Origin of the sequence: Carnobacterium sp., from assembly GCF_040274945.1 — a bacterium.
Classification (GTDB): Bacteria; Bacillota; Bacilli; order Lactobacillales; family Carnobacteriaceae; genus Carnobacterium_B.
Map to the genome: position 1 here is coordinate 346029 of NZ_JBEMAR010000001.1, position 164242 is coordinate 510270.

Here is a 164242-nt window from a genome sequence, read left to right on the forward strand (position 1 = left end):
CACGCATGGTATTTTGAACTACATTCGTCATAATATACGAAGATAAATACAAGGTAATTTGATAAATAGCTGCCATACCCAAGATAATGATGACAATGTTACGAATATAAGGAAAATTAACTCCAGCATTCGGTACATTGTTCAACATATCCGAAACATTTTTGCCTAACTCTGTCATAGCTAATCCAATAATGTAAGGCTGTAGAGCATTTACGATCATGCAGACAACGGTTAATGCGATAGCAGATAGAAAACCAAGTTTATAAGGTTTGATATACTGCCAAATTCGGCGTAATGAACCTTTCATATGACTCATTCTAACTCCTCCTTCGACAACTGTGATGAGGCAATATCATAATAGACATCAGATTTTTTCAATAATTCTGCATGCGTTCCTTGAGCAACTACCACACCTTTATTTAATACAATAATATTATCTGCATGCATAATGGTACCCACTCGTTGGGCAACAATCAAGACTGCAGCATTTTTAGTTTCCATTTTTAAACGTGCTCTTAATTTTGCATCTGTTTGATAGTCCAGTGCAGAAAAACTATCATCAAAAATATAAATATCCGGTTTTTTTATGATGGCACGTGCTATCGATAGTCGTTGTTTTTGCCCACCAGACATATTGCTTCCGCCTTCAGATAAAAACTCATCAAACTGATTCGGTTTTTTCAAAATAAAATCTTTTGATTGAGAAATATCTGAAGCTTCTTCAACTTCTTTATTGTCAGCATTCCATTTCCCATAACGCATATTGTCAGTAATTGTTCCGGTAAACAATAAAGCTTTTTGAGGAATGTAGCCTATTTTTTGGCGTAACGCACTTAATTTGTAGTCTCTAACATCTACTCCATCGACTAAAATACGGCCTTTCGTAACGTCGTAAAAACGAGGAATCAACTGAATCAAGCTCGATTTCCCACTACCTGTACTCCCAATAAATGCAGCAGTTTCACCAGGTCTCACTGTAAAACTCACATTTTCGATAACCGGTTCTTCGGTATTTCCAGGATAAGCGAATGTCACGTCTTCAAAAGTCAAGTAACCATGTGTTTCAGTTTCCGTTATGCCATTTTCATTTTCTGTAATAGACGGTAAAGTATTTAATATTTCTTCGATCCGTCTAGCAGAAACGGCTGCTCTTGGGTACATAGTAAAAATATTAGCAAACATCATAAATGAAAAGAGAGCATGAAAAATATATTCTATAAATGCAACTAAACTTCCTACTTGAAGATCCCCAGTATTTATTTCTATAGCCCCTAACCAAATAACAACCACAAAAATACAGTTAAAAATAATCGAAAAAGTTGGCATGGCTAAAGCCATCAGTTTAAATAATTTTTTAGAAACATTCATATAATTGTCATTAACTTGATAAAATCTGCTTTCTTGAAACTTTTCTTTTACAAAAGCACGAATCACTCTTAAGCCTGTTAAATTTTCGCGTAAATTTAAGTTGATTTCATCCAAATTAATTTGTTGTCTATTAGATAATGGCGCAGAATGCTTTCCAATGAAATAAACGATACCAATTAAAAAAGGGACTGCAATCAACACGACATATGACAATGATGGACTGGTTCGAATAATCATGATAAAACTTGAAATGAACATTAGCGGTGTCATCATTCCTACTCGTAAAACCATCTGCATGAAAACCATAATTTGAAATGCATCATTTGTTGTGCGTGTCACTAATGATGAGACGCCAAATTCGTTGTATTCTTTGTGGGAAAAAGATTGTACTTTTTCAAAAATATCATTACGAATATCACGAACGAGTCTAGTAGTGATTCTACTAACGGTATACGCTAGACCGATTAACCCAATCAATCCAATAATAGAAATGACAAACATCCATTTTCCATAATAGGCTACAACGTCAAAATCATTAAACATCAATCCTTTATTGATTAGCTGTGCCAACAAAGTGGGCAATCCTAGTTCAATCAAGATGAAGCCAAAAACGCACAAAAAATTTAACAAGACTAATTTTTTATACTTCATTGTATATCTCCACATTAAATTCATTTTCTCATCTCCCTTAAAAAATTAGTCTATCGCTGATGATTTTGTATTTTTTACCTTTAAAACCAAAAATATAATTTCAGTCTATTTATAGCCTGTATCGTCAAAAAACATCTATTACAATATAGCATATTTTCTTCTGAGTACGAATAGCCAATTTCTATTATTTTTCGTACCAACTAACTTTCTATACTTAATTAATGAATTATGGTAAAATAAATTTAGCTGTTGTGTACTTACCACAACCACTAGTTCGGGAAAAAACTAAACTGAATAAGAGAAGAATCAGAATTTTTTTCTAGTAGCTTTACATTCATGTTAAGGAATTAAACTGACGTGGTTTTCGTTTATCATCTTTGAATAAACTTCATAGATTGATTTTTTTGTAATGCAAAACACTTCACCAATTTTTTTATAAAAAAAGACTAACGTTCTACCTATTTAGAGAGAACGTATATAGAGGAGAGAAATAAATGATTTTTAAAGTCAATTATCAAGAAACAAAATTAAGAAATCCAAAAAGAGAAGACACTCAAACACTTTATTTAGAAGCAGGAAGTGTTGTTGAAGCACGTGAATTGGTTGAACAAAATACCCCCTACAATATTGAACTTGTTCAACAAATTGATGGAAAGTATCTTGAATACGAACAAAATAGTCCAGATTTCAAGTTAGTGGAGTTTAACTAATGAAACCTTCTATAAAAAATAATGAAGCTGCTGTCTTTGCCATTGGGGGTTTAGGGGAAATTGGTAAAAATACGTATGGTGTTCAATTTCAAGATGAAATCATCATTATTGACGCCGGTATTAAATTTCCTGAAGACGACTTATTAGGAATCGATTATGTTATTCCTGATTACAGTTACATCGTTCAAAATATCCATAAAGTTAAAGCTTTAGTTATCACACATGGACATGAGGATCATATTGGAGGCATTCCTTTCTTATTAAGACAAGCCAATATTCCAATTTATGCCGGTCCATTAGCTTCTGCTTTAATTCGTAACAAATTAACTGAACACGGTTTATTGCGTGATACAGTATTGCATGAAATTGGTGAAGATGACGTCATAAAATTCCGTAAAACAAGTGTTAGTTTTTTCAGAACGACACACAGTATTCCCGAAGCTTTTGGTATTGTCGTTAAGACACCACCCGGCAACATCGTTCTAACTGGAGATTACAAATTTGATTTTACTCCAGTGGGCAAACCAGCAAACTTGCACAGAATGGCTAAAATAGGCGATGAAGGTGTACTAGCTCTTTTATCTGATAGTACTAATGCTGAAATCCCTACTTTCACTAAATCTGAACAAGTCGTTGGAGAATCGATTACAAGTATCATGCAAAAAGTAGAAGGCCGTATCATTTTTGCGACTTTTGCTTCTAACATTTCTCGTCTGCAACAAGTTGCAAATGCAGCAATCAAAACAGGACGCAAAATAGCTGTTTTTGGTCGTAGTATGGAATCGTCTGTTACAACTGGTCGTCAATTAGGCTATATCACTGCTCCAGAAGAAACATTTATTGAACCTAGAGAAATTAATCGCCTTCCTGCAAAGGAAAGTATTATTTTATGTACAGGATCACAAGGTGAGCCTATGGCAGCCTTGAGTCGTATCGCTAACGGTACCCATCGTCAAATTTCTATTCAACCTGGTGATACAGTAATTTTTTCTAGCTCTCCTATCCCTGGGAATACTTCAAGTGTAAATCGTGTCATTAATTTACTCTCTGAAGCTGGTGCAGATGTTATTCATGGAAGAGTAAATAATGTTCATACTTCTGGACATGGTGGTCAACAAGAACAAAAATTGATGCTTCGTTTAATGAAACCTAAATACTTTATCCCTGTTCATGGTGAATACAGAATGCAAAAAATTCATGCGGGTCTTGCTGAATTAGTAGGAATTCCTAAAGAAAATTCTTTCATCTTAGATAATGGCGATGTTATAGCTTTAACGGCTGATTCAGCTAGAGAGGCTGGACACTTCGAAGCTGGAGATGTCTATGTAGATGGTAAAGGAATCGGAGACATCGGGAACGTCGTTTTACGTGACCGTAAGTTGCTATCTGAAGAAGGATTGGTTGTCGTCGTTGTAACGATCGATTACAAATCTAAAGAAGTATTAGCAGGTCCTGATATCTTGTCTCGCGGATTTATTTATATGCGCGAATCTGGAGAATTAATTAATGATGCACAACAAGTTATGACTAAAAGTTTAAATAAAAGTTTAGCAAACGATAAAGTTACCGAACAATCTTTAAAAAATACAATTATCGAAAGTTTAAAACCATTCTTATTTGAACGTACTGAAAGACATCCTATGATTTTACCGGTTATTATGCCAGTTTAATCCAAAAAAAAGTCTCACCTGACATTCTACAAAATGTCGGGTAAGACTTTTTTTTTAGTTTTCAATAAAATGGTAGATTGGTTCTTCGCGTTCTTTATCATAGTTAACTTGCAAGTCGTATCCGCTAAAAAACCATTCATCGTTTTTATCAATAAAGTAACTGACCCCATTAATAATGGTCTCAGCTAAGGCATTAGCTGGTTGAGTTACTTCCATTCCGACCGAGAATCCTTCATGAACTTCAGTGCTTCCATATACTTTTCCCAAAAATCGAACGCCATTTCCCTTTTCAAGACCTACCTCATTTTCAAACCATTCTTTAGCATTATCTGTTATTTCAATTTTCATAGTAAGTTCCACAGAAACGATTCTCTGTGATTCCTCCTCTCATACGAAAGTATTATCCTTATTAATAGTACCACAACTAAAGATGCAACTACATCTTTGGCTTTTTCTTGAACGTATCTCTATGGCATTTGATTTTCCAACCAATCAATTTCTTTAATACCGCCAACAATCATAAGTGTATCATTCACCTGAATAATGGCATCAGCTGCAGGAGAAATGATCATCTCTTGTCCTCGTCGAATTCCAATAACATTTAATCCATAACGTTGTCTAAAATTTAATTCTAAAAGTGTCTTATTAAAAAACTTTGGGTTGGTTACTTTTAATTCAACCAATGAATACTTATCTGATAATTCTAAATAATCCACTACATTTCTTGAAACTAAATGATGGCCAATTCGAATACCCATATCTCTTTCAGGATGGACAACATGATCGGCTCCTATTTTTTCTAACACTTTTCCATGGTATTCATTTTGAGCTTTAGCTGTGATATAAGGATTGCCCATTTCTTTGATCATAAGTGTGGTTAAAATACTTGCTTGAATATCCTCACCAATAGCTATAATGACATGATCAAAATTACGGATTCCCAATGAACGTAAGACACTTTCATCTTGAGCATTTGCAACAACTGCATGAGTGGCTATATTCATATATTCATTAACTCTATCTTCATTTGAATCGATCGCCAGTACATCATGCCCACTTTCTACAAGCGTACGACAAATACTGCTGCCAAAACGTCCTAAACCAATAATTGCAAAGTTTTTTTTCATCTCTTTACCAACTTTCATTTCCCTAATTCTATCCTAATTCCTATCGACTTCATTGTACTTGTTTACCTTGTTTTACTCAATAAGGTGATGTTTAAAAGCATAAATCGCTGCTTGCGTCCGATCTTCTACTTCTAACTTAGCTAATATATTTGAAACATGTGTTTTAACGGTTTTAAGGGTTATGAAAAGTGCATCAGCAATTTCTTGGTTAGAATTGCCTTGAGCAATCAACATAAGAATCTCTTGTTCACGATTCGTTAGGTCCTCATGCAATTGGTGAACCTGTTTTTTAGTTAGACGTTCCATCATTTTTCCGGTTACTTCCGGTTCCAGAATCGTTTCACCCTTATATGTAGAGCGAATCGCATTCGCAATTGTACTCGCTGTCGACGTTTTTAAGATATAGCTAGACGCTCCTGCTTCCAATGCAGGATAGACTTTTTCGTCATCAATAAAACTAGTTACAATAACGATTTTTGCTTCAGGCCATTCTTTCATAATAGCTTTTGTTGACTCGATGCCATCCATTATATCCATCACTAGATCCATCAAAATAACGTCTGGACGCAATTCCATTGCCTTTTCGAAGCCAATTTTCCCGTTCTCTGCTTCTCCTATAACCTCTATATCACTTTGGATGGATAAATAAGAAGAAACACCTAATCGAACCATTTCATGATCGTCCACTAATAATACTTTAATCATATCGTATCTGCCCCTTTTTCGATTTTAGTCATAAGTGGTATCTTTATCTCAACACTGGTCCCCTTATTTCTAAAGCTGATGATCTTACATGTCCCACCCATTCCAATTACTCGTTCATTAATGTTCTGCAACCCATAATTCCCAGCTTTATTTTCAGTAGTATTGAATCCAATTCCATCGTCAATGACTCTCAATAAAACAGATTGATCAATGACATGTAAGTAAACTTCTAGTTCTTTTGCTTTTGAATGGCGTAGTGTATTTGAAAGAAGCTCTTGAACGATACGAAAAAGATGATCTTCTATGCCATTTGGTAGTGAAACATCCTCAATATCCCATTTTAGTTCAATTTGAATTTTTGTACTGAGCTCATTTAATAGTTGCTCGATTCCTTTTTTCAAGGACTTTCCTTCTAAATTAACAGGTCTTAAATGAAGTAATAAAGCTCGCATTTCAGCCTGAGCTTCATTTACAATAGATTCTATCAATTTTACTTGTTTTTGTAAGGCTCCGCCTGATTCATTCATTTGCTCATTTAAAGCAGACAACATCATCATAGCTGCAAATAATTGTTGACTGACTGAATCGTGTAATTCACGTGCCAAACGACTCCGTTCAGATACCAGAATTTCTTCTTTCGTCTGACCATTAATAGAATTGGCTGAATTGCTGTTTATTTGTACTTCATTAGATAAAGTCACTAGTTTTTCACGAATATCTACGAGTGCTCTTTTCAATTCATCAGAAAAAAAATAATCCTCTTCATTTTTAGCAAGTAGTTGATCAAATGTCTCTTTTGAATAGTCTCCCTTTACAAGAGTGTGAAGAGTCTCCTCTATGTGCTGCCACTGACGTTTGTTCAGATAATAAACACCAAGTGTAACACCTAGACCAATCGCTGCTGAGACAGCCAGTAAATACCCAATAAAAGGAATATAAAAAAAGCGAGTTGTAAAAATATCTAAATACCAACTTTCAGGAGAATACACAAAGCTGTAACTAGCTATGATAACAAAAAACAACATAAATATAATGATACTACTGGAGAAAAAAAGCGACCGAATGACTTTTTGCTTCATATTGCGATCACCTCTAGATCTCCAACTAAAACGTTTGTGATGATCTTTAATGTTCTGGCTTGGTCTTCATAATGCTTACTATACATTTTAACGGATTCATTCTCCAAAATATACTGTTGTTCCTCAAATGCAATTTTTCCTTTAATAGCACTGTGTTCAATCATGATACCAATACCATTTGGAACCAAAATACGTGTTTTTCCAAATCCTTTTCGAATAACAATATAACTTTCATTTTTGGGTAAAATAGTGTTTCCTAGATCAATGATCGTGTCTCCCATAAAAATTGAAAAATTAATATCATCCCATTCATATATTGTGTTGCCGATTCTTTCATTTCCCAACCAATTTCGTTTAAGGCGTTTAGCATTCTTCGGCAAACTATCGGTTGTTTCAACAACTACAATGTCTTTTTCATTCCATGGAGCTTGCTGGAAATTAAAAGAGTCCATTTTCGAAAATACTTTCCCATAATTTAGATAAAGGAAGATAACAGCTACAATTAGCATATACCAAAAACCGGCTAACGACATTAATGCAAAAGCCGTTAAAAAGATTCCGATAACTAAAGGCATTCTTCTTTTTCCTTTTTGTTGATTACGGCTTAAAAAAATCAACCAGCAGCCAGCAGCAAAGAGTCCTAATATAAATAGATTATGAATCAGCTGGTATAAAGCTACTATCAATAAGAGTGATTCAATTAGTGAGAACCATTTCCAATTATTTTTCATACCCTTTAAGTCTCCTTCGCTATGTTTCTTTTATCTAGTATACCGTTTTTAACTCACTATGTAATGTTCTTTAGCATGAACTCTAACTAAGACTAAAGACGTATATTCCAAAAAAAATAAAAGCTGCTCAATGAGTAGCTTTTATTAAAAAAAACATTAGATTAACTAATTTTTACAATTCTAACGAACATATCTCCACCTGGAGTTCCAAAAGTAACTTCACTACCTACTTTTTTGCCCATTAAAGCTTTTGCAATAGGTGAGTCATTTGAAATCAATCCTTTGAAAGGATCAGCTTCTGCGCTACCAACAATTGTATATTCTTCTTCATCACCATCTGGTAATTCAATAAATGTTACTTTTCTACCTAATGAAACTTCATCTGATGCGGTATTTGAGTTATCAATAATCTCAGAAAAACGCAACATATTTTCAATAGTTGTTACTCTTCCCTCAACAAAAGCTTGTTCATCTTTCGCTGATTCATACTCAGAGTTTTCAGATAAATCTCCAAAACTACGAGCGATCTTGATTCTTTCTACAATATCTTTACGTTTAACCGTTTTAAGATATTCTAATTCTTCTTCTAACTTTTGTTTGCCATCTAATGTCATTGGATATACTTTTTCAATCATTTAATGCGATCTCCTTTATTAGAATCATCTCTGATTCTTGCTTTCACTATTTAGTTGAAAGCGTAATTATATTTTCAATATTGACAAGATACCATGTAGAATTCTATTTGTAAACCAAAAATTCTAATTTCTTCGAACTTTTAATTCAACTATCATATTTTTTAAGAACCTACTTTGACTTTTAAATTTTAGACTCTTCAACTAATATACTTCTAATTTTTGTCGTCATCAAGTCTATCGCTACTTGGTTGGTTCCACCTTCTGGAATAATAATATCTGCGTATTTTTTTGAAGGTTCCACAAATTGATGATGCATCGGTTTCACGACAGTCAAGTACTGTTCGATTACTGAATTAAGTGTACGGCCTCGTTCTTCTATATCCCGTTTGATTCGGCGAATAATACGTATATCGTCATCTGTATCTACGTATACTTTTATATCCATTAATTTTCTTAATCTCGGGTCTTCCAAAATCAAGATTCCTTCAAGGATGATAACCTCTTTAGGTTCTTGAATGATAATCTCTTTACTTCTAGTATGTGCAGCATAGTCATAGACTGGCTTTTCAATCGATTTGTAGTGAATCAAATCTTCTAAGTGCTGAATAAGTAAATCTGTATCAAACGCAAATGGGTGGTCATAATTTGTTTTTAAACGCTCTTCAAAGGATAAGTCATCTTGATTTTTATAATAAAAATCTTGTTCCAACATTAAAATGGAATGACCTGTAAACTGATTGTAGATTGCACGACTGACACTAGTTTTTCCGCTACCAGATCCTCCGGTTACTCCAATCACTATTGGTCTCTTGTTGTTCGTCATACTTATTCCTCTTCCCTTATGAAAAGCATTGGATCAAGTGATCCAATGCTTTTTTTAATTCTTTTTTTACAGTTCATTCAAGTTAATCAATCAACATATTCAGCTTTATATTCTAAATGCTGTTCATATGTCTCAGCGTAGTAGATTTTTCCAGTTTCCATATCAGCTAAAAAGTACATATACTCTGATTCAGTTGGCTGTAAAGTTGCTTTTATAGCGTCTGCACTTGGACTGTTAACAGGTCCGGGACCAAATCCAGGGTGCACATATAAATTATAGGGAGAATCTACTGAAACATCTTTATTTGATATATATTCCTTATGCTCATCTAATGCATACAAAACGGCAATATCCGTTTGTAGAGGCATATCGATTGCTAAGCGGTTATAAAAAACACCAGCAATCTTTTTCCGGTCTTCTAACGTAAATCCTTCACGTTCGACTAGAGAAGCAATCGTTAAAATATCTTGTACAGTTCTATTGGACTCTTTAATTTCAGGATAAAAACCTGTCATTTCTTCATCCATTCTACTAATCATGTTCTCAATCAGTTCTTCTAATGTCATGTCTTCCGGAAAATCATAGGTAGCAGGAAAAAGATATCCTTCTAATCGATACCGTGTATCCTCTGCTTCAAGAGCTGAAGTTAATAACTCAGGATATTTGGTTTGCATATCCGTTACAAATGACTCATTTTGAATAGCCGTTAAAAAATTTTCTTTAGTATACTCTGAATTTTCAGCAATAGTATCTCCGATTTGATCAATCGAAGTACCTTCTTTAACTAATATTTTTATTCCTTGATAACTTTCGGCTGTTCCGCCTTCTTGAAGTTGATCGATAATCGAATCAAGAGACATTGACGGAGAAAAGGCATAGTTTCCAGCTTGAAAGTCCGTTTCATTATTCATGCGGACATAGTAACTAAACACCATTGCACTTTTTATAATGCCATTATCTTGTAAAATTTGTGCGATATCTTTTGAACTCGAACCTGTAGGGATTTCTACCACTACTTCAGTTTTATTTTCTGTATCTAATGGTTCTAACGATGTCGTTACATACTGATAACCTATTAAACCAAAAAGAATCAACAAAATAATAAATGCTGCTAAAATGCTAAGTACAATTTTCTTAACCAATGATTTTTCTTTTTGTCTTTCACTTACATTACCAGTTAAATCGGTTTTTACTTCTTTAGTATTTTTTGTTTGGTTGTTCTTATTTCGTTTTGACAAAAAGTGACCCTCCTAAACTATAATAAGGTTTCCATTGATTTTTCACTTTGGCTATGACACTAACTTGTATCATTATACATGATATCTTACTTTATGAGAACAAAAAAAAGCTAACAAATCAAATTTGCCAGCTTTTTCACACATTTTACTCATAGTTGCATTAATAAAATTAACGAATTATTCTTCTTCGTCTGCTAAGAATGTGTTTAAGACTTCTTCAATCATATCCCATTCTTCTTCAGTTTCAATTGGTTTTAATTCGCCTTGTTCTCCAGTTTCTGTTTCAATGAATGAGTAAACTTCAAGTTCAACTTCTTCTCCTTCACTTGCTCCAGCAGGATATACAAAAACGTAAGATTTGCCATAATCATCTGAGTCAAATGTAAATAAAATTTCGTATAATTGTTCGTTACCTTGTTCATCTACTAAGGTAATATGTTCATGATCGTGGTCATGTTCATGGTCGTGATCGTGGTCATGTGACATTGGTCAACACTCCTTTAATTATGAGATAAGTTTCTTTTCTATTTTAGCGCACTATTGACTGAATTACTAGTTTTGATTTTGATTCAAATAATTCTGCAAAATCATTACTGCCGCTAGCTTATCAATAACTTTTTTTCTTTTTGCTCTAGAAGTATTTCCTTCTTCAATCAACATTCTTTCAGCCTGAACAGTCGTTAAACGTTCATCCTGTAAAATTACTGGTAAATTAAAGGTTTCTTTAATTAATTCAGCATATCGAAGAGAAGCTTCTGCTCGAGGACCGATAGAATTATTCATATTCTTTGGCAAACCGATCACTACTTTTGTGACTTCATGAATCTTAATCAATTCGCCAACACGCTCTATGCCATATTCTTCTTGTGCCTCATTAATTTTAATGATCTCAATTCCTTGTGCAGTCCAGCCGAATGGATCACTAACGGCTACACCAACAGTTTTGGAACCGACATCTAATCCCATTGTTCTCATTAAGCTTTAGGTCCACTCTCTTTCAAATAGGTTTTAACAATCTCTTCAACGATTTCATCACGTTCATGGCGTCTAATTAGATTTCGAGCATCATTGTGACGTGGAATATAAGCTGGATCTCCTGAAAGTAAATAGCCAACTATTTGGTTAATCGGATTGTATCCCTTTTCTTCTAATGCATCATGTACTAATTTTAAAGTTTCTTTGACACTTTTTTCGCTGTTGTCACCAACGTTAAAACGTACTGTTTCATCTGTTGAACTCATGGTCTACACCTCAATTTCTGTAACGTCTACTCTTATTTTACAAGAAAGCACTTCAAACTACAATGGTTATCAGAAAATGATTATCATAAAATTTGTTTATTTATTTTATAACCAAAAAGGAGTTGAAACTAAAGTCTCAACTCCTCTTAATAGTTAATTATTTATTCTAAAAATCATTCTGGATACCAGTTTCTTCATACCTTAGCATGCGTAACTTAAATAAATTTAGTCTTTATCTTTAACCCATTCTACTACCTTAGCTAAAGCATCTGATAAACCTGCTGGATTCTTTCCACCAGCTTGAGCCATATCCGGACGTCCACCACCGCCGCCGCCAACAAGTGGAGCGATTGTTTTGATTAAATCGCCTGCTTTAAAACCTTTTTTAATTGTTTCTGCATCAACAGCTGTTAACAAATTAACTTTTCCATCATTTGAAAAACCGAGTGCTAAAACATTAGATACAGCATTTTGTTTCCATTGATCAGCCAATTGACGGAGTTGATTCATATCTTTTACATCAACTTCTGCAGCTACGATCGTTACGCCATTCACTTCTTGGATATTTTTAAAAATATCGCCTGCTTGATCATTAGCTAATTTTGCTTGTAACGATTCATTTTCTTTTTGTGCTTCTTTTAATTCTGTTTGTAATTGTTGTACTTTAGTTTTCACATCTTGTGTTTGTTGAGCTTTTACTAAAGCAGCAACTTCAATTAGACGTTTTTGCTCTGTTTGCAATAATGTATAAGCTGCTTCGCTTGTTACAGCTTCAATTCTGCGAACACCAGCACCTATTCCTGATTCAGAAACGATTTTGAAGATACCAATTTCGCTCGTATTGCTGACGTGAACACCACCACATAGCTCAATAGAATAGTTTCCAACATTAACGACACGGACCAAATCGCCGTATTTTTCGCCAAATAATGCCATTGCTCCCATTTCTTTAGCACTAGCGATATCCGTTTCCACTGTAACTACAGAGATGGATTCCCATATTTTTTCATTTACAATTTGCTCCATTTGATCTAATTCATCTCGTGTAACTTGACCAAAATGAGTAAAGTCAAAACGCAAATGATTTGGTGTAACTAATGAACCAGCTTGGTTAGCGTGTTCACCCAAAATATCTTTTAAGGCTTGATGCAATAAATGAGTAGCCGTGTGGTTTCGAGTGATTTTATTTCTTAAGGATTTATCAACTTCTAATGCATAGGTTTCTCCCACAGTCAGAACTTCAAGCACTTCAACTATATGCAGTGGTTGTCCTGCTGGAGCTTTTTTAACCTCTACCACTTTAGCTATAAGTTTACCAGTCATATCTTTGACAACACCCTTATCGGCAACTTGTCCACCCATTTCAGCATAAAATGGTGTTTGATCAAAAATTAAGCGGACACGTTCTCCAGGTTGTGCTGAAGTCACAAGCTCTTCATCAGTTGCAATCACTTCTAAAGTACCCGTTTCAGTTGTTTTATCGTACCCTACAAAGATACTGTCTTCTTTTAGATCAGAGAATAATTTTGTTTGGACGCCCATCGATTTCTCACCACTTCGAGCAGCACGTGCACGATCTCTTTGAGCAGTCATTTCTTTTTCGAATCCTTCATGATCTACGTTAAAACCTTCATCTTGTGCATATTCTTCGGTCAATTCAACCGGAAATCCATACGTATCATACAATTTGAAAATATCAGATCCTGCGATGCTTGTTTCACCTTTTGCTTTTAATTCAGTGATTCGTTCATTTAAAATCGTTAAGCCATCATTAATGGTTTCGTGGAATCGCTCTTCTTCATTTTTGATCACTTTAACGATGAAATCTTCTTGTTCTAATATTTCAGGGTAAAAACTATCCATGATGCTTCCAACAATAGGAACTAATTTATACATAAATGCTTCATCAATACCTAATTTTTTTCCATGCATAACTGCTCGGCGTAATAAGCGACGTAATACATATCCGCGTCCTTCATTAGAGGGTAACGCACCATCTCCGATAGCAAAGCTTACTGCACGGACGTGATCTGCAATTACTTTAAATGAAATATCGTCCGTTGGATTTTTACCGTACTTTTTAGTTTTGCTCAAGGTTTCTACTTTTTTAATAATTGGCATAAATAGATCTGTTTCAAAATTTGTTGGCGCATCTTGTAAAATGGAAACGACCCGCTCTAACCCCATACCTGTATCAATGTTTTTATTTGGTAGCGGCTCATAGGTGCCATCTGGTTTATGATTGAATTCTGAGAATACTAAATTCCAAATTTCCAACCAACGTTCATTTTCGCCTCCTGGGTAGTTCTCAGGATCATTTTCAGCTAAATCATTGAAGGCTTCTCCTCGATCATAAAAGATTTCAGAGTCTGGACCGCTTGGACCAGCTCCAATATCCCAAAAATTATCAGCCACATCTACTATATGATCATCCGTTAATCCAATTTTTTCTTTCCAAATCTTTTTAGCTTCTGTATCTTCAGGGTACACCGTTACATACAGTTTTTCAGGATCTAATCCCAACCATTTATCTTCTGTTAAAAACTCCCATGCCCATTCAATAGCTTCTTCTTTAAAGTATTCCCCTATTGAAAAATTTCCGAGCATTTCAAATAATGTATGGTGACGAGCTGTTTTCCCAACATTTTCGATATCATTTGTACGAATACTTTTTTGTGCATTTGTAATTCTTGGATTTTCAGGTATCACTGAACCATCAAAATATTTCTTTAATGTTGCTACACCGGAATTGATCCACAATAACGTTGGGTCTTCAAAAGGAACGAGTGATGCACTAGGTTCCACTTTGTGTCCTTTTGATTCAAAAAAGTCTAAAAATAATTGACGAACTTCATTGCTTGATAATTTTTTCATCGTTTTCTTCCTTTCAAATTTAACTCGTGTATTTATAAAAGAGCACAAAAAAAGTCCAACAACAACATTGCCAGACAAGGACGAATGAATCGCGGTACCACCTTGTTTGCAATGAAGTCATTTGACTGTTCATTACCTCTTAAGTCTCGATAACGCGAGAAACGATAGTATTTCTACTATTTTAATAAGGGAGCATTGATTTAATATTGTTAGTTTCCTTTCAGCCATGGAAAACTTTTCTTTAAACAAGTGATTAAATAAATTTATCCTTAGTACGCTTTAAAGTATAGGAGAAGATGCGCAACTTGTCAATAAATAAAAGTATCTTTTTCACTAAATCCCTTTAGATAATAGGCTTTTCCTTAGCTAGAGTAAACCCACGTCCCCAAACTTCACTCGCACTCATTACCACTACAAAGGCATTTTCGTCTACATCTAAAACAGCGTCTTTTAAGAACGTAAATTCTTGTTCAGCCACAACACACATTAGCATTTGTTTATCTGAATTGCCATATCCGCCTTTAATACCCCAGTTCGTCACTCCACGATTAACCGTATTAAAGATTGCTTGTTTTACTTCTGATGGGTATTCAGAAATGATCATGACAGTCTTAGAATGATTAAACCCAACTTGTACAACGTCGATAGTACGACTAATAACAAATAGCGAGATAATGGAATACATGACAACTTCACCATCAAAAACAAGTAGGGCACATACAATCACTAATCCATCAATTAACGCAACACTCATACCTAAAGGCAATTTTATGTACTCATGAATCACTTGTGCGATAATACTTGTCCCACCGGTTGATGCTTTTGCTCTAAATACAATACCTAAACCAATACCAGTTAAAATACCTCCAAATAAAGCTGCTAATAAAGGTGTATCCGTCCATGGTTTGATAAAGTCTAGCATTCCAATGAATGCAGGTAATATTAAACTTCCTAAAATAGTTTTATATCCTGCTTCTTTTCCTAAAAATATAAAACAAATCAACAATAAGGGTATATTGAAAGCTAACTGTACGATTGAAGGATCCCAGCTAAATACGCTTTTCGTAATTGTACTGACCCCACTGATACCGCCCGAAATAATTAAATTTGGCAGTAAGAATGTATTAAATGATAAGGCTGCAATAAACGAACCCACCACAATGTAAAGAATGTCAATTACTCCTAGTGTATATTTGTTTGATAATAGTTTTTTCTTCATATTTGTCCATCCTTCCTAAACGTGAAACAAAATCCTTGTTTATTCTAACACTTTCAATTAGTTTGTAACTGTTTTTTTTTGATTTTCTCATAAATTTACTTCGAATTTAATTTTTATTTGTTTTATAATGTAAAGTGGCGCAATTATAAAAGCAAGTCAAAAGGAGTACTCATGTCAACAATTAAACATTATCATCTTATTATTAACGAGCTTTCAGGTTCTGGTAAAGGAAAAAAAGTCAGTCACCAAATAGGTAACTTGCTGATGGCTCAGCAGATAAGTTTTACTGTACATAAGTCTGCTTATCACGGACATACTGTGGAATTAACTAAAGTATTAGCTCATGAAATAGAAGAAGAACACAATCTGTCTCAATCAATTATCGTTATTGGTGGTGATGGCACCTTACACGAAGTTCTTACAGGTTTAGGTGAACAATATGCCCACATCCCAGTAGGGTATATCCCCGCAGGCTCTGGTAATGACTTTGCACGAGGAACAGGTATTTCAAAAGATCCAAAAAAAGCTCTAAAACAAATCCTTACTGCTCAACAAGCAACAAAATTAGATATCATTGAATATTACGACCACAATCAACAAAGTACGGGATTTGCTGTAAATAATGTGGGTATCGGTTTTGACGCGGCCGTCGTAAAAAGAGCAAACCATTCTCCATCTAAAGTCTTTTTAAACAAGTTAGGGTTGAGTTCTTTTGTTTATTTTGCCAGTCTAATTCAAGTCTTTTTTAAGCAAAGTGCTTTTCCTTTGACCATTACAACAAATGGCGACACAACTCAGTTTGACGATTCTTTTTTAGTTATTATCAATAGTCACCCTTATTTTGGCGGCGGCATCCCTGTTTCACCAAAAGCTTCTCAAATAGATGGAAAATTAGATTTGATTATTTTACCTAAACACTCATTTGCTAACTTATTGTATCTTTTTGTGTTAATGATCTTTGGAGGAAAACATTTAAATCATAAAAATGTGTATTACTATCAAGCACCTTCTATTTCTCTCAAAACAACTTCAAAAATAGATTCAAATGCCGATGGGGAAATATTGGTGGATCAACCAATTGATTTTCAACTCAAAACCAGCTCACGTTATTTTTGGATTTGAACCTAACGTCTTCCTTGTGCATAAAAAAAGTTCCAGAAGAAAAATCTTCTGAAACTTTTTTTTATACACTTGGTACTATGCCATCCATGCCAATCATCGGATCAATCGCATTGGATTGAATCATTTCGATTGTCAGACGATAATTCTTCGGTTCTTCTTTATTTATCGTTTCAGCTTTATTTTCTGTTTCTGATGATAGAGTAGAAATAGAATCGGAAAGTTCTGTTTCTTTTAGCTTATCTTTATTAGCAGGCATTTTCACAACAAGTTCAACATGTTGGTCTTCTCCTAATAGACGTTCCGTCAATGTCGTAAGTCTGGTTGCAGAAGATTTTGCTACACATTCCTCAAAGGCACTGGGTTCACCACACAAAATAAGCAATTCACTACTTCTTGTAATTCCTGTATACAATAGATCGCGTCTCAACATACGATGATAATTTTGCACCATTGGTAAGATAACCATTTTAAATTCTGAGCCTTGAGACTTATGAATCGAACAACAATAGGCCAGCGTAATTTTCATCCATTCATTTCGTTTGTAGACAACTTCATTAGCATCAAATTGAATGACAATTTCATCCACTTTATCTTCGGTTTCTTTAGCTAAGTTGATTCCGACAATCTCTCCCATATCTCCATTGAACACGTTCATTTCCGGATAGTTGACTAACTGCAATACCTTATCCCCGATACGGTAATTCTTATCGTTAAATTTAACTTCTTTTCGTCTGCCAGAAGGATTTGGATTAAAGATTTCTTGCATCATTTTATTCAATGCATCTATCCCAGCTGGACCTCTGTACATGGGTGCCAAAACTTGAATATCTTGGGCAGTGAATCCTTTTTCTTTAGCCTTTTCTACTACTTGACGAATGACCGGTTCAATCTGATAGGTAGTGCATTGAAAGAAAGATCGGTCTTTTTTATTTTTCGTGAAATCTGCAGGGAGTTGCCCTTCTTTAATAGCATGTGCTAATGAAATAATGGAAGACCCATCGTCTTGTCGGTAAATTTCAGTTAACTCTCTACTAGGAATCTGTTTTGCGCGAATGAGATCGTGCAAAACTTGACCAGGGCCCACAGAAGGCAATTGGTCTTTATCTCCTACAAAGATGACTTGCATATTTTGTGGGACTGCTCTTAACAATTGATTTGCTAGCCATGTATCCACCATAGACATTTCATCAACGATCAATAATCCACCTTCTAGTTCTCTATCGGAAAGCTCTGCACTTGGTTTTTCTTGACCATTTAACCCTAAAAGACGATGAATCGTACTGCTTGGCAATCCCGTAGATTCATTCATTCGTTTAGCTGCACGTCCTGTAGGTGCGGCCAAAAGAATCGGAAAGATCTTATCGTGGTAATCATCTATCTCTAAAGACAAGCCATTCAATTCAGCAAACAAGGTTACGATTCCATTTAATACCGTTGTTTTCCCGGTACCTGGACCCCCAGTCAGAATAAACAATGGTGAGACAACTGCTTCTTCAATTGCTTCGATTTGTGAATTCCCATACTGGATACCCAATCTTTTCTCCATTTTACGAATTTCTTTTTTGACATTATGCGCTGGATACTGAATTTTTTTACTGTTTTCCATTAACCGTTTTACAGAGTTTGCAATTCCCCACTCAGCAGCATATAGCGAGTTAATGTACAACTTGTGCTGATCTTCAATTAATTTGTTTTCTTCGATCAGGTTTAATAATTCTTTTGCTACTATATCTGGTTCAATAATGAATGAACGACTTTCTTCAAGTACTCTTATGGTTTCATTCAATAATGGTTCTGCTAACGTATACGTATTGCCTTCACTGATACACAACTCATTTAATGAAAATGAGATAGCCGCTTGAATACGTCTGGGAGAATCTGCAGCAAAACCTAAATTTTCAGCAATGGCATCTGCTTTTTTGAACCCGATATTTTCAATATCTTCTATTAATTGATAAGGATTCTCTTGAATGATCTCTAATGTTTCTGCTTGATAGGTTTGATAGATCGTGTATGCTAATCGACTTCCGAACCCAAAGTCATTTAATCCAATAATAATTTTTTCCATTCCGTTACTGGAACGTATCGTGTTAACGATGACTTCTTTCTTTTTTTCATTTAACCCGGGAACTTTAGCTAAAACAGTTTCATCTGCGTTAATTTGATCAATCGCATCTTCACCTAAAAGATCCACAATCGTTTCTGCAGTTTTTTTCCCTATTCCTGGAAACTTATCACTAGAGAGATAAGCGACGACCCCTTCGGCCGAAGTTGGTTTTTCTTGCCGATAACGCTCTGCATTAAATTGCATCCCAAATTTAGGATGCTCAGTTAATTGGCCAAAAAAACGATACGTTTCATCTTCTTGGATTTGTCCAAAATTTCCCGTGACGACGATTTCTTTTTCTTTGAACGAACTGTTAGTATCAACAACGCGTATTAATAATACTTTGTAAAAATTTGTCGGATTTTGATAGAAAACTGCAGCCACTTGTCCTACAAAATAGGGAGGCTCTCCTGCAAATAAATCTAAATTGTCTTGCATAACCACTTTACTGCCTCCACCCTTTCTATCTTAGCTAATTAACAGAATTAGCCTTTTTGATTTTTCATCATAACTTCTATGGCTTTTAACTGCTCGATACGTTCCTTATATTTTATAGGATCTAACTCTTTTGCTTTATTGAAGTACTCATCAACAGAATCCTGCTCTTCCTTTAATGCCATTCCTACTACTCCACGTTTGAACCAAGCTTCATCATTTTGAGGAGCTTGATCGATACTTATGTCAAAATACTGTTTGGCTTCTTTAAATGATCCTAATTGCATTAACGTATTCCCTATGAATAAAATAACTGTCATATCCAGTTTGTCTTCTTCATAAGCACTTAAAAAGTAAACCAATGCTTTTTTAGCTTGATCTAATGCTAAGAAGTTTTGTCCGATCATAACCATGGCATCTTTTTTCAAAGGTGTTTCACTAAATTGAATCACTTGATTAAAATACTCTAGCGATGTTTGATAATTTTCAATTTCATAATAGAGATTCCCAAATGCATAAACAAAAATAGGATCTTCAGGGTACTTTTCAATTGCTGTTTCTAAAATAACTTTTGCATCTTCATATTTTTTACCTAAAATAAACATGGTCGCTAAATTATAATAACTATCGCTATTTGCAGGATGATCGTTAATTTCTTCCATAAGTAATTGAATGGCTTTGTTAAATTCGCCTTTTTCCCATAGCTGAAATGCTTCATGGTTTCGATTCATACTTATTTCCTCCTTTTTGCAACTTTACTTATTTTACAACAAAATTCTATTGGATTCTACTGATGTCTCTATTTTCTAGTTATTTCAGGTTAACTTTTATAAGAAATTTTATTTTGGAGCATACACGCCATGTAAATTAGAATTTTAGGTAGAAAAGGATAAAAAAAAGCTAGGAGTTCCCCCCTAGCTTTTTTTACTGTATGAAGTTTTTAAACGTATTGTAATTCTTTTTTTTCATTATAAGCTGCGTCAATCGTACCGCCGCCTAAACATTCCAGACCATCATAAAAAACAACTGCTTGACCTGGTGTGATGGCACGTACAGGTTCGTCAAATTCAACTGTAGCTGTAGTTCCATCTTCATTCAATTGAACCGTCACACCTGTATCTGCTTGGCGGTAACGGAACTTCGCAGTACATTTAAATGTACGGGATTTTTCTTCATTTGTTGTAAAATGAAGGTCAGAAGCTTCTAAATGTGTAGCCAACAACCATTCATGATTAAACCCTTGTCCTACATATAGTGTATTTGTTTCTAAATCTTTTCCGACAACGAACCATGGATCACTTGATTTTCCGCCGCCACCAATTCCTAATCCTTGGCGTTGTCCAATCGTATAATACATTAATCCATCATGTTGCCCTTTTACTTCGCCGTCTACTGTCATCATATTTCCAGGTTGAGCTGGTAAATAAGTCATTAAGAATTTTTTGAAGTCGCGTTCTCCAATGAAACAAACCCCTGTAGAATCTTTCTTCTTAGCTGTTGCTAACCCAGCTTCTTCAGCAATTTTACGTACTTCAGATTTTTGCATTCCACCCAATGGGAATAACGTTTTAGCAAGTTGTTCTTGAGATAATTGATTCAAAAAGTAAGTTTGGTCTTTATTATTATCTAGTCCTCTTAGCATATGTGTAACGCCATTTTCATCACGTTCCACTTGAGCATAATGTCCAGTAGCTACATAATCTGCTCCTAGTTCAATAGCGTAGTCTAAAAAGGCTTTGAATTTGATTTCTTTATTACACATAACATCTGGGTTAGGTGTGCGTCCTTTTTTATATTCTTCTAAAAAGTAGGTAAATACTTTATCCCAATATTGTTTTTCAAAATTAATCGAATAATATGGAATTCCAATTTGGTTTGCTACTAACGCAACATCATTGTAATCCTCTGTCGCTGTGCAGACACCAAACTCATCTGTATCATCCCAGTTTTTCATAAAAATACCCACCACATCATAGCCTTGTTGTTTTAGAACTAAAGCTGTAACGGATGAGTCAACGCCTCCACTCATGCCAACTACGACGCGAGTCTTGCTATTGTCTTTCATTACATCACCATCATTTCAAATAGATTCTGAAAAATCTTTTTACGATTTGAAGGTCGCATTTTTTCAGTCTCTATCATTATACTAACTTTTAGTCAGAAATCAAGTTGCTTAATCTAAAAATAGGGAGATGCTCACCATAGTGAATATCTCCCTATAAATCTTGTAATTAAAATTTTATACTTTTTCTAACACTCCGCGTTCAACAAGGTCTGATAAAGTGAACGCTACTTTTTCACGAATTTCTTTATACGCATCGCCATTGTAGATGTTTACTGGACGCAATCCATTGCCAGTAGTTATTGAAATTTTTAATTGTTTTACCTCATCTGAGATCACAATTTTCAATTTTACTCCTTGTTTATTCAATAAATTAGTATCCATCGTACGCATCAATTGAAAATTCCCTTTTTTAGTTTCTTCAAATCCATTGTCTCTTAATGTATATTTTTTTGCGTTAGGATTTACTTTAAACGTTTCTTTGGATCCTAATAAAGTTGCTTCTTTTTCAAATGCCATGCTATTCCCTCACTTTTTCTCTTCACTTAGTCGTAACCCTTTTCATTTCTACTATACCATAGCTTTTATCTTTTTTTCTATAAAAATCAGTAGAAATACTAAAGAGCCTGAAAACATTCCAGGCTCTTTAGTATTTCTATCTCTGCCATTAAAGTTGTTTTTTCAATCTTAAACTAATGGTCGCCAGTTGTTCAGCTAGATAACTGATTTGTTTTGACGTTGTTCCTAAACCAAAACTGATTCGAATCGTTTCAGCCACAATCGGATTGTTCTCTCCATACATTGCTATTAAGACATGACTCGGATCAATATTGCCAGCAGTACAAGCTGAACCAGATGATACTGCTATGCCACTTAAATCTAAACTCATCAACAATTGTTCAGCTGATACATTTTTGAACCAGACACTTACGATATGATCTAATTGTTTAGCCGTATTTCCATTGACTTCAAATTCAATCTCTTTTTGAGTCAATTCTTCAATAAGTTGTTTACGCAATTCTAGATGTCTTTCTTTACGGTTCTCTCTTTGAGGTTGAATGATTTCAACTGCTTTTTGCAATCCTGCAATAGCAGGAATATTCTCTGTGCCAGCACGTCGTTTTTTTTCTTGTTCGCCGCCTAGCATAAAGCTTGGTAAAAAAATGGTTTCTTTCACATAAAGAAATCCAATACCTTTAGGACCGTTAATTTTATGACTTGAAATAGATAATAAATCGATATGGTCTCTTTTAACATCAATTTCCTCTGTTCCATAAGCTTGTACAGCATCGGTATGAAAATAGGCTGTAGATTCACTTGCTTCAATTAGGGTACCAATTTCTGCTATATCCATTACGGTACCAACTTCGTTATTTGCATACATGATTGATACCAGAATGGTATCTGGTCTCAAAGCTTCTTCAACCATTATAGGATCAACTTGACCTTTTTCATTTACTGGTAGATAAGTCACTTCAAATCCTAGTTTCTCTAAATACTCCATCGGTTTCAAAACAGCATGGTGCTCCACAACTGATGTAATAATGTGTTTTCCATCTTGTTGTCTCTTTAATGCCGTTTCAATAATTGCGGTATTGTCAGATTCTGTCCCACCACTAGTAATAATGATTTCACTCGGTTTGGCACCAATACTTTCAGCAAAAACTATTCGAGCATTGTCTACAATACGACGACTGTCTCTTCCGAAATTATGGATACTTGATGCATTGCCATAATGATTTTTCATTGCTTCATAAACAACTTCAATAACTTCTGGGTGTACAGGACTAGTTGCGGCATGATCAAAATACATTTTTTCCATCTAAGAAAGTCCTCCCTATTTTATCCAAACTTACAATTCTTAAAGTTTATCACTTTTCTCTATCTACAACAACCACTTATTTTGAGTAAGCTTATTTATTCGTTATCTGTTTCCTTTTCCCATAATTCTGGAAATAACATCTTTAGGATACCCATAGTTAATCGGCGACCTTTGCCTTTGTAAACAAAAGCATGCATATGCATAGCAGGATTAAAGTTAGCTTCTAATACTGTATAGCCTAAATGGTCTTTAGTACTACGTAAAGTTGTATCCGGAATAATCAAATCAATCCCACTAACTTTCGCACCAATAATCTCAGACATATCAATAGCAGCTTGTTTATAGCTGTCATCAATTTCATCTGTAACATCGATAGAGTCTCCTCCAGTACTGATATTTGAATTTTCTCTCAAATAAACAACAGTGTTCAATTCGGGGATACTTTCAATAGTATAACCTTGAGCTTTTAACATTAATTGTTCAAGTTCACCTAACTCGATTCTTTCAAGAGGCGAACGATGCTTTTCTTCCCCGCGTAAAGGATCTTCATTTTTTTCGGCAACCAATTCTTTAATTGATTTTTGACCATCTCCGACAACATTTGCAGGAGTCCGTAACAAAATGGCTGGTACCTTTCCATCTAGAACAAAAAAGCGGTATTCAGTTCCAGGAATGTATTCTTCAACTAGTACAGCAGTATCTTCCTTAAATGCTATCTCAAGTGCTCTTTCATAATCCATTTTTGTAGGTGCATGTTTAAAGACAGAGATACCTAACCCATAGTTAGTTGATTTAGGTTTTACAACGATTTGTTTTTGTTCATAACGCCAAAACGCTGTTTTTCCTTCTGCTAAAGTAGTGTACTCTTCACCCGCTGGAACACGAAATCCTGCTGAATCAAGAATTTTTTTCGTAACGGTCTTATTTTCCATAATCAATGGGGCAATATAAGAATCTTTTGATGTCATATTTCCATTTTTAACAAATTCACTATGTTGATCATAAGTTAACTTTAAAAATTGATCTTGTGCATCTAAAATCTCTACTTGAATGCCTTTTTGTAGCGCATCAAATAGCAATAGTTGGGTAGACATTTCTAGTTGTTCGAAACCTCTTAAATTATACGGTCTCATAGTCGCTTCATTTTTGTATCGTTTAGCTAGCTCTAGACTAAAATCAATATAAGACCCTTTTTCTTCTATGCCACGCACCATACGTGCAGCAACGGTTAATGTTGGGTCAATAAGAAGCTTCTTAGTTTCTTGAATACAGTTTAGAGCGGATTTAGTTCCATTTGTAGAGAGAAGCATTTCTTCCATTTGCTTAAATAAATGCAAACCTTCCTTTTGAAAGCTTGAAATTTTTTCTGGGTGTTCCATTGCTGTTAATCGACTCATTTCTTCCCCAACTGCAATTTCTTCCATAGTAACTGTTTCATCCATCCAGATCATGTATAAACAAAAAAGATGAACAAATTCCATTGTCTGTTTTGACATACCAAATGGGTCAAATGGGTTTAAATCAAAGCTTCGCAGTTCAAGATAAGAAATACCTTTTGTCAACAATTCTTCCGCTTTATTTGTACCTCTAAAACGAACGGCTGAGTAAAATTCTTTTTCTTCTGATAAAAATCCTTTTGCAACCATATCTTGTAAACTATGCACATAATCTTCAATTGAATGAAAAGATACAGCAACTTCTGACGGATTGACGTACCCGTACTGACTGCTTCGAATACTTCGAACATAATCTTGTGGAATTTCTTGATCCGCAAAAAATGACTCATCTACTATAGGAGAGGCTCCTAGTAAATAAGTTAACAACCAACGATAGCGAAGGAAATTTTTTGTCAATTTTAAATAGAGCATCGACTTGAAAGATTCCTTATTTGAGTAGTCCGTTTGACAGTCAAATAAACGTGCGATCAGTTGGTCGTCTAATTCAAAATTGTAATGCATACCACTAATCATTTGTTTTTTCTTGCCATATTTTTCTGTCAGTATCTCTCTATACGTTACATCATCTTTATTGTCTAACTTTGCAATCGGAATAACGGATTCATCCGGAAGAACCATCGGCATACTTATCGGCCAAATAGCTTCATCAGAAGGGATGGTTTGAAGGACAACATCATGTAGTGCTGCCAACCAATCGTAACTTTCTTTTATGGTTCTTAAAGGCGGCGTGATCAATTCCAATTGTGATTCACTATAGTCTGTTTGAATATAGGGATGAAAACTCCTATTGCCAAATTCCAGTGGGTGAGCTGTTAAAGCAAGCTCACCTGTTGAAGTTACCCTTAAACCTTCTTTTTCAATCCCGAAGGTTGCTTGATAAAAAGCTTCGCCTATATCTGTTTCTTGAATCATTTGTTTCACTGTTTTCATTTTACTATTCCCTCATCTACTTTAGTTATTTGTCGCTCAATTTCTGTTCGAATTTTTGGTTCAGGAGCGAACTCCTTTTCCCAGTTATCAGGTTTCATAACTTTTCCATCCGTTTTTCTGTAACGTGGTTTGCCATCAGCAAACAGTTTTCCCATATTTGCTTGATGGACGATTGAGAAAATCGGATCTGGATTAATACCCATTAATACAAAAGAACCATAGTTAAAATAATTTGCATCCGTTAGCGCATCTACTTGTCCAATTAAACGATTCGGGACCTCTTTGGATTGCTCTTTTATTTTGACAATAGATTCTTCAGCTGCTTGCTTCCATTCTGAAACCAAAGATTCAAATTGGTTGATGTCCCCTTCTACAGTTGCATAAAGGAATTCTAATAGTTCTTCTGTTGTAAAATTTGCCCGTGTAACAGCTTCTTCAGGAGTTAAAGCTTGCGGCTCTTTTTTTACTGGCTTATCGAATACTTCATGAAATTCTTTGACTTGCTCAAATGGTGACAATTTAGTCATACTTCGGTTCTCCTCCTGATATAAATAAGGTCTTAAGATGATCAGATTTTTTATTCGATTGCTTCCTCACTAATTAAATGCTTTCTCAATGCCGCATTCTCTGACTCTAAGATCCTTCTGTTAATTTCAGATTCTTTCAAATCAGCTTGCATAATTTTTAAAAATTCCATATTATCCTGCGATTGTCGTTTGGTCCTCTCAAGCTGGATTTTTTCATCACTCAATTGCTTGATATCTTTTTCGAGATCTTCTATTGTATCGGTTAATGCTTTATTTTTTTCAATTAATGAAGCATTTTGAAAACCAATTCCCTTTATTTTCTTTTCATTTTTACCATCTACTAAATTAATATAAACCACTACAAATGCTAAACAAGCAATAACAAAAGCTAAACAAGTAATAATAAACGTAAACAATGGTGTTGAATACCTAAGTCCAGCTAATAGCACACTCATTACGACTGTACAGCTAAAAATCACTAGTCCAATACGATAAGAATTTATTTTTCTTTTCGCATTCAATGCTTTTAAATAATCCACTTTATTTTGCAATGCAGCTTTTTCTAAGTGTTCTTGTTCTATTTTTTTTCGAGTTTCATAAAAAAGAACTTTTTCTTTTCTATCCATAGATTCTTGTACTTGTTCTTGATACTGTTCAAACCATTCTTTTTCTTTGACTAACCTTTCTAATTCTCTATCTATTTCCTGATGATAAGCTGCCTTTTTCAATGAGATTTCCTCTTCTACTTGTTCAGATTTAAACTGAGCTGAAGCAAGCATCTCTTGGGCATACAGTTCAGCTTTTCGAGTAATTTTATTTGCTTCCACTTTTTCTTTATCATACTGTTCAATGGATTGCTCTTTTTTTAATTTAATTTCTTCTTTAGCGGCCGCTATGTCTTGTTGAACTTCTTGATACATCTTTTCAGATTGATGAAAAGTCTCGGCCAAAATTTCCTCTGCTTCATTCTTTGCCTGCTGGAGAAGCTCTTTCTCATTTAAAAGGGCTGTTTTTGTCGTTCGTTTAGATGGTTTAAGCTGATTCGATCGCAATGATTCTTTTTCTTTTATTGCCCTTCCTAAAACAGAGTTAAAAACGACATTTGCTGTTTTTGAAAATAAACTGCGTTGCTGTTTATTTTCCGTTTTTAATAACCTGTTTAAAAAATTGGACTCGTGTTTTTCATCCATTACAAAGTTCCTTTCTTTCTCACTTTCATAATCCTCTGATTAATCGAACCTAATCAAAAAAATGACTTCTTACACATTATCGCAAATAATCATAGAAAAGCCAAACCAAAAATTCAATTTGCTTTATAAAAGTAAGCTAATTTTTAAAAATCAAACAAACGTTCTTTATTGTAGAATCCATTTTGGTAGAATGGTATACTAAGGATAATAATGTTGATAGGAGGATACGCTTTATGAATCAACCTTTAGCTTATCGGATGAGGCCTACTCATATTGATAATATTGTTGGACAGCAACACTTAGTAGGAAAAGGAAAAATCATTCGACGTATGGTAGAAGCTAAAATGCTTTCTTCGATGATTTTATACGGCCCTCCTGGGATCGGAAAAACCAGTATCGCTAGTGCGATTGCTGGGACAACAAAATACGCATTTCGCATTTTGAATGCTGCTAGTGACACAAAAAAAGATCTCCAAATTGTCGTGGAAGAAGCAAAAATGAGCGGTACTGTGATTTTACTTTTAGATGAGATCCATCGTCTAGATAAACCTAAGCAAGATTTTTTGCTACCCCATTTGGAAAATGGACGTATTATCTTAATTGGTGCAACAACTGAAAATCCATACATTACGATAAATCCTGCCATCCGAAGCAGAACACAAATATTTGAACTTAAGACACTTTCTAATGAAGATATACAACAAGCTATGTGGAATGCAGTAAAAGACCCAGAAAAAGGCTTTGGTAAAGAAAAAATAGCTATTACAGATCAAGCATTACTCCACTTTTCTAGAGCCACAAGCGGAGATTTGAGGAGTTCTTTGAATGGTTTAGAACTGGCGATTAAATCAACAGCTCCAGATGAACAAGGAACGATCAATATTACTTTAGAGATTGCTGAAGAGTGTGTTCAAAGAAAAGCTTTAACACATGATAAAGATGGTGATGCTCATTATGATGTTATTTCCGCTTTACAAAAATCCATTCGTGGAAGCGATGTTAATGCCGCTTTACATTATCTTGCTAGACTGATTGAAGCTGGCGATTTACCTATTATCTCAAGGCGGTTAATGGTTATCGCTTATGAAGATATCGGATTAGCTAATCCTTCTGCAGCTTCTAGGACTGTTACCGCTATTCAAGCATCTGAAAAATTGGGCTTTCCGGAAGCCCGAATACCTTTAGCTAATGTAGTAGTTGATTTATGTCTCTCTCCAAAATCAAATTCGTCTTACGCAGCGATTGATGCAGCCCTCCAAGATGTACGAGCTGGGAAAAGTGGGGATGTACCTGATCATTTAAAAGATTCTCATTATAGTGGAGCAAAGGAACTTGGTCGCGGTGTAGATTATCTCTATCCGCATAGTTATCCTGGTGCATGGGTAAATCAGCAATACTTACCTGACAAACTAAAAAATGCTTCTTACTATACACCAAATCACACAGGAAAATATGAAGATACTTTGGCAAAGCAGTATGATTCAATCAATTTAAAAAAAGGAAACAAGAGTATTCATTAACCGCTTTCTTTGTTGTTAAAACAATCTTTCAACAGAACGTTTACAGGCAAATAATTGACAACATCATATGCTTATGCTACTATAAGGATAAGATTTCTGAGATGCTCGTCTTGCTCAACATGTGTTGACCGAACAATTAATATTACCTTGGGATCCAACCTGATTCAATCGGATAACAAGCCTTTTCACTTGGTAGTTAGAAGATTGACGGCGGAGCCCACCTGCTTCTTGCGGGTTCAATACTAACTGAGCATATCAACGGCATCATCGGATTTCTCATTTAAAGTTTAAAACTTTTAAAGTCATTCTTAATTGAATGGCTTTTTTCTTTGTTATTAAAGCAAATTTACCCTTAACTTATTAGGAATATATGTTATTCTTATTTTGTAATTACCTATTGAAAGAAGGTCTTATCATGCTATTATCGATATTATTTTTTATTTTTTCAGCGTTGCTTCTTTATGCAGCATTCTTTTTTTACACTGGAAAAGCCTCTATTCTATTATCTCGTACGGATAAAACTAGCCCCTCAGAAACAGCACCATTTTTTAAATTCTATGGTGTTCTCTTTTTTATTGGTGGACTTAGCTCTCTTCTACTTGTTTTTTTTCATCCTGTTTGGCTGGCTTTTACCGTTTTACTCTTTGTTATGATCAGTATGCTTTTTTTTATTATGAGTTTAAACAAGCGGATGTGATTTTTCATTAACCTTTTAAATGACCTCCAATTTCTTATTTCTATGAAAATGGATACATTTAAGGTACAATAACCTTAAGAAGAAATAGTTCATATCGTTTATCATAAGGAATGGAGTGAATGTGTATGTTACAACAATATAATCGAATCTTAGTGGCTGTGGACGGTTCAGCAGAAGCTGAAATTGCTTTTAAAAAAGCTGTGCAAGTTGCTGTCCGAAATTCTGCTACGTTAGTTCTAGCACATGTTATTGACACCCGAGCATTTCAAAGTATTTCTACTTTTGATGGAGCTATGGCTGACAAAGCAAGTGAACAAGCCAAAAACACTCTAGAAGAATATGTACGTTATGCCAAAAATCACCGTGTTCAAGACATCACTTATTCTATTGAATACGGCTCTCCAAAAGTTTTGATTGCAAAACAAATTCCTGAAGATCAAAAAATTGACCTTATTCTATTAGGTGCAACAGGATTGAACGCTGTAGAACGTATCTTTATAGGTTCTGTTTCAGAATATGTTATTCGTCATGCAAATTGTGACGTGCTCATTGTTCGTACCGATTTAGAGAATAAAAAGAGTTAACATTATCTAAAATAAGAACAAAAAAAACAACCAATAATTAGTTGGTTGTTTTTTTGTATTACTATTTAAGCACGTAATCTTTCAACATCACGAGCAATCATGATTTCTTCATCTGTAGGAATCAAAAGTACTTTAACTTTTGATTCTGGAGTAGAGATGATTCGTTCTTTTCCACGGACATTGTTTGCTTCAGCATCAATTTCAGCGCCAAACCAGTTCATACCATCAATAATAATTTGACGTGTTTCGGGAGAATTTTCACCAATTCCAGCAGTGAAGACAATTGCATCTGCACCATTTAAGATTGCAAAATATTGGCCAATGTATTTTTGAACACGGTTATAGAAAATATCTAATGCTGTTTGAGCATCTTCATTTCCTTTTTCTGCTTCATCTTCAACATCACGCATATCGCTTGAAACATGTGAAAGACCTAGTAAACCAGATTTATTATTTAAAATATAAATCATGTCATTGATATCCGTAATGTTTAATTTATTCATTAGGAATGGCAATAAAGATGCATCGATATCACCGGTACGTGTACCCATCGTAATACCAGCTAAAGGAGTGAACCCCATTGAAGTATCAAGTGATTTTCCACCCTTAACAGCTGTAATAGATCCACCATTACCTAAATGACAAGTAATAATTTTTGTTTCTTCAAGTGGTTTGCCTAACATCTCAGCTGCACGTTCAGATACATATTTATGTGAAGTACCATGAGCACCATATTTACGTGCTGCAAAGTCTGTATAATATTCCATTGGAAGACTGTATAAATAGTTTTCTTTAGGCATTGTAGTATGGAAAGATGTGTCAAATACAGCTACGCTTGTAATCTCTGGTAACAATTTTTTGAATGCTTTGATTCCTGTTGCATTTGCTGGGTTATGCAATGGAGCAAATTCAGCTAAGCTTTCAATTTGTGCTAATACTTCGTCAGTAATTAGTGCTGAATCTTTAAATAATTCTCCACCAGCTACTACACGGTGTCCTACACCAGTAATTTCTTCGTAGTTTGCAATAACTTTTAGTTCAATTAATTTATCTAATACCATTTGAATAGCAATTTCATGGTTATTAATGTCTTCAACCACTTTGTATTTTTCGCCAGCATATTTTGTAGTAAAAATTGAATTATTCAAACCAATTCTTTCGATAATTCCTGAAGCGATTTCTGTCTCAGCTGGCATTTCATATAAGGTAAATTTTAAACTTGAACTACCTGCGTTAATTGCAATTGTTTTTGTCATATTTTTCCATCTCCTAATTCAAATTTTTTAAATATTTTCTTTTTTCCAGCTATCCACTTCTTGCATAAATTGAAGCATGGCTTTTTGATTTTTAAAATCTGGAATCTGTGCTAACAAAACTTGTTTAGCTTGTTTGGCATTGCTCCCCTTCTTTTGAATCAAAAGAATTGATTTCCGTGAGTTTTTGGTTTTAAATAACTCATTCGGCAGATTTAACATTCCTTGTAAGAACGCTTCTTCTTGAATCATTTTCAGTAATCCTGGGGCCTCATCCGTTTCAAATAATTGAGCTGGAACTAAAAATAGTCCAAATCCACCATCTTTTAGGTAATGCAAGCTTTGTTCAATAAATAGATGATGTGCATAAGAGTGACCTTGTTTTGCAGCCGTTTTGTATTTACTGGCTTTTTCATCCAAAGGGTAGTAGCCAACAGGTAAGTCGCTTACTACAACGTCCACAGGATCCATTAAAAGATCTTGTAGCGCATCTTGATGTGTCAAGGTGACGTTTTGCCTTTGCAAGGTTGTATTGACTGACGCAAGAGTTAAAAGCAAATCATCATTATCGATTCCTTCTGCCTCAACCAAAATATTCTTTGAAACTAATCCATTATAAACAGTTGATAATAGATTTCCCATTCCTACAGCAGGATCAAGCAAACGTATAGCCTGCTCTTTTCCACTAATTAATTTTTCAATTAAATAGTTTAAGATAAAGCCGATAGCATCTGGTGTCATTTGATGATTTGGTTGCAACGCATCCGTTTTCGAAGCTTTCAAAAGAGCTAATTGAACAGCTTTTCGAATATCTTCTGGTTCCATACTGTCTATTGAAACCTCTTTGTAAAGTTTCGTCAATTTTCCAACCGTTTCATCTGAAGGAAGACCATCAACTTGATGAGGAATTCTATTGGCTAAAATATTCTCTCCCGTTTCTGAAAGAGCCTCTAAATAAGAAATATCTAATTCCTTTTGCAAGAGTTGGACAGAACTATCCAATTTATTAAATAACTGTTCGATTTCTTTTTGAGACAATAATTTCAACCTCTTTCTATTTTTCTTACAGTACCTTTGCACCAGTCATGTAAGAAATGAAATGAGTCATCTATAAAAAAGCACTACTCTTCCATTTTAACGAATATATTGTAAGGTTTCAAGTATGAGCTTAACTTATTTTCAAAAGTAAATTATCTTTGCTTAACCTAAGTTAAATTAAGAAAACATACGTTACCATGGCAGTAAAAAAAGCTCTTCTAAGAATAGAAGAGCTTTTTTTATTTTAAATTATTGAGCTGCTGGATAAACAGAAACTTGTTTTTTGTCGCGGCCTTTGCGTTCGAAACGAACAACTCCGTCACATTTAGCAAACAAAGTATCGTCTCCACCGATTCCAACGTTAACACCTGGATAAATTTTAGTTCCGCGTTGACGGAATAAAATTGAACCACCTGAAACAGTTTGTCCATCTGCACGTTTAGCGCCTAAACGTTTAGAGTTTGAGTCACGTCCGTTAGTTGTAGAACCGCCACCCTTTTTATGGGCGAAGAATTGTAAATTCATTTTTAACATATGAGTTGCACCTCCTATTATAATTTTTTTACTGTGCAAGTTTGACATATTCTGGATACTCTTCAACTATTCCCGTTAAAGATAGAAGTAGACTCTCGAGAAGAATTTGTGAAATTTTCGACTGTTCTTCAGTCAATTCGCTTAGAAGTTCAACATATAAATAGCCGCCTTCGACTTCTTCATTTGTTTCTACTAAAGGAGAAACGCCTGATAAAGCAGAAATGCTATTTGTTGTTCCTATAACTAGTGCTGAAACAGCTGCACATACGATATCGCTGCCGTAGGGTCCAGACTCTGCATGTCCTGTAACTTCAAAGGAAACGATGTCTTCTTTGTTATTACGTTTAAAGAATGCTTGAATCATACTGGAACACCACTTTCTTATGCGTTGATTGCGTTGATAATAACTTTTGTATATGGTTGACGGTGACCTTGTTTACGGTGACTATGTTTTTTAGGTTTGTAGATAAAAGTCGTAACTTTCTTTTGAAGACCATGTTTTTCAACAGTACCTTCAACAGTAGCTCCTACAATAGTTGGAGCTCCAACTTTTGTTTCTTCTCCACCAATTAAGACAACTTCTTCAAAGACTACAGTTTCACCAGCTTCTACATTCAATTTTTCAATGTAGATTTCTTGGCCAACCTCAACTTTAATTTGTTTTCCACCTGTTTTGATAATTGCGTACATTCTTTCGCACCTCCTTATTAGACTTAGACTCGCCATCATGAGTGCCGTTATGGACTTAAACTCATTCCAGTGCGGTTGTAGTTGTGGTGCTACACATTTACAACATTAACATCATACCAAATTGTATTGCTTGCGTCAATAAATACTTGTGTAAACAAAAAAATACTAAAACAACCGTGCTTTAACTTTCAATTTTTTTAGCTTAAAAATTCATCTGAAGACACAACTCTTGTCCCAAAGGTTTCAGCAAACTCAATATCATGTGTGACGATTAAGATTCCTGTACCGGATAATGCTATTGATTGAATCATCTTGCCGACTTCATTTGAAGAGTCTCGGTCTAGGGCAGAAGTTGGCTCATCAAAACAAAGAATTTTAGGATTGAGCATCATGGATCGAGCAATGGCGGCACGTTGTTGTTGTCCACCTGATAATGTACTTGGGTAAACATCCTTTTTATCTAAAATTCCCATTTGTGTCAGAAGTTGCTCGGCTTTTTCGACCGCTTGCTCTTTTGTCATCAATTTTTGATCTAGCGGTGCTTCAATACAATTTTTCATAACGGTTAAGTTCGGAAATAATTGATAATCTTGAAATACCATACCTATTTGGTTGTTGTAGGTCATTCGTTCTTTTTTTGAAACGTATTCTGCTTTACCTTCCGGAGTTTCACGACACAAATAATGATCATCGATTGCTACTGTTCCATTATCAGCTTTTTCAAGTTGATTAAGAACTCTCATTAACGTTGTTTTTCCTGTACCTGATTTACCAACAAGCGTCACGATCTCTCCTGCTTCAATGGTGAAATCAAAGTTTCTTAAAACATCTATTCCGTTAAACTGCTTTGTTAGATTTGTTGCTTTCAATCCCATTTCCAACCATCTCCTTAGTAATTTGCCTTCTTCTCAATAGCATTTAATAGCAGCGTGACTAACCCAGTTACTACTAAATAGATTACTCCAACTGCTGCATAAGGAACTAAAGAAGCATACGTATTGGCTGCAATTTGCCCTGCTCGTAATAATTCGCCAATTCCTAAAATATAGATAAGAGACGTATCTTTAACTAGTGCGATTACTTCGTTTCCTACTGAAGGCAGTACGACACGCATAACTTGTGGAATAATAATTTTTCTAAATCCATTTATTTTTCCAATACCCAATACTCTGATGGCTTCAAATTGTCCTTTTGGAATGGATAAGATACCGCCACGAAATATTTCTGCATAATATGCTGCATAGTTTATCGTGAAGGTGAACACGGCTGCTGAAAAACGGTCAAAGGTTATTCCCACAAGAGGCAATCCGAAAAACACAACCATCAATTGTAACAATAATGGGGTTCCTCTCATAATATAAATGTAAACTTGTATGATCCAAGTTATCCATTTTGGAGCATACACTCTTATACAAGCAATCAAAAATCCTAATGGAATGGTTACAATAACGATAATTAAAAATAGTAATAAGGTCGTTTTTAGTCCATCTAACAAATTAGGGGTTATCTCAGCAATCAAATCCATTATTTATTCACTCTTTTCCTTATTTAATTTATTCTGTGATCCATTTACTTTTAATTTCACCCAATGTTCCGTCTTTCTCCATGTCAGTTAAGGTAGTATTCAACTTTTCTAAAAACTCAGTATCTGTTTTTCTAACACCCACTGCAGTATCCTCTTCAGCAAAACTTTGCTCTAAAACTCGGTATTTCCCACTACCTTTTTGTTTCATTGTATACCGAGCATATATTTCACTGACTGCGATAGCTTCGCTTCTCTTACTGTCTAGGTCATTAAAGACATCATTGTATGACGGATATTGAATAATTTCTCCATTTGCAAATGTATCCATAATTCCACTTTCATGATTTGCTAATAAGTCGACTGTGCTCGAAGATTGTTGTGCAGCTACTGTTTTCCCTTTTAGATCATCCCATGTTTCTATTGGGCTGTCTGCCAGAACTACAAATATTTGTCCTCCACCAGTATAAGGAATACTGAAATCAACTTTTTGTTTACGTTCTTCTGTAATAGAATAGCCATTCCAAATCACATCAATATTACCAGAGTTTAATTCGGTTTCTTTCATTGCCCAATCAATAGGCTGAAATTCAATATTCAACTCAAGCCGCTCCGCTACTTCTGTTGCTAAATCAATGTCTAGTCCCACTAAGTTCCCTTCACTATCGCGAAAACCCATTGGTACAAAAGTATCATCCAACCCTACTATCAAAGTGTCTCCAGGTTCACCTAAAAACACCTCAGCTTCTTCAGTCTTTGTATCAGTTGTACTCCCACAAGCCACTAACAGCAGGGAGAATACCCATAAACTCATTACCATACTTATTCTCTTCATCTCTTTGCCCCCTAGACTATACAGTACTTTACGTATCTTTCAAAAGAACATGCTTCCTTATTTTTTACTCAGCGAACCATTTAGCATAAATCTTATCATAGGTTCCATCTGCTTTCATATCTTCTAGAGCTTGATTGATTGCTTCTGTTAACTTGTCATCTTCTTTACGCATACCCACAGCATATTCTTCTTCTCCAAAATTATCTTCTAGTACACGGTAACTAATGTCTTCATTTTGCTTCATATAATAGCGACCAAGCGTTTCATCCACAACAATAGCGTCACTTCTTTCTGAAGCTAAATCATTAAATACGTCATTATTAGAAGGATATAAGACAACTTCTTCATCCGCAAATTCTTCAATAATATTTGATTCATCAGCATTGATGGCATCCACTGCACTTGAAGATTGTTGCGCAGCAACTACTTTTCCACTTAAATCTTCTTTTGTTTGAATCTCACTGTCTTCCAACACAATAATAATTTGGCTGTTTTCTAAATAAGGTGAACTAAAATCAACTTGTTTCTTTCTTTCATCCGTAATCGTATAGCCGTTCCATATCAAATCAATATTTCCATTAGTCAATTCTGTTTCTTTTAAAGCCCAGTCTATTGGCTGGAATTCAACATCTACATCTAATCTTTCACCAACTTCATTTGCTAAATCAATATCAAAACCTACAATTTCTCCGTTACTATCACGAAAACCCATTGGAGCAAATGTATCATCTAACCCTACTATAAGTTTACCTTCTTCAATAATTTGATCATATGAATCTGTTCTAGCTTCATTTGTACTACATCCGGCTACCAGTGCTGTAAATCCTAATCCTAAAATCATTGTTGCTAGTGTCTTTTTCATGTGTAACGCCCCTTTTATTTTTATTGTATTTGCTTTTAAGCTGCAGTTCTTAAAAACAAAAAAAGCCCTTTGATTTTCTATTATCAGAAAATCAAAGGACGATTGATATCATTTATCGTGGTTCCACCTTTATTCGCAACTCCTTCACAGAAAGCTGCCTCGTCGTGTTCAAAACTACTAAACACTAGTACTATAACGGGTACTCCCGAATCAATTTACTTGTAGAAAAATCTACGTTCAACAGTCAGCTCAGAGATGTGTTTTCAGTATAGTTCCTTAATTGCTCTCACCACCGCAATCTCTCTAAAAAGTTCCTAAACTTACTTTTTCTCTTCAAAGCTTTTAATCATTTTTTAATACTATAGCACACTTATTTCCGCTTGCCAAATAATTTCTGCCATAAAGTAGGTTTTTCTTTTGTCAACGTCATCAAAGGAACTGTTTCGCCTAAAATTCGACGAGCAATATTTCGATATCCTTGAGAAGCAGGATTCTTTGGATTTAAAACAATAGGATCTCCCTTATTAGAAGAGCGAACTACGTCATCATCATCAAAAACGATTCCTAATAAATCAATCGATAAATGTCTAGTGATTTCGTCAATGTCCATTACTTCTCCATCTTGCATCATCCGTTTACGAATACGGTTTATGATTAAGCGAGGCGGTTCAAGTTCTGTTTGCTCTAAGAGTCCGATGATTCGATCGGCATCACGAATAGCAGAGATTTCAGGGGTTGTCACTAGGATTGCTTGATCTGCTGCTGCAATCGAATTTTGGAAACCTTGTTCAATTCCAGCTGGGCAATCAATTAAAATATAATCGTATTCTTTTTTTAATTCAGAAACGATTTCAATCATTTGTTCGCCATTCACATCATTTTTATCTGCATTTTGAGCTGCAGGAAGCAAATACAAATTATCATTAAACCGTTTATCTTTTATAATCGCTTGATGCAATTTCGTGCGGCCTTCTACCACATCAACAATGTCATAAATAATGCGATTTTCTAAACCAAGAATAACATCTAAATTTCTTAGCCCAATATCCATATCTATCAAACAAACTCTCTTCCCTTGAAGGGCAAGAGCGGTACCTAAATTTGCAGTGGAGGTTGTTTTTCCTACACCGCCTTTTCCAGATGTAATAACGATTGCTATACCCATTCGTTTAATCCCCCGATCACTTTACCTAAATTTGGACGCATTTTTCTTAATTGTTCCAATGAATTAAAATCTAAAATATGTAGATCATTGATATAGGCAAATTCATTTTTTCTAATGCTGTCTTGATGATTGTTTTTCTTCTCTATGATCTGTATGCTGTCTGCAATTCTAACTTGAGCATCCGTATGAAAATCTGCAACAATTACTGCATTTGTATCTCCTTCAAATCCAGCATGTGCGATTCCCATCAATTCTCCAATGATAAAGATGCTTCCATTAGCTCGAAGCATGCCACCAGGATGGACCTTACCTACAAAAAGAAGATTGCCTGGGGCCGATAAAACCTGTCCACTTCTAACCGTTTGAACTTCCATTTGAAGGCTTACTGCCTCTTGCCATTCAATCGCTTTTTCATAGGTCACAACATTAGACGTGATTTTTTTAATTAAAAACGTACTTTTTGATTCAATTTCTTCAATCACTCGTTCTTGTTGTTCTTGAGATAATAGACGGTTTCCTGTTTTTATCTCTAAATAAATATCTTTTTGAACTTCTTTCGACCTTTTTTGTTCACCATGTAGATGTTCAAGCAATTCATTTAATTCTTTCATGATGGATACAAAAGAAGCTGCTTCATCCAAGCTTAACACAAAGCTGCCTTTAGTTCCTTTTAACGTCACACTTTGTTTCACTTTAACAACTCCCTCAGCCAAAATGTTGATTCTTACTGTCGGTTACTCTCCTTGAATACGTTCAGTTATCTTTTTTAACGGATAAAATACAATAATAAACAAGACTAAATTCAAGAGCAATGTCGGCCCTAATCGGTCCGCCAAAAATGTTGCCCAATTAATAGTTGTGTATCCTAGAACTTGATAAAACAGATAAAGATAAGTTTCTATTAAACTTAAATTGATAATAACCATCATACCAATAACAACAGGATTAGGATTGAGAATTTTTTTTAGTTTTTCTGTTAAGTAGATGATTAAAGGAAATAGAAGAATGTATACTCCTAGGATTCCCACATAATAACTATCATAAATTAAACCAAAAATAACTCCATAAACAAGCATTCTACTTCTTGGAATATAAAAAGACATTAAGATAAGCACTAATACGATCAGCCTTGGAGTCATAGTTTTTGTACCTTCAAGAAATTGCGCTGAAAAAATAGCAGTCAATAGTCCATCTAGTAAAAATAAAAAAGTGATCACTAGCGGGATTAATGTAGTTGTTTTCCAATTCGCTGCCATTTACTCACCACTTTCAGCGGATCGTTTAATAAAGGTTACATAACGAATATCATTCGTATCCGATGCTGGAACAATGTAGGCTTCTTGTGACAAGCCAAAAGAATCTAATTTAACTTCTTCAATCGTTCCTATCAGTAACGCACTAGGCGATACTCCACCTAAACCAGAGGTCATCACTTGATCACCTTCTTTTAATTCGGCATCCGTTGTAATTTGTTTCATAACTAATCGATTGGTTTCAGGATCATATCCATTCACAATCCCATGCACAACCCCTTCATCTGTACTAACAGATGCTGCAACTCGATTATTATTTTGATCCAGAGTTGTTACTAATTGAACCTTTGAACTAGTAGGATTGACTTCAACAACACGTCCAATCAGACCATTTCCTGACATAACGGACATATCTAATTCAATGCCATTTTGGCTTCCTTTATCTACAACGATTTGATCAACCCAACTATCAGGATTTCGACTAATGACTGCTCCATTGATTGATTCATAATCCGATAAGGTAGCTGTTAAATCCAATTGTTCTTTAAGCTTTTCGTTATTTTGTTTTAAATCTGCAATTTCTACTTCTGTTTCGTACAGTTTATCTATTTTTGATTTCAATAATTGATTTTCTTCATACGTATTTTTCAGACGGTCTACTGATTCTAAAAAATCAACAACTGCATTCGTCGGTTTTGCTACTACACGAGAAACAACTGCAGTAATATCATTAGTAAGTTGTTGCAGGATAGGAATGTTTCCAGTTCCTGTAATTGAAAAGGCTATCAGACCTAAAGAGACAATCATACTTACTAACAAAATGATTAGTTTTTTATTTGAAAAGAACTGATTCAAAACATCACCTCATTAATTTTACAGGCTTCCTTTATTTTAACATAAATTAACCTAAATAACTTGCCTAACTTGTTTCTTTTTTTACATGAAAATATGCGGGAAGAAAATAAACTTCCCGCACCTTTTCAACCTTATTTAGGCTTGCTTATCTATTTGCTCTTTTTTTATAGATATCAATGTGTTTTAATGACTCTCCTGTACCGAGTGCAACACAATCAAGTGGTTCATTTGCCACGAAAACTGGAACATCTGTTTCTTCTGCAATAACATCACCAATATTTTTCAATAAAGCTCCACCACCAGTTAAAACAATTCCATGATCAATGACATCTGCTGAAATTTCAGGAGATGTTTCTTCAAGAGTTTCTCTAACAGCAACAATGATACCTTCTACAACTTCTTGAATAGCTTCAGCAATATCAACCGCTGAAATTTCAATCGTTTGTGGCAGTCCTGTTAACAAGTCACGGCCTCGAATGTCCATAACCCCATATTCTGATGCTTTTTCAACAGAAGCACAACCAATTTGGATTTTGATTTGTTCAGCTGTACGTTCACCAATAAGCAAATTGAATTTTTTGCGTACATAGTGAATGATCACATCGTCCATGCGGTCTCCAGCCAAACGAATAGAACGGCTACTAACGATTCCGCCTAATGCGATCGTAGCTACATCCGTGGTTCCACCACCTATATCCACTACCATACTTCCTGTAGGATCCATCACTGGTAAACCGGCTCCAATTGCTGCTGCAAATGGTTCTTCAATAATGAAAGCATCTTTTGCTCCTGCCATTCTGGTAGCATCAACAACGGCTCTTTTTTCAACTTCTGTAACCCCACTTGGCACACAAATCATGACAAATGGTTTAGATGTTGATTTTCCAATTGCTTTCTCGATGTAATATTTCATCATAGCTGCTGTCGTATCGTAGTCCGCAATTACACCATTCTTCATAGGACGAATAGCAATAATTGTACCTGGTGTTCTCCCAATCATGTTTCTTGCATCTTCTCCAACTGCAACAATTTCTCCTGTTACAGTATCTTTTGCAACTACTGAAGGTTCTCTTAAGACAATCCCTTTTCCAGCTACAAATACATTTGTGTTTGCAGTACCTAAATCAATTCCTATATCTTTATTTCCAAATCTAAACAAATAATTTCATCCTCTCAAGTCTACCTGATCTTTAATATTTATAGTTCTTTTCAGATTGATTGCAATTGTACCTCTTTTATTTAATACTGAAAGGTAGACACTTAAACAGTATAGCAAAAAACAGAATAGAATGCTCTAACCGAAACCATCATACTGTATTTTTTTACTTATGACATCAGTATTTTTTATATTTTAACATAAATTTAAGCAATTCCATATATAAGTAAACAAAATGAAATAGTCCTTTGAAATAAGACTACTGTTCTTTTTGGAAGCACACCCTTGTGTTTAGAGGTTTTATTTCATAAAAAAAAAGAGCCTAGCGAAAAATCGCTAGGCTCTTAAAATTTTAAATTTTATGCTTACGCTTTGTTTACGTTAGCTGCTTGAGGTCCACGGTTTCCTTCTTCAACGTCGAAAGTTACTGCTTGTCCTTCTTCTAAAGATTTGAATCCTTCGCTTTGGATAGCTGAGAAATGTACGAATACATCGTCTGCTCCTTCACGTTCGATAAATCCAAAACCTTTTTCTGCGTTAAACCATTTTACTGTACCTTGTTCCATAATGAAATTCCTCCTCGTGCCTTATAGCACATATAGTGATATTCTTGCTAACGGTACGAATCAGACTGTATTAAAACAATTCTAAGTGCTCCCTAACAAAAACATTACAGTAATTGTAGCATTCATTTATTAAAAGTTCAAGAGAAACGCTAGTATTTTTATACAAAAAAAGAAGCTAGCTAAAGGCTAACTTCTTAAACAATTTTAATTTTGAATTAAGCTTTGTTTACGTTTGCTGCTTGAGGTCCACGGTTTCCTTCTTCAACGTCGAAAGTTACTGCTTGTCCTTCTTCTAAAGATTTGAATCCTTCGCTTTGGATAGCTGAGAAATGTACGAATACATCGTCTGCTCCTTCACGTTCGATAAATCCAAAACCTTTTTCTGCGTTAAACCATTTTACTGTACCTTGTTCCATAATGAAATTCCTCCTCGTGCCCTTAAGCACATATAGTGATATTCTTGCTTGCGGTGCGAATTGGAATGTTCTGAAACAATTCTATTTTCTACCTAACAAAAACTCTACCTTAGTATAGCATGTCTTTAATTATTACACAAGCGAATGCTTAAACAAAAAGAATTCTCTTCTCACTATGAGAGCTTATTTAACAATTACACTAGATCTATCTATTTCTTTACCACTAGTTATTCAGTAACAATTAAATTCTTCAAACAAAAAAGGAGCCAGTCCTAAGACTAACTCCTTAAACAATTTTAATTTTTAAATTAAGCTTTGTTTACGTTTGCTGCTTGAGGTCCACGGTTTCCTTCTTCAACGTCGAAAGTTACTGCTTGTCCTTCTTCTAAAGATTTGAATCCTTCGCTTTGGATAGCTGAGAAATGTACGAATACATCGTCTGCTCCTTCACGTTCGATAAATCCAAAACCTTTTTCTGCGTTAAACCATTTTACTGTACCTTGTTCCATAATAAAATTCCTCCTCGTGCCTTATAGCACATATAGTGAGATTCTTGCTTGCGGTGCGAATTGGAATGTTTGAAACAATTCTATTTCCTACCTAACAAAAACTCTACCTAAGTATAACATGTTATTAAATAATGTACAAGCGAATACTTATTAGGAAATTAAGAAACCCTTAACCTAAGGCGCTATATATTTAATGTTGGTAGAATAACAACGAAGCTAAGTTGAATTTACTGAAGAATTAGGTATCGACAGGTTCCTGTACAAACAAATCCTTCCATTCCAGAATTTTTTCCGAACCTTTAACATCAGTTGGCAGATAACCTAACTCAACTAATTGCTTCAAACAAAAAAGGAGTCAGCCCTAAGACTAACTCCTTAAACAATTTTAATTTTTAATTAAGCTTTGTTTACGTTTGCTGCTTGAGGTCCACGGTTTCCTTCTTCAACGTCGAAAGTTACTGCTTGTCCTTCTTCTAAAGATTTGAATCCTTCGCTTTGGATAGCTGAGAAATGTACGAATACATCGTCTGCTCCTTCACGTTCGATAAATCCAAAACCTTTTTCTGCGTTAAACCATTTTACTGTACCTTGTTCCATAATGAAATTCCTCCTCGTGCCCTTAAGCACATATAGTGATATTCTTGCTTGCGGTGCGAATTGGAATGTTCTGAAACAATTCTATTTTCTACCTAACAAAAACTCTACCTTAGTGTAGCATGGACATTTTAAATAAGCAACCTTTATAAACTTTTCTTTTAACAAACCCCTAATTCTTTTAAACTAATAAATTCTTGCTCTCCTATAATAATGTGATCCAGCAAATCGATTCCCATTAGTTCACCGCATTCAGACATCCTTCGCGTAAATTGGATATCCGCTTCAGAAGGTTCTGGATTACCAGATGGGTGATTGTGGCCAACGATCATCCGCGCAGCTGAGTACCTGACTGCCCCTCTAAAAATCTCACGTGGATGAGCGATACTAGAATTAAGACCTCCAATAAAAATAGTCTCTTTTTTAATAATTTCATTTTTTGTATTTAAGTAAAGAACGACTAAATGTTCTTGTTGCAGTCCACGCATTTCTAGAAGCAACATTTCTCCAGCTTTCGTACTGGAAGTAATTTGACCAATTTTGATTTGAGAGGCTTGCGAAATACGAACGCCCAATTCAATTGCTGCTTTTAATTCAATTGCTTTGATTCTCCCGATCCCAGCAACTGTCATCAGCTCTTGACAAGAGGCTGTCTTCAAATAATAGAAATCTTCAAATTGATTGAGCATGGATAACGCTAACGTAACAACATTTGTTCCTTTTGTTCCTGTTCTAAGCAAGATAGCAAGCAATTCATGGTTAGCAAGAGCTTTCTCACCATATTGCTCTAATCTTTCTCTAGGCCTTGATTGAATGGGAACTTCTTTTATAAGGTTCATACTTTTTATTGGCATAAAAATCCTCCTTTTTCACATTAATATTATCCGCGAAAAGGGAGGAAGCAATTTTTTATTTTCCTATTGATTTTGTTGTTCAATAAAAGTTTTCACTTGGTTTAAATCATCTAAAATCATGAGCGTTTTTTCTTTTGCTTCATTCGTTGGCAGTATTAAATCCGGTATCATAATAACTGGGATGTTAGCATCATAACTTGCTCGAATTCCATTAAGCGAATCCTCTAAAACAAGTGTATGCTCTTTTGGAACCTGCGTTTTCAACCATGCCTTTTCATAAATTTCCGGGCTTGGTTTTGCTCGCGTTACTTCATCTCCTCCAATAATGGCATCAAAATAGGGAGTGAGTTGTTCTTTTTCTAAAAATAGTGAAACAAGCGATTTGATACTGCTGGAAGCAACTATCTTCTTTATATTTTTACTTTCTAAATAGTCCAGTAATTCAATCAACCCTTTTTTCTTACGCAATCCGTTAACTTCTACATGTTCTAGCAAAGCTTGACCGCCTTCGTTGATAAGTGTCTCAGCGGCTTCTGTTTCAAATGTTAAATAAAGTTCCTTATGGAATTCTTCATCAGAAACTCCAATATATTTTTCATGAAACTCCCACGTATACGCCAAATCAATCCTTTTAGCAATCGTTCGATTCGCTTCATAATAAAGCACTTCTGTATCAAACATTAGCCCGTCCATATCAAAAATAACTGCTTCAATTTTAGTCATGATTTTTCCTCCAAAATTTTTATTCCTTATTTGCTGCTTTCACATATTCTCTCACTTCAGAAACAAAATACAAAGATCCTGTTACAATCACTACACCATTTTCATCCATTTCATTAAGAGACTCTACCAATGCCTCTTGCCAATATTCGATTACTGTCCCGTTCTTTAGCATTAGTTTGGTTAAGTCATCGATTCCAGCGGCTCTAGGATAGTTGAAACTCGTCAGAATCAACCGGCTATTGGGTATCGTTTGCAATTGATCTGTCATCCCTTGAATGTCTTTATCCCGCATAGCTGCCATAATAATAGAAATTTCTTGTTGAGCAAAGTTTTTTTTAATCGTTTCAACTAATGTCTTTATTGCGTGTTCGTTATGTGCCCCATCTAAAATCAGCAACGGTTGATCGTTTATTTTTTCCATTCTTCCAGGCCAAAAAGTATTTTTCAGACCACTCCGTACTTTTTCATGATTCACAGCTAAACCTGTTTCATGACTGTAAACTCTTAATGTTTCAATTGCTACAGCTGCATTTTCTACTTGATGTCGTCCCAACATTTCTATTTGAATAGGACTAAGTCGCATAAAATCATCTTCAAATACGAATTGCTCTCCCCAAGTAGGAAGAGTTTGCCATTTTGTAACAAAAAAGTCTTTATTGTATTTCATTACCGTACTATCTTGATCAGTTGCTTTCTGTTCGATTACTTCTAGGGCTTCTTGGCCAATTTTTCCAGTTACTACGGGAACAGCTGTCTTAATAATACCTGCCTTATTCATAGCAATTTCAGACAAAGTCTCTCCAAGTAAATTCATGTGATCCATTCCAATTGTCGTAATAACTGAGACTACTGGATTAATAACGTTCGTTGAGTCATACAACCCACCTATTCCTACTTCAACTAGCACTACATCAGCATGTCCTTCACCAAAATAAATCAACATCATCATTGTAATAATTTCAAATTCACTTGGTCCGCCTAGGTCTATCTTTTTTAATTCTTCTGTAAGAGGATAGACAGTATTTGCTAAACGCAAAATCTCATCATCAGACAGTGGTTCACCATTGACGCTCACTCGTTCGTTAAACATTTCGATATATGGTGAAGTGAACGTCCCAACTATTTGTCCATTTGCTTCCAACATATTCCTCAAGAAAGCCAATGTAGAGCCTTTACCATTTGTGCCTGCTATATGAATCGATTTAAATTTTTTTTCTGGATGACCTAGCTTACCTAACATCCATTCCATACGCTTTAATCCTGGCTTTTCACCAAAAGTTCTTGTTGCATGAATCCAGTTCAATGCTTCTCCATACGTAGTGAACATGACTTACCTCCACTTATTTATATTCCATACGTAGTTAATTATAAACTACGCTGTTCATTTCAACCATTAAAATATCACACTGTACATCCCATCATTTACTATAGGCTTTTCTCAAAGAACAATAAAACGAGTAAAAAGCTAAGAGAGATCCTAGTTTTTACTCGTTTTATTGTTAATAGGTTACTGATTAAAGTTGATTTTTCAGTACTTTTATACGTTCATTTACTGCAGCATGTTTTTCAAGGTAATCGCCTTGTTTTGCTTTTTCGGCTTCAACTACTGCATCAGGAGCATTATCTACGAATTTTTTATTCGCTAATTTTCCTTCTACACGTTTCACTTCTTTGTTCCATTTATCCAATTCTTTTTCTAAACGAGCGATTTCTTCTTCTAAATTGATCAATCCAGCTAGTGGCAAGTAAATTTCAGCACCTGTGATTACAGCTGACATAGCTGTTTCGGGAGCTTCTACATCACTTGAGATCGTCAATGTTTCAGGATTACAGAAGCGTTCAATATAAGAAGTATTATCTTTCAAGAATTGTTCAATTGTTTGATCGTTTGTTTTGATCAATAACTCAATTTTTTTAGATAATGGTGTATTTACCTCAGAACGAATATTACGAACCGAACGAATCAATTCCATCAATACATCCATCCCTTTAGTTGCTGCTTCATCAGAAAGTTCTGGATGAACAACTGGGTATTCTGCTACCACTAAGGATTCTCCTTCGTGAGGAATATTTTCCCAAATCTCTTCAGTAACAAATGGCATGATTGGGTGTAACAGACGTAACGTCTGATCCAATACATAAGCTAAAATACTTCTAGTCGTTTGTTTCGCTTTTTCATCTTCTCCAAATAATACTTCCTTACTCATTTCGATGTACCAGTCACAAAAATCATCCCAAATAAAGTGATACAAGTGGCGACCCGCTTCTCCAAATTCAAAACGCTCGAATAAGTCGGTTACTTTTTCAATGGTTTCATTTAATTTGGTTAAGATCCAACGGTCAGCAACCGTTTTTTCACCTGTTAAATCAATTTGATTGACAGTAAAGTTTTCCATATTCATCAATGCAAAGCGACTAGCATTCCATATTTTATTGATAAAGTTCCATGCAGCATCCATTTTGTCATAACTAAAACGAACATCTTGCCCTGGAGCAGAACCGTTTGACAAGAACCAACGTAATGCATCCGCTCCATATTTTTCAATCACATCCATCGGATCGATCCCGTTGCCTAGTGATTTACTCATTTTACGGCCATCCGTGTCACGGATAAGTCCATGAATCAATACGTTATTAAATGGTCGTTTTCCAGTAAATTCTAAACTTTGGAACATCATACGACTCACCCAGAAAAAGATAATGTCGTATCCTGTTACTAATGTATTGGTAGGGAAATAACGTTTAAAATCTTCAGATTCTTCATCAGGCCAGCCCATTGTAGAAAACGGCCATAAAGCTGAACTAAACCACGTATCCAAAACATCTGGATCTTGTACCCAATTTTCACTATCTTCAGGTGCTTCCATACCGACATACAACTCACCGCTTGTTTTATGGTACCAAGCAGGAATACGGTGGCCCCACCACAATTGACGTGAAATTACCCAATCGTGAACATTTTCCATCCAACGCATATACGTATTTTCGAAACGCTCTGGCACAAAATTAACTTTCTCTTCTGTTCCTTGGCTTTCGATTGCTTCTTTAGCTAGTGGTGCCATATTTACAAACCATTGCGTAGATAACCTTGGTTCTACTACAACTCCAGTGCGTTCTGAGTGACCAACACTGTGAACCACTTTTTCGATTTTGATCATTCGACCTTCAGCTTCTAAATCTTTTACCACAGCTTTACGAGCTTCAAAACGATCCATTGTTTCATACTTGCCAGCCAATTCATTCATTGAACCATCATCATTCATCACATTGATTTGTGGCAAATTGTGACGTTTCCCAACTTCAAAGTCATTAGGGTCATGAGCAGGAGTGATTTTTACAACACCTGTACCAAAATCCATTTCAACATAATCATCTGCTACAATTGGAATTTCACGATTCATTAATGGCAATAGAACTGTCTTACCAATTAATTGTTGGTAACGTTCGTCGTCTGGATGGACCGCAATCGCTGTGTCCCCTAGCATCGTCTCAGGTCGTGTTGTCGCAATTTCTACTACTCCGCTGCCGTCTGTTAACGGATAACTCATATGATAAAAGGCGCCTTCAACATCTTGGTGAATAACCTCGATATCTGATAAAGCTGTTTTAGCTTTTGGATCCCAGTTGATGATGTATTCTCCACGGTAAATCAGTTTTTTATCGTACATCGTTACAAATACTTTACGAACTGCTTCAGATAATCCTTCATCTAGTGTAAAACGTTCACGACTATAATCAACTGAAATACCAACTTTTGCCCATTGTTCACGGATCACACTGGCATACTCTTCTTTCCAATCCCATACAGTATCAATAAATTTTTCACGTCCTAAATCATAGCGTGAAATACCATCTTCAGCTAATTTAGCTTCTACTTTTGCTTGGGTTGCAATTCCTGCATGATCCATACCTGGCAACCATAGAGTATCAAAGCCTTGCATTCTTTTTTGTCTAACAATAATATCTTGCAAGGTTGTATCCCAAGCATGACCTAAATGCAATTTTCCTGTTACATTTGGAGGAGGAATAACGACAGAATAAGCCTCTTTCGTCTTATCTCCACTTGGCTTAAATAGTCCTTTTTCTACCCATTTTTCATAACGACCAGCTTCTACTTCATTTGGTTGATATTTAGTAGACATTTTCAATTCATCAGTCATTTTATCTCTCCTTTACAATTTTAATTAAAAGATTTATACAAACAAAAAAAGCATCCATCCCAATAATAAATTATTATTAGGACGAATGCTGTTCACTCGCGGTACCACCTATATTGCGTACTTTACTAATTTCAAAAGTACACCTCTTAGTTCCAATTTTAACGGATCGTTACTCCGAACAAAGTTACTGTATGTTCACCTTGTCAGCTCCCAAGCTACCTTCATTTTATCACGACTAAGAACTCCCAGCATTCGTTCTTTTCTCTATCAGTCAGCAAATAAAATTACTCTTCTTGTTCATTGCCTTTTATTTTTACATAGTAGCATTAAAAAAGTTATTTTTCAATACGTCTTAGGGATTTCCTCAACGTGCTGCTCTAGCTGCTTTGATCGCTTTATCATAGTCAGGTTCACTAGACATTTCAGGAACGATTTCTTGATACGTGATTTCACCTCTTGGATTAACAACAAATACTGAGCGTGCTAATCGCTCAAGATCTTCCATTACTAAACCATACGCGTTACCAAAATTTAATTCACTATCATGCAACAACTCCATTGAAATGTCTTTTCCAGCACACCATTCAGCTTGTTCTTCTTTAGTGTTATTCGAAATAGTAATCAATTGTACACCCTCTAATTCGCTGGCGATTTTATTGAATTCTTTTGCTTGTAAAGCACATACTCGTGTATCAATGTCTGGAATGACACTGATTATAACAACTTTCCCCGAAAATTCGTTTAATCCAACTGTTTCATCTGCTAAGTTTTTTATAGTAAATTCAGGCGCTTTATCTCCAACCTTTGTTTGAACCCCTCTTAATTTATGTGGTGTACCTTTTCTAGTAATTTCCATATTAAACACTCCTATTCTATGACTCATCTTAGAATAGTATACGAATAATCATTTTTTAAAGCAATATTTCCGTACGAGTAGTCAAATTCTATTATTACTCCACTTATCTGAAGGCTTATTTTATCTCATTTATTTTTTCAGATGGATTACCAGGATATAACGCTTCGTTTTGATAGACCATTGTAAAAATTTCACTGGAGAAATCAATATATTTCATTTGAATAGTATCCGGCACTTTTATTCTTCCAGGAGCAAAATTTAAAATGGAAGTGATACCAGCGTCTATTAGATCATCTACTACTTCTTGAGATACTTCACTAGGTACAGCACAAATAGCTGTGTGAATTTGTTCTTTCCTAACGAGTTCTTTCATTCGTTCCATAGGAAAAATTGGTACACCAGATATTTCTTTCCCTAAATAAGGCGATTGAATGTCAAAAGCACACTTGATTGTAATGTTTTTTTCTTTCTTGAAATTATTGGTTAAAATGGCTGTTCCTAAATTCCCTACGCCAATAAGTACTACATTAATGATATTATTCACATTTAATAATTCTCGAAATACTTCAGTTACATAAACGACCTCATACCCATATCCGCTTCTTCCTAATTCACCAAAATGAGAAAAATCTCGACGAATCGTTGCTGAAGGAATTTGTGTCAGTTGACTTAATTCTTTTGATTTTATGCGCTCTACCCCTGTTTCATTCAATTTTTTTAATGCACGATAATAGATAGGTAGCCTTTGAGCTGTTGCGTTTGGAATTTGATGTATTTTAGTCGTTATTTCCACTTATCCTGCCTCCTGTCCTTTAATTTCTTCATTATCATACCATCTTTCAATTATTAACTCAATATAATTGTGATTAACATCACAATTATATTGAACAAAAAAAGAAGACAGATGTTTCCATTTATCTTCTTTCTTTAAAGACCTCCTAACTATTAATCGTTTATCGAAAAAACGATGTTTCCACCAACAATGGTTTTCGAAACGACTAGGTCTTTCAATGCATCTTTTTCTATTAAAAACGGATTTTGCTTTAGAATTGTAAAATCACTACTATAACCAGGTTTTATTTTCCCTCTAGAATTCTCTTTATAACCTGCAATGGCACTTCCTTTTGTGTAAAGCGATAACGCTTCAAATACAGAAAGCTCTTCTTCCGGAAAATAACGATATTTACTTTTCCCATCTCTTTTCGTTCTAGTAACAGCTGCGTGTATACCAAAAAAAGGATTGGGTATTTCAACTGGAGCGTCACTACCTCCTGCAATTGGAAATCCAGCATCTTTTATAGTCTTCCATGCAAAGGCTAGAGGTGGATGATCTCTACCTAAAACATCTAGTGCCCACGGCAGATCGCTGCTCATAAATTGCGGCTGTAAATCAAAAATCAAAGGTAAGTTTTTAGCCTTTTTTAGTAATTCAACATTTAACCAAGGTGTATGGATCATTCGATCAAGTTGTCCAGGCAGCGGTGGAAATTGACGTAACGTTTCAATTACTTTTTCAAATGCTCTATCTCCTAAAATATGGATGGCTACTGGAAGTTTAGCTTTACGTGCAGCTTTGATAAGGGCTATAAAAACTTCATCTGTTTGAACTTGTAGGCCATAATTAGTAGTACCTGGATACGGGTAGCTCATTAAAGCTGTTCGAGATCCTACTGTTCCATCATAAAAGATTTTCATTGCTCCTAGTTCTACATAAGGATTGCCATCCAGGTACATTTCACTTGAATGATTGTAGGCACTCAATTCCTTATGGTGAATCAAGAGATGCACTCGAAAAGCTTTTCTTTTTTCTTCAATAACTGTATGAAACGTTTTCAGGGTTCCTTCGAAGCCGTTAAAGTAATGCAGATCCTCCGAATGTCCCCCAGTTATTCCTTTTGACCATAAATCTTCGATCGCTAAAGTTAAGTATTCTTCTTGTTCTGAAGGAGTCGTCTCAGGAAAAGCATTTATAGCTAAATTTGTTGCTTCATCTTTTAAAATACCTGTTAATTTCCCTTCTTTATCTAATTGAATTTCACCACCACCATCATACATCTGGCCATCTTTAAGCTGTATTTTATTGATTAATGGTGTGTTGATAACAACATTATGGTAATCGATTCTGCGAACCAATAAGGGATGTGATGTTGAAATAGCATCCAAGTCCATTTTTGTAAGAGGCGTTGGATCGTCTTCCCATTCATTTTCATTGTACCCCTCAACAAAAAGCCACTCATCTAGAGCTAATTGTTCAACTTTTTTTCGGATTTGTTCCAAACTTATTTTTTTACTTTTAAATTGGTTTAAATTTAAACGGGCTAAACTCATTCCATACCACAATAAATGCAAATGGCTATCTACAAACCCCGGAAATATCGTTTCTCCATTTAAATCAATTTCCTCGCTTATTTTATTGCCATACTTTTTTTTCAATTCATCTTCTTCGCCTACAGCCAAAATGGTTTCACCATCAGTAAGGACTGCAGAAACCGTTTCGTCTTCTTTTTCCATTGTAAAAAAAAGTCCATTTTTCCATAACTTCACTTTGACATCCTCCTATCGTATTCGCTATTTTTATTATACCTACTTAATTTTTATTTAGCAGTATTAAGTTACATAAGTAGAACGATAGAAAAAAGCTAAACACATACTTTGTGCCTAGCTTTTTTCGGATCTATAATCTTTAGTGCTGATAGATTAATCAAACTACTCACCAAGAATTTCTGGAGGAATAGGTTGGCTTGTAGCCCTATATAGGATTCAATGAGAATTATAAACCGTTAGAGCTTCAGCGATTACGGTTTATTTGAAGCTTGAAAGTCTGTAAGACTACAGGCTTACAGGCGGTCCCATGGCTCCACAAGCAAACCCGTCCAATTCCATAAGAAATTTTAGTTTGAAGCATCCACACCATTTGTCATACAACCTTTTTTCAAGACTGCATTTAATTATAATAAACTTGAAAAATCAGCTTCTTGTTGTGCTTCTAATGTGTCTCCAACAGTAATTTTAGTGATTACTAAACCGTTCATCGCTCTTTCTATTAGTCCTTCAACATCAAGTCGCTCTTCATATTTACGAGCTTTTTCTAGTTTAGGTTGTGTTTTAGGCGCTGGAGGAGCAAAAATTGTACAGCAATCTTCAAATGGTTGGATGGATAAATCAAATGTATCAATTTTTTGAGCAATCTCAATAATTTCATTTTTATCCATTGAAACAACTGGTCGTATGACCGGAGTCGCAGTTACATCATTGATTGCAATCATACTATGCAACGTTTGCGAAGCTACTTGTCCTAATGACTCACCATTGACGATTGCTAATCCTTTGCGTTCTTCGCGGATAAGGTCGGTCAATCTCATCATCATTCTTCGTGTAACAGTCATTAAATAACCTTCTGGAACAATTTTCTTTATTTCTTCTTGAATTTCGGTAAAAGGAACTTCAATAAATTGAACGCTGCCTGAGAAAGCAGCTAATTTAGCAGCTAAATCTTTCGCTTTTTGAAGAGCTCTTGGACTTGTGTATGGAGGGCTGTGGAAATGAACAGCTTCTACATTAACACCGCGTTTCATGGTTAAATAGCCCGCTACAGGTGAGTCGATTCCACCAGATAACATCAGCATACCTTTTCCACTTGCCCCTACAGGTAGACCACCTGCCCCCATAACCGTCTTGCTGGATAAAAAGAATCCTTCATTACGAATTTCAACTCGTAATGTAATGTCTGGTTTTTTCATTTGAACTTTTATGCCTTCAACTTTGCTGAAAATTTCTGCTCCCAACAATTGATTCATATCGTTCGTATCCAATTCATAATCATGATCAGAACGTCTAGTCATGACTTTAAAGGTTTTGCCATCTGTATACAGCTCTTCGATCATTTCGACTGCAACTTTTTTCAACAATTCAATATCTCGTTCCAAACGTCTAACCGGAGAATAATTTTGAATACCAAAGATAGATTCTAATCTCTTCAACACTGCATCACTATCTGCACCATTTAATTCTAGATGCATACGGTCACGCTCTCCATGTACTTTTAATTCTTCAAAATCTTGTAAAGCAAACTTTACATTTTGAGCCAATTTGCTAATAAAAATGCGTTTATTTTTACCTTTAGTTGATAGTTCACCATAACGGATCATTACTTCATCGTATTGCATGTGTTACTTACTTCCTCTCTTTATTCCCTTTAAGTTTATTTAATATCTTTAAATTGTTGATACAGTTGATCAAATTCGCCCATAAAAAGTTTTGCTTCTGCTAAATTATTGGTATCGGTCAAACTGATACGCACTGCACTTGTGGCTAATTTTTCAGGGACATGCATAGCTTCCAAAGTACTAGAACCCACACCACTACGGCTTGAACAAGCACTAGTGGTTGAAATATAAATGTCCTTTTTTTCAAAAGCATGAACCATTACTTCTCCACGAATGCCTTTTAAAGCAAAACATAATATATGAGGTGCTCCTTCTTTTTGAGAAAAAATCGAGACTTTTTTATATCCTTCTAATTGCTGTACCAAGTATTTTTTTATTTCTCTTTGATCCTTTTGCTTCTCTTCTGATTTTTCAAGTACGAGGCGTAACGCTTTAGCCATAGATGCTGCGCCAGCTACATTTTCTGTACCACTACGTTTGCCAGATTCCTGTCCACCACCATTTAAAAGCGGGGCAATTTTTTTCCCTTTTTTAATATACATAAATCCCATACCTTTAGGCCCATGAAATTTATGAGCAGAAAAAGTAGCTAAGTCAATTCTTGACTCTTTACCTAATAATAACGGTACCTTCCCAATCGCTTGTACTGCGTCCACATGAAAATGAACGGTTGGGTAATCTTTTAGCACTTCCCCAATCTCTACAATTGGCTGAATACTTCCCACTTCGTTATTTACAACCATTACCGACACTAGAATAGTATCCGATCTTAATGCTTCTTTTAAATCAGAAACAGAAACTCTTCCACTCTGATCAACGGGTAAAATAGTTACATCAAATCCCAACATCTTCAACTGACCAACGGATTCCTTGACTGCAGGATGTTCCACCGCTGTTGTAATCACGTGTTTGCCGAATTGTCTTTTTTCAATGGCTGTTCCTTTTATAGCCCAGTTATCTCCTTCTGTTCCACCACTAGTAAAGTAAACCTCTTCAGGCAAAACATGCATTAAATCAGCTATCTGTTTTCTAGATTGCTGAAGCAACCCATCCGCATAGTTGCCTAACAAGTGTAAACTGGAAGGATTTCCATTGATGGTTTGACTTACCTTTTCATAAGTTTGTAAAACATTTTTATCCATTCTTGTTGTTGCGCTATTATCAAAATAAATCATTTTATTGTCACACTTTCCTTTAAATTATTCCTCAAGTGAAAATTCTTTACTATTATAACAAAAACTTTTTCGAATACAAGACGTCTCTTTTTTAACAAAACAAAACAGAGCAGCGCTAATCACCACTCTGTTGACTCTTTCTTAATCGGTTCAGTTCTTTTATCTATTTAGCACTTTGGCTTTTTTCTTCATAATACTGGTTCTCAACTTTTTTGAATGCACCTGGTTCTACAACTTCTAGTGCTGTAGAGACAACTTCAAGCGCTTCTTTATATTGAAATTCTTTATTAAACAAATCATTGCTTTCCAAAATGGCTTCTCCAATTTCAGGATGTTCATTTCGGTACCGATTCGCATACTGCATCATATATTCTGTCAGTAATGCACTATCCACGATTTCTTCAGTTTTATCAATAAGTAATTCAACATCATCTTCACATAGGTCACACATTTTTTTTATTTCTGTCATATCGATTTTCAATTTATTTAATTCTTTGGCTAATTTTTCAATCCGCTCTGTTGTGACAAAAAATAAATCTAAATATTCTTCAGGTAACCCTGGTAAGTGCTGCTTTTCAATGTAGCGTTTTATGCCACGCATATTAAACTCAAAATCATCAATTTTTTCTTTTACTTCAGTTTCTTCTTTGCGTAAGTCAGCTAATTGAGTGATCAATTTTTCTTGCTCTTCTTCAATATGAGTTAACTTTTCTCCATCTGCAGCATAGGTTTCTTCAACCACTGTATAGACGGCTTGATTTTTCTCAATCCCACTTTTAAATGTTTCAAAATCAAGTTTAATTTCATCAATTTGTTCTTGCATTTTTTTTGTTTGCTCTAAAACAGCATCGTTTAATTTGTAACTTTGTGATACGCGGTCAATCTCAATCATTAGTTGTTGATTTCTCTTATTCACAAATCCAATAAATTCAGCCAAAATAGTCTGCTCTTTTTCGACTGTTTCTTTAGCATTTAATTCTGCTTCCATAACATCATAGATCTGGTTGATTTTTTCTTCAATTATCACATTCAGCTTTTGGGCCTCTTCAGGTTCACATTGCTTAAGTAATTTCTCACCTTGTTTGATATCATTTTCAATATCCGAAATGTCGGCGGCTATTGAATCTTCTAAAAAGACGAAGTGTTGCACATCCTTTAATTCATGGTATCCTTCTTTTAACTCTTGAACTTGAGCCGGAAATTCTGTACTAATTTCTTTAACTAAGCTAGGAATAGCCGTAACTGCATCATTTAACTCTTTTGTTTCATGGCTAAGCTTTTTCAATACTTCTTCAGCCTCAATGTGGTCTCCAGAAACCGTTAAGTCAGAAAAATTAGCAAAACTTAATTCTAAAAAAGTAAGTTTCTTTTCTAATCTATCCAGTGCTGGGCCAAAAGAAAAACTTTGTGTTAGTAATTTTTTCCGAATGCTTTGATACATTTCTTGGACTTTTTTTATAGCTTGATTATTTTTTTCTTCACTTTTTAATAGTTCGTTTAACGCTAATTGAATTTCTTTAATGTCCTGTTTCGTGCTATTCATCAGCTCGCTGCTTTTCTGTTCAGCTTTGCTAGCTTTGATCAATTGTAGACGGTCTGTTGCCTGCTCAGCATCAAACAAAAGATTTTCTATATCAGGAAATGCCGTCATCTCTAATTTCTTCCATTTTTCTTTCCATTGCTCAAAATTTTTCTTTGTCTGTCCTGTCAAAGAAAGATCCTTAACACTTTGAAGGGTTTCTGATATGGGTGTATCTATTAAATCAAATTTTTCTTGTTCCAGCTTGTTGATCGTTTGATAATGCTTTTTTTTCATAATATAACTGGTTATATAAGATACCAGAGCTAATACAATGATAACCATTAAAACTGTTTCTATTTTCATTTTAAAACCTCCGATTGGATTACTGCTAAGTTCATTTTGATTTCACAAAAATAGTTATTTCATTCTATGTAGGAATGTAATGGTATGTCTAATTTTTATAAAGGATTTACTTATAAAAACACCTATTGTATATTATAACATAGAAGAAAATATTCTCACACCTCAATCTAGGAAAATAATCATTTTTCTGATATGTTGCTGAGAGACTTTTAAGGAGTGCTTACATGACAAAAGAATCTGCTTATTCATTAACAAATAAACAACTTAGTGCTGTAATAGGTGATGAAACTAATTTCATTGCAAATTTAAGTAACGCAGCAGCTCTATTATTCGAGAACTTACCTACTATCAATTGGGCAGGATTTTATTTATATGAACCAGCTTCTGACGAATTGGTCTTAGGACCCTTCCAAGGTAAAGTAGCTTGTATAAGAATACAAAATGGTAAAGGGGTTTGCGGAACAGCATTTGCTAAAAAAGAGAGCATTTTCGTTGAAGATGTTAATCAATTCCCTGGACATATTGCTTGTGATGCAGCAAGCCAATCTGAAATTGTTGTGCCTTTAATCAAAGAAGGTCATGTGATTGGTGTTTTAGATATCGATGCTCCTATTACTAGCCGATTTGATGAAATCGATCAAAAATATTTAGAAGAATTTGTCCAAATTCTTTTAGATCCTTCAATTATATAATAGAATACCTTGACTTACTAATGATTTATAGCGTATAATTGCGTTTGTGTAAAATAATGCAGCGTGAGAGTGGTATTCACGTCAACAGTTCATTGCCAGTAACGGTGCAATTGCGTAACCTATGGCTGCAAAGGTGAAGATTGAAAAATGGACTGCACGAAATACTGAACTTCAACTTATTATTTTACTCCAAAAAAAAACATTTATTGGAGGAATTACATTATGTCACGTTATACAGGTCCAAGTTGGAAAGTTTCTCGTCGTCTAGGCATTTCACTTTCTGGCACAGGTAAAGAAATCGAACGCCGTCCTTACGCTCCAGGCCCTCATGGTCCAAACAGCCGTAAAAAATTAACAGAATACGGTCTTCAATTACAAGAAAAACAAAAATTGCGTCACATGTTTGGCATGAACGAACGTCAATTCAGTAACTTATTCTTAAAAGCTGGTAAAATCAAAGAAGGTAAACATGGTGAAAACTTCATGATCCTTTTAGAACAACGTTTAGATAATGTTGTTTACCGTTTAGGTTTAGCTACTACTCGTCGTCAAGCACGTCAATTAGTAAACCACGGCCACATTCTTGTTGATGGCAAACGCGTTGATATTCCATCATACAGCGTTTCAGTTGGACAAGTTATCACTGTACGTGAAAAATCTAAAAACATGGATATTATTAAATCAGCTGCTGAAGCATTATTCGGCCGTCCTGATTACGTAACTTTCGATGTTGAAAAATTAGAAGGTTCATACAACCGTTTACCATTAAGAGATGAATTATCTGCTGAAATTGATGAAACAATCATCGTTGAGTACTACTCTCGTTAATAACTAATTTTATTAAGAATCAAAGAAATGGCTCAAGCCGTTCCTTTGGTTCTTTTTTTGTTCTTTTATTAAAAAAATTAGGCAGATTTTTTTAATAGACAACCGTTTCCAATGGCTAAATACCAAGTTTTATATGAATTTGATGAGAATTTCAAAAAAGCAGTTCAAGTATATTTTAATTCCTATAATTTTATGGTAGACTTTATTGATTAATAAATAGCAATTATTCTTTTTATCCAAGTAAACTTTATTAAAAAAGTCATTTGCCCTCATTTCATTTAGCTAAAAAGGAGTGTACATTGTGTCTAACCATACAGTAGTTGAAGTTACTGGCCCTGCCGTCAAATTAAAGAGTAACAAGTCGAAAATAGTGATTCATTTTCAAGATGATTTTAATGCCCTTATAAACTATGAATTTATCGTCCGTAAATTTAATGAGAAAAAAGATAACGATAACAACGACAAACGCTGAGACTGACATTCAGCGTTTTTTTTTATTTTCTATCTTCTATGCTGAAAAATAATTATTTTTAGTCTGAAGCTAAAAGTGGTACACTAATGAATAGGAACTTAAATAGCGTTAGAAGCAAATAAGGAGTGTATTGTTTATGACAAACAAAATGAATGTGGAAAGTTTTAACTTAGATCATACAAAAGTTAAAGCACCTTATGTTAGATTAGCAGATAAAAAAATGGGATTAAATGGAGATAAAATTTTAAAATATGATGTTCGTTTCTCACAACCAAATAAAGAACATATGGATATGATGAGTGTCCATTCCCTAGAACATTTAACTGCTGAATTGATTCGTAACCATGCAGATTATATTATCGATTTTGGTCCTATGGGTTGCCAAACAGGTTTTTATCTAACCGTTATCAATCATGAAAACTATGATGAAATTTTAGAAGTTTTACAAAAAACAATGGAAGACGTTTTAGTAGCTACTGAAGTTCCAGCAAGTAACGAAACTCAATGTGGTTGGGCAGCTCATCATACTCTAGAAGGTGCACAACAATTAGCAAAAGATTTCTTAGCAAAACGGAATGAATGGCATATTGTATTTGCTTAATCTAAAAAAGGATTCAACGCGATAATTACCGTGTTGAATCCTTTTTTGTTTTAATTGCTGCTTTCTTGTAATTCATGTACGCTGTAAGCCTGTTTATACAATGGCAATAACTGCATAAATGTATCAAGTATATAGTTTTGGGTCTGATTTGGATTCATCAAAAGTGGATCATTGGCCCAAATCTGTCTTCCAATTAAAAATTCTCCCTTCTTGACCGTTTTCCATCGCATCAATCCACTGAGTAATTCGGCTTGATGAATTGGTATCACTTGTTCTTTTGTGTGATCCCATGAAACAACGTAATCATTAGGCATATCATATAATAGAGTTGGTTCCTCGATAATTTTCTGAGCCATTTTTTCTTCATATAGAGGGTTATCAATAAAAGCCAACCAAATAAAAAGATGCGTTCCATACAAGCCTAATTGAAAATGAGGGTATTTTTTGTATCCTCTTTTATTCCCACCAATCGCCATCCAAGTATCTTTTGGAGCGTTCTTTGTTCTTCTTATATGTTGGGCAATATGAACAGGCAGACTTTCTTTATTCAATTCAGCTGCTAACTCCTTCGCTAGCCTCTGTCCTAGTAGATGAAACTTTGGTTGAATTTGTTTTCGAATGGCTGACATTCTAGGTTCTAGCCCTTCAATAGTAAACACCGCAAAATCGTCTTTGGTAAATGTGACATTATCCATTCTTCCACTCCTTGAATTCGATTCCTGTCTCTATTTTACCAAATAAACAATCAAATTAGATTAAATTTTTAATAGAGACCTTTATTTTATAAAATCACGTCTTTAAACTATCAAGGTATGATTCATTCATAAGGCTGCTCGTATAGAATTTTTTGGTCAATTTTTTTTTAGCTTTTCTTTGTCAGCTTGATCAAATACAAAAAGTTTTATTTCATTGAGGTTCATGCTATACTATTTTTTAATCTAAGAGAATAGTGAAAATGTTAATTCATTAACAATGACTATAAAAGGAGGGTTTTAAAATGGCTGACAGAGAGACTCAAGACTATTTATCAAAAGGCATACATGGAAATAAAAAAACAAACCCTGATGAAAGAAATAAATATTTTGGCAGTCTTAGAGAACGTGTCTATCTATCAATGACCGTTGAACAACTTATTTCTGAAAATTATATAGATGCTTTAAAACAAGAAATTCAGCTTCATCCAAATCAACAATTGCTCTTGAATGGACAAATTGATATGAATAAATTAACCCCCTATATCAAGCTATGTCAAGAATACAATTGTTCTTTTCGGATCGTATCTGATGAAGGAGCTCTACGTAGTCCACTTGGATTGATTTATGTCTCATCGACTGCTGTTGATGAAACTGAAGTGGACGTAGCCGTTAAATACCCTTTGATGACTCCTCCAGAAGAAGAGGACAAGAAACCATCATTTTTCAAAAATTTATTTTCATAATGAATACGACAAAAAGCTAAATCGTTATCCTTTAGCTTTTTTGTCGTATTCATTACTGTTTATAGCTGTGATTGGATTGAATCGCCATTCATAATAGGCTACCCTGTCTCCTCCAGTAAATAGACCTTCGCCTGTTTTTACAAACCCCAATTTTTTTAAAATATGTTGCGATTTTTTATGATACAAATAAGTTTTAGCCTTTATACTTTTGATGTTCTCAGTTAAAAGCCAGTCTAAAAAAGCTTGTGCTCCCTCTGTGGCATATCCATTTCCCGCATAGGCCTCTACTATACCGTAACCCAACTCTGCTTCACCCGTCAGTTCAGGATTGCCTTGTGCACTGACTTCTCCAATTATTTTTTGTTCAGATTTAAGGATCACTAAATGGGTCCATTTTTCTTTTATTTTGTCTTGTTTTACTGTTTCAAGCACATAAGGTAGATAAAAGAAAAATTCTACACCCGGCCATTCTTGTGCAACACTATAACCAGACATTTCTTGTAATTTATCATCCCCAATTAGTGTAGCTTCAATAAAGGATAATTGATAAGGTACGAGTAGTAAACGCTCCGTTTCTAAAATAGTCACCACTTAAAGCCTCTTTCCTACTAATTTTGTCTTTCACCAATGAACGTGTTTAATATGATTAGGTATGATATCTTTATTTTAAAATGTTTGCGCTTTTATAGCAAACCTTATTTCATTTTTTATATGTGTATTCAGAAATCAACTATTTTTATTTTCTTCCTTCTCGTGATAAACTATTAAGGTGTGTTTAATTTAGAAAAATGAATATAAGTGAGGCTTTAATATGAAAGTTATCGAAACAAGAGATGCGCAATTAATGGCAAAATTGGGCTATGTCATGCAAGAAAAACATAAAGAAATGTATCCTGATTTTTTCAAACCATACGATGAAGGAGCAATCTTACACTATTTTCAAGAACAATTTAAAAATCCAAAACAACAAGTATTTCTTTGGATGGATGATCAGCAAGAATCTGAACAAATTGCTGCTTATCTTTGGTTAGAAGAAGAAGCAGTAGCAGAAACGGTTTATCGCTATGGATACACTCGATTATACTTGCACCATGTCTTAATCATGCCTGCTTACCAAGGGAAAGGACTAAGCAAAGAACTTTTAGCATTTGCTGATAACTTTGCAAAAGAACGTGGCATCTCCCAACTGGAACTGCATTATTGGTCTGATAATGTAAGAGCAAAAAAAGTATACCAGCAATTGGGATATGAAGTTTACACTGAAGTAGCATACAAACAACTCTAACGTTATCTTCTGCACTTCTTACACACATAAAAAACGAAGCGGCAAGGATGAAAACATCCTTGCCGCTTCGTTTTTTTATCAAGCTAAATTTTTTAACAATTCTAGTACCATTTCAGCGGATTTCTTACCTGCATCAATAATAAATTCATCAAAACTCATTCCAGCTTCTTCATCTGCTACATCTGACATAGCTCTTACAATAACAAAGGGTTTGTCAAATTGGTAACAAACTTGTGCAATAGCTGCACCTTCCATTTCAGAAGCCAAAGCATCTGGAAAGTGGTGTTTGATATGATTCACAATTTTTTTATCTGCAACAAAAGAATCACTTGTCAGGATTAACCCTTGAACCATTTGCAAACCTACTTGTTTAGCTGCTTGGCTAGTTTGTTCAACAAGAGAGCGGTCTGCTTGATAACGAGCTGGCATTTGAGGAACTTGTCCAATAACGTAATCAAATACAGTTGCATCAACATCATGATAAGCCATTTCAGTTGAAATAACCACATCTCCTACAGACAGTCCTTCTCCAATTCCTCCAGCAGACCCCGTGTTGATAATGGCATCTACTTCGTGTTTAGACAGCAAGAGCGTTGCAGCAATGGCCGAATTAACTTTTCCAATACCAGATTGCACTAAAATGACTTCAACTTGCTCAATTTTTCCAGATACAAACGAAGCATTCGCTTCTACCCACTCTTGTTTATTGCTCATACTATTTTTTAATACAGTTACTTCTTCTTGCATAGCACCGATAATCCCAATTTTCATACTTTAAATTCCTCTCTAGACTAAATAATAAATACAATTGCCAATACAATAACTAGTAATATCGCTACCACTAAAATAATTTTATCTAGCTTACGCCCTCTGTCACGAACTTTTTCATTTTCATTCTTACGGCTCTTCGTAACGATGCCTTCCTTTTCTAATTGCTTTTGGTATTCTCGCTCAACTTTTTCGCGTTCTTTATCTCTTTTCTTTTGCTCTTTTTCTTTTAATTCATTTTCTTTTCTAATTTCTGCTCTAGTTTTTGGATCCATCTAGTAAACTCACCCTTTCTATTTCGTTGTGGCTAATTTAAGTTTCCAAGCAATGAGAGCATATACTGTTTTTGCATCGTAAATCAAGTGTTTCTCATAAGCTTCCCAAGCCTCATCAAACGTTAAGTAAACTAATTCAATAAATTCATCTTCATCTTGAGCAAGAGGATTTTCAACTTTCTTAAGTCCCTTAGCAGAATAAACATAAATCAGTTCATTTGCAAATCCTGGAGAAGTATAAAAAGAGGTTTCCATTTCAAATGATTCTGCTTGGTAACCTGTTTCTTCTTCTAATTCTCTTTTTCCTGTTTCCAAGGGATTTTCATCTGTTAAATCAATTTTCCCAGCGGGTATCTCTAAAAGGACTTGCTCAACAGCTTTTCGGTATTGCTTAACAAAAATCATTTTGTTATCGTCTGTGAATGCCATAATAGCTACTGCACCAGGATGTTTAACCAACTCTCTAGTAGCTGTTTCTCCATTAGGCAATTCAATAGTATCCACTACAAAATCAATCAAATTTCCATTATATACAGTCTCAGTAGAGAGTGTTTTCTCTTCAAATATCATTTTATTTCCTCCATAAAAAAATTTCTTATGCCTTATCATACCTTTCCTTTTCATTTTTTTCAATCAAGTCTACATTTTATGCTTTTTTATAAAGAAATTATAGACTGTCTACACGCTACTCCACTTCATTAGTTGTAGCAAGAAATCATTCTTAGGTCTGATAGGAGATTTAGTCTTATTTATGCTAAAATAAGACTAAGAAAATAAAACTTAAAAACAATTCAAAAAATAAATTATTGGAGTGAAAAATATGAAAAAAAATATCAAAAGTTTAGGTGACATTTTCTATTACACCTTGACCAGTTTATCAACCATTTTAATTTTCGTTGTTGTTTACGTTCTGTTCGATTTTGATTTATTCTTGTCCTTAATCATCAGTATGGCTATAGGAGCATTCTTTATTTATAAGCAATCCGTCAATGAGGATTCTAAGTCATCAAAAAAACTAAATCGTTTATCCCCTGAAAAGGAAGCTTTTTACAAATCTAAAGGAATGTCTAAAGAAGAAATTCAATTCTTTAGAGAAACCATGCATACAGCCAAGCTAAAATTATTAAGCTTAGAAAAAAACCTTCACAGTGTCTCAAAACTAGAAGCAATTGAAAAGCGCAACAATACGATTCAATTATCTAAATCTTTATTTAAAGGAATCACTGAAGAACCCAATCGTTTACACGAAGTAGATAAATTTTTATATGTCCACCTCCCTTCTTTAACCGATTTAACGGATAAATATCTGGAAATTAGTCAACATGAAGTGAAAAATAAATCAACCTTTGATATTCTTGACGAAAGTGCCTCTACAATAGATGAAATGTGTCAATTGATCGCTGAAGATTATGTTCTGTTTAAATCTGATGATTTTGAAGATATGGCCATAGAGGTAGAGCTTGCAAAGAAAGCAATTGAACGCGATAATGGTCATACACAATCAATAGAATCAGAAGAATTATAATCTTTAAGGAGATGGTAAGATGGATAAAAAAAATGAAGAACTAGAACAATCTTCTACGGTTAAAGAAGTCGACTCTGAATTAGAAAGTTTATTAGCTAATCCTTTCGGAGATGTATCTGAAAACGCACCTGTCTTACAGAAACAAGAACAAATTGAAAAAGAAATGGTTCAGACAGAACAAGTGCCACGCTTAATTGACAGCTTGCCAAAAGAACGCCAAGAACAAGCTCGCTCATTAGCTGAACAAATTGATGTTACCAATGCCCAATCTGTCATGATGTATGGTTCAGCTGCTCAACAAAAACTTGGAGAGTTTTCTCATTCCATGTTAAATCATGTTCAAAACCAAGATACTGGTGAAATTGGTGATACATTAAATGATTTAATGTATCGCTTGAATGAAGCTAATCCAGAAGATTTGCGTGCTGAAGACAGCAATATGTTTAAAAAAATATTTGGCCGTGTAAAAAAATCGATTTATGAAATGACTGCAAAATATCAAAAAATTGGTGCTCAAATTGATAAAATTTCCGTGAAATTGGATAAGGAAAAAGCCGGTTTATTAAATGATAATTTAATGTTAGAACAGCTTTATACTAAGAATAAAGATTATTTTGATGCCTTAAACATTTACATTGCTGCTGGAGAAGTAAAAATTGACGACTTGCTTAATAACCTTATTCCAGAAGCTGTAAAAAAAGCAGAAACGAGTACAAATCAAATGGATGTACAAACGGTCAATGATTTAAATCAGTTTTTAGACCGTTTAGAAAAAAGAACCCATGACTTGAAACTTGCGCGTCAAATGACTATTCAACAAGCCCCTCAGATTCGCTTGATCCAAAATACGAACCAAGCCTTAGCTGAAAAAATTCAATCATCTATCAATATGGCCATCCCTCTTTGGAAAAACCAAATTGCGATTGCTCTTACGTTACTTCGTCAAAAAGATGCTGTTACAGCTCAACGACAAGTATCCGAAACAACTAATGATTTAATGAAGAAGAATTCTGAAATGTTAAAAATCTCTTCTATTGAAACAGCCAAAGAAAACGAACGCGGCATCATCGATATTGAGACTTTGCAAAAAACTCAAAATGATTTAATTGAAACTCTACAAGAAACATTGCAAATTCAACAAGATGGACGAATCAAACGAAAAGAAGCAGAACGGGAATTATCCGTTATGGAAACCTCTTTACGTGATAAATTATTGGAACTGACAACTGATAACAATTAACTAATTGCATTTAGATAGTCAATTGATAGACTTCGATTGATTGTCTTAATGCTTTTTTTGTCTATCAATTACTGCGAAGAGCATATTATTTGATATGTGAACAAAAGGTGACTATACTAATAAGAGTAATAAAGAATAACATTTTTTGAAGGAGGAAAAGAACATGGGATTTATTTGGTCATTAATTGTAGGTGGAATTTTAGGAGCTATCGCAGGTATGATAGTTGGTAAAGATGTACCAGGCGGAATTATCGGAAACATTATTGTTGGTTTTATCGGATCATGGATCGGTAGTTCATTACTAAGCGACTTCGGACCTATCATTGGCGGTTTCGCGATTATTCCAGCACTAATTGGAGCTATTATTTTAATTTTTATCTTCTCACTTATTGTTGGAAGACGCAAAGGTTAAGAGAATTAATTAAAAAGCAGTCCAAGAAAGAAATTTCTTGGACTGCTTTTTTTGTATCTAGTGGTTGAATATCATAGGCTCTTTTTAATGTAGAATAACGCCATTTTAAACATCTTTATAAGTAACACCAATAAAATGTCCAACCGCACTCCTAAAGACCTTAAAACACACTAAATTTAATAAATAACTTCTTAATTTTATCTTTGCTAGGCATAAAAAAAGGCATGAATGAAATTCTTCATTCACACCCTATGGGCATAGCTATTTTTTTAGATTTATCTTCTTACTCTTCTTCTTGATCAAATTGACTATTGTAAAGATCTGCATAAAATCCATTTTGTTGCAATAAAACATCATGGTTGCCACTTTCTACTACATCTCCATCTTTCATCACAATAATCAAATCCGCATTCTTAATGGTTGATAGACGATGTGCAATAACGAAAGACGTTCTTCCATGCATTAAACTGTCCATTGCTCTTTGGATTATCAATTCAGTACGTGTATCAACAGAACTTGTTGCTTCATCCAAAATCAATAATGGTGCATCTGCGACCATTGCACGAGCAATCGTCATTAATTGTTTTTGACCAGCAGATAAACTTGTTGTATCATCTAAAATTGTATCGTAACCGTGTGGCAACGTTTGAATGAAATGATGTACTCCAACTGCTTTACAAGCATTTACTACTTCTTCATCTTTTATACCTTTTTTACTGTAGACAATATTTTCTCTAACCGTTCCTTCAAATAACCAAGTATCTTGTAGTACCATACAGAATTGTTCGTGTAAGGCCCCTCTAGTAACACTGGAAATCGGTGTTCCATCAATATAGATTTCTCCACTATTCACTTCATAGAAACGCATTAGCAAGTTTACTAATGTCGTCTTACCTGCCCCTGTTGGACCTACGATTGCAATTTTTTGTCCAGCTTTAGCCTCTAGAGAGAAATCATTAATGATTGGTCTGTCAGGATTGTATCCAAATTTCACATGGTCGAATGTAACATTTCCTTTAACAGTACCTAATGAAGTAGGTTTTCCAGTTTCAACTTCTAACTCTTCTTCTTCTAAGAAATTAAAGACACGTTCACTAGCTGCAGCTGCTGATTGTAAACTAGTAAAAGCTTGTGCAATTTGTGAAAGAGGTTGCGTAAAGAAACGAATATACATCATAAAGGCAACAATCACACCAAAAGTGATTTGATCATTAAACGCTAGATAAGCTCCGACTACACAGACCACTACATATCCAAAGTTCCCAATAAAGTTCATTAACGGCATCATTAGACCTGAAATGTATTGAGACTTCCAAGCACTATCAAATAATGTATCATTGATTTGATTAAATTCTTCAATCGCTGACTCTTCACCATTAAATGCTTTTACAATATTGTGACCTGTATATATTTCTTCAACATGACCGTTTAATTCACCTAAACTTTTCTGTTGTTGACTGAAATATTTTTGTGATTGTTTAATAATTGTGATCATTAAACCAAAACCGATAACGGTTGATAGGATGGCAGACAAAGCCATAGGAACATTTGTGTAAAACATCATAATCAATGAACCGATAAATAAGCTAATAGAGGTTACCAATTGACCTAAACTTTGGTTTAACGTTTGTCCAATTGTATCCACATCATTTGTTACACGGCTCAAGATGTCTCCATGGTTGTTGCTATCAAAATAGCGTAACGGTAAACGATTAATTTTTGTTGAAATATCGGTACGCAATTTTTTTGTAACGGTTTGAGTTACAGTAGCCATAATAAATCCTTGGAAATAAGATAAAATTGCACCAAGAACATACAATGTAACTAAAAATAGACCAATACTTTTTATTTTTTCTAAATCTATAGTACCTGTAATGCCTGCAGTGATGATATCTGTAATTTCACTAAGACGATCCGGGCCTATTAAATTAAATACTGTACCGAAAATAGCAAATACAAATGCTACTATAATGTATATCATATAAGGTTTACAATATTTTGCTAACTTGCCAATAGACTCTTTAAAATTATCAGGTTTCTTACCTACCATTGGTCCACTCATCGGTCCATTTTTTTGTTTACTCATCTGCTAATTCCTCCTTAGAAAGTTGAGAATAAGCGATGTCTTGATAGACTTCACACGTTTGCATCAATTCTTGATGTGTACCAATTCCAACAATTTTTCCTTCATCTAAAACAATAATTTTGTCTGCATCACGAATGGTACCAATACGTTGAGCGACAATTAATTTTGTTGTATCTTTTAATTCTTTGTTTAACGCTGCACGTAATACACGATCTGTTTTGTAGTCTAAAGCTGAAAATGAGTCATCAAAAACCAAAATCTCTGGCTTCCGTGAAATCGCACGTGAGATTGCTAAACGTTGACGCTGACCTCCTGATACGTTGCTTCCTGATTGAGAAATTGAGGCATCATATCCATCTTCCATTTTCTCAACAAAGTCGCTACTTTGAGCTATTTCAATAGCTTTTTTCATGTCGGCTTCAGTTACTTCGTGTCCAGCATCTCCATAACTCACATTTGAACGAACCGTACCACTGAATAAAAACGCTTTTTGTGGAACAAATCCAACTAAAGAATGCAGATATTTTTGTGTATATTCTTTGATATCCTGGCCGTTAACTTTAATTTGGCCATCTGTTACATCAAAGAAACGAGGGATCAAATTGACTAACGTACTTTTCCCACTACCGGTAGAACCAATAAAAGCAACTGTTTCACCTTTGTTTGCCGTAAAGGAAATATTTTCCAATATAGCTTCAGAAGCATCTGGATACTGAAAAGATACATTATCAAATACTACAGTACCTTTTTGATCTTGAGTAGACTGTGTCAATGTTCCATCCTTAATGGTTTCTTTTGTATTTAAAACTTCTAAAATACGTCCAGCTGATACTGCAGCACGAGGAACGATAATAAATACGATCGTTAACATCATAAATGAAATAACAACTTGAATAGCATAAGAAGAGAACACAACCATATCACTGAATATATCAACACGATCTAAAACACTTGCTTGACTAGTTAGTTGAACATCATTGATTAAGTAAGCACCGATCCAGTAAATAGATAAACTTAATCCACTCATGATCAATGTCATCCCTGGTCCCATAATCGCCATGATTCTATTGATAAATAAGTTTGTATTCATTAGTTTGTGATTTGCTGTTTCAAATTTTTCTTCTTCAAAATTTTCCGCATTGTATGCACGAATAACACGTAATCCGGTTAGATTTTCACGTGTAACTCGATTAAGGTTATCTGTTAAGTTTTGGATCACCTTAAATTTCGGTAAAGCGAATATAACTACAACACTTATGATAAGGAGCAATACAACTACAGCACCTGCTGTTGAAAGTGTCCACTCCCAAGACTTATCAACTATTTTTGAAATGGCCCATATAGCCATAATAGGAGCTTTGATTAACACTTGCATACCTAATGACATTGCCATTTGAATCTGGGTTACATCATTTGAAGAACGGGTGATCAAACTTGAAGTAGAAAAATGATTGATTTCTTCCATTGAAAATCCTTCAACCTTTGTAAATACTTCTGATCTTATCGTGCGAGAAAGACCAGCCGCTACTTTTGAAACAAAAAACACTGTTACAAAAGATGCGACTAAGCTACCTAGAGCACACAGCATCATATAGCCGCCATTTTCAAATATATCTTGCATTTTTGAACCCGGAATTTGAATAAGTTGCGTAATTTTAGACATATATTCTGGTAGTTCTAAATCCAAATAGACTTGAACAACTATAAAGATAACGCTAAATAAAATCATCATCCATTCTTTTCGTTTTAAATATTTTAATATTTTTAGCATAGTCGTTCTCCTTCGTTTCTTTAACTGAGTCTTACTCTATATCTTTCAACATATTTTGTTGCATCTTATGAATGGTCTTGAAAAACTGTTCAAGCTCTTCTTCAGTTAATCCTTCGATTAATAAATTTTCAATTCTCTGGTATTCTCTTGTTACTTCTTCAACCAAACTCTGACCTTTTTCTGATAATTGTAACTTTTTCACTCGTGCATCCGTTTCAATGGAAATCCGCTTAATTAATCCTTTATCTTCCATACTTTTCAACATTTTTGAAGTAGTAGAACGACGCATTGAAAATTTTTTTTCAATGTCTTTTTGGAATATGTCTTCGTCTTTAGCATTATTTAAAAAACCAATAATCATTCCATGCATCTTAGTAATATGATGATTATCGTCTTCTATTTTAAAAGATTCAACATTTCTGTGTATGAAATTTACCAATTTACGTATTTCCATTCCAATTGCCTTTTCATTACTTTCCTCATCAAAAAAAATTTTTTTCCACCTCACTCTTTTGGATAACTTTCTTAAAATTTATAGAATAATATAGTTAGCACGCTAACTATATTATCTTATTGCTAACTTAAAGTCAATAGAAAAGTCAGGTTTAATATTTTTCTACAAAAAAAGTACCAACAGATTAAAAATCTGTTGGTACTTCGATTAATTGAATTAAAATTAAAGTTTTACAACGTTTGCAGCTTGCGCTCCACGATTTCCTTCAACGATCTCAAATTCAACTGCTTGTCCTTCTTCTAATGATTTGAAGCCATCACCTGTAATTGCACTAAAGTGTACAAACACGTCGTCTCCACCTTCAACCTCAATAAAACCAAACCCTTTTTCTGCATTAAACCATTTTACTGTTCCTTTTTCCATAATTCACTGTACCTCCGCTTAGTCATTTTGCAATTGATTCTTTTTTGTGACTTATCGTCTTTAAAAAAATAAAATCGATCACAAAATTATTATAACTTAGGGTTTTTAGTTTTGCAAGGGTTTACTTTGCTTTAACAGCAACATTTTCATTTATGTTTTTTTAATCAATCGTAAGTTCCTTTAAAAATTTATGGTAATTTTCATTTTCATTTAGTGGGATTTGGGTATGATTATCTAGTTTATGAGTTAAAATGTCTTCTAATGAGATAGACACTTTATTTAAATACGTTGCATTTCCAATTAAGTCCATCCAGTAAATTCCATCTTCATCTTTGTGAACAACTGTTTGAACCATTCCCCCAGGGTTAGTCACTTGAATCTTTTCTTCAAATTGGCCATTTTTTAATAACACATACATTAAACTGCTCGCTGCCATTGCAGTACCGCAAGCATTTGTAAAACCTACTCCTCTTTCAAAAGTACGGACAAATAGGGATTGTTTATCCAATACTTCTACAAAGCTAACATTTACTCCGTCAGGAAAATAAGGGTTTTTACCATTTAAATAGGTTGCAAGCTCCTCAAATTGTGAACTGTATACTGTTTCATGATCAACAAAACTGATTAAATGAGGATTTGGCACTGCAACCGCAGAAAATCGCAAATTAGTAGCTAGTTCTGGTAATTCTTGATCAATAAACTTTTCTGATGACCAATTGAATGGCAAATCATCTACATTAAAAGATACTGGAGAAATCTCTACTTGAAAAGTTTGAATATCTTTTCCTAATTCTTCTGCTTTTTTTACGTGTAGATCAGCATGCATTGTTTCAACAACAAACTCATTTTTTTTATTTTTTTCAGAAAGATAACGCGCAACCGTTCTTAATCCATTGCCACACATACTAGCTTCACTACCATCATAATTGATTACTCTCATACGTCCGTCTGATTCTTCATGATTCGTTGTTCCTACTAAAAGAACTCCGTCAGCTCCCTTTAGAAGCCCTGTGTTGCGATCCGTAATGATTTGAGTCAGAGATACAAGTTCATCTTGTGTCACTGTTCTTTCGAGCAATGTTTCATCTAAAATAAAAAATTCGTTTTCTGATCCATGAACTTTAATTAAGTCTACTTGCATAATGATTGTACCTCCTTTTTTCCTTACCATATTTTACCATTTCATTTACAGATTACAATAAAAAATATAAAGTATCAAAATAAGGGAGTGAGACGTTTGTCTCACTCCCTTATTTTATAACAGGTTTATTCTTCTTCAGCTTCAGGTACTAAAGCTTCTGGAAAATGTTCTTCAACGATTGCTGCACAACGAGCACAAAGAGTTGGTGCATTTTCATCAGAACCTACATCTTCTTTGATAGCGCGACATCTTTCGCAAGTTTCTCCATGAGCGTGTTCTACTACAACCGCTACAGACTCTGAATGAACCGCATGACTAGGTGCATCTTCAATCGACTCTGCTATTTCTAAATTAGAAACAATTAATAATTGTGCTAAATTACTATTTAACGAAACAAACAAGTCTTTTGTTTGTTCTGTAGGGTAAAGAGTTACTTTTGCTTCAAAAGATTTTCCAATGATTTTTTCATTACGTGCTTCTTCAAGAGCTTTTTGAACCACATCGCGAATATCCATGAAAGCATCCCACATGTCTAATAGTTCAGCTTCATTTTCATAACGATCGATAGCTGGCATATCCGTTAATTGAACGAACTCATCAGTTTCACTTAAGAATGACCAAATTTCTTCAGCAGTATGTGGAAGAATTGGTGTTAATAGTTTTGTAATTTTTACTAATACTTCATAGAACACTGTTTGCATAGCACGGCGTTCATAAGCATCCTCAGCTTCAATATAAACAACATCTTTAGCGAAATCTAAATAGAATTGAGACAAGTCAACTGTACAGAAGTTATTAATTAATTGATAGATAGAAGAAAATTCATAGTTATCATAATGCCCTTCTGCTTTTTCTACCAATTGATTTAAACGAATCATTAGGTATTTGTCTACAGATCTTAAATCATTAAACTCTACTTTGTTTGTTGAAGGATTGTAGTCAGCGGTATTAGCCAATAAGAAACGCATAGTATTACGAATTTTGCGGTAAACTTCAGAAACTTGTTTTAAGATTTCATCACTCACACGCACATCTGCTTGTGTATCTACACTTGAAACCCATAGACGCACAATGTCGGCTCCCATTTGCTTAATAACTTTACTTGGTGCAATTGTATTTCCAAGAGATTTGCTCATCTTGCGGCCATCCCCATCTAAAACCATTCCTTGAGAGAGAACTGTTTTATAAGGTGCTACTCCATTGATGGCTACACTGGTCGTAATGCTTGAATTAAACCAACCACGGTATTGATCTGAACCTTCAAGATACATATCAGCTGGAAAAGTTAAGTTTTCTCTAGCTCTTAGTACAGCTTCATGAGATGAACCAGAATCAAACCATACATCCATGATGTCTGTTTCTTTTGTAAATTGATTATTTGGACTTGAGGGATGAGTGAATCCTTCTGGTAATAACTCTTTAGCTTCGCGTTCAAACCAAATATTTGAACCAAACTCTCCAAATAAACCTGCTACGTGTTCAATTGTTTCCGGTATTATAATAGCTTCGCCATTTTCACCATAGAAGATTGGTAAAGGAACTCCCCAAGCACGTTGACGTGAAATAACCCAATCGCCTCGATCGCGGACCATATTATACAAACGTTGCATACCCCATTTTTGAACCCATTCAACGCCTTCAACGGCTTCTAAAATGTCTCCACGGAATTGATCAATAGAAGCAAACCATTGAGGTGTTGCACGGAAAATAACCGGTTTTTTAGTTCTCCAGTCATGTGGGTAACTATGAGTAAAGAAGTTTAATTTCAATAGTGCTCCTTCTTTTTCCAACCACTCAGTAATGACTTTATTTCCATCATTATAAAAAATACCTTCTAAACCTGGAGCTTCATCTGTAAAACAACCCTTATCATCAACTGGTGATAAAACACTTAATTTGTATTTTTGTCCTACAATAAAGTCATCATCTCCATGACCTGGAGCTGTATGAACAAGACCAGTACCGGCTTCAAGAGTTACATGGTCTCCTAAAATCAAAAGAGAAGTACGGTCATACATTGGGTGTTGAGCCGTCATGAACTCCAAGTCTTTACCTTTTAATTCTTTAATCGTTTCAACTTGATTCCAACCAATTTCTTCTGCGACAGCATCAATCAAGTCTTTTGCTAAAACATATTTCTTACCGTCTGCAACTACAACAGAATAATCATATTCTGGATGAACAGTAATAGCAAGATTTGATGGGATAGTCCATGGTGTAGTTGTCCAAATAACAAATGAAGTATCTTCATCGATCAGACCTTTTCCATCAACAACTTTAAAACCTACATAAATACTTGCTGATTTAACGTCTTTGTATTCAATTTCAGCTTCTGCAAGTGCAGATTCACTAGATGGAGACCAATAAATAGGTTTTAAGCCTTTATAGATATAACCCTTTTCGGCCATTTTCCCAAACACGCGAATTTGAGCTTCTTCATATTCTTTCGTTAATGTTACGTATGGATGATCCCATTCTCCCGCTACACCTAAACGTTTAAAATCTTCTTTTTGTTTATTTACTTGCTCCCAAGCATACTCTTCACATAACTTACGGAATTCTGCAAGGCTCATTTCTTTACGCTTAACACCTTTATTTGTTAAGGCTTGTTCAATTGGCAGACCATGAGTGTCCCAACCTGGAACGTAAGGAGATCTGAATCCAGACATTGATTTGTAACGTACAATGATATCTTTACTGATTTTATTCAAAGCGTGTCCAATATGGATGTTTCCATTTGCATACGGTGGCCCATCATGTAAAACGAATGTTGGTTTGCCTTCATTGATTTTTTGTCTTTGTCCATAAATATCCAATTCTTCCCAGTTTTTTTGCCATTCTAGCTCACGAACTGGTAAATTTCCACGCATGGGAAATTTTGTTTTTCCTAATTGTAATGTTTCTTTCATTTTCATTAAGATCTACCCCTTATTTGTTCTATTTTATTTCCTTAATTCCAAAATGACATGCTCATCATACAACTGAGATTTATCAATTGCAACTAATCTTATCAATAAAAAAAAGACTTCATCCCTAGAGGGACGAAATCTTCGTGGTACCACCCAAATTTAGAAGGAAAAAATTTGGAACTTTCTCCTTCTCTTAAGTAATTGTATAACGTCAATTAACCGGTTAATTTTACTCAAGTTCAAATTAACACTCATGGAGGATCTGACAACTAGAAGGGACTGTTAGGCTTTCACTATCTCTAACTCGCTTACTTTAGTGTTCTAGTGTTTTTCTGTTCCATTCACTGCTTTTACTTATTTAGGCAATTCAATAGCTGGCAAAGTGCCTTCTAATGAAGGTTGTTCTTGTATATTATTATTTTCTATTTCATTGGTGCTAACTACTGTCAGTCTCTCAGAATTATTCTCTTCAATTGTTTCATCGTTCGATTCAACATCAGAACTCACAACTTCTTCTGGTTGATTAACACTTGCTAAAATTTCTTTTAATGTAGGAATGTTGAGTGTTTCTTCTTCAGCAGGTCGTAACAAATCATCCCATTCTGAATTCTTAACCATTTCTAGTTGAGATTCTATCATAATTTGCAGACGTTGTTTAAAGACTCTACTTTGTTTTTTCAATTCATCTGTTTCAGTAGTAATTTTTCTAGCTTTAGAAACTGCCTCATCCAACAAACGATCCGCATTTTTTTCAGCTTCTAAACGAATAATATTTGCTTCTTTAGCCGCATTTTCTTTTAATCTATCTGCTGCATCTTGAGCAACAATAATCGATTTATTTAGAGCGTCTTGAAGATTGTTGAAATGCCCAACCTTTTCTTCAGAAAATTGCAAGTTTTTTTCTAATTCACGTTTTTCTTTTAAAACCATTTCGTAGTCCTTAATGATTTGATCTAAATAATCATTTACTTGATCTTGATCGTAGCCTCGCATCTTGACAGGGAACTCTTTGTTATGTATATCTAAGGGAGTCAACACCATATAAGACACCTCCATTTTTTTAATTTTTACGTGCTTTAGTACTAAATTATCATAAACTAACTTACAAGTAAATGAGTTAACCGTTATTTATATAATACACCTAACTGCAAACGCCATTTATCTTTTTTAGTTTTGCCTTCAATTTCTTGAACTTGTAACCGTCCATATCCTCTAACTGAAACAATATCTAACAACCCAATTTCAAAATCTGGTCGAGTTGATTCAACCCAATTCAACTTCACTTTTCCTGATTCGATCATCTGTTTAGCACGTTGTCTAGACATCTTAAAAACGCTGGAAACCAACGTATCCAAACGCATGGATGAAACTGTTTGACTTTCAATCGTCCAATTATCTATAGGAACTAAAATGTCGGTATAGTCTCTTTCTTCCATACGGACTGCAACTTTCCCAATACTGATAACTTGCTGTTCCACATAACTTTTCGTTGTATTTTCAACAAATACTTGCCAACGTGTACCATCCGAAATGATATCTCCGAAATAATCTCTTTTTAGCCCAGTTGACAGCAGAGTTCCTAATACTTTTCCATGTGACAACGATGCAAATTTTATAGGGTAACGGATTTCACAAATCGTTATTCCAAAATCATCCTGCTTCGGAGTGAAATATGAAGGGCAAATGAAAGCTCTCACCCTCTCTGCTGCTTCATATCCTCCAAAAGAATGAATAGTAATCTCGCTATTTTTCCCAACGATTGTTTTTACGATATGCAATTGACGGGGATCTAAAAAATTTGTCAAATAAGGAGTATATTGGTCTTCAACGTTTCTTATCCAACCAATAACTATATCAATAAAGGATTGCTCTTCTTTTCTAAAATGTTGATAGACATTTTCAATCATTAGAAAATACCTCCTTCAATTAATACAAAATCCTCATGATTAGCTGAAAGAGTGAAAACAATCCGCTTTTAGCTAAATTTAAAACAATTAAAGCAACAATTCCTGAAAAACTAATCATACCAATTGGTGGGATAAACCGTCTAAAGAAGTTTAAGTACGGCTCACAAATGGATGACAATATGCGCCCAAATTTTGATTGATAAGCTCCTGGAAACCAAGACATTAAGATATATACGATAATCAGAGTAGAGTAGATATCTAAGGCTCTAGAAAGTACCGTGTAGAGTAAAGACATAAAATAAGCCACTATTGATTTTTCCTCTTTTCTTTAATAAAAATCTTTTTCTTGCATAACATCTGATAATGCACCATCAATTTCAACATTCTTAGGTGTACACAAGAAAATTTCTTCACCAATGCGTTGAATATCTCCGCTTATAGCGTAGATTGTTCCAGTTAAAAAATCAACGATTCTTTTAGCTTGATCTTCTTCAATACGCGTGAAATTTAAGATGACAGATTGATTGCTAAGCAGTAAATCTGCAATCTCTTGAACTTCAGAATAAACTCTAGGTTCAAATACAACAATTTTAGATTGGTAAGGATTCTCTGGATTTTTCATTGCAACAACTTTATTTGTTGTTGCTGGTTCGCGACGTGTATTGAAAGCTCGTTGATTTTTCAATTCTCGCTTAGCTTCATTTTTTTCTGCTTTTGATGATCCACTTTCTTGATTGTCAGATGCAGTTTCTAATTCGAATTCTTCTTCATCATTTAAACCAAAAAATTGAGACAAATTAGTTAACATACTCATTTAAAGTCCTCCTTTTTAAATCAATTCCTTCTTTACTGAAATTGATTCTTATTCAAAAAAAGACGTTCCGATTCGAATAAAAGTTGCTCCTTCTTCAGCAGCAATAGTATAATCTTTGCTCATTCCCATACTAAGTTCTGTACACGGTGCGTGAGAGAGAGCTTTTTCTTGAATCGTCTGTTGTAAGTCCCTCAATTGGGCAAAAGCCGTACGAACAATTGTCTCCTCAGCATTTAAAGGCGCCATAGTCATTAAACCAACTACTCTTATCTTTGAATACTGTGAAAGGCTATCAATAAATTCAGTAAGATTATCCGGGCTTACACCGCTTTTGGAAGCTTCACCCGTCACATTTACTTGAACAAAACAAGAAATAGTTTTGTTCGACCTTTTTTCAATTTCTTCAGCTAATGCCAAACGATCCAAAGCATGAAAGTAATCAATTTTATTGATTACTTTCTTTACTTTTCTTGTTTGTAGATTTCCAATATAATGCCAGACCAATTGAGGTTCATTTAGTTCTTCCAGTTTTGCTTCCAAACCTTCAGGACGATTTTCTGCCAGATGCGTATAGCCTTCTTCAATCACAGTAATAGCCTGCTCACTAGAAACACTTTTAGTTACTGCAACAATTTGCACACTAGAACGTTCTCGATTGACTTTTTTTAATGACAAACCTAACTTACGTTCAATTTCTTGACAATTTTCTTTAACAGAACTCATTTTTATTTACGGCGTCTTCTAAAGAATGGAGGTGTATCAAGATTATCTTCTTCTTGATGACTCTCTTGTTCTTGCTTTTCTTCTCGTTTAAAAATGTCAAAGTCAGGTTTTTCATTTTGTTGATTTAACTCATTCGATTGAGATTTAGCTCTTTGATCACGTAAACTAGGTTCGCGACGAATGTCCCAATCGCCAAAAGGATCTTTTGTTTGATCAGATTGTACAGCTGAAGTTTCAGGTACAATTCTTTGAGTAGAACTGTTTCGATTTCTTTCACTTGTTTGTGGTTTTACTTCTTTTGCTTTAGTTGTATCGATACCTGTTGCAATAACCGTTACAATAACGTCATCACCTAAGTTTTCATTAATAGAAGTACCAAATATAATATTTACTTCTGTAGTAGACGCTGCAGAAACGATATCTGATGCATCTTGTGCTTCGAATAATGTTAAGTCAGATCCACCTGTAATATTTAACAATACAGACTCTGCGCCATCAATTGAAACTTCTAGCAATGGAGATGAAATAGCTTTTTTAGTAGCTTCGACTGTACGATTTTCACCACTTGCCATACCAATACCCATTAATGCTGATCCTTGATTTTCCATAACTGTTTTCACATCAGCAAAATCTAAGTTTACATATCCAGGTGCAGTGATTAAATCTGAAATTCCTTGAACACCTTGGCGTAAAACATTATCGGCTTCATGGAAGGCTTCAAGCATTGGTGTCTTTTTATCAACAATTTCTAATAAACGGTTATTTGAAATGATGACAAGCGTATCCACGTGTTCTTTCATTTGTGCTACACCTTCAGCAGCAAAGCGTCCACGTTTAGGTCCTTCAAAAGTAAAGGGTCTAGTGATTACTCCAACCGTTAAAGCGCCTTGTTCTTTAGCAATACGAGCTACGATAGGTGCAGCACCAGTACCTGTTCCGCCACCCATACCAGCGGTTACGAAAATCATATCGGCTCCACGTAATGATTCAGCAATTTGTTCTTCACTTTCTTCTGCTGCTTTACGACCAATTTCAGGATTTGCTCCTGCTCCTAGACCACGTGTTAATTTTGGCCCAAGTTGGATTTTTACTTCGGCATTTGAACCTGCTAAAGCTTGTAAATCAGTATTTGCTACGATAAATTCTACACCTTGTACATTTTCATCAATCATTCGGTTAACAGCATTGTTTCCAGCTCCACCAACACCAATTACTTTAATTATCGCTCCATTAGCTGGATTTGTGTCAAATTCTAAGTCCATTCCATTTCCTCCTACTACAATCTGAATGTATTCTATTTAATCAAAGAAATTTGAGATAAAGCTTTTTGCCTTATTACTCCACTTGTCTTCTTTTTTCTTTTCTTTCTTAATGGGTTTTACTTTTTCATATTCTAAAGAATTATTCTCATCATTTTCTGAAAAGGTCTCTGGTTTAGCATAGTAAGAAGAATCTTCTTTCCTTGTAATACCTAATTGATATTCTTTCATAATTTGATGAATATCATCTAAGTTAGCTTCATATTGGATCAAGCCTATACCCGTAGTAAACGCTGGATAACGCAGACCCATTTGATGAGGAATATAAAGTTTTACTGGAATTTCAAAAATATCTTCAGCTAGCTCTACTGCACCAGGTAAGGCTGCAGCACCACCCGTTAAAATCATTCCACCAGGCAAATCTCTTGCTCCAACTTTGTCTAATTCAGATTTCACTTTTTCAAAAATCTGAACCATCCGAGCTTCAATGATTTCTGACAGATAACGCTCATCAATTTTTACCGGCTGGCTTTTGCCAATTACTTCTACTGGAAAAGTTTCTTCTTGAGAAGTTTCTTCTGGCAAAGCATATCCATAATCGCGTTTTATTCTTTCAGCACTTTCAATGGTGGTGTTTAAAACAACAGAGATGTCTTTCGTTACGTAATCTCCACCTTCTTGATCTACGTATGTGTATTTCAACTGGTGATCATGCATAACTGAAGCCGTTGTTTGTCCGCCTCCCAAATCAAGCAATATTGTGCCAAAATCTCTTTCGCCGCTAGACATAGCTACACTGCTTGCTGCCAAAGATTGTAAGACGATGTTTTGAATTTGTAAACCAGCTTTTTCCACACAACGTTTTGTGTTATGTAAGATAGTTTTTGGTCCAGTTAACATGATAGCATGCATTTCCAAACGAACACCAATCATTCCTCTCGGATCTTTGATGCCATCAAATCCATCAACGATAAATTCTTCCGGTAAAATGGTTAAGATTTCTCTTTCTGGAGGAACCGATTTTACCATTGCAGCTGCCAAAACATTTTGGACGTCTGCTTCAGTAATCTCACGATTTTCTCCTGATACTGCTATCATTCCATGACACGCTTCTATTTCGACAGAGGTACTTGGAATGCCTACAATAACGTTATGAATATTTACATTTGCTTTTTGCTCTGCTTGTTTAATTGCTTTGTTAATTGATTGTACCGTTTTATCAATATCTACGATAATTCCACGGTTTAAGCCTTCAGACTTTTCATTTCCTACTCCAATAATATTCATTTGACCGTTTATATATTCAGCTACAACTACTTTTATTGAAGTGGTTCCAATATCTAGACTTACATACATTTCAGTATTCCCCAATTCATTGAAACCTCCTATATCATCATTTTATGTTAAAACCTATAGTTATTACCAATTTTAACATAAGCGTTACCAATTTACGAAGTATTTCAGTATTTTTTTCTGTTTAAGTAAAAAACTTTTTATTCCTTTTTTTCTATTGAGCTTCTTCCTCTGGATCGAGTTCAACACTGTTTTCATCAGAAGTTCCGTTTGACTCTTCCTTTTTATCTTCACTATATTTAAATGGAGAAAAATAAGCCCCAACTTCAATATTTATTGTTCCTTTTTGGTCGCCCACTTTTTTTACCATATCAGGATAGTAAATCATTTTTTCTGCAAAGGAAGGTATCGAAGCGATTACTTCATTCCCATCGTTCATGTATAGCTTAATAAGGTAGTCGTCAACCTCACTGGGCGTATATTGGACTTCTGAAATGCTGTTTTGGATATTTTCATTTAATGATTGGTACTGAGCAATCATTTCCTTTAACGCTTTGTTTTCTTCAAACTCTTTAAAAATTGGCGGATTTCCAATAGATACTTTTCTACTTTCATTTACAATTTTCCCATTTTCAAGAATATTGTAGTATTTATTGTCTTTAACTAAATAAGCAACTGTTTCATACTCTTCGATTTCCAAAGTGTAGTCATTCAAACCATCTAAAACAATTTCCATGGATTTAACTTGTGGCAATTCAGATACAACTTTTCCAGAAATTTTGTTTCTTTCAAAGAATATCTTCCAGAGATTGCCTCCAGATTTAATACCACTTTCATCAATTATTTCTTGATCGGCTACTTCTTTTGCACCACTAACAGAAACGATATCTACTTTGCTTAAGGGACTTATAAAATACACAACTATCAAAATTGCAAATGAAAATAATAAAATAAGCGTGATTAATCGTGTGAAAAGTTTTTTTTGACGTTGTTTTTTTAATTTTGGTAACGTATGCTCTAATGATTTTGTTTTTTGAAATGCAGCTTGCTTATTGCTATCTGCCGTTTCTTTTTTATGTTCTCCTTTTTTTAAAGAAGAAAGATGCAGGTTAGTTACAGCTTTTTGTTTCTTATTCTGTTTTCTCATGCACCTATCCTCCTTTATAAAAGTTATTTTTTCACAATTTTATTTATTACTTCAATTATTCTATCTGACGCATCTGGCATGCCCATTTTTTTAGCATTTCTTGCCATTTCTTGACGCGTATTTGGGTTCAACATCAAATCATCCAATGTTTGAACTAACTTTTCACCAGTTAATTCTGATTCATTGATTAATTTTGCAGCGTTTTTGTTTACTAAACTTTCTGCATTTTTTGTTTGGTGATCATTGGTCACATATGGACTAGGAATTAAGACACTTGGTAATCCGAGTGCTGTAAGTTCTGCCAACGTTGTAGCTCCACTTCTTGAAACAACCAAAGAAACCGTCGAGAAGACTTCTGGCATATTTGGAATGTAAGATACTACAGAAACATTAAACTTCTCATTTTTGATTTTTGTTAACTGACTTTGAATCGTTTCAAAATGAATATCTCCTGTAGCCATCAATACCTGATAATCTTTATTCGCTAACAATGGTAGAGCTTCAACAAAAGCATCATTGATCCTTTTGGCTCCTCTACTACCACCAAAAATCAAGACTGTTGGTTTTTCAGAGTCTAAATTGTACTCTTCTAAAGCCGCTTTTTTTTGCACATTACTGACTTCTTGTGCTCTTGGATTACCTGTAAAACAAACTTTTTCAGGATATTTAGCAAAATCATTTCGTACTTCTTCAAAACAAATAGCAATTTTGGTTACATAACGTGCAAGAAACTTATTCGTTATACCTGCAACGCTATTTTGTTCATGGATAATACTAGGAACGCCTAATTTTGATGCCGCGTATACTATCGGCGCACATACATACCCACCAGTCCCAATAACAATATCTGGTTGGAAGTTTTTAATGATTTTTTTAGCTTGCTTAATGCTACTGATAAACATCCGTATCGTTTTAACTGTGTCAAGAGACAATGAGCGTTTAAATCCTTTTATTTCTACAGAAGCAAAAGGTATCCCATATTCTTTTACAATTCTATTTTCTAACCCTTTTTCAGTTCCAACATACAAAAATTCTGCAGTTGGATTTAATTCTTGTATACGACGCATAAGTGCGAGTGCTGGATAGACATGTCCTCCAGTTCCACCACCAGATAATAAAATTTTCATCGGCTGCTAGACCAAAAGGCCTATTCCTCCTCTTCTGTTGCTTCTTCTACTAATTGTTCAACGGAATGAATAAAGGCATCGCCACGAACCTCAAAACTTCGGTACTGGTCCCAACTTGCACAAGCAGGCGATAATAAAATGACATCGTTTGGCTCACTTAGCTCATAAGCAACTGGCACAGCCGCTTCAACATTTTGAACAGATATAATCGTTGGAATTCCAGCTTCAGTACCCGTTTCACTTAATTTCATTGCCGTTTCTCCAAAAACAATTAACGCTTTTACTTTTTTATTCATTACTGGAATCAATTCATCAAAATTGTTCCCTCGATCTAAACCACCGGCTAGTAAAATAACAGGAACATCAAAACCTTTTAAGGCATTTTCTGTTGCTAACGTATTCGTGGCTTTTGAATCATTGTAAAAACGACGTTCATTCCACTCTCTTACAAATTGAGTACGGTGTTTAACACCAGTAAACTGTTCTAAACTCGTCCGGATCACGCCATTTTCTTGATTCAATAACTTAGCAACTGCAATAGCTGCCATTGCATTTTCAACATTATGATCACCAGGAATCAAAATGGTTTCTTTAGCCATTACAGGCTCTCCTTGATAATAGATCACATCGTCTTGCAAATACACTCCTGTTTCTAAGACTTCTTTTCTTGAAAAAGGCACAATAGTGGCTTTACTTTGTTGAGACAATTCTCTTAATTCAGGTTGATCCCAGTTGACAATTAAATAATCTTCTTCAGTTTGATTCTTAGTAATACTCATCTTAGCTGCCACATACTCTTCTCTTGTTCCATGGTAGTCTAAGTGAGCAGAATAAATATTCGTTATCACCGCGATATGCGGGTTTAGTTCAGTGATTCCCATTAATTGAAAACTAGATAATTCCATAATGATTTCATCATCGCTTGTTGCTTTTTGGGCTACAAGGCTTGCAGGAGTCCCAATATTTCCAGCCACATAAGCATGACCTTTGGAACGTCCTGCATTTAACAACTCTGCTATCATAGTTGTAGTAGTTGTTTTCCCGTTTGTGCCTGTAATACCGATGATCATACTTTCAGCTACTTCATAAGCTAATTCGACTTCCGTAATGACCGGTATGCCCTTTTCAACAGCTTTCATGATGATAGGATTGTTATACATAATACCTGGGTTTTTCACGACCCATTCGAAATCTTCGTCTAATAGCTCAACGGGATGTCCTCCAGTTACTACTCTTATACCAGATTCTAATAATTCTTGAGCTTGAGGATTTTCATCAAAATTTTTATAATCATTAACGGTTACTAGTGCGCCTAATGAATGAAGTAATTTAGCTGCATTTACTCCACTTAGTGCAAGCCCTAAAACCAATACTTTTTTATGTTCATAGCGTTTTATTTTTTTCATGTCTAAACCTCTTTTTCTTAAAAATAAGGAATTTTTATTAACAAGCAGTTAAAACTACTGTAAGCTTCATAGAATAATTATTAGACATGCTGCTGCAGCTAATAATCCAACAGACCAAAAAGTAAGAACAACACGCCATTCACTCCAACCGCTCATTTCAAAATGGTGATGAATAGGGCTCATCTTAAATACCCGTTTGCCTCTTAGTTTAAAAGAAGTAACTTGAATCATAACACTTGCGGTTTCCATAACAAAAACAAGACCGATTAAAAGAAGTGACCATTCTTGATGCAATAGAATTGAAATAGCTGCTAAACCACCACCTAATGCTAATGAACCAACGTCTCCCATAAATATTTTAGCGGGTTTTTTATTAAAAAAGAAAAAGCCAATCAACCCACCTATGACAGTTAGACAAACAATTAAAATATCAAATTGTTGTTGATTCCAAGCAATAATAGCATATGCACCATAAGCAATACTTGCTGTTCCGGCAACTAGCCCGTCTAGACCATCCGTTAAGTTAACGGCATTTGAAAAACCAACTAACCAAAAGATAATAAATAGTCCATAAAACCAACCAATATCAACTGTGCCTACAAAAGGGAAAGCCAATTCTGTTGGAATATTTTCATAAAGGAAAACACCAAAGAAAAGCACTCCCCCAAGTATTTGTCCTATTAATTTTTGTTTGGAAGTCAAGCCAAGATTTCTTTTTTTGAACACCTTAATGAAGTCATCCAAGAATCCCAATAAACCATAGAGAATGAGGATGAAAAGAGTTAACATAATCCCTATTGAAAAGACATTTTGCCATATAGAAACCCAAATAGTTGAAATAATTGCAGCTACTAGAAAGACAATCCCTCCCATGGTTGGAGTTCCTGTTTTCACTTCGTGCCACTTTGGTCCTTCATCTCTAGTCGTTTGACCTAATTGTTTTGTTCTAAAAAAACCAATCACGATTGGCATTGCCATAATAGTTAAGGCAAATCCGCTCACAACTGCGATTAACATTTCCGTCCACTGCATTATTTTCCGCTCCTATTTATCATTGTTTTTTATGTGTATCGCTTTTTCAGCCTCTTCAACATCATCAAAATGAATTTTTTCAGTCCCAATAATTTGATAATTTTCATGACCTTTTCCAGCAATCAAGATAATATCATTTGGCGCTGCTTGTTTAATTGCAGACTGGATAGCTTCTCTTCTATCAGGAATCAATTGATACGACTCTTCTTCTAATCCTGCAACTACTTCATTTAATATAGCATTAGGATCTTCTGTTCTTGGATTGTCAGATGTAAAGATGACTGTATCTGAATTTTTTTGTGCAATTTCAGCCATTATCGGTCGCTTAGTGCGATCACGGTCTCCGCCACAACCAACTACGCAAAATACATTTCCAGTTTTAATTTCATTTACTGCATTTAATACATTTAATAATCCATCTGGTGTGTGTGCGTAATCAACGATTACAGCAAAATCATATTCCCCTTTAACGATCTCAAAACGGCCTCGTACGCCACTTATCTGGCTAAGGGATTGGATAACAGAAGGCAATTCCAGTCCAGCCGCATATGCTCCTGCAATAGCTGCTAAAGCATTCGACACATTAAACTTGCCAACTAGTTGTAATTGTACTTCGTATACTTGATTTTCAAAATTCAAATTAAAACGGGTACCTTTATTTGTGATTCTTAAATCAGTAGCTTTAAAATCAGCCGGTTGATCGATTCCATAAGAAAAAACAGAAGCAGCCGTTTTTTCTTCAAAGCTTCTGCCCACTGGATCATCAAAATTTAAAATAGCAAATTTTGGTTTATCTTGCTGATAGCCATTACCTAATTGTGAAAATAATAAACTTTTGGCTTCAGCATATTTTTCCATAGTGTGATGATATTCCAGATGATCTTGACTTAGATTAGTAAAAATTGCAATGTCAAAATCAGTCCCCCACACCCTACCTTGAACCAACGAATGTGAAGAAACTTCCATAGAACAAGTCTGTACGCCGTTTTCTTGCATTTCGCGCAACGTTTTTTGCAGTGTAAGACTATCTGGTGTTGTATTTTTTGTTTCGTAAACTTCAGAGCCTATACGACGATACATCGTTCCGATAACTCCGGTTTTTTCCTTGTGATCATGAAAAATATAATCTAAAAGATGTGTGACTGTTGTTTTACCATTTGTACCAGTAACACCTATGACACGCAAATTCTGGCTCGGATAATCATAAAAAGCAGCTGCTAAAATTGCCATAGCTTTCATTGTATTGTTTACATAGACAACTGGAACTTCTATATCTAGTGGTTCACTTGCCACCACTAGAACTGCTCCTTTTTGAACAGCTTCTTTTGCTAGCTCATGTCCATTATGAAGAGAACCAATAATACAAACAAAAAGAGAACCCTGTTCAACTTCTCTTGTATCTTGAGTAACTTTTGTAATTTCTAAACTATCAGAAAAATCTGCCGAAAATTTCTTTGATTTTAATGGTTTGATCAATTCGATTGCTTTCACTGTTTTTCACCTTTTTCTATTCTTGTGGAGTTTCTAATTTTATGGTAATTTTATCCGTACTTTGCATATTGGCATTTGGTTCGAGGCTTTGACTGACGACATAGCCTTCCCCTTCAAATATAAATTCTAATCCAGTTATTTCTGAAACCTTTAAAACATCATTTTTTGACCATCCCATCATATCCGGCATAGTCATAGCTCCATTAGTCATTAAAACCACACGTTGATTTTCAATAGTAGTCTCAGTTGGTAATGGTAATTGTTGTACTATTGTATCACCATTTCCAACAACGGTCACATTTAACTGAGTACCTTCTAATGATTTTAGTGCTTCATTTTTTGAAATTCCAGTAACTTTTGGCATTTCGACCGTATTTGTCTCAGCTTCTTCGTCTTCTCCTAAAGCCAAATATTCTAATGCTCGTTTCATAATAGGTTGGTAAATTTCTTTAACTACTCCACTTCCTGTTATACTGCCATCTTTAATTTCAGGTTGTTGTACTGTAATGTAAAGAATCACTTTTGGATCATCTGCTGGAGCCATAGCCGCAACAGAATAAATGTAATTTGTTCCTCCACTATAATACTGTTTTGTTTTAGGATTGACAATCTCAGCAGTCCCAGTTTTTGCAGCAATTTCATATCCATCGATTTGATAGCCTACACCTGTCCCATTTTCGTTGTAAACGACCTCTTTTAAATACTCCAATGTTTGATCTGCTACTTCTTTACTTATTGGTTGGCCTACAACTTCTGGCTCAACGATTGTTTCTTTTCCTGTGTCTGAATCAACAAATTTACTTATAAATTGCGGTTTCATCATTTGGCCATCATTTGCTACCGCTGTAAAAGCTTGCAACATCTGTAATGCGGTAACGGTTAACCCTTGCCCAAAAGCGGTATTTGCTTGTTCTAGAGGATAGTTAAAAGCAACTGAACCTTTAGCTTCATTTGCTAAACCAGAATTAGTCGTTTGACCAATTCCGAAGGCATCCATATATTCTTTCCAAGTTTCTGGGCTCATTTTTTCCATTAAGTTAGCAAAAGCCACATTACTCGAACGTGCCAAACCTTCTAAATAAGAAATCGTACCCCAACCATTTGGATTATGGTCATGAATCGGATCATCAGCAATCATTTTCACTCCAGATTGGAAATAAGCATTTGGATCAAAAACACCTTCACTGACAGCTGCAGCTAAGGTCAATATCTTCATTGTAGATCCTGGTTCATAGGTGTTTTCCACCAAAACGTTTTGCCACAATTGATCGATGCCTTCTTTTGTAGTTCCATTAAATGTAGGTCTCTGTGATGCTGCAATAATAGCGCCTGTTTCTGGATTAATCAACGTTGCGGTTACCATAGCAGGATTGTATTTATCATCAATTTCGGTCATAACATTTTCCATGTAGACTTGCATTCGTTTATCTAAAGTTAGATAGATATCATCCCCATTTTCAGGTTCTGTTGTTTCTACTTTAGAATTTGGAATAACGTAACCAAAACTGTCTTTTTGATAAATCGTTTTCCCATCTGTACCTTTAAGAATATCGTCATATGCAAGCTCAATCCCCATCATGCCGGTTAAGTCCGTGCTAGAAACACCTTCTTTTTCTCCAGAGGGTAATGCAGCATAACCGACTAAATGCGAAGCGAATATTCCATTAGGATAAAGTCTTGTAGGGGTCTCCTCAAAGACGATACCTGGTAGCTTTTCTTCTTCAATACTCTTTTTTGTATCAAACGATAAGTTTTTCCCTGCTTCACCAAATTCAACTTGATTAAGATCTTTTTGATTTAAGTTTGCTAAAATGTCTTCTTTACTCATAGGGATGTATTTTTCTAATACTTCAGCTGTTTTTTCTTTGTCCGATACATGGAGTGCTTCATCAGGATTAGACCATTGATCTGTTAAAACCGCTACTAAAGAATAAGAAGTAGCATCTAATGCAACCGATTCCCCCCCAACATCATATATGGTTCCTCGGTTTGCTTCTAGGATGCTACTTCTCGTGTATAAATTATTTATATTTTGCGATAAATTTTCTCCATTAACTTCACCTTTTACCATGATAAATGCAATTCGTCCCGCAAAAACAATGAGTAAAAGAATTGTGCCAAAAAACAATAGTATGGCAACTTTTTTTCTGTTTTTTAGAGGGTTTTTATTCGTCATTTTATAACATTCCTTACATTTTCTTCATTCATTTCTAAACCAAATTTATTTGCAATTTCATACACACGATCATAACGTGATAATTCTTGAACTTCTTGTTCTAAGTTTTCATTTACCGTTGTAGATTCAGCAATAGAGGTTGTTGCATCTTGTAGCGTACGATTCGTACTGGCAATGGTAATCTCTAAAGAAATACTAACAGCGATAAGAGCAAACAAAATAATTAAAACTGAACTGATAAGTATTTTTTCTCCTTTTGTTATACCTATTCTTTTTGTAAAAGGAGTATGTATTTTTTCCTTTTTAGGAGTAGGAGCTGTCTGCGGCTGAAAGGGTACTTCGACTTCAAGGTTTCTAGCTAAATTACTTTCTAATGGCATACTATAATACTTCCTTCCTATCCTTTAATGTTTAGTTTACTTTGGTTTGTTTTTCAGCAATTCGTAACTTGGCACTTCTCGAACGATTATTTACGGCTAACTCTTCTTCTGAAGGTAAAATTGGTTTTCTAGTAATCAATTTTAATTCAGGTAAAAATTCGTCTGGAATAACTGGTAATCCACGAGGCAATTCAGGTCCTTTAGAATGATCTTTAAAGATAGATTTAACGATTCGATCTTCTAATGAATGAAACGAAATCACGCTGATACGCCCACCAATTGATAATAATTCAATTGCTTGTTCCAACGAATCTTCTACTGAGGATAATTCATCATTAACAGCAATTCGTATCGCTTGAAAGACACGTTTTGCTGGATGGCCGCCTTTTCTTCTAGCTGGTGCAGGTATTCCTGATTTAATGAGTTCAACTAATTCGCTAGTTGTTTCAATAGGCTTAATTTCTCTAGCAGCTTCAATTTTACGAGCAATTTGTTTCGAAAATTTTTCTTCTCCATAACGGTAGAAAATTCTAATCAAATCGTGGTAAGACCATTCATTAACGACATCTTTTGCTGTTAAGGGAGCATCTGTATCCATTCGCATGTCTAGAGGTGCATCTTGATGGTAACTAAAGCCTCGTTCTGCTTCGTCTAGCTGTGGTGAAGAAACTCCTAAATCATATAACACTCCATCTACTTCGTTTATTCCACGTTCAGTTAATTCATCTTTAATATATCGGAAATTTGCTTTAATAAAGGTAACCATACCTTTTTCAACATATTCAGCTAAACGGATTTTTGCGTTTTCAATTGCACGCTCATCTTGGTCAAAAGCAAATAAATGCCCGTTTTCATTCAATTGTGATAATAAATATTCACTATGACCCGCTCCACCTAAAGTGCAATCAACATAAATACCTTCTGGGGATAACGACAGCCCATCAACTGTTTCGCGCAATAAGACTGTTTCATGATTAAATGCTGTCATTTTTTTCGCCTACCTAACTCACTAATTTATTTATCTTTTTTTATTTTTAAATTGATAGATTGCTAGAATCCAAAATCAATCATATCTTCAGCAATACTATCAAATGTTTCTTCAGCTTCTTGGGAAACTTGGTTCCATCTGGTCTCTCCCCAAATTTCAATTCGTTCAGAAACTCCAACAACATGGCAAACTTTTTCTAATTTTGCATGTTCTCTCAATGTTTGAGGAATATTGATTCTTCCTTGTTTATCTATTTCACATTCAACAGCAGCTGAGTAAAAGAATCTTGTAAAAGCACGAGCTTCTTTTTTTGCTAGCGGAAGCTGTTTGAGCTTTTCTTCAAGAGCAGACCATGATTCTTGCGGATATCCAAACAAACATCCATCTAATCCACGAGTAAGAATAAACTTCTCACCTAAATCAGATCGAAACTTTGATGGCATGATTAAACGACCTTTGGCATCAATGTTGTGCTTGTGTTCACCCAATAACATAGCTGTCTCACCCCAAACTCCAATTAGATATTTTTAGTCTACCACAATGCCCCACTTTCCTCCACATTTATTCAAAAAAAGACATAAATCTTTTTGATTACAGCCTGATTGTGTTTAAATACTTAAATGCTTCTATTCCTATGTTGATTTTCAAGTGGGGAATCCTCCCAAATTACTGTAAAAAAAAAGCAAAAAAGAGACAAAATTGTCTCTTTTTTGCTTTTTTTTGTTTAATCCATCTTAAAATCATTTTCAAACAATACTATTTTAGTTAAACTGCTATTCGCCTAAACTAGAACTAACACTTTTTTTCAATTAACCAAAATTTTTTATGTCTTTTTCAAGTCATTATTACATTAGCTGTAACCAAACTGTAATAGGCTAGTATAGAACTAATAAAAACAAATCGCCAATACGTTTTAAAAAAACTTTTATATAAAATCTCACCTTTTTTTGCCGCAATAACCAAAAGTACAACAATCCCTAAACTAAATATAAAAATTAAAAAATATGGAATTACAGAAAATCCATAGGTTAACTCGCTAAGAATATGAATACCTAAAATTAAAAAAGGAACCAGCAGATCTGGTAACTTAATAGCTGAATGTTGCCTTTTAAAATGACGTTGCGTTATTTTACTGAAAAAAAGCAATAAAACAAGTGGCAAACAGTACAGTATCAGTTTCCCTATTATTAAAGAAGTCTCGGACTCCATTTCATCCCACCTTTTAAGTATGTATATGCCTTACTTAATATCTGGCTACTTATTAGACTACACTATCACAAAAACGCTCTTCTTAAATTTAACGTAATTTCAGCTTTTTGTATACTCCAAATTAAATACTAGTTTAAAAATCAAAAAACCCCCATTGAGCCATGGTCTCAATAAGGGTTTTCAAATCATCTCGTAATGAAATGTGCAAAAAATTAAGCTTCTTTGCTGATTACTTCTTTACCATCGTAATGTCCACATGATGCACAAACGTGATGGCTTTTTTTCAATTCGCCACAGTTAGGGCATGCGTTCATACCTGGAACTTCTAATTTAAAATGAGTACGACGTCTGTTTTTCTTAGCTTTTGATGTTCTTCTTGCTGGTACTGCCATTCCTTACACCTCCTTAAAAATTGCTTCTCTACACAAATTTGTGCTAAAAAGAAGCCTATAATACATACTTATTTCTGATTATCAGATTCGTCTTTAAACAAATCTTTCAAACCAGCAAAACGCGGATCTTCAGTTTCTGATTTCTGTGTTTCTAAATCTGAAATGTATTCATCTTCAGAAACGACCAGCCAATCATTTCCACTAGGCATTTCTTGTCCTTCTATCTCCTCTTGCGTAAAGACTTGCAATGGAAGATTTAACAAAACTGCATCCGTGATAGCTTCAGACAGATCAATCATATCTTTATCTAAAAGAATGACTGTTTCTTCCTCATTATCTATTTTAGATCCAGGAGTAGCAGAAGGCGGAATATAGATTTCATCTATTCCAATTGACATAGGGAACAAAACTGGTTTTAGTGATCTTGCAGAGGGTAGTGTCACATTTAATGAAACAACCATATGAAGCAAGATTTCTTTTTCATGAACAATGAGTGTTCCTTCTAAGTTAATTGGAGAAACATCCATTAATTCCTTTTCTCGATTCATCAACGGTTTTTTTAAGTCAACAGTTTCCGAGAAAACTAACGGCTCATTGCGGTATTTTTGCAATTCGTTTAATGACCATTTCATTTTACATCACTCCTAAAGCAACAAAGATTATTATACTAGTGAATGAACCCTTTGTCAACGTATTTTACCTTACAGTCTTTTCTTGCTAAGCTTTGTTTTCATAGGTATTTTCAAAATAAAAATTTAGTGGCTGACGATAATAATCTTGTTCTTTTATTAAACCCAACTGACCCATTTGGTAAATTTTACCCGCTTTTATATCCAATGTCCATAAATCTTTGTTCTTTTTAGTTACATTGGCCATTAAAGGTATCGACAACTCTTTCTTTATTTCTTTCAAGTACTTTCTTCCTAATAAGCTGAATCCTAATAAATGGATAGCTTTTGGTTTTTGCAATTCCTTGACCATGTCTTCTTTTTTTAATTGAAGTAAGATGTACACACACATTCGTTGCAACCGAGTCCATGATACACGTTTATTTTTAACTAACGAAATAAACTGCTCAAAACTTTTGGCTTTTTGAATACATTCTTTTAAGCGGTATTCAATCCCTTCTGTTACTTGGTAAATAGACTGAAGTTCCTCCAATGACTGAACTTCTATTTGATATTTTAAATAAGGCCAATAATTTTCCCAGCTAACAAGCGGATTGGCGATTAGTAACTCCAAACTGCTTGTTGGCATACTTGCCCTCAATTCTTCAAGAGGTACAGTTTTTTGTTTGGTCTCCAATAATTTTTTTCGAATAGCTGTAGCACTTGAAAAGCTTTGCTCAATTAATTCTTCATCATGATAATCCGATCCGATCCGTGTCAGGATATAAAGTTCCATCGGTTTTTCATAAAGTAAATTCTCTTTTGCATAGGCTAATCCCAAAATATTATTTGGCGTAGATAAAGCGATGGGTTGGTTCGGAAGGAGTTCCTTAAGAACTTGTTCCATTTGTGAAGCATAAGTTTGTCCTTGGTTTTTATTTTCTTTAAATCGTTGGTTAATAGCTGCTGTATGCTGATTTAAAAATTGAGCTAGTTTTTGGTAATCCGCCCCTTCACCTGATTCAGAGCCAAAGCAGATTGCATCACACTTCATGGCTTGTAATAATTCAACGGCTCCTTTAGCAAAATAATCAGCTGGTTGCGCACTAAAAGCTACTGGTAGTTCGATCACTATATCTGCTCCAGCTGCTAACGCCATTTGTGTCCGAGTCCATTTGTCTACAATAGCTGGTTCGCCGCGTTGCAAGAAATTCCCACTCATTACAGCAATAATAATATCTGCACCCGATAATTCCCTAGCTTTTTTCAAATGATACACATGACCATTGTGCAATGGGTTATATTCTACAACTACACCACAACTCTTCATTATTCAAAGACCTCTCTTTAACTTGTTACTTTAGCTTGTTTTAAGCAGGTTAAAAAAGCTTCTCCGTATTTTTCTAATTTATTTTCTCCTACACCTTTTACTGTCAACATTTCAGTTTCATTTTGAGGCATTAATACACACATTTGGTGCAATGTTTCATCTGAGAAAATAACATAAGGTGGAACTTTTTGTTCCGTTGCGAATGCACGCCTTAATTCTCTTAATTGATCGAATAAAGCATCGTCTACTGCTACTTTTTGTGCTACTTTTGCTTGTTTTCTCGTAACGGACAGTTCTCCTTTTAAAACAGCAACAGCTTTTTCGGTTAATTTTAAAATAGGGTACTGACCGTCAGTAGGCGCTAAATATTTTTCAGCCGTTAAATAATCAATCAATTGAGTCACATCTTTTTGAGGTACCCCTTTCATCAATCCATAAGTTGAAAGGTCTTCAAAATGCCATTGTGTGACTTTTTTATCTTTTGATCCAGTTAATACTTTCATGATGAGCGACTTTCCATACGTTTGACCCATACGCTTAACACAAGATAATACTTTTTGAGTCTCCAACGTAATGTCTGCAACTTCACGGTCATCTAAACAGTTGCTGCATCTTCCGCAATCTTCACAGTTATCGCCAAAATATTCGACAATGTACCGCTGCAAACAAATTTGCGTTGACCCATATTGAGCCATTTCTCTTAATTTTCGGTATTCTTGATTTTTTAATTCTTCCGTCATCTCTGATTGGTCGATAAAGAATTTCTGAATTTGCATATCTTGAGGAGAAAATAATAAAATCGCATCACTTGGCAGTCCATCTCTACCTGCACGTCCAGCTTCTTGGTAATATGCTTCAATATTTTTTGGAATCTGGTAATGAATTACAAAACGGACATTACTTTTATCAATCCCCATACCAAATGCATTTGTTGCGACCATTACCGTTACTTCATCATATAAAAATTTTTCTTGCCAGCTATTACGTTCATCTTCTTTTAATCCGCCATGATACTTACCAGCCTTGATTTTTTTGGCATTTAACAGTTCATAGATCCGCTCCACTTCTTTTCGTGTGCTAGCGTAGACAATTCCAGATTGCCCTTTGTTCACTGTTAAATAATCCAATAAGAACCGGTTGCGTTCTTGCCCTTTAATAACTTGAAAAGCTAGATTATCACGCTCAAATCCTGTTTTCACTCGATTATCAGGAAGAATACCTAATAAATTCAAAATATCGTTTGAGACAATAGGTGTTGCCGTAGCTGTTAAAGCCAACACGATAGGTCGATAATCCAATTGTTGGATTGATTCTCCTAAAGATAAGTAACTAGGCCTAAAATCATGCCCCCACTGAGAAATACAATGCGCTTCATCGATAGCTATCATTGAGATATTTATCGTATGCATCAAGTAAAAAATTTCTTCCGTTTGGAATCGCTCAGGAGCAACATAAATCAACTTATAGTCTCCATTGACTGCTTTTTTCAAACGTACATTCATCTCTGCAGCAGTTAACGTACTATTTAAATAAGTAGCCGGTATACCTACTTCTGTTAATGCATCTACTTGATCCTTCATCAAGGAAATAAGCGGTGAAACAACTATTGTCACTCCTTCAAAGACTAGAGAAGGAATCTGGTAACAAAGGGATTTCCCCCCGCCTGTTGGCATAATGGCTAACGTATCTTTTCCTTGTAAAACTTTTTCAATGACTTCTTTTTGTCCTGTTTTAAATTCTGTAAAACCATATGTCTCTTGGAGCACATGATAGGCCTTTGTTAACAATGTATCTCTCCTTTCGATAGAAATCATTATGTAAAAAAACAGAAAAATCCTAATCGATTTTTCTGTTTTCCATTAAAAAGGTTTCATTCATAAGCTATTTATTTCGTACAAACAAAAAACCAACGTGGACTTTCTTCGGTTACTTCAGTATCCCCGAAATCAGCACTTACTTCAATTGAAGAAAAACCAGCTTTTGAAAGCATATTTTTGTACTGTTCGATTGAATAGGTTCGTTCTTTATGTGTTTCATCGTAGCGTTCATATAGATCTAATTCTTCATCATAAACAAAGAATGTTAGGTCATGTTCGACAGAATGAGGTTCTTCACCCGCATAACTTTTCCATAAAAAACTAATTTCTTCAGATTGGTCGTTAAACATATATCCTGGAAATACGGTATCCGTTTGATAGGTCGAATGAACATCAAACAAAAACGTTCCTGATTCTGTTAACACATTATAGACTTGTTGGAAAACTTTTGACACTGCTTCTTCATTTGGCATATAGCATAATGAGTCTGAAAAACAAGTAACAGCTTCATACTGACCAATGTCAGATAGTTCCATCATGTCTGCTTGAATTAAGGGTAGATCTACTTTTTCTGCCATTGCTCGTTCATTTGCTAAACTCAGCATATTGTCAGATAAATCTAGTCCCGTTACAGTGTAGCCTCTTTTAGAGAGTGCTACAGCTAACGCACCCGTTCCACAAGCAAGTTCCAACACATTTGTCTTTTTATTTTGAAGGTGCTTATCAACAAATTGCCCCCAACGATCATAAAGGGATTCATCCATAATCGCATCATACACTTGTGCAAATGTTTGATAACTCATTGAAATTAGACCATCTTAGTGATGTCTACCAACGGAGCATCACTCCATAATTTTTCAAGATTATAAAATGAACGTTCTGAGTAATGGAAAACATGGACAACTACATCTCCAAGGTCAATTAGCAACCATTTAGATGAATCACGTCCTTCAACTCTTCTTACATCAATTCCAGCTTCTTCAGCTTTATCAATGATTTCTTCAGAGATAGCTTTAACTTGTTTTTCACTATTACCATGCATAACAATAAAATAATCTGCTAAAATAGAAATTTTGCTAACATCCATTGCAATGATGTCCTCTGCTCTTTTATCATCTGCTGCTTTTACGACCAATTCTACTAATTCTATGCTTTCAGTTACCATGTTGTTCCTCCTAAGGATTTGCTACCCATTTATTATAAGTAGCAATTGTTTTTGGATAAATTTTTCTGTTTTTTTCAATCAAATGTTGCAAGGTTTGTTTTGTTTCAAATTGAACTGCTGCTTGTAGATTTTCTGCTGCAATTTTCCGAGCATTTTCTACACTAGGGAAATTTCTACCGGGTTCGATATAATCAGCAACGTAAATAACTTGTTCTAAAATAGTCATTTCTGCTGCACCTATTGTGTGATGTTTAATAGCATTTAGAATATCTGGATCAGTTATTCCTAATTCATGTTCAACTAAAAATGCACCTAATGGTCCATGCCAAATATTGCTTCCGTATTCCAGCAGTTCTAATTCAAACTGTTCGCGATAAATTAATTCCTGCATCTCTTTATCACTACGTTCTTTTGCGTAATCATGCGTTAACGCCGCAATACTAGCTGCTTCAGTTGAAGCACCATATTTTTCTGCTAATTGAACTGCTGCTTGCTCTACACCTAAAACATGCTGAAACCTTTTTTGGCTCATTTGACTTTGAACAGCTTGAATCAATTCATTTCTTGTAAGAGTTGTGTATTTGTTCGAATACCTTAATTGATTCAGTTTATCTTCCATTTTGATACAACCCTTCGCGCCAAATATACTCTAGCGTTTTTCTAGGGATCAAATAATTTACTGGACAGTTCATTTCTAAACTTTTACGCAAGGAAGTAGAACTGATATCCATTGAAGGTACATCTACCCAAATAATTGGATAAGGGCTAAGAAGATTGTATCCTGGGCGGTTAACTCCCACAAACTCTACAAGCTGAGCCAATTCTTCTATTTTATACCATTTTGGTAAGTACTCCACCATATCTCCACCAATAATAAAATAATAATCTGTATCCGGATGTTCTTCCTTCAATTTCACTATTGTATCATAGGTATAACTTTTTCCACCACGTTCAATTTCTGCTTTTTCAACATCAAATCTTTGATTGCCTTCAATGGCTAGTTCAACCATATGAAGTCTATGATTAGCTTCAATTGCTTTTTTTTCATCTTGATGTGGCGGATTGGCACTTGGCATGAAATAGATTTTTTCTAACCCCAATTGATGGCAAACTTGATCCGCAATAATCAAGTGTCCGATATGAGGAGGGTTGAACGTCCCTCCAAGAATACCAACTCTTTTTTTTGGTTGGATGTCAAATTCAACTTCTGTTGCTAATTGAGTTCTACTATTAGAAAAAGATTGCCTTTTCAAGCTAATCACCTTTCTTCCCAAAAATATACTAACTAAACGGTTTGTTATTTTGCTCGTGGAATTTCATTCGAAATACGTTGATATTTTTCTTGATTAGATTTCTTAAATAACACAATAACACGACCAATGACTTGTACTGCATCACAGCCGATTTCTTGTTCAAGAACAGCTGCTACATCTTCAGCTATTTCATCTGTATTTTGTAATAATCCTACTTTGATTAATTCTCTTTTTTCTAAAGCTTCATTAATTTGTACGATAACTTCTTTATTCAATCCATTTTTCCCAATTTGAAAAATAGGATTTAAATGATGTGCTTTGCTTCTTAAAAAACGTTTTTGTTTACCTGTTAACTTCATTTTTATTCACTCCATTAAGACCATAGTGATCTCTTCTACTTTATTTCTAGTCTGTTATATTAAAGATTTCCGAATAAGGACATCTATACCTTTTGGTGCCCATCCAGCTACGACACATCCAGGCTCATTAACTGTTACCCAACCAAGGCCCGCAAAGACTATGTCAGCTTTTTCTTTAACGGAAAATTCAAATCGAACCAATTCTGGGAACCCATCAACCTCATCTTCACGAGGCGGTTGCAATAGTTTACCTACTTGTTTTTGATACAATTCATCCGCTTTTTCTAATTTAGTACGGTGTATATGCAAATCATTAGACACAAAGCAAGTAAATGAATGTCTTGCTCCTTTTAAGTAATCAAAACGAGCGACTCCACCAAAAAATAAAGTTTGTCCTTCATTTAATTGATAAACGATCGGTTTGATCTCTTTTTTAGGTGCAATCAACTTCAAATCTTTGTCTCCTAAAACATGAGCCATTTGATGACGATGAATAATTCCTGGTGTATCAATTAAATTTTTACCATCATCTAACGGAATTTCTATCCGATCAAGTGTTGTTCCAGGAAATTGAGAAGTCGTAATCAAATCTTGTACACCAGCAGTTGATTTAATGATTTGGTTGATCAATGTCGATTTCCCAACATTGGTAACCCCAACTACAAATACATCGCGTCCTTTACGATGTTTCTCAATAGCATCAAGCAAGATTTCCATCTCAGCAGGTTTCATGGCGCTAGTTAGTAAAACATCTTCTGGACGTAACCCTTCTTCATGAGCCCGTTCACGTAACCATTGCGTCATTTTGCCACGCTTCAATGATTTAGGAAGTAAGTCTACTTTATTCCCCACTAACAATACTGGATTTTTCCCAACAAAACGGTGTAGTCCAGGTATCAAACTGCCATTGAAGTCAAAAATATCAATTACGTTCACGATTAATGCATCTTCCGAACCCAGTTCATTTAATAATTTCAGAAAATCATCATCAGTCAGTTGAACATCTTGAATTTCATTATAATGGCGCAATCTGAAACAACGTTGACAGTAGACCTCACCTTTTTCTAACCCTTTTTCCAGGGCTGAAGCTGGTGTATATCCTAAAGCCTCTTTGTTCGTTGTTTGAATAATAGCTCCGCACCCGATACAACGAATTTCTTCCTCATTATTTAATTCTTTTGTCGTCATTTATTGACTTCCTCCATCTCATAGTTGGATCTTTTTTGATCATATAATTCATAATGTGCAGCTCCATAAAACGGTTAAATCGAGTATTCCAAGCGTCTGTGTTTAGTATCGGTTTTACTAATACATTACGAATCCCAGCAAGGTTCGCTCCCCAAATATCCGTCATAATCTGATCGCCAACCATAATGATCTCATCAGTAGATAGATTTAATTTTTTACTCGCTCTTTTAAACCCAATCGTCGTTGGTTTTAAAGCTCTTGAAACATAGTCTAGTTGCAATACATTTGCAACTCGCTCAACACGTGTTGCTTTGTTATTAGAAAGAATTACTACAGGAATACCGGCTTCTTCCATAAGGCTGATCCATTCAATTAATTCTTCGGTCCCATCTGGATTATTCCATGCAATCAAAGTATTGTCCAAGTCTGCTAAGACAGCTTTAATATTTTGTTCTTTCAATTGTTCTGGTGTTATATGGTAAATCGCTTCTACCATATAAGTCGGTTTAAATATCTTTAACATTTTTTTCACCCTACTCATTAAAATAGGAGTACCTCTTACAGTACTCCTAAAGTTTACTATTTACTTAATTATACGCCAAATTATTAAAAAAACAATCATTAGCGGTCTTTTTTAGGCTAATTCTCATGTGGCAGATTTATTTTAACCTTATAAAGAATAGCTAAAAATTTTTTCATTTAATTTATTTGCAAAAACACTTCATGAAGTTCATTCAATGCTAGTTTCAAGTTTTTTTCTTCAATAAGAATCCAAATAGTTGTATAACTATCGGCAGATTGATAGATGGGTATGTTCAATTTTGCCATTGCTGTTACAATTTTAGCAGTCACACCTGGGACTCCCGTTATTCCCGCGCCTACAATTGCTACTTTCGCACAATTTTCGTGAGTCGTATAACTAACGCTTTGTTCACCCAATAATTGTTTGGCTCTTTCACTAACCTGTTGTGGCAAAGTGAAAACGATTTTCCCAGGGAATATATTGATGAAATCCAAACTAAATCCGGATTGAGCTAAGAGATTGAACAATGACTCCTGCAGCTTTTCGTTTGTTTCAATCGTAAATTGTACTAAATGAGGTACATGAGCAATTCCTGTCACTAGTCGTTGTGGGATATTTCGATCTTTCGAATGTGTGATTAATGTTCCCACATCTGTTACAGTTTCATAGGTTGAACGAATCCGAACCGGTATCCCTGCTTGTTGTGCGATTTCGACCGCTCTCGGATCAATGACTTTTGCTCCTTCATGAGCCATATTACTGACTTCGTTATAACTTACGACTTGTAAAAATTGAGCGTTTTCTACTAACCTAGGATCTGCTGTCATCATTCCAGAAACATCCGTAAAAATATCAATACTTTCTGCTTTAAATGCAGCACCTAACAAGGCAGCAGTCGTATCACTACCGCCGCGACCAATTGTTGTCACATGTCCATTATCGCTTACTCCTTGAAAACCAGCTACTACAGCTACATCTTTTGTTTTAAATTGCTCATTTATTGTTGCGGTATCGACCCTTATCACCTCTGCCTGCCCGTAATCTTCATTGGTTCGAATACCAGCACTTTGTCCCGTTAAACCGACTGCATTGATGCCATTTCTTTTTAATTGATTTGTAAAAACAGCTGTTGAGATCGTCTCTCCAACGGACAACAGCATGTCTCGCTCCCTTAGGTCTAAATAGCTTCTTTCTCCATCAATCAAATTCAATAACGAATCTGTTGCATATGGATCGCCCATTCTTCCAATAGCGGATACAACAACAATAACTTTATAACCTAATGAGATAGCATGCTCAATGTGTTTTTCAGCTGCTAATCGACTTTCTTCATTTTTTACTGATGTACCGCCAAATTTTTGAATTAAAATTTTCATTGTTTTACCATCCTTTAAATCTGTTTATCTGTAAAAACTATCTGATTCTTGCGTTCGTAATTTAAATTAAAAAAATTTTCGATTTAGTATTTCTGCTTTATTATAGCGAAGACATTCTTTAGTTTCAATTATCTTAAGGATTTCGTAGAACAATTTAGTTTTTTTTTGCTATACTAATAATGGTTACACAATGAAATAAGCAATTAAAGAGTCAACAAATTATTACATTCACTTAAAAGGGGTTTATACTAATGTATTTAAAAGAAGTTTGTCTAGAAAATTATAGTTTTATTCCTAAAGCCATTGCTCAAGGAGCAACCAGAATTGAATTATGTGATTACTTAATCAGCGGGGGAACAACTGTCAGCAAAGGCGTTATGCATGAAGCAGCCGCTTATTGTGCTGAAAAAATGATTCCATTGATGGCTATGATCCGTCCTCGTTCAGGTGATTTTATTTATAATGATAGCGAACTGAAAATTATGGGTTATGACATTATTGAAGCCCGTAATTTAGGATTAGACGGCATTGTATTAGGTTGTCTGACCAAAGATCATCGGATTGATGAAGATGCCATGGAACAATTACTAGAAGAAGCCTACGGACTACAAGTAACGTTTCATATGGCTTTCGATGCTATACCCGTTGAAAAACAATTTGAAGCTATTGACTGGTTAGCTGAACATGGCGTCCAAAGAATTTTAACTCATGGTGGTGATTTAAGTTTGCCAATAGAAGAAACACTTCCTCACCTTAAAGAATTAGTTGATTACGCGAAGGATCGCATTCTTATTCTTCCTGGTGGAGGCATTACTAGTGAAAATGCAGATTCTATCCAACAATACCTAGGCGTTACAGAATTACATGGTTCAAAAATAGTCGGCGAACTTTAAATTCACATCTTCAACTCATTTTTTCTTTATTCACGTCCATCTGCAGTAATTGATTTTGCTTATGCAGAGACAGGTTCTACCTGAAAATTGCAAATAAAAAAAGTCAGAACACAAAGTTCTGACTTTTTTTATTTATTTTTTCACTTGGATACCTTCTCGTTCAACACTAAATTGTCGTACATCTGCATCTGTAAAGGTCTCTGTTAATCGTTGTTCTAGCTCTTTTAATTTCGAATAAGGCACTAAAATCAATACCGTTGATCCTGCTCCGCTTAAAAATGTAGCGTAAGCTCCATTTCTTTTAGCTAGACTCCGAATTTGAGATAGATGAGGCACTAAATCTTTACGGTAATTTTCATGCCATAAATCATTTCCCATCATTTCTCCCGCTAAATTCAAATCATTCGCTAAGACTGCTGCAATCATTACATTGCTGATAGAGCTAGCTTGTACGGCTTGCGCATAATCCAACGTTTTCGGCAACACATCCCGACTTTCTTTTGTCAATAATTCATCGATTGGAATAACCGCTAGGATACCTACATCCGGGAAAGTATGTTTCACTGCATAAACAGAGTCTTGAATTTTGCTAGCTACTACAAAATCGCCAAGGATAGCGGGTACTGCATTATCTGGATGGCCTTCTAAGTTAGAAGCCAAGGTTACTTTTTCTTTATCACTCAAGGTTAACCCAGCTAGTTGATTAGCCATTTCAATACCTGCAATAATTGCTGCTGAACTGCTTCCTAATCCGCGTGTTGCTGGAATCTCACTTTCCATCCATAACTCTCTAGGCGTGAGCTTTGGAACTAGCGATAAAGCAGTTTGGATAATGAGATTTGTTTCATCGTTTGGTATACTCGCTCCAAGTTGGTGGTGAATAATCCAACTGTCCGTTTCGGTCCCTATCTCCAATGTTAAATAGAGGTTTAAAGCTAACCCACAAGAATCAAAACCGGGACCCAAGTTTGATGTTGTTCCTGGTACGATTATTTTCATAATTTTTCAACACCTGCTTGCAAATGTTTTTTCATATCTTCTAAGTCGTCCATCTTTGAAATAGGAATTGTCGTCACTTCAAGTGCAGTATCTGGATCTTTCAGTCCGTTTCCAGTAAACACACAGACAACTGTTTCGCCTTTAGTTATCGCTCCACTTTTGACATCCTTGATCACTCCTGCTAATGAAGCTGCAGATCCTGGTTCAATAAATACACCATCCATTGCAGCAACTTTACGGTAAGCATTGATAATCTCATCATCAGTTACAAAATCAATTTTCCCTTTAGACTCATCTCGTGCGTTCTCCGCTAATTCCCAACTAGCTGGATTTCCGATCCTAATAGCCGTTGCAATTGTTTCAGGTTTTTCAATCACTTTTCCTTGCACAATAGCAGCCGCACCTTCTGCTTCATATCCATGCATTCTTGGCAATCCCGTTTGATTTAATTTATCCCATTCTTTAAACCCTTTCCAGTAGGCAGTAATATTTCCTGCATTACCGACAGGGATAGCTAACACATCCGGTGCCTTTCCAAGATCTTCACATACTTCAAAAGCTGCTGTTTTTTGTCCTTCAATACGATAAGGATTAACCGAATTAACTAATGTAACAGCTTCTGTTTCAGCCAATTTCCGAACAGATTTCAAAGCTTGGTCAAAATTGCCTTGGATCGAGATAATATCTGCTCCATACATGACTGCTTGAGCCAATTTACCTAAAGCAATTTTTCCATCCGGAATGACGATGTACGCTTTTAAACCAGCTCGTGTAGCGTATGCTGCAGCTGCAGCGCTGGTATTCCCAGTGGATGCACAAATGATTGCTTTCGCTCCTTCTTCTTTTGCTTTTGCTACGGCCATAACCATTCCACGATCTTTAAATGAACCAGTAGGATTCAACCCTTCGTATTTTCCATACAACTCAATCCCTAGTTCTTTAGAGAGATTCGTTAGTGGAATGAGAGGTGTATTTCCTTCATAGAGAGAAATCATGGGCGTTTTATCTGTGATAGGCAGTAGTTCTTTATATTTTTCAAGTAAACCTCGATACATTATTTCCCCTCCATTACTTTAAAACAAACAAGGAGATCCATATCACTGGAATCTTTGAGTGCTGTTAAAATTTCTTTTTGTTGAGCTTTATTTATTTCATGTGTCACGATCACTACTTTTGCCGTTTCACTTGAATGTGGTTGCTGAATAATTTGGTCAAAACCGCTATCGCATTGGCTGAATACTTTTGCTAAAGCTAAAAATTGACCAGTTTTATCTTGCATCTCAATAGCAATATAATATTTATTTCTTACTTCAATGTCTTGCGCAAGACTTGTTTCATGCTGGTAAGAACTAAAGACATTACCACTTGTACCTAACTGAATATTCTTTGCAACTGTAATTACATCACTGACAATACTATTTGCAGTTGGTAACTCTCCTGCACCGGGTCCATAATACATCGTTTCCCCAACCGCTGCACCAACAACAAAAACAGCGTTATTTTCATTTTGAACACTTGCCAATGGATGATTAGCTGGTACAAGGACTGGACCGACATCCACACTTATATTTTCTTCGATTTGAATAGCCGAACCAATCAATTTGATTTTATAGCCTAATTTTCCAGCCATTTGAATGTCTTCTTGTTGTAAATTTCGAATTCCTTTTGTTTCAATTTGATCTAATTCGACATTCATACCAAAAGCTAAACGCGTCAATATAACCATTTTACGTGCAGCATCTATGCCATCAACATCATTTGTTGGATTACTTTCTGCAAAACCTAATTCTTGAGCTTCTTTTAGAGCTTCTTCATACGTTTTTCCTTCACTCGTCATTTTTGACAGAATAAAGTTCGTTGTTCCATTAACAATTCCAAAAACTTTTTGGATTTCATCTGAAGCAAGACTATCTACTATCGTACGTAAAATTGGAATTCCACCAGCAACACTAGCTTCATAATATAAATCACACTGGTTTGCTTTTGCTAATGCCACCAATTCATTTCCGTGCAGCGCAATTAAATCTTTATTTGCTGTGACAACATGTTTTCCAGCTATCAAAGCTTTTTTGATGTACATTTTTGCTTCATCAATGCTACCCATAACCTCCACTACAATATCTATTTCTGGGTCATTTATAATCTCGTCAACGTCCAGAGTCAACTCAATACCCTCAGCAATTGCGCCTCGCTTTTTATCAATATCGCGCACTAAAACTTTTTTTACTTTTAAAGAAACACCGGTCACTTGATTTAGTTTTGGTTCATGGTGTTTCAATATACGCAACACACCACTTCCAACTGTTCCAAAGCCTAAAATTCCTATTTGCAATTGGTTTTTCATTGTTTGTCTCCTTTTCCAGCTAAATTAATTCTCGTTTTTTATGAGGTTTAACCAATCTTAATCTCATATATTTTTAATCATACGTATTACTAGTATAACGAATATCAAAAAAAATACTAGCTTGAAAATAAACAAAAAAAAGACATACGTAAAAAATTCTCGAAAGAATTTTTTTGTATGTCTTTAACAGGCTATTTTAATCTTGAAGTAATTCAAATATTTCCATAGCAACTAAGTCTACGTCATCAAATTGATAAACTTGTTGAGTAGAAGTCTCTAATAATTCAAATGTTTCAGTTTTTGCATCATACGTAATAACACAACGTTCGTTTCCTTCTTTTTCAAATCGACGAACTTGAACTTCACTTTCTGTATCTTCTAGCATAGCTTCCAATCGGCGAATAATTCCTACTAATTGTGAAGTTGTCATAGTTTCGTGCCCCTTTCAAACTTAACTCAGTAATCATTCTACCAGAATTTTATATAAAAGACATTAAACTCACTCTATTTTCATAAAAAAATAATCTTTACACAAAAAATGTCGAATCTTTGGAAGAACTTATGTTAATATAGTTGAAATACATTATCAAAAGGGGGCACCAAAGTAATGAATCCATTACAAGAACGTTTCAACAATCAAGTCTATAAAATTGAAGTTTCAGATATTCGAAAATTCGATGAACGCGTGTCACCAATAGAAGGCATGCTTAAATTGACTTTAGGAGCACCGGACTTCAACACACCCGACCATATTAAAGAAGCAGCTATAGAAGCTATTAACAATAATGAGTCACATTATACAGGTATGGCTGGTGATATTCAGCTAAGAGTGGCAGCTTCTGATTTTCTTAAAAAGAAATATGCTCTTTCTTACAATCCTACAAATGAAGTTTTAGTAACCATTGGTGCTACTGAGGCTATCTCCGCCTCTTTATTAGCTATTTTAAATCCAGGCGATAAAATTTTGGTGCCTTCCCCTATTTTCCCTGGCTATGAACCATTGATTACTTTAAGCCAAGCAACACCTATTTTTATTGACACGAGTGTAAATGGTTTTGTCTTAACTCCTCAGATGATTGAGGAGGCCATGACAGAACATGGTAGCTCAGTAAAAGCAATTATTTTAAACTACCCAAATAATCCGACAGGTGTAACTTACACGCGAGAAGAAATTAAGGCTCTTGCTGAAGTTCTAAAAAGACATAGTTTATTTGTTATTAGCGATGAAATTTATAGTGAATTAACTTACGACAATGAGCATGTCTCAATTGCTGAGTACTTAAGAGAACAAACGATTCTAATTAATGGTCTTTCAAAGTCACATGCCATGACCGGTTGGAGAATTGGCTTTATCTTTGCGCCAAAAGAACTTACTGCACAAATTATTAAAGTACACCAATATTTGGTTACTTGCGCCACTTCTATTTCTCAAAAAGCTGCTTTAGCTGCTTTAACTGTTGGGATAGATGATGCTCTTCCTATGAAAAAAGAATATCAGAAGAGAAGAGATTACCTTTTCGAAGAATTGATTCAATTAGGATTTGAAGTAGCACGTCCTAATGGCGCTTTTTATCTTTTTGCAAAAATTCCGAAAGAGTACATCCAAAACAGCATGGATTTTTGTGTGGATCTAGCTGAAAAAAATAAACTAGCTTTAATTCCCGGTTCAGCTTTTGGAGATGCCGGTGAAGGTTATATCCGTCTAAGTTATGCTGCCAGCATGGAAAACTTAATAGAAGCTGTTAAACGATTGAAAAGCTATATGGCCTCTCATATGAAAACTGTATAGTTTTAAAAAAAGTACACCAGTCCTAAGCATCATTGCTTATAAACTGGTGTACTTTTTATTTCTCTTTTAATACTTTTTATGGGCGTTTTCCTTCTGGCCACCATAACTTAATAATAGCTTGCGTTCCGTCATTTTCAAAACCATTTAGCGCTAAGTCTTCATATAATTGTTTAGCTAAACGTGTAGAAGGCAATTCTAAATCCAACTGTTCAGACTCATCTAACGCAATTTTTAAATCCTTAATAAAGTGTTTTACAAAAAAACCAGCTGTGTAATCTTCTTTAAGAATTCTTGGTCCGTAATTTGATAATGACCAATTTTGTGCACTTCCTCCTCCAACAGTATCCAATACTTTGTCAAGGTCTAAATCTGCAGCATTAGCATAAGCCAAAAGTTCTGCCATTCCCATCATTGTGCCGGCAATCATAATTTGGTTCGCCATTTTTGTATGCTGCCCACTACCCGCTCCACCTTGTAAATTTACTTTAGCAGAAAATACGTTAAAAATAGGTTTTACTTTCTCATAAGTACTTTCTTCTCCGCCAACCATAACGGTCAACGTCCCATTCTTAGCGCCTAGGTCTCCTCCAGATACAGGAGCATCTAGAACTTCGATCCCTCGCTCTTTACCTTCTTGATACACTTTTTGAGCTAATGTAGGTGTGCTTGTTGTCATATCCACTAAAATATGGTTTTGGGTTGCTGTTGTAAAAATTCCTTTTTCACCAAAATATGTTTGTTCTACATCTTGCGGATACCCAACGATTGTAAAAACAATTTCACTCTTAGCCGTTACTTCAGCTGGTGAATCAGCCCATTTAGCCCCTAACTGAATCAATTCATCCGTCTTACTCTTCGTACGATTGTGTACTGTTACGGCATAGTCAGCCGCTAATAAGTGTTTAACAATTGAAGAACCCATAACCCCAGTTCCAATAAATCCGATAGCTTTTGTCACTTGCATCCTCTCCCTTAACTTAATTTAATTCTAGTATATCAGTTCTAATAAGAAGAACGCATTCATTTTGATGAAATAATTACAAAAAAAGCACAAGAATCCATTAGATTCTTGTGCTTAACAGTTTCTATTTAGTGTACGCTTCAACAAGTGTTACAACTTCATCAGCAGTATCACAATCATTGATTGCTTTATCAGCTAACTCAGCCATTTGTTTTGTATCTAAACGTTTCATTAGACTACGTGTTTTAAGAATACTTGAAGCACTCATAGAAAATTCGTCTAGTCCTAATCCTACAAGAAGCGGCACTGCTGTTTGATCTCCAGCCATTTCTCCACACATACCAGTCCATTTTCCTTCTTTATGAGAAGCATCAATAACATTTTTGATTAAACGTAAAATTGATGGGTTATAAGGTTGGTAAAGATAAGAAACGCGTTCGTTCATACGGTCAGCAGCCATAGTGTATTGAATCAAATCATTTGTACCAATACTGAAGAAATCAACTTCTTTAGCAAATTTATCTGCAATAACAGCAGCAGCAGGAATTTCAATCATGATACCTACTTCGATATCATTTGAAACGTCTACGCCTTCACTTACTAATTTAGCTTTTTCTTCCATAAGCATTCCTTTAGCTTGACGGAACTCTTGTAAAGTCGCAATCATTGGGAACATAATACGTAATTGTCCAAAAACAGACGCACGTAACAATGCGCGCAATTGCGTTCTAAACATGTCCGGTTGTGCTAAACAAATACGAATTGCTCGGTACCCTAGGAAAGGATTCATTTCGTGTGGCAATGTTAGGTAAGGCAATTCTTTATCGCCACCAATGTCCATTGTACGGACAACAACAGCTTTGCCTTCCATACCTTCTAAAACTTCTTTATAGGCTTCAAACTGAGCTTCTTCTGTAGGAAAATCAGGCGAATCCATATAAAGGAATTCTGTACGGTATAATCCAACAGCTTCCCCACCGTTACTTTTTACTCCCACTAAATCTTTTGGAGTCCCAATATTTGCAGCTAGTTCAATGTGCTTTCCATCTGCAGTTATTGTTGGTTCATCTTTTAATTTATCCCACTCAGCTTTTTGATCAGCAAAAGCTTTTGCTTTTGTTTCGTAAGTTGCAACATCTGTTGATTCAGGGTGAACGATTACATCGCCTTCTAAACCATCAATGATGATAAGATCTCCTTCTTTAACAAAAGAAGTGATTTCTTTCGTTCCTACAATTGCAGGAATTTCTAACGAACGAGCCATAATAGCTGAATGCGATGTACGCCCACCAATGTCTGTAACAAATGCTTTGACAAATTGACGGTTTAATTGAGCAGTATCACTTGGTGTTAAGTCATGTGCAACCACAATCACTTCTTCATCAATCATTGAAGGATTAGGAAGTTTGACACCTAACAAGTGGCTCAATACACGTTTAGTAACATCTTTGATATCGGCTGCACGTTCTTGCATGTAAGGGTTATCTTCCATGCCTTCAAACATACCAATAAACATATCCGTTACTTCTTTTAAACCGCTCTCTGCGTTGATTTTGTTGTCAACGATTGAGCTTTCGATGCTCCCGATTAATTCTGGATCAGAAAGAACCATTAAATGAGCATCAAAAACTTGGGCTTCTTCTTCGCCTAAAGATTCTGCTGCTTTAGATCGAATGATCTCAAGTTCTTTTGATGCTTCGTTTAATGCCGATTTTAAGCGGTCAATTTCTGAATCAGAGTTCTCAACTGAAATTTTGTTGAAAGTTAAATCGGGTTCAGTTAGTAAGTAAGCTTTTGCTACTGCAATACCGTCACTTGCTGCGATCCCTTTTAATTTTTCAACCATTATTCAGCTAAGCCTTCTTTCTTCATTGTTTCTTCGATTCCAGCAAGAGCTTCAGATTCGTCTGAACCATCAGCAGAAATAACTACGTCAGCTCCTTGGCCAACACCTAAAGACATAACGCCCATGATGGATTTTAAGTTTACTGATTTACCTTTATATTCTAAGTTGATATCTGAGCTATATTTGCTTGCTGTTTGTACTAATAATGTTGCTGGACGTGCATGGATACCTGTTTCAGCTACTACGTGAAATTCGCGTTTTTCCATAATTAAAAATCCCCTTTAATAAAAATTATTTTTGAGAACTACATCCAGTTTTAACTGTCAATAACATTCATTTCAGTAAAACAATTGATACAGCCCTTACAATTTACTAGAATACCATTTTTTGCTCATTTAAACAACTATTATTTCCTAATTTTGATTTGTTACTCTTTAGTTTGACCTATACCGATAAATGATATTCCCATTATGCAGAGCTTCTCCAATAATCCGGTCTTTTTTTTCATGGTTGATCCAAATTTCGCGAAAAATCATAAAATCATTTTTTTCAATTGTTATACTATCCACTTGACCTTGAAATAATTCATCCATCTTCATTTGCAGTTCTTCTTTTGTCATTTTAAAAACATCCTTGCTTTATTTTTTATTTATCTTGAATATCAATAGTTTAATGGAAAATACTGAAAATTTATAGTGTCAATTACTTGAAAGCAAAAAAAGGTCAGTGTATAATGTAAATCATAAAAGGTCAGTAATGGTCAATTAATTGCTTGGTCTTTTATTTTCCTAACTAACCGATTATATGAAAGGTTGTGCAGAAATGTTATGTCAAAATTGTAACCAACGTGAAGCAACTATCCATTTATATACCAATATGAATGGTCAAAAAGGTCAATTAGATGTTTGCCAAAATTGTTATCAACTTATTAAAGATGCACAAAGTCGTGGAGAAATTAGAAACAGTCGCCCACCACAAGACCCATTTGGTTTCGGTAACTTAGATCAATTTTTCCGTTCAATGCAAAATGCACAAAACAATAATTTCCAACAAAATAATCCTGACGTCCCTCCCACTCAAAACGGTTCTGGAGGACAACCACCTATTAATAAGATACCTGGTCTTTTAGGTGAATATGGAACAAATTTGACTGAAGCTGCTCGATCAGGCGCTATTGATCCAGTTATAGGGCGCGACAAGGAAATTGAACGTGTAATTGAAATTTTAAACCGCCGTACTAAAAACAATCCTGTCTTAACCGGAGAACCTGGTGTTGGTAAAACAGCTGTTGTTGAAGGTTTAGCACAAAAAATTGTTGACGGTGATGTTCCTCAAAAATTATTAGGTAAAGAAGTTATTCGATTAGATGTCGCTTCATTAGTTCAAGGAACTGGTATTCGTGGACAATTCGAAGAGCGGATGCAGCAATTAATGGATGAATTAAAGAAAAACCCACAAATTATTTTATTTATTGATGAAGTTCATGAAATTGTTGGAGCCGGAAGTGCAGAAGGAAGTATGGATGCTGGAAATATGCTTAAACCAGCTCTTGCACGTGGTGAGTTGCAAATGGTTGGAGCAACAACTTTAAGAGAGTACCGTACAATTGAAAAAGACGCTGCATTAGAACGTCGTATGCAACCTGTACGTGTAAGCGAACCGTCTGTTGAAGAGACGATTACCATTCTTAAAGGTTTGCAAAAAAAATATGAGGATTACCACCACGTTCATTACACGGATGAAGCAATCACAAGTGCCGTAAATCTTTCTAATCGTTACATTCAGGATCGGTTTTTGCCGGACAAAGCAATCGATTTATTAGATGAATCAGGTTCTAAAAAGAACCTGACGATACAAGTCGTTGATCCTAAACAACTAGAAGATAAAATCGCAGAAGCTGCTCAACAAAAACAATTAGCTTTACAACAAGAAGATTATGAAAAAGCTGCTTTTTATCGTGATCAAGCTAAAAAGTTCTCTACCATGCGCGATCAGCAAAAACCAGATTCAGATGAACCTACTGTAACCGAACAAGATATGATTGAAATCATTGAAATGAAAACAAATATTCCAGTAGGCGAATTAAAGGAAAAAGAACAAGAACAATTGCGTAATCTAGGAGAAGATTTGAAGAAACACGTTATTGGACAAGACGAAGCAATTGAAAAAGTTTCTAGAGCTATACGTAGAAATCGTATAGGGTTTAATAGCAAAAATCGTCCAATTGGTTCTTTCCTTTTCGTTGGACCTACAGGGGTCGGGAAAACTGAATTAGCTAAACAATTAGCGCTAGAACTTTTCGGTAGTAAGAATGCTTATATCCGTTTCGATATGAGTGAATATATGGAGAAACATAGTGTCTCTAAATTGATTGGTTCTCCTCCAGGATACGTTGGCTATGATGAAGCAGGTCAGTTGACTGAAAAGGTTCGCCACAATCCTTATAGTCTCATTTTATTAGATGAAATCGAAAAAGCTCATCCAGATGTTCTGCATATGTTCTTACAAATTCTGGACGATGGCAGATTGACCGATGCTCAAGGACGTACGGTGAGCTTCAAAGACACCATTATTATTATGACAAGTAACGCGGGTACTGGCAATGTAGAAGCAAGTGTTGGTTTTGGTGCTGCCGCTTCTGGTACTCAAAAATCTGTGTTAAATCATTTAACGGATTACTTCAAACCCGAGTTTATTAACCGTTTTGATGGAATCGTTGAATTTAACTCACTTACAAAAGAAAACTTATTGTATATTGTAGATCTATTGATAGCAGATGTGAATGATATGCTCGAACATCAAGGTATATCCATAGAGGTTGAGCAGTCAGCTAAAGAAAAATTAGTCGAATTAGGCTATGATCCAAAACTAGGTGCTCGTCCTTTACGTCGTGTCATCCAAGAACAAATTGAAGATCGTATTGCTGATTTTTATCTTGATTACCCTTCTGTGAAAGAATTAGTGGCAAAAACAGACCAAGAAGGAAATCTAATTGTAGAAGCAAAAGAACCTATTTTAGAAGAAACTATTGTTGAAGAAATTGAAGAACCAGATACTGAAGATTAATGCTAAACTAAAAAATCAGAAGAGCTCACAATCAAGTAGTCAAATCTTGATTGTGAGCTCTTTTTATTGGTTTTATCCTATAATAATTTTTTCAGTTGGGTAATGATAATTTTTATCGTCTTTATGCTTAGGAACCAACAGCATCAACATATACAACATTCCTATTCTTCCGATAAACATTAGCACAATAATAATCAATTTACCTACTACTGTAAGAGTAGGCGTTATACCTAGTGACAATCCGGTTGTTCCAAACGCCGAAGTCACTTCTACAATTAACGTAATCAGATCATGTGATTCACTGACACTTAACACCATGATACTGAATAGACACAAAATCATAGACAAAATAAAAACGGTAATTGATTTTTGAACATCGTCTCGCTCAATGCGACGCTTAAATAACGAAACTTGATCATGTCCTCTAATAAAAGAAATTAAGTAAACCATCACAATTGCTAACGTAGTGGTTCGTATACCACCACCTACAGAACTAGGACTTGCTCCAATAAACATCAAAATTGAAAATAGTAACAAACTTCCTTCACTAAAATTACCTAACGACGTTGTCATTAGACCTGCATTTCTAGTGGTAACCGAATAAAAGAAAGAATAAAAAGCACTTTCTGTAAATGACATTCCTTTAAAAAACTGATTGTATTCTAACAACCAAATGCAAATTGCTCCACCGAATAATAAAATAAAGAAGGAAAAAACTGTAATCTTAGTAAACAAAGAAAAACGGAAAGGCAATGTCTTTTTCATTTTATGATACTGTAAAAAATCTTTGATTTCTAATAATACTGGAAAACCAATTCCACCTACGATGATTAACAGCATAATAATGAATTGAACAAAATAATCATCATGAAAAGGAATCAACACTTGTCCTGTAAGATCTACACCGACATTTGCAACTGCTGAAAAACTCGTAAAAAAACCTTGAAATAGGATTTCTTTTAACGGCCAGTTTGAAAAAAAGAAAAAATAAGTACTTAAAATCAAGCCACCAATAAATTCAAATCCCAGAATGATAAACACAGTGTTACGTATCAATCGAACTGTTCCGCTCAATTTGGGTTGGTTCATATCTGTCATGATTAACTGTCTTTGCTTTAAGGAAACTTTTTTTCTTCTGATGAGCATAAAGGAAGTCGAAACCATCATTACCCCTAAACTTCCTAACATAAATAAAAATTGCATAAGAATCACACCCGCTAAATTATAGGTTTCTCCTAAATTTATTGTAGCTAGTCCCGTTACACTAACAGTACTAACGGCTGTAAAAATCAAATCAATAAAAGATAATTCCATCCCCGGGTTCCTAAATATAGGTAACGCCAAAAGGACGCTAGCAGCTATGACGACAATAAAATAGTACAACACAATCAATTGAATAGAAGAAAATTGATTAGATAACCGAGTTATAAATTTATACATATTCAAAAAACTAACCTCCTTATGATGTATCAACGTTATCTTTTCTTAACTAGTACTGACTAAGAAGTTAAAATGTTTTGAATTGTTGTGTTTTTAATTATATAATATTCGTAACCTAACCGGTATAGAAGAGGTGAAAGATTATGAAACTAATAGACGTTACAAATAATCATTCTGAACTAGTAATGGAACAGTTAGAAAATACTGATGCTAATTTTGTGAAAGTTTTTTCTCTAGGTCCGACTACTGTTATTTATTCAGGTGCTCCAACGCATAAAGATGTTCTTTTACTAAACAAAGTGCGCAATATAAAAAATGCGGAAATCAGCTTTGCGATAGAAAATATACTTGAAACAACAGTAGACAATGTTGACATCTTACATGCGCCACATATTGTTGAGCTATCTATTCCTGTTTACGAATAATCTTCTTCATTTAAATCCATTAAAGCCACAGTTCAACTTTAATGGTTACTACCTTTTATTTCAAGCACTCTTTTAAAGATATTTATCGTTTTTACAATCAAAAAAAAGCAAGCCGTTCTAAGTTAAAACAGAATGGCTTGTTTTTTTGTGTTTTATAGTAACGACGTTAATTCAACATCCGGATATTTATCTGCAAACCAACGAAGCGCAAATTGATTTTCAAACAAGAACAAGGGATTGCCAAAACGGTCACGCACCAATAAATTACGGCTGGAAGACATGTTCTCATCCAAATCGTCTGGCTTGATCCAACGTGCAATTTTACTCCCCATTGGTGTCATGATGATTTCTGAATTGTATTCATTTAACATTCGGTATTGAAAAACTTCAAATTGCAATTGTCCAACTGCTCCAACAATGTAATCTTCCGTATGGAATGTTTTGTACAATTGAATAGCTCCTTCTTGAACTAGTTGTTGCACACCTTTATGGAATGATTTTTGTTTCATCACATTTTTAGCCTGAACTTTCATGAACATTTCCGGAGTAAATTGAGGTAATTTTTCATATTCTATATTTAACTTACCTTCAAAAATCGTATCCCCTATTTGAAAATTCCCAGTATCATAAAGTCCAATAATATCTCCTGCTACAGCGTGTTGAACAACTTCACGTGTTTCAGCCATAAACTGGGTTGAATTTGATAGTTTCATTTTTTTATTTGTTCTCGCTAAAGTAACATCAATTCCACGATCAAAGATTCCTGAACAAATACGCACAAAAGCAATCCGATCTCGATGGGCAGGATTCATATTAGCTTGGATTTTAAATATAAAACCAGAAAATTCATTTGTTGTCGGTTCAATTTTTTCACCGTCCGTTGCAGTATGAGCTGTTGGGCTTGGTGCAAAATTAATAAATGTATTTAAGAATGTTTCTACTCCAAAATTAGTTAATGCTGACCCAAAGAATACGGGTGTTAATTTTCCAGCAGCAATTTTTTCTTCGGAAAATTCATTACCCGCTTCATTCAACAACTCAATATCTTCTAAAGCTTGAGTATATAAACTAGAAGCTTTAAGAGGATGATCGCCTTCGATTTCTCCATCTTTATTCAATTTGATGACTTTTTGTCCATTTAAACCATTAATTTCAGGACGATGCACTTCAATCGTTTTGTTGTAGTTATCATAAAGACCTAACAGACCTTTTCCCATACCGATAGGCCAATTCATTGGATAAGAATCAATCTCTAGTACTTCTTCCAATTCTTCTAATAAATCAAGTGGTTCTCTTCCATCACGGTCCAATTTATTGATGAACGTGAAAATTGGAATGCCACGCATACGACAAACTTTAAATAGTTTTTTGGTCTGAGGCTCAATACCTTTTGCACTGTCAATAACCATCACTGCACTATCAACGGCCATCAATGTACGATACGTATCTTCAGAAAAGTCCTCATGTCCTGGTGTATCTAAAATATTAATTCTTTTGTCTTTATAATCAAATTGCATCACAGAGCTGGTTACAGAAATCCCACGTTGTTTTTCAATTTCCATCCAATCTGATTTAGCAAATTTCCCAGATTTTTTCCCTTTGACCGTACCAGCTTGACGAATTGCTCCACCAAATAACAATAATTGTTCTGTGATGGTCGTTTTACCTGCATCCGGATGGGAAATAATTGCAAATGTTTTTCGTGATTCTACTTCATCTTTTAAATAGCTTTTCATTCGTTATCCCTCATTTAAGTCTTTTTATTTATTCTAACTCAATCTTTGATTACATTCTTAGGTAATGCGAATACCTTAACCTGGCAGCCTATCTCATTAACTCAATTATTATAGCATATTTAGTAGTGTATTTTATACCCTATTCACTTTTTATTAAATCCATATTCTCCAACATACCCCTCAATAGACCAGATATTTACATTTGCTACTTCTGCTTCTTGCTCTGCTTCTTCAAGCTTACTTAAGTAAAGCTCATCGCCATTTTCATATCCTACACGCGCTAATCCTTTTTCAACCATCACTTCTTGTATCAGTTCTCCATCTGCGTAAAGATAAGCCAAAACACGATTATAGTCATCTATTTTTTCATGAGCAGGGTCATATTCTATCGATAATTTTTTTCCTTCTAAATAATTCGTTAAAAAGTCTTTCGCTTCTGTACCGTATGGCTGTGCAGAACCCGTTTTTGTCGTACTACTTTCTGGAGTGTCAATCAGCAATAACCGCAACTTCTTTTCTTCACCATCTTCAGTAAAGACGATTGTATCTCCGTCAATCGTTCTGACCAACTCAATAGCTAATTGATCTTCTGCTACTGTAATAGGTGTTTCTTGCTGTTGATCGATAACAAATGATCCAGTAAAGAAAAGAATAAGCGCAATAATACCAGAAAAGATCTTCTTGTTTATTTTCATCGTTGAACCTCCAGTTTAAATGCTTATAAAAAGGGTCTGAGACTATCTGTCTCAGACCCTTTCCTATTTTATTATGAATCTTTTCAACTATCAAGCTTCAAAGATTTTAACGCTGTTACACATTAATTTATCTATTAGATTATTTAGCTAATTGGTCTTCTTGATCACATGCTGCTTGAGCTAAAATGTTCAAGTAGTTCCAAGGACGATCAAAATATGGTTGGAAGAAGAAATCAACATATGCTAAATCTTCAATAGTCATTTTGTTTTGAATAGCTAGTGAAAGTGTGTTGGCAGAAGCTGTTACATCATATTTAGACATAATTTGTCCACCAACGATGCGGTTTGTTCCTACTTCATAAACTAATTTCATAAAGACTTCTTCAGTTGTTGGCATAAATTCTGGACGGTAGTTGTCTTTAACGAAAACTGCGCGAACATCTAAACCAAAGTGTGCAGCACTATTAACATTTACCCCAGTCGAACCAATGTTATATCCAAACAAGTAAAGACCTGAAGTCGATTGTGTTCCTCTGTATCTTACTTTAGGTTCAATAATATTTTTACCTACTAAAGTACCCATACGAACAGCGTTAGTTGCTAAAGGAATGTAAGCTGATCCGCCGTTTGGATTGTAATGAACTGCACAACTGTCTCCAGCTGCATAAATATCTTTATCACTTGTTCTCATGTAATCATCAACAAGGATTGCGCCATTTGGCATCATGTCAACTTTACCTTTTAATAATTCATTGTTTGGACGGAATCCTACACACAGAATAACTAAGTCTGCTTCGTAGTCTCCTACTGGAGTTGTTACAGATTTAACTGCACCATTTTCATCAGCATTAAATGACGTAACCGCTTGGTTCAATGCTAATTTAATTCCACGTTCTTCTAAAGTGCTTTCTAATACATCCGTAAATTCTGGATCTAAGTATTTATTAAGAATACGGTCTAATCCATCAATTAAAGTTACTTGTTTACCTGATTGTTCAAATGCTTCTACTAACTCAATACCAATGTATCCTCCACCAACAATAACTACTTTTTTAGCTGTTTGATTTTGTTTGATTACTTCTTCTGCTTGATTATAATTTTTACATAATAAAACATTTTTAGTTTCGATACCAGGAATTGGAGGTGTAATAGGCCAAGATCCAGTTGTATTTACTAATTTGTCGTAAGATTCTTCAAATACTTCTCCAGTATTCATGTTTTCTACAACTACTTTTTTAGCTTGCGTATCAATACTTTTAACGTTGTGTTCCATGTTAACCTTTGCGCCCATTTGAGTTAATTCCTCAGGGTTTGAGTAGAACAAACCTGCTGGATCTTTCACAACTCCACCAACATACATTGCAATCCCGCAAGATAAGAACGAAACATTATCATTTCTTTCAAAAATAGATACTTCCACAGATGGGTTTTCTTTTAATATTGTTTTTACAGCTGAGGTACCAGCATGTGTACATCCGATAACGACTACTTTCATTATTTGTATCCTCCTATAAGGCCATTTAAATTATATGACTGCATTCATTTACCACAAAAAAAAATTGTGATATAGTGTTCATGCTTTCACTCTGAACACTATATCACAAACTCTATAAAGAAAACAACAATTTATATGATCTTTTTTAAGTTGAAGCATGTTTTTTTCTGATCATAAACATATCTCTTAAATAAACAATAACTGTCTTAACTACCGCATACGTTGGAACTCCCAAGATCATTCCAAGAATACCTGCAATATTTCCAGCAACTAACAACAATACAATAATGGTTAATGGATGGATTGATAATGTTTTCCCAATCACATTTGGTGAAATAAACGCACTGTCAATTTGTTGCACCACTAATACTACGAGCGCTACTAGTAAAGCTTGTGTTGGAGAAATCGTTAAAGCGATAAAGACTGCAGGGGCTGCCCCAATATAAGGACCGATATAAGGAATAATATTTGTAACTCCTGCAATGATCCCTAACAATAGTCCATAAGGCATTCCTGTAATCAAATAACCTAAATACGTAAATATTGCTACAAATAAACAGACTAAGGCTTGACCGCTAATATAAGAAGCAATTGTCTCATTCATTTGGCCTAATAATTCAATCATTTGACCTCTGTACTCTTTTGGAAAAAATTTAGCCACCGCTGGTCGAAAGTTTTTTCCATCTTTAAACATATAGAATAAGATGATCGGCACAGTAAAAATGACAATTGTAGTATTCGCCAACGCGCCTACTAAAGTTCCAACACTTGCAGTCAATGTTGTGAAAATTGTATTGGCAATATTTTCAATGGAAAGATCCATAGTACCTAAACTTTTTTCTAAATCAAAGTTTTCAAGCATTGGTCCTTGTAAAAGTTCATTAGAAAAATCTTCTAAAGTTTTTAAAAATGACGGTATACTCGTAATTAATTGCCCAACTTGTTCTAGTAAATTAGGAATAACTGAAACAGCTAAAAATACTACAAAACCAAGGAATAGTAGAAAAACGATGATGATTCCATATTTTCGTTTGATTTTGATTTTTTCTAATTGGCCAATTACTGGATTTAATAAGTAATATAAAAAACCTGCTACAATAAGTGGTGTAAACAATGTCGAAACAAATGTTGTCAATGGTTGAAAAATAAACTCAATTTTAGTGCTCATAAATATTAATGTTGCACTAACCAATAGCCAAACTGTCCAAAACATTAATTTTGATTTTTTAAAATAATCCATAAAAAAGTTAGTCCTCTCCGGTTAATCTAGCATATTGCTCATTAGATACTGCTCAATCAATTGTTCTGTTGCTGTGATCGATTCCACATGGGTTCTTTCATAAGCATGACTAGCTTCGATTCCTGCACCTACTAACGCATGACGAACATCAGCACCAGCTTTCATAGCTGCAGATGCATCACTCCCGTAAAAAGGATAAATATCGAGTTGGTAAGGAATTCCTTCATCTTCACAAATTTGAGTTAGTTTTTTTCTCATTTCATAATGATAAGGACCACTTCCATCTTTGACACATATAGACACAGAGTATTCGTCTGTTTGTTGGTCATCTCCCATTGCACCCATGTCAACCGCTAAATATTCGACCACTTTATCAGAGATATTCGAATTCCCCCCATACCCAATTTCTTCATTCGTTGAAATATAAAAGTGAGTTGTATAAGGCAAGTTTATTTTTTCAATACTTATTTTTTTTAAAAATTGCAATAGTATAGCTACGCTTACTTTGTCATCTAAGTGACGCGATTTAATATAGCCGTTAGCTGTAATCTCAGTTCTAGGATCAAAACTAATAAAATCTCCTATAGAAATACCAAGTGCTTTTGTTTCCTCTTTAGTGTGTACTTTTTCATCAATCCGAACTTCCATATTATCTTGATTTCTCTCAGCAGTTCCTGCATCTTTATAAACGTGTACACTAGTTTGGTGCATCAGAATCGTACCAGATATATTTCCTTTAGCTGTATGAATCGTACAATACTCACCTTCAATAGCGTTGTAACGAAACCCACCAATTAAATCCAATTTAAGACGTCCATTTGGTTTGATTGCTCTTACCATTGCTCCTAATGTGTCCACATGAGCTGTTACAAACCGTTGTTTTTGATGGTTTGTTCCTTTTACGGTAACCATTAAACTACCTTTATTTGTTTTTTTTGCTTCATATCCTATTTGTTTTAAATAGTTTTCAATGAAAGCGATAATTTCATACGTATTCCCTGTTGGAGAAGGGATCGTTGTTAATTTTTCAACCAGTTGAATCGTTTTTTCATTCATTACATTAACCACCATTCCTATGAATTATACTCTTTAGTATAGTTCATTCATTGAAATAAATAAAGAAGCTCTGAATAAAAGCCGTAGCTGTTTTCTTATAGATTCCTTTTATTAGTTATGGTACGATTTTAACTATGTAGAAAGAAGGGGTATTATGGAATTTATTTGGACAACGGATTTAAGCTCTATCAACTATAAGGATGCTATAAAAATCAGAAAAAAAGTATTTGTAGAAGAACAACTTGTTCCACCAGAATTAGAAATTGATGACTTAGAAAATCAAACACTCCATGTCATCGGCTACTTAGAAAATAAAGCAGTTTCCACAGCAAGAATCTATAAAAAAAATACAACTACATTCAAAATCCAACGAGTAGCCGTTTTAATGAACTTTCGTAAAAAGAATTTAGGTCATGAACTAATGATGGAGATAGAACGGTATGCTAAAGCACAGGAATTTAAAACACTCATGCTTGATGCACAAGACCATGCCTTAACTTTTTATGAAAAATTAGGTTATCACGTTGAAGGTGAAGGTTTTATGGATGCGGGCATCCCCCATCATTTAATGATAAAAAAGTTAGATTAATCATCAAATAAATTCCTGCACACACAAAAAGCACTGAAAAACAGAAGATGTTTTTCAATGCTTTTCGTGTTGTTTTTTATTTAAAAGGTTTGCTCTCTTTTGCTTCATTTTAGCAAGTCTTTCCTCTGTTTCTTTTTTTAAAGGTTTAATAACAATAACTTGTTCATCTTCGATAGTCACTTCATACAACTCACCAATGCGATAATTTTCTGGTAAGCAATCTTTTTTCACATGAATTAAAGGCCCTTCATCAGGTATGAAACGAGCCAATTCACCTTCTATTTCTTCAAGCACCATCTTCATCAGGATTCTCTCCCTTTTCAGTTTGAATACTACAGGTTCCATCTTCATGAACCGTTAAAGTAATCGTACCATTTTCGATTGTTCCATAAATCGGAATAGCCAGTTTTCTTAATCGGCCAAGCGCTTCTTTACCAGGATGTCCATAGCTGTTCGATTCTCCTGCTGAAAAGACTGCCAACTCAGGTTGACTTGCCTGAACCCATTCTTCACCAGTGCTAGTGTCTGATCCATGATGTCCCATTAAAATGAAATCAGCTGTTACATCTGCTCCAGATTCAACAATTTCTTTTTCAATATTTTGAGAGGCATCTCCACTGAATAATCCACTTACTTGATTAACAGTAATTTTGGTCACGATCGAATCATCATTTTGGTCATTATCTGACTGGTCATTAGGACTTAGTACATCGATTTGAAAAGGCCCAATTTGATGCTTTTCTCCTGTTTTAGGTTCAGTATAGATTGCATTACTTGCATCTACAGCATCTAGTACCCGCTCGTAAATCTTACTGGTGGCATCATTTCCATTCATCCAGACTTCTTTCACATCATAATAATTGATGATAAGATCTCCATACCCAATATGATCTGAATCATTGTGAGTAAATACAAGAAGATCAATCGTTCCGCCTGTTCCAACATATTCATCAAGCTGTTGAATAATTTTCTTATCTTTATCTTCATAACGCCCGCTATCTATTAAAATAGTTGTTCCGTCTTTCGCTTGAATAAGAGTTGCTGATCCTTGATTTGCATCTAAAAAACGGATCGTTGTTTCTTGATTTTTTGTCTTATCTACTTCTTCTTTTTCTTCTGCCTGAAAAATTGTGATCAGTTCTTCTTTAAACTGCTCTATTTTTCCACTTAAAGAAAGATCAGACTGTTTATTTTCTCCTAGAAATAATCCCATGAAGAAAACCAATAAGAGTACGACACCGGTGGAAATTAATTTTGTTCTTTGTTCTTTTTGTTTTTTTGTGATCTTTTTTTTCTTTCTATTTGCCACAGATGTTCATCCTCTTCTAGCGCAAATACTTCTATCTTGTTTAGTTGTATTTACTATTTCAGTAATGCAGTTCTAGACTAAATAATTCATAAATAATGCAGCAATATTAAAGTATATCAGCACACTAGTTAAATCTGTGAGTGTCGTGATAAAAGGGCCACTAGCCACTGCCGGATCAAATCCTATTCTTTCCATTAAGATAGGTATAAAACTACCCGCAAGGTTGGCGATTGTGATAGCCGCCAGCATTGCAATACCAATTACTAATCCTAAAATGTAATTTTGTTGCCATAGTCCTACTGCTAAAAAAATCGTAACTCCCGTCACCACACCGGTAATTAAACCAGATGCTATTTCACTCAAAATTAATTTTCTAAAACTTCTCTTGTTATCATCGCTGTCTGCTAATTTACGGACCGCTACAGCTAATGATTGGGTTCCTGCATTACCCGCAGTTCCTGTGATTAACGAGATAAAAACAGCTAAAATGCTTGCCTCACTGATCATTTCTTCATAATTGCTAATTAAAGTAGATGTGCCAATGCCAAGGAATAATAATATGATTAACCATGGAAGTCTTTTTGAAGCGACAACAAATGGATTTTCAGATTTTTCATCTACATCGACCCCAGCCAACCCAGAGTAATCGCTGGCGGCTTCATCATTAATTACATCAATAATATCATCAATCGTGATGATTCCAATTAATCGTTCTTCATTGTCTACTACTGGAATAGCTAAAAAGTCATAGTCTTGCATTGTACGTGCTACATCTCTTTGGTCATCATTCACATTGACGTACACTAAGCGGTCTCCCATGATGTCGGAGATCATTTCATCGTCTTCATGTACGATTAAATCTCTTAATGAGATTACGCCCACTAATTTTCTATTCAGTTCTACCACGTACACATAATAGATTGTCTCAGCTTCTGGCGCTTTCTTTTTTAAAATGGCCATAGCTGATTTTATTGTTTGATTCGCAAAAATTGAAACATACTCAGTTGTCATTATTGAACCTGCAGTATCGTCCTCATAATTCAATAATTTTTTAATTCCATCCGCATCTTCTGAAGGCATTAAACTTAAATATTTTTTGATTGTTGCTGGTTCTAATTGATTCAACATATCTACTGCATTATCTCTGTACATCTCGCTTAACATATCTGCAGCATACTGAGGATTCATTTCTTCTAAATATTTTTCAACTGACTCTTCCTCTTCCTCAAGGACTTCAAACATATCTGCCATTTCTTTAGGAGATAAAAAATTGTATAAGTCTAATCGTTCATTGTCGGATAAAGAAAGATACACTTGGCTTTGTTCGTAAACGTGCAATTCTAAAAATCTCTCTCTAAATAAGATGATATCTTGGGCAGCCAAATAATCTTTTAGTTGTTCTATTTGTTCTTCAAATTCCATTTGTACTTCTTTCAAGGGCTACACCCCTTTCTAAGTTCGTTCCATTAACTATTAACCTCTTGCTGTTCATGTTGATGTAGCCATTGGGTAATATCTTCTGGGTAATTAAGTTCAAGATTTATTTGTTCATTTGTAAAAGGATGACTAAAGTTCAGTTCTCTGCAATGCAGCGCCTGCCTAGTTATCCAAGTATTTTTTTCACCACCATATAAGTCATCACCCATTAATGGATGACCGATATGGGCAAAATGTACCCTAATTTGGTGGGTCCTGCCGGTGTGCAATTGAATATCAACTAAAGTAGCTTGTGGAAAAGATCCTTTGATCCAATATTCAGTTAACGCTTCTTTTCCAGAATCATGAGCTCTTCTAGTAATAATTGAATCAGTGGTGCGGGCGATTGGCGCATCAATAAATCCATGTTCAGCTTTGTTCAACTGCCCACCGATTAAGGCAGTATATTTTTTTGTAATTTCTTTAGCTCTTAATTTAGTATCCATTAGTGCATGTGCGTATCCATGTTTAGCAAACAACATAAGGCCTGTGGTGTCACGGTCAAGTCTAGTCACAATATGAATAACCTGATCAGCGTAATTTTGACGTACATAATAGCCCTTGACGCGATTAGCCATAGTTCCTTCAGGATGTACTTGAGAAGGGACTGAGGCTACCCCATATGGTTTATTTACAACCAAATAGTGCTCATCTTCGTATACGATATCAATAGGAATATCAATAGGGACAGTTGTTTCATGAGGCGCTTCATCAGGGATGGTAACTTGCACAGTATCTTTGCTTTTTAAAAGATAGCGTACCGTTACCTCCGTTTCATTAACTTCGATCTTTCCTCCATGAAACTTTATTTTTGCTAGTAAACTACGTGAAATTCCTTTTGTTTTTAGAAATGACTTCACTTGTAAACTAGTTGGCAAATCATAACTCCAACTAAATTTCATATTTTTTTTTCGCTCCAATAAAAGCATCTTCAACTCGACTCCAGAAATGAGTATGTCTGTATCGAGCAAAGTGAATGCGTTCTTTCGCAATGCTATAAGTTAATTCAGTAATATTCTTCTCAGAAGAGGTTAACTGGTCAATCGTTAAAACAAATCCTTCTGTAGTAAGTGGTTTTATTCTGATCCATTCATCTCGTGCCACAATTAAAGGAGACCCTAAGATGCGAAAAACGCGATTATTAATAGGTGCAATTTCAGTTAACTGCAATGCTTCAAGACGTGGATGGATAACAGCTCCTCCAACAGACTTATTGTAACCTGTTGAACCAGTAGGCGTTGAGATACACATCCCATCTCCCCTAAACCGCTCAAACAACTCGTCCTTTATAAAGACATCACACACCATAGTCCCGTCTATACGTTTCATTGTTGATTCATTTAAGGATAAAAAGTGAGAAGGTTCCTTTTGTCCTTGATAGGTCACTTTTACATCAAGCAACGGGTAACTGACACTTTCACCTTTATCTTTAAGAAGACTTGCGACGAGATCTTCTAGTTCATAGTCTCGCCAATCGGTATAAAAGCCTAAATGCCCTGTATGTACGCCCACAAAGCGGACTTGATCAAGCATATGGGCATACCTGTGAAAGGCGGACAACAGCGTTCCATCTCCACCAATCGTTACAACGACATCTGGATTTTTATCATCTAACTGAAGACGGTTCTTCAAACAGAGTATACGAAATTGTTCGGCTAGCTTTAAAGATTGCTCAACATTATTATTAACTACTGCTATTTTCAAAGTTGTCCCCCCTTTTTCATTTAAACATGTTGCTGTAGCAGCTTCAATCAATATGCATTAAAAAAAATCATTGTTTTCAGGTGCTTTATTGATTGCTGTTCTTTTATTATGAGAAAATAAGTGCTGTGCTTCTTGGATTTCTTCTCTAATTTGAGACATTTCTTCATCTAATTGAAAAGCGGCTTCTGCTGCTCTTTTTAACCGGACATTGATGGCATCCGGAAACTCACCTTGATATTTGTAATTTAACGAATGTTCAATCGTTGCCCAAAAATTCATAGCTAACGTCCGCACCTGTATTTCAACAAGGATTCTTTTTTCACCATGAATTAATTGCACTGGGTATTCAAACACAACATGATAGGAACGGTAACCACTTTCTTTCTTATTTGAGATATAATCTCGTTCTTCAATGATTTTCATATCATTTCGACTTCTTAACAAACTAACGACTTCATGAATGTCCTCTACAAATTGACACATTATTCTTAGTCCTGCTATATCTTGCATTTCAGTCTCTAGATCTTCAAAAGAAATATTCCTTAATGCCGCTTTTCCAATAATACTATTCACTGGCTTTACTCTTCCAGTAACAAATTCAATTGGTACATGCAGATTACTTCTACTGTATTCTTTGCGAATACCTTTTAATTTAATTTTTAACTCTTCAACAGCTTGATTATAAGGTGTTAAAAAATTTTCCCAATTTTGATCCATCATTTTATACCCTCTTTTAGGAACTTATGATTTACACTATTTAAAGTGTGATACGGCTTCATTTTACCATATTTCCCCTAAAAGGAGAAATAGACTAAAATAGAAATTAAATGATAAAATAAATAGACTCATTAAATTAATTTAAAAGGAGAATAACTGAATGACTCAGCAAATAGAGATTGAATTTAAAAATAGTTTAACAAAAACAGAATACACTAATTTATTAAAGGACTTAAACCTGTCTGAAAATGATTGTTATATTCAAGAAAATCATTATTATGATACTAAAGATTGGAAATTAAAAAATAAACACTCGGCTTTGCGTATTCGTTTATTTGCAACTTCTGCTGAATTAACCTTAAAGACACCTCTTGGGGAAGATTTATTAGAAACAACTGACCCTTTATCATTAAAAGAAGCACAGCAATTTTTAAATTCAAAAACTATTAAAACAGATGGCTATGTAGCAAACAAACTTGTTGAATTACAAATCGATCCAAAAAATTTGCGTTTATTTGGATCCTTAACAACTAAGCGGTGTGAAAAAAGGATTCCTCAAGGACTTATTGTATTAGATGAAAGTTCATATGGCACTAATAAGGACTACGAATTGGAATTTGAAGCAGCCTCTCGTGCAACTGGGAAAGTTTATTTTGAACAATTTCTAAAGAAATATTCAATAGAAAAAAGACCCACCAAGAATAAAATTGTTCGAATGATGGAATCAATATAGCAGTTTATCATTGCTATTAAAGGATTTCATCTAAAATGTGGCGACTTTGTTACAATTCATACGAATTTTAGTCCAAAAACAAGGCCCTTTATTATATTTTTTTAGCTATTTTTGATAAAGTATATTTGTTAACAAAAAGACCATGTATATAAATATAAAATCAAAGACTAAGGCTAAGGTGAAAATAAATGTTCTCAACTACACATACAAAAAATGAATCCACTCATAATGAAATGATTGAAATTTATTTATTTATTAATCCAATTGACTCCCGTTGCTTACAAGCTGAAAAAGAAGTTTTGAAGTTTGTTGAAAAATCTACTGGTAAAATACGCGTTCAGTTTATTCCAATTCATAATTTAAGTACCGTTACTCAGTACCTTACTACAAATAATTTATCAAAAAGTGATTTAAACTTACGTAATGCTGTATGTTCTGTAACTTACGATATCTGTCTTTATTATTCTGCTGCTACAATGCAAGGAAAGAAAAAAGGACGTAATTTTTTACTAGAACTGCAAGATGCACTAATTGAACAAAAAAAATCTTTTTCAGAAGCTCTTGTTTTAGAAGCAGCTAAAAAAGTTAAATTAGATATTCCAATGTTTCTTGAAGATAAAGAATTAGAATTTACAAAAACTTCCTTTGAAGCTGATCAAAAAGTAGCTCGTGAAATGAATGCTTTTAACGCTCCTTCTTGTGTATTATTTAGTGATCAACATAAAGATCATGGTTTATTAATTGAAGAAGGCATCACCGTTGAATTGCTTCAAGCCTTGCATAACCCTAACCCATTAATCATCGAAGCAAGAAATCAAATGATTTCTAAAAATGGTATTCGTTCAATTAATAAAGCTTCATTGCAAGTATTGTAATCATTTATTTTTTAGTCCATACATCAAAAAAAACTGAGCCTGTTGGCTCAGTTTTTTTTGATGTATTTTACTTTAAGGTTTCAATAAGCTCTTCTAATTCATTTAATCTAGATTCAAAAACTTTCATAGCATCTTCTAGATATGTTTTCTTAGTCATGTCTACGCCTGCTTTTTTCATTACTTCAATAGGATAATCACTGCTTCCAGATTTCAAATAATTTAAATAGTTATCTAAAGCACCTTCTTCACCATTGACAATCTTAGCAGCTAAAGCTGTAGCAGCTGAAAAACCAGTTGAATATTGATAAACATAATAATTGTAATAAAAATGAGGTATCCTAGTCCATTCGAAAGCTATTTCAGGATCTTTTACAACATCTGGCCCATAATAACGGGCATTTAGATCACCGTAATAATTTGATAAAAATTCACTTGTTAAAGGTGTTCCTTTTGCATCTTCTTCATGAATAAAATGTTCGAACTCCGCGAATTGAGTTTGTCTAAATATAGTTCCTTTAAATCCATCTAAATAATGATTCAGTACATACGCTCTAACCTTTGGATCTTTTTGTGTCTCTAATAAATAATCTGTTAAAATATTTTCATTTGTAGTGGAAGCTATTTCTGCTAAGAAGATAGAATAATCACCATAGACATAGGGTTGATTCGTTCTTGTATAATAGCTGTGAACACTATGACCTAGTTCATGGACCAGCGTATACAAATGATTTAAAGAATCATGCCAGTTCAATAAGATATAAGGATTCGTATCGTATGATCCAGAAGAATAGGCTCCACTTCTTTTCCCATCATTTTCTACACTGTCAATCCAACGGTTATTAAATGCTTTTTTCAGTACAGATAAGTAATCTTCACCCAAAGGTTCTAATGCTTTTAATGTTTCTGCTTGGGCATCTTTATACGTATACTTAATTCCTGCTTCACCACTTATTGGAGTATACATATCGTACATATGAAGTTCTTCTACCTCTAGTAATTCTTTTCTCAAAGCAACATAGCGATGCAGCAATGGTAAATGCTCATAAACAACATCTAATAAAGTATCATATACAGCTTCTGGTATATGGTTGTTGCTTAATGCTTTCTCACGTGCAGATTGATAGTGATGGACTTTTGCATTGTAATTATGGTATTTAACGTGTGAGGAAAGAGTACTTGAAAAAGTATTTTGTAACCCTTCATACACTTTATATAGCTGTTTGAAAGCTGATTCGCGAACAGAGCGATCAGTGCTTTCCATTAGTTGTCCATATACACCGTGTGATAACTGAATATTGTTTCCTTCCTCGTCCTTAATGGTTGGGAAAGTTATATCTGCATTATTCAAAATACTAAATGTGCGACTTGAAGCATTAAAAATTTCTCCTGCCCCTGCTAACAATGCTTCTTCATTGGCACTCAAAACGTGTTTTCTAGCAGCAGTTAATTGTTCGATAAAATGTTTGTAAATGACTAAATCTTCATTCTCACTAAAATAGTGGGCTATTTTTTCTTCTGACAATTCTAAAACTTCAGGTTCAAACCATGAGATGGCTTCATTAGCCTGTGTAGCTAATTTACTAGCTTGTTCATACATTCCTTGATAGATTGAGTTTGTTGTATCTTGATCATTTTTTAATTGAGCATAGACATACAATGTTTCCAATTGATTTGATAAATCTAAAATAGATTGAATAGCTTTTAAAAACCTGTCTGATCCGTTATCAAGCGTTCCTTTATAAGATGTAACAAATCCTATTTTATCTTCAAGTTCTTTATAAGATTTTTTGAAGTCATCATCGGATTGAAAAATAACTTCTAGATTCCATGTCAATTCATTAGGTACTTTATTTCTTGTTGGCAGTTTTTTTGATTCACTCATTAAAAGACCTCCTCGGAATTATCTTATCATCAATCTTACCATAAACTACCTTAAAATAAAGAAAAATTCCTTTAATCCTCTTTCTTATGAATCCATGATAAGAGAATTATCTAACTTTAAAAAAGCGGTTATCTTTTCATTTTCATTTTTATATCTCTGTGGCTCCTTTTGTACCATCCATTCTGAATGAGAAATAGCTATTAGTACGCCGCGTTTGTTCAATAACGTGATAAAATGTATGATGCACTTTCTTTTACTTTCATCAGAGATGAGAGGCATAATATAAAAATTGAGCTCATTATTTGTTATCATTATTGTAGTTTTTTGGATAATTTCTTTTTTAGTTATAATGTCCCCGCTGTTTCTTTCCATTATCCATTCTAGAAACTGGTATTTCCAAAAATAAGAAAGTGTTTTGATAAATAATTGATTTTTCACGGGCAGATACACTTCTAGAGGCAATGAAACCAACGAATCGCCTTTTTTATAAATGTATTTTTGGAAGTCCACTATTATCGGTACTTGATAGTTCCTCCCCCTATTTAAATAATAATGACTTTGAATCAACTTTTTTTTAGGATCTATTTGGTTATTTGTTGAGTAAAGCAAGATTTGTTGTATTACGGTATTTAAACTAGTGGTTTCATCTATCTTTAAATGACGACATTGAGAAATTATAGATGCTGAATTTCCTTCTTGACTGATGTCATAATGGATGACAATATCGTTTGATTCTACATGCAATTCTAAAAAATAACACCCTATTTTGTTATGTTCCTGTATAAATAATCGCTGAAAATTTGTTAATTTATCTTTTAATTGGAAATTTTGTCCTAATATCCAATAAACTCTATATCCATTTTTAATATAGCCTGATGTTCGTTCCATCATTCTTTCAGCAGAAAGAGCACTGCACTGAAACTCTAAAGCTACTGGCGTCTGTTCATCTAGCCAAATTAATAAATCTGGCCGCTGCTTTAAATTTGGTAAATAGGCTTCAAGTTGACAAGGCATTTCCTGTTGTGTAAACCAGCGATAAAGTATTTTTTTTCCTAAAATATGTTCTTGAGTTTCTCCTTCTGAAAAAACAGTACAATCACTTTTTCGAAAGTGAGTAAAATGTGCTTGTTTGATTAATCCTTTTTTAAGAAAAACCGGTTCTTTACAACTTGGACAGTAATAGTCCCTTTTTTGTTTTTCATTTTTCTGCACATCTAATGCATTAACATATTGATTTCCCTTACTTACTGCAACTAACATTCTAATTAATCCCCTCTCTTTGCTATTCTATTTAAACTATCCGCAAAGAAGGTGAGAACGCTACTAACAAACAAAAAAATCAAAGAAAGATAACCTTTCTTTGATTTCCAATTTAATACTATTTAGTTTATTTAAAGTAGTGACGTGTTAACTCTAATGCATTTTTTTCCATTAGTATTTTGCCATGTTCTTCTAAAACACCTTGAGTAATAGGCGTTTTTTCAGCAAACTCTAGCGCAAGAGCGATTTCTTCCTCAGCACTTCTTTCTGTCATTTCATTAACAAAAAAGACTAGATTTAAATAGTAGCTTTCTTTGTAAAGAAAGAGATTAGAACGAGCCTTATCAACATGCATCATTTTTGATAATTCAATCATATCTTCAAACTGATTAAATTTCAAAACAACTTCTTTTATTTCCTCTTCAATTTGATTTGCGGTTTCATCAATATCAGTTTCGGATTTTTCTAAATTTTGTACCATTTGTTTTTTTATATATTGAGAGAATTCATCTGAGTTAAGATTCTCAGATGCTGAAGAAAAGTCTAATTGGTCGTTTAATGGTCCACCTTTACTAATAAACAATTCTAGTCCATTTCCATTTGGCAATACTTGAAATGTTATGGCATCAGATTCATGGAATTGTTCGTCAACATCCACTTCTTCTAAGATACTATAAAAGAAATTTTCAATTTGTTTGTGATTTCCTAAAAGATCTAAAAATGTTACGCCTCTTTCTTCTAAATCAGCATTCTCAATCAATACTCGGATGGTGTTTTCGTTAATGTGTTCCATTTCCATAGTCCTACACCTCATTTCTTTTCTTCATCGTTAAACCATTTCAACTAATGAATAATCTATATAACCATTCTAAAGGAAATAAATAAAATGTAAAGTTAAAAGTGCCAAAAAAAACTACATCATCCTTTGGGATGTGTAGTTTTACCACATTACTAATATCCAACTATCAGTTGTGCTTGTTTTAATTCAAGTGCTCTTACTTCACGAGGCAAGAAGCGACGGATTTCATCTTCATTATATCCAACCTGTAATCTTTTTTCATCTACCATAATTGGTCGACGTAAAAGTCCTGGGTTATCTTGAATCAAATCGAACAACTCATTTAAAGGTAAATCATCAAGATCAACATTTAGTTCTTGAAATACTTTAGAACGGGTCGAAATGATTTCTTCTGTACCATCTTCTGTCATTCTTAAGATCGATTTAATTTCATCAATCGTCAGTGGTTCAGAAAAAATATTTCTCTCTTTATAAGTAATATTGTTTTCCTCTAACCAAGCTCTTGCTTTACGACACGATGTGCAACTAGGCGATGTATATAAAGTTACCATATGTTATTCTCTCCTTTTTTAATCAGATAGATCGTTCAAAAAAATTGAGGACTGTTAATGAAACTATGAAATGCCTTACAAGATTATTATAAAACATTCATTTTAAAATTACTACCCCTTTTGCCATCTTTTTGTCACTTATACTTAATTTTAACATTAATTTTACAGAGTAAAGTTTTTTTAGTTCACATTTAAATATAGAAAACCCTTATTTAATAAGGTTTCCTCTTAAATAAGGATAATGATAATGAATACAAATAAAAATTCATTCTAAATAAAATAATGTTTTGAATTAAACATTATTTTGTTCAGCTTGTATTTATTTACAAGCATTCTCTATTGCTAAAATAATTTTATAAACTATTTATTCTTTTTTAGTAATAAAAAAAGCTACAAAGATGACTATTTTAGTCTTCTTTGTAGCTTTTACTCAATTATTTAGCGTAGCTTGCTTTCTTTTCTTTCAAAGCAGCTACATCAGATTCTCTACAGTAAACATAATGTCCTGGAGAAATTTCACGTAACTCTTCAGGTTCTCCATTTGATTCACGAGGAATATAAGGAGTACGCACACGATTACGCTCATATTCAGGATCTGGTAAAGGTACAGCAGACAACAAGCTTTCTGTATAAGGATGTAATGGAGTATTGTACACTTCATCAGCAGGTGCTAATTCAAGTAATTTACCGGTATTCATTACACCAATACGATCACTGATGTATTTAACCATCGATAAATCATGGGCAATAAACAAGAACGTTAAATCTTGAGTTTTTTGCAATTCCATTAATAAATTGACAACCTGTGCTTGAATTGAAACATCTAATGCAGAAATTGGTTCATCAGCAATGATAAACTTAGGCTTAACTGCAAGAGCTCTTGCAATACCAATACGTTGTCTTTGTCCACCTGAAAACTCATGTGGGTAACGAGAAGCATGGTCTGGGTTTAACCCTACTGTCTTTAACAGTTCATTTACTTGATTATTTCTGTCTTCCGTAGAAGTAGCTAAACCATGTATATCGATACCTTCTGCAATGATATCGCGAACTTTCATTTTTGGATTCAAAGATGCATATGGATCTTGAAAAATCATTTGCATTTCTCTTCTGAATTTCAACATATCTTTTTTACCAGAAATATCATGAACTTTGGTACCTTCAAAATCAATTTCTCCAGATGTTGGATCATACAATCGAATGATCGAACGACCGGTTGTTGATTTACCTGAACCAGATTCGCCAACTAAACCAAAAGTTTCACCTTTATAGATATCAAAAGTAACATCATCTACGGCGCGAACTTCATTTTTTGTTCCTTTGTTGAAATATTGTTTTAGACCTCTAACTTCTAAAATCTTTTCTCTATTTTCCATCTTAATTTACCCCTCCTTTGACTTCAGTCTTAGCATTTTTTAAAGATGCATGGAGTGGGGCAAATTTTTCTTCATAAATTTTTTGACGTGCTTTAATTTCTGGTGGCGGTTCAACGGCTGGTGCATCGGGATGTAATAACCATGTTGAAGCTAAATGCGTTTCAGAAACTTTAAAGTATGGTGGTTCTAACTCTGTATCGATCTTCATCGCAAATGCATTTCGTGGAGCAAACGCATCCCCTTTTGGCGGGTCCAATAAATCTGGAGGAGTACCTGGGATAGCATAAAGTGTTTCAGTAATTTCTAAGGTAGGCATAGAACTGATTAGTCCCCATGTATATGGGTGTTGAGGATTGTAAAAAATTTCATCCACTGTTCCAATTTCTATAATTTTACCTGCATACATAACTGCAACACGATCTGCAACGTTAGCTACTACACCTAGATCATGTGTAATGAAGATAATAGAAGTTGCAATTTTCTTTTGTAGTTCTTTCATAAGATCTAAGATTTGTGCTTGAATTGTTACATCTAAAGCTGTTGTTGGTTCATCAGCAATTAGCACTTCAGGATTACATGCAAGAGCAATTGCAATAACAATACGTTGTCTTTGCCCACCAGAAAATTGGTGAGGGTATTGTTTCATACGTCTTTCTGCGTCTGGTAAGCCAACTAGATTTAATAATTCTAACGCTCTTTTACTTGCATCTTCTTTGTTTAGCTTTTGATGCAAACGAATAGGTTCAGAAATTTGTTTTCCAATAGTCATTGTTGGATTAAGAGATGTCATCGGATCTTGAAAAATCATCGCAATTTCTTTACCACGAATAGCTTGCATTTCTTTTTCAGATTTTCTTATAAGATCTTCACCATTAAAAAGGATTTCTCCATTTTCAATATTTGCATTTTGTGAAAGCAAACGCATAATGCTACGAGTGGTAACAGATTTACCTGAACCGGATTCCCCTACAATAGCTAATGTTTCACCTTTTTTCAAATCAAAACTGACACCACGGATAGCTTTTACTTTACCAGCATAGGTGTCGAATGTGATTTCTAAATCTTTAATTTCTAATACATTGCTCATTCATTTTCACCTCGCTAATCTTTCATTTTTGGATCAAATGCATCACGCAAACCATCTGCTAACAAGTTAAATGAAATCATTAGAATACAAATAACTGCTGCTGGATACCACATTAAATGAGGTAAGAAACGGAATGTTTTATACCCATCATTAATCAGTGTTCCTAGTGACGCTGTTGGTGCAGGAATACCTATACCGATGAAACTCAAGAAAGCCTCGAAGAAAATAGCTGACGGAATTGAGAACATGGTTTGAATAATGATAACACCTGATAAATTTGGAATTAAATGTTTAAATGCTATTTTTATTGAAGATTCACCCAATGTACGAGCTGCTAAAATATATTCTTGATTTTTCAATTTCAATGTCTGTGCACGAACTACCCTGGCCATTGAAATCCACCCTGTAATAGCTAACGCAATAATAATAGACATAATACCTGGATCTAAAACTAAGAGCATTAAGATAACTACTACTAAGTTAGGAACTCCTGATAATATTTCTAAAACACGTTGCATGAAGTTATCAATTTTTCCACCACACCATCCTGAAACCAAACCATAAGTTACACCTATCGTTAAGTCAAAAAATGCTGCAACAAATGCAATTATTAAGGAAACTCGAGTACCATAAAGAATACGTGAAAGTAAATCACGTCCTAAACTGTCTGTACCTAAAATATAGTACTGGCCTTCAGGAACGCCTTTTTCAGCATATTTATCTACACGTGTATCTCCTACTGCTTGAGTTCCATTTAATCCATCAATCCCAATTCCTGGAATTTTAGGAGGCAAGCTTGCAAACTCTACAGTTTGAACATTTGGGTCATGCGGTGCAACAATTGGAGCTGCAATTGTAAGAATAATCATAATTATCAGAACAATCAGACTAACTACGGCCGCTTTATTTTTTTTCAGTCTTCTCCATGAGTCTTGAATAAAACTTAATGAAGGTGCTGCAATTTTTTCGTTATCTTGAATACTAGACTCAGATGCTGGAGCAAACATGTCAGGAGACAGATTCTTTAATTCATCTGCAACAGGAATATTCTCTTGATTATGCATTATTTGTCCCCTCCTTCTGTAGAAACACGAATACGTGGGTCAATTACTCCGTATAAAATATCTACAACTAAAATAATAAATACTAGCATAGCAGAATAAAGAATGGTTACACCCATGATGGTAGGGTAATCATTTGTCATAATTGATTTAACGAATTGTTCTCCAATTCCTGGAATAGCATAGATATTTTCTACAACCATTGAACCCGTCATTAAACCAACCGCCATAGGGCCTAAAATCGTAACTAATGGAATCAATGCATTACGAACACCATGTTTAAATGCTACTGTCCATCTGCTTAACCCTTTGGCTCTTGCCAATTCAACGTAATCACTACTCAATACATCTACCATTTCTGTTCTAATAAAACGAGCAGAATCGGCTAACGGAGATATCGTTAAAGCTAATGTAGGCAAAACAGATGAACTGAATCCGCCATCCCACAATGCGATTGGGAACCATTGTAGATATACTCCAAAAATAAGTTGCAATAATACTGCAATAACAAAGTTAGGAATAGATCTACCTAAAATTGCTGAAAATGTTGCTAATGTATCAATCCATGTGTTTTGATACATTGCTGCGATTACTCCTAAAACAATACCTAGTATTGTCCCAAGTGCGACTGCTTGAATACCTAGCTGCAAGGATGGCCCTATACGCGTAGATAACAGTTTTGTTACAGGAGTATTGTTAAATTGGAATGACGTTCCTAAATCCCCTTTAAGCAATCCACCAATGTACACTAAATACTGAACCGCAACCGGTTCATTTAATCCATATTGTTCGTTCATAATATAGATTTGTTCTTCTGAAAGTTTATCCTGGTTACTATATGGAGTACCTGGTAAAAGCTTCATTAAGAAGAAAGTAATCGATGCAATTAAAAATAATGTCAATAACATGTATAATACACGTTTTCCTAAAAATCTCGCATAACTTTTCATCGATTAAAGCACCTCCAACAATTTTAATTTTAATTCTCCTACAAAAAAGAATATACTATATAGAATAGCTTGTCAAAAGCAATATTGCAAAACTTTTTTGAATTATGCCATCATATTCTATCGTAAAATTAGAATTAGATTAGAAAACGAATAGAAAACATGTTGTTTTATAAAAGATAAAACATTACCTGTGCCTAATTTTATTCATACATTTTTCATTGTATTCCTTTATAATGAATTTAGAACGATTATTTATCTACTTCAAGGAGGAAATTAAGTGAAACAAAATTTTACACCTGTTCGGATCTTTTTAGCTATACTCGTTTTATGCATACTATTAGAACTTATTATTTATAGAGAACTTTCATTTTATCATACTACAAATCTTACTTTTTATGGAGCTGCCTTATTTCTTATTATTGGACTTTTTGGTGCATCTTTTTCTTCAGGTTTTTTTGATTTTTTTAACTACAGTATGAGGAAAGCTGCTTTCAATATTCGAAAAGGCAGAAACTCAGATGAAGAATTAAACGTAAAACCACTTTCGAAAGTATTCGGAAAAGGGTATTACTTTTTTTTAAAAGTAGGTTCTGCCTTATTAATTGTTTGTATCTTTACTTTGATAGCTTATTACCTTATTGAAAGGTGACCATTTAGTAGTTCTTATGAACAAATTCTTTAATCCATCTTAAAATAGCGTATAATAATTAATGTATTTAGAATTAAGGGGTGTATAATTAATGAAGACAATTTTTTCAGGTATCCAGCCTAGTGGAACTCCTACTATTGGGAACTATATTGGGGCAATGAAACAGTTTATAGATTTACAAGAAAGTTATACGAGTTACTTTTGTATCGTGGATGAGCATGCAATTACTGTACAACAAGAACCGTTGAAACTTAGACAACAAACGAAAAGTCTTGCTGCATTATACTTAGCTATCGGATTAGATCCAAAAAAAGCAACTATTTTTATTCAATCTGAAGTCTCTGCACATGCTGAAGCTGCTTGGATCGTCCAATGCAATACCAGTTTAGGTGAATTAGAACGGATGACACAATTTAAAGACAAATCTGCAAAAAATAATCGTGCTGGTGTATCAGCTGGTTTATTGACTTACCCTCCTCTAATGGTAGCCGATATTATTCTTTACCAATCTGACTTAGTTCCTGTGGGAGATGACCAAAAGCAACATTTAGAATTAACCAGAGATTTTGTTAGTCGATTTAACAATAAATACGGTAATGGCAATCAATTGCTTACAACGCCAGAAGTAAACATACCAGCATCTGGTGGACGGATAATGAGTTTACAAGATCCCTTGAAGAAAATGAGTAAGTCTGATGAGAATAAAAAAAGTTTTATTTCAATGTTGGATGAACCCGCAATCATTCGTAAAAAAATTAAGAGTGCTGTAACAGATTCAAGTGGTGTGATTGAATACGACCCTGAAAATAAACCTGGCATTTCTAATTTGTTAACCATCTATGCTTCGTTTACTGATTTCAGTATTGATGAATTAGTAGATCGTTACCAAAATAGTGGGTATGGTCAATTTAAAGAAGATTTAGGAGAAGCTATTGTTTCAGTATTAGAACCTATTCAAATTAGACACGATGAATTGATCAATTCAGATGAGTTAGACTCTATTTTAGATGAAGGTGCAATTAAAGCAGGCACTGTAGCTAATAAAACACTTTTGAAAATGAGAAATGCTATTGGTTTAGGTAGAAGACGAAAATAGTAAAAAAGAGAAAAGCAGTTAGAATACTCATTCTAACTGCTTTTCCCTTTTTTAATATATTAAATGCACTAGTTCTTCTTTAGTGATATTTCCAAAGTACTTTTTAATATCTGTCTCATCCAGGGCTTCGCTTATCGATGCTGCATCATACTTAACGCCGTTTAATTTTTCTTCAACATCAGATATGTCCCCTAAGCCAAAGAAATCTCCATAGATACGGATATCTTGGATAAACCCTTTGTCTACATTCATTTTAAATTCCACTGAACCGATAGAAAAACGGTGACGACGAACTAACTCGAATTTGGGCGATTTTCCATAGTTCCAATCCCAATTATTAAAATACTTTTCAGATAGATTTTCAATTTGTTTCCAATCTTCTTCCGTCAGTTCGTATTCCTTAACTTCTTCAGGAGTATTGACATCAAATATATTCAGTAATAAGCGGTCACGAAATTCTTTTGTACTTAAAAATTGATAATCATCAGATAAGTAGGGTTTTATATTTGTTACACGGCTTCTTATCGATTTAATTCCTTTTGACTCGATTTTATCTTTTCTCACTTTAAGAGCGTTCACGACTTCTTCAATATCACTATCAAACATGATTGTACCATGTGCGGTCATTCGTCCATTTTTTGAATACATCGCATTTCCAGAAAATTTTTGTCCATTGATCAATAAGTCGTTTCTACCTTCAAGCTTAGCGCCTTCTACTCCCATTTTGTGTAAAGAATCAATTATAGGCTCTGTAAATTTACCGAAATCACGAAATGAATCTCCATCATCTTTTGTAATAAAACAAAAACAAAACACTCCAAAGTCATGGTAAACGGCCCCACCACCTGAAAATCGACGGACTACATGGATATTCTTTTTTTCAACATAATCTGTATTGATTTCTTCGATCGTATTTTGATTTCTTCCAATTATAATAGAGGGCTCATTAATATAAAATAGTAAGATGGGTTCATCCAATACGACATTATTTAATAGGTGATATTCAATTGCTAAGTTAATAGCAGGATCTGTTATTTCTTTTCCGTTGCGGACGTTTTTAACGTAATACATTTAGTTTTCCTCATCTCTGATTGTTTTGTTTATTTTTTTACTGTTTTTTTGTTAAATTTCAATTATCAGATCTTTTTTAGCCAATACGACTTCTGTTGTTGGTGTTTCATTAACGGTTTGAGCTTTTAAAAGCTGTAAGTCTCCTTCTTGAGGTAAATGCGTCAAAACAACTTTTTTCACATGCGCTTCCTTTGCAATTTTTCCGACTTCAGAAGCTGTCATATGAACACGATGATTTTCCATCCCGTTGAAGAAATTCGTATCCGCTAGTAAGACATCAGCATCTTTACTAAATGAAATAAAATTAGATAAATAACCAGAATCAGCGGTATAAACAAGAGTCTTTCCTGTTTTCATTTCAATAATTCTCATTGCATAGCACTCTACTGGATGTAAAGTTTTCATAAAGTGAATTTCGAAAGGCCCAATATATATTTTTTCATTCTCTTTGTATTCTATCCCTTCACTTACAAGGTCCATTGTTAATCGTTTAAAATTTTCCTTATCTCCTGTATGTCCATAAATAGGCAGCATTGGAGCTCTCTCAAGATTATTCTTCATTCGCTTCAATTGACGTGTAAATTGCAACACCCCTAAATCAGCAATATGATCATAGTGGTAATGAGATAAAATTACCGCATCTAACTGTAATGGATCTAAATGATTTTCTAAAGCAATTAAAGAAGCACTTCCTGCATCAATTAATAGGTGATAATTTTCAGCTTCCAATAAATACGAACTTGTACCTGAATTATTCGTTGGATATCCACCCCAAAAGCCTAAAATGGTTAACTTCATTTTTATCCCTCACTTCTGTTTTTTATTTATCATTTCTCTAACACCTTACACCAAGACAGCTCAGTTTAAAATAAAAAAAACCTTTTTATTTTAAAAAGGAGTTTTTTATTTTATTATAAGCAATTAGATTTTTATGTTAAATACAATTTTGTTTTTTTATATGTTCAACTATTTTCTTGCTTGTTCTATTTGCTTGGACAATACATTGATTGATTCCAAAACCTTCTAGGCCTATTCCAGAGATATAAATTCCCGGATATTCATAGTTTAACATTTCTATCATTTCTTTTGTTTTTTCTTCTTGGTCCACAGTGTATTGAGGTATTGCGTCAGGCCATCGTTTCACAATTCGGTTTATTGGTTTATCAGTAATGCCAAGTATGATTTCCAAGTCTTTTAATATCGATTCTTCTATGTCTTTATTGCCCAAGGTAACAAGTAGGTCTTCACCTTTTCTACCAAAACTCACACCTATAAAAACGTCCTCTTCATCTTTAAGAAATGACCATTTCTTATTTAAAAAAACAATTGAAGTCACATAAGAATCATTTCTTCTAGGAGTCACTACACCAAAACCAATTGGTTCATTTTTAATAGCTGTTTTTTTAAATTTAAATAAAATGTATCCAATAGACGCCGTTTCAACTTGATCAAAAGTTTGCCTAAAAGTTTCATTTTTTATTAATTTTGAATATTCGGTTACAGGTGTTGCAATGCAAATTGCACCGACCCGCACCTGTTCTTTTCGGTTTATATCAATAATATACGTGCCTTCCGTACCTTCTTTAATTTCAAAAACCTTTTTGCTTGTTTGAATATGTGGTTTTAGAATCTCAGTTAATCTATCCGTTAAAACAGCTAATCCCTTTTGAAATGTAACATAATTGCCAGAACCATCTAATAATTCTGGATGATGCTTAATGCCATTAGATAAGCTTCCATACTTTTGTTCTAAGGAATAAATGACCTCTTTAGAAGATTTAATTCCCATTTCATCCAAATCACTAGCATAAACTTTTGAAAAGAAAGGCTCTACAATATGTTCCACTAATTCTTCTCCAAATCGGCTTTTAAGATACCGGCTCATCTGAATATCTTTATCTAAGGGTTTTAAGGGAAATAGATTATCTTTAAAACTAGCCATTTTCCCTTGAAACGTTAGTAAGTCACTTTTCCAAATATCCATTTTCCTTACTGGAATACCTTTATAAGTTGGGTAATTAAGATTGTGCAACTTATTATAAAAAAAGATATCTGGTTTATTTCCTTCACTATAAATTAACTGATCCATTAGACCTAATTCTTTAATCAGATCCATTGCTTCGGGATAGCGAACATCGATTGATTCAGCACCTAAATCAAAGTAGTTGTCACCTACCTTCATAGTGTAAATTTTACCACCTACTTTTAGAGCAGACTCTAATAAAATAAGTTCGAAAGGCAGCTGTTCATTTTCAATTTGCTGTTTTATTCGATAAGCAGTAACTAGCCCTGTTATTCCACCGCCTATTACTGCAATCCTCTTTTTGGCTCTCTTCATTTATTCCCCCCCTCTCTCATTTTTTAATCCATTACTCTCATTTTACTTGTTATTTTAATAAAAAGAAACGTTATTCTAGTTTATCTATAAAAGATTAGTCAAAAGTTCATGGATTTGTCATAAAGATATAGGAATATGAACAGGCAAAAAAAACTGTAGTGCATATCTTTCATATGCACTACAGTTTTTATTTCAATTTAATTTTAACTATGGTATTTAATTTTTTCAACTGTATCACTATCTAGACGTTTGATGACTTCTGTAACTAATCTTACAGTATTCAAATAATCGTCTTCATGAATAACTGAAGTATGAGAGTGTAAGTAACGCGTCGCAACCGTAATCGCTAATGCTGGTATACCATTTTTACTTACATGTTGACTTCCTGCATCCGTTCCTCCACCTGCAATCACAGTATATTGAAAAGGAATATTTAATTCTTCTGCAATAGAAACAACAAAGTCACGCAAACCTTTATGAGCTATCATGGAAGCATCATAAATAATAATTTGTGGGCCTTTTCCTAACTTAGAGTCTGCTTCTTTTTCAGTCATCCCTGGAGTATCTCCAGCTGTACCAGTATCTAATGCAAAAGCAATATCCGGATCGACTAAATGAGTTGCTGTTTTTGCTCCTCTTAAACCCACTTCTTCTTGTACGTTCCCAACCGCAAATGCTCTATTAGGATGTCCTTCGGCTTTTAAATTTTCTAATACTTTTAGAGTAACAGCTGTCCCAATGCGGTTATCCCAAGCTTTAGCCAATAGAAACTTAGATCCATTTAAGCGTCTAAATTCAGTATATGGTGTTACCATATCACCAGGCTTGACTCCCCATTGTACTGCTTCTTCTTTTGAGGAAGCTCCAATATCAATAAACATTTCTTGAACATCATACGCTTTATTGCGTACTTCAGCAGTTAAAACATGTGGTGGTTTACATCCAATCACTCCATGAATAACTTTATTTTTCCCAGTTGTAATTTGAACTTGTTGAGCCAACATTACTTGTGCCCACCAACCACCAATTGTTTGAAATTTAATAAAACCTTCTTCAGTAATGTTTGTTACCATAAAACCAACTTCATCTAAGTGTCCAGCAAACAATACTTTTGGGCCTGTTTTATCTCCAACACTCTTTGCAATGACACTACCCAGTCCATCAAAGCTAATACTATCTGCACTAGGATTTGCATACTTTACAAATACGTCTCTTACTTGTCCTTCATTTCCTGAGATTCCCTTTACATCTGTTAATTCTTTTAACATCTTTAATTCCGTTTCTTCCATAATATAGGCCTCCAATATAATTTATTCATTTAATTATAACATTGTTTATCAAAAAATAGTTTTTCTCCGTCCCTTTTTCATTACTCAATACTTAATTTACAAAAAAAGTAAAAATAAAGAGTCTTGGAACTTAATCCAAGACTCTTTCCATTCTTTAAGTTAACCTTACTTTGTTACAGACGTCCATTTAAGCGACCATTCTGCTCCAACTAAATATGTTGTAAAATCTTGAACATATGGCTTTTCTAATACTGCATAAGCACGTTGATAAATTGGCGCAATACCAGCTTCATCCATTAATACTTTTTCTGCATCAAGCATATCTTGCCAACGTGATTCTAAATCTGTCACATTCGTTTGAGCACTTTCAATTAGTGCATCGTAATCAGAGCTATTGTATCCAGACTTATTATTTCCGTTTTCAGATTGGAATAACTCTAAGAAGTTAATAGGATCAGCATAATCTGCTCCCCACAATGCTAATTGAATATCATAATCTTGATTGCTGTTAGCATCAAGGCGTACTTTAAACGGTACATTTCTTAATGAGATATCTAATCCCGGTAAATTTTGTGTTAATTGCCCTTGTAAAAATTCAATTGATTTTTTAGCGTTTTCAGTATCATCACTTAAAATTTCTAATGTTAAAGAATCTAATCCTAATTCTTGTAATCCTTTTTCCCAGTATTCTTGAGCTTGCTCAAGATCAAATGTCAACAAATCACCGTTTTGATCACGGTAGTCTTCTCCTGTTGATGGATCAACAGCTAATGATTGTGGAACAAGTCCGTTAGCTGGGATAGAACCGTTTTGAAGAACAGTATCAACATATGCTTGTTTATCAAAAGCCATCGCGATAGCTTTACGAATATTTTCGTTAGCTAATGCTGTTTGTTCTCCATCACGTTCTTGGTTAAATTTAAGATAAGCTACAGTAGAAGTAGGTTGAGTTTTCAAATCTGGGTTTCCTTGTTGAGTTTGTACATAATCACCTGATAGTATCATACGATCGATTGAACCTGTATCATATAAATTCAAAGAAGTTGACGTTTCTTTAATAACATCAATATTAACTGTATCTAATTCAACAGTATCTGCATCCCAATACTCTTCATTTTTATTCATTACCCAGCTTAAGCCGGTTCCATCCCATTCATCTAATACAAATGGTCCGTTATAAAGAATATGATCACTATTTGAAGCATAAGCTTCTCCTTGTTCTGTAACATAAGCCTCATTTTGAGGGAAAAACATTGACAATGTTGTCAAACTTTCAAAATAAGGTACTGCTTTTTCTAGTTGAACTTCAAATGTTTTATCATCAACAGCTGTTACACCTAATTCAGAAGGTTCCATTTCACCTTGTAAGACAGCAGTCGCATTTAATACTACTCCATCAATCATATAAGAGTACTCTGCAGCCGTTTCAGGTGTTACTAAACGTGTCCATGCAAAAACAAAGTCGTTAGCTGTTACAGGGTCGCCGTTTGACCATACAGCGTCTTCTCTGATTTTAAAAGTATAAGTCAATCCATCTTCACTGACTTCTGGTTCTTCTGCAGCCATTCCTAAAACAAGTTCACCATCTGGTCCTTGACGGTATAGTCCTTCATTAACGTTGTTCATAACATTGAAACTAACAGCATCTGTTGCTAATACTGAATCCATTGTCGGTAATTCAGCTGACTCAATTAAGTTTAACTCTTGTTTGTCGTTTCCATTTGTAGTTGTTGTCGATTCTTCTTTGTTTCCACCACAAGCTGCTAATAAACTAACAGAAGCTAGTGATAACCCCATTAACTGAAGATATTTTTTCTTTTCCACTTCTTTTCCTCCTAATGAATCGTAATAAAATTTGATGATAAAATATTCATAACTTCTTCATTTTATCATCATTCAAAAGAGAGAGAAATGAGTATTTACTTACTCTAATAGGAATCTTATCCTTCTCACATTCTACACACAAAAAAAGAGCGAATAATATTCGCTCTTTTTTTCTAAAATTTTATTCTTTTCCTTCAATAGAAGCCCATTTGTACGAGTATTCTGCACCTGTTAAGTGACTTGAGTAATCTTTAAGATAATCTTTTTCTAAAACAGAATATGCACGTTGATAGATTGGTGCAATTCCGCCTGTTTCCATTAAGATTTTTTCAGCTTCTAACATATCTGTCCAACGGCCTTCTAAATCTGTTACGTCTGTTTGAGCACTTTCAACTAATGCATCATATTCAGGATTAGAGTAGCCAGATTTGTTATTTCCATTTTCTGTATGGAACAATTCTAAGAAGTTAATTGGATCTGCGTAGTCAGCTCCCCAACCAGCCATTTGAATATCGTAATCTTGATTTGAGTTTGCTTCTAAACGAACCTTAAATGGAACATTTCTTAAGTTGATTTCTAAACCTGGCAGATTTGAAGTCAATTGTCCTTGCATAAATTCTAAAGATTTTTTAGCATTTTCAGTATCATCACCTAGAATTTCTAAAGTAAGTGAATCTACACCTAACTCTTTTAAACCTGCTTCAAAATACTTTTGCGCTTGTTCAACATCAAATGATAATAAATCTCCATTTTGTTCACGGAAATCTTTATCCGTAGCAGGATCAACAGCTAATTCAGCTGGAACTAATCCATTAGCTGGAATAGAACCGTTTTGAAGAACTGTGTCAGCAAAAGCTTGTTTGTCAAATGCCATTGCAATAGCTTTACGAATATTTTCATTAGCTAAAGGTGTTTCTGCTCCATCACGTTCTTGGTTAAATTTAAAGTAGAAAACAGATGATGTTGGTTGAGTTTTCAATTCAGGATCGCCTTGTTTTGTTTGTACATATTCACCTGATAATGTAATACGGTCAACTGCTCCTGTATCGTATAAGTTGATTGCAGTTGATGTTTCTTTAACTACATCAACATTGATTGCATCTAACACTACAGTTTCTGCATCCCAGTATTCTTCATTTTTATTCAATACCCAGCTTAAGCCAGTTCCATCCCATTCGTCTAATACAAAAGGACCATTATAAAGAACAGTATCACTATTAGTTGCATAATTTTCACCTTGTTCTGTTATGAAAGCTTCGTTTTGTGGTAAAAACATTGGAAGCGTTAGTAAATCTTTAAAGTAAGGTACAGCTTTTTCTAATTGAACTTCTAAAGTTTTTTCATCAACAGCTGTAGCACCTAATTCTGAAGGTTCCATTTCTCCAGTCAAAATTGCAGAAGCATTCTCAACAACACCGTCAATCATGTATGAGTATTCAGCAGCTGTTTCAGGAGTTGCTAAACGTTGCCAAGCATAGACAAAATCATTTGCTGTAACGGGTTCACCATTAGACCAAACTGCATCTTCTCTGATTTTAAAAGTGTAAGTTAATCCGTCTTCACTGACTTCAGGTTCTTCCTCAGCCATTCCTAACTCAAGTTTATTCTCTGGATTTTGACGATATAATCCTTCATTTACGTTATTTAAAACAGTACCACTTACTACATCTGTCGATTTTGCAGAATCCATATTTGGCAATTCAGCACTTTCAATCAGGTTCAGTACTTGTTCTTCAGAAGATCCAGAATCTGTTGATTCTGTACTTGCTGTTTCTCCATCGTTTCCACCACCACAAGCCGCTAAAACTAATGCAGACGTAGCTGTTAGACCTAATAAACTAACTAATTTACTCTTTTTCATTTTAAATCCCCCTATTTCTTTTTCAATTCTTCTAATAATCCATAACGAAATATTAGTTTACTCAAATTATATTATCATCTTGTTATCACAAATTCAATACAAATTATTAAAATAATGTAATAAAAAATTCTTATTCTAATCCTATACTCATTGTTTTTCTGAACAAAGCCTATACCTATAGTTTTTATAACTAGTTTTACTTATTAAAAATTTCGTTTTATTTGTTACAATATCGACACATTTAATTTCAATATTATTCCATAAAAAAAGCTATTTCACAGAATAGTGAAATAGCTTTTAGAATATTATTTGTTGTTTAATGCAGTTTTAGCTTGTTCAGCTAATGCTGTGAATGCAGCAGCATCTGTAACAGCGATATCAGCTAACATTTTACGGTTAACATCAATTTCTGCTAATTTAAGACCATGCATAAATGTGCTGTAGCTCATGTTGTTTAAACGAGCAGCTGCATTAATACGAGCGATCCATAATTTACGGAAGTCACGTTTCTTTTGACGACGATCTCTGTAAGCATAAGTATATGATTTCATTACTTGTTGCTTAGCTGTTTTGAATAAAATATGTTTAGAACCGTAATACCCTTTTGCTAATTTTAATATTTTTTTACGACGTTTACGAGTAACCGTTCCACCTTTTACACGTGGCATATTAATTTCCTCCTCTAAGATGTTTTCTCTACAAGAAAACTCTTTTGACTAATTTAAATTACATTTGTTCATTTTTTTAAATGAACTAAAATACGCTAAGGTAAAAGATTACCATTTAGCTAATTGTTGACGGATACGTTTCATATCGCCAGAAGATACCATTGCTGATTTACGTAATTTACGTTTTTGTTTTTGTGATTTGTTTGCAAACATATGGCTTGTTTTAGCATGGTGACGTTTTAATCCACCATTACCTGTTCTTTTGAACCGTTTTGCTGAACCACGGTGTGTTTTTTGTTTTGGCATTTGTTATTTCCTCCTCAAAATACTCTTACTTTTCATTCTTTGGTGCTAAAATTAAGAACATGCTACGACCATCCATTTTAGCAGCTGATTCAATAGTTGAAATATCAGCTGTTTCTTTAGCTAAACGATCCAACACTTCTTTACCAATACCTTTATGAGTAATGGCACGACCTTTAAATCGGATTGAAGCCTTTACTTTATCTCCTTTTTCAAGGAACTTACGTGCGTTACGTAATTTAGTATTAAAATCATTCAAATCAATAGTAGGACTTAATCTTACTTCTTTGATACTAATGACTTTTTGATTTTTACGGGCTTCACGTTCTTTTTTCTGTTGCTCAAAACGGAATTTACCGTAGTCCATAATACGTGCTACAGGTGGTTTTGCTTTTGGAGCTACTAGTACTAAGTCTAAGTTTGCTTCTTCTGCAAGTTTTAACGCTTCACTTTTTGTAATTACACCAAGTTGTTCGCTGTTACTACCAATAACGCGTAATTCACGTGCACGAATGCCGTCATTTACCATCATATCTTTTGCTATGGTCATACACCTCCATTAGATTTGAGAGAAAGAACAGCAGAAAAATAGACGAGTTCATTATGAACCCGCCTATAAATAATTTCTAACTCACACCGAATGCAAGTTATCATCGTTTATATCTAGCCCAGAGACACTTTCGTCAACTTAGGCGAGAAGCGGGTGCTTCTGCTTGATTTTCTCAACTCATTTATTATACTTTATTGAATCTAGAATGTCAATCAAATTAGATGCTAAAGTTTTTTATTTCTGATGAAACTTTTTCTAAATAATTAGTTAATCCAATTGTTTCAGTCGCTTTCTCACCATACTTACGTACCGCAACCGTGTTATCTTGGACTTCACTATCTCCAACAACTAATTGATAAGGTATTTTTTGTGTTTGAGAAGCACGTATCTTATACCCCATTTTTTCATTGCGCTCGTCAACTTCTACGCGCATTCCAATACTTTCCAGTTGTTTTTTGATCTCATAAGCATAATCTGTATGCATGTCTAAATTAACTGGAATAATTGTCGCTTGAACCGGCGCTAACCAAGTAGGAAACGCCCCTTTGTATTCTTCGATCAAGTAAGCTACAAACCGCTCCATTGTAGAAACAATACCACGGTGAATAACTACAGGACGGTGATTATTTTCGCCATCTTCTCCTACATATGTTAGGTCAAAACGTTCTGGAAGTAAAAAGTCTAGTTGGATCGTTGAAAGTGTCTCTTCAATTCCGATAGCTGTTTTTACTAATACATCTAGTTTAGGACCATAAAAAGCTGCTTCGCCTTCTGCTTCAAAATAGTCTAGTTCCATATCGTCCATAGCTGCTTTAAGCATTGTTTGAGCTTTTTCCCACATACCGTCATCGTCATAGTATTTTTCTGTGTTATTAGGATCGCGGTAGCTTAGACGGAAACGATAATCAGTAATATTAAAATCACTGTAGACAGCTAACATCAGTTCCAGTGTACGCTTGAATTCTTCTTCAATTTGATCTGGACGTACAAATGTATGCCCATCATTCAAAGTCATTTCGCGTACTCGTTGCAATCCTGATAAAGCTCCACTCTTTTCATAGCGATGCATTTGTCCTAATTCAGCAATCCGAATCGGCAACTCACGGTAGCTATGCACATCATTTTTGTATACCATCATATGATGTGGGCAGTTCATTGGGCGCAAGACAAGCATTTCGCCATCACCCATATCCATAGGTGGGAACATATCTTCATGATAATGGTCCCAATGACCAGAAGTTTTGTATAAGTTTACATCAGCCATAATAGGTGTGTAGACATGTTGGTAACCTAGACTAATTTCACGGTCAACGATGTAACGTTCAATTGTACGACGAATCGTAGCGCCTTTTGGCAACCAGAACGGCAATCCAGACCCAACTTCAGGAGAAATCATGAATAAGTCTAATTCTTTTCCTAATTTACGGTGGTCACGTAATTTAGCTTCTTCACGCATTTTTATAAACTCTTTCAAGTCTTTTTTATCAAAAAAGGCTGTTCCGTAAACCCGTTGCATCATTTTATTGTCTGAGTTCCCTCTCCAGTAGGCACCTGCAAGAGATAACAGTTTAAATACTTGAATGCGACCTGTAGATGGTACATGGACACCACGACATAAATCCACAAAATCACCTTGGTCATATACTGTGATTTTTTCTGATTCAGGTAAAGCTGTAATCAACTCTACTTTGTAAGGATCATCTTTGAAGATTTCTAACGCTTCTTCCCGAGTAACTTCTTTACGAACAATAGGATTGTTTTCTTTTACAATTGCCATCATTTCAGCTTCAATTTTTGGAATATCCTCATCTGTTATTGGAGCTTCAGAATCTGTATCGTAGTAAAATCCAGTTGAAATAGCCGGACCCACTCCAAATTTTATATCTGGATACAAACGACGTAATGCATTTGCCATCAAGTGAGCAGTTGAATGACGCAAAATTTGTAAAGCATCTTCATGATCAGGTGTAATAATTTCAATCTCACCATTTACTTCTAGTGGGCGTACTAAATCCACTAATTCTCCGTTAAATTTACCAGCTAATGCTTTTTTAGCTAAACCTTTGCTGATACTTTCAGCAATATCTTTTGTGGATGAACCCGTTGGAAAAGACTTTACTGCTCCATCTGGAAATGTAATGTTAATTTCTGACATAGTTTATTCCTCCATATTCTAATTTAAAAATACCATCTTTGTTCAGCTAGAAAACAAAAAAGCCCCTTTTATAGTATATTAAATACCATAAAAGGGACGTTCATTACGTGGTTCCACCCAGATTCAGAATTTAGCAAAACCACTAAATTCACTCTAAGCTGTTAACGCTAGCTAAACGACCAACTGCTAATACGAAAAGGTTCACAGTGGCACTCGAAAGGGGTCAAAACAAGAACGAAATTAGAAAACTTTCAGCATTGTTTTCTTCTCTAAAAAAATCGCAACCAAGTTTTGGTGTCTTTCTCAATGATTTCTTTTATATCTATCATTAAAGCACTTTTTCCTTCTAATTTCAAGAAGAGGATGTATAATTTTTATTTCTTCATTGGAGATGGCGTCGATTAGAACCCGTCATTTTTACTTCTTTAGCTAGATAACGAACTCTTTCCATTATTCTTTTTGCTTTTAATGGTTCATCTTCGCCTCTTTGAGTTACTCTTAAGTGCTCTTCTTCAAGTTGTTTCATATCAAAATTAGAAGAGAAAAAAGTAGGTAGTTGTTCTTGCATGCGGTACTGTAAAATAACTCCTAATACATCGTCTCTTATCCAACTAGACATAGAATCTGCACCAATGTCATCTAACATGAGTATTGGGGCTTTTTTTACAAACTCTAACTTTTCGCCGGTATTATTCTTGCCAATAGACTGTTTCATCTCCACTGCAAATGACGGAAAGTGCATGAGCGTAGAAGGAAAACCGTTTTTAGCTAATTCATGTGCTAACGCACCTAAGAGATACGTTTTCCCTACACCAAAGGATCCTTGTAAATACAAGCCTTTATGGTAGCCTTTAGGATTCGTCATATACGCATCAATAAAGTCATATACCTCTGAAATCGCAAATCTTCGTTCATCCGTCAAATCAAAATCAGCTAGCTTTGCATTCCGAACATCTTTAGGCATATCCATAGAATAAATACGATTTTTAATTTCCAATTCTTTTTGCCTAGCAATCAACTCAGCAGAAGGCACATAAGTTACATCAATGTAATGGTAGTTTAATACCAATTTAGGATGGTAACCTGGAGCCATCATACCCTTATTTAAATGAAATTTCTTTTTTTCTTGTACGTATTCATACAGCTTAGCATAACTTTTGACAATCGCTTCATCGTCCAATTTTTGGCGATTCTCTTCAATAAATTGCATGACATCTGGATCATCTAATACTTCTTGGATCAATTCCTCATATTTATGATTCAAATTACGCTCTTTAATCATTCGTGTTAGACTTTCACCAATATCTTCCATCATTATTCACCTTCTTTGCCGAAATTTTGAATTCTTTTCAATCTTTCCATAAATGCTTTTTGCTCTTCTTCACTCATCGGCTTTTCTTCCAATTGATTATTTCCTTCTTTAGCCCAATCGGGAAGCGTTTCTTTTCTTGTAGTTGTTTGATTACCATAATTTGCTTTGCCTCTGTTTTGCGTATACGATTTACTACGATTTTCTTGTTGTTGTCGTTTTTCAGCATTTTCAGAATACATTTTTTTCACTTTTTGAATCGCTTCTTCAGGTGCAACGACTTTCTCTTGTGCCCAGTCATTCGCGATCTTATAGGCTAATTTTTGATCCAGTGTTGGGTTATTTCTTACCACTAGAATATAGTGAATTAAAATATTGATAACGGCCGTTGGTAAATTAGCTTTTTTGACAATTTCTTCTAGTGTCCATTCTTCTGGTTTTGTGACAAACCCGCCTTTTTGATCTTTAATAGAATTCATAAAATCAACCGGACTAATTTGCTCACTCACTTCAATAACGGCAATGTCTTCTTTGGTTAACCCTCTTTTAGTTAGTTCTGTTTCGCGCATTTTTTGTTGGTTTGAATCTACTTCTATATCTTTTTCCACAACGTCTTTTAACGAAATGTTTTGTTGATTTTTATTGTGGTAATCATCATACGCCAGCTTTTTTAATCTTTTTTCGTCAATTTTACCCGTTTCGATATCCGAAGCATTTAATACGAATTGTTGCATAGCTAACTCATCTAAGCCGTATAGTGTATGCAATACCAGAATTGTCTCTTCAATTTCTTTTGTAATCGATGAACGGTTGACATATTGGTGATTTAACCCTGTATAAAAGAATTTCAAATCAAATGTTTTAGGATCAACTTTTGGTCTTGTAGAACTTGTATTGCCAATATAAGAAACCGGTTGTTTAAGTAATTCTTTCTCTCTCTTTAGTAATTCAGCATCAAACTGAAAAACATCCAAGAAAGACTTTGTGATCTCTTGAAACTTATTCTTATCGATGGTTTCTACAACAAAGCGATTTCTTAACTTTTTAAATTTTCGTTCTCCAACTTTTTCTAATAGCAATAAACTTAATAAATCGTCTTTAAAAAAGACGTCACTCGTTTGGGGAGCTTGTAATTCATAGACAATTAACTTTGTCGGACTTGTTTGAAGATACGTTTTAATCAATCCTATTGCTTCCAGTTTAATTCTAGCTTGATACAACTCAGGGATACCAATATTTAACAAAGCTAGCAATTCTGAATGTAAGATACCTTCACTCCAATAATTCTCTTCTTCTATCTCTGTCCACAAAGTCATATAAAGACTGTATGCAGCATTTCCTACTAAAGGTTGATACAAAAAAGTGAGAATTTTTTGATCGATATCCGAAAGCAATGCCTGTTGTTTTACTAAAAAACCATCCTTGGGACTTAAGTTTTTCCATGGATACCCCAAAACGACTCCCACCTTTCTGTTTCACTTAATTTTTTTCAGCTTTTTTTCTTTCAAATTCTTGTAATTCTTTTAAGAAAACACTCATATCTTTAAAATGGCGATAAACACTAGCAAAACGTATATAAGCTACCTCATCTACATCAGCTAATTTTTCCATAATGTATTCTCCAATGATAGCAGAAGCAATTTCATTTTCGCCTAATCCTCTGATTTGATTCTCTACCTCATCAACTATTTTTTCGACTTGCTCCATTGCTACAGGTCGTTTTTCACACGAACGAATTAATCCTCTTAGAATTTTTTCGCGATTAAATTCTTCTCTGGTACCATTTTTTTTAATAACTAAAAGTGGTGTTTTTTCTACTCGTTCAAATGTAGTAAAGCGAAAATTGCATGCTTCACATTCTCTCCTTCTGCGAATAGCACGCCCATCATCTGCTGGACGACTATCGACAACTTTAGAACCATTATTTTGACAGCGTGGACATTGCATGTTTATCATTCCTATCTTAAGTGTTATTCTTAGTAACACTCTATTTGTACGCACTTATTTACTCTATTATACCACACAAAAACTAGAGATAAAACCGGTTAAATAAGGTGCAAATTTGATCTATAAAAAAAAAACAAGCGAAAATACTTGTTCTTACTTCTCTTATTTGGCTGTTATTTTGTCTATCCATTTTAAAACTTGTTGTTTTGTATGTTCAGTTGATCCGCTATTGTCAATAACGCTATCTCCAAGAACAACTTTTTCTGAAATTGGAAGTTGAGAGTTGATTTTTTGAATTGCCTCTTCTTTTCCTATCATATCCCTTTTCATCAATCGATCGATTTGGATTTCTTTTGACGTAGCTACTACCATCACTTGATTCACTTCTTTTTCATAACCCGCTTCGAATAAAAGTGGGATATCCAAAACAAGAATCGCATGGTCGCGTTTCAAACACTCTTTTTTTTGATCCATCAGCCATTTATAGATTCGTTTAGATAAGATTGCGTTTAACTTCTCTCTTTGTTTTTCATCTTTAAATACGATTTTCCCTAATGCTTCTCGGTTTAACGTACCGTCAGCCAAAATAACGTTATCGCCAAACTGTTTTTTTATTTCACACAATCCTTCTGTTCCTGGCTTAACGACTTCTCTTGCTCCGAGGTCTGCATCCACTACAGGAAAGCCTTGTTCTTTAAAAATTTTGCTAACAGTTGATTTACCTGTAGCAATACTTCCAGTTAATCCTAAGATCACAGTCATTCTATCACCTCTTTTTTTAATCCATTATTAATTGCTGACAATTAGGACAAAAATGAGTCCCTCTTTGTGCAACTTTAATCTTTTCGATTGGTGTACCGCAACGAACACACGGCAGCCCTTTTTTGCCATAGACTGACAACTTCACTTGAAAAGAACCCGCTTCTCCTAACGCATTTTGATACGTACGAATGGTCGTTCCACCCGCTTCAACAGCGTCCCCCAATACTTTTATGATGGCTTCGTGTAAGTGAGAAACTTCAATTTTTCGTAAACTATTCGCCGTTCTTAAAGGATGGATTTTGGCTAAAAACAGTGCTTCATCTACATAGATGTTCCCTAAACCTGCTACTATCTTTTGATCTAATAAAAGAGGCTTAATAGCTCTTTTTTTAGTTTGCAAGGTTTTATAAAAAATTGCTTCATCAAACGTTTCTACTGTAGGCTCTGGGCCCAATAATTTTATCCCAGTTGCAGTGAACTCTTCTCCTATCGGCACAAGCGTCATCCGTCCAAATTTGCGCACATCCAAATACCGTAAATCTCTCCCATCCGCTAAATGGAAAACTACATGTGTATGTTTTTTTAGAGGTGCTGATGATTCTTCTACTTCATACTTTCCCTCCATACGCAAATGCGAAACCAATGCCCATTGTTTAAATCGAATGATAATGTATTTGCCTCGTCTATCAAATTCAATAATTTTTTCACCCATTAAAATGTGTTTAAACTCAGTAGGTTCAATTGGTCCTGAAATAATACGATCCCAGTATACATCAACGGATTCTATCGTTGCTTTTAATACAAGCTTTTCTAAACCTTTTCTAACTGTTTCAACTTCAGGTAATTCGGGCAACGTATTTCTTCCTTTCTAGATAAAATAAGTGCTTCTGCTATCAATAATCATAGCAGAAACACGTTTTTTATTATTTCGCTTCATACCAACTTTTTCCACTGTTGCTGTCGACTTTTAATGGAACAGATAATTCTACTGCACCTTCCATAACTTCAATCACTAATGCTCTTAATTGTTCAATTTCTTCTTTAGGTGCTTCAAAAATCAGTTCATCATGTACTTGTAGCAGCATAGTTGCTTGCATAGTTGACTCTTTTAATTTTTCGTCCATTTTAATCATAGCAATTTTTATAATATCTGCTGCACTCCCTTGGATAGGCGTGTTGATAGCTGTTCTTTCAGCAAATGAGCGCAAATTAAAATTTCGAGAATTGATTTCTGGTAAATAACGACGACGTTGGAAGAGCGTTTCAACAAAACCTTTATCTTTCGCTTCTCTCACGATATCTTCCATATATGTTTTTACGCCAGGATATTTTTCAAAATACGTATCAATAAATTGCTGTGCTTCTTTTCGGCTGATTCCTAAGTTTTGCGATAAACCATAATCACTTATGCCGTAAACAATTCCAAAGTTAACAGCTTTAGCTCTTCGACGCATTTCAGAAGAAACTTCTTCTGGAGATCCAATACCAAATACACGCATAGCTGTACTTGAATGGATGTCTTGTCCTTCAATAAAAGCTTCTTTTAATAATTTATCATCTGAAACATGACCCAATACACGCAATTCAATTTGTGAGTAATCGGATGCAAATATTTCCCAACCTTCATGACTAGGAACAAACGCTTGTCTAATCTTTCGGCCTTCTTCTAATCGAATCGGAATGTTTTGTAAGTTAGGATCAACTGAACTTAAACGTCCCGTTTGAGCAATTGTCTGCATGTAACGTGTATGAATTTTTCCGGTTTTTTTATCAATTACTTTCAATAAACCTTCTATATAAGTGGATTGTATTTTTGCGATTTGACGATAGTCTAGAATGTGCTCAACAATCGGAGCTTGTTCTCTTAATTGCTCTAAAACATCCACTGCAGTAGAATAACCCGTTTTAGTCTTTTTAATCACAGGGTAACCCATCTTCTCAAATAAAATAACGCCTAATTGTTTTGGTGAGTTCAAATTGAATTTTTCACCAGCTAGTTCATATACTCGTTGTTCAATATCTGTTAGACGAATGGCAAATTCTTCTTTCATTTCCATTAATCGTTTATCGTTTACTTTTACCCCAGTAAGTTCCATTTCAGCTAAAACGATGGATAAAGGCAACTCCATTTCATTAAACAACTTGGTTTGCTCATTCTTTTCTAAGTTTTCTCCTAATTGTTTACTTAAGATACGAATCGCTTTTATCTTTCTTGCAATATGATCATATGTCACAGTCTTCTCTTCTGGAATAGCAATTTTTGCTCCTTTTCCATAAACACTTTCATCTGAGGAAACCTCATAATACTCATGTTCTGTAGCCACTTCAGATAGATCTTTACTGTTGTCTTTTGTGTTTAGCAAATAAGAAGCCAATAGGATATCAAAGTCAATTGATGCGATATCCACATTTTGTCTCTTTAATGCAACGTAGGTCCTTTTAGCATCAAATACTTGCTTTTGAGCTCCTTTATCTTTTGCCCAGTTTTTAAAATCATCTGATGCAAAAACAACTTCTGGTTCCGCAACATAGATGTGTTCATCATCTCCCCATCCAATACAGAAAATAGGAGAAGTGTGATAGTTATCGCCTAACATTTCTACATAAAGCGCCATATTATCATTAAACATATTCTCAGTAATTTCCGTCACGATCGTATATGAAATAGCTTCTTTTTGGCTATTTTGTTCTGCATCATATTCCGCAGTATCAAGCTTACTTAAGTGAGAATTAAAATCCATTTCTTTATAAAAAGAAATAAGTTTTTCCATGTTCGGTCCATTGAAACTCAATTCTTCAACGCCAACTTTTATAGGAGAGTCGGTATCAATAGTCGCAAGTCGTTTACTTAGTAATGCTGTTTCTTTTTCATTTATCAGGTTTTCTTTCATTTTACTTTTCTTTAATAAATCAATATTTTCATAAATTCCTTCTACCGATCCATACTCTTTCAATAACTTAAGAGCTGTCTTTTCGCCAATCTTTGTCACACCTGGTATATTATCTGACGCGTCCCCTGCTAAACCTTTCATGTCAATGATTTGAAGCGGGCTGATCCCCATCTCTTCATAAATTGATTCAGGTGTGTACCCTTTTAACTCACTAACACCTTTTACTGTGATGTCTACTCGAACATTCTCTTTTGCCAATTGTGTTAAATCTCGGTCACCAGATATGACCACTACATCATATAGTGTTGGATCAACTTGTGTTGCCAGAGTTCCAATAATATCATCTGCTTCGAAGTTTTCTAATTCATAATGTCTAATCCCAAATCCATCCAACAACTCTCTTAGATAAGGCATTTGTTCTGAAAATTCTCTTGGAGTCTTTGAGCGACCTGCTTTATAGTCATCAAAGAAACTATGTCGAAAGGTTGTATTTCCTGCGTCAAAAGCGACCAAGACATGTGTTGGCTTCTCTTTTGTTAATACACTATCAATCATATTATGAAAACCATATAATGCATTCGTGTGCAAACCGTTCTTATTTTTCATTCTTTCTAATTGAGAATGTAATGCAAAAAAAGCTCTATATGCAACACTATTTCCATCAATTAATACTAATTTCTTTTTCTCATTCATCATAAAACTCCTTTAGCTGCTACTGTTTTAATTAATTTAGTCATCTACTAACTTCTTTTGAAAGCCCTACTTATCGTTACTATTTTAACAAAAAAATAGTAGGATAGCGAACTTGATTACACTTTCAGATAACGAATAAGTAAAATTAACCTCTGAAAAAAGACCAAAAGCTATGGTTAATCTCATAGCTTTTGGTCTTCTTTCTATTCTTTTGTTAATGACGAATGACTTAGCAATGTCTCGTATGCTAGTTCAAATTTTTGAACATCTCCAGCTCCCATAAAAATAGCAACTGCATCATGATGATCTAATAATGGTGACATATTTTCTTCACTTAATATTGTCGCTCCATTATCGATTTTGTTAACTAAATCTTGTATTGTAATGTCTCCTTGATTCTCACGTACTGATCCAAAGATATCACATAGATAAATAGAGTCAGCTAAATTCAACGATTCTGCAAAATCACTCAGCAATGCTACTGTCCGAGTAAAGGTATGTGGTTGAAAAATAGCAATAATTTCTTTATTTGGATATTTTTGACGAGCAGCATCAATTGTTGCACGAATTTCAGATGGGTGATGTGCGTAATCATCAATGATTACCATGTCCAACATTTGTTTTTCGCTAAATCTACGTTTAACGCCTTTAAATGTTTTTAAGTTTTCCATTACGCCTTCTTTATCAATATTTTCATATTGGCAAATAGCTATCACACTAAGTGCGTTAAGAATATTGTGTTTACCAAACGTTGGAATTTCAAAATGTCCATAAAATTCATCTCTTACATAAACATCAAATGTAGAACCTGTAGTTGAACGAGTCATATTTTTAGCTTGAAAATCATTATGATCTTCAAAACCATAATACAGGATTGGCACATTCGCTTGGAGTTTTTGTAATTGTTCGTCATCTCCACAAGCCACAATAGCTTTCTTTACTTGAACTGCCATTGATTGGAAAGCATCAAAAACGTCATTAAGACTGCTATAATAGTCTGGATGATCAAAATCAATATTTGTCATAATAGCGTAATCGGGTTGATAAGCTAAAAAATGACGACGGTATTCACATGCTTCTAAAATAAAGAAGTCTGCATCAGGGACTCCATGACCAGTTCCATCTCCGATTAAGTAACTTGTGCTTTTAAGTGGACTTAACACATGGGCTAATAATCCTGTTGTACTTGTTTTTCCATGTGATCCTGTAACTGCAACACTAGTAAATTGACCAATAAATTGTGCCAAGAAATCATGGTAACGAATAACGGTTAAGCCTAATTCATTAGCCGCAACTATTTCTTCATGAGTATCTGGGAAAGCATTTCCCGCAATAACAGTTAATCCTTGATGAATATTTTCTTTGTTAAAATTTAACATTGGTATTTTAGCTTCTTCAATATTTTTTTGTGTAAAGAAATATTTTTCAATATCCGATCCTTGAACTTTAAATCCCTTATCGTGCAAAATTAAAGCTAGAGCACTCATACCAGAACCTTTAATACCAACAAAATGATAAATTGTTTCTTTTTTCATTACTTTATTTCCTCCATATTCGTAAATTCAGCCTTATGCTTTTTGAATGGTTATGTTTGAGAGAGACTATTTAATGTATCCTATTCCAGTACGTTCTTTAATGTTAGTATAGAACGATGCGTTAAAAAAAACCATCTTTGTATTTCTCGCTAAAATAAGATGGTTCGTTTAGCGGTAGTTAAAAAAGACAAAATTACAACGAAATTAGTATACCATGAATTAATTTAATAGCACACTTAAAAACTCGTTTTCCTCTGACTCTTAGCAGAATGAAATATTGTGAACGGATTCAATTATACAATTGACATCTTTTTTTAATACTATTTTTGTAAATGATATGTCCATTTCTAATTAAAATGGTAAATAAGACACAAAAAGACCTCCAAAAATCAGCTTTTTGGAGGTCGACTTAAGAACGCTTTTTTTATTTTTCAGTAGAACTGTTTATAAAAATTTTTCTTCGTAATCAGCTTTAGTCAAAAATACTTCGCGTGGTTTAGATCCTTTGTTTCCTGATATAAAATTTTCATTTTCTAAGGATTCAATCAAATTAGCTGCTCGATTAAATCCTATTTTAAATTTTCGTTGAAGTGCTGACGCTGATATTTGACCCTCAGAAACAATAAAAGGAAGAACATCTTCAAATAATTCGTCTTTTCCTTCAACTGATTCTAATTTAGCCATCAATGATTCTGGTTCAAAAAGATACCTTGCAGGTCGTTGATCTTTTACATGTCTAACGATTCGTTCTATTTCTTTTTCAACATACGTTCCTTGAACACGTATTGGACGACCTGAACCATTTTCTTGGAACAGCATGTCCCCTCTACCAAGAAGTTTTTCAGCTCCACCTGTATCTAAAATTGTCCGCGAGTCTACCTGACTAGATACCATAAAGGCCACTCTAGTTGGAATATTGTTTTTTATTGTTCCTGTAATAACGTCTACACTTGGACGTTGTGTAGCCACAATTAGATGGATACCTGCTGCTCTAGCTTTTTGTGTAATTCTTGCAATAGAATCTTGCACGTCACTACTGGCAACCATCATTAAATCGGCTAATTCATCGATGACGATTACAATATAAGGCATTTTCAATCCGAGATCATTATGTTCTTCTGCTTTTTCATTAAAGCGTTGGATATTTCGAACTCCTGCAGCTGCTAGTTTTTGGTAACGTTCTTCCATTTCGTTTACTGCCCATTTTAAAGCTTCACTTGCTGCTTTAGGTTCAGAAATAACTGGAGAAAGTAAATGTGGAATTTCATTATAAGGAGCTAGCTCAACTGCTTTTGGATCAATTAAAATCAATCTAACTTCGCTTGGTGTAGCTTTATACAATAGACTCACTAACAGCGAATTAATAAAGACACTTTTTCCTGAACCTGTTGCTCCCGCAATCAGACCATGAGGCATTTTATCGATAGTCGAAACAACTGCTTCTCCCGCTATATTAACCCCAATTGCAACCGTTAAAGGAGAATGACTTTCTTTGAACTCTTTACTTTCCATCACTTCTGATAGCATCACAGGTCTAGATTTTTTATTCGGAATTTCAATCCCTACCGAACTCTTTCCAGGAATTGGAGCTTCTATACGAATATCCTTTGCCGCTAGCGAGAGTTTCAAATCATCAGATAGGTTCGTAATTTTGTTAACTTTTACGCCACGACCTAATTGAAGCTCAAATTGAGTGACTGCTGGCCCAATCGTCCAACCAATTACTTGAGCATGGATATTAAACGCATCTAAGGTCTCATTTAATATTTCTGCTTGTTCTAGAACCCAATCGTCAATTGCATTTGGTTCTAGTTTTACAGGTCGAAGCAAAAGATCTACAGATGGGAACATATAATTTTCATCGTATATTTCTTCAGTCATTTCCAATAATGGAGTGGTAATCTCACTTTCCATCTCTACAATATTTTCAATTCCATCTTGGTTTGATTCTTCTAAATTGTTGATAGAATTATTTTCTTCAATGGCTTCGGTAAGAGTTGTATCCAGTTGTGTTTCTGGTTGTGTTTCTGGTTGTGTTTCTGGTTGTGTTTCTGGTTGTGTTTCTGGTTGTGT

160 protein-coding genes, 1 other RNA gene and 4 other annotated features (1 of these 165 running past the window's edge) are annotated in these 164242 nt (G+C 34.7%); of the genes, 24 read left to right on the forward strand and 137 right to left on the reverse strand.

Features of this window, described 5'->3' with window-relative positions; translation table 11 throughout:
- A protein-coding gene (locus ABS916_RS01615; protein WP_350450246.1) for an ABC transporter ATP-binding protein crosses the window boundary here: on the reverse strand, nt 1-316 show its 5' portion. The gene continues 1460 nt to the left of window position 1, outside the view; only the first 316 of its 1776 coding nucleotides appear in the window; it begins with the start codon at nt 314-316; the stop codon falls past the left edge of the window.
- Nucleotides 313-2043, reverse strand: a complete 1731-nt coding sequence (locus ABS916_RS01620) for an ABC transporter ATP-binding protein (protein ID WP_350450247.1) — start codon at nt 2041-2043, stop codon at nt 313-315. Before ABS916_RS01620 ends, ABS916_RS01615 begins: the two co-directional genes overlap by 4 nt.
- A 470-nt stretch (nt 2044-2513) precedes the next feature.
- On the opposite strand from ABS916_RS01620, the gene ABS916_RS01625 reads away from it, so the two are divergent.
- Together ABS916_RS01625 and rnjA are read left to right on the forward strand one after the other, a co-directional pair.
- Complete coding sequence (locus ABS916_RS01625; protein WP_350450248.1) at nt 2514-2729, forward strand: DNA-directed RNA polymerase subunit epsilon; 216 nt, start codon at nt 2514-2516, stop codon at nt 2727-2729.
- Nucleotides 2729-4399: a ribonuclease J1 gene (gene rnjA, locus ABS916_RS01630; protein WP_350450249.1), complete on the forward strand. Its 1671-nt coding sequence runs from the start codon at nt 2729-2731 to the stop codon at nt 4397-4399. Before ABS916_RS01625 ends, rnjA begins: the two co-directional genes overlap by 1 nt.
- Before the next feature lie 54 nt (nt 4400-4453).
- On the opposite strand, the gene ABS916_RS01635 is transcribed toward rnjA, so the two are convergent.
- From ABS916_RS01635 to ABS916_RS01695, 13 genes are all read right to left on the reverse strand, one after another.
- A complete protein-coding gene (locus tag ABS916_RS01635; protein WP_350450250.1) occupies nt 4454-4747 on the reverse strand; it encodes a HesB/YadR/YfhF family protein in 294 nt (97 codons plus the stop codon).
- A 119-nt stretch (nt 4748-4866) separates the two neighbouring features.
- On the reverse strand, nt 4867-5526 hold the full coding sequence (locus ABS916_RS01640; protein WP_350450383.1) for a potassium channel family protein: 660 nt from the start codon (nt 5524-5526) through the stop codon (nt 4867-4869).
- A gap of 72 nt (nt 5527-5598) precedes the next feature.
- Nucleotides 5599-6231: a response regulator transcription factor gene (locus ABS916_RS01645; protein WP_350450251.1), complete on the reverse strand. Its 633-nt coding sequence runs from the start codon at nt 6229-6231 to the stop codon at nt 5599-5601.
- Nucleotides 6228-7310, reverse strand: coding sequence for a sensor histidine kinase (locus ABS916_RS01650; RefSeq protein ID WP_502880570.1), 1083 nt, complete (start codon nt 7308-7310; stop codon nt 6228-6230). The genes ABS916_RS01645 and ABS916_RS01650 overlap by 4 nt, the downstream gene beginning before the upstream one ends.
- Nucleotides 7307-8041, reverse strand: coding sequence for a cell wall-active antibiotics response protein LiaF (gene liaF, locus ABS916_RS01655; RefSeq protein ID WP_350450253.1), 735 nt, complete (start codon nt 8039-8041; stop codon nt 7307-7309). Before liaF ends, ABS916_RS01650 begins: the two co-directional genes overlap by 4 nt.
- Nucleotides 8042-8202: 161 nt before the next feature.
- Entirely contained in the window at nt 8203-8676 is a 474-nt protein-coding gene (greA, locus tag ABS916_RS01660; RefSeq protein WP_350450254.1) for a transcription elongation factor GreA, read from the reverse strand.
- A gap of 181 nt (nt 8677-8857) precedes the next feature.
- Nucleotides 8858-9499: a uridine kinase gene (gene udk, locus ABS916_RS01665; protein ID WP_350450255.1), complete on the reverse strand. Its 642-nt coding sequence runs from the start codon at nt 9497-9499 to the stop codon at nt 8858-8860.
- A gap of 86 nt (nt 9500-9585) precedes the next feature.
- The gene (mltG, locus tag ABS916_RS01670; protein WP_350450256.1) at nt 9586-10737 is read right to left on the reverse strand and encodes an endolytic transglycosylase MltG; all 1152 of its coding nucleotides are present in this window, start codon (nt 10735-10737) and stop codon (nt 9586-9588) included.
- A 177-nt stretch (nt 10738-10914) separates the two neighbouring features.
- Nucleotides 10915-11223 carry a DUF1292 domain-containing protein gene (locus tag ABS916_RS01675; protein WP_350450257.1) on the reverse strand — a complete coding sequence of 103 codons (309 nt, stop codon included), beginning with the start codon at nt 11221-11223 and terminating at the stop codon, nt 10915-10917.
- Between the two features lie 66 nt (nt 11224-11289).
- Nucleotides 11290-11712, reverse strand: coding sequence for a Holliday junction resolvase RuvX (ruvX, locus tag ABS916_RS01680; RefSeq protein WP_350450258.1), 423 nt, complete (start codon nt 11710-11712; stop codon nt 11290-11292).
- Entirely contained in the window at nt 11712-11978 is a 267-nt protein-coding gene (locus tag ABS916_RS01685) for an IreB family regulatory phosphoprotein (protein WP_013710505.1), read from the reverse strand. The genes ruvX and ABS916_RS01685 overlap by 1 nt, the downstream gene beginning before the upstream one ends.
- A 225-nt stretch (nt 11979-12203) precedes the next feature.
- Entirely contained in the window at nt 12204-14852 is a 2649-nt protein-coding gene (alaS, locus tag ABS916_RS01690) for an alanine--tRNA ligase (RefSeq protein WP_350450259.1), read from the reverse strand.
- A gap of 343 nt (nt 14853-15195) precedes the next feature.
- Nucleotides 15196-16071: a YitT family protein gene (locus tag ABS916_RS01695; protein ID WP_350450260.1), complete on the reverse strand. Its 876-nt coding sequence runs from the start codon at nt 16069-16071 to the stop codon at nt 15196-15198.
- Nucleotides 16072-16242: 171 nt separating this feature from the next.
- On the opposite strand from ABS916_RS01695, the gene ABS916_RS01700 reads away from it, so the two are divergent.
- On the forward strand, nt 16243-17193 hold the full coding sequence (locus tag ABS916_RS01700; RefSeq protein ID WP_350450261.1) for a diacylglycerol/lipid kinase family protein: 951 nt from the start codon (nt 16243-16245) through the stop codon (nt 17191-17193).
- 61 nt (nt 17194-17254) lie between these two features.
- On the opposite strand, the gene recD2 is transcribed toward ABS916_RS01700, so the two are convergent.
- The 8 genes from recD2 to ABS916_RS01740 all read right to left on the reverse strand — a co-directional run bounded on the left by recD2 (nt 17255) and on the right by ABS916_RS01740 (nt 27723).
- Nucleotides 17255-19738, reverse strand: coding sequence for an SF1B family DNA helicase RecD2 (gene recD2 / locus ABS916_RS01705; protein WP_350450384.1), 2484 nt, complete (start codon nt 19736-19738; stop codon nt 17255-17257).
- Nucleotides 19739-19785: 47 nt separating this feature from the next.
- Nucleotides 19786-20466: a tetratricopeptide repeat protein gene (locus tag ABS916_RS01710; RefSeq protein WP_350450262.1), complete on the reverse strand. Its 681-nt coding sequence runs from the start codon at nt 20464-20466 to the stop codon at nt 19786-19788.
- 209 nt (nt 20467-20675) lie between these two features.
- Complete coding sequence (gene mnmA / locus ABS916_RS01715; RefSeq protein WP_035022327.1) at nt 20676-21800, reverse strand: tRNA 2-thiouridine(34) synthase MnmA; 1125 nt, start codon at nt 21798-21800, stop codon at nt 20676-20678.
- Between the two features lie 174 nt (nt 21801-21974).
- Nucleotides 21975-22316 (reverse strand): cysteine desulfurase, encoded by a 342-nt coding sequence (locus ABS916_RS01720; RefSeq protein ID WP_350450263.1) that lies wholly within the window; start codon nt 22314-22316, stop codon nt 21975-21977.
- Between the two features lie 148 nt (nt 22317-22464).
- Nucleotides 22465-23619 (reverse strand): cysteine desulfurase family protein, encoded by a 1155-nt coding sequence (locus tag ABS916_RS01725; protein ID WP_350450264.1) that lies wholly within the window; start codon nt 23617-23619, stop codon nt 22465-22467.
- Between the two features lie 95 nt (nt 23620-23714).
- On the reverse strand, nt 23715-26006 hold the full coding sequence (gene gshAB, locus ABS916_RS01730; RefSeq protein ID WP_350450265.1) for a bifunctional glutamate--cysteine ligase GshA/glutathione synthetase GshB: 2292 nt from the start codon (nt 26004-26006) through the stop codon (nt 23715-23717).
- A complete protein-coding gene (locus ABS916_RS01735; RefSeq protein ID WP_350450266.1) occupies nt 26003-26533 on the reverse strand; it encodes a pyrophosphohydrolase domain-containing protein in 531 nt (176 codons plus the stop codon). Before ABS916_RS01735 ends, gshAB begins: the two co-directional genes overlap by 4 nt.
- Nucleotides 26534-26583: 50 nt before the next feature.
- Nucleotides 26584-27723: a hypothetical protein gene (locus ABS916_RS01740; protein ID WP_350450267.1), complete on the reverse strand. Its 1140-nt coding sequence runs from the start codon at nt 27721-27723 to the stop codon at nt 26584-26586.
- Nucleotides 27724-27956: 233 nt separating this feature from the next.
- Here ABS916_RS01740 and ABS916_RS01745 point away from each other — a divergent pair, with 233 nt between their 5' ends.
- From ABS916_RS01745 to ABS916_RS01755, 3 genes are all read left to right on the forward strand, one after another.
- Nucleotides 27957-29243, forward strand: a complete 1287-nt coding sequence (locus ABS916_RS01745; protein WP_089974683.1) for a replication-associated recombination protein A — start codon at nt 27957-27959, stop codon at nt 29241-29243.
- A 90-nt stretch (nt 29244-29333) separates the two neighbouring features.
- Nucleotides 29334-29521: non-coding RNA, 6S RNA (gene ssrS / locus ABS916_RS01750), on the forward strand.
- Nucleotides 29522-30065: 544 nt separating this feature from the next.
- On the forward strand, nt 30066-30524 hold the full coding sequence (locus ABS916_RS01755; RefSeq protein ID WP_350450268.1) for a universal stress protein: 459 nt from the start codon (nt 30066-30068) through the stop codon (nt 30522-30524).
- Between the two features lie 65 nt (nt 30525-30589).
- Here ABS916_RS01755 and ABS916_RS01760 read toward each other — a convergent pair whose 3' ends face one another.
- The 28 genes from ABS916_RS01760 to ABS916_RS01895 form a co-directional block, all read right to left on the reverse strand.
- Complete coding sequence (locus tag ABS916_RS01760; RefSeq protein ID WP_350450269.1) at nt 30590-31780, reverse strand: acetate/propionate family kinase; 1191 nt, start codon at nt 31778-31780, stop codon at nt 30590-30592.
- Nucleotides 31781-31807: 27 nt separating this feature from the next.
- The gene (locus ABS916_RS01765) at nt 31808-32815 is read right to left on the reverse strand and encodes a class I SAM-dependent methyltransferase (protein ID WP_350450270.1); all 1008 of its coding nucleotides are present in this window, start codon (nt 32813-32815) and stop codon (nt 31808-31810) included.
- 249 nt (nt 32816-33064) lie between these two features.
- On the reverse strand, nt 33065-33349 hold the full coding sequence (gene rpmA, locus ABS916_RS01770) for a 50S ribosomal protein L27 (RefSeq protein ID WP_023177465.1): 285 nt from the start codon (nt 33347-33349) through the stop codon (nt 33065-33067).
- A 28-nt stretch (nt 33350-33377) separates the two neighbouring features.
- The gene (locus ABS916_RS01775; protein ID WP_013710488.1) at nt 33378-33713 is read right to left on the reverse strand and encodes a ribosomal-processing cysteine protease Prp; all 336 of its coding nucleotides are present in this window, start codon (nt 33711-33713) and stop codon (nt 33378-33380) included.
- A gap of 17 nt (nt 33714-33730) precedes the next feature.
- Entirely contained in the window at nt 33731-34039 is a 309-nt protein-coding gene (gene rplU, locus ABS916_RS01780) for a 50S ribosomal protein L21 (protein WP_013710487.1), read from the reverse strand.
- Nucleotides 34040-34054: 15 nt separating this feature from the next.
- Nucleotides 34055-34126: a sequence feature (ribosomal protein L21 leader region), on the reverse strand.
- A 110-nt stretch (nt 34127-34236) separates the two neighbouring features.
- The gene (locus ABS916_RS01785; protein WP_350450271.1) at nt 34237-34914 is read right to left on the reverse strand and encodes an amino acid ABC transporter ATP-binding protein; all 678 of its coding nucleotides are present in this window, start codon (nt 34912-34914) and stop codon (nt 34237-34239) included.
- Nucleotides 34915-34928: 14 nt separating this feature from the next.
- Nucleotides 34929-35564 carry an amino acid ABC transporter permease gene (locus tag ABS916_RS01790; RefSeq protein ID WP_350450272.1) on the reverse strand — a complete coding sequence of 212 codons (636 nt, stop codon included), beginning with the start codon at nt 35562-35564 and terminating at the stop codon, nt 34929-34931.
- 28 nt (nt 35565-35592) lie between these two features.
- Nucleotides 35593-36396 carry an amino acid ABC transporter substrate-binding protein gene (locus tag ABS916_RS01795; RefSeq protein WP_350450273.1) on the reverse strand — a complete coding sequence of 268 codons (804 nt, stop codon included), beginning with the start codon at nt 36394-36396 and terminating at the stop codon, nt 35593-35595.
- A 64-nt stretch (nt 36397-36460) separates the two neighbouring features.
- Nucleotides 36461-37258 (reverse strand): amino acid ABC transporter substrate-binding protein, encoded by a 798-nt coding sequence (locus ABS916_RS01800; RefSeq protein WP_350450274.1) that lies wholly within the window; start codon nt 37256-37258, stop codon nt 36461-36463.
- Nucleotides 37259-37349: 91 nt separating this feature from the next.
- Nucleotides 37350-37604 (reverse strand) — a binding site (T-box leader).
- 24 nt (nt 37605-37628) lie between these two features.
- On the reverse strand, nt 37629-38423 hold the full coding sequence (gene minD, locus ABS916_RS01805) for a septum site-determining protein MinD (protein WP_035022280.1): 795 nt from the start codon (nt 38421-38423) through the stop codon (nt 37629-37631).
- Entirely contained in the window at nt 38414-39115 is a 702-nt protein-coding gene (locus tag ABS916_RS01810; RefSeq protein ID WP_350450275.1) for a septum site-determining protein MinC, read from the reverse strand. Before ABS916_RS01810 ends, minD begins: the two co-directional genes overlap by 10 nt.
- Nucleotides 39116-39157: 42 nt before the next feature.
- A complete protein-coding gene (mreD, locus tag ABS916_RS01815) occupies nt 39158-39679 on the reverse strand; it encodes a rod shape-determining protein MreD (protein WP_350450276.1) in 522 nt (173 codons plus the stop codon).
- Entirely contained in the window at nt 39680-40531 is an 852-nt protein-coding gene (gene mreC, locus ABS916_RS01820) for a rod shape-determining protein MreC (RefSeq protein WP_350450277.1), read from the reverse strand.
- Nucleotides 40532-40676: 145 nt separating this feature from the next.
- Nucleotides 40677-41690 (reverse strand): rod shape-determining protein, encoded by a 1014-nt coding sequence (locus ABS916_RS01825; protein WP_013710478.1) that lies wholly within the window; start codon nt 41688-41690, stop codon nt 40677-40679.
- Between the two features lie 362 nt (nt 41691-42052).
- Nucleotides 42053-42253: a cold-shock protein gene (locus ABS916_RS01830; RefSeq protein WP_013710476.1), complete on the reverse strand. Its 201-nt coding sequence runs from the start codon at nt 42251-42253 to the stop codon at nt 42053-42055.
- Between the two features lie 215 nt (nt 42254-42468).
- The gene (locus ABS916_RS01835) at nt 42469-42669 is read right to left on the reverse strand and encodes a cold-shock protein (RefSeq protein WP_013710476.1); all 201 of its coding nucleotides are present in this window, start codon (nt 42667-42669) and stop codon (nt 42469-42471) included.
- 308 nt (nt 42670-42977) lie between these two features.
- Nucleotides 42978-43178 carry a cold-shock protein gene (locus tag ABS916_RS01840; protein WP_013710476.1) on the reverse strand — a complete coding sequence of 67 codons (201 nt, stop codon included), beginning with the start codon at nt 43176-43178 and terminating at the stop codon, nt 42978-42980.
- A 396-nt stretch (nt 43179-43574) separates the two neighbouring features.
- On the reverse strand, nt 43575-43775 hold the full coding sequence (locus ABS916_RS01845; protein ID WP_013710476.1) for a cold-shock protein: 201 nt from the start codon (nt 43773-43775) through the stop codon (nt 43575-43577).
- A 158-nt stretch (nt 43776-43933) separates the two neighbouring features.
- Entirely contained in the window at nt 43934-44626 is a 693-nt protein-coding gene (gene radC / locus ABS916_RS01850; protein WP_350450278.1) for a RadC family protein, read from the reverse strand.
- Between the two features lie 63 nt (nt 44627-44689).
- On the reverse strand, nt 44690-45349 hold the full coding sequence (locus ABS916_RS01855; protein ID WP_350450279.1) for an HAD family hydrolase: 660 nt from the start codon (nt 45347-45349) through the stop codon (nt 44690-44692).
- A 19-nt stretch (nt 45350-45368) separates the two neighbouring features.
- Nucleotides 45369-46676, reverse strand: a complete 1308-nt coding sequence (locus ABS916_RS01860; RefSeq protein ID WP_350450280.1) for a bifunctional folylpolyglutamate synthase/dihydrofolate synthase — start codon at nt 46674-46676, stop codon at nt 45369-45371.
- 187 nt (nt 46677-46863) lie between these two features.
- A complete protein-coding gene (locus tag ABS916_RS01865) occupies nt 46864-49509 on the reverse strand; it encodes a valine--tRNA ligase (protein WP_350450281.1) in 2646 nt (881 codons plus the stop codon).
- A gap of 74 nt (nt 49510-49583) precedes the next feature.
- Nucleotides 49584-49819: a binding site (T-box leader), on the reverse strand.
- 54 nt (nt 49820-49873) lie between these two features.
- Nucleotides 49874-50365 carry a thiol peroxidase gene (gene tpx, locus ABS916_RS01870; RefSeq protein WP_350450282.1) on the reverse strand — a complete coding sequence of 164 codons (492 nt, stop codon included), beginning with the start codon at nt 50363-50365 and terminating at the stop codon, nt 49874-49876.
- Between the two features lie 115 nt (nt 50366-50480).
- Nucleotides 50481-51158 (reverse strand): redox-sensing transcriptional repressor Rex, encoded by a 678-nt coding sequence (locus ABS916_RS01875; RefSeq protein WP_350450283.1) that lies wholly within the window; start codon nt 51156-51158, stop codon nt 50481-50483.
- 152 nt (nt 51159-51310) lie between these two features.
- Nucleotides 51311-52909, reverse strand: coding sequence for an amidohydrolase (locus tag ABS916_RS01880; RefSeq protein ID WP_350450284.1), 1599 nt, complete (start codon nt 52907-52909; stop codon nt 51311-51313).
- 404 nt (nt 52910-53313) lie between these two features.
- Nucleotides 53314-54531 (reverse strand): tRNA uracil 4-sulfurtransferase ThiI, encoded by a 1218-nt coding sequence (gene thiI / locus ABS916_RS01885; RefSeq protein ID WP_350450285.1) that lies wholly within the window; start codon nt 54529-54531, stop codon nt 53314-53316.
- 35 nt (nt 54532-54566) lie between these two features.
- Nucleotides 54567-55706, reverse strand: a complete 1140-nt coding sequence (locus ABS916_RS01890) for a cysteine desulfurase family protein (protein WP_350450286.1) — start codon at nt 55704-55706, stop codon at nt 54567-54569.
- A gap of 163 nt (nt 55707-55869) precedes the next feature.
- Nucleotides 55870-57591, reverse strand: coding sequence for a septation ring formation regulator EzrA (locus tag ABS916_RS01895; RefSeq protein ID WP_350450287.1), 1722 nt, complete (start codon nt 57589-57591; stop codon nt 55870-55872).
- A 224-nt stretch (nt 57592-57815) separates the two neighbouring features.
- Between ABS916_RS01895 and msrC the strand changes: the two genes are divergently transcribed.
- The 4 genes from msrC (at nt 57816) to ABS916_RS01915 (ending at nt 60184) form a co-directional block, all read left to right on the forward strand.
- Nucleotides 57816-58283 carry a free L-methionine (R)-S-oxide reductase MsrC gene (gene msrC, locus ABS916_RS01900; RefSeq protein WP_350450288.1) on the forward strand — a complete coding sequence of 156 codons (468 nt, stop codon included), beginning with the start codon at nt 57816-57818 and terminating at the stop codon, nt 58281-58283.
- A gap of 222 nt (nt 58284-58505) precedes the next feature.
- Entirely contained in the window at nt 58506-59111 is a 606-nt protein-coding gene (gene rpsD, locus ABS916_RS01905; RefSeq protein WP_013710464.1) for a 30S ribosomal protein S4, read from the forward strand.
- 301 nt (nt 59112-59412) lie between these two features.
- On the forward strand, nt 59413-59583 hold the full coding sequence (locus ABS916_RS01910) for a hypothetical protein (RefSeq protein ID WP_156097349.1): 171 nt from the start codon (nt 59413-59415) through the stop codon (nt 59581-59583).
- Between the two features lie 136 nt (nt 59584-59719).
- Entirely contained in the window at nt 59720-60184 is a 465-nt protein-coding gene (locus ABS916_RS01915) for an S-ribosylhomocysteine lyase (RefSeq protein WP_350450289.1), read from the forward strand.
- A 50-nt stretch (nt 60185-60234) separates the two neighbouring features.
- On the opposite strand, the gene ABS916_RS01920 is transcribed toward ABS916_RS01915, so the two are convergent.
- Complete coding sequence (locus ABS916_RS01920) at nt 60235-60879, reverse strand: YktB family protein (RefSeq protein WP_350450290.1); 645 nt, start codon at nt 60877-60879, stop codon at nt 60235-60237.
- A gap of 302 nt (nt 60880-61181) precedes the next feature.
- On the opposite strand from ABS916_RS01920, the gene ABS916_RS01925 reads away from it, so the two are divergent.
- Entirely contained in the window at nt 61182-61622 is a 441-nt protein-coding gene (locus ABS916_RS01925) for a YueI family protein (RefSeq protein ID WP_350450291.1), read from the forward strand.
- A gap of 24 nt (nt 61623-61646) precedes the next feature.
- Here the strand turns inward: ABS916_RS01925 and ABS916_RS01930 are convergent, their stop codons facing one another.
- On the reverse strand, nt 61647-62210 hold the full coding sequence (locus tag ABS916_RS01930; RefSeq protein WP_350450292.1) for a GNAT family N-acetyltransferase: 564 nt from the start codon (nt 62208-62210) through the stop codon (nt 61647-61649).
- Nucleotides 62211-62433: 223 nt separating this feature from the next.
- On the opposite strand from ABS916_RS01930, the gene ABS916_RS01935 reads away from it, so the two are divergent.
- Entirely contained in the window at nt 62434-62907 is a 474-nt protein-coding gene (locus tag ABS916_RS01935) for a GNAT family N-acetyltransferase (RefSeq protein WP_350450293.1), read from the forward strand.
- 78 nt (nt 62908-62985) lie between these two features.
- Here the strand turns inward: ABS916_RS01935 and ABS916_RS01940 are convergent, their stop codons facing one another.
- From ABS916_RS01940 to ABS916_RS01950, 3 genes are read right to left on the reverse strand one after another with little or no spacing between them, the layout of a single operon-like run.
- Complete coding sequence (locus ABS916_RS01940; RefSeq protein WP_350450294.1) at nt 62986-63678, reverse strand: 5'-methylthioadenosine/adenosylhomocysteine nucleosidase; 693 nt, start codon at nt 63676-63678, stop codon at nt 62986-62988.
- A 20-nt stretch (nt 63679-63698) separates the two neighbouring features.
- Nucleotides 63699-63950, reverse strand: a complete 252-nt coding sequence (gene macP / locus ABS916_RS01945) for a cell wall synthase accessory phosphoprotein MacP (RefSeq protein WP_350450295.1) — start codon at nt 63948-63950, stop codon at nt 63699-63701.
- 18 nt (nt 63951-63968) lie between these two features.
- Nucleotides 63969-64520 carry an NUDIX hydrolase gene (locus ABS916_RS01950; RefSeq protein WP_350450296.1) on the reverse strand — a complete coding sequence of 184 codons (552 nt, stop codon included), beginning with the start codon at nt 64518-64520 and terminating at the stop codon, nt 63969-63971.
- A 250-nt stretch (nt 64521-64770) separates the two neighbouring features.
- On the opposite strand from ABS916_RS01950, the gene ABS916_RS01955 reads away from it, so the two are divergent.
- The 3 genes from ABS916_RS01955 to ABS916_RS01965 all read left to right on the forward strand — a co-directional run bounded on the left by ABS916_RS01955 (nt 64771) and on the right by ABS916_RS01965 (nt 67127).
- Complete coding sequence (locus tag ABS916_RS01955; RefSeq protein WP_350450297.1) at nt 64771-65475, forward strand: 5-bromo-4-chloroindolyl phosphate hydrolysis family protein; 705 nt, start codon at nt 64771-64773, stop codon at nt 65473-65475.
- Nucleotides 65476-65494: 19 nt separating this feature from the next.
- Complete coding sequence (locus ABS916_RS01960) at nt 65495-66715, forward strand: toxic anion resistance protein (RefSeq protein WP_350450298.1); 1221 nt, start codon at nt 65495-65497, stop codon at nt 66713-66715.
- A gap of 163 nt (nt 66716-66878) precedes the next feature.
- Complete coding sequence (locus ABS916_RS01965) at nt 66879-67127, forward strand: GlsB/YeaQ/YmgE family stress response membrane protein (protein WP_007724863.1); 249 nt, start codon at nt 66879-66881, stop codon at nt 67125-67127.
- A gap of 283 nt (nt 67128-67410) precedes the next feature.
- Here ABS916_RS01965 and ABS916_RS01970 read toward each other — a convergent pair whose 3' ends face one another.
- The 35 genes from ABS916_RS01970 to dapG all read right to left on the reverse strand — a co-directional run bounded on the left by ABS916_RS01970 (nt 67411) and on the right by dapG (nt 102874).
- The gene (locus ABS916_RS01970) at nt 67411-69177 is read right to left on the reverse strand and encodes an ABC transporter ATP-binding protein (protein ID WP_502880573.1); all 1767 of its coding nucleotides are present in this window, start codon (nt 69175-69177) and stop codon (nt 67411-67413) included.
- Nucleotides 69178-69205: 28 nt separating this feature from the next.
- Nucleotides 69206-70984, reverse strand: a complete 1779-nt coding sequence (locus tag ABS916_RS01975) for an ABC transporter ATP-binding protein (protein ID WP_350450299.1) — start codon at nt 70982-70984, stop codon at nt 69206-69208.
- 31 nt (nt 70985-71015) lie between these two features.
- Nucleotides 71016-71438, reverse strand: coding sequence for a MarR family winged helix-turn-helix transcriptional regulator (locus ABS916_RS01980; RefSeq protein ID WP_350450300.1), 423 nt, complete (start codon nt 71436-71438; stop codon nt 71016-71018).
- 222 nt (nt 71439-71660) lie between these two features.
- Complete coding sequence (cspD, locus tag ABS916_RS01985) at nt 71661-71861, reverse strand: cold-shock protein CspD (protein ID WP_035022210.1); 201 nt, start codon at nt 71859-71861, stop codon at nt 71661-71663.
- A 160-nt stretch (nt 71862-72021) separates the two neighbouring features.
- Complete coding sequence (gene dapF / locus ABS916_RS01990; protein WP_350450301.1) at nt 72022-73002, reverse strand: diaminopimelate epimerase; 981 nt, start codon at nt 73000-73002, stop codon at nt 72022-72024.
- Between the two features lie 125 nt (nt 73003-73127).
- The gene (gene ileS / locus ABS916_RS01995) at nt 73128-75917 is read right to left on the reverse strand and encodes an isoleucine--tRNA ligase (protein ID WP_350450302.1); all 2790 of its coding nucleotides are present in this window, start codon (nt 75915-75917) and stop codon (nt 73128-73130) included.
- Nucleotides 75918-76265: 348 nt separating this feature from the next.
- Nucleotides 76266-76952 carry a DivIVA domain-containing protein gene (locus tag ABS916_RS02000; RefSeq protein ID WP_350450303.1) on the reverse strand — a complete coding sequence of 229 codons (687 nt, stop codon included), beginning with the start codon at nt 76950-76952 and terminating at the stop codon, nt 76266-76268.
- 83 nt (nt 76953-77035) lie between these two features.
- Nucleotides 77036-77818: a YlmH family RNA-binding protein gene (locus tag ABS916_RS02005; RefSeq protein WP_350450304.1), complete on the reverse strand. Its 783-nt coding sequence runs from the start codon at nt 77816-77818 to the stop codon at nt 77036-77038.
- Between the two features lie 19 nt (nt 77819-77837).
- On the reverse strand, nt 77838-78125 hold the full coding sequence (locus tag ABS916_RS02010; RefSeq protein ID WP_502880571.1) for a YggT family protein: 288 nt from the start codon (nt 78123-78125) through the stop codon (nt 77838-77840).
- A gap of 21 nt (nt 78126-78146) precedes the next feature.
- On the reverse strand, nt 78147-78632 hold the full coding sequence (locus tag ABS916_RS02015; protein WP_350450305.1) for a cell division protein SepF: 486 nt from the start codon (nt 78630-78632) through the stop codon (nt 78147-78149).
- A gap of 48 nt (nt 78633-78680) precedes the next feature.
- The gene (locus ABS916_RS02020; RefSeq protein ID WP_350450306.1) at nt 78681-79355 is read right to left on the reverse strand and encodes a YggS family pyridoxal phosphate-dependent enzyme; all 675 of its coding nucleotides are present in this window, start codon (nt 79353-79355) and stop codon (nt 78681-78683) included.
- 2 nt (nt 79356-79357) lie between these two features.
- Nucleotides 79358-80617 carry a cell division protein FtsZ gene (ftsZ, locus tag ABS916_RS02025; RefSeq protein WP_350450307.1) on the reverse strand — a complete coding sequence of 420 codons (1260 nt, stop codon included), beginning with the start codon at nt 80615-80617 and terminating at the stop codon, nt 79358-79360.
- 36 nt (nt 80618-80653) lie between these two features.
- Entirely contained in the window at nt 80654-81985 is a 1332-nt protein-coding gene (ftsA, locus tag ABS916_RS02030) for a cell division protein FtsA (RefSeq protein WP_350450308.1), read from the reverse strand.
- A 136-nt stretch (nt 81986-82121) separates the two neighbouring features.
- The gene (locus ABS916_RS02035; protein ID WP_350450309.1) at nt 82122-83054 is read right to left on the reverse strand and encodes a cell division protein FtsQ/DivIB; all 933 of its coding nucleotides are present in this window, start codon (nt 83052-83054) and stop codon (nt 82122-82124) included.
- Between the two features lie 23 nt (nt 83055-83077).
- Nucleotides 83078-84181 (reverse strand): undecaprenyldiphospho-muramoylpentapeptide beta-N-acetylglucosaminyltransferase, encoded by a 1104-nt coding sequence (gene murG / locus ABS916_RS02040; protein WP_350450310.1) that lies wholly within the window; start codon nt 84179-84181, stop codon nt 83078-83080.
- Between the two features lie 20 nt (nt 84182-84201).
- Nucleotides 84202-85587: a UDP-N-acetylmuramoyl-L-alanine--D-glutamate ligase gene (murD, locus tag ABS916_RS02045; protein WP_350450311.1), complete on the reverse strand. Its 1386-nt coding sequence runs from the start codon at nt 85585-85587 to the stop codon at nt 84202-84204.
- 66 nt (nt 85588-85653) lie between these two features.
- A complete protein-coding gene (gene mraY, locus ABS916_RS02050) occupies nt 85654-86619 on the reverse strand; it encodes a phospho-N-acetylmuramoyl-pentapeptide-transferase (protein ID WP_350450312.1) in 966 nt (321 codons plus the stop codon).
- A 12-nt stretch (nt 86620-86631) separates the two neighbouring features.
- A complete protein-coding gene (locus ABS916_RS02055; protein WP_350450313.1) occupies nt 86632-88110 on the reverse strand; it encodes a UDP-N-acetylmuramoyl-L-alanyl-D-glutamate--2,6-diaminopimelate ligase in 1479 nt (492 codons plus the stop codon).
- A gap of 16 nt (nt 88111-88126) precedes the next feature.
- Entirely contained in the window at nt 88127-90286 is a 2160-nt protein-coding gene (locus tag ABS916_RS02060) for a penicillin-binding transpeptidase domain-containing protein (RefSeq protein ID WP_350450314.1), read from the reverse strand.
- Nucleotides 90283-90666 (reverse strand): cell division protein FtsL, encoded by a 384-nt coding sequence (gene ftsL, locus ABS916_RS02065; RefSeq protein WP_350450315.1) that lies wholly within the window; start codon nt 90664-90666, stop codon nt 90283-90285. Before ftsL ends, ABS916_RS02060 begins: the two co-directional genes overlap by 4 nt.
- Before the next feature lie 31 nt (nt 90667-90697).
- On the reverse strand, nt 90698-91654 hold the full coding sequence (gene rsmH / locus ABS916_RS02070) for a 16S rRNA (cytosine(1402)-N(4))-methyltransferase RsmH (RefSeq protein WP_350450316.1): 957 nt from the start codon (nt 91652-91654) through the stop codon (nt 90698-90700).
- A gap of 62 nt (nt 91655-91716) precedes the next feature.
- Nucleotides 91717-92148: a division/cell wall cluster transcriptional repressor MraZ gene (mraZ, locus tag ABS916_RS02075; RefSeq protein ID WP_350450317.1), complete on the reverse strand. Its 432-nt coding sequence runs from the start codon at nt 92146-92148 to the stop codon at nt 91717-91719.
- Between the two features lie 340 nt (nt 92149-92488).
- Nucleotides 92489-92863, reverse strand: a complete 375-nt coding sequence (locus ABS916_RS02080; protein ID WP_350450318.1) for a DUF3397 domain-containing protein — start codon at nt 92861-92863, stop codon at nt 92489-92491.
- Between the two features lie 212 nt (nt 92864-93075).
- Complete coding sequence (rpmF, locus tag ABS916_RS02085) at nt 93076-93255, reverse strand: 50S ribosomal protein L32 (protein WP_007723076.1); 180 nt, start codon at nt 93253-93255, stop codon at nt 93076-93078.
- Nucleotides 93256-93323: 68 nt separating this feature from the next.
- Nucleotides 93324-93887, reverse strand: a complete 564-nt coding sequence (locus ABS916_RS02090; protein WP_035022171.1) for a YceD family protein — start codon at nt 93885-93887, stop codon at nt 93324-93326.
- 85 nt (nt 93888-93972) lie between these two features.
- The gene (locus tag ABS916_RS02095) at nt 93973-95193 is read right to left on the reverse strand and encodes a nucleotidyltransferase (protein ID WP_350450319.1); all 1221 of its coding nucleotides are present in this window, start codon (nt 95191-95193) and stop codon (nt 93973-93975) included.
- A gap of 17 nt (nt 95194-95210) precedes the next feature.
- Nucleotides 95211-97007, reverse strand: coding sequence for a DNA helicase RecQ (gene recQ / locus ABS916_RS02100; protein ID WP_156097348.1), 1797 nt, complete (start codon nt 97005-97007; stop codon nt 95211-95213).
- A 71-nt stretch (nt 97008-97078) separates the two neighbouring features.
- Complete coding sequence (locus ABS916_RS02105) at nt 97079-97813, reverse strand: class I SAM-dependent DNA methyltransferase (RefSeq protein ID WP_350450320.1); 735 nt, start codon at nt 97811-97813, stop codon at nt 97079-97081.
- A gap of 5 nt (nt 97814-97818) precedes the next feature.
- Nucleotides 97819-98175, reverse strand: coding sequence for a ribosome silencing factor (gene rsfS, locus ABS916_RS02110; protein WP_035022163.1), 357 nt, complete (start codon nt 98173-98175; stop codon nt 97819-97821).
- A gap of 10 nt (nt 98176-98185) precedes the next feature.
- Entirely contained in the window at nt 98186-98794 is a 609-nt protein-coding gene (yqeK, locus tag ABS916_RS02115; RefSeq protein WP_350450321.1) for a bis(5'-nucleosyl)-tetraphosphatase (symmetrical) YqeK, read from the reverse strand.
- On the reverse strand, nt 98784-99428 hold the full coding sequence (locus ABS916_RS02120) for a nicotinate-nucleotide adenylyltransferase (RefSeq protein ID WP_350450322.1): 645 nt from the start codon (nt 99426-99428) through the stop codon (nt 98784-98786). Before ABS916_RS02120 ends, yqeK begins: the two co-directional genes overlap by 11 nt.
- A 44-nt stretch (nt 99429-99472) precedes the next feature.
- Nucleotides 99473-99787 carry a ribosome assembly RNA-binding protein YhbY gene (yhbY, locus tag ABS916_RS02125; protein WP_089978457.1) on the reverse strand — a complete coding sequence of 105 codons (315 nt, stop codon included), beginning with the start codon at nt 99785-99787 and terminating at the stop codon, nt 99473-99475.
- Nucleotides 99788-99841: 54 nt separating this feature from the next.
- The gene (gene yqeH / locus ABS916_RS02130; protein WP_350450323.1) at nt 99842-100975 is read right to left on the reverse strand and encodes a ribosome biogenesis GTPase YqeH; all 1134 of its coding nucleotides are present in this window, start codon (nt 100973-100975) and stop codon (nt 99842-99844) included.
- On the reverse strand, nt 100953-101498 hold the full coding sequence (locus ABS916_RS02135; RefSeq protein WP_350450324.1) for a YqeG family HAD IIIA-type phosphatase: 546 nt from the start codon (nt 101496-101498) through the stop codon (nt 100953-100955). Before ABS916_RS02135 ends, yqeH begins: the two co-directional genes overlap by 23 nt.
- Nucleotides 101499-101674: 176 nt before the next feature.
- Nucleotides 101675-102874, reverse strand: coding sequence for an aspartate kinase (gene dapG / locus ABS916_RS02140; RefSeq protein ID WP_350450325.1), 1200 nt, complete (start codon nt 102872-102874; stop codon nt 101675-101677).
- A gap of 251 nt (nt 102875-103125) precedes the next feature.
- Between dapG and ABS916_RS02145 the strand changes: the two genes are divergently transcribed.
- A complete protein-coding gene (locus ABS916_RS02145; protein WP_350450326.1) occupies nt 103126-103767 on the forward strand; it encodes a copper homeostasis protein CutC in 642 nt (213 codons plus the stop codon).
- A 132-nt stretch (nt 103768-103899) separates the two neighbouring features.
- Here ABS916_RS02145 and thrB read toward each other — a convergent pair whose 3' ends face one another.
- From thrB to ABS916_RS02165, 4 genes are all read right to left on the reverse strand, one after another.
- Entirely contained in the window at nt 103900-104766 is an 867-nt protein-coding gene (gene thrB, locus ABS916_RS02150) for a homoserine kinase (protein WP_350450327.1), read from the reverse strand.
- Nucleotides 104763-105821: a threonine synthase gene (thrC, locus tag ABS916_RS02155; protein WP_350450328.1), complete on the reverse strand. Its 1059-nt coding sequence runs from the start codon at nt 105819-105821 to the stop codon at nt 104763-104765. Before thrC ends, thrB begins: the two co-directional genes overlap by 4 nt.
- Nucleotides 105821-107110: a homoserine dehydrogenase gene (locus tag ABS916_RS02160; protein ID WP_350450329.1), complete on the reverse strand. Its 1290-nt coding sequence runs from the start codon at nt 107108-107110 to the stop codon at nt 105821-105823. Before ABS916_RS02160 ends, thrC begins: the two co-directional genes overlap by 1 nt.
- Nucleotides 107111-107306: 196 nt before the next feature.
- Entirely contained in the window at nt 107307-107540 is a 234-nt protein-coding gene (locus ABS916_RS02165; RefSeq protein WP_007723100.1) for a YkuJ family protein, read from the reverse strand.
- Between the two features lie 177 nt (nt 107541-107717).
- On the opposite strand from ABS916_RS02165, the gene ABS916_RS02170 reads away from it, so the two are divergent.
- Nucleotides 107718-108899: a pyridoxal phosphate-dependent aminotransferase gene (locus ABS916_RS02170; RefSeq protein ID WP_350450330.1), complete on the forward strand. Its 1182-nt coding sequence runs from the start codon at nt 107718-107720 to the stop codon at nt 108897-108899.
- A 76-nt stretch (nt 108900-108975) separates the two neighbouring features.
- On the opposite strand, the gene ABS916_RS02175 is transcribed toward ABS916_RS02170, so the two are convergent.
- From ABS916_RS02175 to ykzS, 4 genes are all read right to left on the reverse strand, one after another.
- The gene (locus ABS916_RS02175; RefSeq protein ID WP_350450331.1) at nt 108976-109863 is read right to left on the reverse strand and encodes an NAD(P)-dependent oxidoreductase; all 888 of its coding nucleotides are present in this window, start codon (nt 109861-109863) and stop codon (nt 108976-108978) included.
- 121 nt (nt 109864-109984) lie between these two features.
- A complete protein-coding gene (gene ptsP, locus ABS916_RS02180) occupies nt 109985-111706 on the reverse strand; it encodes a phosphoenolpyruvate--protein phosphotransferase (protein ID WP_350450332.1) in 1722 nt (573 codons plus the stop codon).
- Nucleotides 111706-111972, reverse strand: coding sequence for a phosphocarrier protein HPr (locus ABS916_RS02185; RefSeq protein WP_023177356.1), 267 nt, complete (start codon nt 111970-111972; stop codon nt 111706-111708). Before ABS916_RS02185 ends, ptsP begins: the two co-directional genes overlap by 1 nt.
- 168 nt (nt 111973-112140) lie before the next feature.
- The gene (gene ykzS / locus ABS916_RS02190) at nt 112141-112326 is read right to left on the reverse strand and encodes a protein YkzS (RefSeq protein ID WP_350450333.1); all 186 of its coding nucleotides are present in this window, start codon (nt 112324-112326) and stop codon (nt 112141-112143) included.
- A 202-nt stretch (nt 112327-112528) separates the two neighbouring features.
- Between ykzS and ABS916_RS02195 the strand changes: the two genes are divergently transcribed.
- Nucleotides 112529-114772, forward strand: coding sequence for an ATP-dependent Clp protease ATP-binding subunit (locus ABS916_RS02195; RefSeq protein ID WP_350450334.1), 2244 nt, complete (start codon nt 112529-112531; stop codon nt 114770-114772).
- 72 nt (nt 114773-114844) lie between these two features.
- On the opposite strand, the gene ABS916_RS02200 is transcribed toward ABS916_RS02195, so the two are convergent.
- The gene (locus ABS916_RS02200) at nt 114845-116212 is read right to left on the reverse strand and encodes a TrkH family potassium uptake protein (protein WP_350450387.1); all 1368 of its coding nucleotides are present in this window, start codon (nt 116210-116212) and stop codon (nt 114845-114847) included.
- 143 nt (nt 116213-116355) lie between these two features.
- Here ABS916_RS02200 and ABS916_RS02205 point away from each other — a divergent pair, with 143 nt between their 5' ends.
- Complete coding sequence (locus tag ABS916_RS02205) at nt 116356-116637, forward strand: DUF1827 family protein (protein ID WP_350450335.1); 282 nt, start codon at nt 116356-116358, stop codon at nt 116635-116637.
- Nucleotides 116638-116789: 152 nt separating this feature from the next.
- Here the strand turns inward: ABS916_RS02205 and ABS916_RS02210 are convergent, their stop codons facing one another.
- The 5 genes from ABS916_RS02210 to ABS916_RS02230 form a co-directional block, all read right to left on the reverse strand.
- Complete coding sequence (locus tag ABS916_RS02210; protein WP_350450336.1) at nt 116790-118373, reverse strand: peptide chain release factor 3; 1584 nt, start codon at nt 118371-118373, stop codon at nt 116790-116792.
- 143 nt (nt 118374-118516) lie between these two features.
- Nucleotides 118517-119068, reverse strand: coding sequence for a thermonuclease family protein (locus ABS916_RS02215; RefSeq protein ID WP_350450337.1), 552 nt, complete (start codon nt 119066-119068; stop codon nt 118517-118519).
- Between the two features lie 139 nt (nt 119069-119207).
- Entirely contained in the window at nt 119208-120563 is a 1356-nt protein-coding gene (locus ABS916_RS02220) for an FAD-dependent oxidoreductase (protein WP_350450338.1), read from the reverse strand.
- Nucleotides 120564-120708: 145 nt separating this feature from the next.
- Nucleotides 120709-121803: an AI-2E family transporter gene (locus tag ABS916_RS02225; RefSeq protein ID WP_350450339.1), complete on the reverse strand. Its 1095-nt coding sequence runs from the start codon at nt 121801-121803 to the stop codon at nt 120709-120711.
- A 21-nt stretch (nt 121804-121824) separates the two neighbouring features.
- Nucleotides 121825-122859 (reverse strand): M42 family metallopeptidase, encoded by a 1035-nt coding sequence (locus ABS916_RS02230; RefSeq protein ID WP_350450340.1) that lies wholly within the window; start codon nt 122857-122859, stop codon nt 121825-121827.
- Between the two features lie 154 nt (nt 122860-123013).
- On the opposite strand from ABS916_RS02230, the gene ABS916_RS02235 reads away from it, so the two are divergent.
- Nucleotides 123014-123448: a GNAT family N-acetyltransferase gene (locus ABS916_RS02235; RefSeq protein WP_350450341.1), complete on the forward strand. Its 435-nt coding sequence runs from the start codon at nt 123014-123016 to the stop codon at nt 123446-123448.
- Nucleotides 123449-123502: 54 nt separating this feature from the next.
- On the opposite strand, the gene ABS916_RS02240 is transcribed toward ABS916_RS02235, so the two are convergent.
- The 6 genes from ABS916_RS02240 to yjbM all read right to left on the reverse strand — a co-directional run bounded on the left by ABS916_RS02240 (nt 123503) and on the right by yjbM (nt 128654).
- Nucleotides 123503-123745, reverse strand: a complete 243-nt coding sequence (locus ABS916_RS02240; protein WP_350450342.1) for a DUF3006 family protein — start codon at nt 123743-123745, stop codon at nt 123503-123505.
- A complete protein-coding gene (locus tag ABS916_RS02245) occupies nt 123735-124757 on the reverse strand; it encodes a ComEC/Rec2 family competence protein (protein WP_350450343.1) in 1023 nt (340 codons plus the stop codon). Before ABS916_RS02245 ends, ABS916_RS02240 begins: the two co-directional genes overlap by 11 nt.
- Nucleotides 124758-124829: 72 nt before the next feature.
- Entirely contained in the window at nt 124830-126179 is a 1350-nt protein-coding gene (gene mgtE / locus ABS916_RS02250) for a magnesium transporter (protein ID WP_089978821.1), read from the reverse strand.
- 44 nt (nt 126180-126223) lie between these two features.
- Nucleotides 126224-127135, reverse strand: coding sequence for an RluA family pseudouridine synthase (locus ABS916_RS02255; protein ID WP_089978818.1), 912 nt, complete (start codon nt 127133-127135; stop codon nt 126224-126226).
- Nucleotides 127125-127937, reverse strand: a complete 813-nt coding sequence (locus ABS916_RS02260; RefSeq protein ID WP_041556152.1) for an NAD kinase — start codon at nt 127935-127937, stop codon at nt 127125-127127. The genes ABS916_RS02255 and ABS916_RS02260 overlap by 11 nt, the downstream gene beginning before the upstream one ends.
- Before the next feature lie 57 nt (nt 127938-127994).
- Nucleotides 127995-128654, reverse strand: coding sequence for a GTP diphosphokinase (gene yjbM / locus ABS916_RS02265; protein WP_350450388.1), 660 nt, complete (start codon nt 128652-128654; stop codon nt 127995-127997).
- 160 nt (nt 128655-128814) lie between these two features.
- Here yjbM and ABS916_RS02270 point away from each other — a divergent pair, with 160 nt between their 5' ends.
- Both ABS916_RS02270 and ABS916_RS02275 read left to right on the forward strand, forming a co-directional pair.
- Entirely contained in the window at nt 128815-129387 is a 573-nt protein-coding gene (locus tag ABS916_RS02270; RefSeq protein ID WP_350450344.1) for a CYTH domain-containing protein, read from the forward strand.
- A gap of 188 nt (nt 129388-129575) precedes the next feature.
- Nucleotides 129576-130262 carry a DsbA family protein gene (locus tag ABS916_RS02275; RefSeq protein WP_350450345.1) on the forward strand — a complete coding sequence of 229 codons (687 nt, stop codon included), beginning with the start codon at nt 129576-129578 and terminating at the stop codon, nt 130260-130262.
- Between the two features lie 67 nt (nt 130263-130329).
- Here ABS916_RS02275 and pepF read toward each other — a convergent pair whose 3' ends face one another.
- The 8 genes from pepF to opp3b form a co-directional block, all read right to left on the reverse strand.
- Nucleotides 130330-132144: an oligoendopeptidase F gene (pepF, locus tag ABS916_RS02280; RefSeq protein ID WP_350450346.1), complete on the reverse strand. Its 1815-nt coding sequence runs from the start codon at nt 132142-132144 to the stop codon at nt 130330-130332.
- 84 nt (nt 132145-132228) lie between these two features.
- Nucleotides 132229-133404 (reverse strand): competence protein CoiA, encoded by a 1176-nt coding sequence (locus tag ABS916_RS02285; RefSeq protein WP_350450347.1) that lies wholly within the window; start codon nt 133402-133404, stop codon nt 132229-132231.
- A 127-nt stretch (nt 133405-133531) separates the two neighbouring features.
- Complete coding sequence (locus ABS916_RS02290; RefSeq protein ID WP_350450348.1) at nt 133532-134203, reverse strand: adaptor protein MecA; 672 nt, start codon at nt 134201-134203, stop codon at nt 133532-133534.
- Between the two features lie 152 nt (nt 134204-134355).
- Nucleotides 134356-134754: a transcriptional regulator SpxA gene (gene spxA, locus ABS916_RS02295; RefSeq protein WP_350450349.1), complete on the reverse strand. Its 399-nt coding sequence runs from the start codon at nt 134752-134754 to the stop codon at nt 134356-134358.
- 434 nt (nt 134755-135188) lie between these two features.
- On the reverse strand, nt 135189-136130 hold the full coding sequence (locus tag ABS916_RS02300; protein WP_350450350.1) for an ABC transporter ATP-binding protein: 942 nt from the start codon (nt 136128-136130) through the stop codon (nt 135189-135191).
- 1 nt (nt 136131) lies between these two features.
- Entirely contained in the window at nt 136132-137217 is a 1086-nt protein-coding gene (locus ABS916_RS02305; RefSeq protein WP_350450351.1) for an ABC transporter ATP-binding protein, read from the reverse strand.
- Between the two features lie 14 nt (nt 137218-137231).
- Nucleotides 137232-138281 (reverse strand): oligopeptide ABC transporter permease, encoded by a 1050-nt coding sequence (gene opp3C, locus ABS916_RS02310; protein ID WP_350450352.1) that lies wholly within the window; start codon nt 138279-138281, stop codon nt 137232-137234.
- Nucleotides 138281-139228, reverse strand: a complete 948-nt coding sequence (opp3b, locus tag ABS916_RS02315; RefSeq protein WP_013710383.1) for an oligopeptide ABC transporter permease — start codon at nt 139226-139228, stop codon at nt 138281-138283. The genes opp3C and opp3b overlap by 1 nt, the downstream gene beginning before the upstream one ends.
- 277 nt (nt 139229-139505) lie before the next feature.
- On the opposite strand from opp3b, the gene ABS916_RS02320 reads away from it, so the two are divergent.
- Both ABS916_RS02320 and trpS read left to right on the forward strand, forming a co-directional pair.
- Entirely contained in the window at nt 139506-139877 is a 372-nt protein-coding gene (locus ABS916_RS02320) for a DUF3899 domain-containing protein (RefSeq protein WP_350450353.1), read from the forward strand.
- 91 nt (nt 139878-139968) lie between these two features.
- Nucleotides 139969-140973, forward strand: coding sequence for a tryptophan--tRNA ligase (gene trpS, locus ABS916_RS02325; RefSeq protein WP_350450354.1), 1005 nt, complete (start codon nt 139969-139971; stop codon nt 140971-140973).
- A 51-nt stretch (nt 140974-141024) separates the two neighbouring features.
- Here trpS and lplA read toward each other — a convergent pair whose 3' ends face one another.
- The 18 genes from lplA to ABS916_RS02415 all read right to left on the reverse strand — a co-directional run.
- Nucleotides 141025-142044, reverse strand: a complete 1020-nt coding sequence (lplA, locus tag ABS916_RS02330; RefSeq protein WP_350450355.1) for a lipoate--protein ligase — start codon at nt 142042-142044, stop codon at nt 141025-141027.
- 51 nt (nt 142045-142095) lie between these two features.
- Nucleotides 142096-142842, reverse strand: a complete 747-nt coding sequence (locus tag ABS916_RS02335; protein ID WP_350450356.1) for an MBL fold metallo-hydrolase — start codon at nt 142840-142842, stop codon at nt 142096-142098.
- A 136-nt stretch (nt 142843-142978) separates the two neighbouring features.
- The gene (hemG, locus tag ABS916_RS02340; protein ID WP_350450357.1) at nt 142979-144382 is read right to left on the reverse strand and encodes a protoporphyrinogen oxidase; all 1404 of its coding nucleotides are present in this window, start codon (nt 144380-144382) and stop codon (nt 142979-142981) included.
- A 203-nt stretch (nt 144383-144585) separates the two neighbouring features.
- Nucleotides 144586-145671, reverse strand: a complete 1086-nt coding sequence (locus ABS916_RS02345; RefSeq protein WP_350450358.1) for a M42 family metallopeptidase — start codon at nt 145669-145671, stop codon at nt 144586-144588.
- Between the two features lie 165 nt (nt 145672-145836).
- Nucleotides 145837-147495 carry a peptide ABC transporter substrate-binding protein gene (locus tag ABS916_RS02350; RefSeq protein ID WP_350450359.1) on the reverse strand — a complete coding sequence of 553 codons (1659 nt, stop codon included), beginning with the start codon at nt 147493-147495 and terminating at the stop codon, nt 145837-145839.
- Between the two features lie 181 nt (nt 147496-147676).
- A complete protein-coding gene (locus ABS916_RS02355; RefSeq protein ID WP_350450360.1) occupies nt 147677-149356 on the reverse strand; it encodes a peptide ABC transporter substrate-binding protein in 1680 nt (559 codons plus the stop codon).
- Between the two features lie 305 nt (nt 149357-149661).
- The gene (gene rplT, locus ABS916_RS02360; RefSeq protein ID WP_029277585.1) at nt 149662-150024 is read right to left on the reverse strand and encodes a 50S ribosomal protein L20; all 363 of its coding nucleotides are present in this window, start codon (nt 150022-150024) and stop codon (nt 149662-149664) included.
- A 108-nt stretch (nt 150025-150132) separates the two neighbouring features.
- On the reverse strand, nt 150133-150330 hold the full coding sequence (gene rpmI, locus ABS916_RS02365; RefSeq protein ID WP_013710373.1) for a 50S ribosomal protein L35: 198 nt from the start codon (nt 150328-150330) through the stop codon (nt 150133-150135).
- 25 nt (nt 150331-150355) lie between these two features.
- Complete coding sequence (gene infC, locus ABS916_RS02370) at nt 150356-150877, reverse strand: translation initiation factor IF-3 (RefSeq protein ID WP_035022042.1); 522 nt, start codon at nt 150875-150877, stop codon at nt 150356-150358.
- Between the two features lie 28 nt (nt 150878-150905).
- Nucleotides 150906-151048 (reverse strand) — a sequence feature (ribosomal protein L20 leader region).
- 46 nt (nt 151049-151094) lie between these two features.
- On the reverse strand, nt 151095-153032 hold the full coding sequence (thrS, locus tag ABS916_RS02375) for a threonine--tRNA ligase (protein WP_350450361.1): 1938 nt from the start codon (nt 153030-153032) through the stop codon (nt 151095-151097).
- A 382-nt stretch (nt 153033-153414) separates the two neighbouring features.
- Nucleotides 153415-154344, reverse strand: a complete 930-nt coding sequence (dnaI, locus tag ABS916_RS02380) for a primosomal protein DnaI (protein WP_350450389.1) — start codon at nt 154342-154344, stop codon at nt 153415-153417.
- Nucleotides 154345-154346: 2 nt separating this feature from the next.
- A complete protein-coding gene (locus tag ABS916_RS02385) occupies nt 154347-155795 on the reverse strand; it encodes a replication initiation and membrane attachment family protein (RefSeq protein ID WP_350450362.1) in 1449 nt (482 codons plus the stop codon).
- A gap of 25 nt (nt 155796-155820) precedes the next feature.
- Complete coding sequence (gene nrdR, locus ABS916_RS02390; protein WP_350450363.1) at nt 155821-156288, reverse strand: transcriptional regulator NrdR; 468 nt, start codon at nt 156286-156288, stop codon at nt 155821-155823.
- A gap of 162 nt (nt 156289-156450) precedes the next feature.
- Nucleotides 156451-157050 carry a dephospho-CoA kinase gene (gene coaE, locus ABS916_RS02395; protein WP_350450364.1) on the reverse strand — a complete coding sequence of 200 codons (600 nt, stop codon included), beginning with the start codon at nt 157048-157050 and terminating at the stop codon, nt 156451-156453.
- Nucleotides 157051-157066: 16 nt separating this feature from the next.
- Entirely contained in the window at nt 157067-157903 is an 837-nt protein-coding gene (gene mutM / locus ABS916_RS02400; RefSeq protein WP_350450365.1) for a DNA-formamidopyrimidine glycosylase, read from the reverse strand.
- Between the two features lie 70 nt (nt 157904-157973).
- Nucleotides 157974-160634: a DNA polymerase I gene (gene polA / locus ABS916_RS02405; protein ID WP_350450366.1), complete on the reverse strand. Its 2661-nt coding sequence runs from the start codon at nt 160632-160634 to the stop codon at nt 157974-157976.
- Between the two features lie 203 nt (nt 160635-160837).
- Nucleotides 160838-162169, reverse strand: coding sequence for a UDP-N-acetylmuramate--L-alanine ligase (gene murC / locus ABS916_RS02410; RefSeq protein ID WP_350450367.1), 1332 nt, complete (start codon nt 162167-162169; stop codon nt 160838-160840).
- 444 nt (nt 162170-162613) lie between these two features.
- On the reverse strand, nt 162614-164242 hold a 1629-nt coding region (locus tag ABS916_RS02415), incomplete at its 5' end, for a DNA translocase FtsK (protein ID WP_350450368.1).

Excerpts from the sequence above, each read along its gene's own strand:
- ABS916_RS02185 (WP_023177356.1), bottom strand. The coding sequence starts at position 111,972 with ATGGAAAAACGCGAATTTCACGTAGTAGCTGAAACAGGTATCCATGCA.
- infC (WP_035022042.1), bottom strand. The coding sequence starts at position 150,877 with ATGACCATAGCAAAAGATATGATGGTAAATGACGGCATTCGTGCACGT.
- rpmA (WP_023177465.1), bottom strand. The coding sequence starts at position 33,349 with ATGTTAAAAATGAATTTACAATTCTTCGCCCATAAAAAGGGTGGCGGT.
- ABS916_RS01895 (WP_350450287.1), bottom strand. The coding sequence starts at position 57,591 with ATGAAAATAGAAACAGTTTTAATGGTTATCATTGTATTAGCTCTGGTA.
- ykzS (WP_350450333.1), bottom strand. The coding sequence starts at position 112,326 with ATGACAAAAGAAGAACTGCAAATGAAGATGGATGAATTATTTCAAGGT.
- ABS916_RS01735 (WP_350450266.1), bottom strand. The coding sequence starts at position 26,533 with ATGACTAAATTGTCACCATTTGAGCAAGTCAAAGAATTTCATGAAGTA.
- ABS916_RS01800 (WP_350450274.1), bottom strand. The coding sequence starts at position 37,258 with ATGAAAAAGACACTAGCAACAATGATTTTAGGATTAGGATTTACAGCA.
- ruvX (WP_350450258.1), bottom strand. The coding sequence starts at position 11,712 with ATGAGAACAATGGGATTAGATGTCGGTTCCAAAACTGTTGGTGTAGCC.
- mraY (WP_350450312.1), bottom strand. The coding sequence starts at position 86,619 with ATGCAGTGGACGGAAATGTTAATCGCAGTTGTGAGCGGATTTGCCTTA.
- rsfS (WP_035022163.1), bottom strand. The coding sequence starts at position 98,175 with ATGGTAACTGAAAGCATAGAATTAGTAGAATTGGTCGTAAAAGCAGCA.
- ABS916_RS01685 (WP_013710505.1), bottom strand. The coding sequence starts at position 11,978 with ATGAGTTCAACAGATGAAACAGTACGTTTTAACGTTGGTGACAACAGC.
- mnmA (WP_035022327.1), bottom strand. The coding sequence starts at position 21,800 with ATGAAAGACAATAGCAAGACTCGCGTCGTAGTTGGCATGAGTGGAGGC.
- ABS916_RS01760 (WP_350450269.1), bottom strand. The coding sequence starts at position 31,780 with ATGACAAAAACAATTGCAATTAACGCAGGTAGTTCAAGTTTAAAATTT.
- ABS916_RS02035 (WP_350450309.1), bottom strand. The coding sequence starts at position 83,054 with ATGAGAAAACAGAATAAGAAACAAAAAGCTGTAACTAACCTGCATCTT.
- rplU (WP_013710487.1), bottom strand. The coding sequence starts at position 34,039 with ATGTACGCAATTATCAAAACAGGTGGAAAACAAATTAAAGTTGAGGTT.
- ABS916_RS01950 (WP_350450296.1), bottom strand. The coding sequence starts at position 64,520 with ATGATATTTGAAGAGAAAACACTCTCTACTGAGACTGTATATAATGGA.
- ABS916_RS02255 (WP_089978818.1), bottom strand. The coding sequence starts at position 127,135 with ATGAAATTTAGTTGGAGTTATGATTTGCCAACTAGTTTACAAGTGAAG.
- ABS916_RS01975 (WP_350450299.1), bottom strand. The coding sequence starts at position 70,984 with ATGCTAAAAATATTAAAATATTTAAAACGAAAAGAATGGATGATGATT.
- murG (WP_350450310.1), bottom strand. The coding sequence starts at position 84,181 with ATGAAAATTTTATTATCTGGTGGTGGAACTGGAGGACATGTCTATCCA.
- ftsZ (WP_350450307.1), bottom strand. The coding sequence starts at position 80,617 with ATGGACTTAGAATTTGACACAAATCCAGCTAATGGAGCGATAATTAAA.
- radC (WP_350450278.1), bottom strand. The coding sequence starts at position 44,626 with ATGCCAATAAAAAGTATGAACCTTATAAAAGAAGTTCCCATTCAATCA.
- thiI (WP_350450285.1), bottom strand. The coding sequence starts at position 54,531 with ATGCAATACGATGAAGTAATGATCCGTTATGGTGAACTATCAACTAAA.
- ABS916_RS01925 (WP_350450291.1), top strand. The coding sequence starts at position 61,182 with ATGGCTGACAGAGAGACTCAAGACTATTTATCAAAAGGCATACATGGA.
- thrC (WP_350450328.1), bottom strand. The coding sequence starts at position 105,821 with ATGTATCGAGGTTTACTTGAAAAATATAAAGAACTACTGCCTATCACA.
- mraZ (WP_350450317.1), bottom strand. The coding sequence starts at position 92,148 with ATGTTATTGGGTGAACACAAGCACAACATTGATGCCAAAGGTCGTTTA.
- ABS916_RS02095 (WP_350450319.1), bottom strand. The coding sequence starts at position 95,193 with ATGAAGAGTTGTGGTGTAGTTGTAGAATATAACCCATTGCACAATGGT.
- ABS916_RS01695 (WP_350450260.1), bottom strand. The coding sequence starts at position 16,071 with ATGAAGAAAAAACTATTATCAAACAAATATACACTAGGAGTAATTGAC.
- ABS916_RS01865 (WP_350450281.1), bottom strand. The coding sequence starts at position 49,509 with ATGACTGATGAATTGAAAATGTCTACTAAATATCAACCAAATGAAGTA.
- opp3b (WP_013710383.1), bottom strand. The coding sequence starts at position 139,228 with ATGAAAAGTTATGCGAGATTTTTAGGAAAACGTGTATTATACATGTTA.
- ABS916_RS02220 (WP_350450338.1), bottom strand. The coding sequence starts at position 120,563 with ATGAAAGTAGTCGTTATCGGATGTACACATGCTGGTACCTCAGCTGTA.
- tpx (WP_350450282.1), bottom strand. The coding sequence starts at position 50,365 with ATGGAAATTACTAGAAAAGGTACACCACATAAATTAAGAGGGGTTCAA.
- msrC (WP_350450288.1), top strand. The coding sequence starts at position 57,816 with ATGACAAAAGAATCTGCTTATTCATTAACAAATAAACAACTTAGTGCT.
- ABS916_RS02335 (WP_350450356.1), bottom strand. The coding sequence starts at position 142,842 with ATGAAGTTAACCATTTTAGGCTTTTGGGGTGGATATCCAACGAATAAT.
- rplT (WP_029277585.1), bottom strand. The coding sequence starts at position 150,024 with ATGCCACGTGTAAAAGGTGGAACGGTTACTCGTAAACGTCGTAAAAAA.
- liaF (WP_350450253.1), bottom strand. The coding sequence starts at position 8,041 with ATGAAAAATAATTGGAAATGGTTCTCACTAATTGAATCACTCTTATTG.
- recQ (WP_156097348.1), bottom strand. The coding sequence starts at position 97,007 with ATGATTTCTATCGAAAGGAGAGATACATTGTTAACAAAGGCCTATCAT.
- dnaI (WP_350450389.1), bottom strand. The coding sequence starts at position 154,344 with ATGGAAGATATTGGTGAAAGTCTAACACGAATGATTAAAGAGCGTAAT.
- ABS916_RS01650 (WP_502880570.1), bottom strand. The coding sequence starts at position 7,310 with ATGAAGCAAAAAGTCATTCGGTCGCTTTTTTTCTCCAGTAGTATCATT.
- murC (WP_350450367.1), bottom strand. The coding sequence starts at position 162,169 with ATGAAAAAAGAAACAATTTATCATTTTGTTGGTATTAAAGGTTCTGGT.
- ABS916_RS02175 (WP_350450331.1), bottom strand. The coding sequence starts at position 109,863 with ATGCAAGTGACAAAAGCTATCGGATTTATTGGAACTGGGGTTATGGGT.
- gshAB (WP_350450265.1), bottom strand. The coding sequence starts at position 26,006 with ATGAAAACAGTGAAACAAATGATTCAAGAAACAGATATAGGCGAAGCT.
- ftsL (WP_350450315.1), bottom strand. The coding sequence starts at position 90,666 with ATGCCATTAGAAAGTAATTTAGCTAGAAACCTTGAAGTCGAAGTACCC.
- ABS916_RS01860 (WP_350450280.1), bottom strand. The coding sequence starts at position 46,676 with ATGTTCACTACGTATGGAGAAGCATTGAACTGGATTCATGCAACAAGA.
- ABS916_RS02355 (WP_350450360.1), bottom strand. The coding sequence starts at position 149,356 with ATGAAAAAGAGTAAATTAGTTAGTTTATTAGGTCTAACAGCTACGTCT.
- macP (WP_350450295.1), bottom strand. The coding sequence starts at position 63,950 with ATGGATCCAAAAACTAGAGCAGAAATTAGAAAAGAAAATGAATTAAAA.
- ABS916_RS02090 (WP_035022171.1), bottom strand. The coding sequence starts at position 93,887 with ATGAAATGGTCATTAAACGAATTGCAAAAATACCGCAATGAGCCGTTA.
- alaS (WP_350450259.1), bottom strand. The coding sequence starts at position 14,852 with ATGAAAAAATTATCAAGCAATGAAGTTCGTCAATTATTTTTAGACTTT.
- yqeH (WP_350450323.1), bottom strand. The coding sequence starts at position 100,975 with ATGACGACAAAAGAATTAAATAATGAGGAAGAAATTCGTTGTATCGGG.
- ABS916_RS02160 (WP_350450329.1), bottom strand. The coding sequence starts at position 107,110 with ATGAAAAACCAATTGCAAATAGGAATTTTAGGCTTTGGAACAGTTGGA.
- nrdR (WP_350450363.1), bottom strand. The coding sequence starts at position 156,288 with ATGCAATGTCCACGCTGTCAAAATAATGGTTCTAAAGTTGTCGATAGT.
- ABS916_RS02165 (WP_007723100.1), bottom strand. The coding sequence starts at position 107,540 with ATGACAACTTCACAATTAGTAGGAATTATTCGCCGATTGGAAGCTATG.
- yhbY (WP_089978457.1), bottom strand. The coding sequence starts at position 99,787 with ATGAAGTTAACAGGTAAACAAAAACGTTTTTTAAGAAGCAAAGCACAT.
- lplA (WP_350450355.1), bottom strand. The coding sequence starts at position 142,044 with ATGTATTACGTTAAAAACGTCCGCAACGGAAAAGAAATAACAGATCCT.
- ABS916_RS02105 (WP_350450320.1), bottom strand. The coding sequence starts at position 97,813 with ATGAGTTATCAAACATTTGCACAAGTGTATGATGCGATTATGGATGAA.
- ABS916_RS01700 (WP_350450261.1), top strand. The coding sequence starts at position 16,243 with ATGTCAACAATTAAACATTATCATCTTATTATTAACGAGCTTTCAGGT.
- ABS916_RS01640 (WP_350450383.1), bottom strand. The coding sequence starts at position 5,526 with ATGAAAAAAAACTTTGCAATTATTGGTTTAGGACGTTTTGGCAGCAGT.
- ABS916_RS01775 (WP_013710488.1), bottom strand. The coding sequence starts at position 33,713 with ATGATTCAAGCATTCTTTAAACGTAATAACAAAGAAGACATCGTTTCC.
- rpmI (WP_013710373.1), bottom strand. The coding sequence starts at position 150,330 with ATGCCAAAACAAAAAACACACCGTGGTTCAGCAAAACGGTTCAAAAGA.
- ABS916_RS01625 (WP_350450248.1), top strand. The coding sequence starts at position 2,514 with ATGATTTTTAAAGTCAATTATCAAGAAACAAAATTAAGAAATCCAAAA.
- ABS916_RS01940 (WP_350450294.1), bottom strand. The coding sequence starts at position 63,678 with ATGAAAATTGGGATTATCGGTGCTATGCAAGAAGAAGTAACTGTATTA.
- ABS916_RS01635 (WP_350450250.1), bottom strand. The coding sequence starts at position 4,747 with ATGAAAATTGAAATAACAGATAATGCTAAAGAATGGTTTGAAAATGAG.
- ABS916_RS02200 (WP_350450387.1), bottom strand. The coding sequence starts at position 116,212 with ATGTATAAATTTATAACTCGGTTATCTAATCAATTTTCTTCTATTCAA.
- ABS916_RS01740 (WP_350450267.1), bottom strand. The coding sequence starts at position 27,723 with ATGGATGAAAAACACGAGTCCAATTTTTTAAACAGGTTATTAAAAACG.
- ABS916_RS02305 (WP_350450351.1), bottom strand. The coding sequence starts at position 137,217 with ATGAGCAATGTATTAGAAATTAAAGATTTAGAAATCACATTCGACACC.
- ABS916_RS01745 (WP_089974683.1), top strand. The coding sequence starts at position 27,957 with ATGAATCAACCTTTAGCTTATCGGATGAGGCCTACTCATATTGATAAT.
- dapG (WP_350450325.1), bottom strand. The coding sequence starts at position 102,874 with ATGAAAATTTTAATTCAAAAATTTGGCGGTACATCAGTAAAAAATGAA.
- ABS916_RS02230 (WP_350450340.1), bottom strand. The coding sequence starts at position 122,859 with ATGAATGAAAAAACGATTCAACTGGTTGAAAAATTAACAACGATCCCT.
- ABS916_RS01970 (WP_502880573.1), bottom strand. The coding sequence starts at position 69,177 with ATGGTAGGTAAGAAACCTGATAATTTTAAAGAGTCTATTGGCAAGTTA.
- minD (WP_035022280.1), bottom strand. The coding sequence starts at position 38,423 with ATGGGTATAGCAATCGTTATTACATCTGGAAAAGGCGGTGTAGGAAAA.
- ABS916_RS02195 (WP_350450334.1), top strand. The coding sequence starts at position 112,529 with ATGTTATGTCAAAATTGTAACCAACGTGAAGCAACTATCCATTTATAT.
- ABS916_RS01755 (WP_350450268.1), top strand. The coding sequence starts at position 30,066 with ATGTTACAACAATATAATCGAATCTTAGTGGCTGTGGACGGTTCAGCA.
- recD2 (WP_350450384.1), bottom strand. The coding sequence starts at position 19,738 with ATGCAAGACAATTTAGATTTATTTGCAGGAGAGCCTCCCTATTTTGTA.
- polA (WP_350450366.1), bottom strand. The coding sequence starts at position 160,634 with ATGAATGAGAAAAAGAAATTAGTATTAATTGATGGAAATAGTGTTGCA.
- ABS916_RS02225 (WP_350450339.1), bottom strand. The coding sequence starts at position 121,803 with ATGGATTATTTTAAAAAATCAAAATTAATGTTTTGGACAGTTTGGCTA.
- dapF (WP_350450301.1), bottom strand. The coding sequence starts at position 73,002 with ATGCAAGTAGACTTAATTAAAGTTCATGGATCAGAAAACGAATTTTTT.
- ABS916_RS02000 (WP_350450303.1), bottom strand. The coding sequence starts at position 76,952 with ATGGTGTTGACTCCCTTAGATATACATAACAAAGAGTTCCCTGTCAAG.
- ABS916_RS02080 (WP_350450318.1), bottom strand. The coding sequence starts at position 92,863 with ATGGAGTCCGAGACTTCTTTAATAATAGGGAAACTGATACTGTACTGT.
- ABS916_RS01915 (WP_350450289.1), top strand. The coding sequence starts at position 59,720 with ATGACAAACAAAATGAATGTGGAAAGTTTTAACTTAGATCATACAAAA.
- ptsP (WP_350450332.1), bottom strand. The coding sequence starts at position 111,706 with ATGGTTGAAAAATTAAAAGGGATCGCAGCAAGTGACGGTATTGCAGTA.
- ABS916_RS01725 (WP_350450264.1), bottom strand. The coding sequence starts at position 23,619 with ATGGAAAAAATGTATTTTGATCATGCCGCAACTAGTCCTGTACACCCA.
- hemG (WP_350450357.1), bottom strand. The coding sequence starts at position 144,382 with ATGAAGAGAGCCAAAAAGAGGATTGCAGTAATAGGCGGTGGAATAACA.
- ABS916_RS02170 (WP_350450330.1), top strand. The coding sequence starts at position 107,718 with ATGAATCCATTACAAGAACGTTTCAACAATCAAGTCTATAAAATTGAA.
- rnjA (WP_350450249.1), top strand. The coding sequence starts at position 2,729 with ATGAAACCTTCTATAAAAAATAATGAAGCTGCTGTCTTTGCCATTGGG.
- ABS916_RS01955 (WP_350450297.1), top strand. The coding sequence starts at position 64,771 with ATGAAAAAAAATATCAAAAGTTTAGGTGACATTTTCTATTACACCTTG.
- ABS916_RS02235 (WP_350450341.1), top strand. The coding sequence starts at position 123,014 with ATGGAATTTATTTGGACAACGGATTTAAGCTCTATCAACTATAAGGAT.
- ABS916_RS01840 (WP_013710476.1), bottom strand. The coding sequence starts at position 43,178 with ATGGAACAAGGTACAGTAAAATGGTTTAACGCAGAAAAAGGTTTTGGA.
- ABS916_RS01855 (WP_350450279.1), bottom strand. The coding sequence starts at position 45,349 with ATGACTAAAATTGAAGCAGTTATTTTTGATATGGACGGGCTAATGTTT.
- rsmH (WP_350450316.1), bottom strand. The coding sequence starts at position 91,654 with ATGACAGCATTTAATCATGAAACAGTCTTATTGCGCGAAACAGTTGAT.
- ABS916_RS01675 (WP_350450257.1), bottom strand. The coding sequence starts at position 11,223 with ATGTCACATGACCACGATCACGACCATGAACATGACCACGATCATGAA.
- ABS916_RS02300 (WP_350450350.1), bottom strand. The coding sequence starts at position 136,130 with ATGGAAAATAGAGAAAAGATTTTAGAAGTTAGAGGTCTAAAACAATAT.
- ABS916_RS02205 (WP_350450335.1), top strand. The coding sequence starts at position 116,356 with ATGAAACTAATAGACGTTACAAATAATCATTCTGAACTAGTAATGGAA.
- ABS916_RS02005 (WP_350450304.1), bottom strand. The coding sequence starts at position 77,818 with ATGATTGAAAATGTCTATCAACATTTTAGAAAAGAAGAGCAATCCTTT.
- ABS916_RS01790 (WP_350450272.1), bottom strand. The coding sequence starts at position 35,564 with ATGGATTTGATTGCTGAGATAACCCCTAATTTGTTAGATGGACTAAAA.
- cspD (WP_035022210.1), bottom strand. The coding sequence starts at position 71,861 with ATGGAAAAAGGAACAGTAAAATGGTTTAATGCAGAAAAAGGGTTTGGT.
- ABS916_RS01830 (WP_013710476.1), bottom strand. The coding sequence starts at position 42,253 with ATGGAACAAGGTACAGTAAAATGGTTTAACGCAGAAAAAGGTTTTGGA.
- ABS916_RS02270 (WP_350450344.1), top strand. The coding sequence starts at position 128,815 with ATGACTCAGCAAATAGAGATTGAATTTAAAAATAGTTTAACAAAAACA.
- ABS916_RS01710 (WP_350450262.1), bottom strand. The coding sequence starts at position 20,466 with ATGAATCGAAACCATGAAGCATTTCAGCTATGGGAAAAAGGCGAATTT.
- murD (WP_350450311.1), bottom strand. The coding sequence starts at position 85,587 with ATGAAAAAAATAAAACGCTATGAACATAAAAAAGTATTGGTTTTAGGG.
- ABS916_RS02135 (WP_350450324.1), bottom strand. The coding sequence starts at position 101,498 with ATGTTAAAGATATTTAAACCGACTTATATGGTAGAAGCGATTTACCAT.
- yjbM (WP_350450388.1), bottom strand. The coding sequence starts at position 128,654 with ATGGATCAAAATTGGGAAAATTTTTTAACACCTTATAATCAAGCTGTT.
- ABS916_RS02275 (WP_350450345.1), top strand. The coding sequence starts at position 129,576 with ATGTTCTCAACTACACATACAAAAAATGAATCCACTCATAATGAAATG.
- ABS916_RS02285 (WP_350450347.1), bottom strand. The coding sequence starts at position 133,404 with ATGTTAGTTGCAGTAAGTAAGGGAAATCAATATGTTAATGCATTAGAT.
- ABS916_RS01785 (WP_350450271.1), bottom strand. The coding sequence starts at position 34,914 with ATGGGATTGAAAGCAACAAATCTAACAAAGCAGTTTAACGGAATAGAT.
- ABS916_RS02215 (WP_350450337.1), bottom strand. The coding sequence starts at position 119,068 with ATGAAAATAAACAAGAAGATCTTTTCTGGTATTATTGCGCTTATTCTT.
- ABS916_RS01645 (WP_350450251.1), bottom strand. The coding sequence starts at position 6,231 with ATGATTAAAGTATTATTAGTGGACGATCATGAAATGGTTCGATTAGGT.
- ABS916_RS01835 (WP_013710476.1), bottom strand. The coding sequence starts at position 42,669 with ATGGAACAAGGTACAGTAAAATGGTTTAACGCAGAAAAAGGTTTTGGA.
- ABS916_RS02240 (WP_350450342.1), bottom strand. The coding sequence starts at position 123,745 with ATGGTGCTTGAAGAAATAGAAGGTGAATTGGCTCGTTTCATACCTGAT.
- ABS916_RS01795 (WP_350450273.1), bottom strand. The coding sequence starts at position 36,396 with ATGAAGAGAATAAGTATGGTAATGAGTTTATGGGTATTCTCCCTGCTG.
- ABS916_RS01890 (WP_350450286.1), bottom strand. The coding sequence starts at position 55,706 with ATGATTTATTTTGATAATAGCGCAACAACAAGAATGGATAAAAATGTT.
- ABS916_RS01845 (WP_013710476.1), bottom strand. The coding sequence starts at position 43,775 with ATGGAACAAGGTACAGTAAAATGGTTTAACGCAGAAAAAGGTTTTGGA.
- thrB (WP_350450327.1), bottom strand. The coding sequence starts at position 104,766 with ATGAAAATAATCGTACCAGGAACAACATCAAACTTGGGTCCCGGTTTT.
- ABS916_RS02345 (WP_350450358.1), bottom strand. The coding sequence starts at position 145,671 with ATGGAAGAAACGGAATTAAAGATGTTAAAAGAATTAACAGATGTAAAG.
- ABS916_RS02015 (WP_350450305.1), bottom strand. The coding sequence starts at position 78,632 with ATGAGTATGTTAACTAATTTGTCTCAATTTTTTGGTTTAAATGATGAA.
- udk (WP_350450255.1), bottom strand. The coding sequence starts at position 9,499 with ATGACGAACAACAAGAGACCAATAGTGATTGGAGTAACCGGAGGATCT.
- opp3C (WP_350450352.1), bottom strand. The coding sequence starts at position 138,281 with ATGCATAATCAAGAGAATATTCCTGTTGCAGATGAATTAAAGAATCTG.
- ABS916_RS02290 (WP_350450348.1), bottom strand. The coding sequence starts at position 134,203 with ATGGAAATGGAACACATTAACGAAAACACCATCCGAGTATTGATTGAG.
- coaE (WP_350450364.1), bottom strand. The coding sequence starts at position 157,050 with ATGACTGTGATCTTAGGATTAACTGGAAGTATTGCTACAGGTAAATCA.
- ABS916_RS01720 (WP_350450263.1), bottom strand. The coding sequence starts at position 22,316 with ATGGCATTTGAAAAAGAAGCAACTTTATTAGGATCCAAAGAAACGTTT.
- ABS916_RS01620 (WP_350450247.1), bottom strand. The coding sequence starts at position 2,043 with ATGAATTTAATGTGGAGATATACAATGAAGTATAAAAAATTAGTCTTG.
- spxA (WP_350450349.1), bottom strand. The coding sequence starts at position 134,754 with ATGGTAACTTTATATACATCGCCTAGTTGCACATCGTGTCGTAAAGCA.
- ABS916_RS01960 (WP_350450298.1), top strand. The coding sequence starts at position 65,495 with ATGGATAAAAAAAATGAAGAACTAGAACAATCTTCTACGGTTAAAGAA.
- ABS916_RS02145 (WP_350450326.1), top strand. The coding sequence starts at position 103,126 with ATGTATTTAAAAGAAGTTTGTCTAGAAAATTATAGTTTTATTCCTAAA.
- greA (WP_350450254.1), bottom strand. The coding sequence starts at position 8,676 with ATGATTGAAAAAGTATATCCAATGACATTAGATGGCAAACAAAAGTTA.
- yqeK (WP_350450321.1), bottom strand. The coding sequence starts at position 98,794 with ATGGAAGATAAACTGAATCAATTAAGGTATTCGAACAAATACACAACT.
- trpS (WP_350450354.1), top strand. The coding sequence starts at position 139,969 with ATGAAGACAATTTTTTCAGGTATCCAGCCTAGTGGAACTCCTACTATT.
- ABS916_RS02020 (WP_350450306.1), bottom strand. The coding sequence starts at position 79,355 with ATGAGTTCTGTTAAAGAAAATTGTCAAGAAATTGAACGTAAGTTAGGT.
- thrS (WP_350450361.1), bottom strand. The coding sequence starts at position 153,032 with ATGTCAGAAATTAACATTACATTTCCAGATGGAGCAGTAAAGTCTTTT.
- mreD (WP_350450276.1), bottom strand. The coding sequence starts at position 39,679 with ATGGCAGCGAATTGGAAAACAACTACATTAATCCCGCTAGTGATCACT.
- ABS916_RS02210 (WP_350450336.1), bottom strand. The coding sequence starts at position 118,373 with ATGAAAAGCTATTTAAAAGATGAAGTAGAATCACGAAAAACATTTGCA.
- pepF (WP_350450346.1), bottom strand. The coding sequence starts at position 132,144 with ATGAGTGAATCAAAAAAACTGCCAACAAGAAATAAAGTACCTAATGAA.
- mgtE (WP_089978821.1), bottom strand. The coding sequence starts at position 126,179 with ATGGAATTTGAAGAACAAATAGAACAACTAAAAGATTATTTGGCTGCC.
- ABS916_RS01935 (WP_350450293.1), top strand. The coding sequence starts at position 62,434 with ATGAAAGTTATCGAAACAAGAGATGCGCAATTAATGGCAAAATTGGGC.
- ABS916_RS01920 (WP_350450290.1), bottom strand. The coding sequence starts at position 60,879 with ATGGATAATGTCACATTTACCAAAGACGATTTTGCGGTGTTTACTATT.
- ABS916_RS01980 (WP_350450300.1), bottom strand. The coding sequence starts at position 71,438 with ATGGAAATACGTAAATTGGTAAATTTCATACACAGAAATGTTGAATCT.
- ABS916_RS01965 (WP_007724863.1), top strand. The coding sequence starts at position 66,879 with ATGGGATTTATTTGGTCATTAATTGTAGGTGGAATTTTAGGAGCTATC.
- rpsD (WP_013710464.1), top strand. The coding sequence starts at position 58,506 with ATGTCACGTTATACAGGTCCAAGTTGGAAAGTTTCTCGTCGTCTAGGC.
- ileS (WP_350450302.1), bottom strand. The coding sequence starts at position 75,917 with ATGAAAATGAAAGAAACATTACAATTAGGAAAAACAAAATTTCCCATG.
- rpmF (WP_007723076.1), bottom strand. The coding sequence starts at position 93,255 with ATGGCAGTACCAGCAAGAAGAACATCAAAAGCTAAGAAAAACAGACGT.
- ABS916_RS02060 (WP_350450314.1), bottom strand. The coding sequence starts at position 90,286 with ATGACGAATAAAAACCCTCTAAAAAACAGAAAAAAAGTTGCCATACTA.